Raw genomic sequence first — 223,138 nt, 5'->3', positions numbered from 1 at the left:
CAGTGGAGGCGTTGGTGAAAGAGCAGGCCGCGGAGCCGCCGCTGAAGTGACGTAGCGCGGCAGCAACTGCAGATTCAGCGCTTGGACAGCAGCCCGCCCAGTGCGGACTCGATCAGCAGCCCGAGCAGCGAATACAGCAGCGAGCCGATCAGCGCGGCCAGGAAGCCGCTGACGTGAAATCCGCTCAGCAGCCCCGACGCGGCCCAGAACAGCAACGCGTTGATGATGAACAGGAACAGCCCGAGCGTGACGATGGTGACCGGCAGCGTCAGCACCACCAGCACCGGACGCACGATCATGTTGAGCAGGCCGATCACCGCTGCCGCGATCAGCGCGGAGCCGAAGCTGTTGACCTGGACGCCGCTGTAGAGATAGGCAACCGCCAGCAGCGCCACGGCGCTGAGCAGCCATTTGATGATGATGCGCATATGGCGTTCAGGATACCCCAGGGCCCACAAAACACCGAGCCCCGGTGCGTTGCCGCACCGGGGCTCGTCAAAGGAGTTTCTTCCTGCCTTACTCGGCCAGTTCGTTCGCCAGCACCAGCAGTGCGCCCATGCCCATCACGGCACCGGGAAAGGCCCAGCCCGACTGATGGGCCGGTGTCTGGTCCGGCGTTACCGGCTCCAGATCGACACCGATCTTCGGGCGGCGCGCATCGACCACGTGAACGGCCGAATGCTCGCGCTTGAGTTGCGCCGTCAGTTCGGTCAGCGGGCCCTTGGCCAGCACCGGGGTCACCTGGCCGCCGTTGCGCTCCAGCAGCGGCAGCATCTGCGCCTGCACCTTGCTGAACCACTTGGCGCGCCAGTTCTCGCGCGCGCTGTGGCTCACCCACTTGCTGATGCGATGCGTCATGCGCGGCGCACAGGCCACGAGCACCCAATGGCGCGCCACGACGGTGCTCGCGTCCGGAGCAAGTTCGGCGAACTGCTCACAGGCGTAGGTGACATCGTCGACATAAAGAATGATCTTTTCCATGGCGTGCTCCTTCAGGTAGTTAGAGTGAGAGACGAGGCGGGACAGGAAGTTTCTCGAAAGCGACGCCGGCTCAGCCGGTCGTCACCGCCTGTTCTTCAGGCTTGTTGCGGGCGTGGCGCGCAGCCACCCACTTGCCGATTGCCAGCACCAGCAGCGCACCGGCGATACCGGCGGCGTACTTGACCACGTCGGTCTGCGGCACCTTCGGCACCCAGGTCCAGGCGGCAGCGTTTGCCAGTGCGGGGTCGGACACGGCCATCGTGCCGGCGATCCAGCCGAGCAGCATGCCGCCCAGCGTGATGATCATCGGGAAGCGGTCCATCAGCTTGATGACCAGTTGGCTGCCCCAGACGATGATCGGGATGCTCACGAGCAGGCCGAAGATCACGAGCGGCATCTGGTGGCCGTCGCCCGCGCCTTGCGCGGCACCGGCAATGGCGATCACGTTGTCGACGCTCATCACGAGGTCGGCCACGATCACGGTCTTGACCGCGCCCCACAGCTTGTCGCTGCCGGTGATGTTGCCGTGCGCGTCGTCGTGTTCAGGGGCCAGCAGCTTGACGCCGATCCACAGCAGGAGGATCGCGCCCACCAGCTTCAGGAACGGAATGGCCAGCAGCGTGAGCGCGAAGAAGATCAGGATCACGCGCAGCACGATGGCGCCCGCGGTACCCCAAAGAATGCCCTTGGTGCGTTGGGCCGGCGGCAGCTTGCGGCAGGCCAGCGCAATCACGACGGCGTTGTCGCCGCCCAGCAGGATGTCGATCATGATGATCTGACCGACCGCGACCCAGAACTCCGGGGTCATGAACATTTCCATAGATTCCTCTTTTGTCTTTGCGCCCCAGCCTCTCCCTTCAGGGGCGACGACGGAAGGCGCATGCCGATGCGTTTCGATTCATCCTGTGCGGGAAGATCGAAAGCGAGGAATGAAGTCCGGGGGTGACACCGGGAGCTTGCGAACGCTTCGACCAAACCTGCACAGGTTCAAATCGAAGGTCTCGCTCGACAGCGCCCGCGCGAGTGCGCGTACGTTGCCCGGCAGGCCGGAAGTGTTTTGCTTCGTATTGACGACCTGACGATTCGCGCTGCCGTGGACAGCGGTCGGGAGCTACTCCCCTTCGTGGGGCGGATTAGAGCATCGAAGCTCGCGGCGGTGCAATCGAAAGTTTCCACAGGTTTAAAGAGAACACCTTTGAACTGCTGATGAACAGGGCGTGTGATGCTCTGTTTTTCATAGCGATCTTGTCCCTTCGGCGTTTCGGGACATTGCCGGACTATGATCGCCGTCCGCTGCTTTTTCACGCTCCATGGCCGCCATACACATCATCGACATCGAGGCCGCCATCAACTACTGGCGCGAGAAGACGCCGTCGCCCGACGGGGTCACGCTGGGTCCTGAATTGCGCGCGCTGGCCGAGGTCTACGCGCTCATGGTTTTTCACCATGAAGACGAGGTCGACGAGGTCGGCTTTCCGCCCAAGGCATGGGCTGCATGGATGGCCTGGTACGAGAGCACGCCCGACACTCCCTGCATCGCGATCTGCTCCACCAGCCAGGGCGACGACGAATGCAAGGGCTGTGGCCGCACCTTCGACGAAGTGCAGTTCTGGCCCGGCATGACACCCGTTGAGAAGCGCGCCACGTGGCGCCGAATCACGATGGAAGACTCGGCCTGGCGCTTCAACCGCTATGCGGAGCGGGCGCGCGAGGCGGAACCGCCGCCGTCCGCCGCCGAGCCCGAGCTCGACCCCGACGACGAGAAAAACTGGGCCCCCTGACAATGCGCCGCCTCGCGCAAGCCCCCAACCTCGCTATCGCCACCGTGTGGGTGCACGCGCTGCGCGAAGAGGGCGTGGCCGCCACCGTGCAGCGCGAATTCCTCGGCGCGGTAATGGGCCAGTTGCCGCCCGACCAGTGCCTGCCCGAGATCTGGATCGACGACGAAACCCAGTTCGACTTGGCCAGGAGGCTGCTGCACGAGCTGCAGCACCGTCCGCAGCGCAGCTGGCTGTGCGTGTGCGGCGAGCAGGTCGAAGGCGGCTTCGAGCAGTGCTGGCAATGCGGCGAGATGATGCCGGCGGCCTAGCCGCGCAGCATTACTTCCAGCGAAGCAACTCCACGTCGATGCTGTTGACGCCGTCGCCCAGCGTCAGCGTGTTTTCCTGAATGGTCGCCTGTAGCTGCATGCTGCGCTGCGCCAGCGCGGCCAGCGCCTGCGAGGCATTTGTCGGCACGCGATAGACCTTCAGGTTCTGCGGCCGCGTGAGCTTGTTCTCGATGCCGCGCCACCAGATTTCGGCCGCGTGGTTGAAGCAGTAGACGATCACCTCGTCCGCCTTGCCGCAGGCCTTGATGATGGGCTTGTCTTCCGGCTGGCCGACCTCGATCCAGATCTTGACCTCGCCCGTGAAGTCGCGCAGCCACACATCGGGCTCGTCGACGTTCGACAAGCCGGCGCCAAAGGCCAGCGTGCCGTCGCCCTGGCAGACGTCCTGCAGCTGGTGCGCGTTGAGCGCGAGCGCGACGAGCCGGATCATCATCCGCTCGTCGGTTTCGCTCGGGTGGCGCGCCAGGGTCAGCGCATGGTCGGCGTAGTAGCCGTGGTCGATGTCGGCCACCGCGAGGGTGGCCTTGAAGATGGTGGATTTGAGCGCCATCAGATGCGCTTGGCCAGCTCGGCAGCCTTGCCGACGTAGCTGGCCGGCGTCATCGCCAGCAGGCGGGCCTTTTCCTCTTCCGGAATCTCCAGCGAGCGGATCAGCCCGTGCAGCGCCTCGGCCGTCACGGTCTTGCCGCGCGTCACTTCCTTGAGCTGCTCGTAGGCGCCCTGTACGCCGAAGCGGCGCATCACGGTCTGGATCGGCTCGGCCAGCACTTCCCACGAGGCGTCGAGGTCTTCGGCAAGCGCTTCCTCGTTGAGTTCGAGCTTGCCCAGGCCGGTGGCCAGGCTGGCATAGGCCAGCGTGGCATAGCCGAAGGCCACGCCGATGTTGCGCAGCACCGTGCTGTCGGTCAGGTCGCGCTGCCAGCGGCTGATGGGCAGCTTCTCGCTCAGGTGGCGCAGCACCGCGTTGGCCAGGCCCAGGTTGCCTTCGGCGTTCTCGAAGTCGATCGGGTTGACCTTGTGCGGCATCGTCGAGGAGCCGATCTCGCCCTTCTTCAGGCGCTGCTTGAAGTAGCCCAGGCTCACGTAGCCCCAGATGTCGCGCGAGAAGTCGATCAGGATCGTGTTGGCGCGCGCCACCGCGTCGAACAGCTCGGCCATGTAGTCGTGCGGCTCGATCTGGATGCTGTACGGCTGGAAGCTCAGGCCCAGGCCCAGCGGCGCGGGCGTCTCGATGACCTTGCGGCTGAAGGCTTCCCAGTCGAAATCGGGCCAGGCGGCCAGATGGGCGTTGTAGTTGCCGACCGCGCCGTTCATCTTGCCCAGCAGCTGCACCGAAGCGATTTGCGCGCGGGCCTTCGACAGGCGCACCGTCACGTTGGCGATTTCCTTGCCGACCGTGGTCGGGCTGGCGGTCTGGCCGTGCGTGCGCGACAGCATCGACACGTTGGCAAACTGGTGCGCCATCTCGCGCAGCTTGGTGATCAGGCCGTCGATGGCCGGCAGCACCACCTTGTCGCGCGCGGCCTGGATCTGCAGGGCGTGGCTGGTGTTGTTGATGTCCTCGCTGGTGCAGGCGAAGTGCACGAACTCGGCGGCCGTGAGCAGCTCGGGCCGGGCTTCGAACTTGGACTTGATCCAGTACTCGACCGCCTTCACGTCGTGGTTGGTGGTTTTCTCGATTTCCTTGATGGCCAGCGCGTCGGCCTCGGAAAAGTGGGACACCAGGCCCAGCAGGTACTTGCGGGCGCCGCCCGTCAAGGGCTTGAATTCGGCGAAGCCGCAGTCGGACAGCGCAATGAACCACGCCACCTCGACTTGCACGCGTCGGTGCATATAGCCCTGTTCGCTCATCAGCGGACGCAACGCCGCGAGTTTGGCCGCGTAACGGCCATCAAGGGGGGAAAGGGCGGAAACGGTGGAAAAGCTCATGCCCGAATTTTAGGCGGCCGGCGCTCCGTGGGGCGGTACCGACACATTGGGGTCGATTTGGGGCTCTGGTTTTCCCGTTCACCTAAAATGACTATTAACAAACGTCTTCAAAGTTAGGGAGAGAGCCTTCATGAAACTGATCGGATCCGCCGCCAGCCCTTATGTGCGCAAGGTGCGCGTGGTGCTGGCCGAAAAGCGGCTCGATTACCAGTTCGTGCTCGAAGACGTCTGGGCTGCCGACACCACGATCTCCAATTCCAACCCGCTCGGCAAGGTCCCCTGCCTGATCATGGAAGGCGGCGAGGCGATGTTCGACTCCCGCGTGATCGTCGAATATCTGGACACCCTGTCGCCGGTCGGCAAGCTGATTCCGCAGCAGGGCCGCGAGCGCGCCGAGGTCAAGACCTGGGAGGCGCTGGCCGATGGCGTCATGGATGCCGGCGTGCTCTGGCGCCTGGAAGCCACCTGGGCCGGCCGCAACGACGGGGAGCGCAGCGCGGCCTGGATCGAGCGCCAGCGCACCAAGGTCGAGGACGGCATCGCCGCCATGGCCAAGGGTCTGAGCGACAAGCCCTTCTGCAGCGGCATCCACCTGAGCCTTTCAGACATCGCGGTGGGCTGCACGCTGGGCTGGCTGGACCTGCGCTTCCCCGAAATCGACTGGCGTGGTGACCACGGCAACCTCGCGAAGCTGTTCGACAAGCTGATGCTGCGGCCCAGCTTCATCGACACCAAGCCCTGAGGAACGAGCCCTGAAGAAAGAAGAAGGCGCCGCACGGCGCCTTTTTCTTTTCAGCGCTTGCGCAGCGTGTACTGCACCACGTCGATGTTCGCCTGCGAGAACGCGGCCTCGCAGTAGGCCAGGTAGAACTCCCAGATGCGCATGAAGCGCTCGTCGAAACCCAGCTGCAGGATGCGGCCGCGCTGCCCGAGGAAGCTCTCGCGCCAGCGGCGCAGGGTCTCGGCGTAGTCGGCGCCGAAGGCGAATTCGTCCACCACCTCCAGCCCCGCGGCCTCGGCCTCGCGGCGGAACTCGCGCGGGCAGGGCAGGCAGCCGCCCGGGAAGATGTACTGCTGGATGAAGTCGGTCGAGTCGATGTAGCGGTCGAACAGCAAATCGTCGATCACGATGCTCTGTACGCAGGCACGGCCGCCTGGCTTGAGCAGCCGGCTCACGCTCTCGAAGTAGGTCGGCCAGTACGCGCGGCCTACGGCTTCCACCATCTCGATGGAGCACACCGCGTCGAAGGGTGCGTCTGCGATGTCGCGGTAGTCCTGCAGGCGCAGGTCGGTGGCCGGACCTTGGGTCGCGGCGGTACGCTCGCGGGCGTAGGCGAGCTGCTCGGTCGACAGCGTCACGCCCGTCACCGAGGCGCCGAAGTCCACCGCCGCCATTTCGGCCAGTGCGCCCCAGCCGCAGCCGATTTCGAGCACGCGGTCGCCGGGTTGCACGGCCGCCAGTTCGAGCGCGCGGCGCACCTTGGCGCGCTGCGCCTCGGGCATCGGCTTCGACAGGTCGCCCTCGAACCAGGCCGACGAGTAGTTCATCGTCTCGTCGAGCCAGAGTTTGTAGAACGCGTTGCCCAGGTCGTAGTGCGCATGGATGTTGCGCGAGCTGCCGGCCTTGCTGTTGCGGTTCATGAGGTGCCGCACGCGGTACAGCAGGCGGCCGGGCCAGCTGCCGTACACCACGTCCTCGATGGCGCGGCGGTTGGCGATGAACACCTTGATCAGCTCGGTCAGGTTGGGCGTGGTCCAGTCGCCGGCGATGTAGCTCTCGGCAAAGCCGATATCGCCCGATTTGAGCGCGGCCTTGCAGGCATTCCAGTTGCGCAGCGTGAGCGAGGCCGTGGGGCCGCTGCCCGGCGTGGCACCGAAGTGCCGCACCGAGTCGTCGGGCAGGCGCACGGTCAGCGAGCCGTAGGCCAGCCGCTGCAGCAAGCCGAGCACGGTGCGCGCGGCGGCGGGTGCGCCCTGGGGCAGCGAGAAGCGGGAGGCCGTGGTTGAGTTCATGGATTCGCCTGCTGCTGGTTGTCGCGTGAAACGAAGTGCGTGGGCGGCGCCGGCTTGGCGACCAGAGGCACGCGCTTGAGCCACAGCTTCACGGCCTGCCAGTGGATGCGCGCGATCAGCCCGAAGGTCATGGCCGGGTAGCGCCACAGCGCGCGGCGCACGCTGGCCGCGGTCATGGGGCCGAGGTCGCCGCTCACGCTGGTCTGCAGCAGCGGGCCGTCGGCATCGTCGTGGTCGATGCGCACCACCGTGCGCGCGCGATCGGCGTCGACGAAGAAGCGGAAGCGATAGCTGCCGTCGACGCGGCAGAACGGCGAGACGTGGAAGGCCTTCGTCGCCTGGAGTTCCGCGCCGTACACCGGGTGGTCCAGCAGGTAGCAATGGCGCTCGCCGAAGGTGTTGTTGACCTCGACCACAATGGCCCGCAGCACGCCTTCGGCCGTGTGGCAGTACCAGAAGCTCACCGGCTTGAAGGTGTAGCCGAACACACGCGGATAGCAGTGCAGCCAGGCTTCGCCGTCGGCGTCGTGGATCTGGTGGGCGGCCAGCAGATCGTCGAGCCAGGCCAGCGCGCCGCCTTGTTCGGGCGGGCGGCCGTCGCCGTGGTCGACGTCGTGGAAGGAGATGGCGGCCGCGCGGTTGAGCGCCACGGCTTTGCTGCCATACGCGCGCAGGGTGCGCATCGGCAGCATCAGGAAGTAGGTCGGATAGACGAAGGCGTTGCGCGCGGGGTGCAGGCGTGTGTGGCGGACTTCGCCGAAGCCCATCAGCGGCACGGCCTGCGTCGGTGTCATGCCGCAAGCCTCGCCGCCGCGCTTTCGCCGGCGGACAACCGTGCCCGCAGATCCGCAGCCACGGCCAGGCCGGCCTTCAGGCCGTCTTCGTGGAAGCCGTAGCCCATCCATGCACCAGCGAACCAGGTGTTGCGCTGGCCTTGCAGGGCGGGCACCTCGGCCTGCGCACGGATCGCGGCAAGGTCGAGCACCGGGTGGTCGTAGTCGTATTCGGCCATGACCTGACTACGCTGGATTTCGCGCACCGGATTCAACGAAACGACGACCGGTTGTTCCCAGGGCAGTGGCTGCAGCTTGTTCAGCAGATAGTGCAGGCAGACGCGGCCCGATTCGCGCTCGCCGACGGCTGCGCGCTCGTAGTTCCAGGCGGCCCAGGCCGCGTGGCATTGCGGCAGCACCGTGGCGTCGGTGTGGAGCACGGCATGGTTCGACTGGTAGCGGATCGCGTCCAGCACCGCGGCTTCGGCGGGGCTCGCATCGCCCAGCATGGCGAGCGATTGGTCGGAGTGCGTGGCCAGCACGACGTGGTCGAAGCGCTCGACGCCGGCGGCGGTGGCCACCAGCACCCCGGCGTCAGTGCGGGTGATGCCGCGCACGGGCGTGTTCAGGCGCTTGTCGGGCAGGCTCGCGACGATCTTTTCGACGTAGTGGCGCGAGCCACCGCGCACGGTGCGCCACTGCGGCCGGTTGGCGATCTGGATCAGGCCGTGGTTGTGGCAGAAGCGGATCATGGTTGCGACCGGAAACGCCAGCATCCGCGTGGTCGAGCAGCTCCAGATGCAGCCCATCATCGGCAGGAAATACCACTCGCGGAATGCCGTGCCGAAGCGGTGGGCGTCGAGGAATTCGCCCAGCGGCTGGGCCAGTTCGCCCTCGGTGCCGGCCTGGGCGATGCGCGTGGTCAGGTGGTTGAAGCGCAGCAGATCCCCGAGCATTCCCAGGAAACGGCGGTCGAACAGGTTGCGCCGCTGGGCGAACACGGTGCCGAGGCTGTTGCCGCTCCATTCCAGCCGGCCGCCACCGTTGTCGCGCGCGGCCTGGACTGAGAACGACATGTCGGACGCAGCCGTCTCGACGCCGAGCTCGGCAAAAAGACGGATCAGGTTCGGGTAGGTGCGGTCGTTGTAGACCAGGAAACCGGTGTCGACGCCATGGGCGATCCGGGTGGTGTCGGTGGAGGAGCGCGGAAGCTCGATCGTTGCCGTATGGGCGTGACCACCGAAGTAGTCACTGGCTTCGAAGAGGGTGACGGCGGCCGCGTCACGCAGCGAATGCGCTGCGGCCAATCCCGAGATGCCGGCGCCGATGACGGCGATGCGAGGGGGCTGCGTCATCGCGAAACCCCAGCCCGGCTGGAAGACAAAAATGCTGCGAGGCGCCCCGACGCGAAGGAGGGAGGGAGGGAGGAGGAGAAGAATCGCCTCGGGATTTCGACCAGACGGCAGGCGCCTGGAAGACCTCGCAACATGAAACCTGCTGGGCAATCACTGCCCACGCAAGTTAGGAGCGCGGCATCAGCGGCACGGTTCCCGCTGGTTTGGTAAACGTTTGTTTCGCCGAGTTCACGATGATTTAGACGCATCGGTAAATAATATTACCGATTCGTTTTCTTGTGAACTGCTCAGTCTCAGTTTGGCCCGAGTTGCTTCTCGATGACGTTCACGAAGCCGTTTTCATCGGGCGCCGTCATGCTCGACCACGCCTGCACGACCTTGCCGTCGCGCCCGATCAGGTACTTGTAGAAGTTCCATTTCGGCGTGGTGCCCGAGGCCTGCGCGAGCTGCTTGAACAGCGGGTTCGCCTCGGTGCCACGCACCGACGACTTGGCGAACATCGGGAATTTCACCCCGAAGGTGCTCTCGCAGAAGTCGGCAATTTCCTTGTTGGAGCCCGATTCCTGGGAGAAATCGTTGGACGGGAAGCCCAGCACCACGAGCCCGCGCGAGCGGTATTTCATGTCCAGCGACTCCAGCCCCTTGTATTGCGGGGTGAACCCGCAGAAGCTGGCCGTATTGACCACCAGAACCACCTTGCCGGAGTACTGGCACAAAGACTGGGGTTTTTCATCCTGCAGCCGCGGGAAGGTGTGTTGCAGGATCGCCGGGCATCCTGCGGCCTCTGTCGGAGCGGGCGCGGCGGACGCCGTCTGGGCGTAGGCGGGAAGGGTCGAAAACAGGCTCGCCACGAGGGAAATCGCAGGGGCGCAGCGCCAGAGCGTCGACAATCGGAAGAGGGTTCGCATGGCGGGCTCCTGGGTCAAAAAGGGGGGTGTGCATCCGTGCCGCAACGGCGCACGTATTCGCATCATCGCGCGTCTGTCACGGTCGCGCCAAACGGGCCGACTAAAATCGGCGGCCATAGAAAGACATTGATGCTCTATCCGGAACTCTTCAGACAACTCGAATCCGTCCGCTGGGACATGGACAAGGACATTCCCTGGCAGTCGTTCGACGCTTCCTTGCTGTCGGAAGAGCAGGCGCAAACCATCAAGATGAATGCCATCACCGAGTGGGCGGCGTTGCCGGCCACCGAGATGTTTCTGCGCGACAACCGCCACGATAGCGATTTTTCCGCTTTCATGTCGATCTGGTTCTTCGAGGAGCAGAAGCATTCGCTGGTGCTCATGGAGTACCTGAAGCGCTTCAGCCCAAAGCACGCCCCCACCGAGGAAGAACTGCACGAAGTGCGCTTCGACTTCGACCCGGCCCCCCCGCTCGAAACCCTCATGCTGCATTTCTGCGGCGAAATCCGCCTCAACCACTGGTACCGCCGTGCCGCCCAGTGGCATACCGAGCCGGTCATCAAGCACATCTACACCACGCTGAGCCAGGACGAAGCCCGCCACGGTGGCGCCTACCTGCGCTACATGAAGCGCGCGATGGAAAAGTTCGGCGACGAGGCCCGTGCCGCGTTCACCAAGGTCGGCGTCCTGATGGCCAGCGCGCGGCGCACCGCGCAGGCCCTGCACCCGACCAATCTGCACGTCAGCAAGGCGCACTTCCCGCGCGACACCATCCAGAGCCGCATGCCCGATCCGGACTGGCTCGAGCACTGGCTCGACAAGCAGATCAAGTTCGATGCCGTCTGGGAAACCAAGGTTGGCGAACGCATCCTGCACAACCTGAGCCTGCTGATGAACCGCAGCTTCAAGACGGTCCAGGAACTGAACCGCTACCGTAAAGAATTGGCGGCCACCCTGGGCCCCAAGCCCGAATACCAGGGCGCATAAAGAAAAACGCCCCGCACGCCGGGGCGTTCTTTCTTGAAGGATCCGTGTCACAAACCGGGGACGCCAGCCGTCTAGCTCCCATGGACGACGCCACCCTCACCTTCGACCGCCACCGCCCTCGCCTGCAGGGCATCGCCTACCGCATGCTCGGCTCCATGGCCGAGGCCGAAGAGGTCGTGCAAGATGCCTGGCTGCGCTGGCACGAAGCCGCCAAAGACACCTTCGACAGCGCCGAGGCCTGGCTCGTGACTGTGGTCACGCGCCTGTCGATCGACCGGCTGCGCGCCGCCAAGGTCCAGCGCGAGCACTACATCGGCGCCTGGATGCCCGAGCCCATGCTGACCGAGGCTCCCGACACGCCCGAGCAACTGCTGGAGCGCGCCGACAACATCTCCGTTGCCTTTCTCGCCGTGCTGGAGCGCCTCGCGCCCGAAGCCCGCGCGGCCTTCCTGCTGCGCGAAGTGTTCGACGCAGGCTACGAAGAGGTCGCCCACACTCTCGGCAAGAGCGAGGCCGCCTGCCGCCAGCTCGTGCATCGCGCCAAGGTTCAGGTGCAGGAAGGGCGTCCGCGCTTCACCGTGCCGCGCGAAACCCACGAGCGCCTGCTGCGAGCCTTTGCCGACGCTGCCGCACGCGGCAGCCTGCAAGACCTGAAGGCGCTGATGGCCGAGGACGTCGAACTCATCGGCGACGGTGGCGGCAAGGTGCAGACCTTCAGCAAGATCTTGCGCGGCAGCCAGCGTCTGGCGCAGCTGTATTACTCGCTGTGGCGCCGCATGGGGCCGGCGGTGCGCATGGAAATGGTCGACATCAACGGCGAGCCGGGCATGCTGCGTTTTCTTGACGGCGAACTCGAATCGGCCCAGACCTTCGAGATCGAGAACGACCGCATCGTGCGCATCCGCGCGCAGCGCAACCCCGACAAGCTGGCGCGCATCGCGCAGCTCTTTTCTTCCAGATAGTTCGCGCGGCGTGTCACAGGGCGCAGGGCTCGTCCGTCTTCAGTGGGTAGCAAGCAGATTTCATCGCAACCCACCTGGAGAAACCCATGAACACCACCGCACGCCTGAACTGGTTCAAGCTCGTCCCGAAGTCCTTCGAGGCCATCCTCGCCGTCAACACCACCATCGAGTCGAGCACGCTCGGCAAGGTGCTGGTCGACTTCGTCTTCGCCCGCGTCTCGCAGATCAACGGCTGCGCCTACTGCCTCGACATGCACGTGCGCGACCTGCGCAAGCAGGGCGAGGAGTGGCAGCGCATCAACAGCCTGCCCACATGGCGCGAGGTGAGCTTCTTCAACGAACGCGAACGCGCCGCTCTGGCCTGGGCCGAGTCGCTCACGCGCCTGGCCGACGACCATGACGAACGCGAAGCGGAATTCGCTGCGCTCAAGGCCAATTTCAGCGACGTGGAAATTGCAGAACTCACCGTGGCGATCGCGCAGATCAACACCTGGAACCGCCTCAACGTCGGCATGCGCGTGCCGGTCGCAGTCAAGCCGCTGGCCTGAACGGCGAGCGCTGATTACCTGCGCTCCACCACCATCGGTGAGATGCGCAGGCTCTCGCGCAGCTGCGTGACCGCTTCGCCGGCCGCATTGCGCGAGGCAAAAGGCCCGGCCTGCAGCCGGTGCGTGCCGGCTTCGCTGAACACGTGCAGCTGCGGCGCCAGCGTAGGCAGCCCGCGCGCGGCCTGGTTCAGCAGGCTCTGTGCACCGTCGCGTTCGCGAAAAGCGCCGAGTTGCACCCAGAACCCCGGCAGTGCCAAGGGCTGTGCAGCGCCGACAGGCGGCGGTGACGCAGGCGACGCAGGCACTGCCTGCAGCGGGGCCAGGTCGCTCACCACGATGGCCTGCCGGGTCGGCGGAATGGAAGGCGGCGACTGTGCCGACTCCGGCTCGGCCCCCGGCGGCAGCGCCGCGGCCATCGGTGTTTGCGGCGTGACGGGCATCGTCGATGCCGGTGGCGGCATGTCGTCATTCGCCGTCGCGACTGGCGCCACCCATTCGGCGGGCACCCGCACCTGCTGCGCGCTCGCCACACGCACCGGCGCCGCGCGCACGGGAGCAGGCGCTTCAGCCGCCGCATACGCCGTCCCCGAATCCCGCCGCCATGCGCCGGTACGGATGTCCTCGTTCGTGATCCGCTCGATCTCCACCGGGGCCACGCCACGCAGCAGGTCGAGCTTGAGCGCGGCCGTGTAGCTCAGGTCGATGACGCGGCCGTCCACGAAGGGGCCGCGGTCGTTCACGCGCACGATCACCTCGCGCCCGTTGGCCGGGTTGCGCACGCGCACATAGCTCGGCAGCGGCAGCGTCTTGTGCGCGGCTGTCATGGCGTACATGTCGTAGGGCTCGCCGCTGGAGGTCGATGCTGCGTGGAACTTGCGGCCGTACCACGAGGCTAGCCCCGACTCGCGGAACGGCCGATCGTCGGTGAGCGGCGCATAGCCGCGACCCAGCACCGTGTACGGCTTGCTGGTGCCGCCGCTGGTGCGGATGGGCTCGATGCGGGGCTCGGCATCGGGCACGCTGGCAAGGTCCGGCGGAATGTTGGTGCCGGGCCCGTCGCGGCCGCTGGCCACGCCGCCTCCGCTGCGCGGACCGCTTGCACAACCGGCCAGAAGGACGGCGACAGCCACCGCGCACGCTGCCAGCGCGGTGGTGGCGGGGGAGCGGGCGCCGTCAGCCAAATACCGCCTTCCACAGCGCCAGCATGGCTTCGCGCTCGGCGGCCAGTGCGGGCGGGGTGACCTGCGTCGGTTCTTCGTTCAGGCGCGCGCGATGCTGCACGCGGCGCAGCTCGCGATAAGCCCGCGCCGCGCTGCGGCCCACGCCTTCGGGCAGCAGCCCCGCCAGTTCGGCGCGCAGCAGCAGCGCGATGTTGCCCACGTTCGGAATCAGCTCGGGATGCTCGCCCGACGACGACAGCACCAGAAACTGCACCGCGAACTCGGCATCGACCATGCCGCCAGGGCTGTGCTTCACATCAAAGCGGTCGGCCTTCACCGGCCGTGCGCCGCGCAGCTTCTCGCGCATCGCGATGATCTCGGCCTTCAGCGCCTCGCGGTCACGCGGCGACACCAGCACGGCCTCGCGCACCTGGTCGAAGCGCGCGCCCAGTTCGGCGCCGTGGTCTTCGCTGCCGAGCACGAAGCGTGCGCGCGTCATGGCCTGGTGCTCCCAGGTCCACGCGGTATTGCTGCCGCGGCCGAGCTGGTATTTCTCGTAGGCCTCGAAGCTGGTGGTCAGCAGGCCCGAGTTGCCGTTGGGACGCAGGGCGGTGTCGATCTCGAACAGGTCGCCCTCGCGCGTCTTCACCGTGAGCCAGTTGATGAGCTTGCGCACGTAGGCTGCATAGACCTCGCCGGCGCGCTCGTCGTCATCGTCGTAGACGAACACGATGTCGAGGTCGCTGCCGTAGCCCAACTCTTTTCCTCCCAACTTGCCGTAGCCGATGATCGCGAACTGCGGCACCTCGCGGTGCCGGTTGCGCACGTGCGGCCAACACCAGTGGGCGGTCACGCGCAGCGTGGTGTCAGCCAGCGCGCTCAGGTCGTCGGCCACCTGCTCGACGGTGATGCGGCCGTCCACGTCGCGCGCCAGCGTGCGGAACACCTCGGCGTGGTGCGCGTGGCGCAGCAGGTTCAGCAGGCGCTCTTCATCGGCCTCGCCGGTGCGGGTGAGCGATGCGTGGCGCGCTTCGAGCTCGCGCTCGAACTCGGCGGCGACGAAGCGGCCCGACAGCATCTCGTCGCTCGCCAGTTCGTCGATCACGCCCGGGTGCTGCATCAGGTAGCGTGCGGGCCACTTGGCCGCACCCAGCAGGCGCAGCAGGCGCTCCTGCACGGCCGGCCGTTCGACCAGCAGCGCGAGATAGCTCTCACGGCGCATCAGCGGCTCGATCCAGTCGGCCCAGCGCATTGCGGCATCGACGTGGCGCGGCGTCTGCCCGGCGCCATCGCCATCGGGCTCCTTGAGCCATTGGCCGGTGCGCTGTACCAGCTGGCGCAGCCGCCCGCGCGTTTCTTCGCGCAGGGCCAGCACGCGGGGCTGTTCGCACCAGTCGCGGATGCGCTCGGCGAACACCGGAGGCAGGTCGTCGAGCAGGTCGGCCAGATCGGCGGGCGCGGCGGTCTTCTTGCCGCTGCACTTGCCGTTGCAGGGCTTCTCGCCGCCGAGCAGCTTGTCGAACTCCTGCGCGACGAACTCGCGGTGCGTGTCGAGCTGCGCAAGGAAGGGGCAGCACTCGGGGTAGCCCAAGGTCTGGGCGATCCAGCGCAGGTCGTCGTCGGACACCGGCAGCACATGGGTCTGCTGGTCGTCGAGGTACTGGATGCGGTGCTCGACGCGGCGCAAGAATTCATAAGCCGCGGCCAGCGCATCGGCCGTTTCCTGCGGCATGAGGTTGGCGCGCGCCAGGCGCTGCAGCGCATCGAGCGTGGGCCGTGTGCGCAGCTCGGGAAACTGGCCGCCGCGCACCACCTGCAGCAGCTGCACGGTGAACTCGATCTCGCGGATGCCGCCGCGCGAGAGCTTCACGTCGTTCGCGCGCTCGGGTCGCCCGGCGCTGCGGCGCGCCGACTGTTCGCGGATCTGCCGATGCAGCACGCGCAGCGAATCGAACACGCTGTAGTCGAGATAGCGGCGGAACACAAAAGGCAGCACCGCGCCGCGCAGCCCCTGGGCCTGGCCCGCGAGCACGATGTCGCGTGGTGCCACCACCCGGCTCTTCATCCAGGCAAAGCGCTCCCATTCGCGGCCCTGCACCTGGAAATACTCTTCGAGCGCATCGAGCGAGACCACGCTCGGGCCCGAGTTGCCGTTGGGCCGCAGTGCAAGGTCGACGCGGAACACGAAGCCGTGCTCGGTGGTGTCGCCCACCAGCGCATAGATGCGCTTCACGGCGCGTGCAAAGTACTCCTGGTTGGCCAGCCGGCCGCGCCCGTCGGCGTCGCCTTTTGTCTCGCCGTCCACGTCGTAGAGGTAGATCAGGTCGATGTCGCTCGACACGTTGAGCTCGCGTGCGCCGAGCTTGCCCATGCCCACGATCCACAGCTGCGCGCGCTGGCCTTCGGGCCCGAGAGGGGCGCCGTGCACTGCGTCGAGTTCGTGGCAGGCGTCCTGGCACGCAATATCGAGTGCCAATTCGGCCAGCTCGGTGACGGCGGTGGTCACCACGGCCAGCGGCGCCTGCTCGTCGCAATCAAGCGTTACAAGCCGCTCCATCACGAGCTGCCGCACAATTCGCAGTGCATCGCCAACGCTGTCCCCACGTTGGCGCAATGCCTCGTAAGCCACCGTCATCGACTCGCGCCGCGGCGCACCAAGGGGAAGAAATGAAAGCTCGGCCGCATACCTGCGACGCAGGCGCTGCACGAAGCGTGAGTAAGAAGAGAGCGCGCTGCGCGTTGAAGTGGCTGGCAACTGGTTCACACTGATGCTGGTTTCCGTGGAACCCCTCTGAATGCTGGCGGTCATAATTCCCGACACAGCGCGATCCTCAATGAACGACACGGCGTCTACCCCTTCACGTCTGCTCAAAATCACCGCTGTGACGGCGCGCTGGCTGCTGGGTCTGTTGATCGCTGCATGGCTTCTGCTGGCGCTGTCAGTCGTTGTCCTACACGCGTGGATTGTGCCGCGAATCGGCGATTTTCGCGGCGCACTGGAGGCACAGGCTAGCAAGGCCATCGGCGTGCCGGTACGCATCGGATCGATCACCGCCCGCTCCGAAGGGCTTTTCCCGGCCTTCGAATTGCGCGACGTGGTGCTCCAGGATGCCGACCAGCGAGAGGCGCTGCGCCTCGTGCGCGTGGTGGCCAGCGTGTCGCCGCGCTCGCTCTGGCGGCTCAACTTCGAGCAGCTCTACGTAGAGGGCCCGGAGCTCGACGTGCGCCGCGACACTCAGGGAAAACTCCATGTGGCTGGATTGCACATGGCGACCGACACAACCGGAGAGACCCGCGGTGCCGACTGGTTTTTCGCCCAGCGCGAGCTGGTCATCGAAGGCGGCACCGTGCGCTGGACCGACGAACAGCGCCAGGCCGAACCCCTGCTGCTGACCGACGTGCGCTTCGTTGCGCGCAACAGCGCCCGGCGCCATGGCCTGCGGCTCGACGCCACGCCGCCGGCCGGCTGGGGCCAGCGCTTCACCCTTCGCGGCCAGTTCCGCCAGCCGCTGCTGTCGATGCGCAGCGGCCACTGGCAGACCTGGGACGGCCAGCTCTATGCCGACTTGCCCTACATCGACGTCACCCGGCTCGGCCAGTACGTCTCGCTCGACGCCCGCATCCGCCAGGGCAACGGCGCGCTGCGCCTGTGGGCCGACGTCGACGACGGCCAGGTCGTCGGCGGCGCGGTCGACCTGGGGCTCGACAAGGTCGACGTCTCGCTCGACAAGGGCCTGCCGCCGCTGGTGCTGAACGCCGTCACCGGCCGCCTCGCGGGGCGGCTCTCCGAGGAAACGCTCGAGTTCTCGACCACCGCGCTGCAGTTCGACACCAGCGACGGCCTGCGCTGGCCCGGCGGCAACCTGTGGCTGCAGCACACGCCGAACAGGGGCCGCACGCCAGAGCACGGCGCGCTGCGCGCCGACCGCCTCGACCTGGCCGCGCTCGCCCTCATCGCCGACCGGCTGCCGCTGGGCGACGCCACGCACCGTGTGCTCGACGCCTATGCGCCGCGCGGCCTCGTCGAGCACGTCGACCTGAACTGGCAGGGCTCGCTGGGTGCGCCCAGCCGCTACCAGGCCAAGGGCCGCGTCAGCGGCCTGCGCGTTGCCTCGCAGTCCGGCGCGGCGGATGAAGCGGCGGGTCCGCCCCTGTCGGCAGCTTCGGCACCATCGGCAACCACCGCTGCGGCCACCTCACCCAGAGTCCACGCCGGCACCCCCGGCCTGAGCGGCGCCACGATCGACTTCGACGCCACCCACACTGGCGGCACCGCCACGCTCGCCATTGCAAAGGGCACGCTCGAATTCCCGGGCGTGTTCGAGGAGCCGGTCATTCCCATCGACCGGCTCTCGACGCAGCTGCAATGGAAGCTCGACAACGGCAACGCGCAACTGCAGATGTCGAAGCTGAGCTTCGCCAACGCCGACGCCGAGGGCGACGCCCAGGCCAGCTGGCGCACCAGCGACCCGGCCACCTCGAGCAGCAAGGCCCGCTTTCCCGGCGTGCTCGACCTGCAGGGCAAGCTGACCCGCGCCGACGGCACGCGCGTGTTCCGCTACCTGCCGATGGACATCCCCCAGCACACGCGCGACTACGTGCGCGAAGCCGTCACCAAGGGCATTGCCAGCAGCGTCGACTTCCGCGTGCGCGGCGACCTGCACGACATGCCGTTCAAGGACCCGAAGCAGGGCGACTTCCGCATCGTTGCCAAGGTGGCTGACGTCAACTACGCCTACGCGCCGCCGTCCATCGCCGCGCCGTCGCGCAACGGCGTGCCCGCCCCGGTGTGGCCGCCGCTCACCGGCCTTTCGGGTGAACTGGTGTTCGAGCGCGACAGCATGCTGGTGCGCAACGCGCGCGGTCGCCTGGTCGGCGCCACCGGCGTCGAGGTGACCAAGGGCGAAGCGCAGATCCCCGAGCTGTCGCACCACGCGCAAGTGCTGCGCGTCGACGTACAGGCCAAGGGCCCGCTCGGCGAGGTGCTGCGCGCGGGCGCGCCGCTGGCCGGTGAAACCGGCGAGATCATGCGCACCGCGCGCGCCACTGGCTCAGCCGACTACAAACTGCACCTCGAACTGCCCCTTGCGGCCATGGAAAACGCCAAGGTGCAGGCCACGGTCGTGCTGGCCGACAACGAACTGCAGGTCGTGCCCGAGGCACCTTCTTTCACGCAAACCAAGGGCACGGTCAGCTTCACTGAAACCGGCTTCTCGCTGGCCGGCTTGCAGGCCAGGCTGCTCGGCGGCGATATCCGCGTTGAAGGCCGGGGCCGCTTCAGCGGTCCCAATCGCGAAGTCGCCCTGAAGGCACAGGGCACGGCCACCGCCGAGGGCTTGCGCGGCGCGCGCGAGGTCGACTGGATCGCCCGCCTCGCGAAGAACGCGACCGGCAGCACGCCCTACGCGGCCACCTTCTCGGTGCGCGACGGCACGCCTGAGTTCTCGCTCACCAGCAGCTTGCAGGGTCTGGCGCTGCAACTGCCGCCGCCGCTCGTGAAGACGGCCGAAGAGCAGATGCCGCTGCGCATCGAGAAGAAGGTGCTCGCGCGCGAAACCCGCCAGGGCACGAGCGTTGCCACGCAGGACCAGCTCTCGCTCGACCTCGGCCGCGTCGGCGCCATCCAGTACGTGCGCGATCTCGTCGGCAACGAGGCGCGCGTGCTGCGCGGCAGCATCGGCGTCGGCCTCGCGCAGGGCGAGACGGCCAGCCTGCCCGACAAGGGCGTGTTCGCGAACATCAACGTTGCCAAGCTCGACATGGCTGCATGGCAGGCGCTGATCGGCGACGCCGCCAGCGCCGGCGCCGAGGCCGCGGAGCGGGCCGACGATCCGTCGCAGGCCTACCTGCCCACGCGCATCGCGGTGCGCGCGCAGCAACTCGGCATTGCGGGCCGCACGCTGCACAACGTGGTGCTCGGCGGCACGCGCGAAGGCGCCGTCTGGCGCGCCAACATCGACGCCACCGAACTCAGCGGCTACGCCGAATACCGCCACACGCAGGCTGGACGCCTCTATGCGCGGCTCGCTCGGCTGAAGATCGCGCCGGCCGAGGCCACGCAGGTCGAGGCCCTGCTCGACGAGCAGCCCGGAACCCTGCCCGCCCTCGACATCGTGATCGACGACTTCGAGCTGCTCGGCAAGCGCCTCGGCCGCGCCGAGATCGATGCCGTCAACCGCGGCGGTGCGGGCCGTGAATGGGCGCTCAACAAGCTGGTCTTCACCATGCCCGAGGCCAGCTTCGCGGCCAAGGGCAGCTGGGCCGCGGTGCCTGGCGCCGCGGCCGGCCAGCGCCGCACCGCCATGACCTTCAAGCTCGACATTGCCGATGCCGGCGAGCTGCTCACACGCTTCGGCATGCCGGGCGTGCTTGCGCGCGGCCGCGGGCGGCTCGAAGGCGACGTCAACTGGCGCGGCTCACCGTTTTCGCTCGACTATCCGAGCCTGGGCGGGCAGCTGCAGGTCGACGTGGAGCAGGGCCAGTTCCTCAAGGCCGACCCGGGCCTGGCCAAGCTGCTCGGCGTGCTGAGCCTGCAGGCGCTGCCGCGCCGGCTCACGCTCGACTTCCGCGACGTCTTCAGCCAGGGCTTTGCCTTCGACTTCATTCGCGGCGACGCGAAGATCAACAAGGGCATTGCCAGCACCAACAACCTGCAGATGAAGGGCGTCAACGCCGCCGCGCTGATGGACGGCTCGGCCGACATCGTGCGCGAGACGCAGAACCTGCGCGTGGTGGTGGTGCCCGAGATCAATGCCGGCACGGCAGCGCTCGTGGCCACAGCCATCAACCCCGCCATCGGCCTGGGCACCTTCCTGGCCCAATGGGTGCTGAGCAAGCCGCTCGCGGCGGCGGCCACGCAGGAGTTCCATGTCGAGGGCACCTGGGCCGACCCCAAAATAGCGAAGGTGCCGCGCACCCTGCAACTGTTGCCCCAGAGCATCCCGAACATCCCCGGCCTGCCGGGTTCGTCGACGGCAGACGAAGGCAAGAAAACGGAGATCACGCAATGAAAGTCGCAGCCATCCAGATGGTGTCGGCCATCGCCCGCGAAGCCAATCTCGCGCGCGCCCACGGCCTGCTTGCACAGGCCGCAGCTGTGGGCGCCGAGCTGGCGGTGCTGCCCGAGTACTTCTGCATGATGGGCGCACGGGACACCGACAAGCTCGGCCTGCGCGAGACCGCCGGCGCGGGTGCGGTGCAGGGCTTTCTGGCCGACGCGGCGCGCGAGTTCGGCTTGTGGATCGTCGGCGGCACGCTGCCCATCGAGAGCACTGACTCGGAGCACGTGTTCAACAGTTCGCTGGCCTTCTCGCCCGATGGCCAGTGCGTGGCGCGCTACGACAAGATCCATCTCTTCTTCTTCGACAACGGCACCGAGCGCTACGACGAACGCCGCGTCATCGCGCCGGGCAAGGAGCCCGTGGTGTTCGACCTGCCCTCGCGCGACGGCCACAACTGGCGCGTGGGCATGAGCGTGTGCTACGACCTGCGCTTTCCCGAGCTGTACCGCGCGCTCGCCAAACAGGGTGCCGACCTGCTGCTGGTGCCCAGCGCTTTCACGCGTACCACCGGCGCCGCGCATTGGGAAGTGCTGCTGCGCGCCCGCGCCATCGAGAACCTGGCCTGGGTGGTCGCGCCCGCGCAGGGCGGCACGCACGAGAACGGCCGCCACACCTGGGGCCAGTCGCTCGTCATCGACCCCTGGGGCACGGTGGTGGCGCAGCAGGCCAGCGAAGAGGGCGTGGTGCTGTTCGACATCGACGCCGCACAGGTCGAGCGCACGCGAACGCAACTGCCCGTGCTCTCGCACTGCGTTCTCTAGCAATGTCCGATGCGCTGCTGACCGTCGCACCGCAGCGGTGGGCGCTGCTGGCGTACGCGCGGCTGCGCTCGCTGTGGCAGCGCTGGTTCTTGTGGCTGCTGCTGGCGGTGCTGGTGTCGGTGTTGCTGGTCACGGTGGTGTGGCTCGCGGGGCGGCACGAGGTCGAGCAGGTGCAGGCGGCGCTCGACCGCGACACCGCCGATGCGGTCTCCGACCTGCGCAGCGGCTTCCAGCGCAATGCGCAGAGCCTGCGCGCCACGCAGGCCCCGGGCGTCGACCGCGCGCAGTGGTCCGAGGTGGCGGCCGCGCTGCTGCGCGAGCACCGCGAATGGCTGCGGCTCGAATGGCGCGACGCCGCGCTGCGGCCACAGCAGGCTGTCAACACGCCCTACCGCATGCGCATCCTCGACGAGGAAAGCCGCGGGGTCGAGCAGTCCGATGTGACGCTGGCCTGCGCCGCCGCGCGCAAGCTCGGCGCGCCGGCGTACTCGCCAAGCCACTATGTGCCGATTGCCGGTGGCGGCGGCATCGAGGTGATGGAGTTGTGCGTGCCCATCGATGCCGGGGGCTATCTCGTGGCCAGCTACTCGCTGCGCGACGCGCTGATCGAACTGGTCGGCCCCACGCTCACGCGCGGGCAGGAAGTGGCCTTCACCGAGGCCGACGGCACGCGGCTGGTGGCGCTCGGCACCTCGCGGCGCACCGGCACGCGCGTGTTCACATCGCAGCAGCTCATTGACCTGCCGGGCACTGCGCTGATGCTGCGCGTCGACGGCTGGCGCGCCGCGCCCGACCTGTTCCCGAACATGCTCACCGCGCTGGTCACGGCGATCTCCATCGCGCTGGTGTCGGTGCTGGTGCTGCTCGCGCGCGATACGCGCCGGCGGTTGCGCGCCGAGCGCGACCTGGCCGACGCGCTCGCCTTCCGCAAGGCGATGGAAGACTCGGTCATCACCGGCCTGCGCGCGCGCGACCTGCAGGGCCGCATCACCTACGTGAACCCCGCCTTCTGCGAGATGGTCGGCTTCAGCCCCGAAGAGCTCATGGCGGACAACGCCGAAGCTCCTTACTGGCCGACCGAGCTGGCGCACGAATACCAGCAGCGGCAGGCGCGGCGCCTTGCGGGCGGCATGCCGCCGCGCGAAGGTTTCGAGTCGGTCTTCATGCGCAAGGACGGCACGCGCTTTCCGGTGCTGATCTTCGAGGCGCCGCTGATCAACGCACACAAGGTGCAGACCGGCTGGATGAGCGCGTTCATCGACGTGAGCGAGCAGCGCCGCATCGAGGAGCTTTCGCGTGCCAGCCAGGAGCGCCTGCAGGCCAGTGCGCGGCTTGCAACGGTGGGCGAGATGGCCTCGCTGCTGAGCCACGAGCTCACGCAGCCGCTGGCCGCCATTGCCAGCTACGCGAGCGGTTCGCTCAACCTGCTCGGGCCGCACGCCAAGGGCGACCAGGGTGAGGTGGCGATGGCGGTGAGGCGCATCGCCGAGCAGGCCGACCGCGCGGGCCAGGTCATTCGCAGCGTGCACGACTTCGTGCGCCGGCGCGACCGCACGCGCGAGGCTGTGGCGCCGCAGGCGCTGATCGACGCGGTGCTGCCGCTGGTGCGGCTGCAGGCGCGCAAGCTCGGCGTGATCATCGAGGTGGTGCTGGAAGACCGCCTGCCCGCGGTCATGTGCGACCGCACGCTGGTCGAGCAGGTGCTGCTGAACCTCGCGCGCAATGCGATGCAGGCCATGGACGGCCCCGACAATGTCGGCAGCCGCGTGCTGCGGCTGCGCGTGGCGCGCGCCAACGCGGTGGGCGAAACGGTGCAGGAAGACGGCCGGCGCTGGCTCGAGTTCTCGGTGGCCGACCTGGGCAGCGGCATCAGTGAGGAAGTTGCCGAGCGGCTCTTCACGCCCTTCTTCACCACGCGCGCCGACGGCATGGGGCTTGGCCTCAGCCTGTGCCGCACGGTGGTGGAGCAACATGGCGGGGCGCTGGTGTTCGAGCCGAACAAGCCGCGCGGCACCGTGTTCAGATTTACGCTGCCGGCCGCGGGCTGACGGCGCTTCAAACAACAAACAATCTTCTGCTGGATCTCACCGCATGCAACCGCTGATCGATGGCTTGATCTTTATCGTGGACGACGACGCCAGCGTGCGCGAGGCGCTGGCCTGGCTGCTGCGCTCGCGGCGCCTGGCCAGCGAGCACTTCGCAAGTGCCGAGGCCTTCGAGCAGTTCCTCGACCAGGGCCCGCTGCCCGAGCAGCCGCTGTGCCTGCTGCTGGATGTGCGCATGCCCGGCACCAGCGGACTGGTGCTGTTTGATCGGCTGGCCGAGCGCGGACTGCTGCCCGCGATGCCGGTGATCTTCCTGACGGGCCATGCCGACGTGCCGACGGCCGTCGATGCAGTGAAGCGCGGTGCTTTCGATTTCTGCGAGAAGCCGTTCTCGGACAACGCGCTGGTCGACCGCATCGAGCATGCGTTGAATGCGTCGCTTCAGGCACTGGAAGTGCAGCGCTTGCGGCGCGGGCTGGCCGAGCGCATCGGCGAGCTGACCGACCGCGAGCGCGACGTGATGCGGCTGGTGATCGAGGGCCTGCCCAACAAACTCATCGCCGACCAGCTTGCGATCAGCGTGCGCACGGTGGAGGTCCACCGCGCGCGCGTGTTCGACAAGATGGAAGTGAAGTCGGCCGTCGAATTGGCGAACCGACTCAGGGACCTCTAAAGGCTCAGGCCTTTTCCGCGACGAAGATTTCGACGCGGCGGTTCTGGGCGCGGCCTGCTGCCGTGCCGTTGTCCGCCAGCGGCTCGCGCGAGCCGCGGCCGTCGGTGGTGATGGCCGTGGTCGACACGCCGCGGCCCACCAGGTGGTTGCGCACGCTGTCAGCGCGGCTCACCGAGAGGCGTTCGTTGCCTTCCTCGCTGCCCGTGTTGTCGGTGTGGCCGACCACGCGCACGCTGGCGGCGGTGGCGTTCTTCAGGCCGTCGGCCACCTTGTCGAGCACCTGCGCCAGGTTGCGTTTGACGTTGGCGCGGCCGGTGTCGAACGACAGCTCGTTCGGGATCACCACATGCAGCTGGTTGTCGGCGGTCTGCTCGATCACCGCGCCCGTGCCCTTGGTCGAGGCTTCCAGGTCGGTCTTCAGTGCGGCCAGGCGGGCCGTCCAGCTGTTGGCTGGCGCAGCCGGTGCAGCAGCCGGAGCGGCGGCTGCCGGCGGCGACGACTGCGAAGCGCAGCCCGCAATAAAAAGCAAAGCGGCCGCAGCCGCACTAGCAACAACAAACTTCCTCATGAATTTCCCTCTCTATGGACCAATGGAACGGTAGTGGTGGGAACCGGCCTTTCAGCGCGGCCGGTTTCCCGGGGTGGTGAACGCTCAGCCCTGCGGCGCGCGCTCGCCCACGTAGATTTCGACGCGGCGGTTCTGTGCCCGGCCCCCATCGCTGTTGTTGTCGGCAATCGGTTCGCGCGAGCCGCGGCCCTCGATGCGGAAGGCCGCCGCGTTCACGCCGCGCGCCACCAGGTAGTCGCGTGTGCTGGTGGCACGCTCGACCGACAGCGGGTTGTTGATGGCGTCGGAGCCGGTGCTGTCGGTGTGGCCGATGATGCGCACCTCGGCGTTCGGGTTGTTGCGCAGGCCGTTCGCGAACTGGTCGAGCACGGGCGCGAAATTCGACTTGATGTTGGCGCGGCCCACGTCGAAGGACACGTCGCTCGGGATCTGCAGCTTCAGCTCGTTGTTCGGCGTTTGCGTTACGGCGATGCCGGTGCCCTGCGTGGCGGCTTCCATCTGGCGCTTCTGGTTTTCCATGCGCTGCGACCACAGGTAGCCGCCGAGCGCGCCGGCTGCCGCGCCGAGCACCGCGCCCGTACCGATGGCGCCGCGGTTGCCGCCCGTGGCCGAGCCGATGGCGGCGCCGCCGAGCGCGCCGATGCCGGCACCGATGCCGGTGTTGCGCTGCGTGTCGGTCATGCCGCCGGCGCAGCCGGACAGGATGAGCGCTGTGGCAGTGGTGGCGAGTACAAACTTTTTCATGGCGATCCCTTTCTAGGTTGAATCAGGCGGGCCACAGCTTAGCTTCCGGGCGTACGCGATGGTACGGGTTCAAAGCCCCACGGAAAATAAGAAAAGTTTCGCCATAGCGCATGAATGCTACGATGATTGCTACTAAAGTAATAGCGATGGGGTAGTTGTCCGACATGGTGGCGCGGCGCGGGACTGCACAAGCAATTCACGTTTCAGGCGGCGGCTTCCGATCGGTGGCGTCGCGGCCGGCTTCGGGCTCGTCGTCGTCATGCAATTCACCCTTGTTGCGGCCGGAAAACATGGTCCACCAGATGATCAAGATGAACACGAGTCCCGCGGCGAGGGCTTCAAGCAGAATCAAACCCATGAGAAATGGACTCCAGTGGCTGGTCGGGCTTGTGATCGTAGCAACGCTCGCCGCCTGTTCCACGGGCCCGCGCGCGCCCGAGGCCCCCATCCGCCCCCCCGTCACCCAGCCGCGCGACCTCGGTCCGCTCACCGGCTCGCTCGCGCACCCCAAGAGCCGCTGGGTGCCGGTCGGCTGGTCGGAGCTGCCCGGGTTCGGCGAAGACCCGCTGCACGAGGCGTGGATCGCGCTGCTGGCGAATTGCTCGCGCCCCAATGCCGCCTTCGCGCCGCTGTGCCGCGACGTGCGCCAGCTGACCATCGCCACCCCCGAAGAGCAGCGCCAGTGGATGACCGACCGGCTGCAGCCCTACCGCATCGAGGCGCTCAACGGCCAGACCGAAGGCAAGCTCACCAGCTACTACGAGCCGGTGTACGAAGCCTCGCGTGTGCCCACCGCCAGCTTCAACGTGCCGATCTACCAGGCCCCCGACGGCCTGGTGCCGCGCCGCCCCTGGTACACGCGCCAGGAGATCGAGACACTGCCCGAAGCCCAGGCCGCGCTGCGCGGCCGCGAGATCGCGTGGATGGCCGACCCCATCGATGCGCTGATGCTGCACATCCAGGGCTCCGGGCGCCTGCGCATCACCGAGGCCAACGGCTACCAGCACACCGTGCGCGTGGCCTTCGCTGCCACCAACGAGCAGCCCTACCGCAGCGTGCAGCAATGGCTGATGAGCCAGGGCGTGAGCAAGGTCGGCAAGTGGCCCGACGACACCAAGGCCTGGGCCGCGCAGAACCCGCAGCGCGTGACGCAGCTGATGTGGAGCAACCCGCGCTACGTGTTCTTCCGCGAAGAAACCATGAGCGAGGTCGACGCCGCCTTCGGCCCGCGCGGCGCGCAGGGCGTGCCGCTCACGGCCGGCCGTTCTATCGCCGTCGACCGCGAGAGCATTCCGTACGGCACCCCGGTGTGGCTGGCGTCCAACGGTCCGGCAGCGCAGCTGCAGAAACTGGTGGTGGCGCAGGACACCGGCAGCGCCATCCTCGGCGCCGTGCGCGCCGACTACTTTGCGGGCACCGGCGCCGATGCGGGCCGGCTTGCGGCGAGCATGAACCAGCCGCTGCGCCTGTGGGCGCTGTGGCCGCGGCAACTGCCAGCGCCGTAGTGCGAGAAACCGTCAGGTGGATCAAATCAACCTGACGGGAGGCTGAGCGTTTCATCGGGTCGTCATACGAAGTGCCTAACTTCGCGGGCTGGTTTCCTCTCCAACCCACGAAGAAAGACATTGCGCATGACCGCAAATACCCGCACCGACGATCTCTCGGTGGACCTCGACGACATTGGCACCAACCCTACGTCGAACCCTTCGTTCACCGACCTGATCGCCTCGCGCCTGAGCCGCCGCCACCTGTTCGGCCTGGGCGTCGGCACCGCCGGTACCGCGCTGCTCCAGGCATGCGGCGGTGGTAGCGATGGTGGCGTCAGCTTCCCCGTCCTGCCCCCGGCACCTGCTCCGGCCCCCGCGCCGGCTCCCGCCCCTTCCCCCGCTCCGATGAAGCTCGGCTTCAATGCCGTCGCCAAGAGCCTCGCCGACGTCGTGACCGTGCCCGCCGGCTACACCGCCAGCGTGCTCTACCGCCTGGGCGACCCGATCGCATCGGGTGTCGCTGCCTACAAGAACGACGGCACCGACGACGCAACGACGTACGACCGCCGCGCCGGCGACCACCACGACGGCATGACCTACTTCGGCATGAATGCGTCGAACAAGTGGGATGCCGTCAATGCCTCGCGTGGTCTGCTCGTGATGAACCACGAGGCCATCACGCCGCTGTTCCTGCACCCCACCGGTCCGACGGCACTCAACCCGGTCTACAGCAACGCCACGAGCGCGTCGCTGATCGACGGCCAGCGCAATGTTCCCGACGAAGTGCTGCGCGAGTTCTACCTGCACGGCGTGAGCGTGATCGAGGTCAACAAGAGTGGCAGCACCTGGAGCTACAAGCAGGACTCGAGCCTCAACCGCCGCGTGCACACGCTGACCGAAATGACCTTCTCGGGCCCGGCCGCCAAAACCGACTACCTGAAGACCAAGTATTCGACCGACGGCAGCAAGACCCGCGGCACGCTCAACAACTGCGCCAACGGCACCACGCCGTGGGGCACGTACCTGACCTGCGAAGAGAACTGGGCAGGCTACTTCCGCCGCATCAAGGCCACTGACGACGCCAATCGCACCGCCAAGGAACTCGCGTCCTTCAGCCGCTACGGCGTCGCCGGCACCGGCCGCGAACTCTGGGCCACCGTCACGCCCGACACGACCGACAACCTCTACGGCCGCTGGAACACCGAAGTCCTGGGTGCCACCGCCACCGACGACTTCCGCAACGGCTCCAACACCTACGGCTGGGTGGTCGAGATCGATCCGTTCACCCCCGCCAGCACGCCGAAGAAGCGCACCGCGCTCGGCCGCTTCGGCCATGAAGGCGCCTGCCTCGGCCCGGTCGTGGTCGGCAAGCCGCTCGTCTGGTACATGGGCGACGACTCGCAGAACGAGTACCTCTACAAGTTCGTGTCCACCAAGAACTGGGACGCGGCCGACATTGGCGGCGGCATCGCAGCTGGCGACAAGTACATGGACGACGGCAAGCTCTACGTCGCCAAGTTCAAGGCCGACGGCACCGGCGACTGGCTTGAGCTGAAGCTCGGCGTCAACAACATCACCGCAGGCTACGCCGGCTACGCGTTCGCGGACGCGGCCGACGTCCTCATCAACGCGCGTCACGCAGCCGATGCGGCCGGCGCCACGAAGATGGACCGCCCGGAATGGACGGCCGTCAACCCGAAGAACGGCGAGGTGTACCTCACCCTGACCAACAACGCGGCCCGCACGATCAGCGGCGCGAATGGCACCGACGCCGCCAACCCGCGTTTCTACAACGACCCCAAGGGCTCGGCCCAGACCGCGCAGAAGGGCAACCCGAACGGCCACATCGTTCGCTTCGCCGACACCAGCGGCAATCCGGCGGCCGTGACCTTCAAGTGGGACTGCTACCTCTTCGGCGCACGTTCCACCGCGGCGGCTGACGTGAACCTGTCCGCCCTGGGCGCCGACAACGACTTCTCCAGCCCCGACGGCATGTGGTTCAGCCAAGCCGCGCCCGGCCTGCTGTGGCTCGAGACCGATGACGGCAAGTACACCGACGTGACCAACTGCATGCTGCTTGGCGCACTGCCGGGCACGGTCGGCGACGGTGCGGCGAAGACCATCACCAATGTGGACGGTGGCACAACCGCCACGCAGGCGACCTTCGTCGGCAAGGCGCCCGGCACCGATGGCCTGCGCCGCTTCCTCGTTGGCCCGGTGGATTGCGAAATCACCGGCATCGCCGAATCGGGCGACGGCCGTGCGCTGTTCGTGAACATCCAGCACCCGGGTGAAAACACGGGCAGAGCGAGCATCTCCGACCCGACGAAATTCCTCAGCCACTGGCCGCAGGGCGGCACCGCCCGCCCGCGTTCGGCGACTGTGGTCATCACGAAGAACGACGGCGGTCTGATCGGCCTCTGATCGATCTTTTCGAGCGTCCCTACAACGGCGCTGCCGGCAACGGCAGCGCCGTTTTGTATCTCACCTGCTTGAGCGCAAAGCTCGAGCGGATCTTTTCGATCCCGGGAATCGGCGTGAGCTGTTCCAGGATGAATTTCTCCAGCGCCGCCATGTCGGCCACCGCGATGCGGATCAGGTAGTCGCTGTCGCCCGTCATCAGGTAGCACTCCATCACCTCGTCGTGTTCGGCAATGCGCTGTTCGAAGTCGGCGAGCGACTGCTTGCTCTGCGTCGTGAGGCTGATCGAGATGAACACGTTGAGCCCGAGGCCCAATGCTTTCGCGCTGACGAGCGCCACGTAGCGGTCGATCACCCCATTCGCTTCGAGCACCTTCACGCGGGCCAGGCAGGGCGACGGCGACAGGTGCACGCGCCGCGCCAGTTCCACGTTCGACAGCGCGCCGTCGCGCTGCAGCTCGTCCAGAATGCGCAGGTCGATGGCGTCGAGTTGCATGAAATGCTTTGAAATCAAGAAGTGGCGGAATTTTATGCTGCGAGGCTGGCGTGGGATTGCCCGCGCCAGTAGCTAATTTTCCGCAAGGCGGCCTAAAGTGCCGGTATGAATGCCCCGATTTCCGCCGACCAGATGCGCGCCTTGCTGCTCGACCCGCAGCTTTCGCACGACCCCGATCCCGCCGAGACCGCCGAATGGCGCGACGCCTTCGTGGCACTGGCGCAAACGCAGGGGCCGCAGCGCGCCAGGCAGATGCTGGTCGAGCTGGCCCGCCTCGCGCGGCAGCAGCGCATCGGCTGGCAGCCCGAACTCGCGACGCCGTACGTCAACACCATCGCCGCGGAAGACCAGCCGCCGTTTCCGGGCGACCTTGCCATCGAGGAAAAGCTCGCCTCGCTCATGCGCTGGAACGCGCTCGCGATGGTGGCCAAGGCCAACCAGGCGTATGGCGAACTCGGCGGCCACATCGCCAGCTATGCCAGCGCGGCCGACTTGTTCGAGACCGGCTTCAACCACTTTTTCCACGCGCGCAGCGAGCAGCACCGAGGCGACCTCGTGTTCTTCCAGCCGCACAGCGCACCGGGCGTCTATGCACGGGCCTACCTCGAAGGCCGCCTGAGCGAAGAAGACCTGAAGCACTACCGCCAGGAGCTCACCGCCCCCGCTTTCGTCGACGGCAGCGGCGCGCGCGGCCTCAGCAGCTATCCGCATCCGTACCTGATGCCGGACTTCTGGCAGTTCCCGACCGGCTCGATGGGCATCGGCCCCATCAGCTCGATCTACCACGCGCGCTTCATGCGCTACCTCACGCACCGCAACCTGTTGAACTGCGAAGGCAGAAAAGTGTGGGGCGTGTTCGGTGACGGCGAGATGGACGAGCCCGAATCGATGAGCGCATTGACGCTCGCCGCACGCGAAAAACTCGACAACCTCGTGTGGGTCGTCAACTGCAACCTGCAGCGGCTGGACGGCCCGGTGCGCGGCAACGGCCGCATCATCGATGAGCTCGAAAAGCTGTTTGCCGGCGCGGGCTGGAACGTCATCAAGCTCGTGTGGGGCAGCGACTGGGACGGCCTCTTCGCGCAGGACACGAGCGGCGCGCTGGCCCGCGTGTTCGCCAACACCGTCGACGGCCAGATGCAGACCTTCGCGGCCAAGGACGGCCGCTTCAACCGCGACAACTTCTTCGGCCAGAACCCCGAGCTCGCGCGCCTGGCCGAGGGCATGACCGACGAGCAGATCGACCGCTTGAAGCGCGGTGGCCACGACCTCGTGAAGATCCATGCGGCCTACGCGGCGGCGGCCAGGCACAAGGGCCAGCCCACCGTAATCCTCGCCCACACCAAGAAGGGCTACGGCATGGGCAGTGCCGCGCAGGGCAAGATGACCACGCACTCGCACAAGAAGATGGGCGACGTGGACCTCATCGAATTCCGCGACCGCTTCAACCTGCCGCTGACCGACGCGCAGGCCACCGCGATGGACTTCTATCGCCCCACCGAAGACAGCGCCGAGATGCGCTACCTGCGCCAGCACCGCGAAGCGCTCGGCGGCGCCATGCCGCGCCGCGAGACCGCCTGCGACGTGGTGGCCAAGCCCGACATCGCGAGCTACGCGCAGTTCGCCACGGCCGCCGCCGGCAAGGAAATGAGCACCACCATGGCCTTCGTGCGCATGCTGGGCAACCTCATGAAGGACAAGGCCCTGGGCCCGCGCATCGTGCCCATCGTGGCCGACGAGGCGCGCACCTTCGGCATGGCCAACCTGTTCAAGCAGGTCGGCATCTATTCGAGCGTGGGCCAGCGCTATGCGCCGGAAGACATCGGCTCGGTGCTGAGTTACCGCGAAGCCACCGACGGGCAGATCCTGGAAGAAGGCATCAGCGAAGCCGGCGCCATCGCGAGCTGGACGGCGGCTGCCACCAGCTACAGCGTGCATGGCCTGGCGATGCTGCCCTTCTACATCTACTACTCGATGTTCGGCTTCCAGCGCGTGGGCGACGCCATCTGGGCCGCGGCCGACCAGCGGGCGCGCGGCTTTTTGCTGGGCGCCACGTCGGGCCGCACCACGCTCGGCGGCGAAGGCCTGCAGCACCAGGACGGCAGCAGCCACCTCGTGGCCGCGACCATTCCCAACTGCAAGGCCTACGACCCGGCCTACGCGGGCGAGATGGCGGTGATCGTCGACGCGGGCATCCGCGAGATGATGGTCGAGCAGAAGGACGTGTTCTATTACGTCACGCTCATGAACGAGAACTACGCGCAGCCCGATGTGCCCGAGGGCGCGGAAGGCGACATCCTGCGCGGGTGCTATCGCTTCGGCACCTATGCGCCGGCCTCCGGCAAGGCGAAGAAGAAGGTCACGCTGATGGGCTCGGGCGCCATCCTCACCGAAGTCATGAAGGCCGCGCAGCTGCTGGCCGACGAAGGCATCGAGGCCGAGGTGTTCAGCGTCACGAGCTGGAGCGAACTCGCGCGCGACGGGTTGGCCTGCGAGCAGCGCGCGTTGGCTGGCGAAGAAGCCGGCACTGCGTTCATCGCGCAGCAACTCGGCAAGGCCAAGGCGCCGATCATCGCCGCCACCGACTACGTGCGCGCCGTGCCCGAGAGCGTGCGCGCCTTCCTGCCCGAGGGCCGCCGCTACATCACGCTGGGCACCGACGGCTTCGGCCGTAGCGACACGCGCGCTGCGCTGCGTGGGTTCTTCGGCGTCGATGCGCAGAGCATCGCGCGGGCTGCGCGCCACGCGCTGAACTGAGGCTGCGGCGGTCGCGCAGGGCCTGCGTTAGAGTCGCAGGCCCCACCCCATTCGCGCCCATGACCGCCCGCTTCCAATCCCTCGCCCCCAGCGTCCGCCTGGCCGACCAGGTGGCCGATGCATTGGCCGCCGAGGTGCGCAGCGGACGCCTTTCTGAAGGCGACCGCCTGCCGACCGAGACCGCGCTGGCCGAGCAGTTCGGCGTGAGCCGCACCGTGGTGCGCGAAGCGGTGTCGCGGCTCAAGTCGCTGGGCCTGCTCGATTCGCGCCAGGGGAGCGGCGTGTATGTGCGCGCTGCCGGCGTCGAGCCGCTGCGCTTCGAGATGCCGCACGTGGCTTCGCGCGAAGCCGTCATCCAGATGGTCGAGCTGCGCCGCGCGCTCGAAGCCGAAGTGGCCGCGCTGGCCGCCGAGCGCCGCACGCCCGACGACGTGCAGCGCATCCGCGACGCCATCGACGCACTGCATGCCGCCGTGGAAGCGGGCGGCAACGGCGCCGACGAAGACGTGCGCTTCCACCGCGCCATCGCCGAGGCTGCACGCAACCCCTTCCTCATCGGCACGCTGCAGTACCTGCGGCAGTTTTTGCACGGCGCTACCCGCGTCACGCGCGCCAACGAGGCGCGCCGCGCCGACTTTGCGCGCGAGGTGGCGCAGGAACATGCGCGCATCGTCGAAGCCATCGAGGGCGGCGATCCGCTGCGCGCGCGCGAGGCGGCCAAGAACCACATGGACAACGCGATCCGCCGCATCGAGCTGGCCGATCCCGCGTTCTGGCAGCAGGAAGGCGCGCAGCTCGCGCGGCCGCTGGTCGAAGGCTGGCCCTTGGGCAGTTGACTGCAGCTGAGCCAGCCGACACAGAAAGACACCAGAAAGTCGCCGCGAACGGCGCGGCCTCCGGGTTTACCCGGGTCAGTTCACAAATCTCAAATTTGTATGATGACCTGACAAATCGTCAGATAAATCATTCGGGACAAAGCTTTCTCATGACCTCCTCGACCCTCCCGGCCGGCGCCATGCCGTCGTCCGCCGCAGCCGATGCCGCGCTCGAAAAGCGCACATACGCCAAGGTGTTCTGGCGCCTCGTGCCCTTTCTCATGCTCTGCTACGTGGTCGCGTACCTCGACCGCGTCAACGTCGGCTTCGCCAAGCTGCAGATGGGCCAGGACCTGGGTTTCAGCGAAACCGTGTTCGGCCTGGGCGCGGGCATCTTCTTCCTCGGCTACTTCCTGTTCGAGGTGCCGAGCAACCTGCTGCTCAGCCGCGTGGGCGCACGCATCTGGATCGCGCGAATCATGATCACCTGGGGCCTGCTCTCGGCCTGCTTCATGTTCGTGAAGACGCCGACCAGCTTCTACATCCTGCGCTTCCTGCTCGGCGTGGCCGAGGCGGGCTTCTACCCGGGCGTGATCCTGTACCTCACGCAGTGGTACCCGGCGCACCGGCGCGCGCGGATCATCGCGGTGTTCATGTCGGCCATTCCCGTGGCGGGCATCTTCGGCAACCCGCTGTCGGGCTGGATCATGGACAGCTTCCACGGCGTCTCGTCGATGAGCGGCTGGCAGTGGATGTTCCTGATCGAGGCCATCCCCGCCGTGCTCGTGGGCGTGATGGTGCTGGTCTACCTCGACAACGGCATCGCCCAGGCGCGCTGGCTCAGCGCCGAAGAAAAGGCGCTGCTGCAGCGCGAGGTGGCACGCGACGCCGCCCACGGCGCGAAGGGCCCGCACTCGGTGGCTGGCGTGTTCCGCGATGCGCGCATATGGTGGATGGCCTTCATCTACTTCGCCTTCGTCATGGGCCAATACGCACTCACCTTCTGGCTGCCCACCCTGGTCAAGGCCACGGGCGTGCAGGGCAACCTGAACATCGGGCTGCTCAGCGCCATTCCGTTCGTCTGCGCCATCGTCGCGATGAACCTCTTCGGCCGCAGCGCCGACCGCCGGCAGGAGCGCCGCTGGCACCTGATCGTGCCCGCGCTGATGGGCGCGATCGGCTTCACGGTCGCGGCCTCGTACACGCAGAACACGGTCGTGTCGCTGGCGTTTCTCTCGCTCGCCGCAGCCGGCGTGCTGACCTGCGCACCGCTCTTCTGGTCGCTGCCCACCGCCTTCCTTACGGGCACGGCCGCTGCAGCGGGTATCGCGGCCATCAACTCCGTGGGCAACCTTGCAGGCTTCGTGAGCCCGTACCTCATCGGCTACCTGAAAGACCTGACGGGCAGCACGCAGATCGGCATGTACGTGCTGGCCGGTGCGCTGGTGCTCGGCGCCATCGGCGTGTGGCTCACGCCCAAGCAACTCGTGAATCGCTGATCCTCGAAAGAAAGAATCCCTGCATGACTTCCAGCACCAACACTCCCGTCGTCGGCCTCGTGGGCCTGGGCGCCATGGGCGCCGGCATGGCGCAATCGCTGCGCCGCGCGGGCCATGCGCCGCACGTGTTCGACGTGCGCCGCGAGGTCGCCGAAGCCTTCGCGCGCGACGGTGGCACGGCCTGCGACACGCTGGCCGCGCTCGGCGCGCAGTGCGACATCGTGGTCAGCGTCGTCGTGAATGCGGCGCAGACCGAGTCGGTGCTGTTCGGCGACGGCACCACGCCCGGCTGCGCCGCGTCAATGAAGCCCGGTAGCCTGTTCGTGATGTGCTCCACCGTCGACCCGAACTGGTCGGTGGCGCTCGAAGCGCGCCTCGAGAAGCTGGGCATCCTGTACCTCGACGCGCCCATCTCCGGCGGCGCCGCGAAGGCCGCGAGCGGCCAGATGACGATGATGACCGCCGGCACGCCCGCCGCCTACGAAAAGGCCGGCGCGGTGCTCGACGCGATGGCCGCCAAGGTCTACCGCCTGGGCGACAGCGCGGGCGCGGGCAGCAAGGTGAAAGTCATCAACCAGCTGCTGGCCGGCGTGCACATCGCCGCGGCGGCCGAGGCCATGGCGCTGGGCCTGCGCGAAGGCGTGGACCCGGCGGCGCTGTACGAAGTCATCACGCACAGCGCCGGCAACAGCTGGATGTTCGAGAACCGCATGGCGCACGTGCTCGCGGGCGACTACACGCCGCTGTCGGCCGTAGACATCTTCGTGAAGGACCTGGGCCTGGTGCTCGACGTGGCGCGCGCGAGCAAGTTTCCGCTGCCGCTGTCGTCCACCGCGCACCAGATGTTCATGCAGGCATCGACCGCGGGCTATGCGCGCGAGGACGACAGCGCGGTGATCAAGATCTTCCCGGGCATCGAAGTGCCGGCGCCGAAAAAACAGGCCTGAACAAGACAAGAAGGACACACTCGCTCATGAACATCCTCATCACCGGCGGCTGCGGCTTCCTCGGCGCCCGCCTCGCCCGCACGCTGCTCGCGGGCGGCAATCTCGCACTGGCCGGCGGCGCCGCACAGCCTGTGTCGCGCATCACCCTGGCCGACCGCGTGCCGCCACCCGCCGACCTGGCCGGCGATGCGCGCGTGCAGTTCGTGCAGGGCGACCTGTACGAGCAGGCCGGCAACGGCGCGCTGCCGCTGGCCGACACCGACGCGGTGTTCCACCTCGCCGCCGCAGTGAGCGGCGAATGCGAGGCCGACTTCGACCTGGGCATGCGCAGCAACCTCGACACCACGCGCGCCCTGCTCGAAGCAGGCCGCTGCGCGGGCCACGCGCCGGTGTTCGTGTTCTCCAGTTCGGTCGCGGTGTTCGGCGATTCGCCCGAGCAGCGCCTGCCCGCCGTGATCGAAGACACCACGCTGCCGACACCGCAGAACAGCTACGGCATCCAGAAATTCATCGGCGAGCAGCTGGTGGCCGACTTCACGCGCAAGGGCTTCGTGCAGGGCCGCAACGTGCGGCTCATGACGGTGTCGGTGCGCCCCGGCCGCCCCAATGGTGCGGCCTCCAGCTTCCTGAGCGGCATGCTGCGCGAGCCGCTGGCCGGCGAGCGCGCGCGCTGCCCCGTGTCGCCCGACACGCCCGTCGCGCTGGCCTCGCCCGGCAACACCGTTGCGGGCATCGTGCGCGCGGCCACCGCCAGCGCCACCGAATGGGGTGCGCGCACCGCCATCAACCTGCCGGCCTTGACGACCACCGTGCGCGAGATGGCGCAGGCGCTCGAACGCATCGCCGGCAAGGACGCCACCGGCCTGATCGACTGGGAGCCCGATGCCGCCATAGCGAAGATCGTCACCAGCTGGCCCAGCCGCATCCACGCAGCGCGCGCCGAGGCGCTGGGCCTGAAGGCCGACGCGAGCTTCGACGCGATCCTGCGCGACTACGTGCGCGAGAACGCACAGGCCGTCAAGCTGCCTGTCGTGAAGGACTGAGCCATGGCAAAGCTAGTGCTCGGCTGCATCGCCGACGATTTCACCGGCGCCACCGACCTCGCCAACAACCTCGTACGCGCGGGCATGCGCGTGGTGCAGGCCATCGGCGTGCCCGAAGGCCCGCTCGATGCGGATGTAGATGCCGTCGTCGTCGCACTCAAGTCGCGCACCATCGCACCGGCCGAGGCCATCGCGCAGTCGCTTGATGCGTTGCGCTGGCTGCAGGCGCAGGGCGGAAAGCAGATCTACTTCAAGTACTGCTCCACCTTCGACAGCACGCCGCAAGGCAATATCGGCCCCGTGACCGAAGCGCTGATGGACGCACTGCAATGCGACTTCACCATCGCCACGCCCGCCTTCCCCGACAACAAGCGCACTGTGTTCAAGGGCTACCTGTTCGCGGGCGACGTGTTGCTCAACGAGAGCGGCATGCAGAACCACCCGCTCACGCCGATGACCGACCCGAACCTCGTGCGCGTGCTGCAGGCGCAGTGCAAGCGGAAGGTGGGCTTGATCGACTACACCGTGGTGGCGCGCGGCGTGGCCGTCATCGACGAACGCATCGCTCAGCTGAAGGCCGAAGGCGTGTCGATTGCCGTCGTCGATGCGGTGTCGAACGACGACCTGCTGCGCATGGGCCCGGCGCTCGCGAAGATGCCGCTGCTCACCGCAGGCTCGGGCGTGGCCATCGGCCTGCCAGCCAACTTCGGACTCGCGCCTTCTTCGCAGGCCAGTGCATTGCCAAAGGCCGGCGGCAAGACGGCGGTGGTCTCGGGCAGCTGCTCGCTCGCCACCAACCGACAGGTGCTCGACTTCATCCAGCGCGGCGGCGCGGCGATGGCCATCGACCCACTGCGCATCGCGGCGGGCGTGGACGTTACCGCCGAAGTGCTGGCCTGGGCTACGCCCCTGATCGACAAGGGCTCCGTGCTCGTCTATTCGACCGCCGAAGCCGGTGCCGTGAAGTCGGTACAAGGGCGGCTCGGCGTCGAGGAAGCCGGCGCGATGGTTGAACGCACTATTGCCGCCATCGCACGCGGTCTGGTCGAACGCGGTGTGCACCAACTGGTGGTGGCCGGCGGCGAGACCTCGGGCGCATGCGTGCAGGCACTGGGCATCGCGCAGATGCAGATCGGCCCGCAGATCGACCCCGGTGTGCCGTGGTGCTATGCGCGCTCCGACGCTGCGCCGGAAGCAGGCGTGCACATTGCGCTGAAGTCCGGCAACTTTGGCAGCGATGACTTTTTTACCAAGGCCTTTACAGTGCTCGGATGACATCCACGGTCGTTGTGTTTGACGTTCGTTGTTCGGGGCGCGATCACGCCGACGGTGTGCTCTGCTCCGCGAATGTCCCCCGGCCTGCGGCCTCCTCCTTTATTTCGCTGCGCAGAGCACACATCGACGTGATCGTTCAGCGCAGCGGTTGATCCGGTGACACAACGACTGCGCTCATGTGCGAATGGCATCGGGTGCTCCCCGCAGCGAAATAAAGGAGGAGGCCGCAGGCCGGGGGACATTCGCGGAGGGGAGTACCCGGTGTCATTCGCACGCACCCCGAATACATGCAACCCAGCAACAAAAGCCTGACATGAAAGAAACCGAAGCCCGCGAAGAAATCTGCCGAGTAGGCCGCAGCCTGTTCGAGCGCGGCTACGTGCATGCCACAGCCGGCAACATCAGCGTGCGGCTGGATGATGGCTTTCTCATCACGCCGACCGACGCCTGCCTCGGCTTTCTCGACCCTGCGCGATTGGCAAGGCTCGATGCGCAAGGCCAGCAGACCAGCGGCGACCGCGCCAGCAAAACCATCGCACTGCACACGCGCATCTACGCCGCCGCGCGCAAGTTCGATGGGAACACGGCCTGCGTGATCCACACGCACAGCACGCACTGCGTCGCGCTCACGTTGAACGAGCCGGGCGACGAGTTGCTGCCCGCACTCACACCGTACTTCGTGATGAAAGTCGGCCACGTGCCGGTCATCCCATACCACCGGCCCGGCGCACCCGAAGCGGCTGAACAGGTGGCGCAAGCCATCGAGCGCTTCGGCGCCGCCGGCACGCCGATTCGTGCCGTGATGCTCACGCGCCTCGGCCCCAACGTCTGGCACGACACGCCGGCCGCCGCCATGGCGGTGCTCGAAGAACTCGAAGAAACCGCACGGCTTCAGCAGCTCACGCAGGTCGCAAGGCCCGAGCCGCTGAACGCCGATCAGATCGATGAACTGCGCCGCACCTTCGGCGCGCGCTGGTAGTACAAACACCCCATGCCCCAATTCGCCGCCAACCTCTCGATGCTCTATCCGGAGCTCGCTTTTCTCGACCGCTTCGATGCTGCCGCGAAAGACGGCTTCAAGGCCGTGGAATATCTCTTCCCCTACGACTTCGCGAAAGACGAAATCGTCGCGCGACTCAAGCACAACGGCCTGCAGCAAGTGCTGTTCAACGGCCCGCCCGGTGACTGGAACGGCGGCGAACGCGGTCTGGCCTGCCTGCCCGGGCGCGACGCCGAGTTTCGCGAAGGCATTGCCAAGGCCATCGACTACGCAGTGGCGCTCGACTGCCCGCGCATCCACGTCATGGCCGGCCTCGTGCCAGAAGGCCTGGAGCGCGACGCTGTGCAACCGGTGTACCTCGACAACCTGCGCTGGGCTGCGGCCGAGGCAGCCAAGGCGGGCCGCGACGTGCTGATCGAGCCGATCAACACGCGCGACATTCCGCGCTTCTTCCTCAACCGGCAAGACCACGCGCACGAGATCGTCGAAGTTGTCGGCGCCCCCAACCTCAAGGTGCAGATGGACCTGTACCACTGCCAGATCGTCGAGGGCGACGTGGCGATGAAGATCCGCAAGTACCTGCCTACCGGCCGTGTCGGCCACATCCAGATCGCTGGCGTGCCCGAGAGGCACGAGCCCGACATCGGCGAGCAGAACTACCCGTATCTGTTCGACGTGATCGACGAGGTTTCGGCGCAGTGCGGCTGGCAGGGCTGGGTCGGCTGCGAATACCGGCCGAAGCGCGGCTCGGAGCCGGGCGGCACCTCGGCCGGGCTCGGCTGGTTGCGTGCCTGGGAGCAGCGGCACGCATGAAGCTCGAGGCGCTGCGCATTCCGGCTCCGCTGCGTGCATTTGCGGCGGGCGATGCGCAGCTGTTCGATGTCACGCTGGCCGGCGACAAGGTCGAGTCCATCGTGCCGAGCACCCAGCAGAAGCATGCAAGCGGCACGCTGCTGAGCGCACTGGTCGAGGCGCATGCGCACATCGACAAGAACTACACCGTGCAGGACGTGGGCGCGGCGCAGGGCAACCTGTTCGCCGCCATCGAGCGCATGAACAGGCACCGCGACAGCTGGACCGGCGAGTCGCTGCGCCTGCGCATGGAGCGTGCGCTCAACGACGCCTGGCAATCGGGCACACGCGCGCTGCGCACGCATCTCGACTGGGTGCAGGCCGAGCCGCCGGCCGCGCTGGCCGTGTTCGAGGCGCTGCGCGAGGAATGGCGCGGCCGCGTCGAGCTGCAGTTCGTCTCGCTCACGCCGCTCGACCTGTTCGCCGACCTTTCCGCAGGCGAACGCATCGCACGCGAGGTGAAGCGCGCGGGCGGTGTGCTCGGCGCGTTCGTCTACCGCAACGAAGGCATCGTCCACAAGCTCGGGCGCGTGTTCGATCTCGCGCAGCAGCACGGGCTGGGCCTCGACTTCCATGTCGACGAAGGGCTCGACATCGAGGCCACCGGCCTGCGCAGCATCGCGCAGCTGGTGCGGGCGCGCGACTTCAGGCAGGGCGTGGTCTGCGGCCATGCCTGCTCGCTCTCGGTGCAGGACGACGCCGTCGCCGGAGAAACGCTCGCGCTGTGCGCCGGCGCGGGCATCCACCTCGTCGCGCTGCCCACCACCAACCTCTACCTGCAGGGCGCCTGGGACCGCACGCCGGTGCAGCGCGGCATCACGCGCATCCGCGAAGCGGCGGCACGGGGCTTGCGTGCGAGCCTCGCAACCGACAATGTGCAGGACGCCTTCTATCCCTACGGCAGCTACGACTTGCTGGAGACCTTCGGCCTCGGTGTGCAGATGGCGCACCTGGCACCGGCCTCCGACTGGCTCGACACCATCACGGTGAGCCCCGCGAAAGCGCTGGGGCTCGCATGGGACGGACGCATTGCAACGGGCTGCCCGGCGGACCTGCTGGTGCTGTCGGCCACAGACGAACACGAACTCATCGGCCCGCGCGGGCGGCAACGTACCGTCATCCGCGCAGGCCAGGTACTGGAGAAAACACAATGAGCACGATGGGCAAGCCAATGGCCAACTACGCCGCCGCCAAGCGCGTCGGCGATTTCGTCTTCATGAGCGGCGTGGTCGCGGTCGACCCGGCCACGCGCCGCGCCGTCGCCGGCTACGACGCGATTCCCGAAGCGGCGCGCACCGCGCTGCAGGGCGTGGGCTATGCCACCGGCCAGATGTCGGTCGACATTTTCGAGGCGCCCATCGTCGCGCAGAGCTGGTTCGTGCTGGAGCGCATCCGCCAGATCGCCGCCGAGCATGGCGGCACGATGGAAGACGTGGTGAAGCTGGTGCAGTACTTCCGCCACCTGCCGCACTACGCCTTCTACAACCGCGTGCGCGGCCTGTTCTATCCGGGCGAGCCGCCGGTGAGCACGGTGGTGGAGGTGTCGCGCTTCCTGCCTGGAGACGAGGTGCTGGTAGAGGTCGAAGCGACCATGTATCTGCCCCAGCGTTCTTCTTCTACTTGACCCCAGCACCCTTCAGCAGGAACCCGGTCACCTGCTCGATCAGGTAGCGCCGGTCCTTGCTGTCCTTGTCCTGGCCCTGCTGGGCTGCGTTGCGGTAGTAGGCCGCCTGCGTGGCGTGGTCGGCGTAGAACTGCGTCACCGCCCAGATGTGGAACAGCACCAGCATCGGGTCGGCCTTGTCCATCAGGCCCTGGTTCATCCAGTTCTGGATCACGGCGGCGGCCTGGTCGGTGCGCTGCTTGCTCGTGTCCATCATGTTGTTGATGACGGGCGCGCCGCGCATCATCTCGGCCGTGAAGATGCGCGAGCGCAGCGGGTGCTCGAACGAGAACATCATCTTGCGCTGGATCAGGTCGCCCAGCACCTTGCGCGGGCCAAAGGCCTCATCGCTGAAGCCGAACACCACGATCCAGTCGGTGAGGATGTCCTGCAGCACCTGTCGGTACAGCGCTTCCTTGCTCTCGATGTAGTAGTGCAGCTGCGCCTTCGACAGGCCGGCCTTGTCGGCAATGGCCTGGGTCGACGCTCCGGCCAGCCCTTCGCTTGCGAACACTTCGATGGCGGCCTGGTTGATGAGGCCGAGCACCTGCGTGTACTTGCGCGAGCGGCCGCGCGTGGCGGGCGCCTCGGCGTCGCTTTCTTCGTTGACGGAAGCGGGGCGCGCGCTCACAGCTGGAGTTCCAGTTCCTGGCCCCTGGCGCGCGAGCAGCATAGGGCGACCTTGTGGCGGCGCTCGCTGCCCGTGAGGCAGAAGTCGCGGTGCTCGGCACCTTCGCCGTCGCCCTCGACCACGCAGGTGCCGCACAGGCCCTGCTGGCACGACACGGGGATGTCGATGCCGACTTCGTGCAGCGCATCGACGGCCGTCTGGTCCGCGGCCACGGGCACGCTGATGCCGCGCCGCGCGAGCCTCAGCGTGAAGGGCAGGCCGGTGGTGGCGTTGGCGTCGGTCGGGGCGGCGAAGTATTCGGCGTGCAGCGCGTCTTCGGGCCAGTGCGCGGCTGCGTCACGCACCGCCTGCATGAAGCCGCCGGGGCCGCAGACGTACAGGTGCGTGCCGGGCGTGCGCTTGGCCAGCAGCGCGCGCAGGTCGATGCGCTGCGAGGCATCGCCCTGGTCCAGATGCAGCCGCAGGTGCGATGCCAGCGCGGGCGCATGCAGCGCATCGGCAAACGCCAGATGCTCTTCGCTGCGCGCGAACACGCACAGCGTGAACTGCGCACCGCGCGCGGCAAGCGCCTGCGCCATCGCCAGCAGCGGCGTCATGCCGATGCCGCCGGCCAGCAGCAGATGGTGCGTCGCTTCCTCGCGCAGCGGAAAGGTGTTGCGCGGCGCGCTGATAGGCAGCAGGTCGCCCTCGCGCACTCGCTCGTGCATCGAGGCCGACCCGCCGCGGCTACCCACCTCGCGCTTCACGCCGATCACATACGAGTTGGCGTTGGAAGGCGCGCGCGCCAGCGAGTACTGCCGCGAGAAACCCCCGGGCATGTGCACGTCGATATGCGCACCCGCCTCGTAGGAAGGCAGCGGCCGGCCCCACGGGTGGGCCAGCTCGAAGGCCAGGATTTCCGGCGTCTGCCGCGAGATGCGTTCGACGCGGACGGTGAGCGTGCGTTCGAGGCTCATGGAGTTGTCTCCCTGTGTCGATGTTTTCTAGATGCTGCCCAGCTTGCGCGACACGCGCTCGATGAAATGGGTCCGGTCGCTCGCGGTCACGGCGTTCATGTCGTGCAGCTGCAGCCACGTCACCTTGCAGCGCCATGCGAACAGCGCACGCAGCGCACGCGTGAACAGCCGCCGGCCCGGGTCACCGATCATCAGCACGAACCAGCGCGGCGAGCCGCCGGTGGTCACCACCGTCAGCCGCCGGATGTGCCGCATGCCCGACTTCGCGAGCTGCCCCTTGCGTTCCGCCGGCAGGAAGGCCACGCCCGGCAGCCACACCCGTTCGAGCCAGCCCTTGAGCATCGACGGCGGTCCGTGGAACCAGGTGGGAAACACGAACACAAGGTGCTCGGCCCACAGCAGCGCTTCGACGTGGGGTTTCACGCGTTCGCGGATCAGGTCGGGGTTGTCGAGATAGGCGATGCGCTCTTCGCGTGTCAGCGTCGGGTCGAAGCCCTCGGCGTACAGGTCGATGGCCTTGACGGGGTGTCGCGGTTCGAGCGCCTCGAGGGCGGTGCGATAGAGCGCGTGGTTGAAGCTGTCAGGGTTCGGATGGCAGTGGACGACTAGCGTTTTCATGTGGAGGGCCGGTTCGCTCAGGACTTGCGTGACTGGCGAGACGGGGTCAGAGCCCAAGGAACAAAAGGCCGCGCAGTGCCTTATGGCAACCCAGGCGCCGGCATCTGACCCCGGCGCAAGCCCCGCGCGACCCACGGGAAAAACTTTCGAAGCGGCTTACTTGCCGGTCAGCTTCTTGCGAACGTCGACACCGACGCCCTTGTTGACGAACTGCGTGGTCACGACTTTCGAGAGATCGACCTCGCCGGCCTTGTACAGCCCGGCCTTGACCATCTTGTCGTAGAAGTCCTTCACGCGGGCCTCGTCCATTGCGCCGATGCCCTTGGTGAGCGACTCGCCGCTGTCGACGATGCCCATCTTCTTCATCAGCTCGATGGAGCCTTGCGAGGCAGCCACGGGCGAGTCGGGGTTGATCTTGGCGATCATCTCGTTGGCGGCCTTGTTGTCGCCGTAGAGGTAGTTGTTCCAGCCGATGATCGATGCCTCGACGAACTTGCGCACCGTCTCGGGCTTGGTCTTGATCAGGTCGGCGCGCGTCTCGATGGTGGTCGAGTAGGTCGAGAAGCCGTTGTCGGCCAACAGCTGCACCACCGGGTCGAAGCCGGCCTGCGCCTTGATCGACAGCGGCTCCGAAATCGCATAACCCTGTTGAATGGACTTCTTGTCCGCCAGGAACGGGCCGACGTTGAAGGTGTAGGGCTTGAGCTGCGAATCCTTGAAGCCATGCTCCGACTTCATCCACTGCCAGAAGCTGAACTGCCCGTCCTTGCCGATGAAGGCCACCGGCGCCTTGGTCATGTCCTTGAAGGTGTCGAAGCCCTGGCCCGGGTGGGCGAACATGGCCTGTGGGTCTTTCTGGAAGAAGGCCGCGACCACCACCGTGGGCACACCGTTCTTCACGTTGTCGAAGGACTGCAGCAGGTTGCCGGTCATCAGGAAGTCGACCTTGCCGGCCGGCAGCATCGGCCGGTTGTTGACCATCGGGCCGCCCTGCTGGATGTCGACGTCGAGGCCGTACTTCTTGTAGGTGCCGTCCACCAGCGCCTGATAGAAGCCGCCGTGGCCGGCCTGCGCCTTCCAGTTGGTGGCGAACACCACTTTTTCCTGCGCCTGCGCGGCGAAGGCGGCGGCCGCGAGGGCAAGGCCGAAGGCAAGCGGTCGGAGATTGAAAGCGGGGATGCGCATGGGGACGGACTCCTGTGGAGGTTTTGGAAAGTACGGGATGCGGAGACTAAATCTTTTCAACGCTCGACGGCCATGTCGGGATGCCAGCCGCGCGTCTTGCCGGGATTCATGAGCCCCATCGGGTCGCTGCGCTTCTTGAATTCGATCTGCTGCGTGTCGATGGTCTTCATGCCGCCGTCCTCGATGGTCACGACGTGCGGGTTGAAGATCTGGCAGCCGCCCTGCGACTCGATCTCGCGGATCACTTCGTACTGGTGGGCCTCGCCCTTCCAGCGCACGAGCAGGATGCCGAAGGTGCCGCACTCGCCGTTGGCGCGCGCGAAGTCCTGGTGCTGCAGCACGTCGTCGCCGAAGATTTGCAGATGGCGCTCGACCACCGAAGGGTCGAAGGGCTGGGCGTAGGCCACCTGCAGGTAGGTCCAGCTGCGGTCGGCCTTCAGTGCCTGCAGCGTCGTGTGGTTGAAGGCGCACTCGTAGGCGGGCGGCAGGCCATCGGCGAGCAACTCGGCCTCGGTGCCTGAGACGGAAATCGTGCCGCCCTGCGAATCGGCCAGTGCACCGAAGTCCGCCATCGACTCGGGCGAGACCATGGCGAACACCGCATGCCGGTCGGCCGGAAAGCGGTCGCGCATGGCCGTGTAGTAGGGAGAGAAACGCGCCTCGACCGTAGACAGTAGGAAGATGTCGAGCGTCGGCGCCTGCGCCGCAATGCCGAAGTCGAGCGCGCCGCGATACGTGTCGAACAGCACCGTGCAGTGCACCCATTCGACCGCCGGGCTCAGCGCCACTTCCACATCGAGGATCACGCCATTGGTGCCGTAAGCGTGGTGCACCTGCTGGATCTCGTCGCCATGCAGCTCGATGACGCGCGGCTCGCGCTCCACCGTCATCACGCGCGCGCGCAGCAGGTTGCCGGGGTCGCGCAGGATGCCGTGGCGGAACGAGCCGATGCCGCCGAAGCCGCCCGCGATGAAGCCGCCGATGGAGGCCACGTGCCATGTCGAGGGCCACATGCGCAGCGCCTGGCCGGTCTCGCGCGCGGCGAGGTCGATGTCGTGCATGCGCGCACCGGCCTCGACGCGGATGCGCCCGGGCTGGATGTCGAGCACGCGGCACATCTGCGTCACGTCGAGCACGATGCCGCCTTCGAGCGGCACGCACTGGCCATAGTTGCCGGTGCCGCCGGCGCGCACGGTGAGCGGCAGCTTCCATTTGGCGGCCACGGCGGCGGCCTGCCGCACGTCGTCCTCGGTGCTGACCTTGACGACGAGGTCGGCCACACAGCCCGCGAGCTGCGCGCTGAGGATGGGGCTGTACCAGTAGAAGTCCTTCGACAGCTGCTTGCGCTGCGCCGGTGCGGTGATGACGTTGAGTCCGCGCAGGTCGGCGCGCACGGCATCCCAGTCGACGGCAGGCACGATGGTCCTAGCGTTCACGGCGCATTTCGCTTTCGTGCCAGTGCCCGAGCACCAACCGCGACAGCGCCGCGAACACGATGAAGATCACGATGCCCAGCAACGACACCAGCAGCAGCGCCGCGAACATCATCGGAATCTCGGTGCGGAAGCTCGATTCGAGAATGCGCGATGCAAGACCCGTTTCCTTGCCCGCCGTGCCGGCCGTGAACTCGGCCACCACCGCACCGATCAGGCTCAGCCCGCCCGCGATCTTCAGGCCCGCCATGAAGTACGGCAGTGCGCTGGGCGCGAGCAGGTAGCGGAAGGTCTGCCACGGCGAGGCCTTGTAGAGCTGGAACAGGTCGCGAAGATTGCTGTCCGCGCTTTTCAGGCCGATGACCGTGTTCGACAGAATCGGGAAGAAGGCCACGATCCACGCGCACAGCAGCAGCGCCGCCGTGGTGCTCGAAACGTAGATCAGGATCAGCGGCGCAATCGCGATGATCGGCGTGACCTGCAGGATCACGGCGATCGGGAACAGGCCGATCTCCACCCACTTGAAGAGCGCGAACGCAATGGCCAGCAGCACGCCGCCGACGATGGCCGCGGCGAGCGCGAGCAGCGTGAGCTTTACCGTGAACCACAGCGCACTCGACAGCGAATCCCAGTTGTCGAACAGCGTGCGAAGAATGAGCGAGGGCGCGGGCAGGATGTAGTGCGGAATGTTGTTGGCACGAACCGTCCATTCCCAGATGAGCAGCAGCAGCACGACGATGCCCGCGGGCACGACGATGCGCAGCAGCGACTCGCGCCGGCGCAGCCTGTCTTCGTGCGCGCGCAGCGAGGCCTCGGATGGCGCCGCGTCCGCATCCGCATTGGCATTGACGTCCGCGAGGGCGACGGGCTCAGTGATCGATGTCGAGGCCATGCAGGGCTCCGTGCAAGGATTGCGACACGGCAGTGCAGTGCGCGTTGTAGCGGCTCGAGGTGCGGAACTCTTCGCCGCGCGGATAGGGTTCGTCGATGCGGATCTCGTCGATCACGCGGCCCGGCCGCGCCGCCATCACCACGATGCGGTTCGACAGATACACCGACTCATACACGCTGTGCGTGACGAACACCACCGAGAAGCGGTGCTCGCGCCAGATGGCCAGCAGGTCGTTGTTGAGCTTGATGCGCGTCATTTCGTCGAGCGCGGCAAAGGGCTCGTCCATCAGCAGCAGGCGCGGGTGCGTGACCAGCGCGCGTGCAATCGACACGCGCATCTTCATGCCGCCCGAGAGCTCGCGCGGGTACACGTCGGCAAAGCGCGATAGGCCGACCATTTCAAGCACCTGCTGCACCACCGGCGCGGCCGCATCGCGGCTCATGCCCGCGAGCTTGAGCGGTAGCCAGACGTTGTCGAACACCTTGGCCCAGGGCATGAGCGTGGGCTCCTGGAACACGAAACCCAGGTCGCGGTCGCTCTGCGTCTTTCCGGTGTTGGCACCCGACCAGTGCATGTCGCCCGAACTGAGGCGCGTGAGCCCCGCGATGAGGCGCAGCGCGGTGCTTTTGCCGCAGCCCGAGGGGCCCAGGAAGCTGATGAAGTCGTGCTCGCCGATGTCGAGCGTCATGCCCTGCAGCGCGAGCGTGCCGTTGGCAAAACGCTTGCTGACGTTGCGCAGCGTGACCAGCGGCGGGGTGGATGGTGTGGTGCTTTCCATGATGCGTGCGAGCCTAGCGCCAGGCAGGCTGGTTGGCGAGGCGCGACAGCGGGAAGCGGTCAACCTCGTGCAGCAGTTCGACGAAGCGGCGGCCCACGTGGTCGAGCACCGCCGCGCCCTTTTCGGCGGTGGCGCGCGTGGCGTCGCCGGCTGCGCCCGAGGGGTTGATGTCGTGCATCTGCCAGCCGAGCTTGCCGCTGGGAGTGATCGAGAGGAACTTGTTCTCGGCGGCCAGCTGCTCCGTCATGGAGCTGAAATTCTGGAACTGGTCTTTGCGCACGTAGTCGGGCGTGAGATGCAGCATGACCGAGCTTTCGAGGTCGCCGGCGTGGATGCCGTGCTTGCCTTCGTGCGCGGTGAAAAGCCCTTCGGGCAGGCCCAGCGTGTACCAGTTGGCGGCCACGACCATCATGTCGTGCGCCTCGCGCAGGTCGCGCGCCACGATGTCCATCACGCTCATCTGGCCGCCGTGGCTGTTGTAGAGCACCAGCTTGCGCACGCCGGCCTTGGCAACGCAGGCGCCGATGTCGGTCCACAGCGAGATCAGCGTGTTCGCCGATACGGTGAGCGTGCCCGGGTAGCGCGAGTGCTCGTTGCTCTTGCCGTAGGGCACGGTGGGCAGGAACAGCACCGGCAGGTCGTCGGGCAGGTGCGGCAGCGTGGCGCGCACCATGCCGTCGATGGTGGCGGTGTCGGTCGACATCGGCAGGTGGGGGCCGTGCTGCTCGGTCGCGCCCACGGGCAGCACGGCGATCAGCCGTTCGCGGTCGAGGCGGGAGAACTCTTCGCTGGTCAGGTCAGACCAGAAACGGCTGCGCAGTGGGGGCGGATTCATCGTGGTGTACCTCGTGGCGACGGACGGGATGATGGTCTAAATTATCCATACGGTCAAAAAAGAATGGCTATCCGTGGATACCCGTTGATCTTTCATGACCGACCTCATGCAAGCTGCATGCCATCAAATTTGCTCAGATGGTCAAAAATTGACCCCGAGCGCCCGCCGCCCGGGGTTCACCAGCGCAGGCGCAGCCCCAGTTGTCCCTGCACGCCGGTCTGCTCGGTGATGCCGATGGCGCTGGTGTACGCCAGGCCGCCGTAGACCGCCAGCGTCTTGTTCAGCTGCCCGACGATGCCGCCGCCGACTTCGAGCGCGCTCGAGTTGCGGCGGTTGACGACCTGGTCGGTCGGCCCGAAGTAGAGCGCGTTGCTGCCGCTGAAGGTGTGCCACAGGTTGACCTTCAGATACGGCTTCCAGACACTGCCGCCTGCGTCGAAGCGGCCTTCGAGCCGCGCGCCCAGCCGGCCGGTGACAGCGTTGTCGCGCTGGAAGCGCACGGTGGAAAGGCCGTCGTCGAAATCGTCGATCGAGCTGCGCTGCCAGATCAGCTGCGCCTGCGGCTGCAGCGTCACGGTGTCGCTCAGGGCAAACGGATAGCCCGCTTCCAGCGATGCGGTGATCGTCTTGCCGTGCGGCCTGCCGCCGCGGCCGAGCGTGGAAAGCGCGTCGGTCTTGAAGCGGGTGGCCATGAGCACGGCGTCGCTGTACCAGCCGCTGCTCGCGATGCGGGTCCAGTACGCGCCCAGGCTGTAGCCCTCCACGCTCAGGCGGCCGGCCGCCTCGTTGGTGGCGCCGTCGGCGACGCCGCTCGCGCTGCCGCTGGCCCGGGTGTAGCCGCCCAGCACGCCGACGCGGTTGCGTCCGCCGGCTGCGTCGGTGCCCACCAGGAAGTCGTGGCCGAGCTGCAGGCCGTGGACGTTGCCGTCGAACTGCGGATTCGCATCGCCGCGCAGGCGCTGCCGCGTGCTCTCGCCGAACACGCGACCCCACGAGGCCTGCCGGCCTTCGTCATCCGCCAGCAGCTGCTGGTCGCCCTGCCGGTCGTGGAAGCTGCCCAGCTGCGCGAGCCCGAGGCGGCGCACGGCAATTGGCAGGGCGCTGTAGAGCGGAACCTCGGGCCGGTAGAGCTTGACCGGTTCCACCGACATGGCGGCTGGGGGCGCGCCGGGCACCGGCGGCGTTCCGTTGATGACCGCGAGCGCTTCTGTCAGCGAGCCCACCACGGTGCCGCCGACGAGGTAGCCGCTGTTGCGCAGGTACCAGTTGTCGGGGTTGTTGCCGGTCGCGCCGCCGCGGAACAGCCGGTAGTTGTAGGCGCCGGCCTCGACCGCCTGGGTCAGCGAGAACGCGGTGGAGGCCGTGGTGGCGCCGTTGAGCGCCTGCACCACCAGGATGCCGTCGGCCAGCGTGGGCGCGCCCAGGCCGCCGCGGTTGACCACGCGGATGCCGGTGCTGCCCGATGCCGCGCCGCCGTCGATCACCAGCTTGTCCGAAGGCGAGTTGTCGCCGGCCAGCACCGTGTTGACCTGCATCAGCGCGCCGCTGCCGCCGAAGTAGTTGCCGCGCACGGTGAAGGCGCCGAAGTTCACGCCGTCGTTCGGGCCGGGCAGCAGCGTGCCCTGGTTGGTCACGTTGCCCGCGAAGGTGCCGGTACCGGCGACTGTGGTGCCGGGGAGCACCGTGATGACCGGGCTCGTCAGCGTCGCGGGGAGGTTGAAGCGGCCGGACTCGACGCGAATCGAGTCTGAAAAGTTTGCGTCGGTCAGCCACGACCATTCCGTGCCGCGCATCGTCAAGTTCTGGAAATTGCGGAACGCGTTGTCCACCGTGCCGCTGCCTTCGAGGAAGGTGCTGGCAGTTTTTCCGACGCCGCCGTCGGCGCCGCCGCGGATGACTGAGCCGGTCTGCAATATCAGTGTGCCGTTGCCGAGCGCGCCCATATAGATTGCGTCGGTATTGGCGGCGCCGCCGTGTCCTTCGATGGTGCCGGCGTTGACCAGCACGTCGTTGCCGTTCTGGCCGCGATAGCCATAGCCGTTGGCGCTCGACAGCGTGGCGCCGGCCCGGTTCTCCACGCGCGAGAAGAAGCTGGAGCCGAGCGTGTTCGCATGCACCGCGTCGGCGCCGCCCGCGGGCGAGTTGGCACCGGTGGTGGTGATGGTGCCGGTGTTCACCAGCAGGTTGGCGACGAGGTTGCCGCCCTGCAGGTAGACGCCTTTGGCCGACGTGCCGCTGACCGAGATGGTGCCGTTGTTGAACACCGTGTTGCCCGGGCCCAGCATGGAAACGCCGTGCGAGCTGCCGCCCGTGGTGACGATGCTGCCGTTGTTGGTGATGAGCGTGCGCGTGCTGCTGTTCGACGTCACCAGGATGCCGGAGGTGCTGCCGCTCGTCGTGCGGATGGCGCCGTTGTTGGTCAGAGTGTTGTCGTTGCCCGTGGCGACCATCGCCGCGCGGGCCGAACCCAAACCGCCAGAGACGGTGATGGTGCCGTTGTTCGTGATGGTGCTGGCATCGCGCACCAGCAGGACCTGCGTGGCGTTGGTGCTGAGCGTGGCGCCGTTGTTCACGGTGATGCTGACGCCGGTGCTGCCCGGCGTGGCGATCACGCTGGCCGAGCCGGTCGTCGCGCCGTCGCAGACCACGGAGGTGTTCGAGCCCGGCGTGGCGGTGGGCGCGCAGGCGGCATAGGCGCCATCGGCGGCCAGTGTGGCGAGTGTTGCCGCAAGGCAGCGAACAAGAGGGGAAGGGGAAGGAAGGTGACGCGGAACCCGACGCGATCGCGCGATGCTCATGCTTGCTCCTTTGTTCTTTGTTGTCTCTCGTGCACGACCCCGGGCTGGGCGGCCGCTTGGCCATTTGCCGGGACATTTGGCACGATTAACAATCAAGAAACAATCGAGCGAATGTTTTCGTGTTGCTGTAGTGAGACGGCGCGGGCGCCGGTGCCTTTCAGGCCGCCACGGTCTGCGTCTTCCGGCGCGGCCATGGAATGAGCAGGCATGCGCCGAGCAGCGTGACAACGCCCACCAGGCCGCAAAACAGGGTCACGGAGAAGCGCGGGACGACGGTGCCCAGTGCGAACGAGACCGAGAAAATGCCCAGGTTGAGCAGGCTCGCGTGGTACGAGTTGATGGTGCCCCGGCAGCGCTCGGACAGCGCGCTCAGCCTGGCATGGTGCAAGGGCCCGGCGCAGCCGTAGCCGAAGGCCCACGGCAAGCCGAGCAGCGCCAGCTGGGCCATCGACCCGACCGGCAGCATGAAGCCGAGCAGGCCCACGGCCGCGACGAGCGCGGCGCCCGGCAATGCCGCTTCGCCCGCCATGCGCTGCAGCTTGCCGCTCGCAAGGTTGCCGGCGATCACGGCCAGCCCGTAGAAGCCCGCCAGCAGGCCGGTGTCGGTGGGTGACAGCGACAGCTTCCGCGACGCGACTTCCGCCACGACCGCCCCGAACCCCGCGACCCAGCCGAGCCAGAGGTAGCTGGCCGACAGCCGGCGGCGGGCACCGGGCGTTTTCAGTGCCTCGCGGTGCGTGGCCATGAAGTCCATGTGCGCCGCATGCGAGCCGGCACCAGGCACGCGATCGACGAAGGCGCGCGAAACCGCCAGCGCGGCCAGCACGGCGAGGGCGGCCAGCGCGTAGTAGGCCGATCGCCATCCCCACGTATCCGCCAGCCGCCCCGCCAGCACGGGCGTGAGAACGAACGCCAGCATCAGGCCGATGAAGACGTGGCCCAGACGCCTGCCCACCTGTTCGGGCGGCGATTCGTCGGCCACCAGGGCCAGCGCGTTGGGCTGCACGACGGCCGCGCACACGCCGGCCAATGCCGACAGGATGATGGCGGCCAGCAGATGGGGAGCACTGGGAATGAGCGCGCTGAGCAGCGCGAACCCGAGCAGCCCCGCCTGCAGCGGCCGCTTGCGCCCCCACCGGTCCGACAGCGGGCCCGCCAGCAGGGCCACCGCGCCATAGCTGAGCCCGTAGGCGGCGGGCAGGTAGGCGATGGCGCTGGAGCGAACGCCGAAGTCGGCGCTCATGGCGCCCATCATCGGGCCGGCAAGCACCTCCGCCGAACCGATCAGGAAGAGGCAGCCGAAGAGCGTGCCGATCTGCGAGGTTTTCATGCTCATCGCCGCACCACATAGCGCGTGACCACAGGCGGCGATTCGCCGAGGTGAAAGGCCAGCCGCCGCTCGCGCAGCGCCATGTCGCTGGCCGTCGCGCGATTGAAGCGGCGCAGGTGGTCCGTCCACGACTCGTCGACGATCTGCTCCACGTAGCGCTCCGGCTGCGCGATGTCGTGCAGCAGCTCCCAGCCGATGGCGCCCTGGCTCAGGCGCGCGCGGCGGGTCTGCTGCATCACGAGGTGAAAGGCGGCGGCGCGGGCCGGGTCGATCATGAATTCGACGGTGATGACCACGCGGCCGTCTTCCTGCGGCGCCTCGGTCGGCGGACCGGCGGCCCAGCCGGCCTGGGCGGGGCTGGTGTCGTCTTCGCCGCTCACGTCGGTCACCCAGCGCAGGGCCGCGAGCATCAGCAGCGTGCCGCTGATGGCGGCGACGGAAAGGCTGGCGACCAGCGAGGTGACCGTGGCCACCTGCCCCCAGATGGCAGCGCCGATCGCGCTCGCGCCCATGATCGCCATCTGGTACATCGACATGCCGCGCGCGCGCACCCAGTCGGGCAGCGCAAGCTGGGCCGACACCGAGAGTGAATTGGCCACCGTGATCCACGCCATGCCGCCGAAGAACATCGCCGGCACGGCGACCCATGCATTCGGCGCGAAGGCCATGACGGCCGTGGCGCCCGACTGCAGCAGCGTGCCGCGCAGCACCAGCTGGTCGCGCCCCAGCGCCTGGCGCAGCCGCGGCAAGAACAGCACCGCGATGATCGCGCCCGCGCCCATGGCGGCCAGCAGCAGCGTGAAGGTGCCCGCGCCGCCACCCTGGAGGTTGCGCGCCAGCAGCGGCAGCAGCGCCAGCAGCGCGGTCGAGTGAAAGAAGAAGATCGAGATGCGCGTGAGCACCGCGCGCATGCGCTGCGACTGCCGCACGAACTGCACGCCCACGCGCATCGCGCTGACGAGCTTCTCGCGGCCCAGCGGGTTGGGCGTGTGCTCGCGCCGCCAGCGCAGCACCACGAAGCCCGAGGCCACCGACAGCACTGCGTTCAGCGCAAAGACCCAGATGCTGCCCGCGCTCGCGATCAGCATGCCGGCGGTGAGCGGGCCGACGATGCGCGACGCGTTCATCGCGATGCCGTTCAGGCCCAGCGCGGCCGGCAGCTGCGGCCGCGGCACCAGCTCGGGCACGATGGCCGCGAACACCGGCCAGCGCAGTGCCAGGCCGATGCCGTTGGCGAAGGTGAGCGCCAGCAGCAGCGGCGCGGTCATGAGGTCGAGCGCCAGCGCGGCGCACAGCACGATGGCGGTGCCGGCCAGCCAGAACTGCGTGGCCACCAGCCAACGCCGCCGGTCGAGGATGTCGGCCAGCGCGCCGCTGGGCAGGCCCAGCAGGAACACCGGCAGCGTGGAGGCCGACTGCACCAGCGCCACCCAGATGGGCGAGGTGGTCAGCGAGGTCATCATCCACGCGGCGGCCACGTCGTTCATCCACATGCAGATGTTGGCGACGAGCCAGGTGCTCCACAGCATGCGGAACACGGGGAGCTTGAGAGGCTCGAGGGCCGCGAGCTTCGTCGGCTGCGGCCGGGCCGGGGGGATCGGTGTCTCTTCGGGGGATATGGGCGGCATGTGCCGCTATTGTGGCGCGGCCTTTTCTCTCAACCCCGATCGCTGCGCGCCAGGCGGTGTTCGAGGCGGCGCAGCATGGTGGTGAGCACCAGCGTCATGACCCAGTAGATGACCGAGATCGCAAGGTACGGCTCCCAGTAGCGCGCGTACGCGCCGGCCACGGTGCGCGCGGCGTAGGCCAGTTCGGCCAGGCCGATGGCGGAGACCAGGGACGTATCTTTCAGCAGCGCGATGGCGTTGTTGCCCAGCGGCGGCAGCATGCGGCGGAAGGCCTGCGGCAGCACCACGTAGCGCATTACCTGCGCGGGCGAAAAGCCGATCGAGCGGCCGGCGTCGAACTGCCCGCGCGAGATCGACTGGATGCCCGCACGGAACACTTCGGAGATGTAGGCCGCCGAGTTGAGCGTGAGCGCCACCACGCCCGAGATGAGCGCGCCGTGCTCCTGCTTGAGCGTGCGCGCGAGTTCGCCGTCGATCAGGATGCCCGAGGTCGGGTGTATGAACACCGGCATCACCGCGAAGTGGATCAGCAGGATCTGCACGAACAGCGGCGTGCCGCGAAAGAAGCTCACGTACACCGTGGCCGGCCAGCGCAGGAAGAAGCGCGCGACCCAGGTCCACGGTGCGTGGCGCGGGTGCGCCAGGCGCGCGAGCGCGAGGCACAGCCCCCAGCTGGAACCCAGCAGCACGCAGACCACCGTCATGCGCAGCGTCATCCAGGCGCCTTGCCAGAACAGGTCTTTGTATTCGACCAGGATGTCCCATCGGAACCATCCAAAAAGCAGCACTGGTTGTTCCATGCTTGCGTCCTCAACTCTCAGTCAACGAAAAACGAAACGGCCGCGTGAGGGCGGCCGTGTTCAGGGAAATGCCGTGCGGCTCAGCGCACGTTCGGGTCCTTGTTGAACCACTTCTTGTAGATCGTCACGTAGCTGCCGTCGGCGCGGATGGCAGCGAGGCCGGCCGTGAGCTTGTCGAGCAGGGGCTTGTCGCCCTTCTTCACGACGATGCCGAAGCCTTCTTCGGGGAAGGACTTGTCGTCCAGCGTCTTCAGCTCGGGGTTCTGCGCCACGCGATAGGCGATCACGCCGTTGTCGCCCATGGCTGCATCGACGCCGCCGCCGGCCAGCTCGGAAATGATGAGCGGCGTGCTCTCGAAGCGGCGGATGTCGGGGTTGGTCTTGCCGAATTCGCGCGATGCGATGTCGTCGGCGGTGGAGGCGCTGACCACGGCGATCTTCTTGCCGGCCAGGTCTTTCAGCGAGGCGACCTTGCTGTTCTTCGGCAGCGCGATCAGCTGGCGGGCCGCGAAGTACGGCGGCGTGAAGTCGTAGCTCTGCTTGCGCTTCTCGTTGATGGTGACGCCCGAGATCACGAGGTCGACGTCGCCGTTGTTCAGCGCGCCGAAGATGCCGGTGAAAGGCGTGTTGACGATCTTGATCTTCAGGCCCTGCTGCTTGGCGATGGCGTTGATGATGTCGATGTCGAAGCCGACGATCTGCTTGTCCTTGTTCTCGAAGGCGAAGGGCGCGTAGGTGGCGCTGGAGGCCACTGTCAGTTCGCGGTTCTGGGCCTGGGCGCCGAAGGCGAGCGTGGCGGCAGCGAGGCCGAGGGCCAGGGCGCGGCGGAGTGGATTCATTCGGGGTCCTTGCTTTTTCGCCGTCCGGCGGGAGGTGGTGGGCGGGGATTTTAGGCTGTCGCTATGGGTTGCCCCCTGGGCGTGGGCTAACTAAGGTTCTCCGGAAGAGATGAAGGGCATCGGGAAGCGATCGTGGCCCGCTGACTAGTATCCGGAGCTTCCCTGTTCAGGAGCCTTGCATGACCCTCCGGCCTGCTTTTCTTCTCTGTGGCATCGGTCTCGCATGGAGCGCTGCGAGCGCGCTGGCGGCCGACCCGGCGCCGCGCTTCGATCCGCAGCGCCTGTCGCAGATCGTGAAGACGGTCTCCGGCGACGACTTCGAAGGCCGTGCGCCGGCCACACCGGCGGAGGCCAGGACGGTCGACTATCTCGTGGCCCAGTTCAAGGCCGCGGGCCTTGCACCCGGCGGCGATCTCGAAGGCGGCCGGCGCGGCTGGACGCAGTCGGTGCCGCTGGTGAAGACCGAGTTCCACGGCACGCCGCGGCTCATGCTTCAGGTGGGGGCCCATAGCGACGCGCTCGTGCAGGGCGAGCAGATCGCGGTGCGCGCCGCGCTCGACGGCTCGACCACGGTCGCGATCCAGCAGGCGCCGCTGGTCTTCGTGGGCTACGGCGTCAGCGCGCCCGAGCGGCGCTGGGACGACTACAAGGGCGTCGACCTCAAAGGCAAGATCGCCGTCGTGCTGGTGAACGACCCCGATTTCGAAACCGGTAGCGGAGACTTCGGCGGCAAGGCAATGACCTACTACGGCCGCTGGACCTACAAGTTCGAAGAGGCTGCGCGCCGTGGTGCGCTGGGCGTGCTGATCGTGCACGAGACCGCTCTCGCCGCCTATGGCTGGGCCACGGTGAAGAACTCCAACACCGCGACCATGCTCGACATCGAGCGCGAACAGCCGGCTGCCGTGCATCCGAAGCTGGAGGGCTGGATTCAGCGCGAAGTGGCGGTCGATCTGTTGCGCCGCGCGGGCCTGGACTTCGAGGCGCAGAAAAAGTTGGCGCAAACGCGCGAGTTCCAGCCGCAGCTGCTGAAGGACGCGAGCCTGTCGGCCGAGTACGCGATCGATCGACAGGTGATCGTCTCGAAGAACGTGGTGGGCCGCGTCGAGGGCCGCAAGCGGCCCGGCGAAACGGTGATCTACAGCGCCCACTGGGACCACCTGGGCGTGGGCGCGCCCGACGCCAGGGGCGACAAGATCTACAACGGCGCGGTCGACAACGGCACCGGGCTGGCCGCGCTGATCGAGATGGGCCGCGCCTTCGCGAGCGCGCCCAGGAAGCCCGAGCGCTCCGTCGTCTTCCTGGCGGTGACGGCCGAGGAGCGCGGCCTGCTGGGCTCCGAGTACTACGGCGCCAAGCCGCTGTATCCGCTGGCGCGGACCGTGGCTGTCATCAACATGGACGCGCTCGGCCCCGAAGGCCCGGCACGCAATTTCAGCACCTCGGGCAGCGCGGCCTCGCAATTGCAGGACCTGCTGGTCGAACAGGCCAAGGGGTTCGGTCTGGCCTATGCGCCAGACCCGCACCCCGAAGCCGGCTATTTCTTTCGTTCCGACCATTTCTCGTTTGCCAAGCGCGGCGTGCCGGCCTTGTCCTTCGCCTCGGGCAACGACCTGGTGGAAGGCGGCCTCGCGGCCGGCGAAGCGGCCAGTAAGGCCTATACCGCCGAGCGCTACCACCAGCCGGCCGACGAATGGCGCGCCGACTGGTCCTTCACCGGCATGGCGCACGACCTGCCGCTGCTCTACCGCGTGGGCGAGACGCTGGCGAACAGCCGGCGCTGGCCCGAGTGGGGGCAGGGGTCGGAATTCCGCGCAACGCGCGATGCCAGCCGGAGCGAGCGGCGCTGACCTAAGACCTAAGACTCGCGCGAGCGGGCGGCGCCGCCGAGATGGCCCAGCGGCAGCGCGCTGCTGGCCTTCACCTCGCCCAGCGAGAAGCTGGTGTGCAGGTCTTTCACGTTCGGCAGGTTCATGAGGTGCTGGCGCGCGAAGGCCGAGAAGCTGTCGAGGTCTTGCGCCACCACCTGCAGCTCGAAGGTGCCGGTGCCGCTGATGTAGTGGCAGGCGATCACGTCGGGCAGCTTGCGGATCGCGTCTTCCAGCCTGCGGGTGGCCTCGTGGGTGACGCGCTCGGTGTCCACGCGCACGAAGGCGAGTACGCCCAGGCCGATCTTGTGGCGGTCGATCTCGGCGTGATAGCCCTTGATGAAGCCGGCCTCTTCCAGTGCGCGAACCCGGCGCCAGCAGGGCGCGGCAGAGAGGCCCACGCGCTGCGCAAGCTCGGCGTTGGTGAGGCGGCCGTCGGCCTGCAGTTCTTGCAGGATTGCGAGGTCGAACTTGTCAATGCTTTCCATGGATGGCAATCTTAAGCAAGATTCTTTCTGGAAGCGGGTTTTTCAGGGCAAAGAACGCAAACACCTGTCGCGGACCCCGGCATACACTTTGCGGGATCATGGGCTCGTGCCCTACCCGGGCACAGACCCACAGTAATCAGCCAGGCTCACAAGGCCCTGCCATACGGAGACAGACAACATGAATGCACCGCTACCTGCGCACATTCGCAAGGCCCTAGAGACCGTCACGCTCGACGACAAATACTCTCTCGACTACGGCCGTGCTTTCATGAGCGGCGTCCAGGCCCTCGTCAAGCTGCCCATGCTGCAGCGCCTGCGCGACCAGCAGGCCGGCAAGAACACCGCCGGCTTCATCAGCGGCTATCGCGGCTCCCCGCTCGGCGGCTACGACCAGGCGCTGTGGAAGGCCAGCAAGTTCCTCAAGGAACAGAACATCGTCTTCCAGCCCGGCGTGAATGAAGAGCTGGCGGCCACCGCGCTGTGGGGCACGCAGCAACTGGGCTTTTCGCCGCAGGGCACCAACAAGTTCGACGGCGTCTTCGGCATTTGGTACGGCAAGGGTCCGGGCGTGGACCGCTGCTCCGACGTGTTCAAGCACGCCAACATGGCCGGCACCACCGAATTCGGCGGCGTGATCGCGGTGGCGGGCGACGACCACATCTCCAAGAGCAGCACGGCCGCGCACCAGAGCGACCACATCTTCAAGGCCTGCGGCACGCCGGTGTTCTTTCCGGCGAACGTGCAGGAAATTCTCGACCTGGGCATTCACGCCTTCGCGCTCAGCCGCTTCTCGGGCGTGTGGTCGGGCATGAAGACGATCCAGGAAATCGTCGAATCGAGCGCCACGGCAATGATCGATCCCGAGCGCGTCGAGATCGTCATTCCCACCGACTTCGAAATGCCGCCCGGTGGCCTGCACATTCGCTGGCCCGACCATGCGCTGGAGCAGGAAGCCCGGCTCATGCACTACAAGTGGTACGCCGCGCTGGCCTACATCCGCGCCAACCGGCTGAACCACAACGTCATCCAGGGCCCGAACGACCGCTTCGGCATCATGGCCAGCGGCAAGGCCTTCAACGACACCCGCCAGGCGCTGATCGACCTGGGCCTGGACGACGCAGCCTGCCGCCAGCTCGGCATCCGCCTGCACAAGGTGGGCGTGGTGTGGCCGCTCGAGGCGCAGCTCACGCGCGAGTTCGCCACCGGCCTGCAAGAGATTCTGGTGGTCGAAGAAAAGCGCCAGGTCATCGAATACCAGCTCAAGGAAGAGCTCTACAACTGGCGCCCCGACGTGCGGCCCAACGTGGTCGGCAAGTTCGACGAGGGCGAGGTGCATGCGGCCGAGGGCTACTCGGGCGGCGAATGGTCGATGCCCAACCCGACCTCCCACACGCTGCTGCGCGCCAATGCCGACCTGAACCCGGCGCTGATCGCGAAGGCCATCGCCACGCGCCTGAGGAAGACCGGCCTGCTGGCCGCCGCCGGCGCCGACATGGCCGCGCGCATCGACGCGCAGCTCGCCATCCTCGAAGCCAAGGAGCGTTCGATGGTGGTGCAGCAGGCCTCCACCAGCGTGGTCGACGCCACGCGCCAGCCCTGGTTCTGCTCGGGCTGCCCGCACAACACCAGCACGGTGGTGCCCGAAGGCTCGCGCGCAATGGGCGGCATCGGCTGCCACTTCATGGCGACCTGGATGGACCGCTCCACCATCGGCTTCACCCAGATGGGCGGCGAGGGTGTGCCATGGGTGGGCCAGCAGCCCTTCACGACCGACCAGCACATCTTCGCGAACCTGGGCGACGGCACGTACTTCCACAGCGGCCTGCTCGCCATCCGCCAGAGCATCGCGGCGGGCGTGAACATCACCTACAAGATCCTCTACAACGACGCGGTTGCCATGACGGGCGGCCAGCAGGTCGGCGAGCGGCCCGAAGGCCACTCGGTGTTGCAGATTGCCGAGAGCCTGCATGCGGAGGGCGCGAAGAAGGTCGTGATCGTCACCGACGAGCCCGAGAAGTACGAGGGCGTGAACATCCCCGGCGACCACGTGGCGGTGAAGCACCGCGACCTGCTCGACGACGTGCAGCGCGAGTTCCGCAAGATCCCCGGCACCACGGCCATCATCTACGACCAGACCTGCGCCACCGAGAAGCGCCGCCGCCGCAAGCGGGGCACGGCCGTCGATCCGGCCAAGCGCGTGGTCATCAACGAACTGGTCTGCGAAGGCTGCGGCGACTGCAGCGTGCAGAGCAACTGCCTGAGCGTGGAGCCGCTGGAAACCGAATTCGGCCGCAAGCGCACCATCAACCAGAGCAGCTGCAACAAGGACATGAGCTGCCTGAAGGGCTTCTGCCCGAGCTTCGTGACGGTCGAAGGCGGCCAGCTCAAGAAGAAGAGCAAGAACAAGGCGGCCACGCCGGCCGAGTTCGGCCTGCTGCCCGAGCCCGCGATTCCGTCGCTGGTCGGTGGCAAGGTGTGGGGCGTGGTGGTGGCGGGCGTCGGCGGCACCGGCGTGATCACCATCGGCCAGCTACTGGGCATGGCCGCGCACATCGAGGCCAAGGGCATCGTCACGCAGGACGCGGCCGGCCTTGCGCAGAAGGGCGGCGCCACCTGGAGCCACGTGCTCATCGGCGACACGCAGGACGACATCCGCACCACGCGCGTGGGCACCGCGGCGGCCGACCTGATCCTGGCCTGCGACCCGCTGGTCACGGTGAATGCCGAAACCATGGCGCGCATGCGCGAAGGGCGCACGCACGTGGCGCTCAACAGCCACAGCGCGCCCACTGCAGCCTTCGTGCGCAACGCCAACTGGAAGAACCCCGAGGACGCCTGCGCCGCAGAGATCGCGCGCGCCGTGGGCATCGACGGCATGGGCACCTTCGATGCCGACGCCGCCGCGACCACGCTGATGGGCGACACCATCTACGTCAACCCGATGATCCTGGGCTACGCCTGGCAGAAGGGCTGGATCCCGCTGGAGCACGAGTCGCTGATGCGCGCCATCGAGCTGAACGCCGTGGCCGTCGAGAACAACAAGACGGCTTTCGAGTGGGGCCGCCAGGCAGCGGTGCGTCCGGAAGAGCTGCAAAAGCGCGTGCGCCCGGGCCAGGTCATCGAGTTCAAGAAGCGCGAGTCGGTCGAGGCCATCGTGGCGCGCCGCGTGGAGTTTCTGACCGGTTACCAGAACGCGGCCTATGCCGACGAATACCGGCAGTTCGTGGGCAAGGTGCAGCAGGCCGAATCGGCCGCTGGCAAGAGCACGGCGCTGACCGAGGCGGTCGCGCGCTACCTGTTCAAGCTGATGGCATACAAGGACGAGTACGAAGTCGCCCGCCTGCACACCGACCGCAGCTTCCTCGACCGCGTCGAGGGCATGTTCGAAGGCGACTACAAGCTCAACTACCACCTGGCGCCGCCGATCATCGCGAAGAAGAACTCCAAGGGGCAACTGCAGAAGCAGAAGTTCGGCCCCTGGATGCTCACCGGCTTCAGGTTCCTCGCGAAGCTCAAGGGCCTGCGCGGCACGGCACTCGACATCTTCGGCCGCACCGAAGAGCGCAAGACCGAGCGCGCGCTGATCGGCGAGTACCGCGCCAGCATCGAGGAAGTGATCGGCGCTCTGCGCGCCGACAACCACGCGCTGGCGCTGGAGATCGCCAGCCTGCCCGAGCAGATCCGCGGCTACGGCCACGTGAAGGATCGCAACTTGGCGGCTGCCCGCACCCGCTGGAGCGAGCTGATGGCCAAGTGGCGCAACCCGCAGGCGCAGCGCGTGGCGGCCTGATTTTCAGGGCCGGTCGATCATGCAAAGGGCGCCCACGGGCGCCCTTTGCTATTGAAAACGTAGCAAAACACGATCGGCCCGAATAGCAGGAAAGCCCTCCCCACCGCGCCGGATAAGCGCGCAAAGCGGCCATCCGCCCCGAATACAATGCCCGGTGCTGTGCGCGGCCAAGCCCCGCCAAGCTTTGATTTGCGGCCCGTTTCCCTTGTGGCCGCGAAGCCGCGAAGAGGCGGAATGACGGACCCCGGTCCGCGCTCCTCTCGTTTTCTCTTCCCTCTGTTGGAGACTCTCTTGTTCATTTCCTCTGCTTTCGCCCAGACCGCGCCCGCTGCAGCCGGCGGCGGTGACATGTTGTCTTCCCTCGGCAGCATGCTGCCCCTGGTGTTGATGTTTGTGGTGCTGTATTTCGTCATGATCCGGCCCCAGATGAAGCGCCAGAAGGAAGCCCGCTCCATGATCGAGGCCCTGGCCAAGGGCGACGAAGTCGCCACTGCCGGTGGCGTGCTCGGCAAGATCACCTCGCTGGGCGACCAGTACCTCGGCCTCGAGATCGCCAACGGCATCGAGATCAAGATCCAGCGCAGCGCCGTGGTGCAGGTCCTGCCCAAGGGCGCCGTCAAATAAAAGCGTGAGCCGAGCCTTGCGCTTTGCGGCGCAGGGCCCCATTTCACGCCGTGTTCCATTTCTGAAAAGCTTGTAAAAAGCGCCCTCTCATGAACCGTTACCCGGTCTGGAAGTACGCGATCATCGTGATCGTGTTGCTCGTGGGACTCGTCTACGCCCTGCCCAATTTCTTCGGTGAGGCGCCTGCGGTGCAGGTGTCGGCGGCCAAGTCCACCGTCAAGATCGACGCGGCTACCCAGGCCAAGGTCGAGGGGCTGCTCAAGACGGCCGGCCTCACGCCCGATCTGCTGAGCCTCGAACCCACCGCGGTGCGTGCGCGCTTTGCCACCACCGACGACCAGATCAAGGCACGCGACACGCTGCAGCAGGCATTGGTGCCCGATGCGGACGACCCCTCCTACGTGGTGGCGCTGAACCTGGTGTCGCGCTCGCCCTCGTGGCTGACCGCGCTGCATGCCTTCCCGATGTACCTGGGCCTCGACCTGCGCGGCGGCGTCGACTTCCTGCTGCAGGTCGACATGCGCGGCGTGCTCGACAAGAAGGCCGAGTCCTTCGCCGGCGACATCCGCATGGGCCTGCGCGAAAAGAAGGTTCGCGGCAGCGCCGTGAACCGCAACGGCCAGACCGTCGAGATCACGCTGCGCGACGCCGACAGCGTGGAAACCGCTCGGCGCCTGATCCAGGACCAGATGCCCGACCTCACCACGGTCGAGAGCCAGCAGGGCACCGAATGGCGCATCGTGGCCAGCATCAAGCCCGAAGCCGCGCGCCGCATCCAGGACGCGGCGCTCAAGCAGAACGTGACCACGCTGCACAACCGGATCAACGAACTCGGCGTGGCCGAGCCGGTGATCCAGCAGCAGGGCATCGACCGCATCGTCGTGCAGCTGCCCGGCATGCAGGACCCGGCCCAGGCCAAGCGGATCATCGGCCGCACCGCCACGCTCGAAATGCGCCTGGTGGACGAAAGCGCCGAAGGCCGCTCGGCCGAACTGAATGGCGGCCCGGTGCCCTTCGGCTCCGAGAAATTCCTCGACCGCTCGGGCCGTCCGGTGATCGTGAAGAAGCAGGTGCTGGTCACCGGCGAAAACCTCACCGACGCGCAGCCCGGCTTCGACCAGCAGAGCAACCAGCCCAAGGTCGACCTGACCATGGACTCCAAGGGCGGCACCATCATGCGTGACGTCAGCCGCGAGAACTACAAGAAGCGCATGGCCATGCTGATCTTCGAGAAGGGCAAGGGCGAAGTGCTCACGGCCCCGTCGATCAACGGCGAGCTGGGCAATCGCTTCCAGGTGTCGGGCTCGATGACCGTGGCCGAAGCCAACGACCTCGCGCTGCTGCTGCGCGCCGGCTCGCTGGCCGCGCCGATGGAAATCATCCAGGAACGCACCATCGGCCCGACGCAGGGCGCGGAGAACATCAAGAAGGGCTTTGACAGCGTGATGTACGGCTTCGCCGCGATCATGGTGTTCATGTGCATCTACTACGCGCTGTTCGGCCTGTTCTCGTCGATCGCGCTGGCCGTCAACCTGATGCTGCTGGTGGCCATTCTCTCGATCCTGCAGGCCACGCTCACGCTGCCGGGTATCGCGGCCATGGCGCTTGCCATTGGCGTGGCCATCGACTCCAACGTGCTGATCAACGAGCGCGTGCGCGAAGAACTTCGCAATGGGGCGTCGCCGCAGGCGGCCATTCATGCGGGCTACGAACGTGCCTGGGGCACTATCCTCGATTCCAACGTGACCACGCTGATCGCGGGCATCGCGCTGCTGGCCTTCGGCTCGGGCCCGGTGCGCGGCTTCGCGGTGGTGCACTGCATCGGCATCGTCACCTCGATGTTCTCGGCAGTGTTCTTCTCGCGCGGCCTCGTGAACTTCTGGTACGGCCAGAAGAAGAAGCTCAAGACGGTGTCGATCGGCACGGTCTGGCGCCCCAAGACCGACGGCACGGCCGCGGCCGAAACGAAGTAAGAGGCAGAAGAGACAGTCATGGAATTCTTCCGCATCCACAAGACCATCCCGTTCATGCGCCACGCAGTGGTGCTGAACATCGTTTCCGTCGTCACCTTCGCGCTGGCCGTGTTCTTCCTGTTCCACCGCGGGCTGCACCTGTCGGTGGAGTTCACCGGCGGCACGGTGATGGAAGTCGCCTACACGCAGTCGGCCGACGTCGGCAAGGTACGCGAAATCGTCGGCACGCTCGGCTACACCGAAGTGCAGGTGCAAAGCTTCGGCAAGTCGGTGCAGATCCGCCTGCCCGTGAAGAAGGGCGCAACTTCCGCCCAGCAGAGCGCCGAGGTAATGAACGCACTGAAGGCGGCCGAGCCGACGGTGGAGCTGCGCAGCAACGAATTCGTCGGCCCTCAGGTCGGCGACGAGCTCACCACCAACGGCTTGAAGGCCCTGGCCATGGTGGTCGTCGGCATCATGATCTACCTGGCGTTCCGCTTCGAATGGAAGTTTGCGCTGGCTACCGTGCTGGCCAACCTGCACGACGTGGTGATCATCCTGGGCTTCTTCGCCTTCTTCCAGTGGGAGTTCTCGCTGGCGGTGCTGGCGGCGGTGCTGGCGGTGCTGGGGTACTCGGTGAACGAGTCGGTCGTGATCTTCGACCGGATCCGCGAGAACTTCCGCCGCTACCGAAAGCTGTCGACCACCGAGATCATCGACAACGCGATCACCTCGACCATCAGCCGCACCATCATCACCCACGGCTCCACCCAGCTGGTGGTGCTGTCGATGTTCTTCTTCGGCGGCCCGACCCTGCACTACTTTGCGCTGGCGCTGACCATCGGCATCTGCTTCGGCATCTACTCGTCGGCCTTCGTGGCGGCGGCAATCGCCATGTGGCTCGGCGTGAAGCGCGAAGACCTGATCAAGGGCGGCCCGACCAAGCGCGACGGCGAGTCCGAGGACGACCCGAACGCCGGCGCCGTGGTCTGACGGATACTTCGGGGTTCAACAAAGCGGTGGCGGCAGCGCTGCCACCGCGGTTCGCAGGCAACGCCGGGCACTCTTCGCACTTGTGCGGTAGCGCTTCCCGATGCAAGCTCGCGGTTGTTGCCGATGAATCGATCACCCAGGCCTTTCCGACTTTTCAATGAGCATTGCGCGGTCCGCCTCTTCCCTGCAGCTCGCACGCGAGACGCGTGAGCGTTTCGTTTTGGCCACGGAGGGCGCCATCGCGCCGCTGGCCCGCGCGATCCGGGACCGGCTGACGTCGCTGTCCTCCGAGGCCGGCACCGCCCGCGCCATGCAGGAAAACCGCGACGACTTCGTCGCGTTCCAGGGGCAGGCCACGCAGTGGGTGACGCTTGCGCAGACCGGCTGGCGCAAGGCGCTGGGCGCCGGCTCCGGCAGTCCGTCGACCCTGCCTTCGGCGCTGCGGCTGGAGCTGATCGGCGACGAAGTGGTCGAGAGCAACATCCTCTCCTCGCGCCTCGCGCAGCTGATCCACGACAAGGCCAGCTTCGAACTCAGCGACCTGCGCCTGCGCATCCAGCACCTCGAAGGCACCACCGAACTCGATTCCAAGGACGTGCTCAAGCCCGAGACGCTAGCCAAGCTGCTGGTCGAGCAATGGCTGGCGGTCGGCCTGAGCCGTGGGCTCTGGACCCGCGTGCAGGACACGGTGCAGCAGGGTCTGGTGGAGGTGGTCGTCAAGGCCTACGAGAGTGCCAATGCCTATCTGATCGCCAACGGCGTGATGCAGGAGATCGACCTCAAGAGCTTTGTCCGTCGCACTGGCAGTGCGGGGGGCGGCGGTGGCAGTGGCGGCGGATCGGGCGCCGCGCCGGTGGACAGCGGCATGTCTTCCGGCGGGCCCCACAGCGCGCAGCGGCCTGGTTATGGATTCGGAGGACAGCAGGCGTCCGCGTCGTCGACCGTGGCCGCGGCGCCCGCGTCGACCACCGGCGGCTCGCCGCTGTCGATCGCGCGGCAGCGGGCGCAGACCGCGCTGCTGAGCCTCAAGCGCTTCGTGACGGCGCGCATCGGCGGCGAGGCGGGCGGCTCCGCCGCACAATTCCAGGCTGCAGGCGCGGAAGGGCGCGCCACGGGTGGTGGCGGCCAACCGGGCCAGGGCGGCGGCATTGCGGCGCCCCGCGTGTTCTCCAGGACCTTCGCCGGCGCCATCGCCGAGGCCGAGGTCGCCTACCGGATGGCCGCCACGCAGTACATGGACGGCGCCGCCGAACAAGCCACGCTGATCCAGCAGACGGCAGTCGACCTGCGCCGGCGCAGTGCCGAGCTCAAGAAGCGCGCGCCCACCACGGCCGACAAGGCCACGGTCGAGATCGTGGCGCTGATGTTCCAGGCCATCCTTGCCGAGGAGCGCATTCCGTTCTCGGCGCGCGTGTGGTTCGCGCGCCTGCAGATGCCGGTGCTGCGCGTGGCCATCGCCGAGCCCGAGTTCTTCGGCACCCTGCAGCACCCCGCGCGCATGCTGATCGACCGCATGGGCTCGTGCGTCATGGGCTTCGACGCGGCCGCCATCACCGGCAGCGCGCTCGAAGGCGAGATCCGCCGCGTGGTGCAGGTGATCGAGCAGTACCCCGAAACCGGCCAGCGCGTGTTCAAGCTGGTGTTCGACGAATTCGTCGCCTTCCTCAACCGCTACCTGACGCAGAGCGACACCACGCAGCGCGTGATGAGCGTGGCGCAGCAGGTCGAGCAGAAGGAAACGATGGCGATCCAGTACACCATCGAGTTGCGCAAGATGCTCAACGACATGCCGGTGCGCGACGAGATCCGCGAGTTCCTCTTCAAGATATGGGCCGAGGTGCTGGCCATTGCCGCGCTGCGTTACGGCGCGCAGGGCGAGCAGACCGTCATGCTCAAGCGCGTGGCCTCCGAACTGGTGTGGGCCGCGAGCGCCAAGCCCAACCGCACCGATCGTGCCCGCGTCATCCAGGACCTGCCGCAGCTGCTGCAGCGCCTGCGCCAGGGCATGGCGCTGCTGGGCATCGTCGACGAGCCGCAGGAAGCCCATATCAAGACCATCGGCGCCACGCTGTCCGACGCTTTCCTGTCGAAGACCGAGGCCATTCCGCAGGCCAAGATCGAAGCGATGGCCGAGCGGCTGGCGCACCTGGAAGACTTCGTGAGCGACGTGGGCGGCACCGCCGACCTGCCGCTCGATGCCCACAGCATCGAGCTGCTGCTGGGCGTGGATGCGGCATCGATCGAAGTCATTCCGGACGCCGCTGGCACCAGGGTGCCCGAGGACATGGTTGCCTGGGCGCACGAACTGCAGGTGGGCAACTGGTTCATGCTCGACCACAACGACCGCGTGAGCCAGGTGCAGTTCGTCTGGCGCAGCGAGCGCAAGCAGCTGCATCTGTTCGCGACGTCGGACGGGCGCAGCTTCCTGATCCAAGCCGGGCGGCTGGCGACCTACCTGCAGGCGGGCCTGCTGGTGCCGGCGGAAGAAGAGACGCTCACGGTGCGCGCCACGCGTGAAGCGCTGGCGAAGCTCGATGCCAACCCCGAGCGGCTACTGAACTGACTGGCTAGCCCGATGAGGGCGCCGAGTCTAGTGCGCGGTGCGGCCTTCCCGGCTCTCGCAGAGTTCGTCGAGCACCAGCGCATCGGGCTCGATGCCGGTGCTCCAGTGCACCATCAGCACGATGATCTTCAGCTCGTCGAGCGCCACCGGATCGCCGGGCGCCGCCATCGCGCGCTCGACGACGATCTCGCGCAGGCCACAGGGCAGCACGTTTGACGATTCGAGAAAGCGGATGAAGCCGAGGCACTCGGCACCAAGGTGCTCCTGCTCGGCCTGCGAGTAGATGCGCATCGCGTCGTCGGATTGGGGCATTGCCGCTTCGGGTGTGCCCCGAAGAACGACCGTGGCGCTGGCCTCGTCGTTGGCGCTGCGTTCGATCTGCATGCCTTGCGTTGCAAGGCTCAGACCGTCGAGCCAATGAAGGGCCTCGCGGATTTCTTCTGCCTCGAAGCCGTGTGCACTGAGCTTGCGGCCCAGTTGCTCCGGTTCGGGGCAGGCATCGCCGCGCCAATAGTTTTCGTACACAAAAACAAGCACTTCGAACATGAGCCCAATATAGCCGACGTTCGTGCAATCCCGACTAGGTGGAAGCCGCTCGCTGGAAGAGCCCACCCGGCAGGCGTGAGATATGGCCTTCCAGCTCGAGCTCGAGCATCTTCGCCTGCAGCGCGGCCGCACTCCATCCGGTGCGCGCGCTCAATGCGTCGAGGCTGACGGGGTCGAAGCCGAGGGCCTCCAGCAGCGGGTCTTCGGCAGTGGCGGCCGGGTGCCCGTTGCCGGTAGAAGGCGCGGCCGCAGCCGGCGTGCGCAGGGGCGGAAGTTCTTCGAGGATGTCGCTCACCGACTCCACCAGCTTCGCGCCCTGGCGGATCAGCGCATGGCAGCCGCGCGATTGCGGCGAATGGATCGAGCCCGGAATGGCGAACACTTCCTTGCCCTGCTCCGACGTGAGCCGCGCGGTGATCAGCGAGCCCGACTGCAGCGCCGCCTCGACCACCAGCGTGCCGCGCGCCAGCCCGGCGATGAGCCGGTTGCGCTTCGGAAAATTCTGCGTGAGCGGCGGCGTGCCCAGCGGCAGCTCGCTCACGATCAGCCCCTGCAGCGTGATGCGGTGCGCCAGGTCACGGTGCCGCGCGGGGTAGACGCGGTCGAGCCCGGTGCCCACCACGGCCACCGTCGCGAGCCGCGGGGCGTCGCCGGCCGCATCGAGCGCGCCCTGGTGCGCCGCGCCGTCCACGCCCAGCGCCAGCCCCGACACCACGGGCAGCCCCGCCTCGCCCAGCGCCCGCGCGAAGCTGCGGGCGTTGGTCGCGCCCTGCGGCGTTGGATTGCGGCTGCCCACCACGGCGATACTGTGGCCGAGCTGCGTGAGGTCGAAGCCGGTGGCGCCGACCACGTAGAGCATCAGCGGCGGGTCGGCCATTTCGAGCAGCGAGGCTGGGTAGCTGGCATCGCCCAGCGTCACGACGCGGCGCGAGACACCGTTGTCGGTCGTGTGGAGCCACTGCCAGGTCTGGTCGATCTGCGTCTGCAGGCCCACGGGCGGTTGCAGCAGCGCCTCGGCCTGCGCAGAGGAGACGACCTCGCGCAGCGCGGCATGGGGCTGCGCGAAGACGCCCTCGGGCAGGCCAAAGGCCGCGAGCAAACGGCGCGCGGCACCGTCACCGATGCCGGGCGTCAGTGAAAGTCGCAGCCAGCCTGCGAGTTCTGCGCGTTCCAAACGAGTGTCGAGAAGGAAAGCCGGAGTCGCAGGTCAGGGATTGACGAGGAAGTCGCCGGCGCGCGGAGTGTCGTTGATTTCGAGCACCAGCGCGTACGAAACCTTCTCGAAGGTGCGGAACACCATCAGCAGGCCGATGCGTTCGTTCGGCAGCTTGATGGTTTCCTTGCGGGCGCCAGTGCGGTCGAGGATGGTCTCGCCGTTCTTCAGGATGGCCAGCACGTGGCCGTTGTCGATGCCGTCGCGCGTGCCCTTGTTGATGGCCACCACCTGGTTTTGCGCCGCGAACTGCACCGCGTTGCCGTAGACCGAGACGATGCGGCCGTCGACCTGCGTCGACGGTGCGCGCGGCACGTAGCTCAGCAGCTGGCGCGGCGGCTCGGGCAGCAGGCGGTCGCCGGCGCGCATTTCCTCGCGCGACGCGATGATGTCGATGCTGGCCGGCACCACGGTGATGACGTCCTTGTCTTCCACCGTTTCGACGGTGGTCGACTCGCCGCGCTGCAGCCGGGCCTTGCCCAGGTACTGCGCCTCGTAGCCGAGGATTTCGCCCGTGCCCGGGTCCTTCAGCGGCGTGGCGTTGCGGAAGACGCGGAAGTTCTGCACCGGGCCCGGCGCCTCGACCAGCGGCGATTCGGCGTTGCCGCGGGCATAGGCCCGGTCGCCGCGCGACAGCAGCACGCGGCTGTCGTTGCCCGCGACGATGCGCGGGGCGCTTTCCAGCGTGCCGGCGTCCACCACGATGGGTTCGCTGAGGAAGGGCTCGATGATGCTCGGGTTGAGCGTGGGCAGTGCCATGCCGGCCAGCGAGTCGAAACGGGTGCGAGGTGACAGCTTGATGGTTCCGCCGTCGCCGCTGAAGCCGCCGCGGCGGGTGGTCAGGCGGGCGCGGCCACCGCTCTTGTCCAGGTAGAGCACCTGGCCCGGATAGATCCGGTGCGGGTTGGCGATTTCATTGATGTTCATGCCCCACAGCTCCGGCCAGCGCCAGGGGTGCAGCAGGTAGAGGCGAGAGATGGCCCAGAGCGTGTCGCCGGACTTGACGGTGTATTCGTCGGGTGCCTTGGGCGACAGTTCGTTCAGCGGCACGCCGGCCTGGGCGGTCTGCTGGGCGGTGGCGCGCTGCTGCGGCGTGACGGGGTAGTTTTGAGCCCAGGCTGTCGTGGCGCCGCAACTGCCGATCACCGCCAGGGCTGTCAGCGTGGCAAGGAGGGAGGGACGCTGGCGGTCGGTGAGTCTGAGCTTTTTCATGTCTGGATGGGTGAGCGCGCGACGTATCGCTGCGCATACGAATCTCACAATTTGCTACGAATTCTGCGCTGAACCCCTTGGGAGGGCAACGTTTTCGGGGCCAGATGGCGCGTCACGTCGCGGAATTGGCGAAAATAGCCACAACTTTCCCCCGATTTCATGGCCAAACGAATCATTCTGAGTTACCCGGACAAACGCCTGCACACCGTGGCCAAGCCGGTGCAAGGCGTCGACGCGCGCATCAAGACCCTGGTTGCCGACATGCTGGAAACCATGTACGACGCCAACGGCATCGGTCTGGCGGCGACCCAGGTCGACGTGCACGAGCGCCTCGTCGTCATCGACGTGTCCGAGGAGCGTAACCAGCCGATCGTGCTGATCAACCCCGAAATCACCTGGGCCAGCGACGAAAAGGTGCTGAACGAAGAAGGCTGCCTGTCGGTGCCCGGCATCTACGACGGCGTGATGCGCTCGACTTCGGTCAAGGTGCAGGCGCTCGACGAGAACGGCGAATCGCGCAGCATCGAGGCTGACGGCCTGCTGGCCGTGTGCATCCAGCACGAACTCGACCACCTGCTGGGCAAGGTGTTCGTCGAATACCTCTCCCCCCTGAAGCGCAACCGCATCAAGAGCAAGCTGCTCAAACAGCAGCGCGAAGACATGCGGGAACGGGCTTGAACGCCATGGCGGCATGGCGCCTCGGCTGCCTTGCGGCACTGGCGGTCGCCGGGCTGGGGCTCATTGCCGGCTGCGCCAACGAACCCACGCGCATCCAGCCCGGCGCCACCGCCGCCGACACCCTTCAGCGCCTGGGCACTCCCACCGGCCGCTACCCGCTCACTGGTGGCGGCGAGCGGCTGCAGTACTCGCGCATGCCGGCCGGCTTCGAGGTCACCGACATCGACGTCGACGCCTCGGGCAAGGTCGTCTCGGTGACGCAGGTGCTCAGCGAAGCGCGCTTCGGCTACGACATCAAGGTCAACCAGTGGCGCCAGAACGACGTGATGGCCTTCTACGGCCGTCCTTATGAAATTACCCGCGTCAGCTCCTTCGACGGCGCCGTCTGGACCTGGCGCTACAAGGCCGTGAACGAGCGCCGCATGCTGTACATCTACATCGATCCGACCGGCGTGGTCCGGCGCTATCACACGGGGGACGATCTCGAGTTCGATCGGATCCGGGATTGAGCCGCCTCAAAGTCGTTTTCGCGGGCACGCCCGAGTTCGCGCGCGTCGCCCTCGAAGCCATTGCCGCCGCCGGCCATGACATCGTGCTGGTGATGAGCCAGCCCGACCGCCCCGCCGGCCGTGGCATGAAGCTGCAGGCCTCCCCCGTCAAGCAATGCGCCGTTGCCAATAACTGGCCCGTGGCCCAGCCGCGCAGCCTGCGGCTGGACGGCAAATACCCCGACGAGGCCTCTGCCGCGCGCGACACCCTGCTGGCCGCCAGGCCCGACGTGATGGTGGTCGCCGCCTATGGCCTGATCCTGCCCCAGTGGGTGCTCGACCTGCCGGCGCACGGCTGCCTCAACATCCACGCGAGCCTGCTGCCGCGCTGGCGCGGCGCCGCGCCCATCCACCGCGCCATCGAGTCGGGCGACGCTCAGACCGGCATCACCATCATGCAGATGGACGCCGGGCTCGACACCGGCGACATGTTGCTGCGCGAGGCCGTCGACATCGGCAGCGACGACAACACCGCCCGCCTGCACGACCGCCTGGCCGAACTGGGCGGAAAGATGATCGTCGAGGCGCTGGCGCGCATCGGCACGCTCACGCGCACGCCGCAGCCCGCCGAGGGCGTCACCTACGCCAACAAGGTCGAGAAGCACGAGGCGCTGATCGACTGGGCCCAGCCGGCCGACGCCATCGTGCGCCGCATCCGCGCTTTCGACCCGTTCCCGGGCGCCAACAGCCCGCTCGACGGCGAGACCGTCAAGCTCTGGGCCGCCCACGCTGCGGGTTCGCCCGAGGCATCCGCCGCGCCGGGCACGATCCTGGCTGTGAGCGATGCCGGCGTGGCCGTCGCGGCCGCAGGCTCGGTCGTGAACGTCACCGAACTCCAGCGTCCGGGCGGCAAGCGCCTGCCCGTGGCCGATTTTCTGCGCGGCTTCGACCTGAAGCCCGAGCAGGTGTTCGGCTGATGTTTCTCTCGAAAAGCATCCGCAGCCGCCCTGAATTCCGCGTCGGCATACGCGACATGTCCCCGGTGGCGATGGGCATCGGCGCCTGGGGGCTCATGACAGGCGTGGCCATGGTCAAGTCGAACATGAGCACGCTCGAGGCGCTGGCGATGACGCTGCTGGTGTACGCCGGCAGCTCGCAACTCGCGGCCATTCCGCTGCTGTTTGCCGGCGCCCCTGCCTGGGTCATCCTGGCCACGGGCTTCTGCGTCAACCTGCGCTTCGTGGTGTTCAGCCTGCACCTGCGGCCCTACCTCATGCACATGCCGCGCTGGCGCCGCATGACGCATGGCTACCTCACGGCGGACATGAGCTACGCGCTCTTCACCAGGAAGTACCCGAAGCCGCCGCTGACCATCGCCGAGCAGGAATCGCAAGAGGCCTACCTCACCGGCAACTACTTCGTGACCTGGGGCGCATGGATGGGCATGAGCCTGCTGGGTGTGGCGCTGGCCAACTTCATTCCGCAGACCTGGGGTCTGAGCTTCGCGGGCGTGCTGAGTTTGGTGGCCATCGTCTGTTCGATGGCGACGACGCGCCTGCGCGTGCTGGCCGCGCTGATCGCTGGCGCTACTGCCGTGGCCGCCTATGCGCTACCGCTGAAGCTCAACATCGTGGTCGCCATCGGCGTGGCCGTGCTGCTGTGCTTCTGGCTCGAGAAGCAGTTCGGCCTCGACCCCACGGCGGAGGACGACAAGTGAGCGGAGCAAGCGCGACCACCGACTGGTGGACCATGGGCGTGATCGTCGGGCTGGCGCTCGTCACCGTGCTCACGCGCTGCTTCTTCTTCATCCTCGACCGGCCCTGGGGCCTGCCCGAGTGGGCGCACCGCGCGCTGCACTACGCGCCGGCCGCCGCGCTCGCGGGCGTGATCGCGCCCGAGATCGTCATGACGCAGGGCCACCTCATCAGCACGCTGCACGACGCACGCCTGTATGCGGCGGTTGTGGGCGCGGCTTACTTCTACTGGCGGCGCGGCGTGCTCGGCACCATGCTGGCCGGCATGGCGGTGTACCTGCCGCTGCATCTCGGCCTGGGCTGGTAGCGGGTCAGTCCAGCTTCACGCCGGCGGCCGTGATGATCTTGCCCCATCGCTCGCTCTCGGCCCGCGAGAGCTTGTAGAAATCCTGCGGCGTTCCGGGCAGCGCCTCGAAGCCGAAGTCCGCGAACAGCTTCACCACCTTCGGCGCCTTCATCGCCTTGTGCAGTTCGCCGTTGAGCCGTGCCACCGTTTCGGCCGGCATGCCGGCCGGGCCGATCAGGCCGTGGAATGCGTAGGCGTTGACGTCGCTGAAACCGGCCTCGACGAAGGTCGGCACCTCGGGCAGGGCGCTCGCGCGCTGCGGCAGCGCAATGGCCAGCACCCGCACCTTGCCCGACCTGATGATCGGCAGGCCCGAGGCCAGGTCCAGCATCATCGTCGGCACCTGGCCGCCCATCACGTCGGTCATGGCGGGCGCGGCGCCCTTGTACGGCACGTGCGTGATCGTGAGGCCGGCCTTCTGCTTGAAGAGCTCCATTGCCATGTGGTGCGGCGAGCCGTTGCCGGGCGAGGCGTAGCTCACCTTGTCGGGATTGGCCTTCACATAGCGCACGAACTCCGCCACGTTCTTCGCGGGAAAGTCGGGGTGCACCACCAGCGCCACCGGAAAGCGGCCGATGGTGCCGATGTAGGTGAAGTCGCTCGCGGGCTTGTACGGCAGCTTGGCGAACATGTGCTCGTTGAAGAGCAGCGCCGCGTTCTCGGCCTGCATGATCGTGTAGCCATCAGGCTTGGCCTGCATCAGCACCGACACGCCGATGTTGGTGGACGCGCCGGGCCGGTTGTCGATGATGAGCGGCTGCCCGAGCGAAGGCTGCATCGCCTCGGCCAGCGTGCGCGCCAGGTTGTCGGTGCCGCCGCCGGCCACGTAGGGCACGATCCATTTGACGGGCTGGCTGGGGTAGGCCGCCGGCTGCGCCGATGCAAAGCTGGTGGCCAGCGCGAGGGCCGCCGCCAGCAGGGGAAGGAATCGCTTCATCGTCTCTTGTCTCCGTTGCTTGTTTTGAAATCTGTTCAGTTCATTCGCCGCGCAAGACCTGCCACAGCTCGCGATCGCGCTCGGCGGTCCACACGACCGGATGCTCGATGCCCTGCAGTTCGTCGTACGCGCGCGAGACGTCGAAGGGCAGCACGTGCTGGAACACGGGCCAGTTGCCGAAGCGCGGCGTCATCGCCGCTTCGGCGCGCGCGAAGCAACCCTTGAGCGTGTCGCCCGCGGCGATGCCGGCCCTCACGCTGTCGAGCAGCGTCGAGAGAAATGCTTTGGTGAGCCCGATGGCCTCGGCGCATGCGGCTTCGTCCTGCAGCACCGCGCCGCGCCCGGGCACCAGCACGCGCGGCTTCAGCGCCGCCACCGCGTCGAGCGTGCCGGCCCAGTCGCCGATGTAGGCGTCGCCCGCGTACACCCCGCAGCGGTTCTCGACCACGTCGCCGGAGAACAGCACGCCGCAGTCGGGCAGCCATGCAACGGTGTCGCCGCCCGAGTGACCGCGCCCCAGCGACTTCAGATGCAGTTCACGGCCACCGCCGAGCTGCAGCGTCATCTCGCGCTCGAAGACCTTCGTCGGAAGGGTCAGGCCCGGAATCTCCTCGACGCCGGCGAACAGGCGCGGAAAGCGGCCGACCTCCGAATCGAAATCGGCCTGGCCGCGCGTGCGGATCCAGTAGAGCGTGCCGTTGCTCGCGATGATGTCCTTCACTTCGTCGAAGGCGCTGGCGCCCATCACGCGCACTGCGTGGTAGTGCGTGAGCACGATGGTGCGGATGGGCTTGTCGGTCACTGTGCGAATGGCCGCAAGAAAGTCGCGCGCCATGCGTGGCGTGGGGCGCGTGTCGATCAGCACCACCTGCTCGTCGCCGACGACGAAGCCGCAGTTGGGATCGAAGTCGCTGATGTAGCCGTAGACGTCGGGCGCGAGTTCGCGCAGTTGCGGCTTCTGCTCGCGGGTGTCGGAAGCAGAGGCGAAAGAGACGGAAGTGGTCATGGCGGTTGTTGTCGTGGTGTCTTCGGCGGCTGCGCGGATGCAGGCGAGCAGCACGTCCTGGTCGGCGCACTGGTTGGCCAGCAGCAGTACGAGGCGGGCGTTGAGGTCGGCGCTCTGTGTGTCGGTGCGGCCTTCGTGTGCAGCGAGCAGGGCCGCGTAGAAGCCGTCGGGGTCGGGGATGCGGGGCTCGGTGATCATGGGTTGCTGTGGTGGGCCAGCGCGGTGCGCATGGCAGAGGCGATGGCTTGCGGCGTGGCGTTCGCCAACACGGCGGCGCGGTACGCGTCGGGCCGTACGAGGACAAAGCTGCCCGCATCGCCGATGCCGAGATGGAGGGCCAGCTTTTCGTCGGCCTGCAGCGTGGGCAAGCCGCTGTCGCCACCCACGGCCAGCAGCCGTAACGGCAGCGACGCCGTGGCATCGAGAGCCGCCTTTGCCTGCTCGCGCGTCGGCGCGAACCAGAGGCCGATGCAGTGCGTGCCCTCGGACAGCAGTTGCATCAGCGTCGTCTCACGGCCATCGGTCCAGCGCAGCGGCAGGTTCTGCACCGAGCGCGCGCCCTCGGGCAGCAGAGGTGCGGCCGGGTAGTCGTTGGCGACCGACATGCGGCCGGTGTTCACCAGCGCGCGTGCAAACGAATGGCGTGCCGCCAGCGCCACCACGGCGCGGCGCAGCGTGTGCTCGGCTGGCGAGCGCGGCGCGAGGAAGCGCGCCGATCGGCTCGTCACCTGCAGGTTCTGCTTCGCGGCGGGTTGGCGCTCCGCGTCGTAGCTGTCGAGCAGCGTGTCGCCCGCCTTGCCTTGCGCGACGAGCGCGAGCTTCCAGCCCAGATTCGCCGCATCCTGGATGCCGCTGTTGCCGCCGCGCGCACCGAACGGGCTCACCACATGCGCCGCATCGCCGATGAAGAAAACGCGGCCGTGGCGGAAGCTGTCCAGCAGATGGTCGCGGTAGCCGTACGGCCCGATCCATACGAACTCGAATTCCACGTCCGGCCCGAGCTGCTCGCGCAGCCGCGCGCCCGCCACTTCGGGTTGGCTGATGTAGGCCGTGTCGCAGTCCTCGGGCATCTGGTAGTCGATGCGCCACACGTCGTCGGCCATCAGGTGCTGCCACACGCCGCGCCCCTCGTTGAAGGGCGCATCGACCCAGGTCCAGCGCTCGGTCGGCAGCGGTTTCTTGAAGCGCACATCGCTGATGCACCAGCGGTCGGTGCTGCGCGATGCGTGCGCCTCGATGCCGAGCTGCGTGCGGATCGGGCTATTGGCGCCCGTCGCGTCGATCAGCCGGTCGGCTTCGATGGTGTAGCTGCCGGCGGGAGTTTCGATGTCCAGGCGCACGCCGTCGGCGAGCTGCTCGACGTGCGTCACGCGGCTCTTCCAGCGCACGTCGGTCAGCCTGAGTTCGAGGATGCGCTCGACCAGGAACCACTCGACGTAGAACTGCTGCAGGTTGATGAAGGGCGGCTGCCTCGAGACGCTGTTGGCCTGCAGGTTGAAGTTGTAGACCTCCTGCTCGCCCGAGAAGGTGCGCCCGAACGACCAGGTGATGCCCTTGGCCGCGATGCGTTCGTAGATGCCCAGGCGCTCGAAGATCTCCAGGCTCTTCTGCGCGTAGCAGATGCCGCGCGACGACGCGCCGCGCACGCCGACGGTGTCGTCTTCATCGAGCAGCACGGCGTGCACGCCGCGTTGCGCAAGGTCGCAGGCCAGCGTGAGGCCCGAGGGGCCGGCACCGACGATCACGATGGGGTGGCGCACGACCTTCGTGCTGCCCAGTTCGGGCGGTGGCGTGAAGGGCCAGACCGGCAGCTCGTAGGCCGGCGCGAAAGCAAAGTTTTCCATGTCTCTTCTACAGCGCGTGCGCGAACTCGGCGATGGCATCCGCCGCCTTGGGAATCAGCTCTGGCTGCCCCGCGAGGTAGTGGTTGCCGCCGACGATGTCGACATTGCGAATGCGCGATCCACCCGCTGCCATCCACGCATCGCGCGTGCTCGGAAAGGTCGACTGGTCGCCCGTGTAGGTCAGCAGCAGCTTCGGCACCGTGGTGCGCGCGAGGTTCGTCGGCCCGTCGGCTTGCGAGCGCGACGACCACTGCGAGAGAAAGGCCGTCAACGAGGTGGTGCGCCCCATTGCGTTGGCCGAATAGTTCACCTGCCGCGCATCGCCCCACACGCTGCCGGGTTGGCGGTCGTTCGCATCGAGTGAGAGGTCCACGCAGCGCGGATCGGCATGCGTGCGGTAGACGACGAAGGTCTGGTCGCGCGGGGCGCCCGGCGTGTTGCGCAGCAGCGCGAGGCGGTCGATGGCCCATTGCTCGATGCGGTCCAGCCGTTCCTTCTGCGCGGCACTGAAGCGCGCAAGGAAGCCGCTGTCGTAGGGCACGCGATGGCGGGCGTCGTACATGTCGAGCTCGGGATCGACCGAGAGCGGGTCGTGCTCGTCGGTTACCGAGGGGTCGATCCAGTCGCGCATCAGCCGCGTGCGGCCCAGGTGGGCGGCGCACAGCGCGATGCCGTCCACGGGGGGCAGATCGCGCGGGTGCAGATGCGTCGGGTCGCCATCGGGCAGGTGCATGGCTGTGAGCTTCTCGGCCTGCGCCTGGTAGAAGCTCGCGAGCGCCGCGCCGCCCGAGTTGCCGACGAGAAACACCTTCTCGTAGCCGACCGCGCGCAGGTACTGCACGCCGGCGCCAAGGTCTTGAATCGCGCGCTCCATCAGCAGCACCGTGTCGTTGCCCACGAAGCGCGAGTTGAGCCCCATGCAGCAGATGCCGCGCTCGGCCAGCGGGCCGATCAGGTAGTGGCCCATGAAGTTGCTGGTCGGGTGCATCACGATGGCGGCGATCTTCTTCAGACCTTGCGGTGCGCGGAAGGCGCCGTAGATGCGCGGGCGCAGCAGCTGCAGGCCCGACTGGCTTTCCATCGCCGCGCCGGGCTTCACGTCGATGACGGCGAGTTGCAGCTCAGACATTCGTCGCACCCTTTGCCGCGGCACGAAGTTCGGCCTTGCGCGCGGTCCACGCGTCGAGGTCTGCCCGGGCACGCAGCGCGTGCGCGTCCATCTCGGCCTGCGGCACGGTCGGCGTGGTCAGCTCCACGCGGATGCCGTTGGGGTCGAAGAAGTAGATCGATTCGATGATGTGGTGGTCGGTCACGCCCAGCACCTCGACGCCCGCGCCTTCGAGCCGCGCCTTGGCGGCCAGCAGGTCGGCCACCGAATCCACGCGCAGCGCGATGTGGTTCACCCACGAGGGCGTGTTGGGCGAAGGCAGTGCGGCGATGTCGTCGCCAAGGTCGAAGAAGGCGATGTACGAGCCGTCGCGCATCTGGAAAAAGATGTGCACGTAGGGGCAGTACTCGCCCGTGCTCGGCACGTGGTCGCTCTTGATGACGTGGGCCAGCGGCAAGCCCAGCAGGTCTTCGTAGAAGCGGCGGGTTTCCTCGCTGTCGCGGCAGCGCCAGGCGAAGTGGTGCAGCCCGCGCACGGGTGGTGGGGTCGGCATGGCTCGTGTCTCCAGTGAGCCGTTATTGGGCGATGCCGCGTCTTATGATGCAATCGAAATTAATTCATCGATTGATGAAATAACCGTATATATGAATCTCACCCTGCGCCAGTTGCGCGCTTTCGCCGCCGTTGCCGAAGCCGGCAGCTTCACCGCCGCTGCGCAGCAACTGCATCTCACGCAGTCGGCGCTCAGCGTGCTGGTGCGCGAGCTCGAACGCGAAATGGGCGTGCAACTGCTCGACCGCAACACCCGCAGCGTGCAGTTGTCGGAGGCGGGGCGCGAGTTCTTGCCGTCGGTGCATCGCCTGCTCGGCGACCTGACGAGCGCGGTGGCCGGCGTCACGGATTTGCGTGACAAGAAGAAAGGCTTGCTACGGCTTGCGGCGCCGCAGCTCATGGCCTGCACGCTGATGCCGCGCGTGATCGCGCTCTATCGCGAGCAGTACCCCGACGTGGATGTGCGCCTGACCGACACGCTGCCCGAGCACCTGCTCGCAGGCGTCACGGCCGGCGACGTGGAGCTGGCCGTGGGGCAGGACGTGGCCGTCGACAGCGCCATAGAGCGCCGCACGCTGCTGCGCGACCGGCACTGGCTGATCTGCCCGCCCGGCCATGCTTTTGCCAACCGCCGCAAGGTGCGCTGGCACGAGCTCGAGCCCTACACCTTCATCGCCCCCACGCGCGACTTCCGCCAGCGGGTATTGCCCGAGCTGGCTCCGGCCGAGCGCGACTACATGCTGCGCCCCGGCACGCAAGAGGTGTCATACATGACCACCGCCCTCGGCATGGTGGCCTCGGGGCTGGGGCTCACCGTGTGTCCGACCTATTCCGCACCGCTGGTGCGCGCCCACGGCCTGCAGATGGTGCGGCTCGAATCGCCCGATTTCCATCGCGAGGTGTGCGTCTACAGCGCGGCGCGGCGTTCGCTGTCGCCGGCTGCCGCGAGCTTTGTCGGCGTTCTCGAAAGCTTCGCCAAGGCGCAGCAAAAGGGCTGAAAAGCATCGGAGCGCGGCAAGAGGCGCGTAGAGCGGCGGCGGGGCCAAACCTACAATGCAGGCCGACCCGTCTTCCATCTCCTCCAGACCTCCATGAACGTCATTCGATTCACCGACCTCTGCGCACAGGGCAAGGCCGCCGGCCAGCGCGTCTTCATCCGTGCCGACCTCAACGTGCCGCAGGACGACGCAGGCAACATCACCGAAGACACACGCGTGCGCGCTTCCGTGCCCTGCATCCAGCTGGCGCTCGACGCTGGCGCGGCCGTGATGGTCACCTCGCACCTGGGCCGTCCGACCGAAGGCGAGTTCAAGCCCGAAGACTCGCTTGCCCCCGTCGCCAAGCGTCTGGGCGAACTGCTTGGCCGCGATGTGCCGCTGGTGGCCAACTGGGTCGACGGCGTCGACGTCAAGCCCGGCCAGGTCGTGCTGCTCGAGAACTGCCGCGTCAACAAGGGCGAGAAGAAGAACGACGAGGCGCTGGCCCGCAAGCTGGCCGCGCTCACCGACATCTACGTGAACGACGCCTTCGGCACCGCCCACCGCGCCGAGGCCACCACCTACGGCATCGCGCAGTTCGCGAAGATCGCTGCGGCCGGCCCGCTGCTGGCGGCCGAGATCGACGCCATCACCAAGGCGCTGGCGCAACCCAAGCGTCCGCTGGTGGCCATCGTGGCGGGTTCCAAGGTCAGCACCAAGCTCACCATCCTCAAGAGCCTGTCGGCCAATGTCGATCAGCTGATCGTGGGTGGCGGCATCGCCAACACCTTCATGCTGGCGGCCGGCCTGAAGATCGGCAAGTCGCTGGCCGAGCCCGACCTCGTCGACCAGGCCAAGGCGGTGATCGACGCCATGCGCGCGCGCGGCGCCGACGTGCCAATCCCCGTGGACGTGGTCACGGCCAAGACCTTCGCGGCTGACGCAGCGGCCACCGTCAAAGACGCGAGCGACGTGGCCGACGACGACCTGATCCTCGACATCGGCCCGAAGACCGCCGCGATCCTGGCCGCGCAGCTGCGCGAAGCCGGCACCATCGTCTGGAACGGCCCGGTGGGCGTGTTCGAGTTCGACGCCTTCGCTGGCGGCACCAAGGCCATTGCGCAGGCAATTGCCGAGAGCAGCGCGTTCTCGATCGCCGGCGGCGGCGACACGCTGGCGGCCATCGCCAAGTACGGCATCGAGAAGCAGGTCGGCTACATCTCGACCGGCGGCGGCGCCTTCCTGGAAGTGCTGGAAGGCAAGACCCTGCCGGCTTTCGAGATCCTGTCGAAGCGCGCGGCTGGTTGATCCGGCTGGCGGGAAATCTCATGGAGTGACTTCCGTCCGACACACAAAGTGTATACAGTAGCGAATACAAAACGGAGACTACCCTCATGAGCACGGACCGCATCCCCCGCCACGCCACCAAGATCGTTGCCACGCTCGGTCCGGCGTCCAGCACCCCCGAATTGCTGGAAAAGATGATCCAGGCCAAGGTCAGCGTGGTGCGGCTGAACTTCAGCCACGGCACGGCGCAAGACCACATCGACCGCGCCGCCATGGTGCGCGAAGCCGCCCGCAAGGCGGGCCGCGAAGTGGCCATCATGGCCGACCTGCAGGGCCCCAAGATCCGCGTCGGCAAGTTCGCGCAGGGCAAGGTCTGGCTGGAGCCGGGCGCCAAGTTCGTGCTCGACGCCTCGCGTACCGAGCTCGGCGACGCCGATGCCGTGGGCCTCGATTACAAGGACCTGCCGCGCGACGTGAAGCCCGGCGACAGGCTGCTGCTGAACGACGGCCTCATCGTGCTGACCGTCGACGCCGTCAAGGGCGAGGCCGTGCACACCACCGTCAAGCTGGGCGGCGAGCTGTCGAACAACAAGGGCATCAACAAGCAGGGCGGCGGCCTCACGGCGCCCGCGCTGACCGCCAAGGACATGGAAGACATCAAGACCGCGATGAGCTTCCAGGCCGACTACGTGGCCGTCAGCTTCCCCAAGAACGCCACCGACATGGAAATGGCGCGCCAGCTGTGCAACGTGGCCGCGGCCGAGTACGGCCACAAGCCCGGCATGATCGCCAAGATCGAACGCGCCGAGGCCATTCCGAAGCTGGAAGAAATCCTGCGCGCCAGCGACGGCATCATGGTCGCGCGCGGCGACCTCGCGGTCGAGGTGGGCAACGCGGCCGTGCCGGCGCTGCAGAAAAAAATGATCCGCATGGCGCGCGACATGGACAAGGTGGTCATCACCGCGACCCAGATGATGGAGTCGATGATCACCAACCCCGTGCCCACGCGCGCCGAAGTAAGCGACGTGGCCAACGCCGTGCTCGACGGCACCGACGCCGTCATGCTCTCGGCCGAAACCGCCTCGGGCCGCTACCCGCTCGAGACCGTGCAGGAGATGAGCCGCATCTGCGAAGCCGCCGAAGCAGCCGAAGACAAGACGCTCGACGCCGATTTCAGCGGCAAGACCTACAGCCGCATCGACCAGTCGATCGCCATGGGCGCGCTGTTCACGGCCCACCACCTGGGCGCGAAGGCCATCGTGGCGCTGACCGAGTCGGGCTCCACCATTCTGTGGATGAGCCGCCACCGCGCGCACATTCCCATGTACGCGCTGACCTCGCGGCTGGCCACGCAGCGCAAGCTGGCGCTGTACCGCAACGTGCGCCCGCTGCTGATGGATTCGGAAAGCGACCGCGACACCGCGCTGCAGCAGGCCGAAAACCACCTGAAGAAGCGCGGCATCGTGCAGAGCGGCGACGTCTACGCGATCACCTGCGGCGAGCCGATGGGTGCCCCTGGCGGCACCAACATGCTCAAGATCTGCAGAGCGAGCTGAACCCGCCCGGCTGAGCTTGCTCAGCCGTTGCGGAACAGGAAGCTGTAGGCGTTCAGGGCGGGCACCCCACCCAAGTGCGCATACAGCACCTTCGAGCCAGCCGGGAATTCCCCGAGCCGTACCTTCTCGATCATCCCGTGCATCGACTTGCCCTCGTACACGGGGTCGGTCAGCATGCCCTCGAAGCGCGCGCTCAGGCGAATGGCTTCCAGCGTGCCGTCGTTCGGCAGCCCATATTCGGGGCCACCGAAGCGGCGATCGAGCACCACGTCCTTCTCGGTGATGTCGCGGCCCAGTTCCACCAGCTCGGCCGTGTTCTTCGCAATGCGCAGGATCTGGTCGAAGGTCTGCTGCGGCTTGGCCGAGGCGTCGATGCCGATCACGCGGTCAGCCCGGCCGTCGGCAGCAAAGCCCACCACCATGCCGGCCTGCGTGCTGCCGGTGACCGCGCAGACCACGATGTAGTCGAACTTGAAGCCCAGCTCGGCCTCCTGCTGGCGCACTTCTTCGGCAAAGGCGACAAAGCCGAGCCCGCCGCGCGGATGCTCCGAGCAGCCCGCCGGAATCGGAAACGGCTTGCCGCCGGCCTGGCGCACGCTCTCCATGGCGTCTTCCCAGCTCTTGCGGATGCCGATGTCGAAGCCCGCTGCGTCCAGCCGCACGTCGGCGCCCATGATGCGTGACATCTCGATGTTGCCGACCCGGTCGTACACCGCGTCGGAGTAGTTGACCCAGTTCTCCTGCACCAGCACGCACTTCAGCCCGAGGTGCGCGGCCACCGCGGCCACCTGCCGCGTCTGGTTCGACTGGATGCCGCCGATGGACACCAGCGTGTCGTAGCCGCCCTCGAGCGCCTCGGGGATCAGGTATTCGAGCTTGCGCGTCTTGTTGCCGCCGAAGGCCAGGCCGCTGTTGCAGTCCTCGCGCTTGGCATAAAGGTCGACCTTGCCGCCGAGATGCGCGCTCAGCCGCTTCAGCGGGTGGATCGGCGTGGGGCCGAAGGTCAGGGCGTAGCGGGGAAACTTCTTCAGATTCATGGGTGCGGCTCCAGGGAGTTGAAGCCTTAGATCGTAGGAAGAAGCGAACGCAACGTGCTTGCGAAGTTTTCTGGATTCGTTCGAGAAAAAAAGGCACTATGGCTGAATCGGAAACTTTCAATCCAAAAAACAAGGCATGAGCACAACAAAATTGCGTGTCGCGCCGGAGCTCGATCGTACCGACCGCGCCATCCTCCGCGCCCTGCAGCGCGACGCCTCGCTGTCGAACGTGGCGCTGGCCGCCAAGGTGAATCTCAGCGCCGCCGCCTGCCTGCGCCGCGTCGAGCGGCTCAAGGCCGAGGGGTTCATCAAGGGCATCGTCGCGCTGCTCGATGCCGACGCGCTCGACGTCGGCATGCTCGTGATGATCGGCGTGGTGCTCGACCGCTCCACGCCCGACTCGTTCGCCGACTTCGAGAAGGCCGCGCAGAAGGTGTCGGGGTGCCTCGAATGCCACGTGGTCACGGGCGAGTTCGATTACTTCATGCTCGTGCGCACGCGCGACAACGACAGCTTCAACCACCTGCATGCCGAGCAGCTGCTGTACCTGCCAGGGGTGCGGCAGATCCGGACTTTCATCGTGCTCAAGCAGGTGCTGTCGACCACGCAGTTGCCGATCTGACGAAACCGGCGTCTGACTGCGTGCGTACTGTTGCGATGAGTCTTCCCACCTTCGCGTCACTCCGCCGGCGCCGCAGCGCCTTCTTCGCCGCCTTCTCCGTTACCGCCGCTGCCGTGCTCTCGGCCTGTTCGCCGGTCAAGGTGCTCAATGGCCTGGTGCCCACTGACACCTACCAGTTCCAGGGCGGCATCGCCTACGGCCAGGCGCCCCGCCAGTTGCTCGACGTGTACCAGCCGCTTCCCGCCACGCAGCCGGCCCAGGGTGCGCGCCCGCTGGTCGTGTTCTTCTATGGCGGCACTTGGACGACCGGCGACCGCGCCAGCTACAGGTTTGTCGGCGAGGCTCTGGCCGCGCGCGGCGCGGTGGTGGTGTTGCCCGACTACGGGCTGTCGCCGGCCTTCACCTACCCGGTGTTCGTGCGCGACAGCGCGCTGGCCGTCAAATGGGCGCTCGACAACGCGGCCCGGCTGGGCGCCGACCCGAAGCAGGTGTTCGTGATGGGCCACAGCTCGGGCGGCTACAACGCCGCGATGGTGGCGCTCGACGAGCGCTGGCTCGGCGAGGTGGGCGCCAGCCCGAAGGAGCTCGCGGGCTGGATCGGCCTGGCCGGCCCATACGACTTCCTGCCCATTGGCGAACCGCAGGCGCAGGCTGCCTTCAACTGGCCGGACACGCCGCGCGACTCGCAGCCGCTGTCGCATGTCACGCCGGCGTCGCCGCGCGCGCTGCTCATGGCGGCTTCAAAGGACGACCTCGTCGATCCCGACCGCAACACCGGCCGGATGGCGGCCGCGCTGCGTGCCGCGGGCGTTCCGGTCGAGGTGCGGCTGTTCGACAACCTCGGCCACGTGACGCTGATCGGGGCCTTCGCCAGGCCCATCCAGTGGCTGGGCGGACCGGTGCTGCCGCCTGTCATGAATTTCCTCGGGCTGGCGTCAGTGCCGTCCCACAAGGGGGCTCGGTAGAATTGCGGCAGTTTGCTCCTGTCTTTCCGCCTTCTTCTTTCCCTAATTTCCGCGAGGTATTTCCATGGCACTCGTCTCGATGCGCGAACTGCTCGACCATGCTGCAGCCAATGGCTACGGCATTCCGGCCTTCAACGTCAACAACCTCGAACAGGTCCAGGCCGTGATGGAGGCCGCCAAGGAAACGGGCGCGCCCGTCATCCTGCAAGCCAGCGCAGGTGCCCGCAAATACGCCGGCGAAGCCTTCATCAAGCACCTGATCCAGGCCGCCATCGAGCAGTACCCCGGCATCCCGCTGGTCATGCACCAGGACCACGGCCAGAACCCCGACGTCTGCAAGGGCGCCATCGACCTGGGTTTCAGCTCGGTCATGATGGACGGCTCGCTCGAGGCCGATGGCAAGACCATCGCCAGCTACGACTACAACGTCGACGTCACCAAGAAGGTGTCGGACATGGCCCACCGCCTGGGCGTGACGGTCGAAGGCGAGCTCGGCTGCCTCGGCTCGCTCGAGACCATGAAGGGCGATAAGGAAGACGGCCACGGCACCGACGACACCATGACGCGCGAACAGCTGCTCACCGACCCCGAGCAGGCCGCCGACTTCGTCAAGCGCACCCAGATCGACGCGCTGGCCATCGCCATCGGCACCAGCCACGGCGCCTACAAGTTCACGCGCGAGCCCACCGGCGACATCCTGGCGATCGACCGCATCAAGGAAATCCACCGCCGCATTCCCAACACCCATCTGGTGATGCACGGCTCGTCGAGCGTGCCGCAGGAGCTGCTGGCCATCATTCGCCAGTACGGCGGCAACATGAAGGAAACCTACGGCGTGCCCGTCAAGGAAATCCAGGAAGCCATCAAGCACGGCGTGCGCAAGATCAATATCGACACCGACATCCGCCTGGCCATGACCGGCGCGGTGCGCAAGTTCCTGGCCGAGAACCCCGAGAAGTTCGACGCCCGCGAATGGCTCAAGCCCGCACGCGAAGCCGCCAAGCTGATTTGCAAGCAGCGCTACATCGAGTTCGGCTGCGAAGGCCAGGGCGCCAAGATCAAGGGCGACACGCTGCAAGTGGTCGCCGCCAAGTACGCCAAGGGCGAGCTGGCTCAGGAAGTCGTCTAAAAACTTCCCCGCGATTCGAAGGCCACCGTTCGCGGTGGCTTTTTTCTGCGCGCACAATCCGCTTTCACCGTCCCACGTTTCCCACCGCATTTGCTGTTGTTCCCATGACCACCGTCCACACCTCCTCCATCCAGAGCCTGCCCCTGCTTGCGCGCGGCAAGGTGCGCGACAACTACGCCGTCGGCGAAGACCGCATCCTGATGGTCGCGAGCGACCGGCTCAGCGCCTTCGACGTGATCATGGGCGAGCCCATTCCCGGCAAGGGCGAGATCCTCACGCAGATGGCGCTGTGGTGGTTCGAGCGGCTGGGCCAGATCTGCCCCAACCACCTGACCGGCGACGCACCCGAAAGCGCCGTTACGCCAGACGAGGTGCCGCAGGTCACGGGCCGCTCGATGCTGGTCAAGCGCCTGAAGCCGATCCCGGTCGAGGCCGTGGTGCGCGGCTACCTGGCCGGCAGCGGCTGGAAGGAATACCAGGAAAGCCGCTCGGTCTGCGGCGTGCCGCTGCCCGAGGGCCTGACCAACGCCAGCAAGCTGCCGCGCCCGATCTTCACGCCCGCCGCCAAGGCCGCGGCTGGCGAGCACGACGAGAACATCAGCTACGAACGCGTGGTCGAGATCGTCGGCCCCAAGCTGGCCCAGCAGATCCGCGAAACCAGCATCGCCATCTACGAAACCGCCGCCCAGATCGCCCTGACCAAGGGAATGATCATTGCCGACACCAAGTTCGAGTTCGGCCTGGACGAAGCCGGCACGCTGGTGCTGATGGACGAAGTGCTCACGCCCGACAGCTCGCGCTACTGGCCCGTCGAGGGCTACCAGGCCGCGCTGGCCGCCGGCGCCAACCCGCCGAGCTACGACAAGCAGTTCGTGCGCGACTGGCTCGAAGCCACCAAGATCAACGGCAAGCCCTGGGACAAGACGCCCCCGGCGCCGCGCCTGCCGGCCGAAGTCATCGAGAAGACGGCGGCCAAGTACCGTGAGGCGCTGGAGCGCCTGACGGGCTGATGCCTTTCTTTTCATAGTCTTCTTCATAGTCCATCCCGGGAGTCTTGTCTCCACGGGAATCGGGGATGCCTGAACGTCCCTGCCCCCGCCATCATGCGTACTCAAAACATGAGGGGTGGGGAATATGGAAGGCAGAAACGTCCTGCGCTGGCAGCGCTGTGTGGCAACTGGGCTTGCCGTGGCCATTGCGGGCTGCAGCAGCACCAATCCCTACCAGCGCAGCGAGCGCGTCGACCGGCCCATCAGCCAGCTTGGCCGGGAGGAGGTCCGCCATGCCCATGCAGAGAGGCTGGCGGGCAACCTGCATGGCGCGCTCGGCGTGCTGAAGGACCAGCGCCGCGAGTGGTACGACTCCCTTTCGACGCAGGCGCGTGTTCGCGCCCTCACGCAGCTCGGACTGCTCGGCGTCACGGCGGCGGCGCTCTACAGCGGCCTGAAGTCGGGTGTGACGAGCGACCACGACAAGAAGCGCCTGGCACTGGCCGGCGCGGTCGGTTTCGCGGCGTATTCGGGCAGCACATGGTTCGTCAATCCCGCCCAGGAGCAGGCCTACGTGGAAGGCATCCGCGAGTTGACCTGCGCGATGATGAACATCGAGCCGCTGCGCATGAGTGCCGTCGGTTTCTCGCAGATGAGGCAGGAGCGGGAGGACCTTGCGAAGGCCATCAACAAGCTCGACAAGAGCCTGCTCGAAGCCGAGGCTATCGAGCGCTATGGCCGCGACAGCAAGCTTGCCAGGGCTCAGGTCCGGGCGGAAGCGAGGGACGCACTGGTACGCGCCCGCAAGACCCTGGCCTCGAGCGAGCAACTGGCCGACCAGTTGAACAACAGCGGCGTCATCCTGATGCGCGAGGGCGATCTCGTTTTTGCCCGTGTGGCCGCACGCATCAATGCCGCGAACAAGGCCATCACCTCGCCCGACGCCATGGCGACCGAGGCTGCCGGAATCATCAGAAGCTTCAGGTCGGTGAAGATCGACGTTCCGAGTGAAAGCAGCGGCGGTGGTGGCGGTGGCACACCAGCCGCGCCGACAGCGGCGGCTGGCGGCGGCAGTGGTGCGACGAACAAGCAGACGTTTTCCGCAGCGGCGGCATCGAAGCCGCTGGAGAGCGCCAACATGCAGGAGCTCCTCGCGCAGGTCGACAAGCTGCGGAAACAGCAGATTGCCGCCGCCGCGGCCGAGGCGGGAAAGAGGCAGGACGAAAACCTCGAGGCAGAAGCGAAGAAACAGCCGGCCAGCACATCCCAGGCCACGACAGCACGCAAGCTGGCCAGCGAAACAGCCGACCTCTACGCCGCCCGCCGCCCCTTGAGCAATCGCCTGCTCAGCTTTGCCGAGCAGCGCAAGTCCGTGGAGCGGAACGGCAGTTGCGTCGGTGGCGTCAGCGCCATGAGCATCTCGCCGGCAGCCGACGCGAAGGTCAGCCAGGGCGATGCCTACGAGATCACCGTGAGCGGCGTGACCGTCTCTCCGCAGGTGTCGGTCAAGGGCCCGGCAGCCTTCGAGATCCTGGTCGGTTCGGTGAACCAGTATGTGGTGCGCATCAAGGTGGCAGCCGACGCCAAGGGCACGGTGGACGTCACGATCTCTGATCGTGGCCTGGCCACCGAGGAAGTCCAGCTAACCGTCGCTGCACCAGCCGCCAAATAACCGCTAGACCGGCGACCCTCAGCGCGCCCCGCCGCTGTTCAACAACGCCACCGTCCGCCCGCCGCCATCCAGCAGTGCCAGCCGGCTCGGCCCCGCCAGCCGGTAGCTCGCAGTGCTCTGCAGCGCGGAAATGAACTGCGCTTCATTGGCGCCGCGCACCGGGTCCGCACAGGCCATGCGCGTCGAGGCCAATTGCCCGATCTTCAGCGTGATGCCGCTGCGCGTGAAGGTGCCCGAGATGCGGTTGCAGCCGCCCGAGCCGCTGACGCGGCCGCTGCTGCGGTCGAACTGGACTTGCGCATCGCTGCCGGGCGCAATGGCCTCGTCGCCCAACTGCGCAAGGCGCCAGACCGGCCCTTCGATCGGCTCGTCGAGGCTGATGCCGCTGCCGCAACCGGTCAGGGCGGTCAGCAGCGCCGTCGTGGCAAGAAGGGGAAACACGATACGGCGGGCGAAGGAGCGCATGGCCAGTCTTCCTTTTCAATCTGCAACAAGTTGAATCGGGCGTGATCGTATTCGAGGCGGCCACGAAAAAGCGACCTCGAGGGTCGCTTTATGGATCCGCTTTCCGGATCAGCTCAGCACGATGCTGCTGAGGCGGCGGCGGTAGGTGGCCACCACCGGATCGTCCGGCGGGATCTGCCCGTCGGCCACCTTCACCTTCGGCGGCTCGATCAGGTCGAGGATCGCAATGTAGGTCTTGCGGGCCAAGTCTTCGCTCCAGGTCTTGTCGCGCATCAGGATGTCGAGCAGCTCGTCCATCGCGTCGGTCCAGCGTTGCGCGGCCATCAGCAGGCGGGCGCGGCCGAAGCGGGCGTCGAAGTCGCGCTTGTTGGCTGCGATCTTTGCCTCGAACTCGGCGATCGCGGGCGCGGCGCCTGCCACGGGTGCTGCGAAATCGATAGCGTCCATCCAGCGCTGCAGTGCGTCGAAGCGGCGCACCAGCGTGGTCTTGGCGATCACCGGGGCAAAGGCGACCTTGGCGTCGTCGACGCGGCCTTCCTGCAGCAGCAGCTTGATGTAGTCGAAGCGGGCGTCGTCGTTGGCGGGGTCGGTGGCCACGGCATGCTGCAGCCGTTCGAGCGCGCCCTGGGTGTCGCCTCCGGCCAGCGCTTCCTGTGCGGCGGCTTCTTCCGAGGCGGCTTCGGCCTCGTCGGCGCCCGGCACGTGCTTGTCGAGGAATTCGCGGATCTTGTCGGCCGGAATGGCGCCGACAAAGCCGTCCACCGGCTGGCCATCCTTGAACATCACGCAGAACGGGATGCTGCGCACGCCGAACATTTCGGACAGCTGCGACGAAATCTGCGGCACCTTGTCGGCGTCGAGCTTGGCCAGCGTGAAGCGGCCGGCGTACTCGACTTCGAGCTTTTCGAGCACCGGGCCCAGCTGTTTGCAGGGGCCGCACCATTCGGCCCAGATGTCCAGCAGCACCGGCGTGGCCACTGAGCCTTCGATCAGTTCGGCCTGGAAATTTTCGAGAGTGATGTCGATCATCGGAACCAGCTGAGGGTGAAACGTAAAATTGAAACCATGAACGAAACCATTCAGGTCGGTGTAGTGATGGGCTCGAACTCCGATTGGGAGACGATGCGCAACGCGGTCGAGATTCTCCAGCAATTCGGAATCAGTCACGAAGCAAAGGTGGTCTCGGCCCACCGGATGCCCGATGCGCTCTTTGCGTACGCCGAAAGCGCCGCCGGGCGCGGGCTCACCGCGATCATCGCGGGCGCGGGTGGCGCAGCCCATTTGCCGGGAATGCTGGCCTCCAAGACCACGGTGCCGGTGCTGGGCGTGCCGGTGGCCAGCCGCCACCTGCAGGGCGTCGATTCGCTCTACAGCATCGTGCAGATGCCCAAGGGCGTGCCGGTTGCCACTTTTGCCATCGGCAACGCGGGTGCGGCCAATGCGGCGCTGTTCGCGGTGGCGATGCTGGCGGTGAACGATCCGGCGCTGCGCGCGAAGCTCGACGCCTTCCGCACGGCGCAGACCGCCGCCGCCGAAGCCATGACGCTGCCACCGGCTCCTGCCGGCGGTGTTGGAGAAGTGCCCCCCGTGTCCCCTTTCTCGCCGCAAGGCGGAGGTGCCCTGTGAGCAGCAGCAAGAACGGTGACCTGCCCATCCTCCCGGGCGCCACGCTCGGCGTGCTCGGCGGCGGCCAGCTGGGGCGCATGTTCGCCCACGCAGCCCAGCGCATGGGCTACTTCACGGCGGTGCTCGACCCCGACACCGACAGCCCCGCCGGCCGCGTGAGCCATCACCACATCCACACCGACTACGACGACGTCGACGGCCTCGCCCGCCTCGCCGGCCTGGCCGATGCGGTGACGACCGAGTTCGAGAACGTGCCCGCGCCCTCGCTGGAGCACCTGGCGGTCGCGCGGCCCGTATCGCCCGGCGCCTCGGCCATTGCCATCGCGCAGGACCGCATCGCCGAAAAGGCGCATTTCACCCGCTGCGGCGTGCCCTGCGCGCCCTATGCGGTCATCGAGACCGCGGCGCAGCTGGCCGCCGCCGACGACAGCCTGCTGCCCGGCATCCTGAAGACCGCGCGGCTGGGCTACGACGGCAAGGGCCAGCAGCGCGTGAAGACGCGCGCCGAGTTGGTCGACGCCTGGCAGGCCACGGGCTGCGTGCCCTGCGTGCTCGAGAAGATGCTGCCGCTGGAGTTCGAATGCTCGGTCATCCTGGCGCGCAGCCGCGACGGGCAGATCGTGCACTTCCCGCCGCAGCGCAACCTGCACCGCGACGGCATCCTGGCCATCACCGAGGTGCATCCGCAGAACATGCCGAAGACGGTGGCGCAGGGCGCGGTCAATTCGGCAAAGAGCATCGCCAACGGCCTGGGCTACGTGGGCGTGCTGTGCGTCGAGTTCTTCGCGCTGGCCGACGGCTCGCTGGTCGTCAACGAGATGGCGCCGCGCCCGCACAACAGCGGCCACTACACGATGGAAGCCTGCGACGTCTCGCAGTTCGAGCTGCAGGTGCGCACGCTCGCCGGCCTGCCGCTGGCCGCGCCGCGCCAGCACAGTCCCGCGATCATGCTCAACCTGCTGGGCGACCTGTGGTTCACCGCCGAGGGCGGCGACAAGCCGGTTTCGCCGCGCTGGAGCGAAGTGCTCGCGCTGCCCGGCGTGCACCTGCACCTCTACGGAAAGATCGACCCGCGGCGCGGCCGCAAGATGGGCCACCTCACGCTCACCGGCGCCACGCTCGAAGCCGTGCGCGCCACGGCATCGCAGGCCGCGCTGCTGCTGGGCCTGCCGGCGGTGACCACTGCCGACTTCGCATGATCCTCGACGGCCGCTCCCCCGAGTCCATTGCCGAAGCCGCGCGCGTGCTGCGCGCGGGCGGGCTGGTGGCCTTCCCGACCGAGACCGTCTACGGCCTGGGCGCCGACGCGAGCAGCGACATGGCGGTGGCAGGCATCTTCAAGGCCAAGGGGCGGCCCGCCGACCATCCGCTGATCGTTCACGTGGCGGCCGGCATCAAGGGCACCGAGTCGCTGTCGCGCTTCGCGCAGCCGCTGCCGCTTTTCGCGCAGAAGCTCGTGCAGGTGTTCTGGCCCGGGCCGCTCACGCTGATCGTCACGCGCCAGCCTGGCGTGGGCGCGGCGGCCGCCGGCGGGCAGGACACCATCGGCCTGCGCTGCCCCTCGCATCCCGTGGCGCAGGCGCTGCTCGAAGCCTGTGCCGAGCAGGGTGTGCCCGGCCTCGCGGGGCCCAGCGCCAACCGCTTCGGCCGCGTCAGCCCAACCACGGCGCAGCACGTGCACGACGAGTTCGGCGACGCTCTGCTGGTGGTCGATGGCGGAGCGTGCGAGGTAGGCATCGAGTCGACCATCGTCGACTGCAGCCGCGGCGCCCCGGTGCTGCTGCGGCCCGGCCTGATCACGCGCGCGCAGATCGAGGCCGCCTGCGGCGAGAAGCTCAGCGACCGCGAAGTGCTCGAAACACCCGACCCGCGCGCCTCGGGCACGCTGGAGGCGCACTACGCCCCGGACGCCAAGGTGCGGCTGATGGACGCCAAGGCGATCCAGACCGGCCTCGACGTGCTGGGCGCCAACGCCGCGCACATCGCCGTGTGGTCGCGCACCGTGGTGCGCAGCCGCTCGCAGCGCGTGCTGCAGCGGCGCATGCCCGACGACGCGGCGGCGAGCGCGCAGCAGCTGTTCGCGGTGCTGCGCGAGTTCGACGCGCAGGGCGTCAAGCTGATCTGGGTCGAGATGCCGCCCGACACGCCCGAGTGGGAAGGCGTGCGGGATCGCTTGCAGCGCGCGTCCGCAGCCTGATCAGCCCCCAGCGGCGAGCACGCCCTGGAAGAAGCCACGGGCGGAAGCCAGGCAGAACGGCGGTGCCAGCGTGCCGTGGTACGCCAGCGTGACCGCCTGCGCCTTGTCCGATGCGCTGCCCGACGTGTTCTGTGCCAGCAGGGCCTTGGCCTGCGCGAAGCCGGCACGGGCGGTCGAGTAGGCGTCGATCGCGGCCGAATCTTCCAGATCGACCACCGCCAGTGCGGCGGCCGGCACGCCCTTGGCGCGGAAGTAGCCTGACGTGGCGCGGGTGCTCACGAAGTTCACCGTCGGGTCGTTGGCGCCGCCGCACATCAGCATCGGCCGGGTCGGCGTCCAGTTGCGCAGGTCGTTGGCGAGCGCCGCCTTGCGGAAGCCCGTGGACGGCTTGCAGTCCAGCGGCGAGGCCGTGCTCAGTGACGCCGACGTGGCCGGCAGCGCGTTGCCGGGGCAGGGCGTGGCCTGGATGTCGCCGGCCGCCTGCGTCAGAAAGCTCTGCTTGATGAGGTTGTTGGCGCCATAGAAGATCGACAGCGAGGGGCTCACCGGCCCCGGTGTGGCATTGGCCGGGAACAGTGCCAGCTGCGGCAGCTTGCCGCTGGTGAACAGCGTGTTGGGCGTCAGGCTCGGCAGCAGGGTGTCGATGCCGTTGGCGTACTGCGCTTCATACACGTCGCTGGTGGAGCTGTAGACGTTGCCGAACTGCTGCTGCCAGCTGGTCGACAGCAGCGGCACGAACAGCGTGGCGCCCAGCGCCGGCCAGCCCTGGTAGGTGTAGTCGGTCAGCAGGCTGATGGCTGAGGGTGCCGACAACGGCGCCGACGCCGTCACCGTCTTGCCCGTGGCCTGCATCTCGCGATGCGCCGCCATCGCGACATAGCCGCCCTGCGAATAGCCGGTGATGAACAGCGAGCCGGCGTCGTTCGCGTTGATGCCCGAGAAGGTCTTGCGCGCGGCGGTGAGCGCATCGACCATGTCCTTGCCCTGCTGGTCGCCGTTGAGATACGGGTGGTAGGGCAGCGTCGACTTGTCGTAGCCCGCGTAGTTGGGCGCCACCACGATGTAGCCCTGCGCCGCGAACATGGCGGCGACCATCAGGCCTTCGCCCGCTGCCGCCTGCGTGCTGTCGGTCCACTTGGCCAGGTTGTAGGCCTTGGCGGCGGTGGTGCCGTGGGCATAGAGCACCACCGGACGCTGGCCGCTGCAGGCCACGTCGGAGCCCGTGGGCACCATGATCGCGGCGGTGGCATTGGTGGCCTCGCTCTTCGCGCCGATGGTGCGGTATTCGAGATAACGCAGGTCGATGCCGCACTTGGGCGTGCCAGCCACCTGCAGCAGCGCCTTGCCCTGGTCGCTGGCCTGCAGGCTGGCGGTGAACTGGGTGGCCGTCAGATTCGCCGTCTGCTCGGGCGGGTTGGTGACCACCGAGCCCCGGCCGTCGTCGGCGGCGGGCGGCGGAACGCCCACCCCGATGCCGATACCCCCGCCTCCACCACCGCCTCCGCAGGCGGCGAGCAGCAACAAGGTTGCGCCTGCGAGCGCCGTCAGGGCGGCTGTCTTGCGCATCGGAACAAACGAGTGGGGGTGCGGCTTTGTCAAGGCATGTCTCCTGCGTTGGTCTTGTACGGAATAGAACGACCGTCCGATTCTGTGCAGGGGCATGCCCGCGCGCAAGCGGGCGTTTGCCCTCAGAAGATTTCAGTACACGGCCGGTGGCCGTGCGCCTTGTCGAGCCGTCGGCCTCAGTTGTCCTGCGAGGCCCAGTCGACCAGCGCGTCGAAGGCCGCGCGCGCGGCGCCCGCGTTCTCGCCGTTGGCAATGGCCACCAGCACGTAGCGCCGCCCGCTTGCGCCGTCCACATAGCCGGCCACGCCGGAGGCGTCGCGCAGCGTGCCCGTCTTCAGGTGGGCCGAGCCGCCCGAGCGAAGCGTGCGCTTCTTCAGCGTGCCGTCCACGCCCATGGCGGGCAGCGAAGACATCAGCTCCGGCATCACTGGCGAGCGCCACGCCACCTGCAGCATCTTGCCGAGCGCGGCGGCGCTGATGCGCTCGTCGCGCGACAGGCCCGAGCCGTTCTCGAACACCGGCGGTGCCTCGCCCGTGCCGATGCGCTCGCGCCACCACTGGCCCAGCGCGCTGCGCGAAGCCTCGAAGGTGCCGCGGTTCCTCTGCGTGAGCCCGATCGTGAGGAACAGCTGCTGCGCCATCACGTTGTTGCTGTACTTGTTGATGTCGCGGATCACCTCGGCAAGCGGCGGCGACTCGAACTCGAAGGCCGGCTTCAGCCCCGCCGGCACGCGCCCTTCGCGCATCTGCCCGCCGACGCGCCCGCCCATCTCGGCCCACATGCCGCCGATGGCGCGCATGGCGTAGGTGCGCGGGTCGCCGTAGGCCACGGCCCAGCTCTTCTCGCCGCAGCCGGAGGGGAAGCCGCCGTTGAAGCGGATGCGGTTCACGTCGCTGAAGTCGGTGCGCAGCGCGGCGCGCCAGTCGCCGCATTCGCCGGGCACGATCGCCACGGTCGGCGGCATCGCCACGCTCGCGAGCGGGGGCTCGTAGCTCACCCGGGCGATCTGGCCGGCGCGGTCGGGCGCGAAAGTCATGTTGACCGACTTGAAGTTGACCAGCAGCGCGTCGGGCGAGGCGTTGTAGGGCCGCAGCGGCTCGCCGTCGAAGGCGCCGGGGTCGCCCTCGACCGTGGTTTCGAAGGCGCTGCGGTCGATGACGATGTCGCCGCTCACCGTGGTGATGCCCAGCCCCTGCACGTGGCGCAGCAGCAGCCACACGCGCTCCAGCACCAGCTTCGGGTCGCCCTGGCCCTTGATGTAGAGGTTGCCGTTGAGCACGCCGTTGTTCACCGTGCCTTCGACGTAGACCGGCGTGGTCCAGCTGTAGGCTGCGCCGAGCAGGTCGAGCGCGGCGTAGGTGGTGACCAGCTTCATGATCGACGCCGGGTTCACCGGCGCCTGCGTGCGCCAGGCCAGTCGCGGCTGGCGCGTGCCGTCGGCCTCGGCAACCAGCATGGTCACGGACTCGCGCGGCACCTTGGCGCGGGCGAGGGCGGCATCGACCTGGGTGGGAAGGGCTTGCTGGGCGAACACGCCGGCCGGGGCCAGCAGGGAGAGCAGAGGGAGAGTCAGTGCGCAGGCCGCGCGGCGGAAGGCAAGAGGCATCCGCCGATTATCCCGGCGCAAACACATGTAGTTTCGCGTGATACAGCAGCATCACCGTCTTGGCGTCGGCGATGCGGCCGTCGGCCACCATGGCCAGTGCCTCGTCGATGGCCAGCTCCAGCACCTCGATGTCCTCGCCCTCCTCGGCCAGCCCGCCGCCCGCGCCGATGCGCATCGAGAGCTCGTAGGGCGCGACGAAGAAATGCAGCTTCTCGGTAACGGAGCCCGGGCTCATGAAGCTCTCGAAGATCTTCTGCACCGTGCCGAGCCGGTAGCCGAGTTCTTCCTCGACCTCGGCGCGGATGCGTTCCTCGGGCGCTGCGTTGTCGAGCAGGCCGGCTGCGGCCTCGATCAGCAGGTCGTCGTGGCCGTTGACGAAGACCGGGTAGCGGAACTGGCGCGTGAGCAGTACGGTGCGTTGCGCGAGGTTGTAGGGCAGCAGGGTGGCGCCGTTGCCGCGGTCGTAGGTTTCGCGGTTCATGCGCTGCCACTGGCCGTCGTTGCGCCGCCAGTCGAAGGCGGTGGTGCGCAGCGTGTACCAGTTGTCGGAAAGCAGGGTGACTTCGTGCACCCGGACGCGGTCTTGGATCGTCATGGCGGCGAGCATATGCGCATGTTCGTGCAAAAACAAGAAAAAACGTGCAAAAGACGGTTTGGGCCGATACCATCGGCCGATGCTCACCAGCCAGCGCAAGCAACACATCCTCTCGGTCCTGCGGCGCGACGGCAACGTCGTCGCGAAGTCGCTCAGCGAAGAACTCGGCCTGTCGGAAGACACCATCCGCCGCGACTTGCGCGAGCTGGCCGCCGAGGGCCTGCTGCAGCGCGTGCACGGCGGCGCACTGCCGGTCGCGGCGGCTGAAGCCGACTTCGCAGGGCGCCAGCAACTGGCCCCCGACGAAAAGGTGTCCATCGGCCGCGCCGCCGCGCGCCTCGTGAAGCCGGGGCAGGTGGTGTTCATCGACGGCGGCACCACGGCCGTGCAGCTTGCACGCCACCTGCCGGCGAATCTGCAGGCCACCGTGGTCACGCACAGCCCGTCGGTGGCGATCGAGCTGGTGGCGCATGCCGGCATCGAGGTGGTGCTGATCGGCGGGCGCCTCTTCAAGCACTCGGTGGTGGCGGTCGGCTCGGCGGCGATGGCGGCCATTGCGCGCATCCACGCCGATACATATTTCATGGGCGTCACCGGCGTGCACGCCGAGGCGGGGCTGACCACGGGCGACCTGGAAGAGGCCGAGATCAAGCGCGCGCTGATGGCGTCCGCGGCCGAGACGGTCGTGCTGGCCTCGTCGGAAAAGCTCGGCGCAGCGTCGGCCTGGGTGGTGAACCCCGTGACCTCGGCCACCAGCCTGCTGGTATCGCCGGACGCTCCTGCCAAGGCGCTGGCGCCGTTGCGCAAGGCGGGGCTGGCCATCTTGCGCAGCGATAACGGCGCGTGACCCTGGGGATTGGCCGCCCCTCGATAATCGGCGGATGCCTCTCGCCCTGCCCAAGCTGCTCGCCTTCGACACCAGCACCGAGCATCTGTCCGTGGCCGTGCTGCACGGCGACAGGCTGCTCGCGCACAACGGCGTGGGCGGCGCGCAAGCCTCGACCACCCTGCTCCCGCTGATCCAGCAATTGCTGGGCGACGCCGGGCTCGCGCTGTCCGAGCTCGACGCCATCGTCTTCGGCCGCGGCCCTGGTTCGTTCACCGGGCTGCGCACCGCCTGCTCGGTGGCGCAGGGGCTGGCCTTCGGCGCCAAGGTGCCGCTGCTGCCGGTCGACACCCTGCTCGCCGTGGCCGAAGAAGCGCGCCATGCTTTCGGCGTGCAGCAGGTGGTGACCGTGCTGGACGCCCGCATGGACCAGATCTACGCCACGCGCTACGACTTCGCGGCCAACGGCCCGCTGGGGGGCAACGACGAGCCTCTGCTGCTGTCGCCCGAAGACCTCGAAGTGCCCACCGGCTGGGCGCTCGCCGGCAATGCCTTCGCCGCCTACGGCCTGCGGCTGGCCCCGGCCGCCGCCCGCCACGAGGCGCTGCCGACCGCCACCGCCATGCTGCGGCTGGCCCCCGCGCTGCTCGCGGCCGGGCGCACCGTGCCGGCCGAACAGGCCTGGCCGCTCTATGTTCGCGATAAAGTGGCGCAAACCACAGAAGAGCGCGCCGCCATCAAGGCGGCCGCAGCAGCCGCAAACTGACCCGCATGAGCGCCGTTCTCCAGCCCGTCGAAGCCCGCCTCGAACCGCTCACCTTCGAGCGGATCGATGCCGTCTGCGCGGTCGAACAGACGGCCTACAGCCACCCCTGGACGCGCGCCAACTTCACCGATTCCATGGCCGTGGGCTACCACTGCCAGTGCCTGCTGGCGCCCGGCGTCGCGCAGGGCGTGAACTCGCCGGTCACCGAGCTGGGCGAAACGCTGATCGGCTACTTCGTCGCCATGAAGGGCGTCGACGAGGTGCACCTGCTGAACATCACCGTCGCGCCGGCCTTCCAGCGCCAGGGCTGGGCGCCGCTCATGCTCGAGGCGCTGGGCGGCTGGTCGCGCGCCGAGGGGGCGCAGTGGCTGTGGCTCGAAGTGCGCCAGAGCAACCAGCGCGCGCTCGACATCTACATGCGCCAGGGCTTTCGCAGCGTCGGCGTGCGCAAGGGCTACTACCCGGCGCACGACGGCAAGCGCGAGGACGCCGTCGTCATGAGCCTGCGTTTGAACGAAACAGGCTCCGCCTGGGGAGCCTTGCGATGAGTGCGGTACAGACATTGAAGCTCGACGCTCGCCAGCGCGCGATGCTCGACGAGATGGGCGTGAAGGTCTGGTGGCCTGTGCCCGAGGCGGTTGAAACGGCGCCTGCAGTGCCTGAAACGGTGGTGGTTGCCGAAGAGGTGGCCGCGGTCGCCATCGTTGAAGAACGCGTACAGGTCGAAGCACCCGTTGCCGCGCCAGCACCGGCCGCCCGGCCTGCTGCGGTACCCGCACCAGCTGCCCGGCCGGCGGCTGTGCCGATGTCCCAGGGCGCTGCCGTGCTGGTCGAGGCGCCCTGCCGTCTCTATGCCGACGCCGGCGCAGCGGAATCCACGCAGGGCGGCTGGCTGGTCGTGGCCGACATGCCGCCCGAAACCGACGGCCGCCACGGCGAGCCCTTCGAGGGCGACGCAGGCCGCCTGCTCGACAACATGCTGCGCGCCCTGAAGCTGCACGACGGCCAGACGCCAGTGCACCTCATGCGCACCCATCGCGGTGTGGCAGCCGGCCAGCCCGGCAGCCCGCGCGCAATCGATGAGGCCTTCGACGAGCACGCCACCGCACTCGCCCCCCGCATCGTGCTGGCGATGGGGCCTCTGGCGGCGCAAAGCCTGATGCGCAGCGGCGACCCGCTGGGCAAGCTGCGCGGCCGCGTTGTGCCGCTGGAATCCGCTGGCGGCGCATCGGTGGTGGCGACCTACCATCCGGCGTATTTGCTGCGCAACCCCGCCGACAAGGCCCGCGCCTGGGCCGACCTCTGCCTTGCTGCCGAACAGCACACGCCCGCGCCGAACTGAGGGCCGAAAACGGGCCGCCTAAAATCAGGCCCCATGACTTTCCTCGACAAGCTGGCCGCCGCACAGCAAAAAAACGGTTCCTTGCTCTGCGTGGGGCTCGATCCGGAGCCAGCCAGATTCCCGGGGCAGTTCAAGGGCGACGCCAGCCGCATCTATGACTTCTGCGCACGCATCGTCGACGCGACGGCCGATCTGGTCATCGCCTTCAAGCCGCAGATCGCCTACTTCGCGGCCCACCGCGCCGAAGCCCAGCTCGAACAGTTGATGGAGCACATGCGCCGCAACGCGCCCCACGTGCCCACGATCCTCGACGCCAAGCGCGGCGACATCGGCTCCACCGCCGAGCAATACGCCCTGGAAGCCTTTGAGCGCTACGGCGCCGACGCGGTGACGCTGTCGCCCTTCATGGGCTTCGACTCGGTCGCGCCGTACCTCAAGCACGAGGGCAAGGGCGCCTTCCTGCTTTGCCGCACCAGCAATCCTGGCGGGTCCGACCTGCAGGGGCAGCGGCTGGCGGATGTCGAGGGGCAGCCTTTTCTGTACGAACACGTCGCCAGGCTGGCGCAGGGGCCGTGGAACCTGAACGGCCAGCTCGGCCTGGTGGTGGGCGCGACCTACCCCGCCGAGATCGAACGCGTGCGCGAACTCGCGCCGACGGTGCCGTTGCTGATTCCGGGCGTCGGCGCCCAGGGCGGCGATGCGGTCGCCACGGTGCGCGCCGGCTGGCGCGCCGATGCGCCGATCATCGTGAACTCGTCGCGAGCGATCATTTATGCGTCGTCGGGCGACGACTTTGCCGAAGCGGCGAAAAAGGCCGCGCGCACCACGCGCGACGCGCTGGAAGCAGCCAAACCCTGATCGAGCCCGAGTTCAGGCCCGACGGAGCCGGGTGAACAGCTCGAACTCCCAGTTGCGCATACCCAGCAGCAGCGTGTAGCCCTCGCGGTCCTTCGCCGACAGCTTCTGGTCGGTCTGGTGCTGCTGCGCAAAGTCCTGCGCCACGCGCTGCAGGCGCTCCAGGAAGGCCGGCGCCAGCGAGCGGCTGATCGAGCCGTGCACCAGCAGCAGGCCCTCGGCGGGGCCGTCGAAGCCGCCGCGGTAGTAGTCCAGCACCACGTTCTCGCGGAAAAACTCCATCACCGGGCCGTGCGGCCGCCAGCGGAAGGTCTTGGCAAGCTTCAGGCGATACCGGTTGAGCGGGCGCAGCTCGATGATGCCGATGCGGTCCAGCTGCGCCAGGCAGCCGATGCACTCGGCCTCGCTCACGCGGTAGGCCGCCACGATCTGCTCCAGCGTCCACTGGCTCAGCACGCTGATGGCCACCAGCAGCAGCTTCTTGTCCTTGACCACGGCCTTTTCCTGCTCGTGCGTCAGTTCCTTCAGCAGCGGCTGGGCGTCGGCCACGCGGCGCGCCAGCTCGGCGAAATCGATCTTCAGCGCCCGGCAGATGGCGTCCACGCGCGACAGCGGCATGTCGCTCTTGGCCAGCATCCGCTTGACGCTGGATTCGGCCATGTCGAGCGACCGCGCCAGGTCGGCGTAGGTCATGCGCGCGCTTTTGAGTTCGTTCTTGAGGGCCTGGACGAGATCGACGGTGGTGCTCATGGCCCGGAAGCGTACACGGGCGCCGGCAAGTATCAGTTGGAGATACCGTCAGGTGTGAATTAGTGCCACGTATCGATTCTCGATGCCTGTGGAGCGGCCCGCCACTAAATTCCGCGGCTCGTACCGATCCACCCCACCGAGGACCGCCATGCTCTTGCCCTCTCTCAGCCGCCGCGAACGCGGGTTGCTTTTCACTTTCGTGCTGCTCGCGCTGATTGCCTTCTTCGGCCCCGATCTGCCGGCCGCCGAAGTCGCCATCGCCTCGGTGTTTGCCGACGACCGCGCTTGGCACGGCCTGCCCAATGCGATGGACGTGCTGAGCAACATCCCCTTCGTGGTGATCGGCCTGTGGGGCCTGTACCGGCTCAACCGCATCGACCGCTCGCACCAGGAGGCGCTGTCGCAATTCCCCCTGGCCCCGCCCGCCAGCGACCCGCCCGACAACACGCTGGACTGTGCCTGGCTCTTCTTCGCCGGCCTGATCGCCACCGCCGCGGGCTCCGCCTTCTTCCACCTCGTGCCCGACGCCCCCCGGCTCGCTGCGGACCGCGCCGGCATGGCGGTGGCCTTCGCCGGGCTGATCGGGGTGGCGGTCTGCGAACGGGTGAGCCAGCGCGCCGGCTGGCCCGCCGCCTGGTTCGTGCTGACGGCCGGCCTGCTGTCGGCCGAGGTGTTCCAGGAAACCGGCAACGTCATGCCTTGGGCGCTGGTGCAGTTCGGCGGCATGGCGCTGGTGGTGACGCTGGCGCTGGCCACGCCAATGCGCAAGTCGGTCGGGCTGAAGCTGGGCTGGGTCATCTTCTTCTACGTGCTGGCCAAGGCATTCGAGCTGGCGGACCACCAGATCTACGAGTTCACGCGGCACACGGTTTCGGGCCATACGCTGAAGCACCTGACGGCCTCGCTTGCTGGCCTGCCCGTGGTGCTTGCCCTCCACAAGCTCGAAATGCGCTGGGAAGCCGCACTGCGGCACAATCCGGGCGCCGCCGCCGTGGCCGCCTGAGGAGCACTCTTCGAATGACAAATCCCGCCGCTGCCGCAGCCACACCCGTGGCCCACGAAGCGAACGCCCACGCCAACCAGTTCGCCCTCCTCAAGCAGCGGCGCTTCGCGCCTTTCTTCTGGACCCAGTTCGCTGGCGCGGCGAACGACAACCTCTTCAAGTTCGCCTTCACCGTCATGGTGACCTACCAGCTCCAGCTGAGCTGGATGCCGCCGGCCATGGCGGGGCTGGTGATCGGTGCGCTGTTCATCCTGCCGTTTTTGCTGTTCTCGGCCACGTCCGGCCAGCTCACCGACAAGTTCGACAAGACGAAGATGATCCGCTTCGTCAAGAACCTCGAGATCGTCATCATGCTGATCGCGGCCTGGGGCTTCGTCACGGCCAATGCCGTGGTGCTGCTGGGCTGCGTGTTCCTCATGGGGCTGCACTCCACGCTGTTCGGGCCGGTCAAGTTCGCCTACTTGCCGCAGGTGCTCGACGCGCGCGAGCTCACGGGCGGCAACGGCATGGTCGAGATGGGCACCTTCGTCGCCATCCTGCTCGGGCAGGTGGCAGGCGGGCTGCTGGTGGCGGTGCCGCAGATCGGCCACATGAGCGTGGCCGTGGGCTGCGTGCTGCTGGCGCTGGTCGGGCGGGGCGTGGCGCAGGCCATTCCGCCCGCGCCGGCCACCGACCCGGGGCTGGTCATCAACTGGAACCCCATCAGCGAAACCTGGCGCAACCTCAAGCTCGCGCACGAGAACGTGGTGGTGTTCCGCTCGCTGCTGGGCATTTCGTGGATGTGGTTCTTCGGCGCGGTGTTCCTGAGCCAGTTTCCGAGCTTCGCCAAGGAAGTGCTGCACGGCGACGAGCAGGTGGCCTCGCTGCTGCTGGTGGTGTTCTCGATAGGCATCGGCGTCGGCTCGCTGCTGTGCGAGACGCTGAGCCGCCGGCAGGTGGAAATCGGCCTGGTGCCGCTGGGCGCCATCGGCATGAGCGTGTTCGCCATCGACCTGTACTTTGCCTCGCGCGGCCTGCCGAAGGTGCCCGAGATGGGCATCGGCGCCTTCGTGCACCAGGGCGCCCACTGGCGCGTGATGGCCGACCTGGCGCTGCTGTCGCTGTTCGCGGGGCTCTACAGCGTGCCGATGTACGCGCTGATCCAGCTGCGCAGCCAGCCCACGCACCGCGCGCGCATCATCGCGGCCAACAACATCCTCAATGCGCTGTTCATGATCGGCAGCTCGGTCATCGCCGGCGCGCTGCTGGGCGCGGGCTTCACCATTCCGCAGATCTTTTTGTTCACCGGCATCGCCAACGCGGTGGTGGCGTTCTACATCTTCATGCTGGTGCCCGAGTACCTGCTGCGCTTCGTGGCCTGGGTGCTGTCGCGCTTTGTCTATCGCTTCGACATCAAGGGCGAGTCGCATATTCCCACCGAGGGCGCGGCCGTGCTGGTGTGCAACCACGTGAGCTTCATCGACGCGGTGCTGCTGATGGCGGCGAGCCCGCGGCCGATTCGTTTCATCATGGACCACCGCATCTTCAAGGTGCCGGTGCTGGGCTGGCTGTTCAAGCTGGCCAAGGCGATTCCCATCGCGCCGCAGAAGGAAGACCCGGCAGCGTACGAAGCGGCCTTTGCCAAGGCGCTGGGCGTGCTGCGCGAGGGCGATCTGCTCGCCATCTTCCCCGAGGGTGCGATCACGCGCGACGGCACGCTGCAGCCCTTCAAGGGCGGCGTGATGAAGATCGTCGAGAGCGCGCGCGCCGAAGGCCTGGAGCCGCCGGTGATCCCGATGGCGCTGACCAATCTCTGGGGCTCGTACTTCAGCCGCATCGAGCTGCGCGGCGGCGAGCAGGTGGCCATGGCCAAGCCCTTCCGCCGTGGCTTCTTCAGCCGCGTGGGCCTGAACGTCGGCGGCCCTGTGCCGCCGACCGAGGTGCAGCCCGAGTCGCTGCGCCAGCGCGTGAGCGCCCTGCTGGGCGCCTGAAACACCCCAAAAGTATCAAGCGCAGATACCGGCGGCGCTGAAAACCGCCACTGGTGCAAGCATTCAAGCCTCGCGGTGCGGGGGCGAACCATCATTCGCTCACCTTCACTACGCCGCGAGGCACACATGCAACCCCTCTCATCCACCTCGACCGTTTTCATCCAGCGCGACACGCGGGCCTGGCAGTTCCAGGCCTGGGCTTCGTTCGCGATCGCCGTCTTCCTGTGCGCCACCGGCCTGAGCTGGCTGCCAGGGGAGGCGCTGGACCGGGCGTTCATGGTGATGGGCTACGTGTTCTGCCTGAGCACCGCCTTCATGCTGGCCAAGTTCGTGCGCGACAGCCAGCAGGCGGCCGAGCGCGGCGCCGATGCGGGCCGTGACGTGCCGATGTGGAAGCTGGTCGTCTGGGGCAGCTTCTTCACCGCGATGGGCCTGACCGGCTGGGGCCTCGTGCGCATGGAGATCAACGAGGCCTACAAGGCCTTCCTGGGCGTGAGCTGGCTGTTTCTCATCAGCTCGGCCTTCACGCTGGCCAAGACGCTGCGCGACCGCCATGAAGCCGACATGGCCGAAGCCCGCATGCAGGGCCGCCGCATGGCCCGCGCCGAAGCCGCTGCTTCCTCTGCCGAGTAACCCGTGCTTGAACAACGAAAGCTCATCATGAAAAAGTCGATTGCCGCTGTACTCGTCGCCGCCTGCACTGCCTTCGCCGGCGTCGCGGTTCCCCTGCATGCCCAGGCCCAGAGCGACGCCTCGGTCGCCCTCTCGCTGATGCCGGTGGCATCGGTGGTGGTCACCGCCTCCGCCGTCGGGGCTTCGGCCACCACGGCTGTCGCGCTGCCTGCTGCACTGTCGGTGGGCGGCTCGACGCTCACCGTGATCGCGGTCGAGGCCTCGGCCGACGGCACGGTGTACGTGCTCGAACGCGCCTCTGACGGCGCGCGCGCCAGCATCAAGGTGGCCGGCCGTGCCGCCAACGGCATCTCGAATGCGGTGGGCACCAGCGTCCTCGTCAGCGTGATCGGCACCGGCGTCGTGCTGTCGGCCGCTGGCGAGGTGCTGGCCTTCGTGCCCAATGCCATCGGCCGCGCGCTGCTTCACAACGAGAGGCTGTCGTGAAACGCAGCGCTCTGCCCGCGCTACCTGCGCTCATCGGACTTGCCATCGCCGCCGCGATGGCCTTGCTGCCGATGCAGGCGCAGGCCGGCCGCTCGTGCGAGCAGGTCAGGCCAACGCCCGACGTGATTGTCAAGGGCATGAAGATGGCCGAGCGCACCTCGCAGGCGCTCGACGCCAGCGGCGCGCGCGTCGTGATCCTCGCGCGCGCCGGGCAAGACCTGAGCAAGTACGGCTTGCGCTATTCGCACCTGGGCTTCGCCTACAAGACCGACGCCGGCCCGTGGCGCGTGGTGCACAAGCTCAACCAGTGCGGCACCGCGGAGGCCGCCGTCTACCGGCAGGGGCTCGGCGAGTTCTTCCTCGACGACCCGTGGCGCTACGAGGTGGCCTGGGTCGTGCCCACGCCCGACGTGCAGACGCATCTGCTGGCCGCACTGAACGAATCGCCCGCGCGCATCGTGCGGCTGAACACCGCGCCCTACAGTATCGTGAGCTACGTCTGGGGCCAGAAGTACCAGCAGTCGAACCAATGGGCCGTCGAGACGCTGGCCGCCGCCATGGAGCCCGCCACCATCGGCAACCGCACGCAGGCGCAAGCCTGGATGCAGTTCAAGGGCTACGAGCCGACCACGCTGAAGCTCGGTCCGCTCACCCGGCTGGGCGGGCGCGTAGGCTCGGCCAACGTGGCCTTCGATGATCATCCGAACGACAAGCGGTTCTCGGACCGCATCGAGACGGTGACGGTCGATTCGGTGTTCGCGTGGCTGCCGCGCGCGGGGCTGGGCGCGGCGCCGGTGACACTCAGGCTTCAATGAAGAAAGACAAGAAGGAGAAAACAACATGAGCAAATCCCTGCGCCTTTCCGAAAAATGGTTCCGCCGCGGCCTCTGGCTGGTGGCGCTGGTGTTCGCGAGCTTCCTCATCGGGCTCGGCAGCACTGTCGTGAGCGACCTTCCGCAGGTCGAGCGCGTGCGCCAGCTCGACGACTTCATCGACAAGCCCAAGGCCGAGCCACTGCGCGCCACCATCAAGGCCTCGGAAGCCGCCGAGCTGCAGGCCGCGCGCGACCTCGACCAGATCCGCCTGCAGCTCAACGCCGCGCAGCAGGCCAGCAGCAACGCCCGCGAAACCTTCGGCAACTGGATCGCCACGCGCCGCGCCACCGCGCAGCCAGACCAGGACACCGAGCTCATCGCGCGCACCAAGACGCTCGACGCCTTCAAGCAGAAGGAAGACGAGCTGCAGCGCCGGGTGAACGCGCAGCAGCAGATCGCGCTCGACGCACGCCAGGCTGAGCAGCGCGCCCGCACGGCGCTTTCCGACCTGGAGCGCGACGCGCAGATCAAGCTCGATGCCGAATACCGCCGCATCGAACTGCGCGTGTTCGCCTACCGGCTGGCGCTCACGCTGCCGCTGCTGCTGGTGGCCGGCTGGCTGTTCGTGAAGAAGCGCAAGAGCACTTACTGGCCGTTCGTGTGGGGCTTCATCTTCTTCGCGCTGTTCGCCTTCTTCGTCGAGCTGGTGCCCTACCTGCCGAGCTACGGCGGCTATGTGCGCTACGTGGTGGGCATCGTGCTCACGGTGCTGGTGGGGCGCTACGCCATCGTCGCGCTCAACCGCTACCTGGCGCGGCAGAAGCTGGCCGAGCAGCAGCCCGACCAGGTGCGGCGCGAAGAACTCAGCTACGACACCGCGCTCGCGCGCCTGGGCAAGAGCGTGTGCCCCGGCTGCGAGCGGCCGGTGGACCTGAAGAACAACGAGATCGACTTCTGCCCGCACTGCGGCATCGGCCTGTTCGACCACTGCGGCAAGTGCGAGACGCGCAAGAGCGCGTTCTCGAAGTTCTGCCATGCCTGCGGCACCTCGGCCGCGCCGCGTGTGCTGCCGCCGCTGGCGTCACCTGCCGCGTAGTCTGCGAATTCGGTCACAGGAGGCGGCCCGATCGACACACCGTGTAGCTGGCATGCCGCGCGGTCGTGCTACAACCGCCGGCTGCGACACGAATGTTGCCGCAGACTTCCCGCCAACCCCTTCGACGGAGCACAAGCATGAGCATTTTCGGCAGCATCCTTTCCAAGATTTTCCCGTCCGCAAACGCCGCGCCCGCACCTGCTGCGCCGGCCCCTGACGCACCCGCAGGCGCCCCCGCCGCAGCGGCGCCGCCGCCCGCCATCACCGTGGTGGACGTCGAGGCCCTGCTCGACGGCATGCCCGGCGCGAGCAGCCTGAACTGGCGCACCTCCATCGTCGACCTGATGAAGCTCCTGGGCCTGGACAGCAGCCTCGACGCACGCAAGCAACTGGCCGCCGAACTGAGCTACGGCTCGGACACCAGCGACAGCGCCAAGATGAACATCTGGCTGCATCGCCAGGTGATGACCAAGCTGGCCGCCAATGGTGGCAAGGTCCCTGCCGAACTGCGCGACTGATCCGCTCGCAGCAGAGACAAAAAAGCCCGGCATGCCGGGCTTTTTGCTTGGTGAAGAAGGCGAAAGGCTTCAGGTCCAGCCGGCGTCCACCACATAGTCCTGCGCGGTGCACATGCGCGAGTCGTCCGCCGCCAGGAACAGCGCCATCGCCGCAATGTCTTCAGCCATCACGCGGCCCGGCAGGCATTGCGCTGCATCGATCTCCGCGCCCGATTCGGGCTTGACCCACAGCTTGATCTGCCGCTCAGTCATCACCCAGCCCGGCACGATCGAATTCACGCGGATGTTCTGCTTGCCCAGGTCGCGCGCCAGCGAGCGCGTGAGGCCGCGCGCCGCCGCCTTGCAGGCCTGGTACACCGGGTAGCCCTTGCCCTTGATCATCCAGCTGATCGAGCCGAAGTTGACGATCGAGCCGCCGCCCAGCGCGCGCATGTCGTCCGCCACCGCCTGCGCGGCGAAGAACTGGTGCTTGAAGTTGACGGCCACGAGGCGGTCGAAGTCTTCGCTGGTCACGTCGGCCATCTCGTGGCGACGGTCGTTGGCCGCGTTGTTCAGCAGCACGGCGATTGGCCCGAAGCGCTGGCGCACGGCGTCGATGGCGGCGCCGAGCGCGGCCGTATCGGTCACGTCGCACGGCACGAACAGTGCCGGATGCTCGCCTTGCAGCTGCGCCGCAAGCGTGTTGCCAGCAGCCGCATCGAGGTCGCAGAAGCCGACCTTCGCGCCCTGCGCATGAAAGGCCCGCACCAGCGATTCGCCGATGCCGCTGGCACCGCCGGAGATGAACACGGTGCGCCCGGCCAGCGAGGGATAACGAGCGGTGTAGTGCGAAAGTGGTGATGCGTCGGTCATGTGAATGCGGCAACGGCAGTGGAAGCGGATGGCAAGCGTACCGGATGCACGTGCCCCTGCCGGGCGCGGGGCCGCCGGCCGGCGTATGGCTTACGGCGAATGGGCAGCACGGGCCTGCGTGACTACGCTTGCTTTCATGACGAAGACCTTTCCCCGCCGCGCCCTCCTTGCGCTTTCGCTTCTCCCCGCTGCCCTGGCAGTGCGCTCCGTTCGCGCCCAGGCGCCGGCAGCGCCCGTGCAGCTCTTCAAGGTGGTCTCGCCGCGCGACGAGGTTGTGGTGGGTGTCGATGCGGCGCAGCTCGGCGCGGGTTCCAACCCCGCCGTCGAGCGGCTGGCCGCGCAGCTCGCGGCGAAGGGCCAGCTCACGCTCTGGCAGTACGCCTCGCACAAGGACGCGAGCGGTGCGCTGGTGCAGGCGCCGCTCAAGCAGATCGTCGTCTTCAAGAACGAGCTGTTGCGCATCGAGCCCTATGCCACGCCGCTGCCAATTCAACCCTTGAAGTAGCGGCCGGCAGCCCCGGGCGTCAGACGCCGCGTGCGCGCTCCGACTTGAAGCGCGCGCGAAACTCCGTGAACGTGCCCGCGTCCAGCGCCTCGCGGATCTCGTTCATCAGGTTCAGGTAGTAGTGCAGGTTGTGGATGGTCGTGAGCATCGGCCCCAGCATTTCGCCGCAGCGGTCCAGGTGATGCAGGTAGGCGCGGCTGAAGCCGTCGCGCCCGCCGTCGTTCCACGCCACGCCCGAGGTACCTGCGCACGCATGGCAGGTGCAGCTCGGGTCGATGGGTTGCGGGTCGCTCTTATGGCGCGCGTTGCGCATCTTCAGGTCGCCGAAGCGCGTGAAGAGGGTGCCGTTGCGCGCATTGCGCGTGGGCATCACGCAGTCGAACATGTCGACGCCGTCGGCCACGCCCTGCACCAGGTCTTCCGGCGTGCCCACGCCCATCAGGTAGCGCGGCTTGTTCGCGGGCAGCCTGTGCGGCGTGTGGCTCATGATGTGCAGCATCTCTTCCTTGGGCTCGCCCACGCTCACGCCGCCGATGGCATAGCCCGGAAAGTCCATGTCGACCAGCGCCGCCAGCGACTCTTCGCGCAGGTTCTCGAACATGCCGCCCTGCACGATGCCGAAGAGGGCGTTCGGGTTCTCGAGCCGCGCGAACTCGCTCTGGCAGCGCTTGGCCCAGCGCAGGCTCAGCTCCATCGAGATGCGCGCCTCGGCCTCGGTCGTGATGTGGCCCTTGGTGTCGTAGGGCGTGCATTCGTCGAACTGCATCACGATGTCGCTGTTGAGGATGGTCTGGATCTGCATCGAGACCTCGGGCGTGAGGAACAGCTTGTCGCCGTTGACGGGCGAGGCGAACTTCACGCCCTCTTCGCTGATCTTGCGCATCGCGCCCAGCGACCACACCTGGAAGCCGCCCGAGTCGGTGAGGATGGGCTTGTTCCATTTCTCGAACTGGTGCAGCCCGCCGAAGCTGGCCATCACGTCGAGGCCGGGGCGCATCCACAGGTGGAAGGTGTTGCCCAGGATGATCTGCGCGCCCATTTCTTCGAGGCTGCGCGGCATCACGCCCTTGACGGTGCCGTAGGTGCCCACGGGCATGAAGATCGGCGTCTGCACCTTGCCGTGGTTGAGCGTGAGCGTGGCGCGGCGCGCGTGGCTGTCGGGGTCGGTCTTGAGGAGTTCGAAGTTCAGCATGGTCGTCTTCAATCTTGTTGTCGTGCCAGCAGCATGGCGTCGCCATAGCTGAAGAAGCGGTAGCCCTGGGCAATGGCGTGGGCATACAGCGCCATCACGCGCTCATAGCCCGCGAAGGCCGAGACCAGCATCATCAGCGTGCTCTTGGGCAAATGAAAGTTCGTCACCAGCAGGTCGACGTGTTCGAAGGCGAAGCCCGGCGTGATGAAGATGCGTGTGTCGCCCGTGGCCTCGCCGCTCTTGGCCCACGATTCGAGCGTGCGCACGGTGGTCGTGCCGACCGCGACGATGCGTCCGCCCCGAGCCTTGCATTCGGCAATGGCGCGCTGCGTGGCTTCGGGCACTTCGTAGCGTTCGGCATGCATCGTGTGTTCGGCGATGTTCTCGGTCTTTACCGGCTGGAAGGTGCCGGCGCCCACGTGCAGCGTGACGTTGGCGCGCTGCACGCCGCGCGCTTCGAGCTCGGCCAGCAGGCCTTCGTCGAAATGCAGCGCGGCCGTGGGGGCGGCCACCGCGCCGGGCACACGCGCGAACACGGTCTGGTAGCGGCTTTCGTCGTCGGCCGAATCGGTGTGCGTGATGTAGGGCGGCAGCGGCACGTGGCCGCAGCGGGCCATCAGTGCGTACGGGTCTTCGCCAGCGTCGCTCTCGAAGCTGAAGCGGAATAGCGCGCCCTGTTCGTCGGGCCAGCGGCCGAGCAGCGTTGCGCGAAAGCCGCCGACCATCTGCAGCGTGGTGCCCACGGTCGGCTTCTTGCTGACTTTCATGTGCGCCACAACCTCGTGGCCCTGCAGCACGCGCTCGACCAGCAGCTCGAGCTTGCCGCCGGTCGGCTTCTCGCCAAACAGGCGTGCCTTGACCACGCGCGTGTCGTTGAAGACCAGCAGGTCGCCCGCGCGCAGCAGCGAAGGCAGGTGCTTGAAGATGCGGTCGACCGGTGCGGGCCCTGTGCCGTCGAGCAGACGGGAGGATGTGCGTTCGGTGGCCGGGTGTTGCGCCACCAGTTCGGGTGGCAATGCGAAATCGAAATCGGAGAGCGTGAAGGCGCGCATGGTGCTTGAGGGCCGGACGGGCCCGTGCCAAGGAGGCATGGAAAGACGGAAGGGAAAAACTCGGCGGGAGCCGGGCAGAATTGTCCCATGCCCGCCAAGTCCAAGCCCGTACCGCCCGAAAAGACCGCAGAAGCCCCTGCGGCACCGGCTGTACCGGCCGCACCAGGTTCTGGTTTGAGCCTCGTGCAGCGCGCGCTGCGCAAGCTCGGCCTCGTGCGCGACATCGACTTCGCGCTCTACCTGCCGATGCGCTACGAGGACGAGACGCGCATCGTGCGCATCGCCGACACGCGCGACGGCGACATGGCGCAGGTCGAAGGCGTCGTCACCGAATGCGAGGTGGTGTACCGCCCGCGCCGCCAGTTGTTGGCGACCATCGACGATGGCAGCGACACCTGTCAGCTGCGCTTTTTCAATTTCTATCCCTCGCAGCAGAAGCAGCTTGCGGTCGGCGCGCGGGTGCGCGTGCGGGGCGAGATGCGCGGCGGTTTCGTGGGGCGGCAGATCATGCATCCGACCGTGAAGGCGGCCGGCACCGCGTTGCCGAATGCGCTCACGCCGGTGTATTCGACAGTGGCCGGGCTCGCGCAGCCGGTGCTGCGGCGCGAGGTGCGTTCGGGCCTTGCGCGCGCGGTGCTCGACGAGACCATCCCCGTGCAGATCGGCCTGCGCGGTGCCTGGGATCTGCGCGCCTCACTGAGCTTTCTGCACTACCCGACGCCCGACGTGGCGATGGCCACGCTCGAAGACCACAGCCATCCGGCCTGGCAGCGCATCAAGGCCGAGGAACTGCTCGCTCAGCAGCTGTCGCAGCTGCAGGCCCGGCTGGAGCGCGCAGCACAGCGCGCGCCGGTGCTGCCCGCGCCTGCCGAGCCGGTCGCAAGCTCGCTGCATGCGCAGTTGCTCGCGGTGTTGCCCTTCGGCCTTACCGGTGCGCAGCAACGCGTCGGCGAAGAGATCACGCGCGACCTGGGCCGTGAGATCCCGATGCACCGGCTGCTGCAGGGAGACGTGGGTTCAGGGAAGACGGTGGTGGCGGCGCTCGCGGCGGCGCGCTGCATCGACGCGGGTTTTCAGTGCGCGCTGATGGCGCCCACCGAAATCCTCGCGGCCCAGCATTTCGGCAAGCTGGTCGGCTGGCTCGATCCGTTGCTGGCTGAGCGCGGCCTGCGCGTGGCGTGGCTCACGGGCAGCCAGAAGAAGAAGGAGCGCGATGGGATGTCTGCGGCCGTCGAAAGCGGCGAGGCGGCACTGGTCATCGGCACGCATGCGGTCATCTCGGAGAAGGTGCGCTTCAAGAACCTCGCGCTGGCCATCATCGACGAGCAGCACCGCTTCGGCGTGGCGCAGCGCCTGGCTCTACGCGGCAAAGCCGGTGGGCATCTGGAGCCGCATCTGCTGATGATGAGCGCCACGCCCATCCCGCGCACGCTTGCGATGAGCTACTACGCGGACCTCGACGTATCGACGCTCGACGAACTACCGCCAGGCCGCACGCCCATCGTCACCAAGCTGGTGGCCGACCACCGGCGCGACGAAGTCATCGACCGCATCCACGCGCAGATCGCGCAGGGCCGGCAGGTGTACTGGGTGTGTCCGCTGATCGAGGAGAGCGAAGCGGTCGACTTGCGCAACGCGACCGAAACGCGCGACGAACTGGCCGAGACGCTGGGCGAGCCCATCCAGGTCGGCCTGCTGCATTCGCGCATGCCCACGGCCGAGAAGCAGGCGGTGATGACGGCATTCACCGCCAATGAAATCCAGGTACTGGTGAGCACGACGGTGATCGAAGTGGGCGTCGACGTGCCGAACGCTTCGCTGATGGTGATCGAGCATGCCGAGCGCTTCGGCCTCTCGCAGCTGCACCAGCTGCGCGGCCGTGTGGGGCGCGGCGCGGCGGCTTCGGCCTGCGTGCTGCTCTATGCGCCGGGCGACAGCGGCCGCGTCGGCGAGGCGGCGCGCGCGCGGCTCAAGGCAATGGCCGAGACCGGCGACGGCTTCGAGATCGCACGGCGCGACCTGGAGATTCGCGGGCCCGGCGAATTCCTTGGCGCGCGGCAGTCGGGCGCGCCGCTGCTGCGTTTTGCCGACCTCACGACCGACACGCTGCTGCTCGACTGGGCCCGTGAACTCGCGCCGGTCATGCTGCGGAAGCACCCCGATTTGGCCCAGCGCCACATCGACCGCTGGCTCGGCACCAAGGCCGAGTACCTGAAGGCCTGAGAAAGATCAGGCCGCAGGGCGGCGCGTGAATGCCAGGATGAGCCCGAAGCCGATCATCATGCTGCCACTCACCCGGTTGAACCAGCGCATCGCGCGGCTGCCGTCGGCCAGCTGGCGCATGCGCGCACCGAGCATCGCGTAGAGCGCGATCGCGACCAGCTCGAACACCAGGAAGGTCAGGCCCAGGAGCACATAGCTGGAAGCGTAGGCACCGGGCACCACGAACTGCGGAAAGAAGGCGGTGAACACTAGGATGGCCTTCGGGTTGCCGGCAGCCACGGTGAACTCCTGCCGTGCCAGCGCGCGCATGGATGGCGGCGCGGATGCGTCGCGCGCCTGCACCTCGGCCGTTGGCGCCGGCGCGCGCAGCAGGCGGATGCCGATCCACACCAGATACGCCGCGCCGATGTACTTGATGACGTCGAAGGCCAGCTCCGACGCCACCAGCACCGCGCCCATGCCCAGCCCCGCGATGGCGATCATGATCGCGAAGGCCACGAGCCGGCCGCTGGCCGCGATCACCGCCGGCGACACGCCGTGCCTCGCGCCGTTGGTCACCGACAGCAGGTTGTTGGGGCCGAAAGCCATGTTGATGGCGAAGCAGGCCGGCAGGAAGAGCAGGTAGGCAGACAGGGTCATGGCGGGTCCGTCGGCAGGGCGTTGCAGGGGCTGCCATTATTTCAGCTCATCCCGAGAAAGCCGCAGCGAACGCCATGACAACGAATTCCCCTCTGAAGATACGCAAGGCCGTGCTGGCTGATCTCCCCGCCATCGTCGCCATGCTCGCTGACGACGTGCTCGGCGCGGCGCGTGAGCGCCCGGGCGATGCGGCCCTCTACGAAACGGCCTGGCGGCAGATCGAGGCGCAGGATGGCAACGACGTGCTGGTGGCCGAACTGCCCGAGGGCGTGGTCGGCTGCCTGCAGCTCATCGTCATTCCGGGGCTGGCCCGGCAGGGCGCGCTGCGGGCGCAGATCGAGGGCGTGCGCGTGGCGTCCACCCACCGTGGGCAGGAGATCGGCGAGCACATGATCGCTTTCGCCATCGACGCCGCCCGGGCCGCGGGCTGCCGCCTCGTGCAACTCACCACCGACAAGCGCCGCACTGACGCGCACCGCTTCTACGAGCGACTGGGCTTCGAGGCCACGCACGAGGGCATGAAGCTCGAACTGACGGCTACCTAGTTGTCGACGCCACCTTCCGGCATCCGGCGGGCGTAGACCGCCAGCACGATGCGCTCGGAGTGGATGAGGTAGTCGTTGAGCGCCACCGAGCCCTCGGCGAACTTGCCGGCCTCGATGAGTTCGAGCAGCTTCGTGTTCATGTCCACGTAGGGTGCGTGCAGGAACTCCGGGTCCTTGAGCAGGCCGAAGGCCAGCCGCAGCTCGACGAGGATGTGCGCGAACAGGTTGTTCAGCCGCTCGCTGTCGGCCAGCTCCACGATGGCCATGTGGAACTCCATGTTGGCCGTGCCCACGCCCAGCCAATCGTCGGCGTCGCGGCATTTCAGCGCCATCTCGACCGCGTCGCGCATGTGCTTCTTGGCCGGGTGGCGCGGGTAGGCCTGCGCCAGCGCCTGGCATTCGATGAGGCGGCGCACCCGGTAGATGTCGATGATCGACGCGATGCTCGGCACCGCCACGAACACGCCGCGGTTCGGCGCGTGCTTGAGCAGCCCTTCCTTGGTCAGCGTGCGGAACACCTCGCGCAGGGTGTTGCGCGAAATCTCGAAGCTGTCGGCCAGCGCGGCTTCCGACAGCCGCTGCCCCGGCGAGAACTCGCCCTTCACGATCTTCTGGCGGATGAGCTCCGCCACCCGGTCGTTGAGCGTCTGCGCGCCGGCGGCTGGCGAGGCGGGTGAAGTCGGGGAGGCCAGTGGAGTCATGCCGAAAGGGGGAAGGAGCGGGGAGACCGCGCGTTTGTAGCAGGTTTTCCCCGCCGCCCGATGCACCAAGTGTTGACACGCTCAGGGTTTTCATGGGGTCAATCAAGCACTGTTGTTGGGCACACTCGCACAAATTGTTCAACAATTTATGAGAAATGAGTGATTCAGATGATTTGAATTGCTCATTCATTGGCACGCAGTTTGCATGAAGCGGCTTGCCAGCGCCCCCGCGCAAGGTGTCTCCGAATCCAGAACCGAAAGACCAACATGACTCCTGACATCCCCCATCTGTGGCCGCTGATCGGCGTCGCCGTGATCATTGCGGGCTTCATCCTTCGCTTCAATCCGATGCTGGTGGTGATCGTCACGGCCATCGCCACGGCGGTTGCCGCGGGCTTCGGACCGATGGCGATCCTCACGGCCATCGGCACCGGGTTCATCAAGACCCGCAACCTGCCGCTGATCATTCTTCTGCCGCTGGCGGTGATCGGGCTGCTCGAGCGACACGGCCTGCGCCAGCACGCGCAGAACTGGATCAGCCGCATCAAGTCGGCCACCGCCGGGCGCCTGCTGATCGTCTACCTCGCGGCGCGCGAACTCACGGCGGCCGTGGGCCTCACCAGCCTGGGCGGCCACCCGCAGATGGTTCGCCCGCTGCTCGCGCCCATGGCCGAAGGCGCCACCGAAACCCGCTACGGCAAGCTGCCCGACCGCATCCGCCACAAGCTGCGCGCCTATGCGGCGGCCACCGACAACGTGGGCCTGTTCTTCGGCGAAGACATCTTCGTGGCCTTCGGCGCCATCGTGCTGATGAGCACCTTCCTGCACGAAGCCGGCATCGACGTCGAGCCGCTGCACATCGCGCTGTGGGGCATCCCGACGGCGATTGCCGCCTTCATCATCCACGCCTGGCGCCTGCGCCGGCTCGACCAGTCGATCGCGCGTGAAATGGGCGGCGCACCGGCGCCCGATGCGGCCGCTGTTCCGTCCGTTTCCGCTGCGCAGGAAGGCCGCTGATCATGATTCTCTCGATCCAGCACCTGTACATCCTGGTCGGCCTGGTCCTCGCGATCACGGCGGTCATGACGCTGGCCGACCGCCAGCACCCCAAGCGCTACACCAGCGCGCTGTTCTGGGGGCTCTATTCGCTGGTCTTCCTGGTCGGCGACAAGCTGCCGCCAGCCTGGGTCGGCGTGGGCGCCATCGCCATGGCCGTCATCGCCGGCCTGCGCGGCGTTGGCGCGGGCAAGCACAAGGAGCCCACGCCCACCGAATACGAAGCCAGCGCCAAGCGCCTGGGCAACAAGCTCTTCATGCCGGCGCTGGCGATCCCGCTGGTCACCGTCATCGGCACCGTGCTGATGAGCAAGGTGAAGATCGGCGACGCCTTCCTGCTCGACCCCAAGAACACCACGCTGGTGAGCTTGGGCGTGGGCTGCGTGGTGGCGCTGGCGCTGGCCTGCTGGCTGACGCGCGAGACGCCGGTGCAGGGCATGCGCGAGTCGCGCCGCCTGACCGACGCGCTGGGCTGGGCCGTGGTGCTGCCGCAGATGCTGGGCATGCTGGGCCTGGTGTTCTCCGACGCGGGCGTGGGCAAGGCCGTGGCGTACATCACCACGAGCTACATCAACATGGACATCCGCTTCGTCGCTGTCGCGGTATACGTGCTGGGCATGGCGCTCTTCACCATCATCATGGGCAACGGCTTCGCGGCCTTCCCGGTGATGACGGGCGGCGTCGGCGTGCCGGTGCTGGTGGGCGTGTACCACGGCGACCCGGCGGTGATGGCGGCCATCGGCATGTTCTCGGGCTACTGCGGGACGCTGATGACGCCGATGGCGGCCAACTTCAACATCGTGCCGGCGGCGCTGCTGGAGCTGCCCGACAAGAACGCCGTGATCCGCGTGCAGATACCGACCGCGGCCGCGCTGCTGGTGGTCAACATCTTCCTGATGTACTTCCTGATGTTCCGCTGAGGCGCCGAGCATGACGAAGACGAAGACCACCGATGGCGCGGCGCCCCGCGTGCTGCTCGCGGGCTTCGAGCCTTTCGAGAACGATCCCGTCAACCCCGCGTGGGAAATCGCGCGAGCGCTCGACGGCTGGGCCTGCGAAGGCGCCGTGGTGCAGGCGTTGCAGCTGCCCTGCGTGTTCGGCCGCGCCATCGACACGCTCGACGAAGCGCTGGTGGGGCCGCCTCCTCGGCTGGTGCTGTGCATCGGCGCGGCGGGCGGGCGCACCGAGATCTCGCTGGAGCGCGCCGCGCTGAACGTCGACGACGCGCGCATTCCCGACAACGCGGGCTACCAGCCCATCGACACCGAGGTGGTTGCCGGTGGCCCGGCCGCTTACTTCTCGACGCTGCCCATCAAGGCCATGGTGCGCGACATGCGCGCGGCGGGGCTGCCTGCGGCGGTGTCGAACAGCGCCGGCACTTTCGTGTGCAACCACATCTTCTATGCGCTGATGCACCGCATCGCGACGAGCCCGGCGCTCGCGCACACGCGCGGCGGCTTCGTCCACGTGCCCTACCTGCCCGAGCAGGCCGCCTCGAAGCCGGGCGTTGCCAGCATGGCGCTGGCCACGCAGGTCGAAGCCTTCCGCGTGGCGATACGCACCGCACTCACCGTGCGTGACGACGTGCGCGAGACCGCCGGCCGCCTGCATTGATGACCCTGAGACCAACGATGAACATCGACTTGAACAGCGACCTCGGCGAGAGCCTGGGCGTATGGCGCATGGGCGACGACGCCGCCATGCTTTCTCTCGTGAGCAGCGCCAACGTGGCCTGCGGCTTCCATGCGGGCGACCCCGCCGGCATCCTGCGCACGCTGCGCCAGGCGAAGGGGCGGGGTGTCGCCATCGGCGCCCATGTGTCCTATCGCGACCTCGTGGGCTTCGGGCGCCGCAACATGGATGTGGAAAGCGCCGACCTGCGCGCCGACGTGATCTACCAGATCGGTGCGCTGAAAGGCCTTGCTGCCGCTGCCGGCACCACGGTGCGCTACGTGAAGCCGCATGGCGCGCTCTACAACACCATCGCCCACGACGAGCGCCAGGCGCGCGACGTGATCGCCGCCATCCGTGAGATCGACCCCGGCCTGTGCCTGGTGGCGCTGGCGGGCTCGCCGCTGCTGGGCTGGGCGCGCGGCGAAGGCCTGCGCGCCGTGGCCGAAGCCTTTGCCGACCGCGCCTACACGCCGCAAGGCACGCTGGTGTCGCGCCGCGAACCCGGCGCGGTGCTGCACGACGCCGACGAAGTGGCCGAGCGCATGCTGCGACTGGCCACCGATGGCGTGGTCACGGCCATCGACGGCAGTACGGTGCACATCGAGGCCGAGTCGGTCTGTGTGCACGGCGACAGCCCGGGCGCGGTCGAGATGGCGCGCCAGGTGCGCGCGCGGCTGGAGCAGTCGGGCGTGACGATCCGCTCCTTCGTGGACGCTGCATGACGATGCGCTTCCTGCCGGTCAACCTGAATGCGGTGCTGGTCGAGCTCGACGACCTTCCGCAGACCCTTGCGCTGCTGGCTTCGCTGCGCGCTGAACCCATCGCGGGCATCGAAGAGCTGGTGCCCGCCGCGCGCACATTGCTCGTCACTTTCCGCCCAGCCGCGATCGCGGCCGATGAACTCGTGCGGCAGGTCGGTCGGCGCAGCCTCGACGCGCGCGAGACGCGCATCGACAAGCGCATCGAGATCCCTGTGCGTTACGACGGCGAAGACCTGGCCGAAGTGGCCGGCCTGCTGGGCATCACGCCCAAAGAAGTGGTGCGCCGCCACGCCGGCAGCGACTACACCGTCGCCTTCACCGGTTTCGCGCCGGGCTTCGCCTATCTCTCGGGCGGGCATCCGAGCCTGAACGTGCCGCGCCGCAAGGTGCCGCGCACGCGCATTCCGGCGGGCGCGGTCGGCCTTGCGGGCAGCTTCAGCGGCGTCTACCCGCAGGCCAGCCCCGGTGGCTGGCAGATCATCGGCATCACCGATGCGCCGATGTGGGATCTGGCGCGCGAGACGCCGGCGTTGCTGCAGCCCGGCGACACGGTGCGCTTCGTGGATGTCACCGGATTGCCGCAGGCAGTGCCTGTGGCCGTGGCGTCCGCGCCTTCTCAAGCCGCTGCTGTGGAAGGCGGCTGCGCCTTCGAGATTCGCGCGGCGGGCCTGCAGGCACTGCTGCAAGACGGCGGCCGGCATGGCCAGGCCGGGCAGGGTGTGTCGGCCTCCGGTGCGATGGACCAGCGATCGCTGCAGGCGGCCAACCGGCTAGTCGGCAACGCATCGGACACGGCCTGCGTGGAGATTGCCTATGGTGGCTTTCAACTCGTGTGCCGTGGCGACACGGTGGTCGCCATCACCGGCGCTGACGGCCCCGTCACGCTGACCCGCGCCGATGGTGCGAAGTGGCCGCTGCCGCGCTACCAGCCGATCGCACTGGCCGATGGCGACGTGCTCGCACTGGGCGAGCCGCAGGCCGGCATCCGCAGCTATATCGCCGTGCGTGGCGGCTTCGACATCGCGCCCGTGCTCGGCAGTCTCTCGACCGACACGCTGGCCCGCATCGGCCCGCCAGCCATCGCCACGGGCGACGTGCTGCCCGTGCGCGCGGTGCCTGGCGGCGCCCTAGTCGGCGAGCCGGAAATGCCACCGACAGACCTGCCCACAGTGCAGGAAGAAGTCGTGCTCGACATCGTGCTCGGCCCGCGCACCGACTGGTTCACGCCCGATGCGGTCGAGCTGCTGTGCAGCCAGCCTTGGACCGTCACGCCGCAATCGAACCGCGTCGGCATCCGGCTCGCCGGCGAAGTGCCGCTGGCGCGCGTCAATCACGCCGAGCTGCCCAGCGAGGGCACGGCGCACGGCTCGATCCAGGTGCCGCCCAGCGGCCAGCCCGTGCTGTTCCTGGCCGACCATCCGCTGACCGGCGGCTATCCGGTGATCGCCTCCGTCGCCACACACCACCTGGACCGCGCGGGGCAGATCCCCGTGAATGCGCGCGTCCGCTTCAAGCCCATGGCCCAGTGAAAGCCTCCCGATGAAAAAACTCCTGATCGCCAACCGCGGCGAAATCGCCGTGCGCATCGCACGCGCCTGTGCCGACCACGGCGTGCAATCGGTCGCGGTGTATGCCGATGCAGACCTGAATGCGCTGCACGTTCGCATGGCCGACGAGGCCTACGGGCTCGATGGCAACAAGCCCGCCGACACCTACCTGAACATCGCCAAGCTGCTCGCGGTGGCCGCGCGCTGCGGTGCCGACGCGGTGCACCCGGGCTACGGTTTTCTCTCGGAGAGCGCGCCGTTCGCACAGGCCGTCATCGACGCCGGCCTCACGTGGGTCGGCCCGTCGCCGGCCGCGATCGCGATGCTGGGCGACAAGGTGCAGGCCCGCAAGCTCGCGATGAAAGTCGGCGCGCCGCTGGTCGCGGGCACGGCCGATCCGGTGAAGAACGCCGGCGAAGTGCTTGCCTTCGCCGAGAAGCACGGCCTGCCGGTCGCGATCAAGGCCGCGTTCGGCGGCGGTGGCCGAGGCATCAAGGTGGCATGGCGGCTCGACGAGGTCGAAGGCCTCTACGAATCGGCCGTGCGCGAAGCGGTAACGGCCTTCGGCCGCGGCGAGTGCTATGTAGAGCAGTTCCTCGACCGCCCGCGCCATGTCGAGGCGCAGGTGCTGGCCGACACGCACGGCAACGTGGTGGTGCTCGGCACGCGCGACTGCTCGCTGCAGCGGCGCAACCAGAAGCTGGTGGAAGAGGCGCCCGCACCCTTTTTGAGCGATGCGCAGCGCGAACGCATTCACCAGTCGGCGCGCGACATCTGCGCCGAAGCCGGCTACACGGGCGCCGGGACGGTCGAGTTCATGCTGAGCGCGAGCGGTGCGATCTCTTTTCTCGAAGTGAACACGCGGCTGCAGGTGGAGCACCCGGTGACCGAGGAAACCACGGGCATCGACCTCGTCATCGAGCAACTGCGCATTGCCGAAGGGCTGCCGCTGTCGATCAGGCAGACGCCGGCGCCGCGCGGCCATGCCTTCGAGTTCCGCATCAATGCCGAGGACGTGGGCCGCGGCTTTCTGCCTTCGCCCGGGCCGGTCAAGGTGTTCGACGCGCCCTCGGGCCCCGGCGTGCGCGTCGACGCTGGTGTGGACGCCGGCTCGCAGGTGCCGGGCACCTTCGATTCGCTGATGGCGAAGCTCATCGTCACCGGCGCTACGCGCGAGCAGGCCATCGCGCGGGCGCGCCGCGCGCTGAAGGAATTCCGCATCGAGGGCCTGCCTACGGTGCTGCCGTTCCACCGCGCCGTGATGGCGCACCCGGACTTCGTGTCCGGCGATGCATTCAAGGTGCACACGCGCTGGATCGAGACCGACTTTGCGAACGGCGAGGCCGCGGCGATGCGTCCGGACCCGTTTCCCGACGCGGCCCTGCTGCGCACGTCGATCGAAGTGGATGGGCGGCGGATGTCGCTGGGCCTGCCGGCCGTGCTGTTGAGCGGGCTGTCTTCGGCGGCCGCTGGTGGCGTGGGCGCCGCGCCGGCAGAAGCAGCAGTGGCGGATGCCGCCGCCGTGGCCGCGCCTGTGTCCGGCACGGTGCAGGGCTGGAAGGTCGCCGACGGCGACGAGGTCGCGGCGGGCAGCGTCATCGCCGTGATGGAGGCGATGAAGATGGAAATGCAGGTGCTCGCGCATCGGGCGGGGCGCATCGCCTTCTCGGTTGCCGCGGGGGGCTACGTGGCGGCCGGCGCCACCATCGCGACCATCGGCTGATGCCACAAACCAAGGGAAGACCCTCAAGGGATGACCCTACAGCCTGCTGAAGAAGTTGCTGCATCGCAACATGCTTTCGTGGGCTTTTTTTTCGCGGTACGGACTAAAGGCTTCGGATTCTTGAAACCGCGAAACGGGTGATCACTTCCCGATGAAATCTTTCGCGCTCAAAGCTTCACGTGAAATGTTTTCACCCGGAAAGCTGTCTCTGAAATTGTTGAAACAGCTTGTACATTGATTCGGAGTTTGCGATTGTTTCCTGAGGGATTCGATCGCTGCCGATTCATTCAAGACGTGGAGAAGTTCATGAGCACGGTCGATCCCCAGGGCGCCGCATCTGCCCTTACCTCGGGTCAGATGGCGATGTGGCTCGGCGCGAAATTCGCCTCGCCCGACACCAACTTCAATCTAGCGGAAGCCATCGAGATCGACGGCTGGATTGACCCCGCCGTCTTCATGGCCGCCATGCGGCAGGTGACCGAAGAAGCCGAGGCCACGCGCCTGAGCTTTGCCGACACCCCGCAGGGGCCGCGCCAGATTGTCGCGCCGGCTTTCATGCGCGAAATGCCCTACCTCGACTTCAGCGGCGCAGAGGACCCGGTCGCCGCCGCGCAGTCGTGGATGCACGCCGACTTCAGCCGCAAGGATGATCTGGCGCGGGACCAGCTCTGGATGTCCGCGCTGATCCGCATCGCGCCCGAGCGCCACATCTGGTACCACCGCAGCCATCACATCGTGCTCGACGGCTTCGGCGGCGGGCTGCTCGCACGGCGCTTCGCCGACGTCTACACCGCGCGCATCAACGGCACCGAAGTGCCCGAGGCCTCGCGCATCGCGCCCATCTCGCAACTGGCCGAGGAAGAGAAGGCCTATCGCGAGTCCGGCCGCTTCCCGCGCGACCGCCAGTACTGGACGGAACGCTTCGCCGACGCGCCCGATCCGCTGAGCCTTGCTTCGCACCGCTCGGTCAACGTCGGCGGCCTGCTGCGCCAGACCGCGCACCTGCCGGCCGCCAGCGTGCGGGCTTTGGCAGACATCGCGCAGCAACTGGGCACCACGCTGCCGCAGATCCTGATCGCCACCACCGCGGCCTACCTGTACCGCGCCACCGGCATCGAGGACATGGTGATCGGCATTCCCGTTACCGCGCGCCACAACGACCGCATGCGCCGCGTGCCGGCGATGGTGGCGAATGCACTGCCGCTGCGGCTCGCGATGCGCCCGGACCTGCCGGTGCCGGAGCTCATCAACGAAGTCGGCCGGCAGATGCGGCAGATATTGCGGCACCAGTCGTACCGCTACGAGCACCTGCGCAGCGACCTGAACATGCTGGTCAACAACCGGCAGCTGTTCACCACCGTGGTCAACGTCGAGCCCTTCGACTACGACTTCCGCTTTGCCGGGCACGCCGCCAAGCCGCGCAACCTGTCCAACGGCACGGCCGAGGACCTGGGCATCTTTTTGTACGAGCGCGGCAACGGGCAGGACCTGCAGATCGACTTCGATGCCAATCCCGCGGTCTACACCGCGCAGGAGCTGGCCGATCACCAGCGCCGGCTGCTCGCCTTCATGACGGCGGTGATCCGCCAGCCCGACCAGGCCATCGGCCACATCGACCTGCTGCAAGCAAGCGAGCGCGAGCAACTGCTGGTGACGTGGAACGACACGGCCCATGCGGTGCCCGACACCAACCTCACCGCGTTGATCGAGGCGCAGCTCGCCGCCAACCCGCAAGGCATCGCATTGCGCTTCGCCGGCGAAGACATGCGCAACGACGAACTCAACCGGCGCGCCAACCGTCTCGCGCACCTGCTGCGCGCACGCGGCGCGGGCCCGGAGCGCACCGTGGCGCTGGCCATTCCGCGTTCGCTGGACCTGATGGTGGCCTTGCTCGCCACGCTGAAGACCGGCGCCGCCTACCTGCCCGTCGACCCGGACTTTCCGCAGGACCGCATCGCCTTCATGCTCGGCGACGCACGGCCGGTGTGCCTGGTCACCACTGCGGCGCTCGCGGAGTCGCTGCCGGCCGACGCCCCGAAACTTCTGCTCGATGTAGCGCAAACGTTTGCGGATCTGGCGAATTGCGCCGAGACCGACCCCGCCGTCGCGATCGATCCCTCGCACCCGGCCTATGTGATCTACACCTCCGGCTCCACCGGGAAGCCGAAGGGCGCGGTCGTGTCGCACCGCGCCATCGTCAACCGCCTGCGCTGGATGCAGGACCGCTATGGCCTGCAGGCCGACGACCGCGTGCTGCAGAAAACGCCGTCGAGCTTCGACGTGTCGGTGTGGGAATTCTTCTGGCCGCTGATCGACGGCGCCACGCTGGTGCTGGCAAAGCCGGGCGGCCACAAGGACGCGGCGTACCTCGCGGGGCTGATCGCCGACGAAGGCATCACCACGATCCACTTCGTGCCGTCGATGCTGGAGGTTTTCCTGCTCGAACCCATGGCCTCCGCGTGCACCTCGTTGCGGCGCGTGATCTGCAGCGGCGAGGCCTTGTCGCCCGCGCTGCAGGCGCAGTTCCAGCAGCGCCTGCCGTGCGAGCTGCATAACCTCTACGGGCCGACCGAGGCAGCAGTCGACGTCACTTCGTGGGAGTGCCCGCGCACGCCTGAAGACGAGCTGTCGTCAAAGAGTGTGCCGACCGTTCCGATTGGCCGCCCGATCTGGAACACGCAGATGCACGTGCTCGACAGCGGCCTGCAGCCGGTGCCGCCCGGCACGACCGGCGAGCTGTACATCGCGGGCGTCGGCCTTGCGCGCGGCTACTTGAACCGGCCGCTGCTGAGCGCCGAGCGTTTCATCGCCAACCCGTACGGCGAACCCGGCAGCCGCATGTACCGCACTGGCGACCTCGCGCGCTGGCGCAGCGACGGCAGCCTGGACTTTCTCGGCCGTGCCGACCAGCAGGTGAAGATCCGCGGCCTGCGCATCGAGCCGGGCGAGATCGAATCGGCGCTGCTGCAGCATCCGCAAGTCGCACAGGCTGCGGTGATCGCGCGTGAAGACGTGCCGGGCGAGAAGCGGCTGGTGGCCTATGTGGTGGCGGCCGATGCGTCCGATCCGCAGCCGACCGAACTGCGCACCCACCTCGCGCAAACGCTGCCCGAGTACATGGTGCCCTCGGCCTTCGTCGGCATGCCGGCCTTGCCGCTCGGCCCGAGCGGCAAGCTCGATCGCAAAGCGCTGCCGCCGCCCGAACTGCAGGCGGCCACGCCCTATGCCGCTCCTCGCACGCCCACCGAAAGAATCCTCGCGGGGCTGTGGGCCGAGACGCTGCACCTGCCGCGCGTCGGCATCAACGACAACTTCTTCGAGCTCGGCGGGCACTCGCTGATGATCGTGCAGCTGATCTCGATGATCCGCCAGCAGTTCATGATCGACCTGCCGCTGGACACGCTGTTCCAGGTCTCCACCATCGCCGGCCTCGCCGAACTGCTGGACCAGGCCTCGCAGGCGCGGCCCAGCCTCACGCCGATGCCGCGCCCGGCGCGCATTCCGCTGTCGTTCGCGCAGCGCCGCCTGTGGCTGATGAACCAGCTCGAGAACGCGAACCCGGCCTACAACATGCCGCTGGCGCTGCGCCTGTCCGGTGTGCTCGACCGCGCTGCGCTGCAGGCTGCGCTGGACGACCTGGTGCAGCGCCACGAAAGCCTGCGCACCATCTATCCGAACGAAGACGGGCTGCCATACCAGCAGGTCCTCGACGGCGCGCAGGCGCGTGCGTTGCTGATCGAGGCCGACAGCAGCGAAGACGAAATCGCCGCCCAGCTGCACGCAGCGGCCCGCCTCGGCTTCGACCTGGGCAGCACGGCCCCCTTGCGCCCCCATCTGTTCAGGCTGGCCGCCGACGAGCACGTGCTGCTGCTGCTGACGCACCACATCGTCGGCGATGGCGCCTCGCTGCTGCCGCTGGCGCGCGACCTGAGCATCGGCTATGCCGCGCGCAGCGAAGGCAAGGCGCCGGCCTGGACGCCGCTGCCGCTGCAATACGCCGACTACGCGCTGTGGCAGCAGGAACTGCTCGGCAGCGAAGACGATGCCGACAGCATGGCCGGCCGCCAGCGCGAGTTTTGGCGCGAGACACTGCGCGACCTGCCCGAGCGGCTGAGCCTGCCGGTCGACCGCCCGCACCCGGCCGTTCCCAGCTACCACGGCGACGTGGTGCCGATGCAGATTCCGCAGCATGTTCACGAGCGCATGCTGCAGCTGGCGCGCGACGGCCAGGCCAGCGTCTTCATGGTGCTGCAGGCCGCGCTCGCGGGCCTGCTGAACCGGCTGGGCGCGGGAGACGACATCGTCATCGGCACGCCGGTCGCCGGCCGCAGCGATCACGCGCTGGACGACCTGATCGGCTGCTTCGTCAACCCGCTGGTGCTGCGCACCGACACCTCGGGCCAGCCGGGCCTGCGCGACCTCGTCGCGCGGGTGCGGGCCACCAACCTTGCCGCGTATGCGAACCAGGAGTTCCCGTACGACCGGATCGTGGAACTGCTGCGGCCGCAGCGTGCGGGCGCCAACCTGCCGCTGTTCCAGGTCATGCTGGGATTCCAGCAGGGCGGCAACCGGCTGTCCTTCAGCCTGCCCGGCCTGTCGATTACGCCGCAGCCGGTGGCTGTGGACACCGCCAAGTTCGACCTGTCGTTCATCCTCGACGAGCTGCGTGGCGCCGATGGTCTGCCAGGCGGCATTGCCGGCGGCATCCAGTACAGCACCGACCTGTTCGACCGCGGCACCGTCGAAGCCATTGCGGCGCGACTGGTGCGCTTGCTGGAGCAGGCTTGCGATGCGCCAGACGCCGCGCTGGGCAGCCTAGACATCCTGAGCGAAGAGGAAAACCGGCGCCTGCTCGCCGACTGGAGCGGCAGCACGCTCGACATCGCGCCGCTCTCGCTGGCCGCCATGGTGGAGTCGCATGCCGCCGCGCGTCCGCATGCAGCTGCGGTGGTGCTCGACGACGCGACGGTCAGCTACGCCGCGCTCGACGTGCGGGCCAACCGGCTTGCGCACCTGCTGCGGGGCCGGGGCATCGGTGCCGGTGCCATCGTCGCGACGGTGCTGCCGCGTTCGCTCGACCTTGTCGTGGCGCACTTGGCCATCGTGAAGGCAGGCGCGGCCTACCTGCCCATCGACCCGAACCACATGGCAGGGCGCAGCACCTTCGTGTTCGCGGAGGCGGCGCCTGCGGGCGTGCTGACCCATGCATCGCTGCTGCCGGAGCTGGCCGGCATTCCGCATTGCCTGGCGCTCGACAGCGACGAAACGGTCGCCGCGCTGGCGATCCAGTCGGACGACCCGGTGGCGCAGTCGCGAGCGGTCGATCCGCGCGATGCCGCCTACGTCATCTACACCTCCGGCTCCACGGGTCTGCCCAAGGGCGTGGTGGTGCCGCATGCGGGCCTGAGCAGTCTTGGCGCTTCAATGGCGCAGCGCTTCGCCATCGGCGACGACTCGCGTGTGCTGCAGTTTTCTTCCAGCGGCTTCGACGCTTCGGTGATGGACCTGCTGATGGCCTTCCACGCCGGAGCCGCGCTGGTGGTGCCGGGCGCGCAGCAACTGCTGGGCACGGACCTGGCCGAGCTGCTCGACAGGCAGGCCGTGAGCCATGCGCTGATTCCGCCGGCCGCGCTGGCCACCCTGCCGCACGGCGAATTCCCGCACCTGCAGACGCTGGTGGTGGGTGGCGATGCCTGCCCCGCCGCACTGGCCGCGCGCTGGTCGCAGGGCCGCCGCATGATCAATGCGTACGGCCCGACGGAAATCACCATCTGCGCGAGCACGAGCGCACCGATGAATGCCGAAGAGGCGCCGTCCATCGGACAGCCGGTCTGGAACACGCGGGTGTACGTGCTCGACGACAGCCTGCAGCCGGTGCCGCCCGGTGTCGCGGGCGAGCTCTACATCGCCGGCAGCGGCCTGGCGCGCGGCTACCTGAACCGCCCGCTGCTCAGCGCCGAGCGCTTCATCGCCAACCCGTTCGGCGAACCCGGCAGCCGCATGTATCGCAGCGGAGACCTGGTGCGCTGGCGCGCCGACGGCAGCCTCGACTTCCTGGGCCGTGCCGACCAGCAGGTGAAGATTCGCGGCTTCCGCATCGAGCTGGGCGAGATCGAATCGGTGCTGCTGCAGCACCCGTTGGTGACGCAGGCGGCCGTGATCGTCCGTGAGGACGTGCCGGGCGAGAAGCGCCTCGTGGCCTACGTGGTTGCCGCAGCCGATCCACAGCCGATCGAGCTGCGCGCCCACATGGCAAAGGCCCTGCCCGACTACATGGTGCCCTCGGCCTTCGTCCACCTGCCGTTCCTGCCGCTGACGCAGAGCGGCAAGCTCGACCGCAAGACGCTGCCCGCGCCCGAGCAGCAGGCCGCTGCGCCGTATGCCGAACCCCGCACGCCCACAGAAAGGCAACTGGCCGCGCTCTGGGCCGAGACGCTGCACCTGGAGCGCGTCGGCATCCACGACAACTTCTTCGAGCTCGGCGGGCATTCGCTGATGGCCATCCAGCTCGGCATGCGCGTCCGCCAGCAGGTGCGCTCGGACTTTCCGCATGCCGAGGTCTACAACCGCCCGACCGTCGCCGAGCTGGCCGCCTGGCTCGACGACTCTGCCGGCACGGCCGAGGCGCTGGACCTGTCGCGCGAACTCGACCTGCCCGCGCACATCCGCAGCCAGGATGCTTCGCCGCCGCTCGCAGCGAAGCGCGTGTTCCTGACCGGCGCCAGCGGCTTCGTCGGCAGCCACCTGCTGGCCGCGCTGCTGCGCGATACATCGGCCTGCGTGGTCTGCCACGTGCGCGCCGCCGACGAAGAAGCGGGCAAGCGCCGCCTGAAGCTCACACTGGCCCAGCGCCAGCTCGGCGCGATCTGGGACGACGCGCGCATCAAGGTCGTGACCGGCGACCTCGGCAAGCCGCTGCTCGGTCTCGACGACAGCGCCGTGCAACTGGTGCGCGACGGCTGCGACGCCATCTACCACTGCGCCGCGCAGGTCGACTTCCTGCATCCCTACGCCAGCCTGAAGCCCGCCAACGTCGACAGCGTGGTCACGCTGCTCGAGTGGACGTCGCAAGGCCGGCCCAAGAGCATGCACTACGTCTCGACGCTGGCGGTGATCGACCAGAACAACAAGGACGGCACCGTCACCGAACAGTCGGCGCTGGCTTCCTGGAGCGGGCTTGTCGATGGCTACAGCCAGAGCAAGTGGGTCGGCGATGCGCTGGCCCGCGTGGCGCAGGCGCGCGGCATGCCGGTGGCGATCTATCGGCTGGGGGCAGTCACCGGTGACCACACCCACGCGATCTGCAACGCCGACGACCTGATCTGGCGCGTGGCGCATCTCTATGCCGACCTGGAAGCGATTCCCGACATGGACCTGCCGCTCAACCTGACGCCGGTGGACGACGTGGCGCGCGCCATCCTCGGCCTTGCAGGCCAGCAGGCATCGTGGGGCCAGGTGTTCCACCTGATGAGCCAGGAAGCGCTGCGGGTGCGCGACATTCCGCCGGTGTTCGAACGGCTCGGCATGCGGCTCGAACCGGTGGGGCTCGAGCCCTGGCTGGAGCGTGCGCATGCACGGCTCGCCGTTGGGCAAGACCGCGACCTTGCGGCGGTGCTGGCGATTCTCGACCGCTACGACACCTCGGCCACGCCACCGCAGGTCAGCGGCGCGGCCACGCATGCGCAGCTCGAAGCCATCGGCGCCGCGATCCGGCCGGTGGACCGCGAGCTGCTGCAGCGCTACTTCGTCGATCTCGGCATCGACACCAAGGCACGCCGTGCCCTGGAAACCAGCGCTTCATAGGAGACCCGACATGGCACGCTATCTCATCGCGGCAACCGCATTGCCGGGACACGTGTTGCCGATGCTGGCCATCGCGCAGCATCTGGTGAACCTCGGGCACGAGGTGCGGGTGCACACCGCGAGCCGGTTCCGGGCGCAGGCCGAGGCGACCGGCGCGAGCTTCACCGCCTTCGACACCGCGATCGACTTCGACTACCGGGAGCTCGACCAGCGCTTTCCGCAACGCCAGCGCCTGCCGTCGGCGCACGCGCAGCTGTGCTTCGGCCTGAAGCACTTCTTTGCCGACGCCATGGCCGCGCAACGGGCCGGCCTGGGCGCGATCCTGGAGAACTTCGAGGCCGATGCCATCGTGGTCGACACGATGTTCTGCGGCACCTTCCCGCTGCTGCTGGGGCCGCGCGAGCATCGCCCGGCGATCGTTGCCATCGGCATCTCGGCGCTGCCGTTGTCCAGCTGCGACACGGCCTTCTTCGGCACCGCGCTGCCGCCGTCGTCCACGCCGGAAGGGCGCGTGCGCAACCGGGCGATGAACGCCAACCTCAAGCAGGCGATGTTCGGCGAGGTGCAGCGCTACTTCGATGCGCTGCTGACGTGCGCGGGCCTGCCCGCGCTGCCGGACTTCTTCATCGACGCCATGGTCAAGCTGCCGGACCTGTATCTGCAGCTGACGGCGGCGTCCTTCGAATACCCGCGCAGCGACCTGCCCGCCTCGGTGCGCTACGTCGGCCCGCTGCTTGCGCCCGCCAGCCGCGACTTCACGCCGCCCGACTGGTGGCACGAACTGGACGACGGCCGCTCGGTGGTGCTGGTCACGCAAGGCACGCTGGCCAACCAGAACCCGGCGCAGCTGATCGGCCCGACCCTGCAGGCGCTGGCCGGGGCGAAGGACGTCCAGGTCATCGCCACCACCGGTGGCCCGTTGCCGGCCGCGCTGAACATGGCGGTTCCCGCCAACGCCCGCGTGCTGCCGTTCCTGCCCTACGACCGGCTGCTGCCCAAGGTGCACGCGATGGTGACCAACGGCGGCTACGGCTCGGTCAACCATGCGCTGAGCCTGGGCGTGCCGCTGGTCGTGGCCGGAGCCACCGAGGAAAAGCCCGAGATCGCCGCGCGCGTGGCCTGGTCGGGCGCGGGCATCAACCTCGGCAACGGCCAGCCGAGCGCACGCCAGATCGGTGACGCCGTGCGCAGGCTGTTGAGCGAACCCAGCTACCGCCAGCGTGCGGGCGTGCTGCGCGAAGACTTCGCGCGCCATCACGCATTGACCGAAATCACCACGGCCCTCGTGGCGCTGCGCGAGGCAGCTCCCGAGTCCGTGGAAATGGCTTGAACGCCTGAACCCCTTCAAGGAAATCGACCATGAGCAATCCGTTTGACGACAAGAACGCCACCTTCCTGGTGCTGGTCAATGAAGAAGGCCAGCACTCGCTGTGGCCTAGCTTCATCGAGGTGCCTGCCGGCTGGGAAGTCGCGCTGGCCGCGACCGACAGGGCGGCCTGCAGCGCTTTCATCGAAGCGAACTGGACCGACATGCGGCCGCGGTCCCTTGCGGCCAGGGATCTCGATGCCGCCAAGGCATGAGGGTGTTTGCCCTGCATCGGCGCGGCGCTGCCTGGGCGTATGCGTCGCGGTTCCGGTCGCCCGCGGCCGATGACTTGAACAAGGAACGCACCGAGCCGGCGGTGGGAGAGGTCGGCGTTCTTGCGAAGGCGCCTGGAGCAAGAAGGCAACAACAGAGCAGGCCGCGCCAGCGATGAGCGTCTTGTCCGTCTGGCCGTATTTCGTGCTCGTACTGGTTGTGCTCGGTGCGCTGGCGCTACCGGTTTTCCGCGCGGCCGACGAGCCACCGCAGCGCGACCAGCGCACCGCGACGCTCGACGGGCTGCGCGGCTTTCTCGCGCTGAGCGTGTTCGTGCACCACCTGATGGTGACCCACGGCTACATCGAGCGCGGCGAATGGACGTTTCCACACTCGGGCTTCCACACCCTGCTCGGGCAGGTCGGCGTGACGGTCTTCTTCATGATCACCGGCTTCCTGTTCTGGGGGAAATTGCTCGACGCCAAGGGCCGGCCGGACTGGACGAGCCTCTACATCGGCCGGCTCTGGCGCATCGGTCCGATGTACCTGGTGGCGGTGGGCCTGATGTTTCTCATCGTCGCCTGGAGAACCGGGTTCGAGCTTAAGGAGCCGGGCTGGTCCGTACTGGGCGAGATGCTGCAGTGGCTGGCCCTTGGCATCGTGCCGATGCAGCCCGACATCAACGGCTATGACGGGACAAGGTTCATCCTCGCGGGCGTGACGTGGACAGTCTTCGTGGAATGGTTGTTCTACGGATCGCTCCGGCTGATGGCGCCGCTCGCGCGCGGCGGGCGGACGCCGCGCTTCGTCGCCGGCGTCTTGTTGCTGTGCCTGCTGGTGCTGACGTTCTCCGCGCTTTCGCCGGACGGTTCGCTTTGGCAGCCGACGCTTTTGCTTGTGGTCGGTGCCCTGGCGTGGGTGCTGGCGTCGTTCTTCATGGGCATGCTGTCGGCTTGGCTCGTCCGGCGCGATGGCACGAGCACGGTGAGGCTGCGGCTGCCGGAATGGGCGGCTTCGCTGCTCGCCCTGGTCTGCCTCGGCGCCGTGTTCCTCTGGTTCGAGCACATGGTCGGCCCCATTCAGGCCTTGCTGCTCTGGGCCTTCTTCCACCTGGTCTGCCGCGGCAGCACGCTGTTCGGCCTGCTGGCCACGCGCGCGGCCCGGCGCATGAGCACGGTGAGCTACAGCATCTATCTGCTGCAGGGGCTCGTTCTGAGCCTGATCTTCTCGGCACAGCCGGTGCGCGATTTCGCGATGACCGGCGCGCTGCAGTACTGGCTGGTGGGCATTCTTTGCGCGCTGCTGCTCGTGGCTGCCTCGGTCGTCAGCTACCGCCTGGTCGAGAAGCCGGGTATCGCGCAAGGCAAGCGCGCGCGATCGGGCCTGCGCCAGCTGCCCGCCGCACAGGTTGCGCGGCCCTGAGAGGAGCGGATCTGCGCTCTCCAAGACCCCAAGCCTGCCGGGTCACACACCCTTGCGCATAATTGACGCAAGCTATGACTCTCACCGAACTCAAATACATCGTCGCAGTAGCCCGCGAACGGCACTTCGGCAAGGCGGCCGAGGCCTGCTACGTTTCCCAGCCGACTCTCTCGGTCGCGATCAAGAAGCTCGAGGACGAACTCGAAGTCAAGCTCTTCGAGCGCAGCGCCGGCGAAGTGACCGTCACCCCGCTGGGCGAGCAGATCGTGCAGCAGGCGCAGAGCGTGCTCGACCAGGCGGCCAGCATCAAGGAAATTGCCAAGCGCGGCAAAGATCCGCTGGCAGGCCCGCTGAACCTGGGCGTGATCTACACCATCGGGCCGTACCTGTTGCCAGACCTCGTGCGCCAGGTGATCGCGCGTACGCCGCAGATGCCGCTGGTGCTGCAGGAGAACTTCACCGCCAAGCTGCTCGAGATGCTGCGCGCCGGCGAGATCGACTGCGCCATCATGGCCGAGCCCTTTCCCGACACCGGCCTTGCAATGGCGCCGCTGTATGACGAGCCCTTCATGGCGGCGCTGCCCAACAAGCACAAGTTTGCCGACCGCGAATCGATTACCTCGGAAGAACTGCAGAGCGAGACCATGCTGCTGCTGGGCACCGGCCACTGCTTCCGCGACCACGTGCTGGAGGTGTGCCCGGAGTTCGCGCGCTTCTCCAGCAATGCCGAAGGCATTCGCAAGAGCTTCGAGGGCTCCTCGCTCGAGACCATCAAGCACATGGTGGCTTCGGGCATGGGCGTGACGCTGGTGCCGCGCCTGTCGGTGCCGGCCGAGGCGATCAAGCCCAAGGTCAAGGGCCGCAAGGAGCCCGAGCAGATGGTGCGCTACCTGCCGGTGCGCGATGCGCACGACCGCGACCCACCAACGCGCCGCGTGGTGCTTGCATGGCGGCGCACCTTCACGCGCTACGAGGCAATTGCGGCGCTGCGCAACGCGATCTATGCGTGCGAGCTGCCGGGCGTCAAGCGCCTGTCGTAGATCGCTGGGATAGAGTCACGCTGTTGCGAAGCCGCGTGCCGGCTTTCAGAATTCAGGTGTTCTCCCCTCCAAATTGAAGAAAGACCTCCCGCCATGGCCAAAGACTCGAAAAAATCATCGCCTGCTTCCTCTGCCGGCAAGGTGCCCAAGAAGGGCGGCGCGGTGGTTGCGCAGGAGTCGGGTAGCCGCAACGCGCCGATCATCAACATCGGCATCGAGCGCCAGGACCGCGCCGCCATCGCCGAAGGCCTGAGCCGCGTGCTGGCCGACACCTACACGCTCTACCTCACCACGCACAACTTCCACTGGAACGTGACGGGCCCGCACTTCAACTCGCTGCATGCGATGTTCATGGGCCAGTACACCGAGCTGTGGGGCGCCACCGACGTGCTGGCCGAGCGCATCCGCGCGCTGGGCCACTATGCGCCGGGCTCGTACGCCGAGTTCAGCAAGATCGCCACCGTGCCCGACGTGCCGCAAACCCCGCCCAAGGCAATGGAGATGGTGCGCATCCTGGTGAAGGGCCACGAAACCGTGTCGCGCATTGCGCGCGAATTCATTCCGGTCGCCGAAGAAGCCGGCGACGACCCGACGGCCGACATGCTGACCGCGCGCTGCACGGTGCACGATCAAACGGCCTGGATGCTGCGTTCGCTCCTTGAAGACTGAGCCCGCTCCCCCCGTCACTGCGCCCGCGCCTCCTCGCGGGCGTTTTGCGTTGTATCTCGACCTGATCCGCTGGAACCGTCCTGCGGGCTGGCTGCTGCTGCTGTGGCCGACGCTGGGCGCGCTCTGGTTTGCGGCGGGCGGCTGGCCCGGCTGGCACCTGCTGGTCGTGTTCACGCTCGGCACCTTTCTCATGCGCAGCGCGGGCTGCTGCGTCAACGACGTGGCCGACCGCGACTTCGACCGTCATGTGAAGCGCACGGCACAGCGGCCCGTTACCAGCGGAGCGATGTCGGTCAAGGAGGCGCTGGGGCTGGGCGTGGTGCTGGCGCTGGCGGCCTTCGGCCTGGTGCTCACGACCAATCGCACGACAGTGCTGTGGTCATTCGCGGCGCTGGCCATCACGCTGATCTACCCGTTCGCCAAGCGCTTTGTCTCGGTCCCGCAGGCGGTGCTGGGCATCGCCTTCAGCTTCGGCATTCCGATGGCCTTTGCGGCGGTGCAGTCCACCGTGCCGGTCTTTGCTGCGTGGCTGCTCGCGGGCAACCTGTTCTGGGTGCTGGCTTACGACACCGAGTACGCGATGGTCGACCGCGACGACGATCTCAAGATCGGCATGAAGACCTCGGCCATCACCTTCGGCCGCTTCGACGTGGCGGCAGTGATGGCGAGCTACGCGATCTTCCTCGCGGTCTGGACCTGGGCCGGAGCGAGCCGTTCGCTGGGCGTGCTGTTCTACGTTGGCATTGCCGTGGCCGTGGCGCAGGCGCTGTGGCACTGGCAGCTGATTCGCGACCGCACGCGCGAAGGCTGCTTCAAGGCCTTTCGCCTGAATCATTGGCTGGGCTTCACGGTGTTTGCCGGCGTCGTGGCCGGCTACGCCGTTCACTGAGAGCGCGCGCATGCTGGAACGACTGACGCAGAAGATCGGCCAGGAGGGCTTCTCCGAATGGCACCGCATCACGCAGGAGATGGTCGATCGCTATTCGGAGCTGTCGGGCGACGGCGAAGGCGAGTGGATTCACCTCGACCCCGAGCGCGCGGCGCGTGAGGCGGGCTACGGCGGCACCATCGTGCAGGGCTTCTTCCAGGTCTCGCACCTGATCCGGCTGACCGGCGAAGCCATGCGCACGCTGCTGCCCTTCGATTCGAACCATGCACTCAACTACGGCTTCGACCGCCTGCGCTTCGTGCGGCCGATGCCGGTGGGCGCGCGCTTCAGGGCACGAGTGCGCATCGCGGAAGTGACAGCCAAGCCCGGCGACAGCTTTCTGCTGAAGGAAGAAGTCTGGCTCGAGCTCGAAGACGGCACCGTCACGCTGGCCGCCGAATGGCTGTTCTTCCTCGGGCCGCGCGCGCTGCCTGAGGCCTGAAATCAGTCGCGGCCGAATTCCTCGCCCAGCTCGGCGGCGCGCTTCTGTGCCGCGCGGATCGCGGTCTTGAATTGCGTTTTCACGTCGGCAGCCTGCAGCGAGGTGATGGCCGCGTAGGTCGTGCCGCCCTTGGAGGTCACGCGCTCGCGCAGCACCGAGGGCGGCTCGGTTGCGCTATGCGCCAGCGCCGAGGCGCCGGTGAAGGTGCCGATGGCCAGCCGCTGGGCCTGGTCGGGCGTGAGGCCCATCTCGACGCCGGCCTCGGTCATCGCCTCGATGAAATAAAACACGTACGCCGGGCCCGAGCCGGACATGGCGGTCACGGCGTCGAGCGCCGGTTCGGCGTCGACCCAGATCAGTTCACCGGTGGGCGCCAGCAACTTCGCGACCGTCGAGCGGTCGGTGCTCTCGACGCCAGGCCGGGCGAACAGGCCGGTCATGCCCTTGCCCACCAGCGCGGGCGTGTTGGGCATGGCGCGCACCACGCGTTCCGTGCCCAACCAGCGGGCGATGCTGCCGGACGGAATGCCCGCGGCCACGCTCAGGTGCAGGGCGTCTTCGGCAAAGTCGCGCACCGCGCGAGCGGCTTCGGCAAAGGTCTGGGGCTTGACCGCCCACACCACCACGCCGCAGCGCGACAGAGCCTCGCCCGCCTCGGCCTTCGCGACAATGCCGAAGGACTGGGCCAGCTTCGTGCGGGCCTCCTCGAAGGGCTCGACCACCTCGAACGCATCCGCCGGGGTGCCTTGCTGGATCAGCCCGCCGATGATGGCGCTGGCCATGTTGCCGCCTCCGATGAAGGCGACGGGGGGCAGCGGCGCGGGGCCGGTGCGGGGCAGGAAGGTCACGGCGATGGTCATGGTCGGTCGGCGTATTCGAAGGCTGCGAACTGGGTGATTTGAAGCGGATTGAAATTGTCGTCGCTCACGACCACCAGCATGCGCTTGCCGTTCGGCAGGGGCGGTCCCCAGCACATGCCTTCGGTGTTGTCGAGGCGGGACAGGCCGAGCGCGGCGAAGTCGGCCACCAGCGTCTTGGCCGCCGGCCGGTGGCTGCCCGGTGCCAGCGTGTCGACCGCGAGCACGTCGCTGGCGGCGCGGGTGTCGATTTCGTAGAGGCGCAGCGAATTGCCGGTACCCGTGGCGTAGGCGCGCTCCAGCACCAGCATACGGTCGGCGTCGAGCATCAGGATCTCGCTCACGCCGTTGTCGGCGTAGCTGCCGGGAATCAGCGGGCGCAGCGGAATGGCGTCGGGGACGTAGGCGATCTGGCGGTCGGCCTGGCCGGTTTCCAGGTCGATCCGGGTGAAGCGGCAGGGGCCGCCGGGCGCGCTGGTGGTGGGTTCGGGGCCGTCCTGGACCAGGGCGCTTTCCATCGCCAGCCAGGCGAAACGGCCGTCGGGTGAGAGGGCGAGGCCTTCGAAAGTCTGGTTGTCGCGCGGGCCGCGGCGCAGGGCCGGGTCGGGCTGGAACATCGCCGGCATCGGGAATTCGTGCAGGAAGCGGCCGTCGCGGGTCGATTCGTACAGCGCGGGGCCGAAACCGCGGGCGATGTCGCCCTCGCTGGTCCAGAGCGGGGTGTTGGTCGCCGGGCGCAGCCGCAGGGCTTCTGGGTCGGGCACGGGGAGCCCGTCGACTGCGTGGCGCCGGTTCGGCCAGGGCCCGCCGCCGGGGCGTTGCAGCTGCACCACGCCCGTTGGCTCGGGCTGTTGCATGGCCTGTGGGAGGGGCCAGCGGGCGACGTAATAGCGCACGGGCGCCAGGTCTGACCGGTCATCGCTGATGAGCAGGTACTCACCTCGAATCGGGTCGTAGTCGATGCCGGAGAGGCCGCCGGCCACGGTGCCTTCTATATGTAGGCGATGGGGCCAGCGCGCCTCGCCAATGCGGCGCAGCCGGCCAGGGTCTGGATTCGGAGTCGCGCTCTTGCAGCCAGCCAGGCCCAGCGCTACCAGGCTGGCCCCGCTCGCCAGCAGGTGACGTCGCTGGAGCAACGAGGGCGGAAAGGGGGATTTCAGGGGCTGGCGCACGCCCCGGAGTCTAGTGGCAGCGCGAGATGGTGTAATGGGGTTGTTGACATCGGCATTAGTGCGTGCAACAATCGCGGGCTTCGCTTCCAAAAGGCGAAGCTTTCAGCCCAAAGCGGAAGTGCCTCGAGTGGTTCGAGGCATGGACGACGGGCCCAAGACTGACCGCGGTGCCTCCCTCCTGGATGCACATCGGTACAAGTTGGGAATATCAAGAAATGATCCAAACTGAATCCCGGCTCGAAGTGGCCGACAACACAGGCGCGAAATCCGTCCTGTGTATCAAGGTGCTCGGTGGCTCCAAGCGGCGTTACGCCAGCGTGGGCGACGTCATCAAGGTCAGCATCAAGGAAGCCGCTCCGCGTGGTCGCGTCAAGAAGGGCGAGATCTACAGCGCAGTGGTGGTCCGCACCGCCAAGGGCATCCGTCGCGCCGACGGCTCGCTCGTCAAGTTCGACGGCAACGCAGCAGTGTTGCTCAACGCCAAGCTGGAGCCTATCGGCACCCGCATCTTCGGACCGGTCACGCGCGAACTGCGCACCGAGAAGTTCATGAAGATCGTGTCGCTGGCACCCGAAGTTCTGTAAGGACAACAACGCCATGAACAAGATTCGCAAAGGCGACCAGGTCATCGTGTTGGCCGGTCGTGACAAGGGTAAGCGCGGCACCGTGTCGCTCCGCAAGGACGACTCGCACGTGCTTGTCGAGGGCATCAACATCGTCAAGAAGCACACCAAGCCGAACCCGCTCAAGGGTACGACCGGTGGCATCGTCGAGAAGTCCATGCCCATTCACCAATCCAACGTGGCGATCTTCAATGCCGCGACCGGCAAGGCCGATCGCGTGGGGATCAAGATCACCCAGGGTGCTGACGGCAAGCGCGTGGCTGTTCGCGTCTTCAAGTCCAGCGGCGACGAAATCAAGATCGCCTAAGAGGTACTCACATGGCACGTCTCCAACAACACTATCGCGAAAAGATCGCGAAAGACCTGACGGAAAAGTTCGGCTACAAGTCGCCGATGCAGGTTCCGCGCCTCACCAAGATCACGCTCAACATGGGTGTGGGTGAAGCAGTCGCCGACAAGAAGGTTCTCGACAACGCTGTCGCCGACCTGACCAAGATCGCTGGCCAGAAGCCCGTGGTTACCAAGTCGAAGAAGGCTATCGCCGGTTTCAAGATCCGCGAAAACCAGCCGATCGGCTGCATGGTCACGCTGCGTGGCGTGCAGATGTATGAGTTCCTGGACCGTTTCGTGACCATCGCGCTGCCGCGTGTTCGCGACTTCCGCGGCATCTCCGGCCGTGCGTTCGATGGCCGTGGCAACTACAACATCGGCGTCAAGGAACAGATCATTTTCCCTGAGATCGAGTACGACAAGGTCGATGCCCTGCGCGGTCTCAATATCAGCATCACGACGACGGCCAAGACCGACGAAGAAGCCAAGGCGCTTCTCGCTGGTTTCCGTTTCCCGTTCAAGAACTGAGGTGATCTGTGGCTAAAGCATCTTTGATCCAGCGCGAACTCAAGCGCGACAAGCTGGTTGCCAAGTTCGCTGCGAAGCACGCGGAACTGAAGGCAATTTCCAACGACGTGAAGAAGAGCGACGAAGAGCGCGCTGCTGCCCGCCTGGGCCTGCAAAAGCTCCCGCGCAACGCGAACCCCACGCGTCAGCGCAACCGTTGCGAAATCACCGGTCGCCCGCGTGGCACCTTCCGTCAATTCGGTCTGGCCCGCGCCAAGATCCGCGAACTGGCTTTCAATGGCGACATCCCCGGTGTCACCAAGGCCAGCTGGTAAGCCAGGCAGGAGCAAACAACATGAGCATGAGTGATCCCATTGCCGACCTGCTGACGCGTATCCGTAACGCGCAGATGGTGGCGAAGCCCACCGTGTCGGTCCCGTCTTCCAAGGTGAAGATCGCGATCGCACAAGTCCTGAAGGACGAGGGCTACATCGACGGCTTTCAGGTCAAGACCGAAGCCGGCAAGAGCGAACTTGAAATTTCGCTGAAGTACTACGCTGGCCGCCCGGTCATCGAGCGCATTGAGCGCGTGAGCCGTCCTGGCCTGCGCGTCTACAAGGCCAGTGCTTCTATTCCGCAGGTTCAGAACGGCCTCGGCGTTGCGATCGTCACGACCCCCAAGGGCGTGATGACCGACCGCAAGGCTCGCGCCACCGGTGTCGGCGGCGAAGTTCTGTGCTACGTCGCCTAACCGAGACATCGAGGAGTTACTGAAATGTCCCGAGTAGGAAAAATGCCGATCACCATCCCCGCAGGCGTGGATGTGTCGATCAAGGAAGACCAGATCAGCGTCAAGGGCACGGGCGGCATGCTCAGCCTCGCGCGCAACGCGCTGGTGAAGGTCGCCAGCAATGACGGCAAGCTGAGCTTCGAGCCCGCCAACGAGTCGCGTGAAGCGAATGCGATGAGCGGCACGATTCGGCAGCTGGTGAACAACATGGTCGTCGGCGTCACGAAGGGCTTCGAGAAGAAGCTCAACCTGATTGGCGTCGGCTACAAGGCTGCAGCGTCCAACAACAAGCTGAACCTGCAAGTCGGTTATTCGCACCCGGTCAACATCGACATGCCGCAAGGCATCACGGTGGCCACTGCGACCCCGACCGAAATCGTGATCAAGGGTGCTGACCGTCAGCGCGTTGGTCAAATCGCCGCTGAGATCCGCGCTGTTCGTCCGCCAGAGCCCTACAAGGGCAAGGGCATCCGCTATGCGGACGAGAAGATCGTGATCAAAGAGACCAAGAAGAAGTAAGGGGCAGCAAAATGATGTTGACCAAAAAAGCACAGCGTCTTCGCCGCTCGCGCCAGACCCGCATTCGCATCGCGACGCAGGGCGTGGCCCGTCTGACGGTGAACCGCACCAACCTGCACATCTACGCGACCGTCATCTCCGACGACGGCACCAAGGTGATTGCAACCGCATCGACGGCAGAAGCCGAAGTGCGTACCTCGCTCGGCGGTTCGGGCAAAGGCGGCAATGCCGCTGCAGCCACCGCCGTCGGCAAGCGCATCGCTGAAAAGGCGAAGGCTGCCGGCGTCGAGAAGGTCGCCTTCGATCGCGCAGGTTTCGCATACCACGGCCGCGTCAAGGCGCTGGCCGAGGCCGCCCGCGAAGCCGGCCTGCAGTTCTAACCGGACACGAGATTCAAAATGGCAAAGATTCAGGCAAGAACGCAGAACGAAGGCCCCGAGGACGGTTTGCGCGAGAAGATGATCGCGATCAACCGCGTCACCAAGGTGGTGAAGGGTGGTCGTATCCTCGGTTTCGCAGCACTCACCGTGGTCGGTGATGGTGATGGTCGCGTCGGCATGGGCAAGGGCAAGTCGAAGGAAGTGCCCGCTGCAGTGCAGAAGGCCATGGAAGAAGCGCGTCGCAACCTGCTGAAGGTTTCGATCAAGAACGGCACGCTGCATCACCAGGTGCAAGGCCACCATGGCGCTGCGACGGTCGTGATGTACCCGGCTCCCAAGGGTACCGGCATCATCGCCGGCGGCCCGATGCGCGCCGTGTTCGAAGTGATGGGTATCACCGACATCGTGGCCAAGAGCCATGGTTCGTCGAACCCCTACAACATGGTTCGCGCCACGCTCGACGGGTTGAAGAACTCGACGACGGCGGGCCAGGTGGCTGCCAAGCGCGGCCTCACCGTCGAAGAAATCTTCGCTTAAGCGCAAGCCGAAAGAAGCATTCAAATGACGACGCAACAACAAACCCTCAAGGTCCAATTGGTCAAGAGCCCGATCGGTACCAAGGAATCGCATCGCGCGACCGTGCGTGGCCTCGGCCTGCGCAAGCTCAACAGCGTGAGCGAGCTGCAAGACACCCCTGCGGTGCGCGGCATGATCAACAAGATCAGTTATCTGGTCAAAGTTCTGTAAGAGAGACTGATATGGAACTCAATGGCATCAAGCCGGCGGATGGCGCCAAGCACGCCAAGCGCCGCGTCGGCCGCGGTATCGGCTCCGGCATCGGCAAGACCGCAGGTCGCGGTCACAAGGGCCAGAAGTCGCGCGCAGGCGGTTTCCACAAGGTCGGCTTCGAGGGCGGTCAAATGCCGCTGCAGCGTCGCCTGCCGAAGCGTGGCTTCAAGTCGCACCTGCTGAAGTTCAATGCTGAAGTCACGCTGACTGCCCTCGAGCAGCTCGGCTTGGCCGAAGTGGACGTCCTGGCGCTGAAGCAAGCCGGCCTCGTGGGTCAGCTCGCCAAAGTCGTCAAGATCGTCAAGACCGGTGAGCTCACCAAGGCCGTCAAGCTGACGGGCGTGGGCGCAACGGCTGGGGCCAAGGCTGCGATCGAAGCAGTCGGCGGCAGCATCGCCTGATTACCATCGGACTGAAAGAAGTTCTTCGTGGCAACTAACGCGGCAACGATCGCAAAAACAGGCAAGTTCGGCGACCTTCGTCGTCGGCTCGTCTTTTTGCTGCTCGCGCTCGTGGTCTACCGGATTGGCGCACACATTCCTGTGCCGGGTATCAACCCGGACCAGCTGGCGGCGCTGTTCCAGGGCCAGCAGGGCGGCATTCTGAGCCTGTTCAACATGTTCTCGGGCGGGGCGCTGTCGCGCTTCACCGTGTTCGCGTTGGGGATCATGCCGTACATCTCGGCGTCGATCATCATGCAGCTGATGACCTACGTGCTTCCGACCTTCGAGCAATTGAAGAAGGAAGGCGAGGCCGGCCGCCGCAAGATCACGCAGTACACGCGCTATGGTGCGTTGGGCTTGGCTCTGTTCCAGTCGTTCAGCATCGCAGTGGCGCTCGAATCGTCGGCCGGTCTGGTCATCTCGCCCGGTTTCGGCTTCCGCCTGACCGCTATGGTGAGCCTGACGGCAGGTTCGATGTTCCTGATGTGGCTCGGCGAGCAGATCACCGAACGCGGCTTGGGCAACGGCATCTCGATCCTGATCTTTGCAGGTATCGCGGCCGGCCTGCCCAACGCCATCGGTGGCCTGTTGGAGCTGGTGCGTACCGGTGCCATGAATGTCATCATCGCGCTCTTCATCGTCGCGGTGGTGGTGCTGGTCACCTACTTCGTGGTGTTCGTCGAACGCGGCCAGCGCAAGATCCTCGTGAACTATGCGCGGCGCCAGGTCGGTAACAAGGTCTATGGCGGCCAGTCGTCGCACCTGCCCTTGAAGCTGAACATGGCCGGTGTGATTCCGCCGATCTTCGCTTCGTCGATCATCCTGCTGCCCGCAACGGTGGTTGGCTGGTTCAGCACCGGTGAAGGCGGCTTCCGCTGGATCAAGGACGTTGCCGGCGCACTGCGTCCGGGCGAGCCGATCTACGTGCTGCTGTACGCTGCTGCGATCGTTTTCTTCTGCTTCTTCTACACGGCACTCGTGTTCAACAGCAAGGAAACGGCCGACAACCTGAAGAAGAGTGGTGCATTCATTCCTGGCATTCGCCCGGGTGACCAGACCGCTCGCTACATCGACAAGATTCTGGTTCGCCTGACGTTGGCCGGCGCGGTGTACATCACCTTCGTCTGCCTGCTGCCCGAGTTCCTGATCCTGAAGTACAACGTGCCGTTCTACTTCGGTGGTACCTCCCTGCTGATCATCGTGGTCGTCACGATGGACTTCATGGCCCAGGTGCAAAACTACATGATGTCCCAGCAGTACGAATCGCTGCTGAAGAAGGCGAACTTCAAGACATCGTAGGGCTGTGAGTTTCAGTATTGAGAATATTGGGTGAGTGGGCGGTGTACCGCCACGTTAAACAGTTTTAGGAGAATGAAATGAGAGTTTCGGCTTCGGTCAAAACCATCTGCCGTAATTGCAAGGTCATCCGCCGTAAAGGTGTGGTGCGTGTGATTTGCACCGACCCGCGCCACAAGCAGCGCCAGGGTTGATTGAAGAGTATTAGAGGACGCACATGGCACGTATTGCTGGCATCAACATTCCGCCGCACAAGCACGCTGAAATCGGCCTGACCGCCATCTTCGGCATCGGTCGCACCCGCGCCCGTCAGATCTGCGAAGCGAGCGGCATCGAATATTCGAAGAAGATCAAGGATCTGACCGACGCCGATCTCGAAAAGATCCGCGACCAGATCGCTCTGTTCACCATCGAAGGCGATCTGCGTCGCGAGACGACGATGAACATCAAGCGTTTGATGGACATCGGCTGCTATCGCGGCTTCCGTCACCGTCGCGGCCTGCCGATGCGCGGCCAGCGCACGCGCACCAACGCCCGCACCCGCAAGGGTCCGCGCAAGGCTGCGCAGTCCCTGAAGAAATAAGGATAGAACAGCATGGCTAAAGCACCTGCAAACAACGCCGCACAGCGCGTTCGCAAGAAGGTTCGCAAGAACGTCGCGGACGGTATCGCTCACGTGCACGCTTCGTTCAACAACACCATCATCACGATCACCGATCGCCAGGGCAACGCCCTGTCGTGGGCTTCGTCGGGTGGCCAGGGCTTCAAGGGCTCGCGCAAGTCGACGCCGTTCGCTGCGCAGGTGGCTTCCGAAGTGGCCGGCCGTGCTGCTGTCGAACAAGGTATCAAGAACCTCGACGTCGAGATCAAGGGCCCGGGCCCCGGTCGCGAATCGTCGGTGCGCGCACTGGCTGCGCTCGGCATCCGGATCAATTCCATTGCCGACGTGACGCCCGTTCCGCACAACGGCTGCCGTCCCCAGAAGCGTCGCCGCATCTGATCGTCAGTCCGCAAGGCGCAGCCGGCTTTGAATAGCGGCTGCGCATTTGTTTTTTAACTAAGCCCACCGCCATCCGCGTTTCGCCGATGGCTCCCGCAGGCAACTGCGGCAGATGACACAAAGGAAAAATCGTGGCACGTTACCTCGGCCCCAAGGCCAAACTTTCCCGCCGTGAAGGCACCGACCTGTTCCTGAAGAGCGCCCGCCGTTCGATCCAGGACAAGGCCAAGTTCGACTCCAAGCCCGGCCAGCACGGTCGCACCTCGGGTCAGCGCACTTCCGACTACGGCCTGCAACTGCGTGAAAAGCAGAAGGTCAAGCGCATGTACGGCGTGCTCGAAAAGCAATTCCGTCGCTACTTCGAAGAAGCCGATCGCCGCCGTGGCAACACCGGCGCCAACCTGCTGTTCATCCTCGAATCGCGCCTGGACAACGTCGTCTACCGCATGGGCTTCGGCTCGACCCGCGCAGAAGCGCGCCAGCTCGTGTCGCACAAGGCGATCACGGTGAATGGCCAGTCGGTCAACATCCCGTCGTACCTGGTCAAGACCGGCGACGTGATCGCCGTGCGCGACAAGTCGAAGAAGCAGAACCGCATTGTCGAAGCGCTGCAACTCGCCCAGCAAGTCGGTATTCCGGCTTGGGTCGACGTGAATGCCGACAAGGCCGAAGGCACGTTCAAGAAGGTGCCCGATCGCGACGAATTCGCCGCCGACATCAACGAATCGCTGATCGTCGAACTGTATTCGCGTTGATTTTTTCTACCCGCTTGCACGTCTTTGCGCCGGCGGGAGATTGATATTGTTGTTCACGTTCCTGCTCCGCGCTTCGTCGCGGATCAGGTGCTTCACCAGCCTTACCGGTGTAACGAGCCGGGGGTATTGAGAGGAAGTCTGCATGCAAACCACCCTGCTGAAACCCAAGACCATCCAGGTCGAGCAACTTGCCCCCAACAAGGCCAAGGTCACGCTCGAACCTTTCGAGCGCGGCTACGGCCACACGCTCGGCAACGCGCTGCGTCGCGTTCTGCTGTCGTCCATGGTCGGCTACTCGGCCACCGAAGTCACGATCGCTGGCGTTCTGCATGAGTACTCGTCGATCGACGGCGTGCAGGAAGATGTCGTCAACATCCTGCTGAATCTCAAGGGCGTGGTGTTCAAGCTCCACAACCGCGACGAAGTCACGCTGAGCCTGCGCAAGGACGGCGAAGGCCCGGTCCTGGCGTCGGACATCCAGACCCCGCACGACGTCGAGATCATCAACCCCGACCACGTGATCGCGCACCTGTCGCAAGGCGGCAAGCTCGACATGCAGATCAAGGTCGAAAAGGGTCGCGGCTATGTGCCCGGCACGATGCGCCGCTACGCCGACGAGCCGACCAAGTCGATTGGCCGCATCGTCCTCGACGCGTCGTTCTCGCCCGTCAAGCGCGTGAGCTACACGGTCGAAAGCGCCCGTGTCGAACAGCGTACCGACCTCGACAAGCTGCTGGTTGAAATCGAAACCAACGGTGCGATCACTGCCGAAGACGCCGTGCGCGCATCGGCTAAAATCCTGGTCGAACAGCTCGCCGTGTTTGCGCAGCTCGAAGGCGGCGAACTCGCTGCATTCGATGCACCGGCACCGCGCAGTGCACAGCAATTCGATCCGATCCTGCTGCGCCCTGTCGACGAGCTCGAGCTCACCGTGCGTTCGGCCAACTGCCTGAAGGCCGAAAACATCTACTACATCGGTGATCTGATCCAGCGCACCGAAAACGAGCTGCTCAAGACCCCGAACCTGGGTCGCAAGTCGCTCAACGAAATCAAGGAAGTCCTCGCTTCGCGCGGCCTGACCTTGGGTATGAAGCTCGAAAGCTGGCCGCCGGCCGGTCTCGACAAGCGTTGATTTGAATTTTTGAAATAGGCCCCCTTAAAAGGGCCAGTGCACCGGGCAGTACCTGACACGGCTGCCTGTTTTTATAAAGTAAAGGAAAGCACCATGCGTCACGGACACGGACTCCGCAAACTCAACCGCACCAGCTCGCACCGCCTTGCGATGCTGCAGAACATGATGAATTCGCTCATCGAGCACGAAGTCATCAAGACCACGGTCCCCAAGGCCAAGGAACTGCGCCGCGTCATCGAACCAATGATCACGCTCGCCAAGAAGCCCACGCTGGCCAACAAGCGCCTGGCTTTCGACCGCCTGCGCAGCCGCGACAGCGTCGTCAAGCTCTTCGGCGAACTCGGCCCGCGTTTCGCCGCGCGTCCGGGCGGCTACACCCGCATTCTGAAGATGGGTTTCCGCGTGGGCGACAACGCTCCGATGGCACTCGTCGAACTGGTCGACCGTCCTGAAATTAAAGAAGAAGCAGCCGAGCAAAACGCTGCTGATTAAGCTATAATTCCATCTTGCCGCGCGATGGAGCAGCCTGGTAGCTCGTTGGGCTCATAACCCAAAGGTCGCAAGTTCAAATCTTGCTCGCGCAACCAATTTAAAAGGCCCTTTGAATTTCAAAGGGCCTTTTTTCTTGGTCGGTAAATGAATTGAAAAGCCCTCGCAAAGAGGGTTTTTTGTTTCCGGAATTCGCGCTCTCTCTCAGTCTTAACCGTGCCAGGCCGAGCAGCGAATCACGCTGCAGAAATTGCCCCGGTGGAAGTGCGGCTCCTTGTCCGCGATCACGTCTGCCTTGACGTTGCCAAACGTCGTCTCAGGCTTGCACCGGATGCCGTCGTAGAAGGCCTGGATGATGTCTTCCTTGAAGTGTTCGGTGCGCGGATGCGCATGCACGACCTTCGTGCGCTCGGCCTCGCTGTACTCCTTGTAGGTCAGACCCAGCACGTCCATCTCGACGCCAGCCGTGACCAGTGCCACCACCGGGTGCATGTGCTGCGGAATACCGGGCGTCGTGTGCAGCGCGATCGCAGTCCACACCAGGTCGATGTCCTGCTGCGAGATCCCGTGCCCGCGCAGGAAGTCGCGCGCCACGTTCGCGCCGTCGACTTCGAAGCGCTCATGCGCGCTGCTGTGCTTCTTCAGCAACCCCATGTCGTGGAACATCGCTCCGGCGTACAGCAACTCAGGGTCGAAGGTCAGCCCGCGGCGCTTGCCGGCGAGCGCGCCGAAGTAGTAGACCCGGCTCGAATGGTGAAAGAGCAGCGGTGGGGCCGTGTCCCGAACCAGTTCCGTGATCTCGCATGCGAGCGTGCTGTCGGGGATGCGCACCCCTTCGATATCCGTCGTCGTCAAAGCCATGTGGATTTCTCCTGTGAAGTTGAGACAACTTTAGGAGTAGGCTGTGATGGCTTCAATCGACGTGGAGCGGCGAATCCAGACATTGCCCGTCCGAAAGCGCCACAGATCCATGAAAGCTCCGAAGACCATCGCCGTCCTCGCCATGCCCGGCGTCCAGTTGCTGGACGTGTCCGGCCCGCTCGACGTGTTCGCCGAGGCCAACCTGCAAGCCCGCGCGCAGGCCTACAGGTTGCAGGTGATCGCAACCCGGCGAGGGCCCGTTCGCAGTTCCTCGGGAGTACGGCTCATGCCCGATGCAATCATCGGCGATGCAATGGACGAGCCCATACACACGCTGCTGGTCGCGGGCTCTCCGCACGCGGCCGGCGCAGCGTCCGATGCCAATGTGACCGTCTGGCTTAGGCAGCAGACACCCAAGGTGCGTCGCTTCGGCTCGGTCTGCAGCGGTGCCTTTGTGCTGGCCCAGGCCGGGCTCTTGAACGGCCGGCGCGTCACCACGCACTGGGCCGTGGCCGACCAGCTCGCGAAAGACTATCCCTCAGTCACCGTCGACGCCGATGCCATCCATGTGCGCGACGGCCGCCTGCGCACCGCTGCCGGTGTCACGGCGGGCCTGGACCTGTCGCTCGCACTGGTGGAGGAAGACCTCGGCCGCGACATCGCCATGAAGGTTGCGGCGCAGCTCGTGATGTTCTTCAAGCGCCCCGGCGGCCAGATGCAGTTCAGCCGCAAGGGCGGGACCGCGCCCACAGGCCGTTCGGCCCTGCAGGAGGTCCAGCGCTGGATCGCGGCCAACCCTGCCGAGGATCACAGCGTCGCGAATCTCGCGGCGCGCATGGGTCTCAGCGAACGCCACTTTGCGCGGCTCTTCAGGCAGGAGGTCGGGGTCACACCCGCAGCGTGGGTGGAAGACGTTCGCGTGGCCGCCGCGCGCCGCCTGCTGGAGGCTGGAGACGCGGCACCCAAGCAGGTGGCATACGAATGCGGATTCGCCGATGCCGACACGCTGCGCCGCGCGTTCCAGCGGCAGGTCGGCATCACGCCCGCGGAGTACCGCAAGCGCTTCGGGACGGCGTCAGTCAGTCCGGAATGACCGCCGTCACCTCGATCTCGACCTTCGCGCGGTGCTCGACCAGTGCCGCCACCTGCACGCAGGTCATGGCCGGGAAGCTGCGGCCCATCGCATCGCGGTAGACGGGGCCGAGTTCGGCGAGCCGGCTGCTGTATTCGTCCCGATCAGTCACATACCAGGTCATGCGCACCATGTGCTCGGGACCCGCGCCGCCTGCGCGTAGCACTTCGGCGATGTTGCGCAGCGCTAAGCCGCATTGCTCGATGAAGTCGTCCGACTCGAACTGCTGCTGCGCATTCCAGCCGATCTGTCCGCCGACGAACAGCGTCGTGCCGCGTGCGGCAACGCCGTTCGCATAGCCTTTGGGAGGCAGCCAGCCTTCGGGCTGCAGGAGTTTGTGGATCATGATGTTGTGTTGAGTTGTCTCAGTTTGAATCGCTGGAGCTTGCCGGTTTCGGTGCGCGGCAGCACCGGCACGAACTCGATTTCCCGCGGGTATTTGAAAGGCGCGATCGTTGCCTTCACGTGGTCCTGCAGCGCCTTCACGAGGGCTGCGTTGCCCTCGTTGCCGGGCTTGAGGACGCAGAACGCTTTCACGATCATGCCGCGGTCGGCATCGGGCTTGCCGATCACGCCGCACTCGGCCACGGCCGAATGCTTGAGCAGCGCGTCTTCGACCTCGGGGCCGCCGACGTTGTAGCCGGCCGTGATGATCATGTCGTCGGCGCGTGCCTGGTAGAAGAAGTAGCCGTCGTCGTCCTGCACGAACGAATCGCCCGGATAGTTCCAGCCGTTCTTCACGTAGTCGGCCTGGCGCGGGTCGTCGAGATAGCGGCAACCCACAGGCCCCTGCAGCGCAAGTTTGCCGACCGTGCCGCGCGGCACTTCGTTGCCTTCGTTGTCCACCACCTTCGCGGTGAAGCCGGGCACTACCTTGCCGACCGCGCCGCGGCGCACGTCGTCGCCCGCTGCCGAAATGTAGATGTGGAACACCTCGGTGCCGCCGATGCCGTCGAGCATCTCGATGTCGGTAGCGTCCTTCCACAGTTGGCGCGTGGCGTCGGGCAGGGCCTCGCCTGCACTCACGCTGATGCGCAGGCCGGGCATGCCGTGCTGCTTCACGAACGGCGCCATCTGGCGATAGAACGTAGGCGCCGTGTAGCAGATGGTCGCGCCGACCTCGTTGATGAGCTTCACCAGCCCCTCGGGCGTGAACGGCGCATCGGGAAAATAGACCGAAGCCCCTGCCCACATCGGGAATACCAGCAGCCCACCGAGGCCGAAGGTGAAGGCCAGCGGCGGCGAGCCCACCACGATGTCGTCGCTGCGCGCGCGCAGCACATGGCGCGGCCAGGTCTCGCACATCGCGAGCACATCGCGGTGCGTGGTGACGGGCGCCTTCGGCCTGCCCGTGGTGCCCGATGTGAAGGCCAGCAGCGCGATATCGTCCGATGCCGTGGGGCAGGCCTTGAACACGCCGCTCTTCTTCGCCGCGCGTGTAGAGAGTGAGTCTTCCGCTTCAGGCTTGTTGAATGCAATCACCGTGGCGAGCACCGGATGGGCCTGCTGAGCGATCACGAGCTCGTCGAGCAAGCGGCCATCGCACAGCGCGGCCACGGGCTGCGCCTTCTCGATGATCTCGCCCAGCTCCTTCGCGCGCAGCAACGGCATCGTTGCCACCGCGATCAGCCCGGCCTTCACCACCGCGAGCCACGACAGCGCCATGGCCACCGAGTTGCCGCCGCGAAGCAGCACGCGATTGCCCGGCACGAGCCCGAGGTCTTCTGTCAGCACCTGCGCAATGCGATTGACCTCGACGGCCGCTTGCGCGTACGTCAGCGTGCCCTGCGGCGAACGCAGCATCGGCTTGTCGCCGAGGCCATTGGCTGCTGCCTTGTCGAGCAACTCCTCGACCAGGTTCAGCTGGTCGGGCAACTGCAGCTCGGGCAGTTCGTAACGAAAGACGGGCAGCTGCGCGGCAGGCGGCAGGCGGTCGTGAACGAAGCGGTCGACTTGGGCAGACACGGTGTTTATCCCCGCAGAACAGATTTACCGATGATCAGTTGTTGGACTTCCGTCGCGCCTTCGTAGATGCGCAGCGAGCGGATGTCGCGGTAGAGGCTTTCAATCTTCGTGCCAACCTTCACGCCGAGGCCGCCGTGCATCTGCAGCGACATGTCGATCACGCGGCTTGCGTTTTCGGTGGCGCACATCTTGGCCATTGCGGCTGCGGCAGAGACGTCGCCCACTGCCGGTGCACCGCGTTGCTCTGCGTCGTCGCGCATCCACGCAGCGCGGTACGTGAGTAACGCTGCGCTGTCGATCAGCGCTGCCATCTCGCCGAGCTTGGCCTGCGTGAGCTGGAAGTCCGCCAGTGTCTGGCCGAACATGCGGCGGCTCTTCGAATGCGCAATGGCCTCTGCCAACGCGCGACGGCCCATGCCGAGTGCGGCAGCCGCCACCGAAGCGCGGAAGATGTCGAGCGTGCGCATCGCGAGCTTGAAGCCGCCGTTGAGCTCACCGAGCTGCGCCGTGCGCGGCACGATGCAGTTCTCGAAGCGCAGCGTGGCCAGTGGGTGCGGCGCCATCACGTCGATGTGCGCGGAGGTGTCGAGGCCGGGCGTCGTCGCATCGACGATGAAGGCCGTGATGCCGCGCGTGCCACCGGTGGGGTCGGTCTTCGCGAAGACGCAGTAGAAGTCGGCGATGCCGCCGTTGCTGATCCAGGTCTTCTCACCGTTGAGCTTCCAGCCGTCGGCGGTCGCTTCGGCGCGCATTGCCATTGCGCCCACGTCGGAGCCTGCTTCGGGCTCGCTGAGCGCGAAGGCTGCGATTTTGCTGCCCTTGGCCACTGCCGTCAGGTAGTTCGCGTGCTGCTCCGGCGTGCCTGCAAGCGTGATCGCTCCGCTTCCGAGGCCCTGCATCGCGAACGCGAAGTCGGCGAGCGGCGAGTGAAAGGCGAGCGTCTCGCGCAGCAGCACGAGGGCGCGCGAGTCGAGTCGTTCCAGTGCTCCGCCGGACGTACCCGGCACGCAGTAGCGCAGCCAGCCACCGGCGCCGAGCCGTTGAACCCAGTCGCGACAAGCGGCGCGGTCATCGCGCTCGTCGACTTCCTGCGCGGCGGCCCAGGGCAGCAGGCCGTCGGCGAGCGCGCGATGCGCGTCGTCGAAGAACGGCAGCGCCAGGTGCGCGGTCGATGGCGGGGCGGGGGCTTTGGTCATCATCGCGTCAGTCTCCGCCGAACACGGGCTTGCGCTTGGCCGCGAAGGCTTCGTATGCGCGCTTGAAGTCTTCGGTCTGCATGCAGATGGCTTGTGCCTGTGCTTCGGCCTCGATGGCCTGGTCGATGGTCATCGACCATTCCTGCGACAGCATCGTTTTCGTCATGCCGTGCGCGAAGCTCGGGCCTTCGGCCAGTTCGCGCGCCACTTTGGTAGCGGCTTCGAGCAGCGCATCGCCTTCGTGCAGTGCGTTGAAGAAGCCCCAGGCGTGGCCTTCCTGCGCCGTCATCGCACGGCCGGTGAACAGCAGTTCCGAGGCGCGACCCTGGCCGATCACGCGCGGCAGCAGCGCACAGGCGCCCATGTCAGCACCCGCAAGGCCCACACGCGTGAAGAGGAATGCGGTGCGCGTGGCGGGCGAGCCATAGCGCAGGTCGCAAGCCAGCGCAATCATCGCGCCGGCGCCGGCACACACACCGTCGATGGCGCCGACGATCGGCTGCGGGCACGCACGGATCGCCTTCACCAGGTCGCCTGTCATGCGCGTGAACTCCAGCAGCTCGGGCATGCGCATGCCGGTCAGCGGGCCGATGATCTCGTGCACGTCGCCGCCCGAGCAGAAGTTGCCGCCCGCGCCGGTCACGACGAGCGCCTTCACGTCGGTCGCGTAGTTCAGCGCTCGGAACAGGTCGCGCAACTCGGCGTACGAGTCGAACGTGAGCGGGTTCTTGCGCTCCGGCCGGTTCAGCGTGATGGTGCCGACGCCGGCCTCGTAGCTCCATGCGAAGTGCTCGGCCTTGTAGGCTGCCTTCGCTTCGAATTGCGCGCGCATGGGGTTGCCTGCGCCGATGTAGTGCTTCATTCGGTCTCCACTATCAATTGGTTGTGTGAGTGTTCCTTGACCTTGCCGAGCAGCTTGTGGAGCTGCGAGATCTCCTTGCCGCTGAGGCCCGCGAAGGCCTCGACGATCCAGTCTTCATGCTGCTGCGCCATCTCGTTGAAGAGCTTGCGCCCGCGCGGCGTGAGGCGCACGCGCCAGGCGCGGCGGTCACCCTCGACGTTGATGCGCTCGACCAGCCCTTCGGTCACGAGCTGGTCGGTGATGCCGGTCACGTTGCCGCCCGTCACCATCATGCGGCGCGAGAGCTCGTTCATCTTCAGACCGTCGGGCGAGCGTTCGAGCTGCGACATCAGGTCGAAACGCGGCAGCGTGGTGGCGAACTGCGAGCGCAGTTCGTTGCGTACCTGCTTCTCGATGAGCTGGGTGCAGGTGAGCAGCCGCAGCCAGAGCCGCAGTGCTTCGGGGTGTTCGCTGTGCGCGCGCGCTTCGAGGTCCATGTCAGTGCGTCTCCTCGCCGCTTTGTGCGGCCATCGCGGCATTCGCTGCCGCTGCGAGCTGCTGTTGCTTGGCGATCTCTCGGTACATCTGGTCGCGCCCGCTCAGGTACTGCTTGGGCCAGTCGACGTCGCGGCTCTGCAGCTTGGCGGCTTCGTGCAGCGTCCATGCCGGGTCTGCCAGGTGTGGGCGCGCGACGGCGCACAGGTCGGCGCGGCCGGCGGCGATGATGCTGTTGGCCTGGTCGGCATCGGTGATGGCGCCAACGGCGATGGTCGAAATGCCGACTTCGTTGCGGATGCGGTCCGAGAACGGTGTCTGGTACATGCGGCCGTACACCGGCTTCGCGTCGCGCGTGGTCTGGCCGGAAGAAACGTCGATGAAGTCGGCGCCGGCTTCCTTGAAGAGGCGTGCGATCACGATTGCGTCGGCATCGGTGTTGCCGCCGGGCGCCCAGTCGTGCGCGGAGATGCGCACGCTCATGGGCTTGTCCGCTGGCCACACGGCGCGCATGGCGCGGAACACTTCGAGCGGGTAGCGGCAGCGGGCCTCGATGCTGCCGCCGTATTCGTCGGTGCGCAGGTTCGTGAGCGGGCTGATGAAGGCAGACAACAGGTAGCCGTGCGCGCAATGCAGCTCGAGCCAGTCGAAGCCGCATTCGACGGCGCGGCGGGTGGAGTCGACGAACTGGTCGCGCAGCGTGTCCATCTCGGTGCGCGTGATGGCGGCGGGCAGCTGGTTCTGTTCGCCGTAGGGCAGCGCGCTTGCGGCCAGCAGCGGCCAGTTGCCGCTTTCGAGCGGCTCGTCGGTACCTTCCCAGCCTACGCGGGTGGAGCCCTTCGGGCCACTGTGGCCGAGCTGCATGGCGATCTTCGCGCTCGATTGCGTGTGCACGAAATCGACGATGCGTTTGAACGCGGCCTGCTGCGTGTCGTTGTACAGGCCCGTGCAGGCCGGCGTGATGCGACCTTCGGGCGTCGGGCTCGTCATCTCGACGAACACCATCGCGGCCCCGCCGAGCGCGCGTGCACCCAGGTGCACGAGCAGAAAGTCTTGCGGCACGCCGTCGACCGCGCTGTAGGTGGCCATCGGCGACACCAGGATGCGGTTCTTCAGCGTGAGCCCGCGCACCTTGTAGGGCATGAGCATCGGCGCCATGGCCTTGCCGCCCGCCAGCCACTGCTCGTAGCCGCCCAGCCATTGCGTGTCGCGCACGCGCAGGTTCTCGTGGCTGATGCGCTGCGAGCGCGTGAGCAGCGAATAGGCGAACTGCTCGATCTGCATGCCGGTGTAGCGCGGCACGTTCTCGAACCATTCGGTGGAGTTGCGCGCGGCGTTCTGGATCTTCAGCACTTCGACGCTGCGGCGAGCCTCGTAGCCTTCGAGCACGTGGTCGACGGTGCCGCCCTGCGCGAATTCGTTGGCCAGGTCGATCGCGTCTTCCAGCGCGAGCTTGGTGCCCGAGCCGATGGAGAAGTGCGCCGTGTGCGCGGCGTCGCCCATCAGCACCACGGGCACCGAGCGGCCTTCGACGTCGATGCGGTGCGTCCAGCGCTCGCACACCACGCGCGGAAAGCGGATCCAGTTGGCGGAGCCGCGCAGGTGCGTGGCATTGCTGATCAGCGAGTGGCCGCCGAGGTACTTGGCGAACAGCTTCTCGCAGAAGGCGATGGCCTCGGGCTGTTCCATCTGGTCGAGGCCATGGGCCTTCCACACGGCTTCAGGCGTCTCGACGATGAAGGTCGAAGTCTTGTCGTCGAACTGGTAGGCATGCGCCTGGAACCAGCCGTGCTCGGTCTGTTCGAAGGCGAAGGTGAAGGCGTCGAAGGTCTGGTGCGTGCCCAGCCACACGAAGCGGCAGTTGCGCAGATCGACGTCGGGCTTGAAGACGTCGGCGTAGCGCTGGCGGATGCGGCTGTTGAGGCCGTCGCTGGCGATCACCAGATCGGCCTTGTACTGCGCGGCAATGGCCTGGTCGTCGGTGGCGTCGGTTTCGAACACCAGGTCGACGCCGAGCGCGAGGCAGCGCTCCTGCAGGATGTTCAGCAGCCGCTTGCGGCCGATGCCGCAGAAGCCGTGGCCCCCCGAGCGCACCTGGCGGCCCTTGAAGAACACCTGGATGTCGTCCCAGTGGTGGAACTCGTTGCCGATGAGCGCCGCGGTGTCGGCGTCGGCCGCGCGCAGGTTGCCCAGCGTCTGGTCGCTCAGTACTACGCCCCAGCCGAAGGTGTCGAAGGGGCGGTTGCGTTCCACCACGGTGATCTGCAGCGCGGGGTTGCGCGCCTTCATCAACAGGGCGAAATAGAGACCCGCTGGCCCCCCGCCAATGCACAGGATGCGCTGGAGGTCCGAAGCGGGAGCGGATTTGAGCGGGCTGAGGCTGTTCATGGTTCAATAGTTTAGACATAAACAATCCTGTGTCAATCCCGATTCGTACCGACCGCCCGGCGCGCCCTCGCGGCCCCCGCTGACACGGGTAGTGATGCAAACCCTTTGAAAAATCAATACCATGGGCCCCATGCAAAACTTGATACCCAAGATCGAGTCGCAGCTGGCTTCGCTGCCTGTCCCCATCGCGCTGGAGCTGCCAGATGGCCGGCGCGTTGCCCAGGCGGGAGCCCGCGTCACGCTGGCTTTCAAGGAATGGACGGTGCTCGCCAAGTTGGCGGCCCGGCAGGTGGGGGCCATCGGCGAGGCGTATGTCGAGGGCAAGGTGCAGATCGAGGGCGCCATGCGCGACCTGATCGACGCCACCGTCGGCATGCTGCCCGGCAACCCGGCCGAAACCGACACCGGCTGGTGGAGCCGCCTGCAGCACATGGCCAAGTCGCACGGCTCGCACTCGCTGCGCAAGGACGCGGCCCAGATCGAGTTCCACTACGACGTCTCCGACGATTTCTACGCGCTGTGGCTGGACCCGCGCCGGGTGTATTCATGCGCCTACTTCCGCACGCCCGACCTCACGCTGGCGCAGGCGCAGGAAGCCAAGCTCGACCACATCTGCCGCAAGCTCATGCTGCAGCCGGGCGAGCGCTACCTCGACATCGGCTCCGGCTGGGGCGCGCTGCTGCTGTGGGCGGCCGAGCATTACGGCGTGGACGCCACCGGCATCACGCTGTCGAAGAACCAGCATGCCTACGTGCAGCGGCTCATCGAGCAGAAGGGCCTGCAGGGCCGCGTGCGTGTCGAGCTGCGCGACTACCGCGAGGTGCCGGTCGACCAGCCCTTCGACAAGATCTCGTCGGTCGGCATGTTCGAGCACGTGGGCGCGGCCAACATGCCGACCTACTTCCGAAAGATCCATTCGCTGCTGAAGCCGGGCGGCCTGGTCATGAACCATGGCATCACCTCGGGCGAGCTCAACTACCGCCAGTTGGGCGCCGGCATGGGCGACTTCATCGAGAAATACATCTTCCCCGGCGGCGAGCTGTTGCACGTGACGCACGTGCTGCGCGAGACGGCCGCGGCCGGCCTGGAGATGGTCGACACCGAGAGCCTGCGCCCGCACTATGCGCGCACGCTCTGGGCATGGTCGGATGCACTCGAGGCGCAGCTCGACGCCGCGCGCGAGGTGCTGCAGCGCAGCGGCGGCCGCCAGGGCGAGAACGCCGAGCGCGTGCTGCGGGCCTATCGCCTGTACCTCGCAGGCTCGGCCATGAGCTTCGAGCAGGGCTGGATCTCGCTGCACCAGATGCTGTCCACCAGGCCCGACGGAAAGGTCGAACATGGCGTTTTGCGCGGCGCGCAATCGGTGTACCCTTTTGCCCGTGACTACATCTACAAGTGAGTGAAAACACCATGCTCTATCGATTCCAGTCCCGAGCCTCCCCCGACTTCGTGATGCTCGAAGTGCATGCGCGCCAGCTGCTAGACATCGTCGGCAAGTCGGCGGCCCCGCAAGGCATCATCACTGTCGAGCAGATCCCCGGCGCCATCGCGGCCCTCGAAGCCGCCCTGGCGCGCGAGGGCTCCAACGCCCACAACAACGACGACTACGCCGTCGAAGGCCACGCCAACGAGGCCGAGAAGCAGCATGTCGGGCTACACCAGCGTGCGATTCCCCTGCTCCACATGCTCAAGGATTCGCTGGCCGAAAAGAAAGACGTGACCTGGAAGACCTGATCGGTCAGTCAGTCCACTTTCGCTCCAGAATCCTTCACCACCTTCGCCCACTTCACATGCTCGCTCGCAATGAGCTTCGTGAAGTCGGCGGGTGAATTCCCGCTCGGAATCGCGCCCTGCGCGAGCATCTTTTCCTTGATGGCCGGCGTGCTCAGCGACTTGGCCACTTCCTGCTGAATCCGGTTCACTATCTCGGGCGAGGTGCCGGCCGGCGCCAGCAACCCGAACCACGAGCTCGCCTCGAAGCCCTTGAGCGACGGGCCTCCCACTTCTTCCACCGTCGGAATGTCCGGCAGGGCAGGCGAACGCTGCGCGCTCGTCACGGCCAGCGCCGTGAGCTTGCCGGCCTTGATCTGCGCCATCGACGAGGGCAGGTTGTCGAACATCACATCGGCGTTGCCGCCCACCATGTCCAGCAGCGCCGGGCCCGAGCCCTTGTACGGGATGTGCGCCATGAAGGTGCCCGTCATGCTCTTGAACAGCTCGCCCGCAAGATGGATCGACGTGCCGCTGCCGCTCGACGCCATGTTCAGCTTGCCCGGGTTGGCCTTGGCGTACTTGATGAAGTCCTGCACGTTGCGGATGTTCAGCGTCTTCGCCTTGTCGGCGTTCATCTCCATCACGTTCGGCACGGCGGCCACCAGCGTGATGGGCGCGAAGTCCTTGATCGGGTCGAAGGGCAGCTTGGGGTACAGCGCGCGGTTGATGCCGTGCGTGCCCACCGTGCCCATCAGCAGCGTGTAGCCGTCGTTCGGCGCGCGCGCCACGATCTCGGCGCCCACGTTGCCGCCAGCGCCCGCGCGGTTGTCCACGATGAATTGCTGGCCGAAGGCCTTCGACAGCTCGGGCGCCACGGCGCGCGCCAGGATGTCTGTGGTGCCGCCGGCCGCAAACGGCACGACGATGCGCACCGGCTTGGTCGGCCAGGTGCCTTGGGCCCACGAAGGGGCGGCCATCAGGGTCAGGGCGGTGGCTACGGAGGCGGCCAGCGCGGTGCGGCGACTGGGCTTGAAGAGAGAGAAAGAAGAAGTCATGCGCGCGTTTGTACAGGTGCGCGCCGCGGGCGTCGCGGGTGAAAACCCCGTGAGCCGGTGGGTCGACGCACGGTCGGCTCAGGCCACCTGCATCCGCTGCGCAAACCGCTCGTTGCGAAAACGCTCCAGCACGAAGTCGATGAACACGCGCGTCTTCGGCGGCAGCAGCTTCTTGCTCGGGTAATAGAGCCACACCGCGCCCGCGTCCTGGTGCCATTCGGGCAGCAGCCGCAGCAGCTCGCCACTGCGCAGCCCGCGCTCCACGAAGGGCATCGGCAGCATCGCTACGCCCAGCCCCATCAGCGCCGCATGCGCGATGGCTTCGGGGTCGTTGAAGATCGCGCGCGGCCGGGGCAGGTCGACTGTTGCCTCCTCACCGCGCGCATGCCGCAGCGTCCAGCTGCGCAGTCGCCCGGTAGGCGAGGAGCGGCGCAGCAGGGTGTCCAGCGCCGCCAAGTCCGAGGGCTGTCGCGGCCGCTTGCGCCCCTCCATGTAGCGCGGCGAGGCCACCGCCACCACGTGGATGCGCGCCAGCTCCCGCGCCACCAGCCCGGCCGACAGCTCGATGCCGCCGCCGATGGCCGCGTCGAAGCCCTCGCCGACCAGGTCGACCTGCTGGTTGTCGAAATGCCAGTCCGGCAGGATGGCCGGGTAGCGCGCGAGAAAGTCGCCCATCAACGGCAGCACATGCTCGCGTCCGAAGGCCTGGCCCATGCTCACCTTCAGCGTGCCGGCGGGCTGGCCGTCGTCGGTGTCGATGCCGGCCACGGCCTCCTGCAGCGTGGCCAGCGCGGGGCCGATCTGCGCCAGGAAGCGCTCGCCGCCCTCGGTGAGCGTGAGGCTGCGCGTGCTGCGCTGGAACAGCCGCACACCCAGCCGCGCTTCGAGCCGCGCCACGTTCTTGCTGACCGCGGCCGGCGTCAGCCCCAGGCGCCGGGCGGCGGCCGAGAAGCTGCCGCCCTCTGCGCTCTGCACGAAGGATTCGAGGTGATTGAGCGGTTCCATCGCCGCATTGTCATTCTCATCTTCAACTTTGGGTTGAATTTGATTGCGCCAATTGATGGCTACCGCCGAGGGAATGAAGTGCCGACACTGGAGGCCTTCTTCCTCCTTTCTTCTTTCACCTGATCGGAAAAATCATGACTTCCAGCACTGCTTCTTCTCCCGTCTTGACCGGCAAGGTCGCCTTCGTCACCGGCGGTTCGCGCGGCATCGGCGCGGCCATCGTGCGCCGCCTGGCGCGCGACGGCGCCGCCGTGGCCTTCAGCTATGCCAGCTCGGCCGCCCCGGCCGACGAACTGGTGCGCAGCATCCAGTCCGAAGGCGACCGCGCCCTCGCGCTGAAGATCGACAGCGCCGACGCCGCGGCTCTCACCGCCGGCATCGACGAAGCGGCCCGTGCCCTCGGCAAGATTGACATCCTCGTGAACAACGCCGGCGTGTTCCTCGGCGGCACCCTCGACGACTTCTCGCTCGAGGACTTCGACAAGACGCTGGACATCAACGTGCGCGCCGTGTTCGTCGCCGCCAAGGCGGCCTCGCGCCACATGGGCGAAGGCGGCCGCATCATCAACATCGGCAGCACCAACGCCGAGCGCATGCCATGGCCCGGTGGCAGCGCCTATGCGATGAGCAAATCGGCGCTGGTCGGCCTGGTGCAGGGCCTGTCGCGCGACCTCGGCCCGCGCGGCATCACGGTCAACAACGTGCAGCCCGGCCCGGTCAACACCGACATGAATCCGGTCGACGGTCCCAACGCCGCAGCCATGCATGGACTGATGGCGCTGGCCCGCCACGCCCGCCCGGAAGAAATCGCCGGCATGGTCGGCTACCTGGCCAGCCCGGAGGCTGCGTTCGTGACCGGCGCCAGCCTGAACATCGACGGCGGCTTTGCAGCCTGAGCGGCCTGCCTCTGCTAGGGGCGCGGAATCAGTGGCGACGACGGCGCTGCTGCTGGTGGCCGCTGCGGGTAGACCGAGGTCCCGAAGGTGTTGCCCATGCGGTGGCCGGTTGCCGCCCGGTTGAACAGCCCGAGCTGATTCGATGGCTTCTGCACCATCGCTTCCGAGGCCATGCCGGGCTGCGCCGCGTCAGGTGCGCGCGCCGAGGCCGCGGGGCGCAGCTTCTCCGTCAGGCAATCGTATGAGGGTGTCCGCTCGCCGTTGACGGTCACTTCCACGCAGGGCCGGGCAGCAGCCGCATCGTTCGCCTGCGCCAATGCGCTCACGCAGCAGCCCAACGCCAAGGCTGCCGCGACGCCGTACAGACAAACCACCCGCATCCTGCACCTCCATTGCGCCATCGGCGTCCGCGCAGTCTATGCATCGGGCAAGTCATTGAAAAGACGCCGGGGGAACAGCCCTCGCGCGCAAAGAAAACGTTCCCCGCGCAGAGGCCCTTCTTCTTAAGTATGAAAAACCGGCCGGAGAGGTCTGGGTGACATTTTGTTGATGAAGTTTTCGTGACAAACGACAGTCGCCGCGCATGCAGTGCGTCTAGGTAGGGTACGCCGCAGCGACACGAAAGCTCTCCCCGATGAGCCGCTGCCAGGCGCGCTTCATTCCTTGGGAACAGAGCTTCAAATGCATGCAATCAAGAAGAACGAGAAAGGCCCGCCGGGACGCTGTCGTCGCGCAGTGTGGCTGGCAGTGATGGCGATGGGCGCGCAGGGAGCCGCCTTCGCCCAAGCGCCCGCATCTGCACCTGCGGCACCCGCCGCGACTCCGGCCGCGGCCGTAGCCGCAGCCGTCGAGCCCGCGCGCAAGGTCGACATCGCCGAATACATCGTGCGCGGCAACACCGTGCTCGACGCGCGCGCCATCGAGAAGGCGGTCACGCCCTTCCTCGGCCCCGAGCGCACGCTGAAGGACGTGGAAGGCGCGCGCGACGCGCTGCTCGCGGCCTACCAGGCTGCGGGCTACCAGTCGGTGTATGTCGATCTGCCCGAGCAGCAGGTGACGCAGGGCGTCGTGTTCCTGCAGGTCAACGAGACCCGCGTGGGCCGCGTGCGCGTGGTGGGCGCCGAGTACAACTCGCCGCTCGACGTGCGCGACCAGGTGCCGGCGTTGAAGGAGGGCAGCGTGCCCAACTTCAACAAGGCACAGGCCGAACTCACCGCGCTCAACCGCGGCCCCAAGCGGCAGGTGATGCCGCTGGTGCGCCAGGGCAGCATGCCGGGCACCATGGACGTCGATCTCAAGGTCGAGGACTCGAGCCCGTGGCGCGCCAGCGTCGGCCTCAACAACGACTACAGCGCCGACACGCGCAAGCTGCGCGCCACCGCATCGATCGGCCACGACAACCTCTGGCAACTGGGCCACAGCGCCTCCATCAGCTTCTTCGGCGCGCCGCAGGACCTGAGCCAGACGAAGGTGGTCTCGGCTTCATACACCGCACCGCTGCCGGGCACCAACTGGAGCCTGGAAGCCAATGCCCTCTCGTCCGACAGCAACGTGGCCACCGTGGGCGGCACCGACGTGCTCGGCAAGGGCCACTCGTTCGGCCTGAAGGCGACCTACACCGTGCCCAATGCCGGCAACTGGTGGCACGCGTTCAGCGTCGGCATCGACTTCAAGAACAACAAGGAAGCGCTCACGCTGAAGGGCAGCGGCGACACCGTGCCGCTCAAGTACGCGCCGATCACGCTGTCTTACTCGGGCTTGCGCCAGTCGGAGAACAGCCAGTACGGCGTGGGCATCTCGCTGGTGGTGGGCACCAGCAGCTCATTCAAGTACGGCAGCGACTGGCAGGCCTTCGACTACAAGCGCTACAAGGCCTCGCCCAGCTTCATGGTGCTGAAGACCGACCTCAACGGCACGCACACCTTCGACGGCGGCTCGCAGCTGGCCTTCCGCTTCAACGGGCAGATGACCGATTCGTCATTGGTGTCGAGCGAGCAGATCGCCGGCGGCGGCATGAACTCGGTGCGCGGCTATCTCTCGGCCGAAGCCACCGGCGACTACGGCGTGGTGGGCTCGGTCGAGCTGCGCAGCCAGCCGCTGACCTATCTCGGCAGCGCGGTCGAGAACTGGCGCGTGTACGCCTTCGCCGATGCGGCGCGGCTGCGCCTGAAGAGCCCGCTGCCTGAGCAGGAAGACCGCTTCTCGCTGTACTCGGTCGGTGTGGGCACCACCTTCAAGCTTGGCCAGTACCTCGCGGGCCGCGTCGATATCGGCTACCCGCTCACCGACGGCCCGCGCACGAAGAAGCACGACCCGCGCGTGAATTTCAGCCTCACCGCGAACTACTGATCCACGCAAGCCGCCGTCTCCTTTTTCTTCTTCCATTTTTCATCGTTGTCACCCACGAGCTTTCCGGAGAACCCTGTCATGCGCCGCATTCTTTTCATCGTGCTCACGCTGCTGAGCACGCTCCTGCCGGGCCTGGCCCACGCCTGGTGGCAAGCCGAGTGGTCTTACCGCAAGCCAGTCACCGTCGACGGTGGTCCGCAGGCCGGCGCCATTGGCAGCGATGCCGGCCGCATGCCGGTGCTGGTGCGCCTGCACACGGGCAACTTCAAATTCGAGGGCGTGAGCGAGACCGGTGCCGACCTGCGCTTCGTAGCAGCCGACGACAAGACCGTGCTGAACCACCAGATCGAGCAGTTCGATCCGCTGCTGGGCATGGCGCTGATCTGGGTCGATGTGCCCAACGTTTCGGCCGGCACGCCGCAGAAGCTGTGGATGTACTACGGCAACCCGAAGGCCCCGGCCTCGGGCAATGGCCAGCGCAGCTTTGACCCCGACTACACGTTGGTCTACCACTTCGCCGAAGGCGCCGTGCCGCCGCGCGACACCACGGCCTACGGCAACAACGGCCAGACCTCGGCCGTGCCCGTCGAAGGCACCGTCATCGGCAAGGGCGCGCAGCTGGGCAGCGGCGCGCTGATGCTGCCGGCCACGCCATCGCTCGCCGTTCAGGCCGGCGGCACGCTCACCTTCTCCGCATGGGTCCGGCCCGACCAGCTCGGCGCACGCCAGGCGATCTACACGCGCCGCGACGGCGCCGGCGAGCTCGTGGTCGGTATCGACCAGGGTGTGCCCTTCGTGCAGGTCAACGGCCAGCGCAGCGCGCCGGGCCAACCGATCCAGGCCGGCCAGTGGTCGCACATCGCGGTGAAGGCCGAAGGCGAGAAAGTGACGCTCTTCGTCGGTGGCCGTTCAACCGTGTCGCTGGCGGCGAAGCTGCCGGCGCTGAACACGGCCGCCGCGCTCGGCGCTGATGCACCGGCCACCGCGCCCACCGCGCCCATCGCACCAGTCACACAAGGCGCCCAGCCCGCCGCCCTCTTCGCTGCATTCACCGGCGCCATCGACGAAGTGCGCCTGTCGAAGGTCGCTCGCGCCGACGCGCTGCTGCTGGCCGACGCCATCTCGCAAGGCGCCGAGTCGCGTCTCACCGCCTTCGGCGCCGACGAGCAGCAGGCCGGCAAGAGCCACTTCGGCTTCATCCTCGCCGCCATGCCGCTGGACGCATGGGTCGTCGTCGGCCTGCTGGGCCTGATGATGGTGCTGTCGTGGGCCATCATGATCGGCAAGGGCCGCAGCTACGGCGCCACCTCGCGCGCCAACGCCGCCTTCATCGAGCACTTTCGCGAAGCCGCCGGCGCGCCGCTCGACCGTCTGGCCGTGAGCAACACCGTGCCCGAGGATGTGCGTGCCGATTCGTCGCTGTGGCGCCTGTACGAAGTGGCCATCGACGAGATGCGCCGCCGCCATGACCGCGGCTACGACCTGAGCGCTGTGTCGAGCGCCACCATTGGCGCCATCCGTGCCGCCATGGACGGCGTGATGGTGCGCGAGACCGAGCGCATGTCCAAGCGCATGAACTGGCTCTCCACCACCATCGAAGGCGCGCCCTACGTCGGCCTGTTCGGCACCGTGATCGGCATCATGCTGGTGTTCGTGGTGGCGGCGATGGCCGGCGCGGTGGACATCAACTCGGTGGCGCCCGGCATGGCCGCCGCGCTGCTGTGTACCGCCGCGGGCCTGGGCGTCGCGATTCCCGCGCTGTTCGGCTACAACTGGCTCGCCTCGCGCTCCGACGCCATCGGCGCCGACATGGCCGTGTTCGTGGACGAGTTCGTCACGCGCCTGGCGGAAGAGCAGGGCGAAGGCCGCTCCATGCCGCAAGCCGTCGCCAAGCGCGCCTGAGGCCGGTAGCACGCCATGGCAAACACCGCAGCCAAGTTCGGCACCCGCAAGCGCGCGGGCGGCATCAACATCACCCCCTTCGTCGACGTGCTGCTGGTGGTGCTGGTGATCTTCATCCTCACCAGCAACGCCAGCATTCCCGGCATCAAGGTCGACCTGCCCAAGGCCAGCGCCTCGGTGGCGCTGGAAAAGCCCAAGACCAAGGCCATCACCATCGACAACGCGGGCAACGTGTTCCTCGATGCCTATCCGGTCACGCTGCCCGAGCTCGAAGAGCGCCTGCGCACCGAGAAGGCCCTGTCGCCCGACTTTCCCGTGATCGTGCGCGGCGATGCCAGCGTGCAGTACGCGAAGGTGATCGACGTGCTCGACCTGCTGCGCCGCATCGAGCTGAACCAGATCGGCCTCGTGACCGGCAAGCAGAAGTGAGGAACGCAGCGTGAACCCTCGCAACCCGACTTCTGCCGTCACCGCGCGCCGCGCGGGCGGGCAGGCTGGGCTGTGGCGCCGCTGGGGCGGGTGGGTCATCGGCCTGGCGCTTGCCGTCGCGCTGGTGGCGCTGGTGTGGCATCTGCTGAGCGACACCGCGAGCACGAAGCGCGTGGTGGCCGATGCACCGATGCTGATGCTGCCGCCCCCACCGCCGCCTCCGCCACCGCCCGAGCCCGAGAAGCTGCCCGAGCCCGAGCCGGAAAAGATCAAACCGGTGACCGAGCCAGAGCCCAAGCCGGTCGAGCCCCTGGAGCCGCCGAAGGACGACACCCCGCCCAGCCCCTCGAAGGACCTGGGCGACCCGGTGACCATGGACAGCGCTGGCCAGGCCGGCAACGACGCCTTCGGCATCCAGGCTGGCAGCGGCGGCGGCATGAGCGGCACGGGCGCCGGGGGCGGCCTTGGCAGCGGCTCGTATGCGCGCTACGTGTCGAGCCTGCTGCAGCAGGCGCTGTCGCGCGACCCGCGCACCCGCCAGCTGGTGTTCGACGACATCCAGATCGACCTGTGGCTCGGCGCCGACGGCAAGACCACGCGGGCGCAGCTGGTGCGCGGCACCGGCACCCCGGACATCGACGAAGCGGTGCTCGCGCTGTTGCGCGGCCTGGACCGCGTCGACGAGAAGCCGCCGGCCTCGCTGCGCTTTCCGATGCGCGTGTCCATGAGGGGGCGCCGGCCATGAGTACCGAGCACCGCCGCGCCGGGGCCACCGCCACACCGACCGTCCCATTCAATCCTGCGAACCAAGTTGCGAACAAAGCGATGAACCACCTTCAACACATCCCGATCCTGCGCAAATGCGCGCTTGCGGCGGCCGTGGCCTCCGTGTTCGTCCTGTCGGCCGGCCATGCCGCCGCACAGACAGCCGCTGCGCCCACCGAGACCGCCATGGTCAAGCTGATCCGCGGCCTGATCCAGAGCGGCACGCTCGCCAAGGACGTGGGCGAGGCCCTGCTGGCCCAGGCCCAGACCGAGGCCATCGCCGCGCAGCAGGCGCAGCAGCGCATGACGGCCGCGGCCACCGCCGCATCGGCCAATGTGGCCGGCGGCGTGCGGTTGGAGCCGGGCGACGTGCGCGTGCCCTACATCTCGCAGACCGTGCGCGACCAGATCCGCGACGAGGTCAAGGCCCAGGTCATGGCGCAGGCCAAGGACGAAGGCTGGGCCGCGCCCAACGAAACGCCCGAGTGGAGCAAACGCATCCGCGTGGAAGGCGACGTGCGCGTGCGCAACGAGTCGCGCAGCTACGCGGGCAACAACAGCAACATCGAGATCAATTGGGCTGAGCTCAACAAGAGCACGGGCTACGACGTCAACCCGAACACCAACCTCGCGCTGCCGTCGATCCTGAACACCCGCCAGGACCGCCGCAACCTGTTCCGCGCCCGCGCGCGGCTCGGCATCTATGCCGACCTCACCGAGAACACCAAGGCCGGCGTGCGCCTGGCCTCGGGCAGCGACGAGAGCCCGGTCTCGACCACCCAGACCCTGGGCGGCGGCCTGAGCAAGAAGAGCGTGTGGCTCGACCAGATGTGGATCTCGCACAAGCCGGTCGACTGGCTCACCGTGACCGCGGGCCGCTTCGGCAACCCGTTCATGTCGACCGACCTGCTGTATTCCAGCGACCTGAACTTCGACGGCATCGCCGCGCAGTTCGAGAAGAAACTGGCCTCGAACAAGGACCTCTCGCTGTTCGGCACGCTGGGGCTGATTCCGCTGGAGTACAGCTCGGACAACTCGCCCAGCCGCAGCCAGGACAAGATGAAGAGCGAGAACAAGTGGCTGCTGGGCGCGCAGTTCGGCGCCGACTGGAAGATCGACGAAGACAACCGCGTGCGCGGCGCGCTCGCGTACTACAACTTCCGCAACATCAGCGGCCAGGTCTCGCAGCCCTGCGCGCTGTATGCGGGCGCCGACGGCTGCAGCACCGACTGGTCGCGCCCGGCCTTCATGCAGAAGGGCAACACGCTCATGCTGCTGCGCGACATCACGCTCGATCCGCTCAACCCGGCCGGCACGCCGCAGCCGCAGTACGTGGGCCTGGCCTCGAAGTTCCGGCTGATCGACCTGAACCTGCGCTGGGACACCGCGGTGGCGGGCAACAACCTGCGCCTGGACGCCAACTTCGTGAAGAACACCGCCTACGACTCCAGGGACATCTGGAACCGCGCGGGCATCCGCGGCGCCATCGTCAACAACTTCGGCGCCACCGGCGGCACCACCCAGGCCGACTTCAAGAGCGGCGGCAATGCCTACATGCTGCAGGCCACCTACGGCAAGCCGGCGCCGGCCAACCGCGGCGACTGGAACGTGCTGGCCGGCTACAAGCGCATCGAGCCCGACTCGATGCCCGACGGCTACAACGACTCGACCTTCCATGGCGGCGGCACCAATGCGCGCGGCTACTTCCTGGGCGGCTCGTACGCGATCGACAAGAACATGTGGTTCACCGGCCGCTGGATTTCGACCAAGGAGGTCTACGGGCCGCCGCTGTCGATCGACACGCTGCAGCTCGAATTCAATGCGCGTTTCTGACAACAACAAGAAGAAGGAGCCTGCCGTGTCCAGAAAAATCTTCCCGGCGCTGCTGCTGGCCACGCTGGCCACGCTGGTCACAGCGAGCCACGCCCAGCAGCAGCCACCGGGCGGTCAGAGCATGGAGGAGCGGCTTCGCGCGCAGCTGCGCATCACCACGTCGCAGCTGCAGCAGGCGCAGAACGAACTGGCCGCGCTGAAGGCGGGGCAGCCTCCCGCCGCGTCCGCACCCGCGGCCGGCGCCGCGCCGGCCAGGCCCGAGCTCGATGCGCTGAAGAAAGAGCTGGCGCAAAGCCAGGCACAGCTCGCGGCCGAACGGCAGGCGCGTGAAGCGGCCAGCGCCGGCAGCCAGCAACTGCGCCAGCAGGCGCAGGCAACGTCCGAGAAGGCCACGGCGCAGATCGCGCAGTACCGCAGCGCCTACGACGAACTGCTGAAGATGACGCGCGCCTCCGAGGCCGAGCGGCAGCGCCTGGCTACCGAGGCCGCGACGCATCGCACCGCGATCACGCAGTGCGAGGCCAAGAACGCGCAGCTCTACGCGGTGGGGCAGGAGATCCTGCGGGCCTACGAGACGGTGGACGTGGGCACCGTGCTCGCGTCGCGCCAGCCCTTCGCGGCGCAGAGCCGCGTCAAGTTCGAGCAGATCGCGCAGCAGTACGGCGACAAGCTGTACGAGAGCAAGTTCGACGTGCGCGCCGTGGGTGCGCCGGCGCCTGCCGCAGCTGCTGCATCCGCACCCGCGCCCGCATCGGGAGACAAGCAATGAAGCATCTCAAGTCATCGTCCGCCGCGCTCGTGCTGCTGGCCTCGTCGATCGGCATGGCTGGCGCGCAGACGCCTCCGTCCGCGTCTGCTTCAGGCGGCGCCGTCGTGGCCCGCCTCGGCGAAATCACCGTGGGGCAGGACGAGGTGGAGAAGCTGCTGCAAGCACTGCCCGACAACGAACGCGCCGCCGTCAAGACCGACCGCGCAACGCTCGACGGCTGGCTGCGCCAGCGCCTGCTGAGCGAAGCTGTGTTGCGCGACGCGCGTGCCAAAGGCTGGGCCGACCGGCCCGAGGTCAAGGCGAAGATCGACGCCGCCACGCGGGAGATCACCGCGCGCATCGTGAGCACCAGCTATCTCGAATCGATGAGTCAGGTGCCCGCGGACTTTCCATCCGACGCGGACATCAAAGTGGCCTACGAGCAGGGAAAAGCCAATTTCAACCTGCCGGCCGCCTACCGCGTCGCGCAGATCTTCCTGGCGACCCCCGACCGCGATGCGGCCGCCGTCGCCAAGGTGCGCGAAGAGGCAGGCCGGCTCGCCCGGCAGGCCCGCACTGGCGACTTCGCGGCCATCGCGCGCGCCAGCTCGCAGGACAAGCGCAGCGCCGAGCGCGGCGGCGAGGTCGACACGCTGCCGCTCGCGCGCATGCTGCCCGAGCTGCGCGACACCGTCGCCCGGCTCAAGCCCGGGCAGGTCAGCGACCCGGTGCAGGCCGAGGCCGGCTTCCACGTCGTGAAGGTGCTCGAGGTGCAGCCCGGGCGCACCGCCACCCTCGAAGAGATGAAGCCCAGGCTGCAGGCCGCGTTGCGCCAGCAGCGGCAGCAGCAGCTCGTGCAGGCCTACCTCGCGAAGGCCGCACCGGCCACGAACCTGAGCATCGACGCCGCGGCGCTCGACGCGGCGGTCAAGAAAACCAATTGAACACAACATCCATCCACAGGGGCCATCCATGAGCAGCAACACACCGACGAACAACGAAGCCACCGCCACCGACCTGCTGGACGCCGTCACGCCCGAGCAGGTGTCGGACGCCATCAAGGCCGCTGGCGGCGCCGTCACCACCATCGAGCAGGACGGCGTGGTGCGCCTGCACAGCGCGAGCCACGGCATCGGCTTCCAGGTGCTGTGGGGCAACCCCGTCACCACCACCCAGTACACCGACTTCACCCTGAGCTGCCCGCTGCACGTGCAGGGCGGCACCCTGCCCGAGGCCGTGCTTGCCGCATGGCACCGCACCAAGCGTTTTGCGCGCGTGGCGCAGCACGGCGACTTCGTGGTGCTCGAGATGGACGTGGTGGTCGCCGGCGGCGTGAGCCCGGCGTACCTTGCGTTCGCGGTGCGGCTGTGGATGCAGATGATGGGCGAGTTCTTCCTGCACCTGCGCAACTACGGCCCGGCCGGAGCGACGCGCGGCGATGCCGCGAATGCCGCCGGTGCCGCGCCGAACAGCGATTCCGTGGCCGCCTGAACATGCCCGGCACGCAGCGAAGCGCGATGCCAGCAAACACGAGCACCGCGCGGATTCCGCCGGCCGATCTCCACGACCCGCCGACGAGCCGCGCCATCCGCACGACAGCGCGCCAGGCGCAACGCGCGCGCCGTGCCGAAACCGTGCGCCAGCGCCAGCGCGCGGCCCTGCTGACGCTGCTGGCGCGGACCATGGCCGAGCTGCACATCTCGATGGCGGAACTCAATGAAGCGCGCCGTGCGCTGGCGCGCGTGGAGCCATCGCAGGAGGAGGAGCCCGATGGCTCCTGAGCCGGGGAGGCGTCACACCTCGTCGCACGCACGTAATCCGCCGCGGAATCAAATCACGCGACCCAACAACCCCGAAGACTCCCCATGACTTCCAGCCATGTGACCCACGTTCTGTTCATCTGCAACAGCAACGCCGCGCGCAGCCTGATCGCCGAAGTGCTGCTCAACCAACTGGGCGGCGGACGCTTTCACGCCTACTCCGCGGGCAGCACGCCGACACCCGACGGAAAGCCCGATCCACGCACGCTCGAAGCCCTCGCGGGCGCGGGCTTTCCCATCGACGGCCTGCGCAGCAAGAGCTGGAGCGAGTTCGGCCTGCCGGGCGCTCCCCAGATGGACCTGGTCGTCACGCTGTGCGACGAGGCCGCGGGCGAAACGTGTCCGGTGTGGCCGGGCCGGCCCGCGACTTCGCACTGGTCGCATCCCGATCCGCGCGCAGAAGAAGCGGCCAGGGATCCGGAGGCTTTCGTCCACACGATGCTCGCCATCCGCCGGCACGTCGACCTGCTGGTCGCACTGCCGGACGAACGCATCGATCGCCTCGTGCTCGGGGCCGAGGCGGCGCGCATCGGCGAGGGGCAGGCTGCGTGACACGTGCACACCGCCGCTGGGGCCGCCTTCGCCTTGCGCTCGGCTGGCTCGGCCTGGGCCTCGCGGGCGCCGCCGCCCCATTGGCGGCACCGGCGCAGGCGCAGCGGCAGCAGCAGGTGCCACCGCACTGGATCGGCTACGCGAACCTCGCGAGCAGCCAGTTCCAGACGTCGCTGAGCGACCCCGCCAGCGAAACCGTGCGGCGCCTGCACGCATGGATGCAGGAGCGCATGCTCGACGACGGCCGCGCCGCGGCAACGGCACCACCCGCGCCGGTGGTGGTGCGCGTGTGGGTGGCCGCCGACGGCAAGGTCGAGCGCGTGGCCTTCGATTCGCTGGGCAACGCACAGGCCGACCGCGATCTGCGCACGCTGCTCACCGCGCAGCCGCTGGCCGAACCGCCGCCGCGCGACATGCGCCAGCCGATGGTGCTTCAGCTCACGTTGAGCTTCACTGCCACCCGCACCTGAATGCGTTCGCGCTTCCTCTCTACTTATTCTTCTTATTCAAGATAGTAGTAGTAGATAAGGGTAAACCCCTGCTGTGGAAACTGCGCTTTTTTCCATGGCTGACAACGACTTGCGCTGCCTGCTTCACTGTGCGCACCTCTGCTTTCGCGGCTGCCTCGAAAAGGAACAACTCGAGAGACATCGGGCCGGCTGTGGACAACCGGCCCCTTGTGCCAAAACTTTCCCCAGAGTTTTCCCGCGCGTCTCCGCTCAGCGTCTGCGCGCAGTGAAGACACCGGTGCAGGTCGTCCTTCGCCTACGCCGGGTCGCCCGATGTGACGACGCGGCGGCGCCGTCGATCTTTCAACCATGGGTCTTCGCTCAGCCGCCAGAGCAATCAATGAAAGCAGAGGCAAGGCTGAACCCTGCAGACCCGGCCCGTCGCACAGACGGGCAACGAAAGGACCCCGACATGGCATTCAATAACACAACTGCCGACACCCTGAACACAGGCCCCATCCTCGCCAACGACGAGGTCGTGGACGTGCTGAACGACCTGCTCGAAAACTCGCGCGACGGCGAATACGGTTTCCGCGCCTGCGCCGAAGAAGTGAAGGACCCCGCGGCGAAACAGCTGTTTGCCAGCCGCGCCGAGCAATGCAAGAAGGCCGGTGCCGAACTGATCGCCCTGGTCACCACCTACGGCGGCACACCGGCCTCCGGCGGCACCACCAGCGGCGCATTGCACCGCGGCTGGGTGCACGTGAAGGGATCGCTGGGCGCGAACAGCGAGCTCTCGATCCTGGAGTCGTGCGAGCGCGGCGAAGACGCGGCGGTTGCACGCTACCGCAAGGCTATGAAGCAGAACCTGCCGGCCGACGTGCGCGGCGTGATCGCAATGCAGGCCGAGGGCGCGCAGAGCAACCACGACCAGATCCGCGACCTGCGCAATGCCGCGCGTGCGCGTGACTGATCTGCGCTGATCGAGCGCTTCACGAAAAGGCCGGGACCTCCCGGCCTTTTTCTTTTTCGAGTGCGCCTTCGCCCGGATAGCGCACGCACTGCAGCGCCTCGAAACCCTTCTGCGTGACGGCAAGCACCTGCACCACGCGCAGGCCGGGCATCTTCGCGATGTCCGCGGCCGAGGGCACCAGCGCGAGCACCAGTCCGGCGGCGCGCAGTTTCAGGACTTCATCGATGTCCTTGCGCGAGGACATCACCATGGGTAGCCGCGTGGCGGCAATCTGCCTGAGCATGAGCATGTCTGTGAGCATTTTTTGTCTCCTTGTTCATCGGCGACAAAGGTCGTAAGAGCGTTCGGAATAAGGCCTCCCGCCAGGCGGGAAGGATGCGAAAGATACCGGGCCGCACACGCCCGCAACGTAGGACCGCATCCCGCGACAGGGGTCGCAATGCGCTCCGGGAATTCCCGGATGCCCAGAGCCTCGCAGCGATGGGATAGTTAGTTCGCCCTTCAAACTAACTAATTTCTTACACGGCTGATGCCCGCGGGGCGCACCAACATTGGAGAGACATCGATGCAACTGAAACACACCCTGGCCGCCATGGCCTTCGGTCTTACGGCCGTGGGCGCGATGGCGCAGACCGTGGTCGGCGTGAGCTGGTCGAACTTCCAGGAAGAACGCTGGAAGACCGACGAGGCCGCCATCAAGGCCCAACTGGAAAAACTCGGCGCCAAGTACATCAGTGCCGATGCGGGCGGCTCGCCCGAGAAGCAGCTCGGTGACATCGAGGGCCTGATGTCCAAGGGCGCCAAGGCGCTCATCGTGCTGGCGATGGACAAGGACGCGATCCTGCCCGCCGTCACCAAGGCCACGCGCCAGAAGGTGCCCGTGGTGGCATACGACCGTCTGATCGAGGCGCCCGGCGTCTTCTACATCACCTTCGACAACGTCGAGGTCGGCCGCATGGAGGCGCGCGAGGTCTTCAAGGTCAAGCCCAAGGGCAACTACGTGATCATCAAGGGCTCGCCGAGCGACCCGAACGCCGACTTCCTGCGTGCGGGCCAGCAGGAAGTGCTGGACGCCGCCATCAAGAAGGGCGACATCAAGATCGTCGGCGACGAATACACCGAAGGCTGGAAGCCCGAGGTCGCGCAGAAGAACATGGAGCAGATCCTCACCAAGGCCGGCAACAAGGTCGACGCGGTGGTCGCTGCCAACGACGGCACGGCCGGCGGCGCGGTGGCCGCGCTCTCGGCCAAGGGCATCCGCGGCATTCCGGTGTCGGGCCAGGACGCCGACTTCGCGGCGCTCAACCGCATCGCGCTGGGCACGCAGACCGCCACCGTCTGGAAGGACTCGCGCGAACTCGGCCGCGAAGCCGCCACCGCCGCCGTGGCGCTGGCCGCCGGCAAGCCGGTCGACAAGGCCGCGCCGTGGGCCGGCGGCGCCAAGAAGATCTCGCTGTCCTCGCGCCTGCTGACGCCGGTGCCGATCACGCGCGACAACCTCGACGTGGTCGTCAAGGCCGGCTGGATCAAGAAGGACGAGCTCTGCAAGGGCGCCTCGGGTGCGAGCGCGCCCGCCGCCTGCAAGTAAGCCGTAGCAACGGACGCGCTGGTCGCGCGTCCATCCGCGCAACGCTGCCGCCTCCGGCCGGCCCATCACGGGCCCGGCCAGGGCAGGTTGCGCACCTGTAGTCCCTAGGGGGTTTCAAAAATGAGCAATCCAACACCGGGCTGGTGGCGCCGCACGGGCATCGACCTGCGGCTGATATTGATGTGCGTGCTGCTGGCCGTGATGGCCGTGGTGTTCAGCGTCATGTCGGGCGGCGTGTTTCTCTCGCCCGAAAATCTCTACAACGTCGCGCAGCAGACGGCCGTGGTCGGCATCGTGTCGACCGTGATGGTGCTGGTCATCGTGGCGCGCCACATCGACCTGTCTGTCGGCTCGGTGATGGGCTTCGTCGGCGTGCTGATCGCGTACCTGCAATACACCTCGGGCTGGTCGTGGCCCACGGCCTGCCTCGCGGGGCTCGCGGTGGCGCTGCTGGTGTCCATCTACCAGGGCTGGCTCACGGCGGTGCTCGGTGTACCGTCGTTCGTGGTCACGCTGGGCGGCCTCATGTCGTTTCGCGGCGCGGCCTTTCTTGTGGCCGACGGCAAGACGCAGCCGGTGAACGACGAATTCTTCCAGCGCCTGGGCGGCGGCTACGACGGCGGCATCGGCGTCACCGCGAGCTGGGTGCTTGCGGCCATCGTCGCGCTGGTGCTGTTCGGGCGCATGCTGCAGAAGCGCCGCGCGCGCCAGCGCTACGACATGCCGACAGAGGCGCTGTGGCTCGACGTGCTGATCACCGCAGTGCCGGTGGCTGTGGTGGTCGCCTTCGCATGGGTCATGAACAACTACCAGATCTCGTCGAAGAGCGAGCCGCAGGGCATTCCGATTCCGGTGCTGATCTGGGCGGCGGTGGCCATCGTGCTGTCGTTCATCGTGCACCGCACGCGCTTCGGGCGCTATGTGTTCGCGATGGGCGGCAACCCTGACGCGGCGGCGCTGGTGGGCATTCCGGTCAAGCGCGTCACGCTGATGCTGTTCGCGCTGCTGGCGGTGCTGGTCACCATTGCGGCCATCGTGTCGATCGCGCGGCTCAACGCGGGCACCAACTCGCTGGGCACGGGCATGGAGCTGTACGTGATTGCGGCGGCCGTCATCGGCGGCACGGCGCTGGCGGGCGGCAGCGGCTCGATCTTCGGTTCGGTGCTGGGCGCGCTCATCATGCAGTCGCTCGACAGCGGCATGCTGCTGCTCGACGTGCCCATCGGCAAGCGCATGGTCATCATCGGGCAGGTGCTGATCGTGGCCGTGGTGTTCGACGTGCTGTATCGCCGCAAGTTTGGAGAGAACTGAAATGGCCGACATCGACACCTCCAAACCCCTCGTCGAACTGCGCGAAATCCGCAAGGCCTTCGGCGGCGTAAAAGCGGTGGACGGCGTGAGCGTCAACCTCTACCCCGGCGAAGTCGTCGCGCTGCTGGGCCACAACGGCGCGGGCAAGTCCACGCTGATGAAGATGCTCGCGGGCGCCTACCCCATCGACTCGGGCGACACGCTGATTGCGGGCGAGAAGGTCCACATCCGCACGCCCGCCGAAGCACAGGGCCAGGGCATCGAGACCATCTACCAGACCCTTGCGCTGGCCGACAACCTCGACTCGGTGTCCAACCTCTTTCTCGGCCGCGAGAAGATGACCCCGTGGCGCACGCTCGACGATCACTTCATGGAAGTGCAGGCGCGCAAGGTGTTCCATCGCTTGAACAAGAACTTCACCAACATCCGCGTGCCGGTGCGCCGTCTCTCGGGCGGGCAGCGGCAGGTGGTGGCCATCTCGCGGGCGCTGTACTTCAACGCGCGCATCCTCATCATGGACGAACCCTGCGCGGCGCTCGGCCCCGAAGAAACCGCGATGGTCGGCGGCCTCGTGAAGCAGCTCAAGGCAGACGGCGTGGGCATCTTCCTCATCACCCACGACATGCCCGATGTGTTCTCGCTGAGCGACCGCCTCGCGGTGATGAAGAACGGCAAGCTCGTCGGTACCTACCGCACCGCCGACGTGACCGAAGACGAAGTGCTCGGGATGATCATTGCCGGCAAGCGGCCAGAGGGCAAGGAGCAGGCCCATCACGCCGACACCGCCGCGCTTGCCTGATGTTGTCGTGAAGACGATAGGCGACCAGCAACTGCTCAAGCGCATGAACCGCAGCGTGCTGCTGCGGCTACTGCGCGCGCAGCCCGGCCTGTCACGCGCGCGGCTGGCCAGCGAGAGCGGCCTCACCAAGTCGACCGTGAGCCTGCTGGTGCGCGAGCTGATCGACGAAGGCTGGCTCAGCGAGGCCGGCACCACCGTGGCCGACGGGCTCGGGCGGCCTTCGACGCCGCTGCAGATCAACGTGGGCGTGCGCGCGCTGATGGGCGTGGAGATTGCGGTGGAGACTGTGCGCCTCGTGTGCGTCTCGCTGCAGGGCGAGGTGCTGCATTCGAACACCCACGCACTCACCGACGGCTCGCCGGGCGGCGTGTGCGCGCAGGTCGCGCGCATGGCCGCCGCCGCGCATGCGCAACTGGAGCAACTGGGCCTGCGCCTGTCGAGCATCGGCGTGTGCGTGCCCGGCGCGGTGGACGACTGCACCGGCGTGGTCCGCTTCGCGCCCAACCTCGGCTGGCGCAACGTGAGCCTGCTGCCCGCGCTTGAAAAAGCCTTTGCCGCCATCGGCCTGCCCGGTGTGACCGTGCAACTGCAGAACGACGCCGATGCCGCCGCGCTCGGCGAGTACGAATTTGCGGCGGGCGAGGGCGAAGACCCGCTGGTCTTCGTCAACTGCGACGTCGGCGTGGGCGCCGGCGTGGTGCTGAACGACCGGCTCTTCACCGGCGCGCAGGGCATGGCCGGCGAGATCGGCCACACGATTCTCGAACTCGACGGGCCCTTGTGCTCATGCGGCCGACGCGGCTGCGCCGAAGCCTTCTTCGGCTCGCGCGTGCTGGAGCGCAAGGGGGTTGACTTGCCGCGCGCCGCCGCCTTCTTCGGCGTGCTGCTGCAGAACCTGTGGGTCACATTCAATCCGCGCGCGATCGTGCTCGGCGGCAAGGCGTGTGCCGAGCATCGCGGCTTTGCGCAGGCGGCGTTCGAAAGCATGAAGCGCCACGCCGACGATGCCGGCATGCCCGCGCCCGACCTGCGCACCGCGCGCTATGGCGCGCTGGCGCCGGCGGTGGGCGCCGCCGCGCTGGCGCTGCACGAATACCTGCGGCCGCTGCAGCCCGATGCGAAGGCGCGCCGCGCGCGTGCGTTGGCCCGCGCCGCGGCCTGATCAGTCCGCGGCGTCTTCCTTCCAGCCGCGCAGCCGGCGATAGAGCGTGCCGCGCGACACGTGCAGCTGCCGCGCCGCCTGCGACACATTGCCGCCGTGCGCCACTAGCGTTTCTTCGATCAGCTTGCGGCTGTGCTCGCGCAGCGTTGTCTCGGCATGGGGCTCGGGCTCGCAGGCTTCGGCAGCAGGCATCTGCGCATCCTGTTCGATGGCCAGCGGCGCTGCTTCGCCCGGCATCGCCACCGCATGCCGGAAGTCCGCGCCGTCCGCGCCCTTCAGCCGCGCCTGCACCCACACGCCCAGCCCGCTCGCCAGCCGCAGCGGCTGTGCCGCCTCGCGCCGCCCCAGCCGCAGCAGGCTCGCAAGGTCATGCCCCAGCAGGCATTCGACATCGCGCTCGTCCGCCGCCTCTGGCAGCCGGCCCAGCAGCCGCGCGCCCGCGTTGTTGAGCCATGCGATCGTGCCGTCGGGCGCGATGCCGGCCAGCGCCTCGAGCGGCGTGCCCAGCAGCGTCGGGCTGGCCTGGAAGCGCAGGATCAGGTGGTCGCGCGACTGCGCCTGCAGCAGCCGGTTCTCGATGGTCGTGGCATACAGCGCCACCATCGACGCTGCATCGAAGCCGAAGCGCCGCGCCTCCGCAGTGAGGTCGAGCACGCCGGCCAGTTGCCCCGTCACGTCGCGTATCGGCGCTGCCGCGCACTGCATCTGGCACAGCACGTCGAAGTAGTGTTCCGCGCCATTGACCGTGCACGCCTGCCCGGTGCTCGCCACGATGCCCGGTGCGGTGGTGCCGACGATGCGCTCGGAGATGTTCACGCCCACGCGCGCGGTCTTGCGCAGCACCGGCTGGTGCGCGGCGGCGGGCTGCTGCGTGACGTGCACCAGCACGCCCTCGCTGTCGGTGAGGATCACGCGGCAGTCGGTGCCCGCGAGCGCGTGCTCCATCTGCACCAGCTCCTGCCGCGCCACGTCGAGCAGTTCGCGGTTGCGCGCGAGCGTGGCGTGCAGGCGGCTGGGCGTGACCGCGTCGAAGGGCACGATGCGCTGGCGGTCGGTGTGCGTGCGGCTGCAGCGCATCCACGACTGGATCACCGCCTCGCCGACGAGGCCCGAGGGGCGCACGCCTTCCTCGAAGAACTGCTGCCGCGCGAGCGCCACGCGCTGCGCGGGCGTGCTGGCAAAGAGCTGGCGCGGCGCATCCGCCGTGCCGATTCTTCTTTCGTCGAGGGCCATGGGTTCGTTGCCTCCCTGCGTGGGGTCGGGGGTCGGGACCAGCGTCGAATGTGTTCCGCAATGGAACAGCACCGGACTGGGGAAATCCCGAAGATGAATGCGAAGCCCGCGCGGACCATCCTTGAGCCACAAAGGAGACCTGCGATGAAAAAAACACACTCCGGGCTGCTCGTGCTCGCCGGCGCTTTGCTGTGCCTGGGCACAAACACGGCGGCTACGGCCCAGAACGCACAGGACCGCGCGGCAGCCGCCACCAAACGCGTGGACGGCAGCTTCATCCGCGCCAACGCGGCACAGAAGAAAACACCCGACTGGCCCAGCGTCGGCCTCGACTATTCGGAGTCGCGCTTCAGCCAGCTCGACCAGGTGAACGCCGGCAACGTCAAGCAGTTGGGGCTGGTCTGGTCGTACAACCTCGAGTCGACGCGCGGCGTGGAGGCCACGCCGCTGGTGGTGGACGGCATCATGTACGTCACCGCCTCCTGGAGCGTGGTGCACGCCATCGACACGCGTACCGGGCAGAAGCTGTGGACCTTCGATCCGCAGGTCGATAAGTCCAAAGGCTTCAAGGGCTGCTGCGACGTGGTGAACCGAGGCGTTGCGATCTACGAAGGCAAGGTCTACGTGGCAGCGTACGACGGCCGCCTGATCGCGCTCGACGCCGCCACCGGCCAGAAGGTGTGGGAGAAGAACACCATCGAGGGCCAGAAGGGCAGCTACACCATCACCGGCGCGCCGCGCGTGTTCAAGGGCAAGGTCATCATCGGCAACGGTGGCGCCGAATACGGCGTGCGCGGCTTCGTCACCGCGTACGACGCGAAGACCGGCGACCAGAAGTGGCGCTGGTTCGTGGTGCCGGGCGACCCGAGCAAGCCCTTCGAGGACGAATCGATGGCGCGCGCCGCCAAGACCTGGGACCCCAGCGGCAAGTACTGGGAGGCCGGCGGCGGCGGCACCGCATGGGACAGCTTCGCCTTCGACCCCGATCTCAACCTGATGTACGTGGGCACCGGCAACGGCTCGCCCTGGGCTGCCAAGGCACGCAGCCCCAAGGGCGGCGACAACCTCTACCTGGGCTCGGTGGTGGCGCTCAACCCGGACACCGGCAAGTACGTGTGGCACTACCAGGAGACGCCCGGCGACAACTGGGACTACACCTCCACGCAGTCGATGATCCTGGCCAACGTGAAGATCGCAGGCAAGGCACGCAAGGTGCTGCTGCATGCGCCGAAGAACGGCTTCTTCTTCGTCATCGACCGCACCAGCGGCAAGTTCATCTCGGCGAAGAACTTCGTCGAGGTCAACTGGGCCACCGGCTACGACAAGACCGGCCGCCCCATCGAGATCGCCGCCGCGCGGCAGAACGAGAAGCCCGGCGACAGCATTCCCGGCCCCTTCGGCGCGCACAACTGGCACCCGATGTCGTTCAACCCGCAGACCGGCTTTGCCTACCTGCCCGCGCAGCACGTGCCGATCAACCTGATGGACGACAAGGACTGGAAGTTCGACCAGAACGTGCCCGGCCGCCCGCATGCCGCGCTGGGCTGGAACCTCGGCAAGTTCGCCAACGTCGAGCCGCCCACCAGCAAGCCCTTCGGCCGCCTCGTGGCGTGGGACCCCGTCGCGCAGAAGGAAGCGTGGGGCGTCGACTACGCCTCGCCATGGAACGGCGGCACCCTCACCACCGCCGGCAACCTCGTGTTCCAGGGCACGGCCGACGGCCGTCTGCTGGCCTACAACGCGAAGACCGGCGAGAAACTGTGGGAAACGCCCACCGGCACCGGCGTGGTGGCGGCACCCTCGACCTACATGGTGGACGGCAAGCAGTACGTGTCGGTCGCGGTGGGCTGGGGCGGCGTGTATGGCCTGGCGCAGCGCGCCACCGAGCGGCAGGGCCCGGGCACGGTCTACACCTTCGCGGTGGGCGGCACGGCCAAGATGCCGGACTTCGTTCAGTACCGCATGGACAAGCTGGTGCAAGGCGTGAAGTACGACCCCGCCAAGGTCCAGGCCGGCACCATGCTCTACGTGAGCAACTGCGTGTTCTGCCACGGCGTGCCGGGCGTGGACCGCGGCGGCAACATCCCCAACCTCGGCTACATGGACCCGGCCTACATCACGAACCTGGACAAGTTCATCCTCAAGGGCCCGGCCATGGCGCGCGGCATGCCCGACTTCACGGGCAAGCTCTCGGGGGACGACATCGAGAGCATCAAGGCCTTCATCCAGGGGACGGCTGACGCGATCCGGCCGAAATAGGAAGGCCGCTCTTCCTGGCTGCTACCGGCCGCCGTACCAGTACTGGGTGCTGGCGGCCCAGGTCGAATTCGGGTAGTTCGCGTGCAGGGTCTGAAGGCCCTTGCGCGACCAGTCGCCCACCGTCTTGTCCTGGCAGCTGTAGCGCGCCATCTTCACCGCGACCGACAGCGCCTGCGGCACCAGCGGATCGGCGCGGTTGCGCTGCATCAGCGCCAGGCTTTCCTGCGTGAAGTAGATCGAGTCCTGCGGAATGGCGCGCAGCTTTGCGACCAGTGCGTCCTGTTGCGCGCGCTCGTCCTGCGGCAGGAACTCGGGCATCTCGAAATCGGCAGCAGCGGCGGCCTGCGGGCCGGAAGTCATCACGCCGAGCGGGCGACACCACTTGCTGTAGCTGCCGGTGGCCATACTGCGGTCGTATACCGGCTCGATCCCTGGCTTGAGCGGCGTGGGCCGGATGCCTTCGGCGCCGGGCCAGTGCGGCGGCAGCAAGACCTCGGTGGTGCTCGCCATGCGCTCCAGCAGCAGGCGGCGCCAGGCGGCGGTGTCGGTGTCCGCCAGCTTCACCGAGCGGCGGATACCGGCGATCGGGTCCGGCCCCTTGGGTCCTGCAGCCGCCGGCGACGCCGAGGCGATGCGCATCTCCGCTGCGCGGCGGGCCATGGCGTAGTCCTCGGCCAGCACCGCGCGGGTCCACGCGGTTTCGAGCAGGCTGTCGCGCAGCGCGGGCGACAGGGCGGGGTCGGCGGCCAGGCGCAGCCACATCGGCAGCGGCGCGCGCGTGTTCAGGAAGCGCGTCGCGTCGTCGTCGAAGGTGCTGGCCAGCGGCACCGCATTGGGCTTGGCTTCCATCGCCTCGGGGTCGCGGCGAGCGACCACGAGGCGGATCGCGAGGCGGCGCCACTCTTCTTCCGAAGCGGCCGTCGGCAGCAGCAACGCCTTCACGAGGTTCTGCCCCGAGAGGCTGTGCGCGATCAGCGGCGAGTCGCCCGCATCGGCCACGAGCTCGCGCACCTCCTTGTAGCGGCCCTGTGCGAACAGGCGCTGGGCGCGCAGCTGGGTGGCGGCGAAGCGGGCGGGGTTGTCTTCGGGCACGGCGGCCAGCGCGGCCTGCAGCTCGGCCTCGCGCTTGTCGTCGGCCGTGGCGGCTACCGGCACCAGGCTCGCGGCGGCCATCAGCCATGCGAGTTCATGGGTGCGCTGGTAGCGGCTCCAGCTCAGGGTCTCGCGCCACTTGCCGTTCGGCTCGGCGCTGCTGCCCGGGGCGTCGAAGCCGCGCACGGTGCTGAGCCATTGCACGAGGTCGGAGGTCTGCGCCGGGCCGACATACGAGCAGTCGTAGAAGAACCCGCAGGCGCGGAACTCGTGGTTCAGCAGCAGCAGCTTCGCGGCGGCTGCGTCGGGCGGGCCCATGGTCTTCAGGCTGTCCGCCAGGCGCTGCATGCGCGTGGCGGGCAGCAGGTAGCGGATGCGCAGCGCCTCGGCCAGCCGGTGGACCGAGGGATGCAGCGCCCGCAGGCGCGGGTTCTTCAGCATCGGCAGGGCGATGGCATCGACCTGCTTCGTGAGCTCGGCCTGCCGCTTGAGGGCCTCGGGGCTTTCCTTGTCGCTCTTGCTGTCGGAGGGGGCATCGCCCGGGTTCTGACGCGCCAGCACGCGCAGCCGCATGTAGGCCGCAAGGTCGCGCCAGGGGCTGGCCTTGTCGGCCGCGATGGCGGTGAATGCGGTGTCGGCCGCGTCGAGATCGCCGGCATAGAAGCGCTGCGCGGCCAGCTGGTAGGCGTGGTCGGCCTGCAGCCAGGCGGGCGCGTTTTGCGGCAGCTCGGGGACGGTGCCGGGCTCCCTGTTGCAGGTGTCGAACACGGCGTCCTGCGTCTTCAGCCAGTGCAGCACGTAGGGGGCGGCAGCCTTGTCGCTGGTGGTTCGCGTCATGCGCTGCGCCAGCGTCTTCGTGGCGCTGCGGAAGGCATCGCCGTAGAAGCAGTTCGGGTCTGCCTGCAGGGTGCCGGTGTTCCATTTCGGCTGCTGCTGCGATGGCGCCAGCAGGGCGGGCCTGTCGCGGGGCGACTGGGGATCGAGCTTCGCATTGGCATCGTCGCGCGCTTTTCGCCATTCGATCCAGGCATCGTCCGTTTCGGCCATGCCGTTGTCTTCGCGCGGCAGCTTCTCCAGCAGGTCGGTGAAGGCCCGCACGGCGTCGGGCGAGAACGCCTGGCCGTGCAGGCGCCAGTACCAGAGCACCTGGTAGGGCACGAGATAGCTGGTGTAGTAGCCCGCGGGCCGCTCGACGAACTCGCGCACCGGCTGGTCGGGCCGGGTGGTGGCGAAGAACAGGTCCTCGGGGTCGCCGCCGCCGCTGGCATGAGCCGCGAGAGTGCTGCCGAGCAGCGCGGCCATTGCAAGCAGCCTGACGCCGGCGCGCATCGCGTTTGCTGTTGAAAGAATCATTTATGCGAATCCCTGTTGCCGAGTTGTTCGAAGTCTTCGTTCTTCCATGCGCCCGCGTGGAACACATAGCGCCGCTTCACGCTGCCGAGCACGGGCCATGCCTCGCCGAGCATCAGCCCCGCCGCATCGCGGCAGGCAGCCACCGTGGCCGCGCCCGTCGCGTCGAGCCGCTGGCGGATGCGCGCGGCTTCCGCTCCCATGCGGAAGTACATCGGCACGATCTCGTCGAGCAGGCCGGCAGGCAGCCACGGGTCGCTTATGCACCACGAGGCCAGCGCCGTGGCCGAGAGCCGCACGCCGCCGGCGCGCACCGGCTGCAGCCGCCGCAGCAGCGCGACATACGCCTCGCGCTGGCTGCGGCGCGCCTCGAAGTCGAGCTGCACCCAGCCCGAGCGGTTGCCCTGCTTCGCGGCATGTTCGATGGCTGCGGCGATGGCCTCCTGCTGCGCGTCGTTGACGGGCGAGGGTGCGAGGTTGTCCAGCGTGACGTGGACCACCGGCACCACGGTGGTGGCGCCTGGCGCGATGCGCAGCGGCCACTGACGCCAGCTCGTGCGGCTGCGCTCGCCGCTCAGCTGCACCGTGGCATGCAGGTAGGCCACGCCGGTGCCTTCAGGCAGTGCGGAGAAAAGCTGGGGCCGGTCCCACACCCACAGCAGCGTTTGCGGTTGGGCCGCACCCTCCTGCGTCAGCAGGGCCAGGAAGACGGAAAAGGCCGCGCCGCGAAAACGCATGGGGAGGACAGGAGGTTGGAAGAAAAATCCCGGCCAGCATAACGAAAAAGCCGCCTGGCCCGGGAGGGCGCAGGCGGCCTTGCGGCTGCTCGTGAAGGCAGTGGTAGCGGATCGATCAGTCTGCGTAGACGCCAGCAGCCTTGATGATCGGACCCCACTTGGCGATTTCAGCCGAGACGAACTTCTTGTGCTCAGCCGGCTCGGTGCGCTTGTCGGTCGTGATCACCGCACCCAGCGCTTCTTCGCGCTTGATGAAGCCCGGGTCCTTCATCGCGGCCTTGATGGCCTCGTTGAGCTTCTTCAGCACCGGCGCCGGCGTGCCCTTGGGCGCGTACATGCCGTGCCAGATCGTCACTTCGAAGCCCTTCAGGCCCGACTCGTCCAGCGTTGGCAGGTCTTTCAGCGCGGGCGTGGTCAGGCGCTTGGCGGTGGTCACGGCATAGGCCTTGACCTTCTTGGCCTCGATCTGCGACGTGGTGTTGGTCGTTTGATCGCACAGCAGGTCGATCTGGCCGCCCAGCAGGTCGGCGATGGCCGGGGCCGTGCCCTTGTAGGGAACCGGCGTCATCTCGACCTTGATCGCGCTCTGGAACAGCAGGCCGCACAGGTGCGACGCAGCGCCCAGGCCGGCGTTGCCCAAGTTGATCTTGCCCTTGTTGGCCGCGATCCAGGTCGTCAGTTCCTTGTAGTTGTTGGCGGGCAGGCCGGGCTTGCCGATCAGCGTCATCGGCACTTCGTTGACCATGCCCAGGTACTCGAAGTCGGTCTCGACGTTGAAAGGCAGCTTGCGATACAGCGCCGGCATCGTCGACATGCCGATGTGGTTCAGCAGCAGCGTGTAGCCGTCGGGGTTGGCGCGCGCCACCTTGGCGGTGCCGATGGAACTGCCCGCGCCCGCGGTGTTGTCCACCACGATCGTGGTGCCGAGCGTCTTCTGCATGGCTTCCGCCAGGTCGCGCGCGACACGGTCGGTCGGGCCGCCGGCTGCGAAAGGCACCACCAGCGTCACGGTCTTGCCCGCGGGAAAGTCCTGGGCGTGGACACCGGCGGCAGCGGCGGCAATCGCCGCGAGGGCGAACAGTTTCTTCATGTCGTCTCCGGGAAGGGGGTAGTAAAAACGCCGCGATCTTAAAGGCTGACTGTTACCTGACCTATAGCGAATAGCCCTTAGGTTCGCATCGTCATCCGCGCCTTCGCGGGGCGTGCAACAGGGCTTTCGCAGCGCATCCAAATCTAGCTAGGCCTGCGGCGCGGCTTGTAGCGCCTCTCATCAGAGTATGGGATAGACATGAAATAAGGCTGTTCAGTGAGGCTCGACAAATACTGTTGTAGTTTGGAAATTCCCGGCGATTGATTGGCAAACTATGAGGACCTGATTTAGGTGAAATAAATAGATGAGCCTGGGAGGGCCAACCAATGAGTGAACAGTCTGTGCAATCAAAAAGTGCTCAAGGCCAAGAGGAAGCCGAAGTGCCATCAGGAGGGACGAGCCCTCGCGAAGATGAAAGTAGCAGCCTCTCCGCAAGCGTTGGTCGACTGCTGACGGTTGCATCTTTTCTGGGAGTGCTGCTTGCACTTCTTGGTTATGGCGTAGCGTTGTCAGCAGAGAGCCGGTTTGGGATGCCGCGCGCCCAGCTAATTGATTCCACGATGGACATGTGGGATCTATCTACATGGGCAATCCTGCAGATTGTGTCCAGAGGATTCGAAGCCTTTGGGAGTCTGAGTTTCTATCTCAAGACCCTTAAAGGTATGGGTCCGGTAGTGCTCGTTCTTGGTGTGGGATGGCTACTTTCTATAGCAGCCATATGGCTGTATGGCCGTCGACAAAAGAAACAGAAACTCGCTCCTGAGAAGTCGAAGCGCAAGAAGAAAGACATTGGAAGCTTGGGCTACGCGCTGCAAAAAACTTGGTGGATACCAGTCGGTGCTCTTGTCGCACCCTTGGGAGTGGTGCTTGGGGTCATGCTCATCATTTTCGTCGCCACGGTGTTGACGATTGTTCCGATACTTGGAATGTTTGCCGGAGAGGTGCACATTGATCAGTTTGTTGTGGCTCCCAAGAACTGTGTATCTGTCATAAATCGGGAAGGTCGCCTCGAACGGAAGTCGAAACCTGACCAAACGAGTGGTGAGATTGGGGCGCAATGCGTTTCAGTGAAATTTACTGAAGGAGACGTTCAAGTCAAAGGGCGCGTCGTTTTCGCTTTGAGCAAAACACTCATCCTGTATGACCCCGAAACGGGGGCAGTAAAACGCGTTCCCACAGAAAATGCCGTTGTCGAAGTGGTTTCAACGTTGTGAGTTTGGGAGCCAAGTTCGAGAACTATTTCGATGAAATCGTGCCGCTCGCGATCTGGTTCTTGTTGAGCGACCGCCCCGGATAGTGCGCAGGCGGCCGTATCGGCTGCCCCGTGGCTTGCTGCTCCAGCACATGTGCCGTCCAGCCGACGGCGCGCGCCGGTGAGTGCGGCCAGGGCAAAGTCGATGTTCATGGCTTCGTCCAGCAGCTTCTCGCTGATGGCGCACAACTCGGTGAATGCCGGCGGCATTCAATGCTGGCCAGCAATGTGCGCCATGAAGCACTGCGCATCCTCCGTCATCCGATACCCTCGCTTTCTTCGCACGCGGCGGTGGCACGTTCGCCACCATCGCATGCACCACGTAAGGCGAAGAAGAAAGAATTCCCATGACGGCGACCCCTTCCCACGCAAGCGCGCAGCGCCTGCCGCGCGATCTTGCGCTCGTCACCGTGGCCATCGATGCCGCGATGGTGCTGGTCAACATGGCCATCCAGCTCTGGCCCGATTCGCCTCACAGCGATCAGCTGCGCAGCGCCTATGCCCTGCCGGGCGTGTGGATTCCGATGGTGTTCAGCATCGGCATGGCCTGGGTGCTGGCGGCGGCGCTGGCCTGGAGCCACGGGCGCAACGCGCTCGAAAAGCGCGGCGTTGGCAGCGTGGCGCGGCTGCCTCACCCGCGCATCCGCTATGCCGCGACGTACCTTGCTGTGCTGGTGCTGAACTTCTACGCGCTGAGCCCGCTGCTCTACGACCTGCAACTGCTCTTCATGCCGGGTGGCCGCCTGCATGATTTCTTCGGAGCGCCGTCCATGAGCGCGGCGATGCCGGTGTTCATGTTCCTGCAGTCCATCGCCCAGTTGATCGTGCTCGTGCTCGGCGTGTGGGTCTCGGCCTGGCTCGCGCTGAGGGCTGGCCGCGCCGCGTTTTCCGATGCGCGGCAGGAAGAAGGCGATGAAGAAGCCGTCGGCGCCACATCGCCCCGCCGCGCCATCGCACTCGTGGGCGCCGCGCTGTTCGCATCGCTGCAGATGTGGAGCGGCGCGGTCGTGAGCCGATGGACATCGATTGCGCGCGGCGTGGACGGAATCGAGTTGATCATCGCGTGGGCAGTGCCGCCACTGGTGGCCTTCGCGCTTGCGTTCTGGGGCGGTTGGCTGGGCGCCACCGCCGGGCTGACGCGGGCACGCCCTTTCAGGGCCGTGGCGGCAGCGGTGCTGGCTTTCGTGCTGGTGCAGGTGAGCTGCATCGCCATTGCGCTGGCGTGGCTGATGCTGGCCGCCTGGTCGCACGGCTTCGACAACGCGGGCGGCCTCATCGGCTTCGCCCTCGCCCTCGCGCTGGTGTACTCGGTGCTCGTGGTGGTGCTGATGCGCGCCACCACCCGCTGGCTGTACCGCCGCTACTGACCAACTACTACTTGTAGCTGCGCGCGTCCTCGATCACCTTGCCGTCATTGGGCAGCCCGCCTGCACCCACCACGACGACCTCGCCGCGCAGCTTGGTCACTTCGCGGATCACCGCGCTCACGCGGGCCTCGAGCCCTTCGGGCGCCGCGCCCGCGCATTCGAGCTGCAGCGTCATCTTGTCGTCGCCCATCTCGCCAGACACGATGAGCCGCGCGCGCTGCACTTCGGGAAAGCGCCGCGCGATCTCGGCCACCTGCGAGGGATGCACGAACATGCCGCGCACCTTGGTGGTCTGGTCGGCGCGACCGAGCCAGCCCTTGATGCGCTTGTTGGTGCGGCCGGTGGGGCAGGTACCCGCGAGCACGGCCGAGAGGTCGCCGGTGCCGAAGCGCACCAGCGGGTAGTCGGGGTTGAAGGTGGTGACGACGATCTCGCCGACCTCGCCGTCAGGCACCGGGTCGCCGGTGCCGGGCCGCACGATCTCGACCAGCACGCCCTCGTCGATCACCAGGCCTTCGCGCGCGCTGGTCTCGTAGGCGATCAGGCCCAGGTCGGCGGTGGCGTAGCACTGCGTGCCCTTCACGCCATGCGCGGCAATCCAGTCATGCAGGCTCGGCGGAAAGGCTTCGCCGGAGACGAGCGCCTTGGTGAGCGAGGGCAGCTTCTGCCCTTTCTCCTCGGCCTTCTCCAGCAATATCTTCAGGAAGCTCGGCGTGCCCGCATAGCCTTCGGGCTTCAGGTCGACCATGGCTTCGAGCTGCTGCTCGGTCTGCCCGGTGCCGCCCGCGAACACGGTGCAGCCCATGGCGCGCGCGCCGCTTTCCATGATCGAGCCGGCGGGCGTCATGTGATAGCTGAAGCTGTTGTGAATGAGCTCGCCGCTGCGAAAGCCCGCCGCATGCAATGCACGTGCGGTGCGCCAGTAGTCGCGCGCTTCGCCTTCAGGCTCGTAGATGGTGCCGGGGCTCGCGAACACGCGCGGCATGCGCGGGCCGCGCACGATCGACGAGAAGCCGCCGAAGGGGTCGTCGGTGCGGCGTGCCTTCTGCAGGTCGAGCAATTCCGATTTGCGCGTGACCGGTAGTTTCGCCAGTGCTTCGCGTGTCGTGATGTCTGCGGGCTTCACGCTGCCGAGGATCTTTGCGAATGCTGGCGCAGCGGTCTGGGCCTGTGTGATCTGCTTCGGTAGCGCGGCCAGCAGGTCGCGTTCGCGTTCGGCTGGGTCGCGGATCTCGAGCTTGTCGTAGTGGTCGGTCATGTCCGTACCCTTTGTCTTTCAGTTCAGTTTTCCACCACGGGAGTGTTCGGGGCTCTTGTTCGGGGTGCGTGCGAATGACACCGGGTACTCCCCTCCGCGAATGTCCCCCGGCCTTCGGCCTCCTCCTTTATTTCGCTGCGGGGAGCACCCGGTGCCATTCGCACATGGACGCAGTGCTCATGCCGGCCGATCAACCAGTGCTCTGAACGATCACGTCGATGGGGTGCCTTGCGCAGCGAAATAAAGGAGGAGCCGAAGGCGGGTGACATTCGCGGAGCAAGGTACCCCGTTGGCGTGATCGCACCCCGAAAAACGACGCATGAATGCATCAAGCCAGCCACCTCTTGCGCCTCTTGTAGCTCTTCACATCCCGGAAGCTCTTGCGGTCCGCGCCGCCGACGCCAAGGTAGAACTCCTTCACGTCCTCGTTCTCGCGCAGGCTCTTCGCCTCGCCGTCCATCACGATGCGGCCGTTCTCCAGGATGTAGCCATAGTCGGCATAACGCAGCGCCATGTTGGTGTTCTGCTCGGCCAGCAGGAAGGTCACGCGCTCCTTGGTGTTGAGGTCTTTCACGATCTCGAACACCTCTTCCACGATCTGTGGCGCCAGGCCCATCGACGGCTCGTCGAGCAGCACCATGCTCGGGTTGGCCATCAGCGCACGGCCGATGGCGCACATCTGCTGCTCGCCGCCCGATGTATAGGCCGCCTGCGAAGTACGCCGCGTCTTCAGGCGCGGAAAGTACGCGTAGACCTTCTCCAGCGTCTGCTGCACCGCCGCCTTGCCGTCGGTGCGCGTGTAGGCGCCGGTCATCAGGTTCTCTTCGATGGTCAGGTGGGCGAAGCAGTGGCGGCCTTCCATCACCTGGATCAGCCCGCGCTTCACCAATTCGGCCGGCGACAGCGCCTCGATGCGATCCCCGCGCAGCTCGATGGTGCCCTTGGTGACCGCGCCGCGTTCGCCCGCGAGCAGGTTGCTCACCGCGCGCAGCGTGGTCGTCTTGCCCGCGCCGTTGCCGCCGAGCAGCGCCACGATGCCGCCGTCGGGCACCGTGAGCGACACGCCCTTGAGCACGAGGATCACGTGGTTGTAGATGACCTCGATGCCGTTGACATTGAGAAGGATGTTGGGTTCGCTCATGGTGTGGTCCGAAGCATTCGCAAGAACAGCGCGTGCAGCGCAGTGCTGTCCTTGCGAATGGCGGCTCTCGCGAGCCGCCACGGCGCGCTCAGTGCATCAGGATTGGCAGTCGGCTGCCTCGCGGCGCGTCAGCTTCTTCTCGCCCGCGTACTTGTCGGCGGCGGTCTTCACCATCGGCTTGATGATCTGGTCGTCCGCCTGATACCAGTCAGACATGTCGCCCCACTTCGCGCCGTCCCATGTGTGCACGCGCGCCCAGGTCGAGCCCATGTGGTCCTGGCACGAAGTGCTCACCGGACGCATCACGCCGGAGAAGCCGAGCGCGTCGAGCTTCTTCTGGTCGAGCGCAAGGTTCTCCATGCCCCAGCGCACTTGCTCGCCGGTCATGACCTTGCCCTTGCCGAAGCGCTCCTGCGCACGCTTCACGGCCTCGACGGTCAGCATCTGGATGATCACGCCGCGCGTGTAGAGCACCGAGCCCACTTCGTCCTTCGGACCCGTGCCCTGGCCCTTGTCGTGCACCTGCTTCAGGATGTCCTGGATCACCTTGGGCTGTGTGCCCGAGGTGTTCAGCGCCAGCGCGTGATAGCCCTTGGCGTTGGCGCCCACGTCCTTCACGTCAGGCTCGGCACCGGCCCACCACACGCCGTACATCTTCTCGCGCGGGTAGCCGGTGGCCACGGCTTCCTTCAGCGCGGTGGAGTTCATCACGCCCCAGCCCCACAGCAGAACGAAGTCGGGGCGCTGCTGGCGCACTTGCAGCCATGCAGACTTCTGCTCCACGCCTGGCGCCGTCACCGGAATCAGCGACAGCTCGAAGCCGTTCTGCTTGGCGCGCTCCTGCAGCAGCGGAATCGGCTCCTTGCCGAACGGCGAGTCGTGGTACACGAGGGCGATCTTCTTGCCCTTGAGCTTGTCCATGCCGCCTTCTGTCTTGCCGATGTGCTGGATCAGGATGTCGGCCGCGGTCCAGTAGGAGCCCATCAGCGGAAAGTTCCACTTGAAGACACCGCCGTCCTGCGAGGCAGCCAGGCCGTAGCCCAGCGTGATCAGCGGGATCTTGTCGGTCGGCACCTTGTCGGTCAGCGCGAAGGTGATGCCGGTGGCCTGCGGGTCGAACAGCGCGACGCCAGGGCGGCCCTTCAGGCGTTCGTAGCATTCCACGCCCTTGTCGGTGGCGTAGCCGGTCTCGCACTCTTCGTACGTGATCTTCACGCCGTTGATGCCGCCGGTCGCGTTGACCAGCTTGATGTAGTCCTGCTTGCCGTTGGCCCAAGGCGTGCCGTTGGGTGCATAGGGGCCCGTGCGGTACACCAGCAGCGGGAAGAACTGTTCCTTGGCCTGCGCATTGGCGAGCGATGGCGCGAGCAGGGCGCCGAGGGTGCTGGCCACCAGGGCGGCGGTCAGAGCGAGCGATTTCAGTTTCATGCCTGTCTCCTTTGTGGGCACCTCGGTGCCGGGTTTTTTACGAACGGGAACTCATCAATCAATGAGGGAAGGGCCAGAGCCGCAGCTTCTCTTTGGCCGTGGACCACAGCCGCGCGAGGCCGTGCGGCTCGACGATCAGGAAGAACACGATCAGCGCGCCGAAGATCATGGTCTCCAGGTGCGAGGCCAGCGCGGTCGAAATCGAGAAGCCCAGCCACCCCGGCAGCTGGTTCAAAAAGAGCGGCAGCAGCACGATGAACGCGGCGCCGAAGAAGCTGCCCATGATCGAGCCAAGCCCGCCGATGATCACCATGAACAGCAACTGGAAAGAGCGGTCGATGCTGAAGGCCGCCGGCTCCCACGCACCCAGGTGCACGAAGCCCCACAGCGCACCGGCCACGCCGACGATGAAGCTGCTCACCGCAAAGGCCGTGAGCTTGGCGTACACCGGGCGAATGCCGATCACTGCGGCGGCCACGTCCATGTCGCGCATCGCCATCCACTCGCGACCGATGGCGCTGCGCACCAGGTTCTTTGCCAGCAGCGCGAACACCACCACGAAGAGCAGGCAGAACAGGTACTTCTGCACTGGCGACTCGATCGGCACGCCGAACACGTTGAGCCCCGCCACGCTCACCGAGCCCGACGAAGAATTGTTGGTGAACCACTGGATGCGCAGGAAAGCCCAGTCGGTAAAGAACTGCGCCGCCAGCGTGGCCACCGCAAGGTACAGCCCCTTGATGCGCAGGCTCGGAATGCCGAAGAGCACGCCGATCACCGTCGCGCACAGGCCGCCCAGCAGCAGCGAGGCGATCAGCGGCATGCCGTCGATGCGCACCTGGAAGTTGTAGGCCGCGTACGCCCCCACCGCCATGAATGCGCCCGTGCCCAGCGAGATCTGGCCGCAGTAGCCGACGAGGATGTTGAGGCCGAGTGCTGCCAGCGACAGGATCAGGAAAGGCGTGAGGATGGCGCGCATCCAGTAGTCGGACACGCCCAGCGGTACCACGACGAACGCCACGAGCAGCAGCACCAGCATCGCGATGCGGTCCTGCGCAATGGGAAAGATCTGCTGGTCGGCCCTGTAACTCGACTTGAACTGGCCGTTTTCTCTGTAGAACATCTTTCAGACCCGATCGATGATCTTTTCGCCGAACAGCCCCTGGGGCCGCACGAGCAGGAAGACCAATGCAAGAACATAGGCAAACCAGATCTCGATGCCGCCACCGAGCATGGGGCCGAGATAGATTTCAGAAAGCTTCTCGCCCACGCCGATCAACAGGCCGCCGATGATGGCGCCCGGAATCGACGTGAGCCCGCCGAGGATCACCACCGGCAGCGCCTTCAGCGCCACCAGCGAGAGTGAGAACTGCACGCCGAGCTTCGACCCCCAGATGATCCCGGCCACCAGCGCCGAGAAGCCGGCCACCGACCACACGATCACCCAGATGCGCTTGAGCGGAATGCCGATGGACTGCGCGGCCTGGTGGTCGTCGGCCACTGCGCGCAGCGCGCGGCCGGTGGCCGTCTTCTGGAAGAAGATGGCGAGCACTACCACGAGGCCGGCTGCCACCAGCGCGGCGATCAGGTCTTCCTGGCTCAGCAGCAGGCCGCCCTGGAAGGTGCCTTCGAGCACCATCAGCGGCTCCTTGGGCATGCCCACGTCGATCTTGTAGATGTCGTTGCCGAAGATCGTCTGGCCCACGCCGTCGAGAAAGTAGGCGATGCCCAGCGTGGCCATCAGCAGCGTGATGCCTTCCTGGTTCACCAGCTTGCTGAGCGCGAGCCGCTCGATCAGCCAGGCCACCACCACCATCACCGCCATCGCGGCAATGAAGGCCAGGATGTTCGCGAGGATCTGGCTCTGGAAGCCGAACCACAGCGGGAACCACTCCGAGAAGCGTGCCATTGCCAGCGCCGCGAACAGCACCATCGCGCCCTGCGCAAAGTTGAAGACGCCCGAGGCCTTGTAGATCAGCACGAAGCCGATGGCAATCAGCGAATAGAGCATGCCGACCATGAGGCCGCCGAAAAGGGTTTCGAGGAAAAAGCCCATGGTCAGTGTCTTTCTTGTTTTTCTCCCTCCCCCGCTGGGGGAGGGTTGGGGTGGGGGCAGGCGGCGCATCCATCGGGCGCTCTGCGTGCCCCCATCCCAGCCTTCCCCCAGAGGGGGAAGGAGCAATGCTTCGTGGCGATGGCTGTCATGGCGTCAGTGCTCCACACCCAGATAAGCCCGGATCACGTCTTCGTTGTTCCGAACTTCATCCGGCGTGCCGTCGCCGATCTTCTTGCCGTAGTCGAGCACCACCACGCGGTCGGAGATGTCCATCACCACGCCCATGTCGTGCTCGATCAGCACGATGGTCGCGCCGAACTCGTCGTTCACGTCGAGGATGAAGCGGCTCATGTCCTGCTTCTCTTCCACGTTCATGCCGGCCATCGGCTCGTCGAGCAGCAGCACCTGCGGCTCCATCGCGAGCGCGCGGCCCAGGTCGACGCGCTTCTGCAGGCCGTAGGGCAGGCGGCCCACGGGTGTCTTGCGGTGCGCCTGGATCTCGAGGAAGTCGATGATGTGCTCGACGAACTCGCGATGCCGCAGCTCCTCGCGCTCGGCCGGGCCCCAGCGCAGGGCCTGTGCGAGCAGGCCGCTCTTCATCTTGAGGTTGCGCCCCGTCATGATGTTGTCGAGCACGCTCATGCCCTTGAACAACGCGAGGTTCTGGAAGGTGCGGGCCACGCCCATCTCGGCCACCTGGCGCGAGTTCATGTGCTTGAAGGTTTGGCCGCGGAAGGTGATGGAGCCCTGCTGCGGCCAGTACACGCCGTTGATGCAGTTCAGCATCGAGCTCTTGCCCGCGCCGTTCGGGCCGATGATGGCCCGCACTTCGTGCTCGCGCACGTTGAAGCTGATGTCCGTGAGCGCCTTCACGCCGCCGAAGCTCAGGGAGATGTTCTGCACGTCGAGGATGACGTCGCCAGTCTTGCGGGTGCTCATGCGGCCGCCTTCACGATGGGAAAGGTCTTGGCTTCGACGACCTTCAGCGTGGCGCTGACAACCCCCGTGCGTCCGTCCTCGAACTTGACCTGGGTCTCGATGTACTGCTCGGTCTTGCCGCCATACAGTGCGGCGACCAGCACCGCGTATTTCTCGGCGATGAAGCCGCGGCGCACCTTGCGCGTGCGAGTCAGCTCGTCGTCGTCGGGGTCGAGCTCCTTGTGCAGCACGAGGAAGCGCGCGATCTGCGTCTCGCCCATGCCGTCTTCGCTCGCGAGGTCGGCGTTCACCTTGGCGATGCATTCGGCCACCAGCGCCAGCACGTCGGGCTTGCCGGCCAGGTCGACGTAGCCGCCGTAGGCGAGACCGCGGCGCTCGGCCCAGTTGCCGACGGCTTCGTAGTCGATGTTGATGGCCGCGCACACTTCGTCTCGCGCGTTGCCGAAGCACACGGCTTCCTTGATCTGCGGGAAGAACTTGAGCTTGTTCTCGATGTAGTTGGGCGCGAAGATCGCGCCGCTCACGAGCCGGCCCACGTCCTTGGCGCGGTCGATGATGCGCAGGTGCCCTTCGCTGTCGAGCACGCCCGCGTCGCCGGTGTGGAAGTAGCCGTTGGCGTCGAGCACCTCGGCAGTGGCGTCGGGGCGCTTGTAGTACTCCTTGAGCACCGACACGCCGCGAACCAGCACCTCGCCGTCTTCCGCGATCTTCAGTTCGATGCCTGGCGCTGCGGTGCCAACCGTCTGCAGCTTGACCTTGCCGTCCTGCTGCAGGCACACGTAGGCGCAGGTCTCGGTCTGGCCGTAGAACTGCTTGAGGTTGACGCCGATGGAGCGGTAGAAGCGAAACAGGTCGGGCCCGATGGCCGCGCCTGCCGTGTAGGCCACGCGGATGCGGCTCATGCCCAGCACGTTGCGCAGCGGGCCGTAGATCAGCAGGTTGCCGAGGCCGTACATCAGGCGGTCGCCTGTGCCCACCGGCGCGCCGTTGAGGATGTCCGCGCCCACGCGACGCGCCAGCGCCATGAACTTTGCATACAGCCAGCGCTTGGGCGCGGCCGCGTCTTCCATGCGGATCGACACGGCAGTGAGCAGCCCTTCGAAGGTGCGCGGCGGGCCGAAGTAGTAGCTGGGGCCGATCTCGCGCATGTCGTTCATCACCGTCTCGGCCGACTCGGGGCAGTTGAGCGTGAAGCCGCCCACCAGCCATTGCGCCACCGAGAACAGGTGGTCGCCCACCCACGCCATCGGCAGGTAGCTCATGATGTTGTCGCCGGGGCCGAGCTTGTCGGTCTGCACGCCGCCGCGGCCCGCCGCAATGAAGCTCGCATGCGTCTGGCACACGCCCTTGGGGCGGCCGGTGGTGCCCGAGGTGTAGAGGATCACGCCGACATCCGTTGCTTCGCCGCTGGCCACCGCGCGGTCGTAGTAGCCGACGTTGGCCTTGTCGAACTCGCGGCCCAGCGCGCGCAGCTGCTCGTAGCTCATCAGGCCCGGCTGGTCGTAGTGGCGCAGGCCCTTGGGGTCGTCGTAGATGATGTGGCGGATGCCGTGCTGCTGGTCTTTCTGGAGCTCGCGGCATTCGAGCAGCTTGTCGACCTGCTCCTGGTCTTCGACGATCACGAAGTCGATGGCCGCGTCCTGCAGCATGAAGACCATCTCGCCGGCCACCGCGTCCTGGTAGAGCGGCACCGGCACGCCGCGCAGGCTTTGCGCCGCGATCACCGCCATGTACAGGTGCGGCCGGTTGGCGCCGACGATGGCCAGGTTGTCGAAGGGCTTGAAGCCCAGGCTCGCGAGACCGCAGGCCATTTCGCGCACTTCCTGCGCCACGGCGTTCCAGGTCCAGGTTTGCCAGATGCCGAGATCCTTCTCGCGCACGGCGGGCGCCTCGGGTTGGGCCTCGGCATGCGCGAGCAGCAGGCGGGGGAAGGTGGGGGCGGTTGTTTGCACAGTGGGCGGATCGTAGGTCTCACTTTGACGCCCGGTTGTCGTTCCAACGACAATCCTAGGGACACTACTCCCCGGAGTTTCCCGATGCCTCACGGCAACCTCAACCACAACGTGCTCGGCGGTTCGATCAAGGATCGCGTGCGTCCCGCCAATGCAGCGGAGCTCGATGGCATCCCCTGGCTGCCCACGCTCACGCCCGCCGAGCGCCGCCGCGCCGAAGCCACGCTGGTGGTGGGCGAGGCCGAGCCCGGCGACCTGGTGTGCCGTGTCGGGCGATCGCCCACCTACTGGTTCGGCGTGGTCGAGGGGCTGCTCAAGATGAGCAACGACAACGCCGACGGCGGCTCGGTCACCTACACCGGCGTGCCGCCCGGCGGCTGGTTCGGCGAAGGCACGGTGATGAAGCGCGAGCCCTACCGCTACAACATCCAGGCGCTGCGCCGCAGCCTGGTGGCGGGGCTGCCGATCGAGAGCTTCCACTGGCTGCTCGACCACTCCATCGGCTTCAACCGCTTCGTGATGAACCAGCTGAATGAACGGCTGGGCCAGTTCATCGCGGCGCTGGAGATCGACCGGCTCAACAACCCCGACGCGCGCGTGGCGCGCAACCTGGTGTCGCTGTTCAATCCGGTGCTGTACCCGGGCGTGGGCGAAGTCTTGCGAATAACGCAGCAGGAGCTGGCCTACCTGGTCGGCCTCTCGCGCCAGCGCGTGAACGAGGCGCTGAATGGTCTGTCGGCGCAAGGCCTGATCCGCGTGGAGTACGGTGGGCTGCGCGTGCTCGACCTGCCGGGCCTGCGCGCGACCGCGATGTCGAACAAGAAGAACGCCTCGGCGGAAACGGAAAAAACATGACTCTCAAAGACCAGCTCCAGGTGGTGCCCGCGAATGCGGAAGCAGCCTTCATCGCACCGCCAGAGGCGCCGAAGGCGAAGGCCGAAGACAGCGGCCCGACGCTGCAGGAGGCCATCGAACGCAACGAGGCACTGAATGAGAAGCTCGATGCACTCAACGAAATACTGGCCAAGCCGCTCAGCGAAATTCTTGCCGACCGCGAGAAGTCTGAAGAGGCCGCACTCGCGTGGGACCGCTTCGGCGCGATGTGGATGCTCTCGCAGCGCGCGATGCGGCGCGTGGCGCTCGACCTCGCGGCGCAGCTCGGCGTGAGCGAGGAAGAAATCGTCGCGCGTGCGATGGCCAATGCCAATGCGGTGCTCAACGGCGCGGACGAGGTCGACCTCGACGGCACCATCGCGCCTGCGCAGCTGCAGCACATCGCCCGCCACCGCAGCTTCCTGCGCAAGCAGTTCAGAACCGGTTGAGCCCCAAGGCCTCTCGATACCGCTTAACCTCCCCGCCTTCGTTCAAGAAAGACTTTTCTCCCGATGACCGCTTCCCACCTCACCATCATCACCGGCGCCTCGCGCGGCCTGGGCCAGGCCATGGCCGAACAGCTGCTGCAGGCCGGCCACACGGTGCTGGGCATTTCGCGCAAGCAGTCCCCTGCGCTGGCCGAAGCGGCCAGGGCCAGCGGCGCCGAGCTCACGCAATGGGAGCAGGACCTGTCCGACCCCGTGGCCGCATCGGCCCGCGTGTCGGCATGGCTCAAGGCCATCGACGCGCAGCGCTTCGACAGCGTCACGCTCGTCAACAACGCCGGCACCGTCGGCAACCCCGCGCCGCTGTCGAGCGCCGTGGAGGCCGAGCTCTCGCTGGCCCTGCGCATCGGCCTCGAAGCGCCGATGCTGCTGACGGCGGCCTTCCTCGGCGCTACCCGCGAATGGCGCGGCGCGCGCAAGGTGCTGAACATCTCATCGGGTCTGGGCCGCAACGCCATGGGCAGCCAGGCGCCCTACTGCGCGGCCAAGGCCGGCATGGATCACTTTTCGCGCGCCGTGGCGCTCGAGGAAGCGAATGCACCGAATGGTGCGCGCATCGTCTCGCTCGCGCCCGGCGTGATCGATACCGACATGCAGGTGCAGTTGCGCGGCGCATCGGCCGAGAAGTTTCCGGACCGCACGCGCTTCGTGAGCATGAAGGAGGACGGCCGGCTTGACAGCCCCGCCACTGCGGCGGCCAAGGTACTCAAGTACCTGGCGCGCGAAGACTTCGGCAACAACCCCGTGGCCGACGTGCGCGACCCCGCCTGAAACGAAGGACACGCACGCCATGGCCACCGCCAAGTCGATCGACACCCTCGAGTACAAGCTCTTTCCGTCGCCGAGGAACGTGCACCGCATCGTCTTCGAGCACCAGGTCTTCGTGCCGTACCCGTACGCGCTGATCGTGATGGACGAGTTCTACTTCAAGGGCCGCTACAGCCTGTTCTCGGCCTGCCGGCTGAGCGACGGGAAGATGGGGCAAGTGGCGACGTTCGAGGATGCGGCGGACGTCGCTATCTTCAATACGAAGTTCGTGCCGGACTGAGTCTCGGTATTTCTCCCTCCCCCGCTGGGGGAGGGCAGGGGTGGGGGCAAGCGGCGTATCGATCGCCCACGGCCTTTTTATTGCCGTCTGCCCCCATCCCAACCTTCCCCCAGAGGGGGAAGGAGCAAGACAGGCCCGCTCGTTACTGCATCGCGAACCGGTCGCGCTGCGCCTGCGCGCATTCGCCCATCACGTTCAATGCGCGCTCCACCGTGGGCGTTCCCATCACGAAGGGGTTCGCCGCGCCGGCCGGCTGCTGCCGCATCGCCGTCATCTTGGCCTGCGAGCTGTCGACGTTCGAGTGGTTCGACAGCATCACGTCGATGCCTTGCGCCTTGACCAGGGCATCCATGCGCCGCGTGGACGCGATGTAGTTGTCCAGCCGCGGCACGTCCTTGCCGAAGTTGAAGCCCGTGCCGCCCCAGAGCATGGCGCGGTGCTTGCGGCCGTTCTCGCTCACGTCGAACACCGGCGAGAGCGTGCCCATGGTGTGGCCCGGCGTGAGGTACAGCGTGACGGTGGTGTCGCCCAGGGTGATGCGCTCGCCGTCCTTTACAGAGATGTCCCGCTTTGGCGGCGCGCCCCAGACGGGCGTGGCGAACTCCAGCTTCGTCTCGGTCATCGTCCAGTCGGCGTCGCTCATCACCACGCGCGCGCGGTACTTCTGCGCGAGGTAGGGCGCGCCGCCATAGTGGTCGCCGTGGCCGTGCGTGACGATCACATATTTGATCTGCGCCGGGTCGAGGCCCAGCTTGCGCATGCCGCCTTCGATCAGCGCGGCGGCCTCCACCTGGTTGTTCAGCGCATCGATGAGGATGATGCCGTCGGAGGTCTTGATGGCCCAGGCGCTGACCCAGTCGGCGCCCACGAAATACAGGTTGTCGAAGGCCCTGGCGGGCGGCGGCGCCGGCTTGTTGATGAGCAGCGGGAGGCCCTTGTCGAGTTCCTCCTGCGGCGGGCGCGTGGTGGGGGCAGGCTTGCACAGCGTGAGCAGGGGCCCGAGGTCGGTGCCCGCGGCCTGCGTGGCTGCCGCGACGTGGGCGGCGACGATTGCGTCGGAAGGTTTCTGCGCGGGCGTCTGTGCGCAGCCCTGGACGAGGGCGACAACCGCTGCCAGAGCGGCTGTCTTCAGGCCATTCAGGCGAAGAGAGGAAGGAACCATCGGTGTCCCCATGCCGTCGTTGCGGCTTGTTCTGGAGACACCATTCTGCGGCGCGCAGGCTTATTCGATTGTCGCGCCCGAGGCTTGCACGATGCCCTTCCACTTCTCGTAGTCGGTCTTCAGCAGCGCGCCGAACTGCTCCGGCGTCATGCTCTGCGGCTCCGCGCCCTGCGCGATGATGGCCGCCTTCATTTCAGGCGTGGCCAGCAGCTTGTTGATATCGGCATTCAGCAGCGTCACCACGTCCTTCGGCGTACCGGCCGGCACGAAGATGCCGTACCAGGTGCTCACGTCGAAGTCCTTGTAGCCGAGCTCGGCCACGGTGGGCGTGTCGGGCAGCGAGGTGCTGCGCTTGGCCGAGGTGACGGCCAGCGGGCGCAGCTTGCCCGCCTTGATCTGCGCCATGGCCGAGGGCACCGACGACACCATCAGGTCGACGTTGCCCGCGAGCACGTCCATCATGGCCGCGTTGGAGCCCTTGTAGGGCACGTGGCGCATCTTGATCTTGGCGGCGCTGTTGAAGATCTCGCCGGCCAGGTGGATGGTGGTGCCGTTGCCGGGCGAGCCGTAGGTAACGGTGTCGGGCGCGGCGCGCGCGGCCTTCACCACGTCGTCGAGCGTCTTGAACTTGGAGTTGGCCTGCGTGACGATCACCACCGGCGTATAGGCCACGTGGGCCACCGCGGTCAGGTCTTTCACCGGGTTGTAGCTCAGGTTCTTGTAGAGCCAGGGCGCGACGACCATGTTGTCCTTCTGGCCCATCACGATGTCGTAGCCCGTGGGCGCGGCGCGCGCAGCCTCGGCGATGCCGATGGTGCCGCCGGCGCCCGCGCGGTTGTCGGGCACCACGGTCCAGTGGTTCACCTCGGTGAGCTTCTGGGCCACCAGGCGCGCCAGGATGTCGGTGCCGCCGCCGGGCGGGAAGGGCACGACCATGCGGATGGGCTTGGCGGGGTAGGCCGCGGTCTGTGCATGTGCCGCAACGGCGGCAAATGCCATGGGGATTGCCAGCGCAATGGCCAGCGGGCGAATGAGTTTTCGGATCATGGGTTGTCTCTGTATCTGGGCGAATCGGGCTGCAGCCTGAAGGCGTCGCTTCACTGCACCGGGGGTGCAGTGTGCCGGAACGGGCCGGACAGGGATTTCGCGGTTTGCGATGGCCGTCTTCTCCAGATGTGGCGGCTTGCACCGGTTTTGCACCCACGCAGTGCGCCCGGCGCTGCCCGTTCTTCCTTTTTGCGCCCCTGTTCGCACCACGGCTGTGCCGCCAGCCCGATTCCGGCTGGCATGGAACTTGTGTGTTTTAAGCAAGTGACTTGCATGAATGCAAGTCACTTGTTAATTCTGTTCGCACCTGCTTCAATCCACACCCGAGGGCCTGGTCATGTTGTTACATCGCGCAATTGCTGGCGTTCTTTCCCTATTCCTGTTCGGTGCCGCGCACAGCGCCGACATGCTGGAGACGGTGAAGAGCAAGAAAGAAATCGTCATCGGCACCGAGGCGCAGTTCGCGCCATTCGAGTACTTGCAGGACGGCAAGATCGTGGGCTTCGGCCCCGACCTGATGCGCCTGATCCTGGCGGACCTGCCCGAGGTCAAGGTCAAACAGTTCGACGTGCCGTTCCAGGGCATCTTGCCGGGCCTTGCGACCAAGCGCTTCGACTTCGTCGTGACCTCGGTCACGCTCACGAAAGAGCGCGCCGACAAGTTCGCCTTCACCGTGCCGATTGCCGACGCCACGACGGCGCTGGTCAAGCGCAAGGAAGACAGCGCGCTCACCGACCCCGCGGGCATCGCCGGCAAGACGGTCGGCTCGCAGGCGGGCTCGGCCCAGCTGCGAGCGCTGCAGGACTACGCGAAGAAGCTGCAAGCCGAGGGCAAGCCGGCGGTCACCATCCGCGAATACGTGAGCTTCGACGAAGCCTATGCCGACCTGGCAGCCGGCCGGCTCGTGGCGGTGGCGCAGTCGCTCTCCAACCTGGCGACGCTGGTCAAGACGCGTGGCGACATCTACGCGGTGATGCCCGCGCCCATCGGCCCCAAGACCTACTTCGGCTGGGTCGGCCGCAAGGACGCGGACAGCGCACCGCTGGTCAAGTTCTTCAGCGATGGCATCGCACGTGCGCAGAAGAGCGGCAAGCTCAAGGAGCTGCAGATGAAGTGGTTCGGCTTCACGATGGACGTGCCCACCGACGCGGTGCCGGTGCCGCAGATGTGAGCAGGCCCGCAAGGCACGACGCTTCCTGACCACGCAACTCGCACCACCCGCACCACCGCACCCCGATGAACGCAGCAACCCTTCTCGAGCGGCTGGCCGCCTACCTGCCGGTGCTGCTGCAGGGCATTGCCACCACGCTGAGCGTGGCGGTCGCGGCCATCCTGCTGGGCTTTGCCTGGGGCGCGGTGCTGCTGGGCCTGTCGCTTCGGCGCGGTGGCCGGGGTGTGCTGCCCGCCGCGGTGCGCACCTACCTGAGCTTCTTTCGCGGCACACCGCTGCTGGTGCAGTTGCTCATGCTCTTCTACCTGCCCAGTGCCTACGGCGTCGATCTGCCGCCGCTGTTGGTGGCCATCGTCGCGCTGGGCCTGAACTCCGCCGCGTTCCAGTGCGAGATCCTGCGTGCCGGGCTGGTGGCGGTGCCTGCGGGGCAGATCGAAGCGGCGGCCTCGTTCGGCATGCCGCCGGCGCGCATCTTCCGCCACGTGCAGCTGCCGCAGCTTGCGCGGGCCGTGTGGCCGGCCGTGGTGTCCGAAGGCGTCGACGTGGTGAAGAGCTCGGCCATCGTCTCGGTGATCTCGGTGGCCGACCTCGGGCGCAGCGGTCGGCAGATCGTGGCGGCCAATTTCCGGCCGCTGGAGGTGTACGTCTCCGTTGGCCTGTGCTACCTGCTGATGACCGGCGCAGTGCTGTGGCTCGGCCACTGGCTGCGCACCCGGATGGAGCGGCCATGATCGACGCCGTGCTCCTGGGCCAGCTGCTGCCCGAATTCGGCGCAGCCGCGCTGCGCACCGTGCTGCTCACGCTGGTGGGGCTGGCGGGCGGCCTGATCGTGGGCTTCGGTTTCCACGCGCTTCGCGAAACCGGCTGGCGCGCGGCGCGTTGGCTCTATACCGCCTACACCGCGGTGTGGCGCGGCGTGCCGTTCCTGATCCACCTGTTCATCGTGTACTTCGGCCTGCCGAGCGCGGGCCTCTCGCTCGATCCGTTCGCGGCCGCGGGCCTCACGCTCGCTGTCTACGGCGGCGCGTATTTCGCCGAGATTTTTCGCGCCTGCTGGCAGAGCATTCCGCGCGGCCAGATCGAGGCGGCCCGATGCATGGGGCTGTCCTCGCGCCAGATCTTCGCCACCATCGAATGCCCGCAGGCGCTGCGTGCCAGCCTGCCGCTGATCGCGAGCCAGACCATCCTGCTGATGAAGGAGTCCGCACTGGCCTCGGTCATCACCTACCCCGAACTGACGATGACCGCCGGCAAGGTCGTGTCGGAGCAGTTCGTCTACGTCGAACCCTACCTGCTGCTGGCGCTGAGCTACTGGGGCCTGTCGCTGCTCGTCAACCGCGCAGCCGGCACGCTGCGCGCATGGGCGGCCCTTCGAGAAACACCCCGCCCATGAATGCTCCCGTGACCGTTCCCATCGTCTCCATGCGCGGCGTCGGCAAGTCCTTCGGCCCGCAGTGCGTGCTGTCCGGCATCGACCTGGACATCCGCAAGGGCGAGGTCGTGTCGTTGATCGGCCCTTCGGGCTCGGGTAAGACCACGCTGCTGCGCTGCATGAACTTTCTCGAGGCCTACGACGAGGGCGAGGTCCGCATCCGCGGCGCGCTGCTCGGCTACCGCCGCAACGCGGCCGGCGCGCTGGTTCGCGAGAGCGAGCGCGTCATCGCCGAGGTGCGCGCGCCGGTCGCCATGGTGTTCCAGCAGTTCAACCTGTGGCCGCACATGACGGTGCTGGCCAACGTGATGGCGCCGCTCACCCTGGCCAAGGGGCTGCGCGAAGACCAGGCCCGCGCCGTCGCCGGCGAGGCGCTGGCACGCGTGGGCATGTCGGCCAAGGCCGATGCGCGCCCGCCCCAGCTCAGCGGCGGCCAGCAGCAGCGCGTGGGCATCGCTCGGGCGCTCGCGGTCGGCCCCGAGGTGATGCTGCTCGACGAGCCGACCTCCGCGCTCGACCCCGAGCTGGTCGACGAGGTGCTGGAGGTGATCAAGTCGCTGTCGCGCGGCGGCATGACCATGATCATGGTCACGCACGAGATGAGCTTCGCGGCCGAGGTGTCGGACCGGATCGTGTTCATGGAGAAGGGCCGCATCGTGACGATCGGCACGCCGCGCGAGGTGATCCACCAGCCGGCCCATCCGCGCATCCAGGCGTTCCTGCAGCCGTGGATTCGCCGCAGCCTGGGCAATTCCGCGGCGGGAGCAATCGCATGAACTTCCTCGACGACATGGCGAGCTCAGCCCTGGCGGGCGACGTGGCGCGCGCGGTAGCCGCCGCGAGTCTCGAGGCCCGGCTGCGCGGACTGGCGGCGCATGGTGCCGCCGGTACGGGTACCAGCGGCGGCGTGGCGCGGCAGGCGCTGAGCGCGCACGAGCTGGCCGCGCGGCGCTGGCTGGTGCAGCCGTTCGCGGGGCGGCCCGGCTACCGTGTCGGCATCGACGCCGCCGCCAACGTGTTCGTGCGGCGCGACGGACAGGAATCGGAGCTGTCACCGGTCATGACGGGCAGCCACATCGACACCCAGCCCCTGGGAGGCTGGCTCGACGGCGCCTTCGGCGTCGCGGCGGGCCTGGAGGTGTTCGACGCGCTCGACCGCCTCGGCCTGCGCACCCGAAGGCCGATCGACGTGGCCATGTGGACCAACGAGGAAGGCTCGCGCTTCGCACCCGGGCTGATGGGCTCGGTCGCCTTCACCGCGCCGCAACGGCTGGATGCGTTCCTCGGCGTGTGCGACGGCGAAGGCCTGTGTTTCGAGGCCGCGCGCGATGCCGCCGTGGACGACCTGCGCGCCGAGGCGCAGCGCCTCGGCTGGGCCTGGATGGACACCCCGCTGGCGCGCCCGGTGCACGGCTATGTAGAGGCGCACATCGAGCAGGGCCCGGTGCTGGAAGCCGAGGGCCTGCAGGTCGGCTGCGTGACAGCGATCCAGGGCGTGCGCTGGTTCCGCATTACCGTGCCGGGGCGCAGCGCGCACGCGGGCACCACGCCGCTGGCTGCGCGCGACGACGCACAGGCCAAGGCGGTGCGCATGGCCCATGCGCTGCTGGAACACGCGGCGCAGTGCGGCGACGACCGGCTGCGCCTGACCATCGGCCGCTGGGAGTGCAGCCCCGGGTCGATCAACACCATTGCCGATCGCGTCGTCTTCACCGTCGATGCCCGTCATCCCGAGGCCGCAGCACTCGACGCGGTGCGCATGCTCATCGATACGGCGCTGCCGGCTGGCGGCCAGGTCGAGGTGCTGCAGGACAAACCCACCGTGCGCTTCGACGCCGCGCTCGCAGGCCTTGCGCGCGAGGCCTGCATGGCGCTGCAGCTGAGCCATCGCGAGATGCTCTCGGGCGCCTTCCACGACGCCATGCCGCTGGCCGGCTTCTGTCCCACCACGATGCTGTTCGCGCCGAGCCGCGCCGGCGTGAGCCACCACCCCGACGAAGACACCCCCATCGACGACCTCGCGGCCTGCACGCGCGCCCTGGCCTGGTGCCTTGTGCGGCTGGCCGGGTCGCTCGTTTCCTCCAACCCTCCCGAGCCTTCAAAGGACTAGCCAGAACCATGGACGACCAAGCCACCTCTCATTCCCACGCACACACCCACGTCGCCGACAACGGCGAACCCGTCGGCGCCAACAACACGCTGCGCGAGCCCGTGTCCGCCGACGGCACGCCCGAGCTCGGCAAGCGCTACGAAGTGCCCGCACGCAACGGCCGCGCCGTGCGGCTCGCCAAGGGCCAGGTGATCCGCGTCATCAACACGCACGGCAGCCAGGTGTGCGACTTCTGGGCATTCAAGGCCGACGACCTCAGCGAGTTCATGTCGATGGAGCACGCGCGCGCCGTCATCGACCGCATCATTCCCAAGGCCGGCGATCCGCTCGCCACCAACCGCCGCCGTCCCATCATGACGCTGGTGGCCGACACCTCGCCCGGCGTGCACGACACGCTCATGGCTGCCTGCGACGCCTACCGCTACCAGAACCTCGGCGTGACCGAGTACCACGACAACTGCGCCGACAACATGCGCATGGCGCTCAAGGCCATCGGCCTGCGCGCGCGCGAAGTGCCGCAGCCGCTCAACCTGTGGATGAACATCCCGGTAGGTCCGGGTGGCGGCGTAGACTGGCTGCCGCCCGTCTCCAAGGCCGGCGACCATGTGGATCTGCGCGCCGAGATGGACTGCGTGGTCGTCATGTCGGCCTGCCCGCAAGACATTGTTCCGATCAACGACAACCGCCCGGTCGAAGTGCACTTCACCGTGCTGGCAACTGCCTGACCTTCCCGGCCCGCCGCCGGCCTACCGACGATTCGACATGCGCACTTCCAAGAAGACGAACTCCGTGCCCGCCGCCCCCTTGCCAATGCCGGGCGGGGCAGACCCGGACCTGGCGCTGTCGGCGCTGGGGCCGCGGCTCAAGCATGCGCGCATGGTGCGAAGTCTCACGCTGAAGGCGCTTGCGGATGCGGCCGGCTGTTCCGAAAGCCTGCTGTCGCGCGTGGAGCGCGGCCAGGTCATGCCGTCGCTGGCCAACCTGCACCGCCTGGCGCGTGCGCTCGACACCAACGTCGCCGAGCTCACGGCCTCCTTCGCGCCGCCCACTTCGCCGGTGACCCGGGCGTCCGAACGCCCCGTGATCGAGTTCACCGGCTTGCGAGGCAAGAAGCGCGGCGTGAAGCTCGAGCGGGTGATCGTGCCGATCCGCGGCCAACTGCTGCAGGCGGACATCCACGTGCTCGAGCCCAAGGCCGAGAGCCTGGAGCAGATCGCGCACGTCGGCGAGGAAATGGGCTACGTGATCGAGGGCGAGTTCGAGCTGCGTCTGCGCGACGAGGTCTACCTGCTGTCGGCCGGCGACTCCTTCTACTTTTCCAGCGACGTGCCGCACAGCTACCGCAATCCCGGCAAGACCCAGACCCGGGTGCTGTGGACCAATACCCCCGCCACGTTCTGAACCTGTTTCCGCCATGCATACAGATACCGCCATGCAGACGCTGCCGCGCTACAGCGGCATCCCGACCTTCATGCGCGTGCCCTTCGCGCAGCGCCTCGAAGACTTCGACATCGCCCTGGCGGGCGTGCCCTTCGACGGCGGCGTGACGGCGCGTCCCGGTGCGCGCTACGGCCCGCGCGAGATCCGCAACATGTCGTCGATGACGCGCGCCATCCACCACGTCACCGGCTTCAATCCCTTCGAGGCCTGCCGCGTGGTCGACGTGGGCGACGTGCCGTTCACCGACGTGTTCCACCTGGAGCGCTCGCACGAGGACATCCGCCGCTTCTTCGAGCCGCTGTTCGCGGCCGGCAAGACTGTGCTGGCCGCGGGCGGCGACCACTCGATCACCTTTCCCGTGTTCCAGGCGATGGCACCACGCCAGCCGCTGGGCATGGTGCACATCGACGCACACACCGACACCTGGGACGACTTCCTCGGCTCCAAGTTCAGCCATGGTTCGCCGTTTCGCCGCGCGGTCGAGGCCGGGCTGCTCGACCCGAAGCGCACCATCCAGATCGGCATTCGCGGCGCGCAGAACTCCGACGAAGGCTGGCGCTATTCGCTGGACAGCGGCATGCGCGTGGTCTTCATCGAGGAGTTCGAGGCCAAGGGCGTCGAGGCGATCGTGCAGGAGGCGCGGCGCATCGTCGGCAACGGCCCCACCTACCTGTCGCTGGATGTCGATGGCCTGGACCCGGTGTTCGCGCCGGGCACCGGCACGCCCGAGATCGGCGGCCTGAGCACGCGCGAAACGCTGGGCCTGCTGCGCGGCCTCGACGGGCTGGATTTCGTCGGCGGAGACGTGGTCGAGGTGTCGCCGCCCTACGACCCCTCGGGCAACACCGCGCTGCTGGGCGCCACGCTGATGTACGAAATACTGTGCCTGCTGGCGCGCAACGTGGCCTCGAAGCGCTGAAACCTTTTGTCGGGAACCTGACTTGACAGGGCCCTGGCGAGCACTGAATACTGCACCGGATGGTTGAGTATTTTTGGCTCGCCTGGCGCCGCTCGATGGTGCGCCGGGCTCTACAGGAGACGCTCATGCTCGGAAACATCGACGCAGTGGCCAACCTCGCGGTGAAAGACCTCGCCGTGGCCCGCCGCTTCTACGAAGACACTCTGGGCCTGTCGCAGGTCGATGCGGAAGGCGATGAAGTCATCGTCTACCGCAGCGGCAGCACGCGCATCAACGTGTACCGCTCGGCATTCGCCGGAACGAACCAGGCGACGGCCGTCACCTGGCAGGTGGGCGCGGACATCGAGCGCCTCGCCGCCGCCCTCAAGGCCAAGGGCGTGCGCTTCGAGCACTACGACATGCCCGATACGAAGCTGGTGGGCGACCTCCATGTCATGGGCGACATGAAGGTCGCGTGGTTCAAGGACCCGGACGGGAACATCCTGAACCTGATCAACGGCTGATCGATCGGCCGAAGTTTCAGCCGAAGTTCTTGGCCGCGAAGTCCCAGTTAGCCAGCTTGGCCAGGAAGGTCTCGACGAACTTCGGGCGCAGGTTGCGGTAGTCGATGTAGTAGGCGTGTTCCCAGACGTCCACGGTCAGCAGCGCGGTGTCTGCAGTCGTCAGCGGCGTGCCGGCTGCGCCGGTGTTCACGATGTCCACCGAACCATCGGCCTTTTTTACCAGCCAGGTCCAGCCCGAACCGAAGTTGCCCACGGCCGACTTCACGAACGCTTCTTTGAAAGCGTCGTAGCTGCCCCACTTGGCTTCGATGGCCTTGGCCAGCGCACCGGTGGGAGCGCCGCCGCCTTGGGGCTTCATGCAGTTCCAGAAGAAGGTGTGGTTCCAGATTTGCGCGGCGTTGTTGTAGATGCCGCCGCTGGACTTCTTGATGATCTCTTCGAGCGTCAGCGACTCGAACTCGGTACCCTTTTGCAGGTTGTTGAGGTTCACCACGTAGGCGTTGTGGTGCTTGCCGTAGTGGTACTCGAGGGTTTCCTGCGAATACTCGGGTGCCAGCGCGTCGAGGGCGTACGGCAGGGGTGGGAGCTTGTGTTCCATCGTGGTTTCCTTTTTGGGTGTTGAAAAAACAGATTCAGGCATTCGCCTTGGGTTCGACCCGGTAGGCGCACCGTCGTGCGCCCGCCAGCACGTGTTCGACGCGGCTGACGCTCACGTCGGGCCCCAGCACTTCGTCGAAGAGTTGCAGCTCACTGCGGCAGAAGCCCGTGCAGGCCTGTGCCGCAGTGCAGATGGGGCAGTGGTTCTCGATGAAGAGAAAACCCTTGCCCTGTTCGTCGGGCCGGAACTCGGCCATGTAGCCTTCGCGGCTGCGAATTTCCGCCAGCCGCTCCAGCCGCACCTTGAGGCTGCGCGCGCCGCGCATGGCCTCCGTGTAGTTGGCGCGCATGGTGGCTTCGCGCGCGCTGATGAGCTGGTCCATGCCCTTCTCGCCGAACACGCTGATGACGGCGCTGATCATCTGCACCGTCATCTCGGCATGCGTGTCGGGAAAGCGCTTGTGGCCCTCTCCGGTGAGCCGCCAGATCTGCGTGGGCCGGCCGCGGCCGCTGGAGCGGCTCTCGGCGTCGACCAGGCCATCGGCCTCCAGCTTGGCCATCTGCTGGCGCACCGCCTCCACCGTGACGTTCAGCACCTTGGCGATGTCGGGGATGCCGAGCGCGCCGCGTGTCTTGAGCGTCGAGAGGATGCGGTCTGCCGGCTGGTGCGGCATCCAGGTGGGCTTGGCATCGGGGGCGGACATGGCGGATTCGGTCGTGGAGGGAAAACCTTGCCATTGTCAGGTGGTTGGCCCTCCCTTCGCAGCGGCGGGTGCTTGCCAGCCGCCGCCCAGCGCCTTGTAAAGCGCGACAAGGCTGGTGTACGAGGCGGTTTCGGCCTCGGCCACGGCGTCTTGTGCGCGCAGCAGGGTGCGCTGGGCGTCGAGCACGCTCAGGTAGGGCGCGGCCCCTTCGCGGTAGCGCACCTCGGCCAGTTCGGCGGCGCGGCCGCTGCGGGTGGAGGCTTCCACCAGCCGCTGCAGGCGCAACTGGTTCTGGCCGTAGCCGGTGAGGGCGCCTTCCACGTCCTCGATGGCGCGCAGCACGGTCTGCTCGTAGAGCGCGCGGTCGCCTTCGGCGCGGGCCTCGGCACCGCGCACGCGGGCCTTCACCGAGCCCAGCCGCAGAGCCGGCCAGCTCACGCCCGGCGTCACGCTGAAGGCGCGGCTCGGCGAACTGCCCAGGTCAGAGCCCCGCAGCGCGACAAAGCCCAGGAAGCCGCCGATGTCGAAGCGCGGATACAGCTCGGCCGTGACCGCGCCCACGTCCGCAGTGCTGGCCGCGAGCCCGCGCTCGGCGCGCAGCACGTCGGGCCGGCGGCGCAGCAGGTCGGCTGGGTCGCCGATGGGCAGGCGCTTGTCGAGCACGCGCAGCTGGCGCGGCTGCAGCATCGGCTCCAGTTCGCCGGGGCGCAGGCCGGCCAGCACCGCGACGCGGTAGGCCGACTGCCGGCGCGTGGTTTCGAGCGCTGGCAACTGGCTCTCGGTGGTCGCCAGGTTGGCCTGCGCGCTCGCCAGGTCGCCTTCGAGGCCGCGGCCGGTCTGCACCTGCGCCTCGGTCACGCGCAGGCTCTGGCGCAGGCTGTCGAGCGTGCGGCGCGTCACGGCAATGCGCTGCTCGGCGCCGCGCATCTCGTAGTAGTTGCGCGCCAGCTCGGCCACGGCAACGATGCGCACCTGTTCGAGGTCGGCGGCGCTGGCCTCGGTGCGCGCGGTCGCTGCCTCGTCGAGTCGCTTCAGGCGGCCGAACAGGTCGATCTCCCACGAAGCGTCGAAGCCCGCACGGCTGCTCTGCGACAGCGAACGCACGTCGGGTTGAGTGCCGCTGTTGCCCTGCGCGATGCTGCGCGTCTTGCTCGCGCCGGCGGTGACGACCGGCAGCCGGTCGAGCTCCGCCTCGGTCTGCGTGGCGCGGGCTTCGAGCAGCCGGGCTTGCGCGATGCGGATGTCGTGGTTTTCGGCCAGTGCGCGGTCGATCAGCGCATCGAGCTGCGGATCGTCGAGCTGGCGCCACCAGTCGCGCTGCACCGCGTCGTTGGCGAACAGCGAGCGCTCGGGTGCGGTGATGGCAACCGGTGCGTCGGCCGGCGCCTTGTAGTTCGGCCCAACGGCGCAGCCGGCCAGCACCAGCATGCTCAGTGCGAAGGGAGCGGCGTAGGTAAAGAGTCGGTTCATGGTCATGCTCCTTCAGCCAGCGCTTCGAGTTCGGCCGCGCGCTGCGAGTGGCCCGCCGCGCGGTGGTCGCGCGCCAGCAGCGTGTACATCGTGGGCAGCACAAACAGCGTGAACAGCGTGCCCACCAGCATGCCGACCACGATCACCAGGCCGATGCTGAAACGGCTGTTGGCACCCGCGCCGCTCGCGAACAGCAGCGGCACCAGGCCCATCACCATTGCGGCCGTGGTCATCAAAATGGGGCGCAGCCGGATGCGCGCGGCCTCCTCGATCGACGCGCGCCGGTCGAAGCCCTTGCGCATCTGGATCTCGTTGGCGAACTCCACCATCAGAATGCCGTGCTTGCTGATGAGCCCGATGAGCGTTACCAGCCCGATCTGCGTGTAGATGTTGATGGTGCCGAAGCCCAGCGCCAACGGCACCAGCGCGCCGCAGATCGACATCGGCACGCTGATCAGAATGATCAGCGGATCGCGCAGGCTCTCGTACTGCGCGGCCAGCACCAGGTAGATCACCACGATGGCGAACACGAAGGCCATCACCAGCGCCGAGCCCTCCTGCGTGAACTGCCGCGCATCCGACTGCCAGTCGTAGCTGAAGCCGGCCGGCAGCTTCTTCGCCTCTTCGCTCAGGAAGGCCACTGCGTCGCCCATGGTCACGCCCGGCATCGGAATGGCCTGGAAGGTAGACGCATTGAGCTGGTTGAACTGCGTGAGCTTGTTGGGGCCCACGCTGGTCGACAGCTGCACCAGGTTGGCCAGCGCCACGGGCTGGCCGCTAGCGCTCTTCACGAAGTAGCGCGAGAGCGCTTCTGCCGTGAGCCGCTGCTCGCGCGGCGACTGCGGAATCACGTCGTAAGAGCGGCCGTCCATGCCGAAGCGGTTGACGTAGTTCTCGCCCACCAGCACCGCCAGCGTGTCGCCGATGGACTTCATCGTCACGCCCATGCTGTTGGCCTTGGCGCGGTCCACGCGGATCTCGACCGTGGGGTTGTTGAACTCCAGGTCGCTGTCGACCACGGCGAACTTGCCGCTGTCGCGCGCCGACTTCTTCAGCGCTTCCATCGCCTCGAACACGGCGCGGTGGTCGCCCGCGCTGCGGATCACCATCTGCACCGGCAGCCCGCCGGTCGAGCCCGGCAGCGAGGGCAACTGGAACGCGAAGACGCTGCTGCCTTCCACGTCGTTCATGCGGCCCTGTGTGTCGCCCTGGATCTGGTCGGCATTGCGCTTGCGATCTTTCCAGTCAGACAGCTGTACGCCGCCGATGCTGTTCGACACGCCGTCCGAGCCATTGATGAGCCAGCGGCCGGTGTTCTCGGGCAGCGTGGCAAACACCTCGTCCCACTTCTTGCCGAACTTCTCGACGTAGTCGATGTTGGCGTGCTGCGGCGACTTGATGGCCGTCAGCACCATGGCCTGGTCTTCACCGGGTGCGAGCTCGCGCTGCGCCGCGTTGTAGAGGAACGGCAGGCTCACCAGCACCAGCGCCGCGAACGCGCCGGTCACCCAGCGGTGGTGCAGCGACACGTCCAGCAGCCGGCCGTAGCCCGTGGCGAGCCGGTGGAAGAAGGCTTCAGCGGCGCGCGCCATGCGGCTGCCCGTGGTGTCCTGCGGCAGCAGGAACGAGCTCATCACCGGCGACAGCGTGAGCGCGATCACGCCCGACACCACCACCGCGCCCGCCAGCGTGAAGGCGAACTCCTTGAAGAGCGAACCCGTGAGCCCGCCCATGAGCCCGATGGGCGCGTACACCGCGGCGAGCGTGAGCGTCATCGCGATCACCGGGCCGGCCACTTCGCGCGCGCCGATCAATGCGGCCTGCACGCGCGACTTGCCTTCTTCTATGTGGCGGTGCACGTTCTCGACCACCACGATGGCGTCGTCCACCACCAGCCCGATGGCCAGCACCATCGCCAAGAGCGTCAGCAGGTTGATGCTGAAGCCGAAGAGCAGCATCAACGCCGCCGCGCCCAGCATCGACAGCGGAATCGTCACCACCGGAATGAGCACTGCGCGTACTGAACCGAGGCACAGGAAGATCACGATCACCACGATGGCGATGGCTTCCAGCAGCGTGTGCCGCACCTCGTCGATGGATGCTTCGATGAAGCGTGCCAACTCGAAGGGCAATTGCACTTCAACGCCCGGCGGCAGGTTCTGCTTGATGCCGGGCAGAAGTTCGCGGATGCGCTTCACGATCACCAGCGGGTTGCCGTTGGGTGCCGCCTGCAGACCGAGGTAGATGGCGGGTACGCCGTCCATCGTCGCGCTGCTGTCGGCGCTGGCCGCGCCCAGCTCCACGGTGGCCACGTCGCCCAGGCGCACGATGGCATCGCCGTCACGCTTGACCACCATGTCGCGGAACTCGGCCACGTTCACCAGATCGGTGTTCACGCGGATGTTCGACACCACGTACAGGCCCTTCACCTGCCCGGGTGCGGCCTGCACGTTGTTCTGGCGTAGCGCGTCGGCCAGCTCGCCGGCCGAGATGCCGCGCGCGGCCATGCGGTTGGGGTCGAGCCACACGCGCATCGCCAGCGTCTGCCCGCCCGACACTTCGACGCCTGACACGCCGGTGATGGAGGCGAACTGCGGCTGCACCACGCGCGAGAGGTAATCGGTGAGCGCCGGCATCGGCATTGTCTTGCTGGAGAAGCCGACATAGGCCACGGCCGTTGCCTCGCCCGACGACTTCAGGATCACCGGGTCGAAGGCCTCGGCCGGCAGCCGGTACTTCACCTGGCTGACCTGGGCCATGGCTTGCGTGAGCGCCTGGTTGGCATCGGCGTTGAGCTTCATGCGCACGCTGATCACGCTGCGCCCCAGCGTGGAGGACGACGACAGGTAGTCGACGTTCTCGATGGTCGCCACCGCCTGCGCGATCGGCTGCGTGACGAAACCCTGCATCAGCTCCGGCGAGGCGCCGGGGTACTGCGTGGTGATGGTGAGCGTGGTGCTCTCGGTCAGCGGGTATTGCCGCACCGGCAGGTCGCCCAGCGCACGCGCGCCGAGCAGCAGGATGAGCGTGCTCACCACCAGCGCCAGCACGGGCCGGCGCACGAAGAGGTCGGTGAACTTCATGGCTTGGCTTCCTGCGCGAGGGCCAGCGTGTCTTTTGCCGTCGGCATCACGGGAGCGCCGGTGTACAGGCGCAGCTGGCCGGAGGTGACGACCTTGTCGCCGGGCATCAGCCCCTTGTCGATGACGACCAGGCCATCTTGCCGCTCGCCGGCCTTCACGAACACCTGCTGCGCGGTGAAGCCGTCGCCCTTCTCGGCGGGCCGCACCACGAAGACCGAGTCGCCGTGCGTGCTGTAGGTAATGGCCGTCTCAGGCACGGTGATGGCGTCGGCGCGCGCCGGCAGAGCGACCTTGCCGTTGACGAACATGCCCGGCGTGAGCGCGCCGTCGGCGTTGTCGATGGTGGCCTGCAGGCGCACCGTACGTGTGTCGCTGCCGATCTGGGGCTCGATGGTGCTGAGCCGCCCCTGGAACACGCGGCCCGGGTAGGCATCGACCGAGAGCGCCACCTGCTGGTTGCGCTTGAGCACGGGCAGTGCGCTTTCAGGCAGCGTGAGGTTGGCGAACAGCGTGCGGCTGTCGGTGAGCGACACCAGCGCATCGCCGGCCCGCACGAACTGGCCGAGGTTGACGCGGCGGATGCCGAGCACGCCGTCGAACGGCGCCTTGATGCGCTTCTGCTCCAGCAGCGCCTGAATGCGCCGCAGATCGCCGCTGGCCTGGTCGAAGGCGGCTTGCGCCTGTTCGAGCTGTTCCTGCGTGGCCGCCTGCTGCGGCACCAGGCGGCGCGTGCGGTCGAGCAGCGCCTTGGCATTGGCTCGCTGGGCCGTCAGCCGCTCCAGGTCGCCCTGCTCGGGCGCGTCGTTTAGCTGCACCAGCAGTTGCCCTGCGCGCACTTCGCCGCCGGGCGTGAAGAGGATCTTCGCGACGCGGCCTTCCACTTCCGCCGGCACTTCGACCTGCCGGTTGGCCTCCAGCGTGCCGATGCCGCTGAGGAAGCGCGCCACCTCAGTCTTCTGTGCGGTGGCCACAGCCACCTTGGTCGGCGGCCTGCCGCCACCCTCCGCGTGCGCCGGCGTGAGCTTCGTGGTGAGCCCGTAGCCGGCACCTCCCAGTACCAATGTCGCGAGGCCGGCACCCAGCCAGGCCCTTGATTGCTTGTTCATTACGACGTCCATTATTAATCAAAGAAAGTACTTTGATTATTAAAAGATGCCGGCGGCCTGTCGATGAAGGCGTGGCAATGGCCGTCATAGGCCGGGGCTATTTGTGAAAGGCTGTGCATGTCGAGTTCTCCAGGGTTACGCGGGGATTCCCGCTGACCTGAAGAAGACGTGCCACCCACCCGGGTTGTGACAACCCGGTGCCTTGCTGCCTGTCTATCTGTAGTGAGTTGCCATGAAATCGATGAAGGCGCGCACCGCGGGCTGCACGTGCCGCGTGCGTGGATAGAGCGCCGCATAGGTGCGCTGCCCGAGCGTGACCTCCGGCAGAACGCGTACCAGCGCACCCGCCTGAAGATCGGCGCGCACCGTGTGCCACGTGAACGCCGCAATGCCCAGCCCGCATTTCGCGGCCGAATACAGCGCGGTGATCGTGTCGCATGCGAAGCGCGAATCTGGCTTGAACGTTTGCTGCCGCCCGTCGCGCATGTGCAGGGTCCAGTGCGCGGGGCTTTCCGGCCCGTTGTGCTGCAGGCACTGGTGCTGCGACAGGTCTTCCGGCGTGCGGGGCAGGCCGTGATCGACCAGATACCGTGGCGCCGCGACCAGCACCATGTCGGACACCGCCAGTGTCCGAGCCATCATGGATGCGTCCTCCAGTTCGGCGCTGATGCGCAGCGCGACGTCGATGCCCTCGGCGACCAGCTTCGTGAAGCGGTCTGTGCAGACGACTTCCAGCCGGATGCCCGCATGGCGCGCCTGGAAGGCAGGCAGCCAGTCCGGAAGGTCGAGCGTTGCGATCGCAAGCGGCATGCTCACTCTCAGCGTGCCGGTGGGAGCCTTGCCATCCGTCGCCGCATCGGCATGGGCCGCATCCAGCCGCGAGAGGATGTCAGTGCATGCAGCGTGATAGCGCTCGCCCGCCTCGGTCAGCGTGATGCCGCGCGTATCGCGCCGCACCAGCTGCGCGCCGAGCGATTCCTCCAGCGCCTGCAACTGCCGCGACAGGCTGGAGTGCGTGGTACCCAGCGACTGCGCCGCGGACGAAAGGCTCTTCGCTTGCGCGATGCGTTGAAAGGCGCGCATCGCCTTCACCTGATCCATGCGCCGCCCTCCTGCGGGTTCCTTAGATCGTTCGCATTTTCAGGCAACCGGCAACGCCAGGATCTGCGCAGTGGTCAGCACCTCGCCGAAGGTGTCCTCGATCTCGGCCAGCGCCGCGCGATGCAGGCTCTCGTGCGAAACGGTGTCGCCGTTCTCGCGGCGGATCGAACGGGTGGCCGTGGCATCGGACGACACCACCACGTCGAACCCCTGCACGGCGCCGTCGCGGGCAGCGCCGGCCACACATGCGTGAGTCATGAGTCCGGTGATGACGAGCGTCTGCACGCCGGCTGAGCGCAGGCGCTGTGCGATGTCGGTGCTTGCGAACACGCTGACCGTGGTCTTTTGCACGATGACATCGCGCGCCCTCGGCTGCATGTCCGCATGGAACTTCACGGTGTCGCCACCTTGGGCGAAGGTCGAGGAGCCTGCCGGCGCCACATGCTGTATCTGGAACACGGGGAGGGCATGCCGATCGGCCCACGCCAGCAGGCGCTTCGTATGGGCGACGGCGCCCGCTGCGTCGGCAATGGGCATGCGGCCGGTGAAGTACTCGTTCTGGAAATCGATCACCAGCAAGGCCGTGGCCTTGCCGTTCAACCGCTGCAGCGGTTTCGCGCCCGACATGGCGCGGAGGGTGGGTGTGGGAGCGAAGTGCGATGCCGCAGCGGCGGTGCCGACGATGCCGGCCGCGCAGGGCACGGCCAGTGCGCTCATGAGTCCGCGGCGAGAGAGTCCTGACATGGTTGCTGTTCCTGGAGATCCATCAAAAGTGATGAGGAAGTCTAGGAACGGCTATGGGCTACGCATAGGCCGGCACGGCTACAAGTGTTGTGCGGTTTGCGCACATCAAGCCGCATCAGGCATCCGACTGATGAGCTTGTCCAGCGTGATCGGATAGTCGCGCACCCGTATTCCCGTCGCGTTGTGGATCGCGTTCGCCACGGCAGCGCCCACGCCGCAGATGCCGAGTTCACCGACGCCCTTGGCCTTCATCGGCGAGGAGATCGGGTCGGTCTCGTCCAGGAAGATCACTTCCTGGTGCGGGATGTCGGCATGCACCGGCACCTCGTAGCCGGCCAGGTCGTGATTGACGAAGAAGCCCAGGCGTTCGTCCACGGCGAGCTCTTCCATGAGCGCGGCTCCGACGCCCATGGTCATCGCGCCGATGACCTGGCTGCGCGCCGACTTGGGGTTGAGGATGCGGCCCGCGGCGCAGACAGCGAGCATGCGCCGCACACGTATCTCGGCGGTGAATGCGTCCACGCCGACTTCCACAAAGTGCGCGCCGAAGGTGGACTGCTGGTATTGCTTGTCCAGGTTGCCGAACTCCAGCACGTCTTCCGCGACGATGCTCTCGCCGCCCGCGATACCGGCGAGCGGCACGCTCCGGCCACCCGCGCGCACCATGCCGTCTGCGAAGACAGCGCTGGCGGCGTCAAGCCCCGCACGTTGCGCGACCACCTCCCGCAGCTTGGTGCAAGCCGCGTAGACGCCAGCCGTCGAGCAGTTGGCACCCCATTGCCCGCCCGAACCGGCCGATGCGGGAAAGTGCGAATCGCCGAGCCGCACGACCACGCGTTCGAGCGGCACGCCCATCATCTCGGCGGCCGTTTGCGCAATGATCGTGTAGCTGCCGGTGCCGATGTCCGTCATATCGGTCTCGACGGTCACGATGCCGCGCGCATCCAATGCCACGCGCGCGGCCGACTTCATCACCTGGTTGTTGCGGAAGGCGGCCGCCACACCCATGCCGACGAGCCATCGGCCGTCGCGCACGAGGCCGGGCCGCGCGCTGCGCTTGTTCCATCCGAAGCGCTCGGCCCCGGTGCGCAGGCACTCGATGAGGCGGCGCTGCGAGAAGGGGCGGCTCGGGTTGGCCGGGTCTACCTGCGTGTCGTTGAGCACGCGGAATTCGATGGGGTCGATGCCCAGCTGCTGCGATATTTCGTCGACTGCAATCTCCAGCGCCATCAGCCCCGGCGCCTCGCCCGGCGCGCGCATCGCATTGCCTTCGGGCAGGTCGAGCAAGGCCAGCCGGGTGCCGGTGAGCCGGTGTTCGCCCGCGTAGAGCAGGCGCGTCTGCTGCACCGCGTTCTCGGGCTTGCCGTCCACCAGGTTGCCGGACCAGCTCTCATGGCCAATGGCGGTGATCTTTCCCTGCGCGGTGGCGCCGATGCGAATGCGCTGGATCGTCGCGGGCCGGTGCGTGGTGTTGTTGGCGATGAGCGGGCGCTGCAGCGCGACCTTCACCGGTCGCCGCGCAATGCGCGCGCCCAGTGCCGCCAGCAGCGTGTCCGCGCGCAGAAACAGCTTGCCGCCGAAGCCGCCGCCGATGTAGGGCGACATGAGGTGGACCTTGTCCTTGGGCATGTCCAGCGTTTTCGCGAGTTCGCCGGTGGTCCAGTCGATCATCTGGTTCGAGGTCCACACGGTGAGCCTGTCGCCGTCCCACGCGGCGATGGTGGCTTGCGGCTCCATCATCGCGTGCGAGTGGTCGGGCGTGGTGTAGGTCTGGTCCAGCCGCACCTCGGCCTTGACGAACGCGCCTGCGAAGTCGCCGACGGTGTTGTCGCGGTTGATCGTCTTGCGGTCCGTCGCAGCTTTTGCCTCGGCGAGGCCGAAGCTGCCTTCGGAGCGCGCGTACTTCACCTGCACGAGCTGCGCTGCGGCGACTGCCTGCTCGAAGGTCTGCGCGACGACGAGCGCGATGGCCTGGTGGTAGTGGTCGATGACGGGGCCGCCGAGCAGCCGCGCAGTGTTGAAGTTGCCCTTGCCCAGCTTGCCTGCGTTCTCATGCGTGACGATGGCGATCACGCCGGGCGCGGCCTTCGCGCGGCTCAGGTCTAGCGAGAGGATCCGGCCCTTGGCAATGGCCGATCCGACGATGTAGCCATACGCCTGGTTGGGCACGACGTCATGCCGCTCGTACGCATAGGGCGCCGTGCCCGTGGTCTTGAGCGGACCGTCGATGCGGTCCACCGGCTGGCCGATCACCTTCAGCTGGTCGATGGGGTTGGTGGTGGCGGGGGTGTCGAACTTCATCGCTCAGCTCCTGGCTTGCGTCAGCACCGCATCGAGCGTGCGCTCGACCAGCGACACCTTGAAGGCGTTCTGCGAAGTGGGCTTGGCGCCGGCAAGCAACGCCGCGGTCACGGCCCTGGCGCCGCGGGGCATCTCGGCCTCGGCTGCTTCGACGCGCCACGGCTTGTGTGCGACACCGCCCACCGCAACGCGGGCACTGCCGTCGCGCTGCACGATCGCGCCTACTGAAACCAGCGCAAAGGCGTAGGAGGCCCGGTCGCGCACCTTCTGATAGATGTGCCTGCCGCCCACTGGTGCGGGGAGCTTGACCGACGTGATCAGCTCGCCGGGCGTCAGCGCTGTTTCAACATGCGGCGTGGCGCCGGGCAGCTTGTGGAAGTCCGCGATGGGGATGGTGCGCCGTGAGCCGTCGGAACGAATCGTCTCCACCGTTGCATCGAGCGCGCGCATCGCGACGGCCATGTCGCTCGGATGCGTCGCGATGCATGCATCGCTCGTGCCCACGATCGCGTGTTGGCGCGTGTATCCGCCGATGGCCGCGCAGCCGCTGCCGGGCTGGCGCTTGTTGCAGGCCTGGTTGGTGTCATAGAAGTAGGGGCAGCGCGTTCGCTGCAACAGGTTGCCCGCGGTCGTCGCCTTGTTGCGCAACTGGCCCGATGCGCCGGCGAGCAGGGCGCGTGCGAGCAGCCCATGGTCGCGCCGCACGCGGCTGTCGGCGGCAAGATCGGTGTTGCGCACCAGCGCGCCGATGCGCAGGCCGCCGTCGGGTGTGCTTTCAATCTTGTCGAAGCCCAGGCCGTTGACGTCGATCAGGTGCGCGGGCGTCTCGATCTCCAGCTTCATCAGGTCGAGCAGATTGGTGCCGCCCGCGATGAAGCGTGCACCCGGAACCCTTGCCGCCTTCATGACGGCTTCCGTCGGCGAAGACACGCGCTCGTAGGTGAAAGACTTCATGCCGTTCTCCCCGCGGCCACTTCGGTGATCGCATCGACGATGTTGCTGTAGGCCCCGCATCGACAGATGTTGCCGCTCATGCGTTCGCGCAACTCCACCACCGTGACCTGAGGCCTGGCCGTCAGGTCGGCGCTCACGTGGCTGGGGATGCCTTCGCGAATCTCGTTCAGCACGGAGACGGCG

At 67.1% G+C, this 223,138-nt stretch carries 212 protein-coding genes and 1 tRNA gene (2 of these 213 cut by a window edge); 128 read left to right on the top strand and 85 right to left on the bottom strand.

The genetic code is table 11. From position 1 onward, the window contains the following. Positions 1-50, top strand: partial view of a M48 family metalloprotease gene (locus ACSFBF_RS18270; protein ID WP_435469350.1) — the 3' portion only. Its footprint begins 1,516 nt before the window's first position; only the last 50 of its 1,566 coding nucleotides appear in the window; its start codon lies beyond the left edge, outside the window; it ends in the stop codon at positions 48-50. A gap of 24 nt (positions 51-74) precedes the next feature. Here ACSFBF_RS18270 and ACSFBF_RS18265 read toward each other — a convergent pair whose 3' ends face one another. From ACSFBF_RS18265 to ACSFBF_RS18255, 3 genes are all read right to left on the bottom strand, one after another. Further along, the gene (locus tag ACSFBF_RS18265) at positions 75-428 is read right to left on the bottom strand and encodes a phage holin family protein (protein ID WP_435469348.1); all 354 of its coding nucleotides are present in this window, start codon (positions 426-428) and stop codon (positions 75-77) included. A gap of 88 nt (positions 429-516) precedes the next feature. After that, a complete protein-coding gene (locus ACSFBF_RS18260; protein WP_093055263.1) occupies positions 517-981 on the bottom strand; it encodes a hypothetical protein in 465 nt (154 codons plus the stop codon). Between the two features lie 70 nt (positions 982-1,051). Beyond that, positions 1,052-1,801, bottom strand: a complete 750-nt coding sequence (locus ACSFBF_RS18255; protein WP_097197645.1) for a TerC family protein — start codon at positions 1,799-1,801, stop codon at positions 1,052-1,054. A 490-nt stretch (positions 1,802-2,291) separates the two neighbouring features. Here ACSFBF_RS18255 and ACSFBF_RS18250 point away from each other — a divergent pair, with 490 nt between their 5' ends. After that, positions 2,292-2,762 (top strand): DUF3717 domain-containing protein, encoded by a 471-nt coding sequence (locus ACSFBF_RS18250; protein ID WP_435469345.1) that lies wholly within the window; start codon positions 2,292-2,294, stop codon positions 2,760-2,762. Positions 2,763-2,764: 2 nt separating this feature from the next. Further along, positions 2,765-3,070, top strand: coding sequence for a putative signal transducing protein (locus ACSFBF_RS18245; protein WP_435469343.1), 306 nt, complete (start codon positions 2,765-2,767; stop codon positions 3,068-3,070). A 10-nt stretch (positions 3,071-3,080) separates the two neighbouring features. Here the strand turns inward: ACSFBF_RS18245 and ACSFBF_RS18240 are convergent, their stop codons facing one another. Beyond that, positions 3,081-3,641, bottom strand: a complete 561-nt coding sequence (locus ACSFBF_RS18240) for a YaeQ family protein (protein ID WP_093076265.1) — start codon at positions 3,639-3,641, stop codon at positions 3,081-3,083. Beyond that, on the bottom strand, positions 3,641-5,020 hold the full coding sequence (gene purB, locus ACSFBF_RS18235; RefSeq protein ID WP_435469336.1) for an adenylosuccinate lyase: 1,380 nt from the start codon (positions 5,018-5,020) through the stop codon (positions 3,641-3,643). Before purB ends, ACSFBF_RS18240 begins: the two co-directional genes overlap by 1 nt. A gap of 130 nt (positions 5,021-5,150) precedes the next feature. Here purB and ACSFBF_RS18230 point away from each other — a divergent pair, with 130 nt between their 5' ends. Then, complete coding sequence (locus ACSFBF_RS18230) at positions 5,151-5,762, top strand: glutathione S-transferase N-terminal domain-containing protein (protein ID WP_435469334.1); 612 nt, start codon at positions 5,151-5,153, stop codon at positions 5,760-5,762. 50 nt (positions 5,763-5,812) lie between these two features. Here ACSFBF_RS18230 and ACSFBF_RS18225 read toward each other — a convergent pair whose 3' ends face one another. From ACSFBF_RS18225 to ACSFBF_RS18210, 4 genes are all read right to left on the bottom strand, one after another. Next, entirely contained in the window at positions 5,813-7,033 is a 1,221-nt protein-coding gene (locus ACSFBF_RS18225) for a class I SAM-dependent methyltransferase (protein WP_435469332.1), read from the bottom strand. Further along, positions 7,030-7,827, bottom strand: coding sequence for a DUF1365 domain-containing protein (locus tag ACSFBF_RS18220; RefSeq protein ID WP_435469330.1), 798 nt, complete (start codon positions 7,825-7,827; stop codon positions 7,030-7,032). Before ACSFBF_RS18220 ends, ACSFBF_RS18225 begins: the two co-directional genes overlap by 4 nt. After that, on the bottom strand, positions 7,824-9,161 hold the full coding sequence (locus tag ACSFBF_RS18215) for an NAD(P)/FAD-dependent oxidoreductase (protein ID WP_435469328.1): 1,338 nt from the start codon (positions 9,159-9,161) through the stop codon (positions 7,824-7,826). The genes ACSFBF_RS18220 and ACSFBF_RS18215 overlap by 4 nt, the downstream gene beginning before the upstream one ends. Before the next feature lie 293 nt (positions 9,162-9,454). Next, positions 9,455-10,069 carry a glutathione peroxidase gene (locus ACSFBF_RS18210; RefSeq protein WP_435470051.1) on the bottom strand — a complete coding sequence of 205 codons (615 nt, stop codon included), beginning with the start codon at positions 10,067-10,069 and terminating at the stop codon, positions 9,455-9,457. 129 nt (positions 10,070-10,198) lie between these two features. Between ACSFBF_RS18210 and ACSFBF_RS18205 the strand changes: the two genes are divergently transcribed. The 3 genes from ACSFBF_RS18205 to ACSFBF_RS18195 all read left to right on the top strand — a co-directional run bounded on the left by ACSFBF_RS18205 (position 10,199) and on the right by ACSFBF_RS18195 (position 12,566). Then, positions 10,199-11,056: a ferritin family protein gene (locus tag ACSFBF_RS18205; RefSeq protein ID WP_093055286.1), complete on the top strand. Its 858-nt coding sequence runs from the start codon at positions 10,199-10,201 to the stop codon at positions 11,054-11,056. Positions 11,057-11,136: 80 nt separating this feature from the next. Then, on the top strand, positions 11,137-12,018 hold the full coding sequence (locus ACSFBF_RS18200; protein WP_435469326.1) for an RNA polymerase sigma-70 factor: 882 nt from the start codon (positions 11,137-11,139) through the stop codon (positions 12,016-12,018). A gap of 86 nt (positions 12,019-12,104) precedes the next feature. Beyond that, on the top strand, positions 12,105-12,566 hold the full coding sequence (locus ACSFBF_RS18195; RefSeq protein ID WP_435469324.1) for a carboxymuconolactone decarboxylase family protein: 462 nt from the start codon (positions 12,105-12,107) through the stop codon (positions 12,564-12,566). A gap of 14 nt (positions 12,567-12,580) precedes the next feature. Here ACSFBF_RS18195 and ACSFBF_RS18190 read toward each other — a convergent pair whose 3' ends face one another. Both ACSFBF_RS18190 and glnE read right to left on the bottom strand, forming a co-directional pair. Next, positions 12,581-13,747, bottom strand: a complete 1,167-nt coding sequence (locus ACSFBF_RS18190; protein ID WP_435469322.1) for a septal ring lytic transglycosylase RlpA family protein — start codon at positions 13,745-13,747, stop codon at positions 12,581-12,583. Then, positions 13,740-16,535, bottom strand: a complete 2,796-nt coding sequence (glnE, locus tag ACSFBF_RS18185) for a bifunctional [glutamate--ammonia ligase]-adenylyl-L-tyrosine phosphorylase/[glutamate--ammonia-ligase] adenylyltransferase (protein ID WP_435469320.1) — start codon at positions 16,533-16,535, stop codon at positions 13,740-13,742. The genes ACSFBF_RS18190 and glnE overlap by 8 nt, the downstream gene beginning before the upstream one ends. 25 nt (positions 16,536-16,560) lie before the next feature. Here glnE and ACSFBF_RS18180 point away from each other — a divergent pair, with 25 nt between their 5' ends. From ACSFBF_RS18180 to ACSFBF_RS18165, 4 genes are read left to right on the top strand one after another with little or no spacing between them, the layout of a single operon-like run. Continuing rightward, a complete protein-coding gene (locus ACSFBF_RS18180) occupies positions 16,561-20,736 on the top strand; it encodes a YhdP family protein (protein ID WP_435469318.1) in 4,176 nt (1,391 codons plus the stop codon). After that, positions 20,733-21,548 (top strand): carbon-nitrogen hydrolase family protein, encoded by an 816-nt coding sequence (locus ACSFBF_RS18175; protein ID WP_435469316.1) that lies wholly within the window; start codon positions 20,733-20,735, stop codon positions 21,546-21,548. The genes ACSFBF_RS18180 and ACSFBF_RS18175 overlap by 4 nt, the downstream gene beginning before the upstream one ends. 2 nt (positions 21,549-21,550) lie before the next feature. After that, positions 21,551-23,596 carry a two-component system sensor histidine kinase NtrB gene (locus tag ACSFBF_RS18170; RefSeq protein WP_435469314.1) on the top strand — a complete coding sequence of 682 codons (2,046 nt, stop codon included), beginning with the start codon at positions 21,551-21,553 and terminating at the stop codon, positions 23,594-23,596. Positions 23,597-23,639: 43 nt separating this feature from the next. Further along, positions 23,640-24,266 carry a response regulator transcription factor gene (locus tag ACSFBF_RS18165; protein ID WP_435469312.1) on the top strand — a complete coding sequence of 209 codons (627 nt, stop codon included), beginning with the start codon at positions 23,640-23,642 and terminating at the stop codon, positions 24,264-24,266. Between the two features lie 4 nt (positions 24,267-24,270). Here the strand turns inward: ACSFBF_RS18165 and ACSFBF_RS18160 are convergent, their stop codons facing one another. From ACSFBF_RS18160 to ACSFBF_RS18150, 3 genes are all read right to left on the bottom strand, one after another. Further along, positions 24,271-24,834 carry an OmpA family protein gene (locus tag ACSFBF_RS18160; RefSeq protein WP_435469310.1) on the bottom strand — a complete coding sequence of 188 codons (564 nt, stop codon included), beginning with the start codon at positions 24,832-24,834 and terminating at the stop codon, positions 24,271-24,273. A gap of 84 nt (positions 24,835-24,918) precedes the next feature. Beyond that, entirely contained in the window at positions 24,919-25,578 is a 660-nt protein-coding gene (locus ACSFBF_RS18155; RefSeq protein ID WP_258352231.1) for a YiaD family glycine zipper/OmpA-like lipoprotein, read from the bottom strand. 196 nt (positions 25,579-25,774) lie between these two features. Continuing rightward, positions 25,775-25,936: a hypothetical protein gene (locus ACSFBF_RS18150; RefSeq protein ID WP_258352232.1), complete on the bottom strand. Its 162-nt coding sequence runs from the start codon at positions 25,934-25,936 to the stop codon at positions 25,775-25,777. Between ACSFBF_RS18150 and mltA the strand changes: the two genes are divergently transcribed. Together mltA and ACSFBF_RS18140 are read left to right on the top strand one after the other, a co-directional pair. Continuing rightward, positions 25,935-27,083 (top strand): murein transglycosylase A, encoded by a 1,149-nt coding sequence (gene mltA / locus ACSFBF_RS18145; RefSeq protein WP_435469308.1) that lies wholly within the window; start codon positions 25,935-25,937, stop codon positions 27,081-27,083. The genes ACSFBF_RS18150 and mltA overlap by 2 nt on opposite strands. Before the next feature lie 126 nt (positions 27,084-27,209). Then, positions 27,210-29,489, top strand: coding sequence for a PhoX family protein (locus ACSFBF_RS18140; protein WP_435469306.1), 2,280 nt, complete (start codon positions 27,210-27,212; stop codon positions 29,487-29,489). Positions 29,490-29,508: 19 nt separating this feature from the next. On the opposite strand, the gene ACSFBF_RS18135 is transcribed toward ACSFBF_RS18140, so the two are convergent. After that, positions 29,509-29,982 (bottom strand): Lrp/AsnC family transcriptional regulator, encoded by a 474-nt coding sequence (locus tag ACSFBF_RS18135; protein ID WP_093055312.1) that lies wholly within the window; start codon positions 29,980-29,982, stop codon positions 29,509-29,511. Positions 29,983-30,087: 105 nt separating this feature from the next. Here ACSFBF_RS18135 and mdeB point away from each other — a divergent pair, with 105 nt between their 5' ends. The 10 genes from mdeB to ACSFBF_RS18085 all read left to right on the top strand — a co-directional run bounded on the left by mdeB (position 30,088) and on the right by ACSFBF_RS18085 (position 41,794). Next, on the top strand, positions 30,088-32,739 hold the full coding sequence (gene mdeB / locus ACSFBF_RS18130) for an alpha-ketoglutarate dehydrogenase (protein WP_435469303.1): 2,652 nt from the start codon (positions 30,088-30,090) through the stop codon (positions 32,737-32,739). A 59-nt stretch (positions 32,740-32,798) separates the two neighbouring features. Next, positions 32,799-33,575 carry a FadR/GntR family transcriptional regulator gene (locus ACSFBF_RS18125; protein ID WP_435469301.1) on the top strand — a complete coding sequence of 259 codons (777 nt, stop codon included), beginning with the start codon at positions 32,799-32,801 and terminating at the stop codon, positions 33,573-33,575. Positions 33,576-33,724: 149 nt separating this feature from the next. Next, complete coding sequence (locus ACSFBF_RS18120; RefSeq protein ID WP_435469299.1) at positions 33,725-35,053, top strand: MFS transporter; 1,329 nt, start codon at positions 33,725-33,727, stop codon at positions 35,051-35,053. After that, positions 35,020-36,000 carry an L-threonate dehydrogenase gene (ltnD, locus tag ACSFBF_RS18115; RefSeq protein WP_435469297.1) on the top strand — a complete coding sequence of 327 codons (981 nt, stop codon included), beginning with the start codon at positions 35,020-35,022 and terminating at the stop codon, positions 35,998-36,000. The genes ACSFBF_RS18120 and ltnD overlap by 34 nt, the downstream gene beginning before the upstream one ends. A gap of 26 nt (positions 36,001-36,026) precedes the next feature. Beyond that, on the top strand, positions 36,027-37,043 hold the full coding sequence (denD, locus tag ACSFBF_RS18110; protein WP_435469295.1) for a D-erythronate dehydrogenase: 1,017 nt from the start codon (positions 36,027-36,029) through the stop codon (positions 37,041-37,043). A gap of 3 nt (positions 37,044-37,046) precedes the next feature. Then, positions 37,047-38,318 (top strand): 3-oxo-tetronate kinase, encoded by a 1,272-nt coding sequence (gene otnK / locus ACSFBF_RS18105; RefSeq protein ID WP_435469293.1) that lies wholly within the window; start codon positions 37,047-37,049, stop codon positions 38,316-38,318. 313 nt (positions 38,319-38,631) lie between these two features. Further along, positions 38,632-39,297, top strand: a complete 666-nt coding sequence (locus ACSFBF_RS18100; protein WP_435469291.1) for a class II aldolase/adducin family protein — start codon at positions 38,632-38,634, stop codon at positions 39,295-39,297. Positions 39,298-39,309: 12 nt separating this feature from the next. Further along, the gene (gene otnI / locus ACSFBF_RS18095) at positions 39,310-40,131 is read left to right on the top strand and encodes a 2-oxo-tetronate isomerase (RefSeq protein WP_435469289.1); all 822 of its coding nucleotides are present in this window, start codon (positions 39,310-39,312) and stop codon (positions 40,129-40,131) included. Next, positions 40,128-41,324 carry an amidohydrolase family protein gene (locus ACSFBF_RS18090; protein ID WP_435469287.1) on the top strand — a complete coding sequence of 399 codons (1,197 nt, stop codon included), beginning with the start codon at positions 40,128-40,130 and terminating at the stop codon, positions 41,322-41,324. Before otnI ends, ACSFBF_RS18090 begins: the two co-directional genes overlap by 4 nt. Beyond that, positions 41,321-41,794: a RidA family protein gene (locus tag ACSFBF_RS18085; protein WP_258352243.1), complete on the top strand. Its 474-nt coding sequence runs from the start codon at positions 41,321-41,323 to the stop codon at positions 41,792-41,794. Before ACSFBF_RS18090 ends, ACSFBF_RS18085 begins: the two co-directional genes overlap by 4 nt. Here ACSFBF_RS18085 and ACSFBF_RS18080 read toward each other — a convergent pair. The 13 genes from ACSFBF_RS18080 to ACSFBF_RS18020 form a co-directional block, all read right to left on the bottom strand. Continuing rightward, a complete protein-coding gene (locus ACSFBF_RS18080) occupies positions 41,787-42,464 on the bottom strand; it encodes a TetR family transcriptional regulator C-terminal domain-containing protein (protein ID WP_435469284.1) in 678 nt (225 codons plus the stop codon). The genes ACSFBF_RS18085 and ACSFBF_RS18080 overlap by 8 nt on opposite strands. Then, on the bottom strand, positions 42,461-43,420 hold the full coding sequence (locus ACSFBF_RS18075; protein ID WP_435469282.1) for a PDR/VanB family oxidoreductase: 960 nt from the start codon (positions 43,418-43,420) through the stop codon (positions 42,461-42,463). Before ACSFBF_RS18075 ends, ACSFBF_RS18080 begins: the two co-directional genes overlap by 4 nt. Before the next feature lie 27 nt (positions 43,421-43,447). Beyond that, on the bottom strand, positions 43,448-44,038 hold the full coding sequence (locus ACSFBF_RS18070; protein WP_435469280.1) for an NAD(P)H-dependent oxidoreductase: 591 nt from the start codon (positions 44,036-44,038) through the stop codon (positions 43,448-43,450). A 156-nt stretch (positions 44,039-44,194) separates the two neighbouring features. Further along, a complete protein-coding gene (locus ACSFBF_RS18065) occupies positions 44,195-45,223 on the bottom strand; it encodes an ABC transporter substrate-binding protein (protein WP_435469278.1) in 1,029 nt (342 codons plus the stop codon). Positions 45,224-45,279: 56 nt separating this feature from the next. Continuing rightward, positions 45,280-46,659, bottom strand: coding sequence for an FAD-binding oxidoreductase (locus ACSFBF_RS18060; protein ID WP_435469276.1), 1,380 nt, complete (start codon positions 46,657-46,659; stop codon positions 45,280-45,282). Then, positions 46,649-47,548, bottom strand: coding sequence for an ABC transporter permease (locus tag ACSFBF_RS18055; RefSeq protein WP_435469274.1), 900 nt, complete (start codon positions 47,546-47,548; stop codon positions 46,649-46,651). The genes ACSFBF_RS18060 and ACSFBF_RS18055 overlap by 11 nt, the downstream gene beginning before the upstream one ends. Continuing rightward, positions 47,526-48,326 (bottom strand): ABC transporter ATP-binding protein, encoded by an 801-nt coding sequence (locus ACSFBF_RS18050; protein WP_093055344.1) that lies wholly within the window; start codon positions 48,324-48,326, stop codon positions 47,526-47,528. Before ACSFBF_RS18050 ends, ACSFBF_RS18055 begins: the two co-directional genes overlap by 23 nt. A gap of 13 nt (positions 48,327-48,339) precedes the next feature. Then, positions 48,340-49,161 carry a creatininase family protein gene (locus ACSFBF_RS18045; protein WP_435469272.1) on the bottom strand — a complete coding sequence of 274 codons (822 nt, stop codon included), beginning with the start codon at positions 49,159-49,161 and terminating at the stop codon, positions 48,340-48,342. A gap of 176 nt (positions 49,162-49,337) precedes the next feature. Further along, positions 49,338-51,959 carry an autotransporter family protein gene (locus ACSFBF_RS18040; protein WP_435469270.1) on the bottom strand — a complete coding sequence of 874 codons (2,622 nt, stop codon included), beginning with the start codon at positions 51,957-51,959 and terminating at the stop codon, positions 49,338-49,340. Between the two features lie 157 nt (positions 51,960-52,116). Next, positions 52,117-53,295 carry an MFS transporter gene (locus ACSFBF_RS18035; RefSeq protein ID WP_435469268.1) on the bottom strand — a complete coding sequence of 393 codons (1,179 nt, stop codon included), beginning with the start codon at positions 53,293-53,295 and terminating at the stop codon, positions 52,117-52,119. Beyond that, the gene (locus tag ACSFBF_RS18030; protein WP_435469266.1) at positions 53,292-54,917 is read right to left on the bottom strand and encodes an MFS transporter; all 1,626 of its coding nucleotides are present in this window, start codon (positions 54,915-54,917) and stop codon (positions 53,292-53,294) included. Before ACSFBF_RS18030 ends, ACSFBF_RS18035 begins: the two co-directional genes overlap by 4 nt. A gap of 29 nt (positions 54,918-54,946) precedes the next feature. After that, positions 54,947-55,717 (bottom strand): amino acid ABC transporter permease, encoded by a 771-nt coding sequence (locus ACSFBF_RS18025; RefSeq protein ID WP_093076217.1) that lies wholly within the window; start codon positions 55,715-55,717, stop codon positions 54,947-54,949. Between the two features lie 80 nt (positions 55,718-55,797). Beyond that, on the bottom strand, positions 55,798-56,556 hold the full coding sequence (locus ACSFBF_RS18020) for a basic amino acid ABC transporter substrate-binding protein (RefSeq protein ID WP_435469264.1): 759 nt from the start codon (positions 56,554-56,556) through the stop codon (positions 55,798-55,800). A gap of 179 nt (positions 56,557-56,735) precedes the next feature. Between ACSFBF_RS18020 and ACSFBF_RS18015 the strand changes: the two genes are divergently transcribed. Next, positions 56,736-58,406 (top strand): M28 family metallopeptidase, encoded by a 1,671-nt coding sequence (locus tag ACSFBF_RS18015; protein ID WP_435469262.1) that lies wholly within the window; start codon positions 56,736-56,738, stop codon positions 58,404-58,406. A gap of 8 nt (positions 58,407-58,414) precedes the next feature. On the opposite strand, the gene ACSFBF_RS18010 is transcribed toward ACSFBF_RS18015, so the two are convergent. After that, a complete protein-coding gene (locus ACSFBF_RS18010) occupies positions 58,415-58,912 on the bottom strand; it encodes an Lrp/AsnC family transcriptional regulator (protein ID WP_435469260.1) in 498 nt (165 codons plus the stop codon). 178 nt (positions 58,913-59,090) lie between these two features. Between ACSFBF_RS18010 and ACSFBF_RS18005 the strand changes: the two genes are divergently transcribed. The 5 genes from ACSFBF_RS18005 to ACSFBF_RS17985 all read left to right on the top strand — a co-directional run bounded on the left by ACSFBF_RS18005 (position 59,091) and on the right by ACSFBF_RS17985 (position 68,834). Continuing rightward, entirely contained in the window at positions 59,091-62,702 is a 3,612-nt protein-coding gene (locus tag ACSFBF_RS18005) for an indolepyruvate ferredoxin oxidoreductase family protein (RefSeq protein ID WP_435469258.1), read from the top strand. Positions 62,703-62,993: 291 nt separating this feature from the next. Continuing rightward, positions 62,994-63,326 carry a preprotein translocase subunit YajC gene (gene yajC / locus ACSFBF_RS18000; protein ID WP_435469256.1) on the top strand — a complete coding sequence of 111 codons (333 nt, stop codon included), beginning with the start codon at positions 62,994-62,996 and terminating at the stop codon, positions 63,324-63,326. 89 nt (positions 63,327-63,415) lie between these two features. After that, entirely contained in the window at positions 63,416-65,299 is a 1,884-nt protein-coding gene (secD, locus tag ACSFBF_RS17995) for a protein translocase subunit SecD (RefSeq protein WP_435469254.1), read from the top strand. Positions 65,300-65,317: 18 nt separating this feature from the next. Beyond that, positions 65,318-66,271 (top strand): protein translocase subunit SecF, encoded by a 954-nt coding sequence (gene secF / locus ACSFBF_RS17990; RefSeq protein WP_435469252.1) that lies wholly within the window; start codon positions 65,318-65,320, stop codon positions 66,269-66,271. 157 nt (positions 66,272-66,428) lie between these two features. Then, positions 66,429-68,834, top strand: a complete 2,406-nt coding sequence (locus ACSFBF_RS17985; protein ID WP_435469250.1) for a DUF1631 family protein — start codon at positions 66,429-66,431, stop codon at positions 68,832-68,834. Between the two features lie 27 nt (positions 68,835-68,861). On the opposite strand, the gene ACSFBF_RS17980 is transcribed toward ACSFBF_RS17985, so the two are convergent. From ACSFBF_RS17980 to ACSFBF_RS17970, 3 genes are read right to left on the bottom strand one after another with little or no spacing between them, the layout of a single operon-like run. Beyond that, positions 68,862-69,380: a Smg family protein gene (locus ACSFBF_RS17980; protein ID WP_435469248.1), complete on the bottom strand. Its 519-nt coding sequence runs from the start codon at positions 69,378-69,380 to the stop codon at positions 68,862-68,864. Positions 69,381-69,414: 34 nt separating this feature from the next. Further along, the gene (gene dprA / locus ACSFBF_RS17975; protein ID WP_435469246.1) at positions 69,415-70,554 is read right to left on the bottom strand and encodes a DNA-processing protein DprA; all 1,140 of its coding nucleotides are present in this window, start codon (positions 70,552-70,554) and stop codon (positions 69,415-69,417) included. A gap of 33 nt (positions 70,555-70,587) precedes the next feature. Beyond that, a complete protein-coding gene (locus tag ACSFBF_RS17970; protein WP_435469244.1) occupies positions 70,588-71,805 on the bottom strand; it encodes a LysM peptidoglycan-binding domain-containing protein in 1,218 nt (405 codons plus the stop codon). Positions 71,806-71,964: 159 nt separating this feature from the next. Here ACSFBF_RS17970 and def point away from each other — a divergent pair, with 159 nt between their 5' ends. The 5 genes from def to ACSFBF_RS17945 are packed head-to-tail and all read left to right on the top strand — an operon-like array spanning position 71,965 to position 75,032. Continuing rightward, positions 71,965-72,483, top strand: coding sequence for a peptide deformylase (def, locus tag ACSFBF_RS17965; protein WP_093055375.1), 519 nt, complete (start codon positions 71,965-71,967; stop codon positions 72,481-72,483). Between the two features lie 5 nt (positions 72,484-72,488). Beyond that, entirely contained in the window at positions 72,489-72,992 is a 504-nt protein-coding gene (locus tag ACSFBF_RS17960; protein WP_435470049.1) for a hypothetical protein, read from the top strand. Next, entirely contained in the window at positions 72,989-73,948 is a 960-nt protein-coding gene (gene fmt, locus ACSFBF_RS17955) for a methionyl-tRNA formyltransferase (RefSeq protein ID WP_435469242.1), read from the top strand. The genes ACSFBF_RS17960 and fmt overlap by 4 nt, the downstream gene beginning before the upstream one ends. Beyond that, positions 73,948-74,688: an AzlC family ABC transporter permease gene (locus ACSFBF_RS17950; RefSeq protein ID WP_435469240.1), complete on the top strand. Its 741-nt coding sequence runs from the start codon at positions 73,948-73,950 to the stop codon at positions 74,686-74,688. The genes fmt and ACSFBF_RS17950 overlap by 1 nt, the downstream gene beginning before the upstream one ends. Positions 74,689-74,720: 32 nt before the next feature. Further along, on the top strand, positions 74,721-75,032 hold the full coding sequence (locus ACSFBF_RS17945; RefSeq protein WP_435470047.1) for an AzlD domain-containing protein: 312 nt from the start codon (positions 74,721-74,723) through the stop codon (positions 75,030-75,032). A gap of 4 nt (positions 75,033-75,036) precedes the next feature. Here ACSFBF_RS17945 and ACSFBF_RS17940 read toward each other — a convergent pair whose 3' ends face one another. From ACSFBF_RS17940 to ACSFBF_RS17920, 5 genes are read right to left on the bottom strand one after another with little or no spacing between them, the layout of a single operon-like run. Then, positions 75,037-76,008: a Bug family tripartite tricarboxylate transporter substrate binding protein gene (locus ACSFBF_RS17940; protein ID WP_435469238.1), complete on the bottom strand. Its 972-nt coding sequence runs from the start codon at positions 76,006-76,008 to the stop codon at positions 75,037-75,039. A 40-nt stretch (positions 76,009-76,048) separates the two neighbouring features. Continuing rightward, positions 76,049-77,212, bottom strand: coding sequence for a DUF2783 domain-containing protein (locus ACSFBF_RS17935; RefSeq protein WP_435469236.1), 1,164 nt, complete (start codon positions 77,210-77,212; stop codon positions 76,049-76,051). Further along, positions 77,209-78,858 carry an FAD-dependent monooxygenase gene (locus ACSFBF_RS17930; RefSeq protein WP_435469234.1) on the bottom strand — a complete coding sequence of 550 codons (1,650 nt, stop codon included), beginning with the start codon at positions 78,856-78,858 and terminating at the stop codon, positions 77,209-77,211. The genes ACSFBF_RS17935 and ACSFBF_RS17930 overlap by 4 nt, the downstream gene beginning before the upstream one ends. A gap of 7 nt (positions 78,859-78,865) precedes the next feature. Beyond that, positions 78,866-79,987 carry an alpha/beta hydrolase family protein gene (locus ACSFBF_RS17925; RefSeq protein ID WP_435469232.1) on the bottom strand — a complete coding sequence of 374 codons (1,122 nt, stop codon included), beginning with the start codon at positions 79,985-79,987 and terminating at the stop codon, positions 78,866-78,868. Then, a complete protein-coding gene (locus ACSFBF_RS17920) occupies positions 79,980-80,519 on the bottom strand; it encodes a VOC family protein (protein ID WP_435469230.1) in 540 nt (179 codons plus the stop codon). Before ACSFBF_RS17920 ends, ACSFBF_RS17925 begins: the two co-directional genes overlap by 8 nt. Positions 80,520-80,610: 91 nt before the next feature. Between ACSFBF_RS17920 and ACSFBF_RS17915 the strand changes: the two genes are divergently transcribed. The 3 genes from ACSFBF_RS17915 (at position 80,611) to pyk (ending at position 84,338) form a co-directional block, all read left to right on the top strand. After that, positions 80,611-81,516 carry a LysR family transcriptional regulator gene (locus ACSFBF_RS17915; protein WP_435469228.1) on the top strand — a complete coding sequence of 302 codons (906 nt, stop codon included), beginning with the start codon at positions 80,611-80,613 and terminating at the stop codon, positions 81,514-81,516. A gap of 93 nt (positions 81,517-81,609) precedes the next feature. Next, positions 81,610-82,803 carry a phosphoglycerate kinase gene (locus ACSFBF_RS17910; RefSeq protein WP_435469226.1) on the top strand — a complete coding sequence of 398 codons (1,194 nt, stop codon included), beginning with the start codon at positions 81,610-81,612 and terminating at the stop codon, positions 82,801-82,803. 86 nt (positions 82,804-82,889) lie between these two features. Further along, positions 82,890-84,338 carry a pyruvate kinase gene (gene pyk / locus ACSFBF_RS17905; RefSeq protein ID WP_093055398.1) on the top strand — a complete coding sequence of 483 codons (1,449 nt, stop codon included), beginning with the start codon at positions 82,890-82,892 and terminating at the stop codon, positions 84,336-84,338. 20 nt (positions 84,339-84,358) lie between these two features. Here the strand turns inward: pyk and ACSFBF_RS17900 are convergent, their stop codons facing one another. Continuing rightward, complete coding sequence (locus ACSFBF_RS17900; RefSeq protein WP_435469224.1) at positions 84,359-85,375, bottom strand: 1-aminocyclopropane-1-carboxylate deaminase; 1,017 nt, start codon at positions 85,373-85,375, stop codon at positions 84,359-84,361. Positions 85,376-85,511: 136 nt separating this feature from the next. Between ACSFBF_RS17900 and ACSFBF_RS17895 the strand changes: the two genes are divergently transcribed. The 5 genes from ACSFBF_RS17895 (at position 85,512) to ACSFBF_RS17875 (ending at position 90,752) form a co-directional block, all read left to right on the top strand. After that, positions 85,512-85,997 carry an Lrp/AsnC family transcriptional regulator gene (locus tag ACSFBF_RS17895; protein ID WP_435469222.1) on the top strand — a complete coding sequence of 162 codons (486 nt, stop codon included), beginning with the start codon at positions 85,512-85,514 and terminating at the stop codon, positions 85,995-85,997. Positions 85,998-86,032: 35 nt separating this feature from the next. Beyond that, complete coding sequence (locus ACSFBF_RS17890; RefSeq protein ID WP_435469220.1) at positions 86,033-86,962, top strand: alpha/beta hydrolase; 930 nt, start codon at positions 86,033-86,035, stop codon at positions 86,960-86,962. A 64-nt stretch (positions 86,963-87,026) separates the two neighbouring features. Beyond that, positions 87,027-88,091: a class II fructose-bisphosphate aldolase gene (gene fba / locus ACSFBF_RS17885; protein ID WP_257863243.1), complete on the top strand. Its 1,065-nt coding sequence runs from the start codon at positions 87,027-87,029 to the stop codon at positions 88,089-88,091. A gap of 104 nt (positions 88,092-88,195) precedes the next feature. Continuing rightward, on the top strand, positions 88,196-89,101 hold the full coding sequence (locus tag ACSFBF_RS17880; RefSeq protein WP_435469218.1) for a phosphoribosylaminoimidazolesuccinocarboxamide synthase: 906 nt from the start codon (positions 88,196-88,198) through the stop codon (positions 89,099-89,101). A gap of 124 nt (positions 89,102-89,225) precedes the next feature. Beyond that, positions 89,226-90,752 carry a hypothetical protein gene (locus ACSFBF_RS17875; protein WP_435469216.1) on the top strand — a complete coding sequence of 509 codons (1,527 nt, stop codon included), beginning with the start codon at positions 89,226-89,228 and terminating at the stop codon, positions 90,750-90,752. Positions 90,753-90,770: 18 nt separating this feature from the next. Here the strand turns inward: ACSFBF_RS17875 and ACSFBF_RS17870 are convergent, their stop codons facing one another. Next, a complete protein-coding gene (locus tag ACSFBF_RS17870; protein ID WP_435469214.1) occupies positions 90,771-91,217 on the bottom strand; it encodes an META domain-containing protein in 447 nt (148 codons plus the stop codon). A 108-nt stretch (positions 91,218-91,325) separates the two neighbouring features. Continuing rightward, entirely contained in the window at positions 91,326-92,246 is a 921-nt protein-coding gene (locus tag ACSFBF_RS17865) for a tetratricopeptide repeat protein (RefSeq protein WP_435469212.1), read from the bottom strand. Between the two features lie 36 nt (positions 92,247-92,282). Here ACSFBF_RS17865 and purE point away from each other — a divergent pair, with 36 nt between their 5' ends. The 3 genes from purE to ACSFBF_RS17850 are packed head-to-tail and all read left to right on the top strand — an operon-like array spanning position 92,283 to position 95,040. After that, entirely contained in the window at positions 92,283-92,843 is a 561-nt protein-coding gene (purE, locus tag ACSFBF_RS17860; RefSeq protein WP_093055414.1) for a 5-(carboxyamino)imidazole ribonucleotide mutase, read from the top strand. Further along, positions 92,840-94,042, top strand: a complete 1,203-nt coding sequence (locus ACSFBF_RS17855) for a 5-(carboxyamino)imidazole ribonucleotide synthase (RefSeq protein ID WP_435469209.1) — start codon at positions 92,840-92,842, stop codon at positions 94,040-94,042. Before purE ends, ACSFBF_RS17855 begins: the two co-directional genes overlap by 4 nt. Then, complete coding sequence (locus ACSFBF_RS17850; RefSeq protein WP_435469207.1) at positions 94,039-95,040, top strand: L-threonylcarbamoyladenylate synthase; 1,002 nt, start codon at positions 94,039-94,041, stop codon at positions 95,038-95,040. Before ACSFBF_RS17855 ends, ACSFBF_RS17850 begins: the two co-directional genes overlap by 4 nt. On the opposite strand, the gene ACSFBF_RS17845 is transcribed toward ACSFBF_RS17850, so the two are convergent. The 3 genes from ACSFBF_RS17845 to ACSFBF_RS17835 form a co-directional block, all read right to left on the bottom strand. Further along, on the bottom strand, positions 95,041-96,606 hold the full coding sequence (locus tag ACSFBF_RS17845) for an alpha/beta hydrolase family protein (RefSeq protein ID WP_435470045.1): 1,566 nt from the start codon (positions 96,604-96,606) through the stop codon (positions 95,041-95,043). Between the two features lie 176 nt (positions 96,607-96,782). Further along, on the bottom strand, positions 96,783-98,213 hold the full coding sequence (gene dacB, locus ACSFBF_RS17840) for a D-alanyl-D-alanine carboxypeptidase/D-alanyl-D-alanine endopeptidase (RefSeq protein ID WP_435469205.1): 1,431 nt from the start codon (positions 98,211-98,213) through the stop codon (positions 96,783-96,785). 7 nt (positions 98,214-98,220) lie between these two features. After that, a complete protein-coding gene (locus ACSFBF_RS17835; RefSeq protein ID WP_435469203.1) occupies positions 98,221-98,808 on the bottom strand; it encodes an NUDIX hydrolase in 588 nt (195 codons plus the stop codon). A 79-nt stretch (positions 98,809-98,887) separates the two neighbouring features. Here ACSFBF_RS17835 and ACSFBF_RS17830 point away from each other — a divergent pair, with 79 nt between their 5' ends. From ACSFBF_RS17830 to pyrF, 5 genes are read left to right on the top strand one after another with little or no spacing between them, the layout of a single operon-like run. Beyond that, on the top strand, positions 98,888-99,655 hold the full coding sequence (locus ACSFBF_RS17830) for a DeoR/GlpR family DNA-binding transcription regulator (protein WP_435469201.1): 768 nt from the start codon (positions 98,888-98,890) through the stop codon (positions 99,653-99,655). A gap of 34 nt (positions 99,656-99,689) precedes the next feature. Continuing rightward, complete coding sequence (gene tsaB / locus ACSFBF_RS17825) at positions 99,690-100,400, top strand: tRNA (adenosine(37)-N6)-threonylcarbamoyltransferase complex dimerization subunit type 1 TsaB (RefSeq protein ID WP_435469199.1); 711 nt, start codon at positions 99,690-99,692, stop codon at positions 100,398-100,400. Between the two features lie 5 nt (positions 100,401-100,405). Beyond that, positions 100,406-100,948, top strand: a complete 543-nt coding sequence (gene rimI / locus ACSFBF_RS17820) for a ribosomal protein S18-alanine N-acetyltransferase (RefSeq protein WP_435469197.1) — start codon at positions 100,406-100,408, stop codon at positions 100,946-100,948. Next, complete coding sequence (locus ACSFBF_RS17815; RefSeq protein ID WP_435469195.1) at positions 100,945-101,742, top strand: uracil-DNA glycosylase family protein; 798 nt, start codon at positions 100,945-100,947, stop codon at positions 101,740-101,742. Before rimI ends, ACSFBF_RS17815 begins: the two co-directional genes overlap by 4 nt. A 33-nt stretch (positions 101,743-101,775) precedes the next feature. After that, positions 101,776-102,600, top strand: coding sequence for an orotidine-5'-phosphate decarboxylase (pyrF, locus tag ACSFBF_RS17810; protein WP_435469193.1), 825 nt, complete (start codon positions 101,776-101,778; stop codon positions 102,598-102,600). A gap of 12 nt (positions 102,601-102,612) precedes the next feature. On the opposite strand, the gene ACSFBF_RS17805 is transcribed toward pyrF, so the two are convergent. Then, positions 102,613-103,347, bottom strand: a complete 735-nt coding sequence (locus tag ACSFBF_RS17805; RefSeq protein WP_435469191.1) for a helix-turn-helix domain-containing protein — start codon at positions 103,345-103,347, stop codon at positions 102,613-102,615. A 148-nt stretch (positions 103,348-103,495) separates the two neighbouring features. Between ACSFBF_RS17805 and ACSFBF_RS17800 the strand changes: the two genes are divergently transcribed. From ACSFBF_RS17800 to ACSFBF_RS17770, 7 genes are all read left to right on the top strand, one after another. Continuing rightward, complete coding sequence (locus tag ACSFBF_RS17800; RefSeq protein WP_435469189.1) at positions 103,496-104,350, top strand: hypothetical protein; 855 nt, start codon at positions 103,496-103,498, stop codon at positions 104,348-104,350. A 14-nt stretch (positions 104,351-104,364) separates the two neighbouring features. Further along, on the top strand, positions 104,365-106,320 hold the full coding sequence (locus ACSFBF_RS17795; protein WP_435469187.1) for an MFS transporter: 1,956 nt from the start codon (positions 104,365-104,367) through the stop codon (positions 106,318-106,320). 126 nt (positions 106,321-106,446) lie between these two features. After that, the gene (locus tag ACSFBF_RS17790) at positions 106,447-106,953 is read left to right on the top strand and encodes a YiaA/YiaB family inner membrane protein (protein ID WP_093076174.1); all 507 of its coding nucleotides are present in this window, start codon (positions 106,447-106,449) and stop codon (positions 106,951-106,953) included. Between the two features lie 27 nt (positions 106,954-106,980). Then, positions 106,981-107,439 carry a hypothetical protein gene (locus ACSFBF_RS17785; RefSeq protein ID WP_435469185.1) on the top strand — a complete coding sequence of 153 codons (459 nt, stop codon included), beginning with the start codon at positions 106,981-106,983 and terminating at the stop codon, positions 107,437-107,439. Beyond that, entirely contained in the window at positions 107,436-108,254 is an 819-nt protein-coding gene (locus ACSFBF_RS17780) for a DUF2145 domain-containing protein (protein WP_435469183.1), read from the top strand. The genes ACSFBF_RS17785 and ACSFBF_RS17780 overlap by 4 nt, the downstream gene beginning before the upstream one ends. 25 nt (positions 108,255-108,279) lie before the next feature. Continuing rightward, the gene (locus ACSFBF_RS17775) at positions 108,280-109,350 is read left to right on the top strand and encodes a serine endopeptidase (protein ID WP_435469181.1); all 1,071 of its coding nucleotides are present in this window, start codon (positions 108,280-108,282) and stop codon (positions 109,348-109,350) included. A gap of 137 nt (positions 109,351-109,487) precedes the next feature. Further along, positions 109,488-109,868, top strand: coding sequence for a DUF3597 domain-containing protein (locus ACSFBF_RS17770; protein ID WP_093055446.1), 381 nt, complete (start codon positions 109,488-109,490; stop codon positions 109,866-109,868). Between the two features lie 69 nt (positions 109,869-109,937). Here the strand turns inward: ACSFBF_RS17770 and ACSFBF_RS17765 are convergent, their stop codons facing one another. Beyond that, positions 109,938-110,720 (bottom strand): SDR family NAD(P)-dependent oxidoreductase, encoded by a 783-nt coding sequence (locus ACSFBF_RS17765; protein ID WP_435469179.1) that lies wholly within the window; start codon positions 110,718-110,720, stop codon positions 109,938-109,940. A gap of 136 nt (positions 110,721-110,856) precedes the next feature. On the opposite strand from ACSFBF_RS17765, the gene ACSFBF_RS17760 reads away from it, so the two are divergent. Continuing rightward, complete coding sequence (locus tag ACSFBF_RS17760) at positions 110,857-111,225, top strand: hypothetical protein (protein ID WP_256329066.1); 369 nt, start codon at positions 110,857-110,859, stop codon at positions 111,223-111,225. 19 nt (positions 111,226-111,244) lie between these two features. Here the strand turns inward: ACSFBF_RS17760 and tgt are convergent, their stop codons facing one another. Further along, positions 111,245-112,417, bottom strand: a complete 1,173-nt coding sequence (gene tgt, locus ACSFBF_RS17755) for a tRNA guanosine(34) transglycosylase Tgt (RefSeq protein ID WP_435469177.1) — start codon at positions 112,415-112,417, stop codon at positions 111,245-111,247. An 8-nt stretch (positions 112,418-112,425) separates the two neighbouring features. Beyond that, positions 112,426-113,469, bottom strand: a complete 1,044-nt coding sequence (gene queA / locus ACSFBF_RS17750; protein ID WP_435469175.1) for a tRNA preQ1(34) S-adenosylmethionine ribosyltransferase-isomerase QueA — start codon at positions 113,467-113,469, stop codon at positions 112,426-112,428. An 87-nt stretch (positions 113,470-113,556) separates the two neighbouring features. Between queA and recG the strand changes: the two genes are divergently transcribed. Then, positions 113,557-115,692 (top strand): ATP-dependent DNA helicase RecG, encoded by a 2,136-nt coding sequence (recG, locus tag ACSFBF_RS17745; protein ID WP_435469173.1) that lies wholly within the window; start codon positions 113,557-113,559, stop codon positions 115,690-115,692. 6 nt (positions 115,693-115,698) lie between these two features. Here recG and ACSFBF_RS17740 read toward each other — a convergent pair whose 3' ends face one another. Beyond that, positions 115,699-116,331, bottom strand: a complete 633-nt coding sequence (locus ACSFBF_RS17740) for a LysE family translocator (RefSeq protein ID WP_435469171.1) — start codon at positions 116,329-116,331, stop codon at positions 115,699-115,701. A gap of 74 nt (positions 116,332-116,405) precedes the next feature. Here ACSFBF_RS17740 and ACSFBF_RS17735 point away from each other — a divergent pair, with 74 nt between their 5' ends. Then, positions 116,406-116,876 (top strand): GNAT family N-acetyltransferase, encoded by a 471-nt coding sequence (locus tag ACSFBF_RS17735; protein ID WP_435469169.1) that lies wholly within the window; start codon positions 116,406-116,408, stop codon positions 116,874-116,876. Here the strand turns inward: ACSFBF_RS17735 and ACSFBF_RS17730 are convergent. Next, positions 116,873-117,577 (bottom strand): GntR family transcriptional regulator, encoded by a 705-nt coding sequence (locus ACSFBF_RS17730; protein ID WP_435469167.1) that lies wholly within the window; start codon positions 117,575-117,577, stop codon positions 116,873-116,875. The two genes, ACSFBF_RS17735 and ACSFBF_RS17730, sit on opposite strands and share 4 nt — an antisense overlap. 267 nt (positions 117,578-117,844) lie before the next feature. Here ACSFBF_RS17730 and ACSFBF_RS17725 point away from each other — a divergent pair, with 267 nt between their 5' ends. From ACSFBF_RS17725 to ACSFBF_RS17660, 14 genes are all read left to right on the top strand, one after another. After that, positions 117,845-118,594: a DUF969 domain-containing protein gene (locus ACSFBF_RS17725; RefSeq protein ID WP_435469165.1), complete on the top strand. Its 750-nt coding sequence runs from the start codon at positions 117,845-117,847 to the stop codon at positions 118,592-118,594. Between the two features lie 2 nt (positions 118,595-118,596). After that, positions 118,597-119,553: a DUF979 domain-containing protein gene (locus ACSFBF_RS17720; protein WP_435469163.1), complete on the top strand. Its 957-nt coding sequence runs from the start codon at positions 118,597-118,599 to the stop codon at positions 119,551-119,553. Positions 119,554-119,563: 10 nt separating this feature from the next. Further along, positions 119,564-120,247, top strand: coding sequence for a pyroglutamyl-peptidase I (gene pcp, locus ACSFBF_RS17715; RefSeq protein ID WP_435469161.1), 684 nt, complete (start codon positions 119,564-119,566; stop codon positions 120,245-120,247). A 17-nt stretch (positions 120,248-120,264) separates the two neighbouring features. Next, positions 120,265-121,029 carry a LamB/YcsF family protein gene (locus tag ACSFBF_RS17710; protein WP_435469159.1) on the top strand — a complete coding sequence of 255 codons (765 nt, stop codon included), beginning with the start codon at positions 120,265-120,267 and terminating at the stop codon, positions 121,027-121,029. 2 nt (positions 121,030-121,031) lie between these two features. Beyond that, entirely contained in the window at positions 121,032-122,597 is a 1,566-nt protein-coding gene (locus ACSFBF_RS17705; RefSeq protein ID WP_435470043.1) for a 5-oxoprolinase subunit B/C family protein, read from the top strand. A gap of 10 nt (positions 122,598-122,607) precedes the next feature. Further along, entirely contained in the window at positions 122,608-124,338 is a 1,731-nt protein-coding gene (locus ACSFBF_RS17700; protein WP_435469157.1) for an acetyl/propionyl/methylcrotonyl-CoA carboxylase subunit alpha, read from the top strand. Between the two features lie 306 nt (positions 124,339-124,644). Further along, positions 124,645-132,141, top strand: a complete 7,497-nt coding sequence (locus ACSFBF_RS17695) for a non-ribosomal peptide synthetase (protein ID WP_435469155.1) — start codon at positions 124,645-124,647, stop codon at positions 132,139-132,141. A 10-nt stretch (positions 132,142-132,151) separates the two neighbouring features. Then, positions 132,152-133,471 (top strand): glycosyltransferase, encoded by a 1,320-nt coding sequence (locus ACSFBF_RS17690; RefSeq protein ID WP_435469153.1) that lies wholly within the window; start codon positions 132,152-132,154, stop codon positions 133,469-133,471. Between the two features lie 29 nt (positions 133,472-133,500). After that, positions 133,501-133,722: an MbtH family protein gene (locus ACSFBF_RS17685; protein ID WP_435469151.1), complete on the top strand. Its 222-nt coding sequence runs from the start codon at positions 133,501-133,503 to the stop codon at positions 133,720-133,722. A 172-nt stretch (positions 133,723-133,894) separates the two neighbouring features. Then, positions 133,895-135,142 (top strand): acyltransferase family protein, encoded by a 1,248-nt coding sequence (locus tag ACSFBF_RS17680; RefSeq protein WP_435469149.1) that lies wholly within the window; start codon positions 133,895-133,897, stop codon positions 135,140-135,142. Positions 135,143-135,216: 74 nt separating this feature from the next. Continuing rightward, positions 135,217-136,182, top strand: a complete 966-nt coding sequence (locus ACSFBF_RS17675) for a LysR substrate-binding domain-containing protein (protein WP_093059408.1) — start codon at positions 135,217-135,219, stop codon at positions 136,180-136,182. A 93-nt stretch (positions 136,183-136,275) separates the two neighbouring features. Next, positions 136,276-136,851, top strand: a complete 576-nt coding sequence (locus ACSFBF_RS17670) for a Dps family protein (protein WP_435469146.1) — start codon at positions 136,276-136,278, stop codon at positions 136,849-136,851. Next, the gene (ubiA, locus tag ACSFBF_RS17665) at positions 136,841-137,740 is read left to right on the top strand and encodes a 4-hydroxybenzoate octaprenyltransferase (protein ID WP_435469144.1); all 900 of its coding nucleotides are present in this window, start codon (positions 136,841-136,843) and stop codon (positions 137,738-137,740) included. The genes ACSFBF_RS17670 and ubiA overlap by 11 nt, the downstream gene beginning before the upstream one ends. Positions 137,741-137,750: 10 nt before the next feature. Beyond that, positions 137,751-138,221 (top strand): MaoC/PaaZ C-terminal domain-containing protein, encoded by a 471-nt coding sequence (locus tag ACSFBF_RS17660; RefSeq protein WP_435469142.1) that lies wholly within the window; start codon positions 137,751-137,753, stop codon positions 138,219-138,221. A gap of 2 nt (positions 138,222-138,223) precedes the next feature. Here the strand turns inward: ACSFBF_RS17660 and proC are convergent, their stop codons facing one another. Then, positions 138,224-139,081: a pyrroline-5-carboxylate reductase gene (proC, locus tag ACSFBF_RS17655; RefSeq protein WP_435469140.1), complete on the bottom strand. Its 858-nt coding sequence runs from the start codon at positions 139,079-139,081 to the stop codon at positions 138,224-138,226. Continuing rightward, a complete protein-coding gene (locus ACSFBF_RS17650) occupies positions 139,078-140,214 on the bottom strand; it encodes an esterase-like activity of phytase family protein (protein ID WP_435469138.1) in 1,137 nt (378 codons plus the stop codon). The genes proC and ACSFBF_RS17650 overlap by 4 nt, the downstream gene beginning before the upstream one ends. A gap of 251 nt (positions 140,215-140,465) precedes the next feature. Between ACSFBF_RS17650 and rplN the strand changes: the two genes are divergently transcribed. The 18 genes from rplN to ACSFBF_RS17560 all read left to right on the top strand — a co-directional run bounded on the left by rplN (position 140,466) and on the right by ACSFBF_RS17560 (position 149,401). Beyond that, the gene (rplN, locus tag ACSFBF_RS17645; protein ID WP_009124801.1) at positions 140,466-140,834 is read left to right on the top strand and encodes a 50S ribosomal protein L14; all 369 of its coding nucleotides are present in this window, start codon (positions 140,466-140,468) and stop codon (positions 140,832-140,834) included. Between the two features lie 13 nt (positions 140,835-140,847). Continuing rightward, entirely contained in the window at positions 140,848-141,180 is a 333-nt protein-coding gene (rplX, locus tag ACSFBF_RS17640; RefSeq protein ID WP_435469136.1) for a 50S ribosomal protein L24, read from the top strand. An 11-nt stretch (positions 141,181-141,191) separates the two neighbouring features. After that, the gene (rplE, locus tag ACSFBF_RS17635; protein WP_013544114.1) at positions 141,192-141,731 is read left to right on the top strand and encodes a 50S ribosomal protein L5; all 540 of its coding nucleotides are present in this window, start codon (positions 141,192-141,194) and stop codon (positions 141,729-141,731) included. An 8-nt stretch (positions 141,732-141,739) separates the two neighbouring features. After that, positions 141,740-142,045, top strand: coding sequence for a 30S ribosomal protein S14 (rpsN, locus tag ACSFBF_RS17630; protein ID WP_042577476.1), 306 nt, complete (start codon positions 141,740-141,742; stop codon positions 142,043-142,045). Between the two features lie 20 nt (positions 142,046-142,065). Then, on the top strand, positions 142,066-142,461 hold the full coding sequence (gene rpsH, locus ACSFBF_RS17625; protein WP_093059395.1) for a 30S ribosomal protein S8: 396 nt from the start codon (positions 142,066-142,068) through the stop codon (positions 142,459-142,461). Positions 142,462-142,485: 24 nt separating this feature from the next. Then, positions 142,486-143,019: a 50S ribosomal protein L6 gene (rplF, locus tag ACSFBF_RS17620; protein ID WP_435469133.1), complete on the top strand. Its 534-nt coding sequence runs from the start codon at positions 142,486-142,488 to the stop codon at positions 143,017-143,019. 14 nt (positions 143,020-143,033) lie between these two features. Next, positions 143,034-143,399: a 50S ribosomal protein L18 gene (rplR, locus tag ACSFBF_RS17615; RefSeq protein WP_042672913.1), complete on the top strand. Its 366-nt coding sequence runs from the start codon at positions 143,034-143,036 to the stop codon at positions 143,397-143,399. An 18-nt stretch (positions 143,400-143,417) separates the two neighbouring features. Continuing rightward, the gene (gene rpsE, locus ACSFBF_RS17610) at positions 143,418-143,936 is read left to right on the top strand and encodes a 30S ribosomal protein S5 (protein ID WP_093059391.1); all 519 of its coding nucleotides are present in this window, start codon (positions 143,418-143,420) and stop codon (positions 143,934-143,936) included. Positions 143,937-143,960: 24 nt separating this feature from the next. Beyond that, positions 143,961-144,146, top strand: a complete 186-nt coding sequence (gene rpmD / locus ACSFBF_RS17605; protein WP_009124818.1) for a 50S ribosomal protein L30 — start codon at positions 143,961-143,963, stop codon at positions 144,144-144,146. Between the two features lie 11 nt (positions 144,147-144,157). Next, on the top strand, positions 144,158-144,589 hold the full coding sequence (rplO, locus tag ACSFBF_RS17600) for a 50S ribosomal protein L15 (protein WP_435469131.1): 432 nt from the start codon (positions 144,158-144,160) through the stop codon (positions 144,587-144,589). A 27-nt stretch (positions 144,590-144,616) separates the two neighbouring features. Continuing rightward, entirely contained in the window at positions 144,617-145,930 is a 1,314-nt protein-coding gene (gene secY / locus ACSFBF_RS17595; protein WP_435469129.1) for a preprotein translocase subunit SecY, read from the top strand. A gap of 77 nt (positions 145,931-146,007) precedes the next feature. Next, positions 146,008-146,121 (top strand): 50S ribosomal protein L36, encoded by a 114-nt coding sequence (rpmJ, locus tag ACSFBF_RS17590; RefSeq protein ID WP_013544106.1) that lies wholly within the window; start codon positions 146,008-146,010, stop codon positions 146,119-146,121. Positions 146,122-146,144: 23 nt separating this feature from the next. Next, on the top strand, positions 146,145-146,510 hold the full coding sequence (gene rpsM, locus ACSFBF_RS17585; protein ID WP_013544105.1) for a 30S ribosomal protein S13: 366 nt from the start codon (positions 146,145-146,147) through the stop codon (positions 146,508-146,510). A gap of 12 nt (positions 146,511-146,522) precedes the next feature. After that, positions 146,523-146,927, top strand: coding sequence for a 30S ribosomal protein S11 (rpsK, locus tag ACSFBF_RS17580; RefSeq protein WP_009124825.1), 405 nt, complete (start codon positions 146,523-146,525; stop codon positions 146,925-146,927). A gap of 131 nt (positions 146,928-147,058) precedes the next feature. After that, complete coding sequence (gene rpsD, locus ACSFBF_RS17575; protein ID WP_009124826.1) at positions 147,059-147,682, top strand: 30S ribosomal protein S4; 624 nt, start codon at positions 147,059-147,061, stop codon at positions 147,680-147,682. 142 nt (positions 147,683-147,824) lie between these two features. Beyond that, entirely contained in the window at positions 147,825-148,814 is a 990-nt protein-coding gene (locus tag ACSFBF_RS17570; RefSeq protein WP_093059385.1) for a DNA-directed RNA polymerase subunit alpha, read from the top strand. A gap of 93 nt (positions 148,815-148,907) precedes the next feature. Further along, positions 148,908-149,306 (top strand): 50S ribosomal protein L17, encoded by a 399-nt coding sequence (gene rplQ, locus ACSFBF_RS17565; RefSeq protein WP_435469125.1) that lies wholly within the window; start codon positions 148,908-148,910, stop codon positions 149,304-149,306. Positions 149,307-149,324: 18 nt separating this feature from the next. Then, positions 149,325-149,401: transfer RNA gene (locus ACSFBF_RS17560), tRNA-Met, on the top strand. A 112-nt stretch (positions 149,402-149,513) separates the two neighbouring features. On the opposite strand, the gene ACSFBF_RS17555 is transcribed toward ACSFBF_RS17560, so the two are convergent. Next, positions 149,514-150,164 carry an HD domain-containing protein gene (locus tag ACSFBF_RS17555; protein ID WP_435469123.1) on the bottom strand — a complete coding sequence of 217 codons (651 nt, stop codon included), beginning with the start codon at positions 150,162-150,164 and terminating at the stop codon, positions 149,514-149,516. 109 nt (positions 150,165-150,273) lie between these two features. On the opposite strand from ACSFBF_RS17555, the gene ACSFBF_RS17550 reads away from it, so the two are divergent. Beyond that, positions 150,274-151,257, top strand: a complete 984-nt coding sequence (locus tag ACSFBF_RS17550) for a GlxA family transcriptional regulator (protein ID WP_435469121.1) — start codon at positions 150,274-150,276, stop codon at positions 151,255-151,257. Here the strand turns inward: ACSFBF_RS17550 and ACSFBF_RS17545 are convergent. The 6 genes from ACSFBF_RS17545 to ACSFBF_RS17520 are packed head-to-tail and all read right to left on the bottom strand — an operon-like array spanning position 151,244 to position 158,181. Then, the gene (locus ACSFBF_RS17545) at positions 151,244-151,642 is read right to left on the bottom strand and encodes a RidA family protein (protein WP_435469119.1); all 399 of its coding nucleotides are present in this window, start codon (positions 151,640-151,642) and stop codon (positions 151,244-151,246) included. The two genes, ACSFBF_RS17550 and ACSFBF_RS17545, sit on opposite strands and share 14 nt — an antisense overlap. Then, on the bottom strand, positions 151,639-153,261 hold the full coding sequence (locus tag ACSFBF_RS17540; RefSeq protein ID WP_435469117.1) for an AMP-binding protein: 1,623 nt from the start codon (positions 153,259-153,261) through the stop codon (positions 151,639-151,641). Before ACSFBF_RS17540 ends, ACSFBF_RS17545 begins: the two co-directional genes overlap by 4 nt. A 5-nt stretch (positions 153,262-153,266) precedes the next feature. Continuing rightward, entirely contained in the window at positions 153,267-154,460 is a 1,194-nt protein-coding gene (locus ACSFBF_RS17535; protein WP_435469115.1) for an acyl-CoA dehydrogenase family protein, read from the bottom strand. A 4-nt stretch (positions 154,461-154,464) separates the two neighbouring features. After that, positions 154,465-155,319, bottom strand: coding sequence for an enoyl-CoA hydratase family protein (locus ACSFBF_RS17530; protein ID WP_435469113.1), 855 nt, complete (start codon positions 155,317-155,319; stop codon positions 154,465-154,467). Beyond that, positions 155,316-155,795, bottom strand: a complete 480-nt coding sequence (locus ACSFBF_RS17525) for a MarR family winged helix-turn-helix transcriptional regulator (RefSeq protein WP_093059368.1) — start codon at positions 155,793-155,795, stop codon at positions 155,316-155,318. Before ACSFBF_RS17525 ends, ACSFBF_RS17530 begins: the two co-directional genes overlap by 4 nt. Position 155,796: 1 nt before the next feature. Further along, positions 155,797-158,181, bottom strand: coding sequence for a bifunctional salicylyl-CoA 5-hydroxylase/oxidoreductase (locus ACSFBF_RS17520; RefSeq protein WP_435469110.1), 2,385 nt, complete (start codon positions 158,179-158,181; stop codon positions 155,797-155,799). Between the two features lie 130 nt (positions 158,182-158,311). Here ACSFBF_RS17520 and ACSFBF_RS17515 point away from each other — a divergent pair, with 130 nt between their 5' ends. Both ACSFBF_RS17515 and ACSFBF_RS17510 read left to right on the top strand, forming a co-directional pair. Continuing rightward, positions 158,312-159,580 (top strand): class I SAM-dependent methyltransferase, encoded by a 1,269-nt coding sequence (locus ACSFBF_RS17515; RefSeq protein ID WP_435469108.1) that lies wholly within the window; start codon positions 158,312-158,314, stop codon positions 159,578-159,580. 11 nt (positions 159,581-159,591) lie between these two features. Beyond that, positions 159,592-159,915: a DUF1840 domain-containing protein gene (locus ACSFBF_RS17510; protein ID WP_435469106.1), complete on the top strand. Its 324-nt coding sequence runs from the start codon at positions 159,592-159,594 to the stop codon at positions 159,913-159,915. Positions 159,916-159,923: 8 nt separating this feature from the next. Here ACSFBF_RS17510 and ACSFBF_RS17505 read toward each other — a convergent pair whose 3' ends face one another. Both ACSFBF_RS17505 and ACSFBF_RS17500 read right to left on the bottom strand, forming a co-directional pair. Beyond that, positions 159,924-160,949: a Bug family tripartite tricarboxylate transporter substrate binding protein gene (locus ACSFBF_RS17505; RefSeq protein WP_435469104.1), complete on the bottom strand. Its 1,026-nt coding sequence runs from the start codon at positions 160,947-160,949 to the stop codon at positions 159,924-159,926. A gap of 78 nt (positions 160,950-161,027) precedes the next feature. Next, on the bottom strand, positions 161,028-161,954 hold the full coding sequence (locus ACSFBF_RS17500; protein ID WP_435469102.1) for a LysR family transcriptional regulator: 927 nt from the start codon (positions 161,952-161,954) through the stop codon (positions 161,028-161,030). A 134-nt stretch (positions 161,955-162,088) separates the two neighbouring features. On the opposite strand from ACSFBF_RS17500, the gene ACSFBF_RS17495 reads away from it, so the two are divergent. Continuing rightward, positions 162,089-162,850 (top strand): SDR family oxidoreductase, encoded by a 762-nt coding sequence (locus ACSFBF_RS17495; RefSeq protein ID WP_435469100.1) that lies wholly within the window; start codon positions 162,089-162,091, stop codon positions 162,848-162,850. 14 nt (positions 162,851-162,864) lie between these two features. Here the strand turns inward: ACSFBF_RS17495 and ACSFBF_RS17490 are convergent, their stop codons facing one another. Then, entirely contained in the window at positions 162,865-163,230 is a 366-nt protein-coding gene (locus ACSFBF_RS17490) for a hypothetical protein (protein ID WP_435469098.1), read from the bottom strand. 301 nt (positions 163,231-163,531) lie between these two features. Between ACSFBF_RS17490 and ACSFBF_RS17485 the strand changes: the two genes are divergently transcribed. The 12 genes from ACSFBF_RS17485 (at position 163,532) to ACSFBF_RS17430 (ending at position 174,670) form a co-directional block, all read left to right on the top strand. Then, positions 163,532-165,199 carry a ShlB/FhaC/HecB family hemolysin secretion/activation protein gene (locus ACSFBF_RS17485; RefSeq protein ID WP_435469096.1) on the top strand — a complete coding sequence of 556 codons (1,668 nt, stop codon included), beginning with the start codon at positions 163,532-163,534 and terminating at the stop codon, positions 165,197-165,199. Positions 165,200-165,277: 78 nt separating this feature from the next. Next, positions 165,278-167,101 (top strand): DUF2341 domain-containing protein, encoded by a 1,824-nt coding sequence (locus tag ACSFBF_RS17480; protein ID WP_435469094.1) that lies wholly within the window; start codon positions 165,278-165,280, stop codon positions 167,099-167,101. A gap of 15 nt (positions 167,102-167,116) precedes the next feature. Beyond that, positions 167,117-167,530: an ExbD/TolR family protein gene (locus tag ACSFBF_RS17475; protein ID WP_206173739.1), complete on the top strand. Its 414-nt coding sequence runs from the start codon at positions 167,117-167,119 to the stop codon at positions 167,528-167,530. 10 nt (positions 167,531-167,540) lie between these two features. Next, positions 167,541-168,275, top strand: coding sequence for an energy transducer TonB family protein (locus tag ACSFBF_RS17470; RefSeq protein WP_435469092.1), 735 nt, complete (start codon positions 167,541-167,543; stop codon positions 168,273-168,275). An 80-nt stretch (positions 168,276-168,355) separates the two neighbouring features. Then, positions 168,356-170,128: a putative porin gene (locus ACSFBF_RS17465; protein WP_435469090.1), complete on the top strand. Its 1,773-nt coding sequence runs from the start codon at positions 168,356-168,358 to the stop codon at positions 170,126-170,128. Positions 170,129-170,153: 25 nt separating this feature from the next. Continuing rightward, positions 170,154-170,897 carry a hypothetical protein gene (locus ACSFBF_RS17460; protein ID WP_435469088.1) on the top strand — a complete coding sequence of 248 codons (744 nt, stop codon included), beginning with the start codon at positions 170,154-170,156 and terminating at the stop codon, positions 170,895-170,897. Further along, a complete protein-coding gene (locus tag ACSFBF_RS17455; protein ID WP_435469086.1) occupies positions 170,894-171,820 on the top strand; it encodes a peptidylprolyl isomerase in 927 nt (308 codons plus the stop codon). The genes ACSFBF_RS17460 and ACSFBF_RS17455 overlap by 4 nt, the downstream gene beginning before the upstream one ends. Before the next feature lie 28 nt (positions 171,821-171,848). After that, complete coding sequence (locus ACSFBF_RS17450) at positions 171,849-172,367, top strand: YbjN domain-containing protein (protein WP_435469084.1); 519 nt, start codon at positions 171,849-171,851, stop codon at positions 172,365-172,367. A 26-nt stretch (positions 172,368-172,393) separates the two neighbouring features. Continuing rightward, the gene (locus ACSFBF_RS17445; RefSeq protein WP_435469082.1) at positions 172,394-172,657 is read left to right on the top strand and encodes a hypothetical protein; all 264 of its coding nucleotides are present in this window, start codon (positions 172,394-172,396) and stop codon (positions 172,655-172,657) included. Positions 172,658-172,741: 84 nt separating this feature from the next. Further along, positions 172,742-173,248: an arsenate reductase ArsC gene (locus tag ACSFBF_RS17440; protein WP_435469080.1), complete on the top strand. Its 507-nt coding sequence runs from the start codon at positions 172,742-172,744 to the stop codon at positions 173,246-173,248. Then, the gene (locus ACSFBF_RS17435; protein ID WP_435469078.1) at positions 173,245-173,718 is read left to right on the top strand and encodes a YbaB/EbfC family DNA-binding protein; all 474 of its coding nucleotides are present in this window, start codon (positions 173,245-173,247) and stop codon (positions 173,716-173,718) included. The genes ACSFBF_RS17440 and ACSFBF_RS17435 overlap by 4 nt, the downstream gene beginning before the upstream one ends. A gap of 451 nt (positions 173,719-174,169) precedes the next feature. Further along, a complete protein-coding gene (locus tag ACSFBF_RS17430) occupies positions 174,170-174,670 on the top strand; it encodes a ferritin-like domain-containing protein (RefSeq protein ID WP_435469077.1) in 501 nt (166 codons plus the stop codon). A 19-nt stretch (positions 174,671-174,689) separates the two neighbouring features. Here the strand turns inward: ACSFBF_RS17430 and ACSFBF_RS17425 are convergent, their stop codons facing one another. After that, positions 174,690-174,971 (bottom strand): hypothetical protein, encoded by a 282-nt coding sequence (locus ACSFBF_RS17425; RefSeq protein WP_435469076.1) that lies wholly within the window; start codon positions 174,969-174,971, stop codon positions 174,690-174,692. 264 nt (positions 174,972-175,235) lie between these two features. Between ACSFBF_RS17425 and xylF the strand changes: the two genes are divergently transcribed. The 4 genes from xylF (at position 175,236) to ACSFBF_RS17405 (ending at position 179,530) form a co-directional block, all read left to right on the top strand. After that, positions 175,236-176,258, top strand: a complete 1,023-nt coding sequence (gene xylF, locus ACSFBF_RS17420; RefSeq protein ID WP_435469074.1) for a D-xylose ABC transporter substrate-binding protein — start codon at positions 175,236-175,238, stop codon at positions 176,256-176,258. 120 nt (positions 176,259-176,378) lie between these two features. Beyond that, positions 176,379-177,569 (top strand): sugar ABC transporter permease, encoded by a 1,191-nt coding sequence (locus ACSFBF_RS17415; RefSeq protein ID WP_435469072.1) that lies wholly within the window; start codon positions 176,379-176,381, stop codon positions 177,567-177,569. 1 nt (position 177,570) lies between these two features. Then, positions 177,571-178,368 (top strand): ATP-binding cassette domain-containing protein, encoded by a 798-nt coding sequence (locus ACSFBF_RS17410; protein WP_435469070.1) that lies wholly within the window; start codon positions 177,571-177,573, stop codon positions 178,366-178,368. A gap of 7 nt (positions 178,369-178,375) precedes the next feature. Then, positions 178,376-179,530, top strand: a complete 1,155-nt coding sequence (locus ACSFBF_RS17405) for an ROK family transcriptional regulator (protein ID WP_435469068.1) — start codon at positions 178,376-178,378, stop codon at positions 179,528-179,530. Here ACSFBF_RS17405 and ACSFBF_RS17400 read toward each other — a convergent pair whose 3' ends face one another. Further along, entirely contained in the window at positions 179,531-180,763 is a 1,233-nt protein-coding gene (locus ACSFBF_RS17400) for a helix-turn-helix domain-containing protein (protein WP_435469066.1), read from the bottom strand. A 144-nt stretch (positions 180,764-180,907) separates the two neighbouring features. On the opposite strand from ACSFBF_RS17400, the gene ACSFBF_RS17395 reads away from it, so the two are divergent. Next, positions 180,908-183,022 (top strand): PQQ-dependent dehydrogenase, methanol/ethanol family, encoded by a 2,115-nt coding sequence (locus ACSFBF_RS17395; protein WP_435469064.1) that lies wholly within the window; start codon positions 180,908-180,910, stop codon positions 183,020-183,022. Positions 183,023-183,043: 21 nt separating this feature from the next. Here ACSFBF_RS17395 and ACSFBF_RS17390 read toward each other — a convergent pair whose 3' ends face one another. From ACSFBF_RS17390 to ACSFBF_RS17380, 3 genes are all read right to left on the bottom strand, one after another. Continuing rightward, on the bottom strand, positions 183,044-185,467 hold the full coding sequence (locus tag ACSFBF_RS17390; protein WP_435469062.1) for a hypothetical protein: 2,424 nt from the start codon (positions 185,465-185,467) through the stop codon (positions 183,044-183,046). Continuing rightward, the gene (locus tag ACSFBF_RS17385; RefSeq protein ID WP_435469060.1) at positions 185,464-186,201 is read right to left on the bottom strand and encodes a hypothetical protein; all 738 of its coding nucleotides are present in this window, start codon (positions 186,199-186,201) and stop codon (positions 185,464-185,466) included. The genes ACSFBF_RS17390 and ACSFBF_RS17385 overlap by 4 nt, the downstream gene beginning before the upstream one ends. A gap of 115 nt (positions 186,202-186,316) precedes the next feature. Then, on the bottom strand, positions 186,317-187,291 hold the full coding sequence (locus ACSFBF_RS17380) for a tripartite tricarboxylate transporter substrate-binding protein (protein ID WP_258352406.1): 975 nt from the start codon (positions 187,289-187,291) through the stop codon (positions 186,317-186,319). Positions 187,292-187,617: 326 nt separating this feature from the next. Here ACSFBF_RS17380 and ACSFBF_RS17375 point away from each other — a divergent pair, with 326 nt between their 5' ends. Together ACSFBF_RS17375 and ACSFBF_RS17370 are read left to right on the top strand one after the other, a co-directional pair. Beyond that, the gene (locus ACSFBF_RS17375; protein WP_435469058.1) at positions 187,618-188,505 is read left to right on the top strand and encodes a hypothetical protein; all 888 of its coding nucleotides are present in this window, start codon (positions 187,618-187,620) and stop codon (positions 188,503-188,505) included. 385 nt (positions 188,506-188,890) lie between these two features. Then, the gene (locus ACSFBF_RS17370) at positions 188,891-189,910 is read left to right on the top strand and encodes a hypothetical protein (RefSeq protein WP_435469056.1); all 1,020 of its coding nucleotides are present in this window, start codon (positions 188,891-188,893) and stop codon (positions 189,908-189,910) included. Positions 189,911-189,917: 7 nt separating this feature from the next. Here ACSFBF_RS17370 and ACSFBF_RS17365 read toward each other — a convergent pair whose 3' ends face one another. From ACSFBF_RS17365 to ACSFBF_RS17335, 7 genes are all read right to left on the bottom strand, one after another. Continuing rightward, a complete protein-coding gene (locus ACSFBF_RS17365) occupies positions 189,918-191,168 on the bottom strand; it encodes a phenylacetate--CoA ligase family protein (protein ID WP_435469054.1) in 1,251 nt (416 codons plus the stop codon). A gap of 328 nt (positions 191,169-191,496) precedes the next feature. Next, positions 191,497-192,309, bottom strand: coding sequence for an ABC transporter ATP-binding protein (locus ACSFBF_RS17360; protein WP_093059335.1), 813 nt, complete (start codon positions 192,307-192,309; stop codon positions 191,497-191,499). Between the two features lie 96 nt (positions 192,310-192,405). Then, positions 192,406-193,737 carry an ABC transporter substrate-binding protein gene (locus ACSFBF_RS17355; protein ID WP_435469052.1) on the bottom strand — a complete coding sequence of 444 codons (1,332 nt, stop codon included), beginning with the start codon at positions 193,735-193,737 and terminating at the stop codon, positions 192,406-192,408. A 58-nt stretch (positions 193,738-193,795) separates the two neighbouring features. After that, entirely contained in the window at positions 193,796-194,860 is a 1,065-nt protein-coding gene (locus tag ACSFBF_RS17350) for a branched-chain amino acid ABC transporter permease (RefSeq protein WP_093059331.1), read from the bottom strand. A gap of 3 nt (positions 194,861-194,863) precedes the next feature. Continuing rightward, positions 194,864-195,793, bottom strand: coding sequence for a branched-chain amino acid ABC transporter permease (locus ACSFBF_RS17345; RefSeq protein WP_093059329.1), 930 nt, complete (start codon positions 195,791-195,793; stop codon positions 194,864-194,866). A gap of 153 nt (positions 195,794-195,946) precedes the next feature. After that, positions 195,947-196,732: an ABC transporter ATP-binding protein gene (locus tag ACSFBF_RS17340; protein WP_093059327.1), complete on the bottom strand. Its 786-nt coding sequence runs from the start codon at positions 196,730-196,732 to the stop codon at positions 195,947-195,949. After that, complete coding sequence (locus ACSFBF_RS17335) at positions 196,729-198,684, bottom strand: AMP-binding protein (protein ID WP_435469049.1); 1,956 nt, start codon at positions 198,682-198,684, stop codon at positions 196,729-196,731. Before ACSFBF_RS17335 ends, ACSFBF_RS17340 begins: the two co-directional genes overlap by 4 nt. Positions 198,685-198,768: 84 nt before the next feature. Here ACSFBF_RS17335 and ACSFBF_RS17330 point away from each other — a divergent pair, with 84 nt between their 5' ends. The 4 genes from ACSFBF_RS17330 (at position 198,769) to ACSFBF_RS17315 (ending at position 201,111) form a co-directional block, all read left to right on the top strand. Next, entirely contained in the window at positions 198,769-199,539 is a 771-nt protein-coding gene (locus ACSFBF_RS17330; protein ID WP_435469047.1) for a Crp/Fnr family transcriptional regulator, read from the top strand. After that, on the top strand, positions 199,536-200,006 hold the full coding sequence (locus ACSFBF_RS17325; protein WP_435469045.1) for a hypothetical protein: 471 nt from the start codon (positions 199,536-199,538) through the stop codon (positions 200,004-200,006). The genes ACSFBF_RS17330 and ACSFBF_RS17325 overlap by 4 nt, the downstream gene beginning before the upstream one ends. 63 nt (positions 200,007-200,069) lie before the next feature. After that, entirely contained in the window at positions 200,070-200,834 is a 765-nt protein-coding gene (locus tag ACSFBF_RS17320) for an SDR family NAD(P)-dependent oxidoreductase (protein WP_435469043.1), read from the top strand. 19 nt (positions 200,835-200,853) lie between these two features. Beyond that, a complete protein-coding gene (locus ACSFBF_RS17315; RefSeq protein WP_435469041.1) occupies positions 200,854-201,111 on the top strand; it encodes a hypothetical protein in 258 nt (85 codons plus the stop codon). A gap of 142 nt (positions 201,112-201,253) precedes the next feature. Here the strand turns inward: ACSFBF_RS17315 and ACSFBF_RS17310 are convergent, their stop codons facing one another. Together ACSFBF_RS17310 and ACSFBF_RS17305 are read right to left on the bottom strand one after the other, a co-directional pair. Next, entirely contained in the window at positions 201,254-202,273 is a 1,020-nt protein-coding gene (locus ACSFBF_RS17310; RefSeq protein ID WP_435469039.1) for an MBL fold metallo-hydrolase, read from the bottom strand. A gap of 60 nt (positions 202,274-202,333) precedes the next feature. Further along, entirely contained in the window at positions 202,334-203,320 is a 987-nt protein-coding gene (locus tag ACSFBF_RS17305) for a Bug family tripartite tricarboxylate transporter substrate binding protein (RefSeq protein WP_435469037.1), read from the bottom strand. Positions 203,321-203,657: 337 nt separating this feature from the next. On the opposite strand from ACSFBF_RS17305, the gene ACSFBF_RS17300 reads away from it, so the two are divergent. The 9 genes from ACSFBF_RS17300 (at position 203,658) to ACSFBF_RS17260 (ending at position 210,895) form a co-directional block, all read left to right on the top strand. Next, positions 203,658-204,491 (top strand): transporter substrate-binding domain-containing protein, encoded by an 834-nt coding sequence (locus ACSFBF_RS17300; RefSeq protein WP_435469035.1) that lies wholly within the window; start codon positions 203,658-203,660, stop codon positions 204,489-204,491. Between the two features lie 65 nt (positions 204,492-204,556). Further along, the gene (locus ACSFBF_RS17295) at positions 204,557-205,222 is read left to right on the top strand and encodes an amino acid ABC transporter permease (RefSeq protein WP_435469033.1); all 666 of its coding nucleotides are present in this window, start codon (positions 204,557-204,559) and stop codon (positions 205,220-205,222) included. Continuing rightward, entirely contained in the window at positions 205,219-205,884 is a 666-nt protein-coding gene (locus ACSFBF_RS17290; RefSeq protein ID WP_435469031.1) for an amino acid ABC transporter permease, read from the top strand. Before ACSFBF_RS17295 ends, ACSFBF_RS17290 begins: the two co-directional genes overlap by 4 nt. After that, a complete protein-coding gene (locus ACSFBF_RS17285) occupies positions 205,881-206,699 on the top strand; it encodes an amino acid ABC transporter ATP-binding protein (protein WP_435469029.1) in 819 nt (272 codons plus the stop codon). Before ACSFBF_RS17290 ends, ACSFBF_RS17285 begins: the two co-directional genes overlap by 4 nt. Further along, positions 206,696-208,033 carry a M20 family metallo-hydrolase gene (locus ACSFBF_RS17280; protein WP_435469027.1) on the top strand — a complete coding sequence of 446 codons (1,338 nt, stop codon included), beginning with the start codon at positions 206,696-206,698 and terminating at the stop codon, positions 208,031-208,033. Before ACSFBF_RS17285 ends, ACSFBF_RS17280 begins: the two co-directional genes overlap by 4 nt. An 8-nt stretch (positions 208,034-208,041) precedes the next feature. After that, entirely contained in the window at positions 208,042-208,758 is a 717-nt protein-coding gene (locus ACSFBF_RS17275; RefSeq protein WP_435469025.1) for a DUF1989 domain-containing protein, read from the top strand. Positions 208,759-208,795: 37 nt separating this feature from the next. Beyond that, a complete protein-coding gene (locus tag ACSFBF_RS17270) occupies positions 208,796-209,434 on the top strand; it encodes a cupin domain-containing protein (RefSeq protein WP_435469023.1) in 639 nt (212 codons plus the stop codon). 13 nt (positions 209,435-209,447) lie between these two features. Continuing rightward, positions 209,448-210,392, top strand: a complete 945-nt coding sequence (gene speB / locus ACSFBF_RS17265) for an agmatinase (protein ID WP_435469021.1) — start codon at positions 209,448-209,450, stop codon at positions 210,390-210,392. 125 nt (positions 210,393-210,517) lie between these two features. Continuing rightward, positions 210,518-210,895, top strand: a complete 378-nt coding sequence (locus ACSFBF_RS17260; RefSeq protein ID WP_435469019.1) for a VOC family protein — start codon at positions 210,518-210,520, stop codon at positions 210,893-210,895. A gap of 16 nt (positions 210,896-210,911) precedes the next feature. On the opposite strand, the gene ACSFBF_RS17255 is transcribed toward ACSFBF_RS17260, so the two are convergent. The 10 genes from ACSFBF_RS17255 to paoA all read right to left on the bottom strand — a co-directional run. Continuing rightward, entirely contained in the window at positions 210,912-211,493 is a 582-nt protein-coding gene (locus ACSFBF_RS17255) for a superoxide dismutase (protein ID WP_435469017.1), read from the bottom strand. A gap of 34 nt (positions 211,494-211,527) precedes the next feature. Continuing rightward, a complete protein-coding gene (locus ACSFBF_RS17250; RefSeq protein ID WP_435469015.1) occupies positions 211,528-212,196 on the bottom strand; it encodes a helix-turn-helix transcriptional regulator in 669 nt (222 codons plus the stop codon). A gap of 36 nt (positions 212,197-212,232) precedes the next feature. Further along, a complete protein-coding gene (locus tag ACSFBF_RS17245) occupies positions 212,233-213,672 on the bottom strand; it encodes an efflux transporter outer membrane subunit (RefSeq protein ID WP_435469013.1) in 1,440 nt (479 codons plus the stop codon). Beyond that, positions 213,669-216,749, bottom strand: a complete 3,081-nt coding sequence (locus tag ACSFBF_RS17240) for a MexW/MexI family multidrug efflux RND transporter permease subunit (RefSeq protein ID WP_435469011.1) — start codon at positions 216,747-216,749, stop codon at positions 213,669-213,671. Before ACSFBF_RS17240 ends, ACSFBF_RS17245 begins: the two co-directional genes overlap by 4 nt. Beyond that, on the bottom strand, positions 216,746-217,855 hold the full coding sequence (locus tag ACSFBF_RS17235) for an efflux RND transporter periplasmic adaptor subunit (protein WP_435469009.1): 1,110 nt from the start codon (positions 217,853-217,855) through the stop codon (positions 216,746-216,748). Before ACSFBF_RS17235 ends, ACSFBF_RS17240 begins: the two co-directional genes overlap by 4 nt. Positions 217,856-218,068: 213 nt before the next feature. Beyond that, on the bottom strand, positions 218,069-218,956 hold the full coding sequence (locus ACSFBF_RS17230; RefSeq protein ID WP_435469007.1) for a LysR family transcriptional regulator: 888 nt from the start codon (positions 218,954-218,956) through the stop codon (positions 218,069-218,071). 39 nt (positions 218,957-218,995) lie between these two features. Next, on the bottom strand, positions 218,996-219,700 hold the full coding sequence (locus ACSFBF_RS17225) for a cysteine hydrolase family protein (protein WP_435469005.1): 705 nt from the start codon (positions 219,698-219,700) through the stop codon (positions 218,996-218,998). A gap of 105 nt (positions 219,701-219,805) precedes the next feature. Then, entirely contained in the window at positions 219,806-222,001 is a 2,196-nt protein-coding gene (paoC, locus tag ACSFBF_RS17220; RefSeq protein ID WP_435469003.1) for an aldehyde oxidoreductase molybdenum-binding subunit PaoC, read from the bottom strand. Positions 222,002-222,004: 3 nt separating this feature from the next. Beyond that, positions 222,005-222,955: an FAD binding domain-containing protein gene (locus ACSFBF_RS17215; protein WP_435469001.1), complete on the bottom strand. Its 951-nt coding sequence runs from the start codon at positions 222,953-222,955 to the stop codon at positions 222,005-222,007. Beyond that, positions 222,952-223,138 carry the final stretch of an aldehyde dehydrogenase iron-sulfur subunit PaoA gene (gene paoA, locus ACSFBF_RS17210; protein WP_097200658.1) on the bottom strand. 458 nt of this gene lie beyond the right edge of the window, so only the last 187 of its 645 coding nucleotides appear in the window; the start codon falls outside the window, past its right edge; it ends in the stop codon at positions 222,952-222,954. The genes ACSFBF_RS17215 and paoA overlap by 4 nt, the downstream gene beginning before the upstream one ends.

It is taken from the genome of Variovorax nivicola (assembly GCF_051216475.1).
Classification (GTDB): domain Bacteria; phylum Pseudomonadota; class Gammaproteobacteria; order Burkholderiales; family Burkholderiaceae_C; genus Variovorax.
The sequence above is the reverse complement of the archived record's forward strand: the minus strand, read 5'-3'. Positions and strand labels throughout refer to the sequence as shown.

What these genes read in the sequence shown, in the direction of transcription:
- ACSFBF_RS18265 (WP_435469348.1), bottom strand. Translation starts at nt 428, where the DNA reads ATGCGCATCATCATCAAATGGCTGCTCAGCGCCGTGGCGCTGCTGGCG.
- ACSFBF_RS18260 (WP_093055263.1), bottom strand. Translation starts at nt 981, where the DNA reads ATGGAAAAGATCATTCTTTATGTCGACGATGTCACCTACGCCTGTGAG.
- ACSFBF_RS18255 (WP_097197645.1), bottom strand. Translation starts at nt 1,801, where the DNA reads ATGGAAATGTTCATGACCCCGGAGTTCTGGGTCGCGGTCGGTCAGATC.
- ACSFBF_RS18250 (WP_435469345.1), top strand. Translation starts at nt 2,292, where the DNA reads ATGGCCGCCATACACATCATCGACATCGAGGCCGCCATCAACTACTGG.
- ACSFBF_RS18245 (WP_435469343.1), top strand. Translation starts at nt 2,765, where the DNA reads ATGCGCCGCCTCGCGCAAGCCCCCAACCTCGCTATCGCCACCGTGTGG.
- ACSFBF_RS18240 (WP_093076265.1), bottom strand. Translation starts at nt 3,641, where the DNA reads ATGGCGCTCAAATCCACCATCTTCAAGGCCACCCTCGCGGTGGCCGAC.
- purB (WP_435469336.1), bottom strand. Translation starts at nt 5,020, where the DNA reads ATGAGCTTTTCCACCGTTTCCGCCCTTTCCCCCCTTGATGGCCGTTAC.
- ACSFBF_RS18230 (WP_435469334.1), top strand. Translation starts at nt 5,151, where the DNA reads ATGAAACTGATCGGATCCGCCGCCAGCCCTTATGTGCGCAAGGTGCGC.
- ACSFBF_RS18225 (WP_435469332.1), bottom strand. Translation starts at nt 7,033, where the DNA reads ATGAACTCAACCACGGCCTCCCGCTTCTCGCTGCCCCAGGGCGCACCC.
- ACSFBF_RS18220 (WP_435469330.1), bottom strand. Translation starts at nt 7,827, where the DNA reads ATGACACCGACGCAGGCCGTGCCGCTGATGGGCTTCGGCGAAGTCCGC.
- ACSFBF_RS18215 (WP_435469328.1), bottom strand. Translation starts at nt 9,161, where the DNA reads ATGACGCAGCCCCCTCGCATCGCCGTCATCGGCGCCGGCATCTCGGGA.
- ACSFBF_RS18210 (WP_435470051.1), bottom strand. Translation starts at nt 10,069, where the DNA reads ATGCGAACCCTCTTCCGATTGTCGACGCTCTGGCGCTGCGCCCCTGCG.
- ACSFBF_RS18205 (WP_093055286.1), top strand. Translation starts at nt 10,199, where the DNA reads ATGCTCTATCCGGAACTCTTCAGACAACTCGAATCCGTCCGCTGGGAC.
- ACSFBF_RS18200 (WP_435469326.1), top strand. Translation starts at nt 11,137, where the DNA reads ATGGACGACGCCACCCTCACCTTCGACCGCCACCGCCCTCGCCTGCAG.
- ACSFBF_RS18195 (WP_435469324.1), top strand. Translation starts at nt 12,105, where the DNA reads ATGAACACCACCGCACGCCTGAACTGGTTCAAGCTCGTCCCGAAGTCC.
- glnE (WP_435469320.1), bottom strand. Translation starts at nt 16,535, where the DNA reads ATGACCGCCAGCATTCAGAGGGGTTCCACGGAAACCAGCATCAGTGTG.
- ACSFBF_RS18180 (WP_435469318.1), top strand. Translation starts at nt 16,561, where the DNA reads ATGAACGACACGGCGTCTACCCCTTCACGTCTGCTCAAAATCACCGCT.
- ACSFBF_RS18175 (WP_435469316.1), top strand. Translation starts at nt 20,733, where the DNA reads ATGAAAGTCGCAGCCATCCAGATGGTGTCGGCCATCGCCCGCGAAGCC.
- ACSFBF_RS18170 (WP_435469314.1), top strand. Translation starts at nt 21,551, where the DNA reads ATGTCCGATGCGCTGCTGACCGTCGCACCGCAGCGGTGGGCGCTGCTG.
- ACSFBF_RS18165 (WP_435469312.1), top strand. Translation starts at nt 23,640, where the DNA reads ATGCAACCGCTGATCGATGGCTTGATCTTTATCGTGGACGACGACGCC.
- ACSFBF_RS18160 (WP_435469310.1), bottom strand. Translation starts at nt 24,834, where the DNA reads ATGAGGAAGTTTGTTGTTGCTAGTGCGGCTGCGGCCGCTTTGCTTTTT.
- ACSFBF_RS18155 (WP_258352231.1), bottom strand. Translation starts at nt 25,578, where the DNA reads ATGAAAAAGTTTGTACTCGCCACCACTGCCACAGCGCTCATCCTGTCC.
- mltA (WP_435469308.1), top strand. Translation starts at nt 25,935, where the DNA reads ATGAGAAATGGACTCCAGTGGCTGGTCGGGCTTGTGATCGTAGCAACG.
- ACSFBF_RS18150 (WP_258352232.1), bottom strand. Translation starts at nt 25,936, where the DNA reads ATGGGTTTGATTCTGCTTGAAGCCCTCGCCGCGGGACTCGTGTTCATC.
- ACSFBF_RS18140 (WP_435469306.1), top strand. Translation starts at nt 27,210, where the DNA reads ATGACCGCAAATACCCGCACCGACGATCTCTCGGTGGACCTCGACGAC.
- ACSFBF_RS18135 (WP_093055312.1), bottom strand. Translation starts at nt 29,982, where the DNA reads ATGCAACTCGACGCCATCGACCTGCGCATTCTGGACGAGCTGCAGCGC.
- mdeB (WP_435469303.1), top strand. Translation starts at nt 30,088, where the DNA reads ATGAATGCCCCGATTTCCGCCGACCAGATGCGCGCCTTGCTGCTCGAC.
- ACSFBF_RS18125 (WP_435469301.1), top strand. Translation starts at nt 32,799, where the DNA reads ATGACCGCCCGCTTCCAATCCCTCGCCCCCAGCGTCCGCCTGGCCGAC.
- ACSFBF_RS18120 (WP_435469299.1), top strand. Translation starts at nt 33,725, where the DNA reads ATGACCTCCTCGACCCTCCCGGCCGGCGCCATGCCGTCGTCCGCCGCA.
- denD (WP_435469295.1), top strand. Translation starts at nt 36,027, where the DNA reads ATGAACATCCTCATCACCGGCGGCTGCGGCTTCCTCGGCGCCCGCCTC.
- otnK (WP_435469293.1), top strand. Translation starts at nt 37,047, where the DNA reads ATGGCAAAGCTAGTGCTCGGCTGCATCGCCGACGATTTCACCGGCGCC.
- ACSFBF_RS18100 (WP_435469291.1), top strand. Translation starts at nt 38,632, where the DNA reads ATGAAAGAAACCGAAGCCCGCGAAGAAATCTGCCGAGTAGGCCGCAGC.
- otnI (WP_435469289.1), top strand. Translation starts at nt 39,310, where the DNA reads ATGCCCCAATTCGCCGCCAACCTCTCGATGCTCTATCCGGAGCTCGCT.
- ACSFBF_RS18090 (WP_435469287.1), top strand. Translation starts at nt 40,128, where the DNA reads ATGAAGCTCGAGGCGCTGCGCATTCCGGCTCCGCTGCGTGCATTTGCG.
- ACSFBF_RS18085 (WP_258352243.1), top strand. Translation starts at nt 41,321, where the DNA reads ATGAGCACGATGGGCAAGCCAATGGCCAACTACGCCGCCGCCAAGCGC.
- ACSFBF_RS18075 (WP_435469282.1), bottom strand. Translation starts at nt 43,420, where the DNA reads ATGAGCCTCGAACGCACGCTCACCGTCCGCGTCGAACGCATCTCGCGG.
- ACSFBF_RS18070 (WP_435469280.1), bottom strand. Translation starts at nt 44,038, where the DNA reads ATGAAAACGCTAGTCGTCCACTGCCATCCGAACCCTGACAGCTTCAAC.
- ACSFBF_RS18065 (WP_435469278.1), bottom strand. Translation starts at nt 45,223, where the DNA reads ATGCGCATCCCCGCTTTCAATCTCCGACCGCTTGCCTTCGGCCTTGCC.
- ACSFBF_RS18055 (WP_435469274.1), bottom strand. Translation starts at nt 47,548, where the DNA reads ATGGCCTCGACATCGATCACTGAGCCCGTCGCCCTCGCGGACGTCAAT.
- ACSFBF_RS18050 (WP_093055344.1), bottom strand. Translation starts at nt 48,326, where the DNA reads ATGGAAAGCACCACACCATCCACCCCGCCGCTGGTCACGCTGCGCAAC.
- ACSFBF_RS18045 (WP_435469272.1), bottom strand. Translation starts at nt 49,161, where the DNA reads ATGAATCCGCCCCCACTGCGCAGCCGTTTCTGGTCTGACCTGACCAGC.
- ACSFBF_RS18040 (WP_435469270.1), bottom strand. Translation starts at nt 51,959, where the DNA reads ATGAGCATCGCGCGATCGCGTCGGGTTCCGCGTCACCTTCCTTCCCCT.
- ACSFBF_RS18035 (WP_435469268.1), bottom strand. Translation starts at nt 53,295, where the DNA reads ATGAGCATGAAAACCTCGCAGATCGGCACGCTCTTCGGCTGCCTCTTC.
- ACSFBF_RS18030 (WP_435469266.1), bottom strand. Translation starts at nt 54,917, where the DNA reads ATGCCGCCCATATCCCCCGAAGAGACACCGATCCCCCCGGCCCGGCCG.
- ACSFBF_RS18025 (WP_093076217.1), bottom strand. Translation starts at nt 55,717, where the DNA reads ATGGAACAACCAGTGCTGCTTTTTGGATGGTTCCGATGGGACATCCTG.
- ACSFBF_RS18020 (WP_435469264.1), bottom strand. Translation starts at nt 56,556, where the DNA reads ATGAATCCACTCCGCCGCGCCCTGGCCCTCGGCCTCGCTGCCGCCACG.
- ACSFBF_RS18015 (WP_435469262.1), top strand. Translation starts at nt 56,736, where the DNA reads ATGACCCTCCGGCCTGCTTTTCTTCTCTGTGGCATCGGTCTCGCATGG.
- ACSFBF_RS18010 (WP_435469260.1), bottom strand. Translation starts at nt 58,912, where the DNA reads ATGGAAAGCATTGACAAGTTCGACCTCGCAATCCTGCAAGAACTGCAG.
- ACSFBF_RS18005 (WP_435469258.1), top strand. Translation starts at nt 59,091, where the DNA reads ATGAATGCACCGCTACCTGCGCACATTCGCAAGGCCCTAGAGACCGTC.
- secD (WP_435469254.1), top strand. Translation starts at nt 63,416, where the DNA reads ATGAACCGTTACCCGGTCTGGAAGTACGCGATCATCGTGATCGTGTTG.
- secF (WP_435469252.1), top strand. Translation starts at nt 65,318, where the DNA reads ATGGAATTCTTCCGCATCCACAAGACCATCCCGTTCATGCGCCACGCA.
- ACSFBF_RS17985 (WP_435469250.1), top strand. Translation starts at nt 66,429, where the DNA reads ATGAGCATTGCGCGGTCCGCCTCTTCCCTGCAGCTCGCACGCGAGACG.
- ACSFBF_RS17980 (WP_435469248.1), bottom strand. Translation starts at nt 69,380, where the DNA reads ATGTTCGAAGTGCTTGTTTTTGTGTACGAAAACTATTGGCGCGGCGAT.
- ACSFBF_RS17970 (WP_435469244.1), bottom strand. Translation starts at nt 71,805, where the DNA reads ATGAAAAAGCTCAGACTCACCGACCGCCAGCGTCCCTCCCTCCTTGCC.
- def (WP_093055375.1), top strand. Translation starts at nt 71,965, where the DNA reads ATGGCCAAACGAATCATTCTGAGTTACCCGGACAAACGCCTGCACACC.
- ACSFBF_RS17960 (WP_435470049.1), top strand. Translation starts at nt 72,489, where the DNA reads ATGGCGGCATGGCGCCTCGGCTGCCTTGCGGCACTGGCGGTCGCCGGG.
- ACSFBF_RS17950 (WP_435469240.1), top strand. Translation starts at nt 73,948, where the DNA reads ATGTTTCTCTCGAAAAGCATCCGCAGCCGCCCTGAATTCCGCGTCGGC.
- ACSFBF_RS17945 (WP_435470047.1), top strand. Translation starts at nt 74,721, where the DNA reads ATGGGCGTGATCGTCGGGCTGGCGCTCGTCACCGTGCTCACGCGCTGC.
- ACSFBF_RS17940 (WP_435469238.1), bottom strand. Translation starts at nt 76,008, where the DNA reads ATGAAGCGATTCCTTCCCCTGCTGGCGGCGGCCCTCGCGCTGGCCACC.
- ACSFBF_RS17935 (WP_435469236.1), bottom strand. Translation starts at nt 77,212, where the DNA reads ATGATCACCGAGCCCCGCATCCCCGACCCCGACGGCTTCTACGCGGCC.
- ACSFBF_RS17930 (WP_435469234.1), bottom strand. Translation starts at nt 78,858, where the DNA reads ATGGAAAACTTTGCTTTCGCGCCGGCCTACGAGCTGCCGGTCTGGCCC.
- ACSFBF_RS17925 (WP_435469232.1), bottom strand. Translation starts at nt 79,987, where the DNA reads ATGTCTGAGCTGCAACTCGCCGTCATCGACGTGAAGCCCGGCGCGGCG.
- ACSFBF_RS17920 (WP_435469230.1), bottom strand. Translation starts at nt 80,519, where the DNA reads ATGCCGACCCCACCACCCGTGCGCGGGCTGCACCACTTCGCCTGGCGC.
- ACSFBF_RS17915 (WP_435469228.1), top strand. Translation starts at nt 80,611, where the DNA reads ATGAATCTCACCCTGCGCCAGTTGCGCGCTTTCGCCGCCGTTGCCGAA.
- ACSFBF_RS17910 (WP_435469226.1), top strand. Translation starts at nt 81,610, where the DNA reads ATGAACGTCATTCGATTCACCGACCTCTGCGCACAGGGCAAGGCCGCC.
- pyk (WP_093055398.1), top strand. Translation starts at nt 82,890, where the DNA reads ATGAGCACGGACCGCATCCCCCGCCACGCCACCAAGATCGTTGCCACG.
- ACSFBF_RS17900 (WP_435469224.1), bottom strand. Translation starts at nt 85,375, where the DNA reads ATGAATCTGAAGAAGTTTCCCCGCTACGCCCTGACCTTCGGCCCCACG.
- ACSFBF_RS17895 (WP_435469222.1), top strand. Translation starts at nt 85,512, where the DNA reads ATGAGCACAACAAAATTGCGTGTCGCGCCGGAGCTCGATCGTACCGAC.
- ACSFBF_RS17890 (WP_435469220.1), top strand. Translation starts at nt 86,033, where the DNA reads ATGAGTCTTCCCACCTTCGCGTCACTCCGCCGGCGCCGCAGCGCCTTC.
- fba (WP_257863243.1), top strand. Translation starts at nt 87,027, where the DNA reads ATGGCACTCGTCTCGATGCGCGAACTGCTCGACCATGCTGCAGCCAAT.
- ACSFBF_RS17880 (WP_435469218.1), top strand. Translation starts at nt 88,196, where the DNA reads ATGACCACCGTCCACACCTCCTCCATCCAGAGCCTGCCCCTGCTTGCG.
- ACSFBF_RS17875 (WP_435469216.1), top strand. Translation starts at nt 89,226, where the DNA reads ATGGAAGGCAGAAACGTCCTGCGCTGGCAGCGCTGTGTGGCAACTGGG.
- ACSFBF_RS17870 (WP_435469214.1), bottom strand. Translation starts at nt 91,217, where the DNA reads ATGCGCTCCTTCGCCCGCCGTATCGTGTTTCCCCTTCTTGCCACGACG.
- ACSFBF_RS17865 (WP_435469212.1), bottom strand. Translation starts at nt 92,246, where the DNA reads ATGATCGACATCACTCTCGAAAATTTCCAGGCCGAACTGATCGAAGGC.
- purE (WP_093055414.1), top strand. Translation starts at nt 92,283, where the DNA reads ATGAACGAAACCATTCAGGTCGGTGTAGTGATGGGCTCGAACTCCGAT.
- ACSFBF_RS17850 (WP_435469207.1), top strand. Translation starts at nt 94,039, where the DNA reads ATGATCCTCGACGGCCGCTCCCCCGAGTCCATTGCCGAAGCCGCGCGC.
- ACSFBF_RS17845 (WP_435470045.1), bottom strand. Translation starts at nt 96,606, where the DNA reads ATGCGCAAGACAGCCGCCCTGACGGCGCTCGCAGGCGCAACCTTGTTG.
- dacB (WP_435469205.1), bottom strand. Translation starts at nt 98,213, where the DNA reads ATGCCTCTTGCCTTCCGCCGCGCGGCCTGCGCACTGACTCTCCCTCTG.
- ACSFBF_RS17835 (WP_435469203.1), bottom strand. Translation starts at nt 98,808, where the DNA reads ATGACGATCCAAGACCGCGTCCGGGTGCACGAAGTCACCCTGCTTTCC.
- ACSFBF_RS17830 (WP_435469201.1), top strand. Translation starts at nt 98,888, where the DNA reads ATGCTCACCAGCCAGCGCAAGCAACACATCCTCTCGGTCCTGCGGCGC.
- tsaB (WP_435469199.1), top strand. Translation starts at nt 99,690, where the DNA reads ATGCCTCTCGCCCTGCCCAAGCTGCTCGCCTTCGACACCAGCACCGAG.
- rimI (WP_435469197.1), top strand. Translation starts at nt 100,406, where the DNA reads ATGAGCGCCGTTCTCCAGCCCGTCGAAGCCCGCCTCGAACCGCTCACC.
- ACSFBF_RS17815 (WP_435469195.1), top strand. Translation starts at nt 100,945, where the DNA reads ATGAGTGCGGTACAGACATTGAAGCTCGACGCTCGCCAGCGCGCGATG.
- pyrF (WP_435469193.1), top strand. Translation starts at nt 101,776, where the DNA reads ATGACTTTCCTCGACAAGCTGGCCGCCGCACAGCAAAAAAACGGTTCC.
- ACSFBF_RS17805 (WP_435469191.1), bottom strand. Translation starts at nt 103,347, where the DNA reads ATGAGCACCACCGTCGATCTCGTCCAGGCCCTCAAGAACGAACTCAAA.
- ACSFBF_RS17800 (WP_435469189.1), top strand. Translation starts at nt 103,496, where the DNA reads ATGCTCTTGCCCTCTCTCAGCCGCCGCGAACGCGGGTTGCTTTTCACT.
- ACSFBF_RS17795 (WP_435469187.1), top strand. Translation starts at nt 104,365, where the DNA reads ATGACAAATCCCGCCGCTGCCGCAGCCACACCCGTGGCCCACGAAGCG.
- ACSFBF_RS17790 (WP_093076174.1), top strand. Translation starts at nt 106,447, where the DNA reads ATGCAACCCCTCTCATCCACCTCGACCGTTTTCATCCAGCGCGACACG.
- ACSFBF_RS17785 (WP_435469185.1), top strand. Translation starts at nt 106,981, where the DNA reads ATGAAAAAGTCGATTGCCGCTGTACTCGTCGCCGCCTGCACTGCCTTC.
- ACSFBF_RS17775 (WP_435469181.1), top strand. Translation starts at nt 108,280, where the DNA reads ATGAGCAAATCCCTGCGCCTTTCCGAAAAATGGTTCCGCCGCGGCCTC.
- ACSFBF_RS17770 (WP_093055446.1), top strand. Translation starts at nt 109,488, where the DNA reads ATGAGCATTTTCGGCAGCATCCTTTCCAAGATTTTCCCGTCCGCAAAC.
- ACSFBF_RS17765 (WP_435469179.1), bottom strand. Translation starts at nt 110,720, where the DNA reads ATGACCGACGCATCACCACTTTCGCACTACACCGCTCGTTATCCCTCG.
- ACSFBF_RS17760 (WP_256329066.1), top strand. Translation starts at nt 110,857, where the DNA reads ATGACGAAGACCTTTCCCCGCCGCGCCCTCCTTGCGCTTTCGCTTCTC.
- tgt (WP_435469177.1), bottom strand. Translation starts at nt 112,417, where the DNA reads ATGCTGAACTTCGAACTCCTCAAGACCGACCCCGACAGCCACGCGCGC.
- queA (WP_435469175.1), bottom strand. Translation starts at nt 113,469, where the DNA reads ATGCGCGCCTTCACGCTCTCCGATTTCGATTTCGCATTGCCACCCGAA.
- recG (WP_435469173.1), top strand. Translation starts at nt 113,557, where the DNA reads ATGCCCGCCAAGTCCAAGCCCGTACCGCCCGAAAAGACCGCAGAAGCC.
- ACSFBF_RS17740 (WP_435469171.1), bottom strand. Translation starts at nt 116,331, where the DNA reads ATGACCCTGTCTGCCTACCTGCTCTTCCTGCCGGCCTGCTTCGCCATC.
- ACSFBF_RS17735 (WP_435469169.1), top strand. Translation starts at nt 116,406, where the DNA reads ATGACAACGAATTCCCCTCTGAAGATACGCAAGGCCGTGCTGGCTGAT.
- ACSFBF_RS17730 (WP_435469167.1), bottom strand. Translation starts at nt 117,577, where the DNA reads ATGACTCCACTGGCCTCCCCGACTTCACCCGCCTCGCCAGCCGCCGGC.
- ACSFBF_RS17725 (WP_435469165.1), top strand. Translation starts at nt 117,845, where the DNA reads ATGACTCCTGACATCCCCCATCTGTGGCCGCTGATCGGCGTCGCCGTG.
- ACSFBF_RS17720 (WP_435469163.1), top strand. Translation starts at nt 118,597, where the DNA reads ATGATTCTCTCGATCCAGCACCTGTACATCCTGGTCGGCCTGGTCCTC.
- pcp (WP_435469161.1), top strand. Translation starts at nt 119,564, where the DNA reads ATGACGAAGACGAAGACCACCGATGGCGCGGCGCCCCGCGTGCTGCTC.
- ACSFBF_RS17710 (WP_435469159.1), top strand. Translation starts at nt 120,265, where the DNA reads ATGAACATCGACTTGAACAGCGACCTCGGCGAGAGCCTGGGCGTATGG.
- ACSFBF_RS17705 (WP_435470043.1), top strand. Translation starts at nt 121,032, where the DNA reads ATGCGCTTCCTGCCGGTCAACCTGAATGCGGTGCTGGTCGAGCTCGAC.
- ACSFBF_RS17700 (WP_435469157.1), top strand. Translation starts at nt 122,608, where the DNA reads ATGAAAAAACTCCTGATCGCCAACCGCGGCGAAATCGCCGTGCGCATC.
- ACSFBF_RS17695 (WP_435469155.1), top strand. Translation starts at nt 124,645, where the DNA reads ATGAGCACGGTCGATCCCCAGGGCGCCGCATCTGCCCTTACCTCGGGT.
- ACSFBF_RS17690 (WP_435469153.1), top strand. Translation starts at nt 132,152, where the DNA reads ATGGCACGCTATCTCATCGCGGCAACCGCATTGCCGGGACACGTGTTG.
- ACSFBF_RS17685 (WP_435469151.1), top strand. Translation starts at nt 133,501, where the DNA reads ATGAGCAATCCGTTTGACGACAAGAACGCCACCTTCCTGGTGCTGGTC.
- ACSFBF_RS17680 (WP_435469149.1), top strand. Translation starts at nt 133,895, where the DNA reads ATGAGCGTCTTGTCCGTCTGGCCGTATTTCGTGCTCGTACTGGTTGTG.
- ACSFBF_RS17675 (WP_093059408.1), top strand. Translation starts at nt 135,217, where the DNA reads ATGACTCTCACCGAACTCAAATACATCGTCGCAGTAGCCCGCGAACGG.
- ACSFBF_RS17670 (WP_435469146.1), top strand. Translation starts at nt 136,276, where the DNA reads ATGGCCAAAGACTCGAAAAAATCATCGCCTGCTTCCTCTGCCGGCAAG.
- ACSFBF_RS17660 (WP_435469142.1), top strand. Translation starts at nt 137,751, where the DNA reads ATGCTGGAACGACTGACGCAGAAGATCGGCCAGGAGGGCTTCTCCGAA.
- proC (WP_435469140.1), bottom strand. Translation starts at nt 139,081, where the DNA reads ATGACCATCGCCGTGACCTTCCTGCCCCGCACCGGCCCCGCGCCGCTG.
- rplN (WP_009124801.1), top strand. Translation starts at nt 140,466, where the DNA reads ATGATCCAAACTGAATCCCGGCTCGAAGTGGCCGACAACACAGGCGCG.
- rplX (WP_435469136.1), top strand. Translation starts at nt 140,848, where the DNA reads ATGAACAAGATTCGCAAAGGCGACCAGGTCATCGTGTTGGCCGGTCGT.
- rplE (WP_013544114.1), top strand. Translation starts at nt 141,192, where the DNA reads ATGGCACGTCTCCAACAACACTATCGCGAAAAGATCGCGAAAGACCTG.
- rpsH (WP_093059395.1), top strand. Translation starts at nt 142,066, where the DNA reads ATGAGCATGAGTGATCCCATTGCCGACCTGCTGACGCGTATCCGTAAC.
- rplF (WP_435469133.1), top strand. Translation starts at nt 142,486, where the DNA reads ATGTCCCGAGTAGGAAAAATGCCGATCACCATCCCCGCAGGCGTGGAT.
- rplR (WP_042672913.1), top strand. Translation starts at nt 143,034, where the DNA reads ATGTTGACCAAAAAAGCACAGCGTCTTCGCCGCTCGCGCCAGACCCGC.
- rpsE (WP_093059391.1), top strand. Translation starts at nt 143,418, where the DNA reads ATGGCAAAGATTCAGGCAAGAACGCAGAACGAAGGCCCCGAGGACGGT.
- rpmD (WP_009124818.1), top strand. Translation starts at nt 143,961, where the DNA reads ATGACGACGCAACAACAAACCCTCAAGGTCCAATTGGTCAAGAGCCCG.
- rplO (WP_435469131.1), top strand. Translation starts at nt 144,158, where the DNA reads ATGGAACTCAATGGCATCAAGCCGGCGGATGGCGCCAAGCACGCCAAG.
- rpmJ (WP_013544106.1), top strand. Translation starts at nt 146,008, where the DNA reads ATGAGAGTTTCGGCTTCGGTCAAAACCATCTGCCGTAATTGCAAGGTC.
- rpsM (WP_013544105.1), top strand. Translation starts at nt 146,145, where the DNA reads ATGGCACGTATTGCTGGCATCAACATTCCGCCGCACAAGCACGCTGAA.
- rpsK (WP_009124825.1), top strand. Translation starts at nt 146,523, where the DNA reads ATGGCTAAAGCACCTGCAAACAACGCCGCACAGCGCGTTCGCAAGAAG.
- ACSFBF_RS17570 (WP_093059385.1), top strand. Translation starts at nt 147,825, where the DNA reads ATGCAAACCACCCTGCTGAAACCCAAGACCATCCAGGTCGAGCAACTT.
- rplQ (WP_435469125.1), top strand. Translation starts at nt 148,908, where the DNA reads ATGCGTCACGGACACGGACTCCGCAAACTCAACCGCACCAGCTCGCAC.
- ACSFBF_RS17555 (WP_435469123.1), bottom strand. Translation starts at nt 150,164, where the DNA reads ATGGCTTTGACGACGACGGATATCGAAGGGGTGCGCATCCCCGACAGC.
- ACSFBF_RS17550 (WP_435469121.1), top strand. Translation starts at nt 150,274, where the DNA reads ATGAAAGCTCCGAAGACCATCGCCGTCCTCGCCATGCCCGGCGTCCAG.
- ACSFBF_RS17545 (WP_435469119.1), bottom strand. Translation starts at nt 151,642, where the DNA reads ATGATCCACAAACTCCTGCAGCCCGAAGGCTGGCTGCCTCCCAAAGGC.
- ACSFBF_RS17535 (WP_435469115.1), bottom strand. Translation starts at nt 154,460, where the DNA reads ATGATGACCAAAGCCCCCGCCCCGCCATCGACCGCGCACCTGGCGCTG.
- ACSFBF_RS17530 (WP_435469113.1), bottom strand. Translation starts at nt 155,319, where the DNA reads ATGAAGCACTACATCGGCGCAGGCAACCCCATGCGCGCGCAATTCGAA.
- ACSFBF_RS17525 (WP_093059368.1), bottom strand. Translation starts at nt 155,795, where the DNA reads ATGGACCTCGAAGCGCGCGCGCACAGCGAACACCCCGAAGCACTGCGG.
- ACSFBF_RS17520 (WP_435469110.1), bottom strand. Translation starts at nt 158,181, where the DNA reads ATGAACAGCCTCAGCCCGCTCAAATCCGCTCCCGCTTCGGACCTCCAG.
- ACSFBF_RS17515 (WP_435469108.1), top strand. Translation starts at nt 158,312, where the DNA reads ATGCAAAACTTGATACCCAAGATCGAGTCGCAGCTGGCTTCGCTGCCT.
- ACSFBF_RS17510 (WP_435469106.1), top strand. Translation starts at nt 159,592, where the DNA reads ATGCTCTATCGATTCCAGTCCCGAGCCTCCCCCGACTTCGTGATGCTC.
- ACSFBF_RS17505 (WP_435469104.1), bottom strand. Translation starts at nt 160,949, where the DNA reads ATGACTTCTTCTTTCTCTCTCTTCAAGCCCAGTCGCCGCACCGCGCTG.
- ACSFBF_RS17500 (WP_435469102.1), bottom strand. Translation starts at nt 161,954, where the DNA reads ATGGAACCGCTCAATCACCTCGAATCCTTCGTGCAGAGCGCAGAGGGC.
- ACSFBF_RS17495 (WP_435469100.1), top strand. Translation starts at nt 162,089, where the DNA reads ATGACTTCCAGCACTGCTTCTTCTCCCGTCTTGACCGGCAAGGTCGCC.
- ACSFBF_RS17490 (WP_435469098.1), bottom strand. Translation starts at nt 163,230, where the DNA reads ATGCGGGTGGTTTGTCTGTACGGCGTCGCGGCAGCCTTGGCGTTGGGC.
- ACSFBF_RS17485 (WP_435469096.1), top strand. Translation starts at nt 163,532, where the DNA reads ATGCATGCAATCAAGAAGAACGAGAAAGGCCCGCCGGGACGCTGTCGT.
- ACSFBF_RS17480 (WP_435469094.1), top strand. Translation starts at nt 165,278, where the DNA reads ATGCGCCGCATTCTTTTCATCGTGCTCACGCTGCTGAGCACGCTCCTG.
- ACSFBF_RS17475 (WP_206173739.1), top strand. Translation starts at nt 167,117, where the DNA reads ATGGCAAACACCGCAGCCAAGTTCGGCACCCGCAAGCGCGCGGGCGGC.
- ACSFBF_RS17465 (WP_435469090.1), top strand. Translation starts at nt 168,356, where the DNA reads ATGAACCACCTTCAACACATCCCGATCCTGCGCAAATGCGCGCTTGCG.
- ACSFBF_RS17455 (WP_435469086.1), top strand. Translation starts at nt 170,894, where the DNA reads ATGAAGCATCTCAAGTCATCGTCCGCCGCGCTCGTGCTGCTGGCCTCG.
- ACSFBF_RS17450 (WP_435469084.1), top strand. Translation starts at nt 171,849, where the DNA reads ATGAGCAGCAACACACCGACGAACAACGAAGCCACCGCCACCGACCTG.
- ACSFBF_RS17445 (WP_435469082.1), top strand. Translation starts at nt 172,394, where the DNA reads ATGCCAGCAAACACGAGCACCGCGCGGATTCCGCCGGCCGATCTCCAC.
- ACSFBF_RS17440 (WP_435469080.1), top strand. Translation starts at nt 172,742, where the DNA reads ATGACTTCCAGCCATGTGACCCACGTTCTGTTCATCTGCAACAGCAAC.
- ACSFBF_RS17430 (WP_435469077.1), top strand. Translation starts at nt 174,170, where the DNA reads ATGGCATTCAATAACACAACTGCCGACACCCTGAACACAGGCCCCATC.
- ACSFBF_RS17425 (WP_435469076.1), bottom strand. Translation starts at nt 174,971, where the DNA reads ATGCTCACAGACATGCTCATGCTCAGGCAGATTGCCGCCACGCGGCTA.
- xylF (WP_435469074.1), top strand. Translation starts at nt 175,236, where the DNA reads ATGCAACTGAAACACACCCTGGCCGCCATGGCCTTCGGTCTTACGGCC.
- ACSFBF_RS17415 (WP_435469072.1), top strand. Translation starts at nt 176,379, where the DNA reads ATGAGCAATCCAACACCGGGCTGGTGGCGCCGCACGGGCATCGACCTG.
- ACSFBF_RS17410 (WP_435469070.1), top strand. Translation starts at nt 177,571, where the DNA reads ATGGCCGACATCGACACCTCCAAACCCCTCGTCGAACTGCGCGAAATC.
- ACSFBF_RS17400 (WP_435469066.1), bottom strand. Translation starts at nt 180,763, where the DNA reads ATGGCCCTCGACGAAAGAAGAATCGGCACGGCGGATGCGCCGCGCCAG.
- ACSFBF_RS17395 (WP_435469064.1), top strand. Translation starts at nt 180,908, where the DNA reads ATGAAAAAAACACACTCCGGGCTGCTCGTGCTCGCCGGCGCTTTGCTG.
- ACSFBF_RS17390 (WP_435469062.1), bottom strand. Translation starts at nt 185,467, where the DNA reads ATGATTCTTTCAACAGCAAACGCGATGCGCGCCGGCGTCAGGCTGCTT.
- ACSFBF_RS17385 (WP_435469060.1), bottom strand. Translation starts at nt 186,201, where the DNA reads ATGCGTTTTCGCGGCGCGGCCTTTTCCGTCTTCCTGGCCCTGCTGACG.
- ACSFBF_RS17380 (WP_258352406.1), bottom strand. Translation starts at nt 187,291, where the DNA reads ATGAAGAAACTGTTCGCCCTCGCGGCGATTGCCGCCGCTGCCGCCGGT.
- ACSFBF_RS17375 (WP_435469058.1), top strand. Translation starts at nt 187,618, where the DNA reads ATGAGTGAACAGTCTGTGCAATCAAAAAGTGCTCAAGGCCAAGAGGAA.
- ACSFBF_RS17370 (WP_435469056.1), top strand. Translation starts at nt 188,891, where the DNA reads ATGACGGCGACCCCTTCCCACGCAAGCGCGCAGCGCCTGCCGCGCGAT.
- ACSFBF_RS17365 (WP_435469054.1), bottom strand. Translation starts at nt 191,168, where the DNA reads ATGACCGACCACTACGACAAGCTCGAGATCCGCGACCCAGCCGAACGC.
- ACSFBF_RS17360 (WP_093059335.1), bottom strand. Translation starts at nt 192,309, where the DNA reads ATGAGCGAACCCAACATCCTTCTCAATGTCAACGGCATCGAGGTCATC.
- ACSFBF_RS17355 (WP_435469052.1), bottom strand. Translation starts at nt 193,737, where the DNA reads ATGAAACTGAAATCGCTCGCTCTGACCGCCGCCCTGGTGGCCAGCACC.
- ACSFBF_RS17350 (WP_093059331.1), bottom strand. Translation starts at nt 194,860, where the DNA reads ATGTTCTACAGAGAAAACGGCCAGTTCAAGTCGAGTTACAGGGCCGAC.
- ACSFBF_RS17345 (WP_093059329.1), bottom strand. Translation starts at nt 195,793, where the DNA reads ATGGGCTTTTTCCTCGAAACCCTTTTCGGCGGCCTCATGGTCGGCATG.
- ACSFBF_RS17340 (WP_093059327.1), bottom strand. Translation starts at nt 196,732, where the DNA reads ATGAGCACCCGCAAGACTGGCGACGTCATCCTCGACGTGCAGAACATC.
- ACSFBF_RS17330 (WP_435469047.1), top strand. Translation starts at nt 198,769, where the DNA reads ATGCCTCACGGCAACCTCAACCACAACGTGCTCGGCGGTTCGATCAAG.
- ACSFBF_RS17325 (WP_435469045.1), top strand. Translation starts at nt 199,536, where the DNA reads ATGACTCTCAAAGACCAGCTCCAGGTGGTGCCCGCGAATGCGGAAGCA.
- ACSFBF_RS17320 (WP_435469043.1), top strand. Translation starts at nt 200,070, where the DNA reads ATGACCGCTTCCCACCTCACCATCATCACCGGCGCCTCGCGCGGCCTG.
- ACSFBF_RS17315 (WP_435469041.1), top strand. Translation starts at nt 200,854, where the DNA reads ATGGCCACCGCCAAGTCGATCGACACCCTCGAGTACAAGCTCTTTCCG.
- ACSFBF_RS17310 (WP_435469039.1), bottom strand. Translation starts at nt 202,273, where the DNA reads ATGGTTCCTTCCTCTCTTCGCCTGAATGGCCTGAAGACAGCCGCTCTG.
- ACSFBF_RS17305 (WP_435469037.1), bottom strand. Translation starts at nt 203,320, where the DNA reads ATGATCCGAAAACTCATTCGCCCGCTGGCCATTGCGCTGGCAATCCCC.
- ACSFBF_RS17300 (WP_435469035.1), top strand. Translation starts at nt 203,658, where the DNA reads ATGTTGTTACATCGCGCAATTGCTGGCGTTCTTTCCCTATTCCTGTTC.
- ACSFBF_RS17295 (WP_435469033.1), top strand. Translation starts at nt 204,557, where the DNA reads ATGAACGCAGCAACCCTTCTCGAGCGGCTGGCCGCCTACCTGCCGGTG.
- ACSFBF_RS17290 (WP_435469031.1), top strand. Translation starts at nt 205,219, where the DNA reads ATGATCGACGCCGTGCTCCTGGGCCAGCTGCTGCCCGAATTCGGCGCA.
- ACSFBF_RS17285 (WP_435469029.1), top strand. Translation starts at nt 205,881, where the DNA reads ATGAATGCTCCCGTGACCGTTCCCATCGTCTCCATGCGCGGCGTCGGC.
- ACSFBF_RS17280 (WP_435469027.1), top strand. Translation starts at nt 206,696, where the DNA reads ATGAACTTCCTCGACGACATGGCGAGCTCAGCCCTGGCGGGCGACGTG.
- ACSFBF_RS17275 (WP_435469025.1), top strand. Translation starts at nt 208,042, where the DNA reads ATGGACGACCAAGCCACCTCTCATTCCCACGCACACACCCACGTCGCC.
- ACSFBF_RS17270 (WP_435469023.1), top strand. Translation starts at nt 208,796, where the DNA reads ATGCGCACTTCCAAGAAGACGAACTCCGTGCCCGCCGCCCCCTTGCCA.
- speB (WP_435469021.1), top strand. Translation starts at nt 209,448, where the DNA reads ATGCATACAGATACCGCCATGCAGACGCTGCCGCGCTACAGCGGCATC.
- ACSFBF_RS17260 (WP_435469019.1), top strand. Translation starts at nt 210,518, where the DNA reads ATGCTCGGAAACATCGACGCAGTGGCCAACCTCGCGGTGAAAGACCTC.
- ACSFBF_RS17255 (WP_435469017.1), bottom strand. Translation starts at nt 211,493, where the DNA reads ATGGAACACAAGCTCCCACCCCTGCCGTACGCCCTCGACGCGCTGGCA.
- ACSFBF_RS17250 (WP_435469015.1), bottom strand. Translation starts at nt 212,196, where the DNA reads ATGTCCGCCCCCGATGCCAAGCCCACCTGGATGCCGCACCAGCCGGCA.
- ACSFBF_RS17245 (WP_435469013.1), bottom strand. Translation starts at nt 213,672, where the DNA reads ATGACCATGAACCGACTCTTTACCTACGCCGCTCCCTTCGCACTGAGC.
- ACSFBF_RS17240 (WP_435469011.1), bottom strand. Translation starts at nt 216,749, where the DNA reads ATGAAGTTCACCGACCTCTTCGTGCGCCGGCCCGTGCTGGCGCTGGTG.
- ACSFBF_RS17235 (WP_435469009.1), bottom strand. Translation starts at nt 217,855, where the DNA reads ATGAACAAGCAATCAAGGGCCTGGCTGGGTGCCGGCCTCGCGACATTG.
- ACSFBF_RS17230 (WP_435469007.1), bottom strand. Translation starts at nt 218,956, where the DNA reads ATGGATCAGGTGAAGGCGATGCGCGCCTTTCAACGCATCGCGCAAGCG.
- ACSFBF_RS17225 (WP_435469005.1), bottom strand. Translation starts at nt 219,700, where the DNA reads ATGTCAGGACTCTCTCGCCGCGGACTCATGAGCGCACTGGCCGTGCCC.
- paoC (WP_435469003.1), bottom strand. Translation starts at nt 222,001, where the DNA reads ATGAAGTTCGACACCCCCGCCACCACCAACCCCATCGACCAGCTGAAG.
- ACSFBF_RS17215 (WP_435469001.1), bottom strand. Translation starts at nt 222,955, where the DNA reads ATGAAGTCTTTCACCTACGAGCGCGTGTCTTCGCCGACGGAAGCCGTC.